General features: G+C 71.8%; 206 protein-coding genes, 3 pseudogenes, 1 CRISPR repeat array and 1 riboswitch. Of the genes and pseudogenes, 112 read left to right on the forward strand and 97 right to left on the reverse strand.

Going from position 1 to position 226,507, the window contains the following annotated elements; all coding sequences use genetic code 11:
* Nucleotides 1-694: 694 nt before the first annotated feature.
* The 4 genes from ABIA38_RS06665 to ABIA38_RS06680 form a co-directional block, all read right to left on the reverse strand.
* On the reverse strand, nt 695-1,597 hold the full coding sequence (locus tag ABIA38_RS06665) for a PhzF family phenazine biosynthesis protein (RefSeq protein WP_424637501.1): 903 nt from the start codon (nt 1,595-1,597) through the stop codon (nt 695-697).
* A gap of 525 nt (nt 1,598-2,122) precedes the next feature.
* Complete coding sequence (locus ABIA38_RS06670; RefSeq protein WP_424637502.1) at nt 2,123-2,290, reverse strand: hypothetical protein; 168 nt, start codon at nt 2,288-2,290, stop codon at nt 2,123-2,125.
* A gap of 242 nt (nt 2,291-2,532) precedes the next feature.
* A complete protein-coding gene (locus ABIA38_RS06675) occupies nt 2,533-3,984 on the reverse strand; it encodes a N,N-dimethylformamidase beta subunit family domain-containing protein (RefSeq protein WP_424637503.1) in 1,452 nt (483 codons plus the stop codon).
* Nucleotides 3,985-4,284: 300 nt separating this feature from the next.
* On the reverse strand, nt 4,285-4,722 hold the full coding sequence (locus ABIA38_RS06680; protein WP_424637504.1) for a hypothetical protein: 438 nt from the start codon (nt 4,720-4,722) through the stop codon (nt 4,285-4,287).
* Between the two features lie 233 nt (nt 4,723-4,955).
* On the opposite strand from ABIA38_RS06680, the gene ABIA38_RS06685 reads away from it, so the two are divergent.
* Nucleotides 4,956-6,788, forward strand: coding sequence for a hypothetical protein (locus ABIA38_RS06685; protein ID WP_424637505.1), 1,833 nt, complete (start codon nt 4,956-4,958; stop codon nt 6,786-6,788).
* A gap of 221 nt (nt 6,789-7,009) precedes the next feature.
* Here the strand turns inward: ABIA38_RS06685 and ABIA38_RS06690 are convergent, their stop codons facing one another.
* Nucleotides 7,010-7,621, reverse strand: coding sequence for a GNAT family N-acetyltransferase (locus ABIA38_RS06690; RefSeq protein ID WP_424637506.1), 612 nt, complete (start codon nt 7,619-7,621; stop codon nt 7,010-7,012).
* Nucleotides 7,622-8,040: 419 nt separating this feature from the next.
* On the opposite strand from ABIA38_RS06690, the gene ABIA38_RS06695 reads away from it, so the two are divergent.
* Both ABIA38_RS06695 and ABIA38_RS06700 read left to right on the forward strand, forming a co-directional pair.
* Nucleotides 8,041-8,754, forward strand: coding sequence for an L-2-amino-thiazoline-4-carboxylic acid hydrolase (locus tag ABIA38_RS06695; protein ID WP_424637507.1), 714 nt, complete (start codon nt 8,041-8,043; stop codon nt 8,752-8,754).
* A gap of 523 nt (nt 8,755-9,277) precedes the next feature.
* A complete protein-coding gene (locus ABIA38_RS06700; protein ID WP_424637508.1) occupies nt 9,278-10,273 on the forward strand; it encodes a hypothetical protein in 996 nt (331 codons plus the stop codon).
* 42 nt (nt 10,274-10,315) lie between these two features.
* On the opposite strand, the gene ABIA38_RS06705 is transcribed toward ABIA38_RS06700, so the two are convergent.
* The 5 genes from ABIA38_RS06705 to ABIA38_RS06725 form a co-directional block, all read right to left on the reverse strand.
* Nucleotides 10,316-11,554: a malic enzyme-like protein gene (locus ABIA38_RS06705; RefSeq protein WP_424637509.1), complete on the reverse strand. Its 1,239-nt coding sequence runs from the start codon at nt 11,552-11,554 to the stop codon at nt 10,316-10,318.
* Entirely contained in the window at nt 11,548-11,898 is a 351-nt protein-coding gene (locus ABIA38_RS06710; protein ID WP_424637510.1) for an ArsR/SmtB family transcription factor, read from the reverse strand. Before ABIA38_RS06710 ends, ABIA38_RS06705 begins: the two co-directional genes overlap by 7 nt.
* Before the next feature lie 70 nt (nt 11,899-11,968).
* On the reverse strand, nt 11,969-12,466 hold the full coding sequence (locus ABIA38_RS06715; RefSeq protein ID WP_424637511.1) for a nucleoside deaminase: 498 nt from the start codon (nt 12,464-12,466) through the stop codon (nt 11,969-11,971).
* Between the two features lie 135 nt (nt 12,467-12,601).
* Nucleotides 12,602-13,072, reverse strand: coding sequence for a cyanase (cynS, locus tag ABIA38_RS06720; protein WP_424637512.1), 471 nt, complete (start codon nt 13,070-13,072; stop codon nt 12,602-12,604).
* 115 nt (nt 13,073-13,187) lie between these two features.
* On the reverse strand, nt 13,188-13,775 hold the full coding sequence (locus tag ABIA38_RS06725; RefSeq protein ID WP_424637513.1) for a carbonic anhydrase: 588 nt from the start codon (nt 13,773-13,775) through the stop codon (nt 13,188-13,190).
* Nucleotides 13,776-13,931: 156 nt separating this feature from the next.
* Here ABIA38_RS06725 and cynR point away from each other — a divergent pair, with 156 nt between their 5' ends.
* Nucleotides 13,932-14,837 carry a transcriptional regulator CynR gene (gene cynR, locus ABIA38_RS06730; protein WP_424637514.1) on the forward strand — a complete coding sequence of 302 codons (906 nt, stop codon included), beginning with the start codon at nt 13,932-13,934 and terminating at the stop codon, nt 14,835-14,837.
* A gap of 130 nt (nt 14,838-14,967) precedes the next feature.
* On the opposite strand, the gene ABIA38_RS06735 is transcribed toward cynR, so the two are convergent.
* Nucleotides 14,968-15,783, reverse strand: coding sequence for an SDR family NAD(P)-dependent oxidoreductase (locus ABIA38_RS06735; RefSeq protein WP_424637515.1), 816 nt, complete (start codon nt 15,781-15,783; stop codon nt 14,968-14,970).
* A 153-nt stretch (nt 15,784-15,936) separates the two neighbouring features.
* Between ABIA38_RS06735 and ABIA38_RS06740 the strand changes: the two genes are divergently transcribed.
* A complete protein-coding gene (locus tag ABIA38_RS06740) occupies nt 15,937-16,551 on the forward strand; it encodes a TetR/AcrR family transcriptional regulator (RefSeq protein ID WP_424637516.1) in 615 nt (204 codons plus the stop codon).
* A gap of 316 nt (nt 16,552-16,867) precedes the next feature.
* Here the strand turns inward: ABIA38_RS06740 and ABIA38_RS06745 are convergent, their stop codons facing one another.
* The gene (locus ABIA38_RS06745; RefSeq protein WP_424637517.1) at nt 16,868-17,380 is read right to left on the reverse strand and encodes a DUF1990 family protein; all 513 of its coding nucleotides are present in this window, start codon (nt 17,378-17,380) and stop codon (nt 16,868-16,870) included.
* 237 nt (nt 17,381-17,617) lie between these two features.
* Between ABIA38_RS06745 and ABIA38_RS06750 the strand changes: the two genes are divergently transcribed.
* Both ABIA38_RS06750 and ABIA38_RS06755 read left to right on the forward strand, forming a co-directional pair.
* Entirely contained in the window at nt 17,618-18,628 is a 1,011-nt protein-coding gene (locus tag ABIA38_RS06750) for a hypothetical protein (RefSeq protein ID WP_424637518.1), read from the forward strand.
* Between the two features lie 142 nt (nt 18,629-18,770).
* Complete coding sequence (locus tag ABIA38_RS06755) at nt 18,771-20,054, forward strand: alpha/beta hydrolase family protein (protein ID WP_424637519.1); 1,284 nt, start codon at nt 18,771-18,773, stop codon at nt 20,052-20,054.
* Nucleotides 20,055-20,157: 103 nt separating this feature from the next.
* Here ABIA38_RS06755 and ABIA38_RS06760 read toward each other — a convergent pair whose 3' ends face one another.
* On the reverse strand, nt 20,158-20,505 hold the full coding sequence (locus tag ABIA38_RS06760; RefSeq protein ID WP_424637520.1) for a VOC family protein: 348 nt from the start codon (nt 20,503-20,505) through the stop codon (nt 20,158-20,160).
* Between the two features lie 172 nt (nt 20,506-20,677).
* Between ABIA38_RS06760 and ABIA38_RS06765 the strand changes: the two genes are divergently transcribed.
* The 3 genes from ABIA38_RS06765 to ABIA38_RS06775 all read left to right on the forward strand — a co-directional run bounded on the left by ABIA38_RS06765 (nt 20,678) and on the right by ABIA38_RS06775 (nt 23,098).
* Complete coding sequence (locus ABIA38_RS06765) at nt 20,678-22,063, forward strand: molybdopterin-dependent oxidoreductase (protein ID WP_424637521.1); 1,386 nt, start codon at nt 20,678-20,680, stop codon at nt 22,061-22,063.
* A complete protein-coding gene (locus tag ABIA38_RS06770; protein ID WP_424637522.1) occupies nt 22,060-22,506 on the forward strand; it encodes a hypothetical protein in 447 nt (148 codons plus the stop codon). Before ABIA38_RS06765 ends, ABIA38_RS06770 begins: the two co-directional genes overlap by 4 nt.
* A 229-nt stretch (nt 22,507-22,735) precedes the next feature.
* Nucleotides 22,736-23,098: a hypothetical protein gene (locus ABIA38_RS06775; RefSeq protein ID WP_424637523.1), complete on the forward strand. Its 363-nt coding sequence runs from the start codon at nt 22,736-22,738 to the stop codon at nt 23,096-23,098.
* 120 nt (nt 23,099-23,218) lie between these two features.
* Here the strand turns inward: ABIA38_RS06775 and ABIA38_RS06780 are convergent, their stop codons facing one another.
* Nucleotides 23,219-24,316, reverse strand: a complete 1,098-nt coding sequence (locus ABIA38_RS06780; RefSeq protein WP_424637524.1) for an NAD(P)/FAD-dependent oxidoreductase — start codon at nt 24,314-24,316, stop codon at nt 23,219-23,221.
* Nucleotides 24,317-24,443: 127 nt separating this feature from the next.
* Between ABIA38_RS06780 and ABIA38_RS06785 the strand changes: the two genes are divergently transcribed.
* The gene (locus tag ABIA38_RS06785; RefSeq protein WP_424637525.1) at nt 24,444-25,346 is read left to right on the forward strand and encodes an RNA polymerase sigma-70 factor; all 903 of its coding nucleotides are present in this window, start codon (nt 24,444-24,446) and stop codon (nt 25,344-25,346) included.
* Between the two features lie 108 nt (nt 25,347-25,454).
* Here ABIA38_RS06785 and ABIA38_RS06790 read toward each other — a convergent pair whose 3' ends face one another.
* Nucleotides 25,455-26,390: a GlxA family transcriptional regulator gene (locus tag ABIA38_RS06790; RefSeq protein ID WP_424637526.1), complete on the reverse strand. Its 936-nt coding sequence runs from the start codon at nt 26,388-26,390 to the stop codon at nt 25,455-25,457.
* Between the two features lie 72 nt (nt 26,391-26,462).
* Here ABIA38_RS06790 and ABIA38_RS06795 point away from each other — a divergent pair, with 72 nt between their 5' ends.
* On the forward strand, nt 26,463-26,798 hold the full coding sequence (locus tag ABIA38_RS06795) for a cupin domain-containing protein (RefSeq protein WP_424637527.1): 336 nt from the start codon (nt 26,463-26,465) through the stop codon (nt 26,796-26,798).
* A 44-nt stretch (nt 26,799-26,842) separates the two neighbouring features.
* Here ABIA38_RS06795 and ABIA38_RS06800 read toward each other — a convergent pair whose 3' ends face one another.
* A complete protein-coding gene (locus ABIA38_RS06800) occupies nt 26,843-27,493 on the reverse strand; it encodes an N-acetyltransferase family protein (protein WP_424637528.1) in 651 nt (216 codons plus the stop codon).
* 109 nt (nt 27,494-27,602) lie between these two features.
* Here ABIA38_RS06800 and ABIA38_RS06805 point away from each other — a divergent pair, with 109 nt between their 5' ends.
* Nucleotides 27,603-29,042, forward strand: coding sequence for an MFS transporter (locus ABIA38_RS06805; RefSeq protein WP_424637529.1), 1,440 nt, complete (start codon nt 27,603-27,605; stop codon nt 29,040-29,042).
* Here the strand turns inward: ABIA38_RS06805 and ABIA38_RS06810 are convergent.
* Both ABIA38_RS06810 and ABIA38_RS06815 read right to left on the reverse strand, forming a co-directional pair.
* Nucleotides 28,983-29,804 carry a hypothetical protein gene (locus tag ABIA38_RS06810; RefSeq protein WP_424637530.1) on the reverse strand — a complete coding sequence of 274 codons (822 nt, stop codon included), beginning with the start codon at nt 29,802-29,804 and terminating at the stop codon, nt 28,983-28,985. The two genes, ABIA38_RS06805 and ABIA38_RS06810, sit on opposite strands and share 60 nt — an antisense overlap.
* A 112-nt stretch (nt 29,805-29,916) precedes the next feature.
* Nucleotides 29,917-30,804: an SDR family oxidoreductase gene (locus ABIA38_RS06815; RefSeq protein ID WP_424637531.1), complete on the reverse strand. Its 888-nt coding sequence runs from the start codon at nt 30,802-30,804 to the stop codon at nt 29,917-29,919.
* Nucleotides 30,805-30,904: 100 nt separating this feature from the next.
* Between ABIA38_RS06815 and ABIA38_RS06820 the strand changes: the two genes are divergently transcribed.
* Complete coding sequence (locus ABIA38_RS06820; protein WP_424637532.1) at nt 30,905-31,744, forward strand: helix-turn-helix transcriptional regulator; 840 nt, start codon at nt 30,905-30,907, stop codon at nt 31,742-31,744.
* Between the two features lie 38 nt (nt 31,745-31,782).
* Here ABIA38_RS06820 and ABIA38_RS06825 read toward each other — a convergent pair whose 3' ends face one another.
* Nucleotides 31,783-31,986 (reverse strand): hypothetical protein, encoded by a 204-nt coding sequence (locus ABIA38_RS06825; protein ID WP_424637533.1) that lies wholly within the window; start codon nt 31,984-31,986, stop codon nt 31,783-31,785.
* A gap of 879 nt (nt 31,987-32,865) precedes the next feature.
* Nucleotides 32,866-33,426 (reverse strand): hypothetical protein, encoded by a 561-nt coding sequence (locus ABIA38_RS06830; RefSeq protein WP_424637534.1) that lies wholly within the window; start codon nt 33,424-33,426, stop codon nt 32,866-32,868.
* Nucleotides 33,427-33,564: 138 nt separating this feature from the next.
* On the opposite strand from ABIA38_RS06830, the gene ABIA38_RS06835 reads away from it, so the two are divergent.
* Complete coding sequence (locus tag ABIA38_RS06835; protein ID WP_424637535.1) at nt 33,565-34,578, forward strand: Gfo/Idh/MocA family protein; 1,014 nt, start codon at nt 33,565-33,567, stop codon at nt 34,576-34,578.
* Nucleotides 34,579-34,644: 66 nt separating this feature from the next.
* On the opposite strand, the gene ABIA38_RS06840 is transcribed toward ABIA38_RS06835, so the two are convergent.
* Nucleotides 34,645-35,361 carry an SDR family NAD(P)-dependent oxidoreductase gene (locus ABIA38_RS06840; RefSeq protein ID WP_424637536.1) on the reverse strand — a complete coding sequence of 239 codons (717 nt, stop codon included), beginning with the start codon at nt 35,359-35,361 and terminating at the stop codon, nt 34,645-34,647.
* A 102-nt stretch (nt 35,362-35,463) separates the two neighbouring features.
* Between ABIA38_RS06840 and ABIA38_RS06845 the strand changes: the two genes are divergently transcribed.
* Nucleotides 35,464-36,297, forward strand: a complete 834-nt coding sequence (locus tag ABIA38_RS06845; protein WP_424637537.1) for a helix-turn-helix transcriptional regulator — start codon at nt 35,464-35,466, stop codon at nt 36,295-36,297.
* Between the two features lie 29 nt (nt 36,298-36,326).
* Here the strand turns inward: ABIA38_RS06845 and ABIA38_RS06850 are convergent, their stop codons facing one another.
* Nucleotides 36,327-36,740 (reverse strand): ArsR/SmtB family transcription factor, encoded by a 414-nt coding sequence (locus tag ABIA38_RS06850; protein WP_424637538.1) that lies wholly within the window; start codon nt 36,738-36,740, stop codon nt 36,327-36,329.
* A gap of 328 nt (nt 36,741-37,068) precedes the next feature.
* Between ABIA38_RS06850 and ABIA38_RS06855 the strand changes: the two genes are divergently transcribed.
* The gene (locus ABIA38_RS06855; RefSeq protein WP_424637539.1) at nt 37,069-37,479 is read left to right on the forward strand and encodes an STAS domain-containing protein; all 411 of its coding nucleotides are present in this window, start codon (nt 37,069-37,071) and stop codon (nt 37,477-37,479) included.
* Nucleotides 37,480-37,497: 18 nt separating this feature from the next.
* On the opposite strand, the gene ABIA38_RS06860 is transcribed toward ABIA38_RS06855, so the two are convergent.
* A complete protein-coding gene (locus tag ABIA38_RS06860) occupies nt 37,498-38,076 on the reverse strand; it encodes a hypothetical protein (RefSeq protein WP_424637540.1) in 579 nt (192 codons plus the stop codon).
* A gap of 262 nt (nt 38,077-38,338) precedes the next feature.
* On the reverse strand, nt 38,339-40,492 hold the full coding sequence (locus ABIA38_RS06865; protein WP_424637541.1) for an MMPL family transporter: 2,154 nt from the start codon (nt 40,490-40,492) through the stop codon (nt 38,339-38,341).
* 155 nt (nt 40,493-40,647) lie between these two features.
* On the opposite strand from ABIA38_RS06865, the gene ABIA38_RS06870 reads away from it, so the two are divergent.
* Together ABIA38_RS06870 and ABIA38_RS06875 are read left to right on the forward strand one after the other, a co-directional pair.
* On the forward strand, nt 40,648-40,974 hold the full coding sequence (locus ABIA38_RS06870) for a PadR family transcriptional regulator (RefSeq protein ID WP_424637542.1): 327 nt from the start codon (nt 40,648-40,650) through the stop codon (nt 40,972-40,974).
* A complete protein-coding gene (locus ABIA38_RS06875) occupies nt 40,971-41,687 on the forward strand; it encodes a hypothetical protein (RefSeq protein ID WP_424637543.1) in 717 nt (238 codons plus the stop codon). The genes ABIA38_RS06870 and ABIA38_RS06875 overlap by 4 nt, the downstream gene beginning before the upstream one ends.
* A 59-nt stretch (nt 41,688-41,746) precedes the next feature.
* On the opposite strand, the gene ABIA38_RS06880 is transcribed toward ABIA38_RS06875, so the two are convergent.
* Together ABIA38_RS06880 and ABIA38_RS06885 are read right to left on the reverse strand one after the other, a co-directional pair.
* Nucleotides 41,747-41,989 carry a hypothetical protein gene (locus ABIA38_RS06880; RefSeq protein ID WP_424637544.1) on the reverse strand — a complete coding sequence of 81 codons (243 nt, stop codon included), beginning with the start codon at nt 41,987-41,989 and terminating at the stop codon, nt 41,747-41,749.
* A 111-nt stretch (nt 41,990-42,100) separates the two neighbouring features.
* Entirely contained in the window at nt 42,101-42,817 is a 717-nt protein-coding gene (locus tag ABIA38_RS06885; RefSeq protein ID WP_424637545.1) for a hypothetical protein, read from the reverse strand.
* 207 nt (nt 42,818-43,024) lie between these two features.
* On the opposite strand from ABIA38_RS06885, the gene ABIA38_RS06890 reads away from it, so the two are divergent.
* From ABIA38_RS06890 to ABIA38_RS06910, 5 genes are all read left to right on the forward strand, one after another.
* Nucleotides 43,025-44,629: a helix-turn-helix domain-containing protein gene (locus ABIA38_RS06890; protein ID WP_424637546.1), complete on the forward strand. Its 1,605-nt coding sequence runs from the start codon at nt 43,025-43,027 to the stop codon at nt 44,627-44,629.
* 148 nt (nt 44,630-44,777) lie between these two features.
* Nucleotides 44,778-47,921, forward strand: a complete 3,144-nt coding sequence (locus tag ABIA38_RS06895; RefSeq protein ID WP_424637547.1) for a hypothetical protein — start codon at nt 44,778-44,780, stop codon at nt 47,919-47,921.
* Between the two features lie 306 nt (nt 47,922-48,227).
* On the forward strand, nt 48,228-48,944 hold the full coding sequence (locus ABIA38_RS06900) for an ABC transporter ATP-binding protein (RefSeq protein WP_424637836.1): 717 nt from the start codon (nt 48,228-48,230) through the stop codon (nt 48,942-48,944).
* Nucleotides 48,938-51,391 (forward strand): FtsX-like permease family protein, encoded by a 2,454-nt coding sequence (locus ABIA38_RS06905; protein WP_424637548.1) that lies wholly within the window; start codon nt 48,938-48,940, stop codon nt 51,389-51,391. Before ABIA38_RS06900 ends, ABIA38_RS06905 begins: the two co-directional genes overlap by 7 nt.
* 95 nt (nt 51,392-51,486) lie before the next feature.
* Nucleotides 51,487-52,371 carry an aminoglycoside phosphotransferase family protein gene (locus ABIA38_RS06910; protein ID WP_424637837.1) on the forward strand — a complete coding sequence of 295 codons (885 nt, stop codon included), beginning with the start codon at nt 51,487-51,489 and terminating at the stop codon, nt 52,369-52,371.
* A 15-nt stretch (nt 52,372-52,386) separates the two neighbouring features.
* Here the strand turns inward: ABIA38_RS06910 and ABIA38_RS06915 are convergent, their stop codons facing one another.
* Both ABIA38_RS06915 and ABIA38_RS06920 read right to left on the reverse strand, forming a co-directional pair.
* Nucleotides 52,387-53,628: an MFS transporter gene (locus tag ABIA38_RS06915; RefSeq protein WP_424637549.1), complete on the reverse strand. Its 1,242-nt coding sequence runs from the start codon at nt 53,626-53,628 to the stop codon at nt 52,387-52,389.
* Nucleotides 53,629-53,713: 85 nt separating this feature from the next.
* The gene (locus ABIA38_RS06920; RefSeq protein ID WP_424637550.1) at nt 53,714-54,307 is read right to left on the reverse strand and encodes a helix-turn-helix domain-containing protein; all 594 of its coding nucleotides are present in this window, start codon (nt 54,305-54,307) and stop codon (nt 53,714-53,716) included.
* A 79-nt stretch (nt 54,308-54,386) separates the two neighbouring features.
* Here ABIA38_RS06920 and ABIA38_RS06925 point away from each other — a divergent pair, with 79 nt between their 5' ends.
* The 11 genes from ABIA38_RS06925 (at nt 54,387) to ABIA38_RS06975 (ending at nt 68,238) form a co-directional block, all read left to right on the forward strand.
* Entirely contained in the window at nt 54,387-55,388 is a 1,002-nt protein-coding gene (locus ABIA38_RS06925; RefSeq protein WP_424637551.1) for an NAD(P)/FAD-dependent oxidoreductase, read from the forward strand.
* Between the two features lie 291 nt (nt 55,389-55,679).
* Entirely contained in the window at nt 55,680-56,606 is a 927-nt protein-coding gene (locus tag ABIA38_RS06930) for a phosphotransferase family protein (RefSeq protein WP_424637552.1), read from the forward strand.
* A 140-nt stretch (nt 56,607-56,746) separates the two neighbouring features.
* Nucleotides 56,747-58,681 carry a LamG-like jellyroll fold domain-containing protein gene (locus tag ABIA38_RS06935; RefSeq protein ID WP_424637553.1) on the forward strand — a complete coding sequence of 645 codons (1,935 nt, stop codon included), beginning with the start codon at nt 56,747-56,749 and terminating at the stop codon, nt 58,679-58,681.
* Between the two features lie 235 nt (nt 58,682-58,916).
* The gene (locus ABIA38_RS06940) at nt 58,917-59,483 is read left to right on the forward strand and encodes an EF-hand domain-containing protein (RefSeq protein WP_424637554.1); all 567 of its coding nucleotides are present in this window, start codon (nt 58,917-58,919) and stop codon (nt 59,481-59,483) included.
* A 388-nt stretch (nt 59,484-59,871) separates the two neighbouring features.
* Nucleotides 59,872-61,038: a cytochrome P450 family protein gene (locus tag ABIA38_RS06945; RefSeq protein WP_424637838.1), complete on the forward strand. Its 1,167-nt coding sequence runs from the start codon at nt 59,872-59,874 to the stop codon at nt 61,036-61,038.
* A 185-nt stretch (nt 61,039-61,223) separates the two neighbouring features.
* Entirely contained in the window at nt 61,224-62,264 is a 1,041-nt protein-coding gene (locus tag ABIA38_RS06950) for a methyltransferase (protein WP_424637555.1), read from the forward strand.
* A 120-nt stretch (nt 62,265-62,384) separates the two neighbouring features.
* Nucleotides 62,385-63,344, forward strand: a complete 960-nt coding sequence (locus ABIA38_RS06955; RefSeq protein WP_424637556.1) for an aromatic prenyltransferase — start codon at nt 62,385-62,387, stop codon at nt 63,342-63,344.
* A gap of 35 nt (nt 63,345-63,379) precedes the next feature.
* Nucleotides 63,380-64,876, forward strand: a complete 1,497-nt coding sequence (locus tag ABIA38_RS06960; protein WP_424637557.1) for a cytochrome P450 — start codon at nt 63,380-63,382, stop codon at nt 64,874-64,876.
* 7 nt (nt 64,877-64,883) lie between these two features.
* Nucleotides 64,884-66,041, forward strand: coding sequence for a 4-hydroxyphenylpyruvate dioxygenase (gene hppD, locus ABIA38_RS06965; RefSeq protein WP_424637558.1), 1,158 nt, complete (start codon nt 64,884-64,886; stop codon nt 66,039-66,041).
* Nucleotides 66,038-67,633: a GMC family oxidoreductase gene (locus tag ABIA38_RS06970; RefSeq protein ID WP_424637559.1), complete on the forward strand. Its 1,596-nt coding sequence runs from the start codon at nt 66,038-66,040 to the stop codon at nt 67,631-67,633. Before hppD ends, ABIA38_RS06970 begins: the two co-directional genes overlap by 4 nt.
* 173 nt (nt 67,634-67,806) lie before the next feature.
* Nucleotides 67,807-68,238: a PPOX class F420-dependent oxidoreductase gene (locus ABIA38_RS06975; RefSeq protein WP_424637560.1), complete on the forward strand. Its 432-nt coding sequence runs from the start codon at nt 67,807-67,809 to the stop codon at nt 68,236-68,238.
* Nucleotides 68,239-68,715: 477 nt separating this feature from the next.
* Here ABIA38_RS06975 and ABIA38_RS06980 read toward each other — a convergent pair whose 3' ends face one another.
* Nucleotides 68,716-69,153: a VOC family protein gene (locus ABIA38_RS06980; protein ID WP_424637561.1), complete on the reverse strand. Its 438-nt coding sequence runs from the start codon at nt 69,151-69,153 to the stop codon at nt 68,716-68,718.
* A 457-nt stretch (nt 69,154-69,610) separates the two neighbouring features.
* Between ABIA38_RS06980 and ABIA38_RS06985 the strand changes: the two genes are divergently transcribed.
* Nucleotides 69,611-70,111, forward strand: a complete 501-nt coding sequence (locus ABIA38_RS06985; protein WP_424637562.1) for a hypothetical protein — start codon at nt 69,611-69,613, stop codon at nt 70,109-70,111.
* 941 nt (nt 70,112-71,052) lie between these two features.
* Complete coding sequence (locus ABIA38_RS06990) at nt 71,053-71,556, forward strand: hypothetical protein (protein ID WP_424637563.1); 504 nt, start codon at nt 71,053-71,055, stop codon at nt 71,554-71,556.
* Nucleotides 71,557-71,658: 102 nt separating this feature from the next.
* Here ABIA38_RS06990 and ABIA38_RS06995 read toward each other — a convergent pair whose 3' ends face one another.
* The gene (locus tag ABIA38_RS06995) at nt 71,659-72,834 is read right to left on the reverse strand and encodes a ricin-type beta-trefoil lectin domain protein (RefSeq protein ID WP_424637564.1); all 1,176 of its coding nucleotides are present in this window, start codon (nt 72,832-72,834) and stop codon (nt 71,659-71,661) included.
* Nucleotides 72,835-73,237: 403 nt separating this feature from the next.
* Between ABIA38_RS06995 and ABIA38_RS07000 the strand changes: the two genes are divergently transcribed.
* From ABIA38_RS07000 to ABIA38_RS07020, 5 genes are all read left to right on the forward strand, one after another.
* The gene (locus ABIA38_RS07000; RefSeq protein ID WP_424637565.1) at nt 73,238-73,420 is read left to right on the forward strand and encodes a hypothetical protein; all 183 of its coding nucleotides are present in this window, start codon (nt 73,238-73,240) and stop codon (nt 73,418-73,420) included.
* Nucleotides 73,417-74,325, forward strand: a complete 909-nt coding sequence (locus ABIA38_RS07005; RefSeq protein ID WP_424637566.1) for a sigma factor — start codon at nt 73,417-73,419, stop codon at nt 74,323-74,325. The genes ABIA38_RS07000 and ABIA38_RS07005 overlap by 4 nt, the downstream gene beginning before the upstream one ends.
* A complete protein-coding gene (locus ABIA38_RS07010) occupies nt 74,322-74,972 on the forward strand; it encodes a hypothetical protein (RefSeq protein ID WP_424637567.1) in 651 nt (216 codons plus the stop codon). Before ABIA38_RS07005 ends, ABIA38_RS07010 begins: the two co-directional genes overlap by 4 nt.
* A 274-nt stretch (nt 74,973-75,246) precedes the next feature.
* On the forward strand, nt 75,247-76,470 hold the full coding sequence (locus ABIA38_RS07015) for a serine hydrolase domain-containing protein (protein ID WP_424637568.1): 1,224 nt from the start codon (nt 75,247-75,249) through the stop codon (nt 76,468-76,470).
* A 72-nt stretch (nt 76,471-76,542) separates the two neighbouring features.
* Nucleotides 76,543-77,425: a CRISPR direct-repeat array (repeat unit 29 nt; unit sequence GGGACCATCCCCGCGTGCGCGGGGAGCAG).
* A 443-nt stretch (nt 77,426-77,868) separates the two neighbouring features.
* The gene (locus tag ABIA38_RS07020) at nt 77,869-79,923 is read left to right on the forward strand and encodes an APC family permease (RefSeq protein ID WP_424637569.1); all 2,055 of its coding nucleotides are present in this window, start codon (nt 77,869-77,871) and stop codon (nt 79,921-79,923) included.
* A 9-nt stretch (nt 79,924-79,932) separates the two neighbouring features.
* Here the strand turns inward: ABIA38_RS07020 and ABIA38_RS07025 are convergent, their stop codons facing one another.
* The 7 genes from ABIA38_RS07025 to ABIA38_RS07055 are packed head-to-tail and all read right to left on the reverse strand — an operon-like array spanning nt 79,933 to nt 87,319.
* Nucleotides 79,933-80,382: a DUF4440 domain-containing protein gene (locus tag ABIA38_RS07025; protein ID WP_424637570.1), complete on the reverse strand. Its 450-nt coding sequence runs from the start codon at nt 80,380-80,382 to the stop codon at nt 79,933-79,935.
* A gap of 51 nt (nt 80,383-80,433) precedes the next feature.
* Complete coding sequence (locus tag ABIA38_RS07030) at nt 80,434-81,615, reverse strand: amidohydrolase family protein (RefSeq protein WP_424637571.1); 1,182 nt, start codon at nt 81,613-81,615, stop codon at nt 80,434-80,436.
* A gap of 6 nt (nt 81,616-81,621) precedes the next feature.
* On the reverse strand, nt 81,622-82,611 hold the full coding sequence (locus tag ABIA38_RS07035; protein ID WP_424637572.1) for an ABC transporter ATP-binding protein: 990 nt from the start codon (nt 82,609-82,611) through the stop codon (nt 81,622-81,624).
* Nucleotides 82,608-83,639 (reverse strand): ABC transporter ATP-binding protein, encoded by a 1,032-nt coding sequence (locus tag ABIA38_RS07040; RefSeq protein WP_424637573.1) that lies wholly within the window; start codon nt 83,637-83,639, stop codon nt 82,608-82,610. Before ABIA38_RS07040 ends, ABIA38_RS07035 begins: the two co-directional genes overlap by 4 nt.
* A gap of 5 nt (nt 83,640-83,644) precedes the next feature.
* Complete coding sequence (locus ABIA38_RS07045) at nt 83,645-84,583, reverse strand: ABC transporter permease (RefSeq protein WP_424637574.1); 939 nt, start codon at nt 84,581-84,583, stop codon at nt 83,645-83,647.
* Entirely contained in the window at nt 84,580-85,704 is a 1,125-nt protein-coding gene (locus ABIA38_RS07050) for an ABC transporter permease (protein ID WP_424637575.1), read from the reverse strand. Before ABIA38_RS07050 ends, ABIA38_RS07045 begins: the two co-directional genes overlap by 4 nt.
* Nucleotides 85,685-87,319: an ABC transporter substrate-binding protein gene (locus tag ABIA38_RS07055; protein WP_424637576.1), complete on the reverse strand. Its 1,635-nt coding sequence runs from the start codon at nt 87,317-87,319 to the stop codon at nt 85,685-85,687. Before ABIA38_RS07055 ends, ABIA38_RS07050 begins: the two co-directional genes overlap by 20 nt.
* Nucleotides 87,320-87,775: 456 nt before the next feature.
* Between ABIA38_RS07055 and ABIA38_RS07060 the strand changes: the two genes are divergently transcribed.
* The 8 genes from ABIA38_RS07060 (at nt 87,776) to ABIA38_RS07095 (ending at nt 95,298) form a co-directional block, all read left to right on the forward strand.
* Nucleotides 87,776-88,312, forward strand: coding sequence for a helix-turn-helix domain-containing protein (locus tag ABIA38_RS07060; protein WP_424637577.1), 537 nt, complete (start codon nt 87,776-87,778; stop codon nt 88,310-88,312).
* 52 nt (nt 88,313-88,364) lie between these two features.
* Entirely contained in the window at nt 88,365-89,285 is a 921-nt protein-coding gene (locus tag ABIA38_RS07065) for a dihydrodipicolinate synthase family protein (RefSeq protein ID WP_424637578.1), read from the forward strand.
* Between the two features lie 53 nt (nt 89,286-89,338).
* Nucleotides 89,339-90,580, forward strand: a complete 1,242-nt coding sequence (locus tag ABIA38_RS07070) for an NAD(P)/FAD-dependent oxidoreductase (protein ID WP_424637839.1) — start codon at nt 89,339-89,341, stop codon at nt 90,578-90,580.
* A complete protein-coding gene (locus tag ABIA38_RS07075) occupies nt 90,573-90,869 on the forward strand; it encodes a (2Fe-2S)-binding protein (protein WP_424637579.1) in 297 nt (98 codons plus the stop codon). The genes ABIA38_RS07070 and ABIA38_RS07075 overlap by 8 nt, the downstream gene beginning before the upstream one ends.
* 73 nt (nt 90,870-90,942) lie before the next feature.
* Nucleotides 90,943-92,499 carry an NAD(P)/FAD-dependent oxidoreductase gene (locus tag ABIA38_RS07080; RefSeq protein WP_424637580.1) on the forward strand — a complete coding sequence of 519 codons (1,557 nt, stop codon included), beginning with the start codon at nt 90,943-90,945 and terminating at the stop codon, nt 92,497-92,499.
* Between the two features lie 75 nt (nt 92,500-92,574).
* A complete protein-coding gene (locus ABIA38_RS07085; protein WP_424637581.1) occupies nt 92,575-92,730 on the forward strand; it encodes a hypothetical protein in 156 nt (51 codons plus the stop codon).
* A 289-nt stretch (nt 92,731-93,019) separates the two neighbouring features.
* Nucleotides 93,020-93,469: a hypothetical protein gene (locus tag ABIA38_RS07090; RefSeq protein ID WP_424637582.1), complete on the forward strand. Its 450-nt coding sequence runs from the start codon at nt 93,020-93,022 to the stop codon at nt 93,467-93,469.
* 419 nt (nt 93,470-93,888) lie between these two features.
* Complete coding sequence (locus ABIA38_RS07095) at nt 93,889-95,298, forward strand: lamin tail domain-containing protein (RefSeq protein ID WP_424637583.1); 1,410 nt, start codon at nt 93,889-93,891, stop codon at nt 95,296-95,298.
* A gap of 101 nt (nt 95,299-95,399) precedes the next feature.
* Here the strand turns inward: ABIA38_RS07095 and lnt are convergent, their stop codons facing one another.
* Nucleotides 95,400-97,067 carry an apolipoprotein N-acyltransferase gene (lnt, locus tag ABIA38_RS07100; protein WP_424637584.1) on the reverse strand — a complete coding sequence of 556 codons (1,668 nt, stop codon included), beginning with the start codon at nt 97,065-97,067 and terminating at the stop codon, nt 95,400-95,402.
* 522 nt (nt 97,068-97,589) lie between these two features.
* A pseudogene (locus ABIA38_RS07105) lies at nt 97,590-97,925 on the reverse strand (metalloregulator ArsR/SmtB family transcription factor); the annotation flags it as partial.
* A gap of 406 nt (nt 97,926-98,331) precedes the next feature.
* Here ABIA38_RS07105 and ABIA38_RS07110 point away from each other — a divergent pair.
* Nucleotides 98,332-99,825: an amidohydrolase family protein gene (locus ABIA38_RS07110; RefSeq protein WP_424637585.1), complete on the forward strand. Its 1,494-nt coding sequence runs from the start codon at nt 98,332-98,334 to the stop codon at nt 99,823-99,825.
* A 62-nt stretch (nt 99,826-99,887) separates the two neighbouring features.
* Here the strand turns inward: ABIA38_RS07110 and ABIA38_RS07115 are convergent, their stop codons facing one another.
* The gene (locus ABIA38_RS07115; RefSeq protein ID WP_424637840.1) at nt 99,888-100,886 is read right to left on the reverse strand and encodes a zinc-dependent alcohol dehydrogenase family protein; all 999 of its coding nucleotides are present in this window, start codon (nt 100,884-100,886) and stop codon (nt 99,888-99,890) included.
* Between the two features lie 207 nt (nt 100,887-101,093).
* On the opposite strand from ABIA38_RS07115, the gene ABIA38_RS07120 reads away from it, so the two are divergent.
* A complete protein-coding gene (locus ABIA38_RS07120) occupies nt 101,094-101,432 on the forward strand; it encodes an ArsR/SmtB family transcription factor (RefSeq protein ID WP_424637586.1) in 339 nt (112 codons plus the stop codon).
* Nucleotides 101,433-101,452: 20 nt separating this feature from the next.
* Here the strand turns inward: ABIA38_RS07120 and ABIA38_RS07125 are convergent, their stop codons facing one another.
* The gene (locus ABIA38_RS07125) at nt 101,453-102,592 is read right to left on the reverse strand and encodes a serine hydrolase domain-containing protein (RefSeq protein ID WP_424637587.1); all 1,140 of its coding nucleotides are present in this window, start codon (nt 102,590-102,592) and stop codon (nt 101,453-101,455) included.
* A 219-nt stretch (nt 102,593-102,811) separates the two neighbouring features.
* Here ABIA38_RS07125 and ABIA38_RS07130 point away from each other — a divergent pair, with 219 nt between their 5' ends.
* Together ABIA38_RS07130 and ABIA38_RS07135 are read left to right on the forward strand one after the other, a co-directional pair.
* Nucleotides 102,812-103,090: a DUF6087 family protein gene (locus ABIA38_RS07130; RefSeq protein ID WP_424637588.1), complete on the forward strand. Its 279-nt coding sequence runs from the start codon at nt 102,812-102,814 to the stop codon at nt 103,088-103,090.
* 248 nt (nt 103,091-103,338) lie between these two features.
* The gene (locus ABIA38_RS07135) at nt 103,339-104,562 is read left to right on the forward strand and encodes a sensor histidine kinase (RefSeq protein ID WP_424637589.1); all 1,224 of its coding nucleotides are present in this window, start codon (nt 103,339-103,341) and stop codon (nt 104,560-104,562) included.
* 381 nt (nt 104,563-104,943) lie between these two features.
* Here the strand turns inward: ABIA38_RS07135 and ABIA38_RS07140 are convergent, their stop codons facing one another.
* Together ABIA38_RS07140 and ABIA38_RS07145 are read right to left on the reverse strand one after the other, a co-directional pair.
* Nucleotides 104,944-105,159, reverse strand: a complete 216-nt coding sequence (locus tag ABIA38_RS07140; RefSeq protein WP_424637590.1) for a DUF4287 domain-containing protein — start codon at nt 105,157-105,159, stop codon at nt 104,944-104,946.
* A gap of 125 nt (nt 105,160-105,284) precedes the next feature.
* Complete coding sequence (locus ABIA38_RS07145; protein WP_424637591.1) at nt 105,285-105,875, reverse strand: YdeI/OmpD-associated family protein; 591 nt, start codon at nt 105,873-105,875, stop codon at nt 105,285-105,287.
* Between the two features lie 166 nt (nt 105,876-106,041).
* Here ABIA38_RS07145 and ABIA38_RS07150 point away from each other — a divergent pair, with 166 nt between their 5' ends.
* Both ABIA38_RS07150 and ABIA38_RS07155 read left to right on the forward strand, forming a co-directional pair.
* Nucleotides 106,042-106,296, forward strand: coding sequence for a helix-turn-helix transcriptional regulator (locus ABIA38_RS07150; protein ID WP_424637592.1), 255 nt, complete (start codon nt 106,042-106,044; stop codon nt 106,294-106,296).
* Nucleotides 106,293-106,940 carry a hypothetical protein gene (locus ABIA38_RS07155; protein ID WP_424637593.1) on the forward strand — a complete coding sequence of 216 codons (648 nt, stop codon included), beginning with the start codon at nt 106,293-106,295 and terminating at the stop codon, nt 106,938-106,940. Before ABIA38_RS07150 ends, ABIA38_RS07155 begins: the two co-directional genes overlap by 4 nt.
* Nucleotides 106,941-107,227: 287 nt before the next feature.
* Here ABIA38_RS07155 and ABIA38_RS07160 read toward each other — a convergent pair whose 3' ends face one another.
* Nucleotides 107,228-107,905, reverse strand: a complete 678-nt coding sequence (locus ABIA38_RS07160; RefSeq protein WP_424637594.1) for a TetR/AcrR family transcriptional regulator — start codon at nt 107,903-107,905, stop codon at nt 107,228-107,230.
* Nucleotides 107,906-107,973: 68 nt separating this feature from the next.
* On the opposite strand from ABIA38_RS07160, the gene ABIA38_RS07165 reads away from it, so the two are divergent.
* Complete coding sequence (locus ABIA38_RS07165) at nt 107,974-108,990, forward strand: ABC transporter ATP-binding protein (protein ID WP_424637595.1); 1,017 nt, start codon at nt 107,974-107,976, stop codon at nt 108,988-108,990.
* Entirely contained in the window at nt 108,990-109,817 is an 828-nt protein-coding gene (locus ABIA38_RS07170; RefSeq protein WP_424637596.1) for an ABC transporter permease, read from the forward strand. The genes ABIA38_RS07165 and ABIA38_RS07170 overlap by 1 nt, the downstream gene beginning before the upstream one ends.
* 233 nt (nt 109,818-110,050) lie before the next feature.
* On the opposite strand, the gene ABIA38_RS07175 is transcribed toward ABIA38_RS07170, so the two are convergent.
* Nucleotides 110,051-110,356: a hypothetical protein gene (locus tag ABIA38_RS07175; protein WP_424637597.1), complete on the reverse strand. Its 306-nt coding sequence runs from the start codon at nt 110,354-110,356 to the stop codon at nt 110,051-110,053.
* A 175-nt stretch (nt 110,357-110,531) separates the two neighbouring features.
* Here ABIA38_RS07175 and ABIA38_RS07180 point away from each other — a divergent pair, with 175 nt between their 5' ends.
* The gene (locus ABIA38_RS07180) at nt 110,532-111,179 is read left to right on the forward strand and encodes an MFS transporter (RefSeq protein WP_424637598.1); all 648 of its coding nucleotides are present in this window, start codon (nt 110,532-110,534) and stop codon (nt 111,177-111,179) included.
* 66 nt (nt 111,180-111,245) lie between these two features.
* Here the strand turns inward: ABIA38_RS07180 and ABIA38_RS07185 are convergent, their stop codons facing one another.
* Nucleotides 111,246-112,718 (reverse strand): aminotransferase class I/II-fold pyridoxal phosphate-dependent enzyme, encoded by a 1,473-nt coding sequence (locus tag ABIA38_RS07185; protein ID WP_424637599.1) that lies wholly within the window; start codon nt 112,716-112,718, stop codon nt 111,246-111,248.
* A 365-nt stretch (nt 112,719-113,083) separates the two neighbouring features.
* On the opposite strand from ABIA38_RS07185, the pseudogene ABIA38_RS07190 reads away from it, so the two are divergent.
* Nucleotides 113,084-113,218: pseudogene (locus tag ABIA38_RS07190) on the forward strand (LysR family transcriptional regulator); the annotation flags it as partial.
* A pseudogene (gene dmpI / locus ABIA38_RS07195) lies at nt 113,210-113,473 on the forward strand (4-oxalocrotonate tautomerase DmpI); the annotation flags it as partial. The pseudogenes ABIA38_RS07190 and dmpI, both read left to right, overlap by 9 nt.
* Nucleotides 113,474-113,620: 147 nt before the next feature.
* Here the strand turns inward: dmpI and ABIA38_RS07200 are convergent.
* Complete coding sequence (locus ABIA38_RS07200; RefSeq protein WP_424637600.1) at nt 113,621-115,588, reverse strand: protein kinase domain-containing protein; 1,968 nt, start codon at nt 115,586-115,588, stop codon at nt 113,621-113,623.
* 157 nt (nt 115,589-115,745) lie between these two features.
* On the opposite strand from ABIA38_RS07200, the gene ABIA38_RS07205 reads away from it, so the two are divergent.
* The gene (locus tag ABIA38_RS07205) at nt 115,746-116,741 is read left to right on the forward strand and encodes a winged helix-turn-helix domain-containing protein (protein ID WP_424637601.1); all 996 of its coding nucleotides are present in this window, start codon (nt 115,746-115,748) and stop codon (nt 116,739-116,741) included.
* 232 nt (nt 116,742-116,973) lie between these two features.
* Here ABIA38_RS07205 and ABIA38_RS07210 read toward each other — a convergent pair whose 3' ends face one another.
* The 3 genes from ABIA38_RS07210 to ABIA38_RS07220 form a co-directional block, all read right to left on the reverse strand.
* Nucleotides 116,974-117,270: a hypothetical protein gene (locus tag ABIA38_RS07210; RefSeq protein WP_424637602.1), complete on the reverse strand. Its 297-nt coding sequence runs from the start codon at nt 117,268-117,270 to the stop codon at nt 116,974-116,976.
* A 704-nt stretch (nt 117,271-117,974) separates the two neighbouring features.
* On the reverse strand, nt 117,975-118,169 hold the full coding sequence (locus tag ABIA38_RS07215; RefSeq protein WP_424637603.1) for a hypothetical protein: 195 nt from the start codon (nt 118,167-118,169) through the stop codon (nt 117,975-117,977).
* 118 nt (nt 118,170-118,287) lie between these two features.
* Nucleotides 118,288-119,514: a helix-turn-helix domain-containing protein gene (locus ABIA38_RS07220; RefSeq protein WP_424637604.1), complete on the reverse strand. Its 1,227-nt coding sequence runs from the start codon at nt 119,512-119,514 to the stop codon at nt 118,288-118,290.
* 203 nt (nt 119,515-119,717) lie between these two features.
* Here ABIA38_RS07220 and ABIA38_RS07225 point away from each other — a divergent pair, with 203 nt between their 5' ends.
* Nucleotides 119,718-119,918: a hypothetical protein gene (locus ABIA38_RS07225; RefSeq protein WP_424637605.1), complete on the forward strand. Its 201-nt coding sequence runs from the start codon at nt 119,718-119,720 to the stop codon at nt 119,916-119,918.
* A gap of 125 nt (nt 119,919-120,043) precedes the next feature.
* Here ABIA38_RS07225 and ABIA38_RS07230 read toward each other — a convergent pair whose 3' ends face one another.
* Nucleotides 120,044-120,682 (reverse strand): HAD family hydrolase, encoded by a 639-nt coding sequence (locus ABIA38_RS07230; protein ID WP_424637606.1) that lies wholly within the window; start codon nt 120,680-120,682, stop codon nt 120,044-120,046.
* 424 nt (nt 120,683-121,106) lie between these two features.
* Nucleotides 121,107-122,303, reverse strand: a complete 1,197-nt coding sequence (locus tag ABIA38_RS07235) for a helix-turn-helix domain-containing protein (RefSeq protein ID WP_424637607.1) — start codon at nt 122,301-122,303, stop codon at nt 121,107-121,109.
* 88 nt (nt 122,304-122,391) lie between these two features.
* On the opposite strand from ABIA38_RS07235, the gene ABIA38_RS07240 reads away from it, so the two are divergent.
* Entirely contained in the window at nt 122,392-122,919 is a 528-nt protein-coding gene (locus tag ABIA38_RS07240; protein WP_424637608.1) for a flavoprotein, read from the forward strand.
* A 798-nt stretch (nt 122,920-123,717) separates the two neighbouring features.
* Complete coding sequence (locus ABIA38_RS07245) at nt 123,718-124,623, forward strand: NADP-dependent oxidoreductase (protein WP_424637609.1); 906 nt, start codon at nt 123,718-123,720, stop codon at nt 124,621-124,623.
* A 162-nt stretch (nt 124,624-124,785) separates the two neighbouring features.
* Here ABIA38_RS07245 and ABIA38_RS07250 read toward each other — a convergent pair whose 3' ends face one another.
* Nucleotides 124,786-125,280 carry a peptidylprolyl isomerase gene (locus ABIA38_RS07250; protein WP_424637610.1) on the reverse strand — a complete coding sequence of 165 codons (495 nt, stop codon included), beginning with the start codon at nt 125,278-125,280 and terminating at the stop codon, nt 124,786-124,788.
* 409 nt (nt 125,281-125,689) lie between these two features.
* Between ABIA38_RS07250 and ABIA38_RS07255 the strand changes: the two genes are divergently transcribed.
* The 3 genes from ABIA38_RS07255 (at nt 125,690) to ABIA38_RS07265 (ending at nt 128,636) form a co-directional block, all read left to right on the forward strand.
* Complete coding sequence (locus tag ABIA38_RS07255; RefSeq protein WP_424637611.1) at nt 125,690-126,319, forward strand: class I SAM-dependent methyltransferase; 630 nt, start codon at nt 125,690-125,692, stop codon at nt 126,317-126,319.
* Between the two features lie 151 nt (nt 126,320-126,470).
* Nucleotides 126,471-127,427, forward strand: a complete 957-nt coding sequence (locus tag ABIA38_RS07260) for an aldo/keto reductase (RefSeq protein WP_424637612.1) — start codon at nt 126,471-126,473, stop codon at nt 127,425-127,427.
* A 207-nt stretch (nt 127,428-127,634) separates the two neighbouring features.
* Entirely contained in the window at nt 127,635-128,636 is a 1,002-nt protein-coding gene (locus ABIA38_RS07265) for a hypothetical protein (protein ID WP_424637613.1), read from the forward strand.
* Nucleotides 128,637-128,976: 340 nt separating this feature from the next.
* Here the strand turns inward: ABIA38_RS07265 and ABIA38_RS07270 are convergent, their stop codons facing one another.
* Entirely contained in the window at nt 128,977-129,498 is a 522-nt protein-coding gene (locus ABIA38_RS07270) for a HEAT repeat domain-containing protein (RefSeq protein WP_424637614.1), read from the reverse strand.
* A gap of 190 nt (nt 129,499-129,688) precedes the next feature.
* The gene (locus ABIA38_RS07275; RefSeq protein ID WP_424637615.1) at nt 129,689-130,057 is read right to left on the reverse strand and encodes a VOC family protein; all 369 of its coding nucleotides are present in this window, start codon (nt 130,055-130,057) and stop codon (nt 129,689-129,691) included.
* A 216-nt stretch (nt 130,058-130,273) separates the two neighbouring features.
* On the opposite strand from ABIA38_RS07275, the gene ABIA38_RS07280 reads away from it, so the two are divergent.
* Entirely contained in the window at nt 130,274-130,933 is a 660-nt protein-coding gene (locus ABIA38_RS07280) for a class I SAM-dependent methyltransferase (protein ID WP_424637616.1), read from the forward strand.
* A gap of 133 nt (nt 130,934-131,066) precedes the next feature.
* Here ABIA38_RS07280 and ABIA38_RS07285 read toward each other — a convergent pair whose 3' ends face one another.
* Nucleotides 131,067-131,552 (reverse strand): MarR family winged helix-turn-helix transcriptional regulator, encoded by a 486-nt coding sequence (locus ABIA38_RS07285; protein WP_424637617.1) that lies wholly within the window; start codon nt 131,550-131,552, stop codon nt 131,067-131,069.
* Nucleotides 131,553-131,612: 60 nt separating this feature from the next.
* On the opposite strand from ABIA38_RS07285, the gene ABIA38_RS07290 reads away from it, so the two are divergent.
* The gene (locus tag ABIA38_RS07290) at nt 131,613-132,728 is read left to right on the forward strand and encodes an FAD-dependent oxidoreductase (protein ID WP_424637618.1); all 1,116 of its coding nucleotides are present in this window, start codon (nt 131,613-131,615) and stop codon (nt 132,726-132,728) included.
* Between the two features lie 61 nt (nt 132,729-132,789).
* The gene (locus tag ABIA38_RS07295; protein WP_424637619.1) at nt 132,790-133,737 is read left to right on the forward strand and encodes a MerR family transcriptional regulator; all 948 of its coding nucleotides are present in this window, start codon (nt 132,790-132,792) and stop codon (nt 133,735-133,737) included.
* 534 nt (nt 133,738-134,271) lie between these two features.
* Here the strand turns inward: ABIA38_RS07295 and ABIA38_RS07300 are convergent.
* Nucleotides 134,272-134,958, reverse strand: coding sequence for a response regulator (locus ABIA38_RS07300; RefSeq protein ID WP_424637620.1), 687 nt, complete (start codon nt 134,956-134,958; stop codon nt 134,272-134,274).
* A gap of 104 nt (nt 134,959-135,062) precedes the next feature.
* Nucleotides 135,063-136,343 (reverse strand): histidine kinase, encoded by a 1,281-nt coding sequence (locus tag ABIA38_RS07305; RefSeq protein WP_424637621.1) that lies wholly within the window; start codon nt 136,341-136,343, stop codon nt 135,063-135,065.
* Nucleotides 136,344-136,689: 346 nt separating this feature from the next.
* On the opposite strand from ABIA38_RS07305, the gene ABIA38_RS07310 reads away from it, so the two are divergent.
* The gene (locus ABIA38_RS07310) at nt 136,690-139,377 is read left to right on the forward strand and encodes an FtsX-like permease family protein (RefSeq protein WP_424637622.1); all 2,688 of its coding nucleotides are present in this window, start codon (nt 136,690-136,692) and stop codon (nt 139,375-139,377) included.
* A gap of 421 nt (nt 139,378-139,798) precedes the next feature.
* Nucleotides 139,799-140,602 carry a peptidoglycan-binding domain-containing protein gene (locus tag ABIA38_RS07315; protein ID WP_424637623.1) on the forward strand — a complete coding sequence of 268 codons (804 nt, stop codon included), beginning with the start codon at nt 139,799-139,801 and terminating at the stop codon, nt 140,600-140,602.
* A 184-nt stretch (nt 140,603-140,786) separates the two neighbouring features.
* Here the strand turns inward: ABIA38_RS07315 and ABIA38_RS07320 are convergent, their stop codons facing one another.
* Nucleotides 140,787-141,644 carry a helix-turn-helix domain-containing protein gene (locus ABIA38_RS07320; protein ID WP_424637624.1) on the reverse strand — a complete coding sequence of 286 codons (858 nt, stop codon included), beginning with the start codon at nt 141,642-141,644 and terminating at the stop codon, nt 140,787-140,789.
* A 179-nt stretch (nt 141,645-141,823) separates the two neighbouring features.
* On the opposite strand from ABIA38_RS07320, the gene ABIA38_RS07325 reads away from it, so the two are divergent.
* Entirely contained in the window at nt 141,824-142,186 is a 363-nt protein-coding gene (locus ABIA38_RS07325) for a VOC family protein (RefSeq protein ID WP_424637625.1), read from the forward strand.
* 187 nt (nt 142,187-142,373) lie between these two features.
* On the opposite strand, the gene ABIA38_RS07330 is transcribed toward ABIA38_RS07325, so the two are convergent.
* Together ABIA38_RS07330 and ABIA38_RS07335 are read right to left on the reverse strand one after the other, a co-directional pair.
* Nucleotides 142,374-143,141 (reverse strand): phosphotransferase family protein, encoded by a 768-nt coding sequence (locus ABIA38_RS07330; protein WP_424637626.1) that lies wholly within the window; start codon nt 143,139-143,141, stop codon nt 142,374-142,376.
* Between the two features lie 242 nt (nt 143,142-143,383).
* Complete coding sequence (locus ABIA38_RS07335) at nt 143,384-143,953, reverse strand: TetR/AcrR family transcriptional regulator (RefSeq protein WP_424637627.1); 570 nt, start codon at nt 143,951-143,953, stop codon at nt 143,384-143,386.
* A gap of 164 nt (nt 143,954-144,117) precedes the next feature.
* Between ABIA38_RS07335 and ABIA38_RS07340 the strand changes: the two genes are divergently transcribed.
* Nucleotides 144,118-145,590, forward strand: coding sequence for an MDR family MFS transporter (locus tag ABIA38_RS07340; RefSeq protein ID WP_424637628.1), 1,473 nt, complete (start codon nt 144,118-144,120; stop codon nt 145,588-145,590).
* Nucleotides 145,591-145,725: 135 nt separating this feature from the next.
* Here ABIA38_RS07340 and ABIA38_RS07345 read toward each other — a convergent pair whose 3' ends face one another.
* The 3 genes from ABIA38_RS07345 to ABIA38_RS07355 form a co-directional block, all read right to left on the reverse strand.
* On the reverse strand, nt 145,726-146,739 hold the full coding sequence (locus ABIA38_RS07345) for a HEAT repeat domain-containing protein (protein ID WP_424637841.1): 1,014 nt from the start codon (nt 146,737-146,739) through the stop codon (nt 145,726-145,728).
* Nucleotides 146,740-146,754: 15 nt separating this feature from the next.
* Nucleotides 146,755-147,384: a HEAT repeat domain-containing protein gene (locus ABIA38_RS07350; protein ID WP_424637842.1), complete on the reverse strand. Its 630-nt coding sequence runs from the start codon at nt 147,382-147,384 to the stop codon at nt 146,755-146,757.
* 342 nt (nt 147,385-147,726) lie between these two features.
* Nucleotides 147,727-148,497, reverse strand: a complete 771-nt coding sequence (locus ABIA38_RS07355; RefSeq protein WP_424637629.1) for an MBL fold metallo-hydrolase — start codon at nt 148,495-148,497, stop codon at nt 147,727-147,729.
* Nucleotides 148,498-148,874: 377 nt separating this feature from the next.
* On the opposite strand from ABIA38_RS07355, the gene ABIA38_RS07360 reads away from it, so the two are divergent.
* Nucleotides 148,875-149,861, forward strand: coding sequence for an aldo/keto reductase (locus ABIA38_RS07360; RefSeq protein WP_424637630.1), 987 nt, complete (start codon nt 148,875-148,877; stop codon nt 149,859-149,861).
* Here ABIA38_RS07360 and ABIA38_RS07365 read toward each other — a convergent pair.
* Nucleotides 149,752-150,762 carry a LysR family transcriptional regulator gene (locus ABIA38_RS07365; RefSeq protein ID WP_424637631.1) on the reverse strand — a complete coding sequence of 337 codons (1,011 nt, stop codon included), beginning with the start codon at nt 150,760-150,762 and terminating at the stop codon, nt 149,752-149,754. The genes ABIA38_RS07360 and ABIA38_RS07365 overlap by 110 nt on opposite strands.
* Nucleotides 150,763-150,958: 196 nt before the next feature.
* On the opposite strand from ABIA38_RS07365, the gene ABIA38_RS07370 reads away from it, so the two are divergent.
* Nucleotides 150,959-151,609, forward strand: a complete 651-nt coding sequence (locus ABIA38_RS07370) for an SDR family NAD(P)-dependent oxidoreductase (protein WP_424637632.1) — start codon at nt 150,959-150,961, stop codon at nt 151,607-151,609.
* A gap of 140 nt (nt 151,610-151,749) precedes the next feature.
* On the opposite strand, the gene ABIA38_RS07375 is transcribed toward ABIA38_RS07370, so the two are convergent.
* The 4 genes from ABIA38_RS07375 to ABIA38_RS07390 all read right to left on the reverse strand — a co-directional run bounded on the left by ABIA38_RS07375 (nt 151,750) and on the right by ABIA38_RS07390 (nt 156,462).
* Nucleotides 151,750-152,730 (reverse strand): GNAT family N-acetyltransferase, encoded by a 981-nt coding sequence (locus ABIA38_RS07375; RefSeq protein ID WP_424637843.1) that lies wholly within the window; start codon nt 152,728-152,730, stop codon nt 151,750-151,752.
* A 350-nt stretch (nt 152,731-153,080) separates the two neighbouring features.
* Complete coding sequence (locus ABIA38_RS07380) at nt 153,081-154,580, reverse strand: NtaA/DmoA family FMN-dependent monooxygenase (RefSeq protein WP_424637633.1); 1,500 nt, start codon at nt 154,578-154,580, stop codon at nt 153,081-153,083.
* 76 nt (nt 154,581-154,656) lie between these two features.
* Nucleotides 154,657-155,883, reverse strand: coding sequence for an LLM class flavin-dependent oxidoreductase (locus tag ABIA38_RS07385; RefSeq protein ID WP_424637634.1), 1,227 nt, complete (start codon nt 155,881-155,883; stop codon nt 154,657-154,659).
* Nucleotides 155,884-156,279: 396 nt separating this feature from the next.
* Complete coding sequence (locus tag ABIA38_RS07390; protein ID WP_424637635.1) at nt 156,280-156,462, reverse strand: hypothetical protein; 183 nt, start codon at nt 156,460-156,462, stop codon at nt 156,280-156,282.
* A gap of 33 nt (nt 156,463-156,495) precedes the next feature.
* A riboswitch (SAM riboswitch) is annotated at nt 156,496-156,604 on the reverse strand.
* Nucleotides 156,605-156,767: 163 nt separating this feature from the next.
* Here ABIA38_RS07390 and ABIA38_RS07395 point away from each other — a divergent pair.
* Nucleotides 156,768-156,884, forward strand: coding sequence for a putative leader peptide (locus ABIA38_RS07395; protein ID WP_424637636.1), 117 nt, complete (start codon nt 156,768-156,770; stop codon nt 156,882-156,884).
* 196 nt (nt 156,885-157,080) lie between these two features.
* Entirely contained in the window at nt 157,081-157,887 is an 807-nt protein-coding gene (locus ABIA38_RS07400; RefSeq protein WP_424637637.1) for a GNAT family N-acetyltransferase, read from the forward strand.
* Nucleotides 157,888-157,936: 49 nt separating this feature from the next.
* On the opposite strand, the gene ABIA38_RS07405 is transcribed toward ABIA38_RS07400, so the two are convergent.
* Nucleotides 157,937-158,230 carry a hypothetical protein gene (locus tag ABIA38_RS07405; RefSeq protein WP_424637638.1) on the reverse strand — a complete coding sequence of 98 codons (294 nt, stop codon included), beginning with the start codon at nt 158,228-158,230 and terminating at the stop codon, nt 157,937-157,939.
* Nucleotides 158,194-158,613, reverse strand: coding sequence for a hypothetical protein (locus tag ABIA38_RS07410; protein WP_424637639.1), 420 nt, complete (start codon nt 158,611-158,613; stop codon nt 158,194-158,196). The genes ABIA38_RS07405 and ABIA38_RS07410 overlap by 37 nt, the downstream gene beginning before the upstream one ends.
* Nucleotides 158,614-158,986: 373 nt before the next feature.
* Here ABIA38_RS07410 and ABIA38_RS07415 point away from each other — a divergent pair, with 373 nt between their 5' ends.
* Together ABIA38_RS07415 and ABIA38_RS07420 are read left to right on the forward strand one after the other, a co-directional pair.
* Nucleotides 158,987-159,313 carry a DUF4158 domain-containing protein gene (locus ABIA38_RS07415; RefSeq protein ID WP_424637844.1) on the forward strand — a complete coding sequence of 109 codons (327 nt, stop codon included), beginning with the start codon at nt 158,987-158,989 and terminating at the stop codon, nt 159,311-159,313.
* Between the two features lie 355 nt (nt 159,314-159,668).
* Nucleotides 159,669-160,247, forward strand: a complete 579-nt coding sequence (locus ABIA38_RS07420; RefSeq protein WP_424637640.1) for a hypothetical protein — start codon at nt 159,669-159,671, stop codon at nt 160,245-160,247.
* On the opposite strand, the gene ABIA38_RS07425 is transcribed toward ABIA38_RS07420, so the two are convergent.
* The 7 genes from ABIA38_RS07425 to ABIA38_RS07455 form a co-directional block, all read right to left on the reverse strand.
* Nucleotides 160,226-161,770, reverse strand: a complete 1,545-nt coding sequence (locus tag ABIA38_RS07425; RefSeq protein WP_424637641.1) for a sensor histidine kinase — start codon at nt 161,768-161,770, stop codon at nt 160,226-160,228. The genes ABIA38_RS07420 and ABIA38_RS07425 overlap by 22 nt on opposite strands.
* On the reverse strand, nt 161,767-162,534 hold the full coding sequence (locus ABIA38_RS07430) for a response regulator transcription factor (RefSeq protein WP_424637642.1): 768 nt from the start codon (nt 162,532-162,534) through the stop codon (nt 161,767-161,769). Before ABIA38_RS07430 ends, ABIA38_RS07425 begins: the two co-directional genes overlap by 4 nt.
* Nucleotides 162,535-162,698: 164 nt before the next feature.
* The gene (locus tag ABIA38_RS07435; RefSeq protein ID WP_424637643.1) at nt 162,699-163,940 is read right to left on the reverse strand and encodes a hypothetical protein; all 1,242 of its coding nucleotides are present in this window, start codon (nt 163,938-163,940) and stop codon (nt 162,699-162,701) included.
* Nucleotides 163,941-163,968: 28 nt separating this feature from the next.
* Nucleotides 163,969-166,113 (reverse strand): protein kinase domain-containing protein, encoded by a 2,145-nt coding sequence (locus ABIA38_RS07440; RefSeq protein ID WP_424637644.1) that lies wholly within the window; start codon nt 166,111-166,113, stop codon nt 163,969-163,971.
* Between the two features lie 242 nt (nt 166,114-166,355).
* Nucleotides 166,356-167,504, reverse strand: coding sequence for a hypothetical protein (locus tag ABIA38_RS07445; protein WP_424637845.1), 1,149 nt, complete (start codon nt 167,502-167,504; stop codon nt 166,356-166,358).
* A 190-nt stretch (nt 167,505-167,694) separates the two neighbouring features.
* Complete coding sequence (locus tag ABIA38_RS07450) at nt 167,695-169,320, reverse strand: serine/threonine-protein kinase (RefSeq protein WP_424637645.1); 1,626 nt, start codon at nt 169,318-169,320, stop codon at nt 167,695-167,697.
* 49 nt (nt 169,321-169,369) lie between these two features.
* On the reverse strand, nt 169,370-170,140 hold the full coding sequence (locus ABIA38_RS07455) for a serine/threonine protein kinase (protein WP_424637846.1): 771 nt from the start codon (nt 170,138-170,140) through the stop codon (nt 169,370-169,372).
* A gap of 351 nt (nt 170,141-170,491) precedes the next feature.
* On the opposite strand from ABIA38_RS07455, the gene ABIA38_RS07460 reads away from it, so the two are divergent.
* The 10 genes from ABIA38_RS07460 to ABIA38_RS07505 all read left to right on the forward strand — a co-directional run bounded on the left by ABIA38_RS07460 (nt 170,492) and on the right by ABIA38_RS07505 (nt 188,570).
* Nucleotides 170,492-171,142, forward strand: coding sequence for a hypothetical protein (locus ABIA38_RS07460; protein ID WP_424637646.1), 651 nt, complete (start codon nt 170,492-170,494; stop codon nt 171,140-171,142).
* A gap of 329 nt (nt 171,143-171,471) precedes the next feature.
* On the forward strand, nt 171,472-173,340 hold the full coding sequence (locus tag ABIA38_RS07465; RefSeq protein ID WP_424637647.1) for a BTAD domain-containing putative transcriptional regulator: 1,869 nt from the start codon (nt 171,472-171,474) through the stop codon (nt 173,338-173,340).
* A 150-nt stretch (nt 173,341-173,490) separates the two neighbouring features.
* Nucleotides 173,491-175,707, forward strand: a complete 2,217-nt coding sequence (locus ABIA38_RS07470; RefSeq protein ID WP_424637648.1) for a TOMM precursor leader peptide-binding protein — start codon at nt 173,491-173,493, stop codon at nt 175,705-175,707.
* A gap of 9 nt (nt 175,708-175,716) precedes the next feature.
* Entirely contained in the window at nt 175,717-177,951 is a 2,235-nt protein-coding gene (locus tag ABIA38_RS07475) for a TOMM precursor leader peptide-binding protein (RefSeq protein WP_424637649.1), read from the forward strand.
* A 60-nt stretch (nt 177,952-178,011) separates the two neighbouring features.
* Nucleotides 178,012-179,616 carry a nitroreductase family protein gene (locus ABIA38_RS07480; RefSeq protein ID WP_424637650.1) on the forward strand — a complete coding sequence of 535 codons (1,605 nt, stop codon included), beginning with the start codon at nt 178,012-178,014 and terminating at the stop codon, nt 179,614-179,616.
* A 28-nt stretch (nt 179,617-179,644) separates the two neighbouring features.
* Nucleotides 179,645-182,425, forward strand: a complete 2,781-nt coding sequence (locus ABIA38_RS07485) for a lantibiotic dehydratase (RefSeq protein ID WP_424637651.1) — start codon at nt 179,645-179,647, stop codon at nt 182,423-182,425.
* Between the two features lie 7 nt (nt 182,426-182,432).
* Complete coding sequence (locus tag ABIA38_RS07490) at nt 182,433-183,497, forward strand: lantibiotic dehydratase C-terminal domain-containing protein (RefSeq protein ID WP_424637652.1); 1,065 nt, start codon at nt 182,433-182,435, stop codon at nt 183,495-183,497.
* Nucleotides 183,498-184,705: 1,208 nt separating this feature from the next.
* Nucleotides 184,706-185,767 (forward strand): ABC transporter ATP-binding protein, encoded by a 1,062-nt coding sequence (locus ABIA38_RS07495; RefSeq protein WP_424637847.1) that lies wholly within the window; start codon nt 184,706-184,708, stop codon nt 185,765-185,767.
* Nucleotides 185,764-186,585 (forward strand): ABC transporter permease, encoded by an 822-nt coding sequence (locus tag ABIA38_RS07500; RefSeq protein WP_424637653.1) that lies wholly within the window; start codon nt 185,764-185,766, stop codon nt 186,583-186,585. The genes ABIA38_RS07495 and ABIA38_RS07500 overlap by 4 nt, the downstream gene beginning before the upstream one ends.
* Nucleotides 186,582-188,570 carry a TOMM precursor leader peptide-binding protein gene (locus ABIA38_RS07505; protein ID WP_424637654.1) on the forward strand — a complete coding sequence of 663 codons (1,989 nt, stop codon included), beginning with the start codon at nt 186,582-186,584 and terminating at the stop codon, nt 188,568-188,570. Before ABIA38_RS07500 ends, ABIA38_RS07505 begins: the two co-directional genes overlap by 4 nt.
* Before the next feature lie 150 nt (nt 188,571-188,720).
* On the opposite strand, the gene ABIA38_RS07510 is transcribed toward ABIA38_RS07505, so the two are convergent.
* Together ABIA38_RS07510 and ABIA38_RS07515 are read right to left on the reverse strand one after the other, a co-directional pair.
* Nucleotides 188,721-188,909, reverse strand: coding sequence for a lantibiotic protein (locus tag ABIA38_RS07510; RefSeq protein ID WP_424637655.1), 189 nt, complete (start codon nt 188,907-188,909; stop codon nt 188,721-188,723).
* Between the two features lie 37 nt (nt 188,910-188,946).
* Nucleotides 188,947-189,135 (reverse strand): thiazolylpeptide-type bacteriocin, encoded by a 189-nt coding sequence (locus tag ABIA38_RS07515; protein WP_424637656.1) that lies wholly within the window; start codon nt 189,133-189,135, stop codon nt 188,947-188,949.
* 284 nt (nt 189,136-189,419) lie between these two features.
* Here ABIA38_RS07515 and ABIA38_RS07520 point away from each other — a divergent pair, with 284 nt between their 5' ends.
* The 6 genes from ABIA38_RS07520 (at nt 189,420) to ABIA38_RS07545 (ending at nt 197,885) form a co-directional block, all read left to right on the forward strand.
* On the forward strand, nt 189,420-190,487 hold the full coding sequence (locus ABIA38_RS07520; protein ID WP_424637657.1) for an LLM class flavin-dependent oxidoreductase: 1,068 nt from the start codon (nt 189,420-189,422) through the stop codon (nt 190,485-190,487).
* Nucleotides 190,488-190,673: 186 nt separating this feature from the next.
* Nucleotides 190,674-193,559, forward strand: coding sequence for a helix-turn-helix transcriptional regulator (locus ABIA38_RS07525; protein WP_424637658.1), 2,886 nt, complete (start codon nt 190,674-190,676; stop codon nt 193,557-193,559).
* Nucleotides 193,560-193,630: 71 nt separating this feature from the next.
* The gene (locus ABIA38_RS07530) at nt 193,631-194,380 is read left to right on the forward strand and encodes a glycosyltransferase (RefSeq protein ID WP_424637659.1); all 750 of its coding nucleotides are present in this window, start codon (nt 193,631-193,633) and stop codon (nt 194,378-194,380) included.
* Nucleotides 194,377-196,164 (forward strand): glycosyl transferase, encoded by a 1,788-nt coding sequence (locus ABIA38_RS07535; RefSeq protein WP_424637660.1) that lies wholly within the window; start codon nt 194,377-194,379, stop codon nt 196,162-196,164. Before ABIA38_RS07530 ends, ABIA38_RS07535 begins: the two co-directional genes overlap by 4 nt.
* Nucleotides 196,165-196,267: 103 nt before the next feature.
* Complete coding sequence (locus ABIA38_RS07540) at nt 196,268-196,786, forward strand: SigE family RNA polymerase sigma factor (protein ID WP_424637661.1); 519 nt, start codon at nt 196,268-196,270, stop codon at nt 196,784-196,786.
* A gap of 7 nt (nt 196,787-196,793) precedes the next feature.
* On the forward strand, nt 196,794-197,885 hold the full coding sequence (locus ABIA38_RS07545) for a hypothetical protein (protein ID WP_424637662.1): 1,092 nt from the start codon (nt 196,794-196,796) through the stop codon (nt 197,883-197,885).
* 186 nt (nt 197,886-198,071) lie between these two features.
* Here the strand turns inward: ABIA38_RS07545 and ABIA38_RS07550 are convergent, their stop codons facing one another.
* Nucleotides 198,072-198,527, reverse strand: coding sequence for a hypothetical protein (locus tag ABIA38_RS07550; protein ID WP_424637663.1), 456 nt, complete (start codon nt 198,525-198,527; stop codon nt 198,072-198,074).
* Between the two features lie 23 nt (nt 198,528-198,550).
* Nucleotides 198,551-199,501, reverse strand: a complete 951-nt coding sequence (locus ABIA38_RS07555; RefSeq protein WP_424637664.1) for a restriction endonuclease fold toxin-2 domain-containing protein — start codon at nt 199,499-199,501, stop codon at nt 198,551-198,553.
* Between the two features lie 398 nt (nt 199,502-199,899).
* On the opposite strand from ABIA38_RS07555, the gene ABIA38_RS07560 reads away from it, so the two are divergent.
* The 3 genes from ABIA38_RS07560 to ABIA38_RS07570 are packed head-to-tail and all read left to right on the forward strand — an operon-like array spanning nt 199,900 to nt 200,871.
* The gene (locus ABIA38_RS07560) at nt 199,900-200,109 is read left to right on the forward strand and encodes a hypothetical protein (RefSeq protein ID WP_424637665.1); all 210 of its coding nucleotides are present in this window, start codon (nt 199,900-199,902) and stop codon (nt 200,107-200,109) included.
* A 4-nt stretch (nt 200,110-200,113) separates the two neighbouring features.
* The gene (locus ABIA38_RS07565; protein ID WP_424637666.1) at nt 200,114-200,500 is read left to right on the forward strand and encodes an RNA polymerase sigma factor; all 387 of its coding nucleotides are present in this window, start codon (nt 200,114-200,116) and stop codon (nt 200,498-200,500) included.
* A 26-nt stretch (nt 200,501-200,526) separates the two neighbouring features.
* Nucleotides 200,527-200,871, forward strand: coding sequence for a hypothetical protein (locus tag ABIA38_RS07570; RefSeq protein WP_424637667.1), 345 nt, complete (start codon nt 200,527-200,529; stop codon nt 200,869-200,871).
* On the opposite strand, the gene ABIA38_RS07575 is transcribed toward ABIA38_RS07570, so the two are convergent.
* Nucleotides 200,861-200,992: a hypothetical protein gene (locus ABIA38_RS07575; RefSeq protein ID WP_424637668.1), complete on the reverse strand. Its 132-nt coding sequence runs from the start codon at nt 200,990-200,992 to the stop codon at nt 200,861-200,863. The genes ABIA38_RS07570 and ABIA38_RS07575 overlap by 11 nt on opposite strands.
* Nucleotides 200,993-201,378: 386 nt before the next feature.
* On the opposite strand from ABIA38_RS07575, the gene ABIA38_RS07580 reads away from it, so the two are divergent.
* Nucleotides 201,379-201,909, forward strand: coding sequence for an RICIN domain-containing protein (locus tag ABIA38_RS07580; RefSeq protein WP_424637669.1), 531 nt, complete (start codon nt 201,379-201,381; stop codon nt 201,907-201,909).
* A gap of 51 nt (nt 201,910-201,960) precedes the next feature.
* On the opposite strand, the gene ABIA38_RS07585 is transcribed toward ABIA38_RS07580, so the two are convergent.
* A complete protein-coding gene (locus ABIA38_RS07585; protein ID WP_424637670.1) occupies nt 201,961-203,514 on the reverse strand; it encodes an MFS transporter in 1,554 nt (517 codons plus the stop codon).
* Nucleotides 203,515-203,694: 180 nt separating this feature from the next.
* On the opposite strand from ABIA38_RS07585, the gene ABIA38_RS07590 reads away from it, so the two are divergent.
* From ABIA38_RS07590 to ABIA38_RS07615, 6 genes are all read left to right on the forward strand, one after another.
* Complete coding sequence (locus ABIA38_RS07590) at nt 203,695-204,687, forward strand: Lrp/AsnC family transcriptional regulator (RefSeq protein WP_424637671.1); 993 nt, start codon at nt 203,695-203,697, stop codon at nt 204,685-204,687.
* A 235-nt stretch (nt 204,688-204,922) separates the two neighbouring features.
* Complete coding sequence (locus ABIA38_RS07595; protein WP_424637848.1) at nt 204,923-205,996, forward strand: alkene reductase; 1,074 nt, start codon at nt 204,923-204,925, stop codon at nt 205,994-205,996.
* A 134-nt stretch (nt 205,997-206,130) separates the two neighbouring features.
* Nucleotides 206,131-207,051 carry a zinc-binding dehydrogenase gene (locus tag ABIA38_RS07600; protein WP_424637672.1) on the forward strand — a complete coding sequence of 307 codons (921 nt, stop codon included), beginning with the start codon at nt 206,131-206,133 and terminating at the stop codon, nt 207,049-207,051.
* Nucleotides 207,052-207,096: 45 nt separating this feature from the next.
* Complete coding sequence (locus ABIA38_RS07605) at nt 207,097-208,119, forward strand: NADP-dependent oxidoreductase (protein ID WP_424637673.1); 1,023 nt, start codon at nt 207,097-207,099, stop codon at nt 208,117-208,119.
* Between the two features lie 322 nt (nt 208,120-208,441).
* A complete protein-coding gene (locus ABIA38_RS07610) occupies nt 208,442-209,791 on the forward strand; it encodes a sensor histidine kinase (protein WP_424637674.1) in 1,350 nt (449 codons plus the stop codon).
* Entirely contained in the window at nt 209,788-210,363 is a 576-nt protein-coding gene (locus ABIA38_RS07615; RefSeq protein WP_424637675.1) for an HAD domain-containing protein, read from the forward strand. Before ABIA38_RS07610 ends, ABIA38_RS07615 begins: the two co-directional genes overlap by 4 nt.
* 231 nt (nt 210,364-210,594) lie before the next feature.
* Here ABIA38_RS07615 and ABIA38_RS07620 read toward each other — a convergent pair whose 3' ends face one another.
* Complete coding sequence (locus ABIA38_RS07620) at nt 210,595-210,780, reverse strand: YegP family protein (RefSeq protein WP_424637676.1); 186 nt, start codon at nt 210,778-210,780, stop codon at nt 210,595-210,597.
* A gap of 164 nt (nt 210,781-210,944) precedes the next feature.
* Between ABIA38_RS07620 and ABIA38_RS07625 the strand changes: the two genes are divergently transcribed.
* On the forward strand, nt 210,945-211,616 hold the full coding sequence (locus ABIA38_RS07625) for a restriction endonuclease (RefSeq protein ID WP_424637677.1): 672 nt from the start codon (nt 210,945-210,947) through the stop codon (nt 211,614-211,616).
* Nucleotides 211,617-211,721: 105 nt separating this feature from the next.
* On the opposite strand, the gene ABIA38_RS07630 is transcribed toward ABIA38_RS07625, so the two are convergent.
* The 3 genes from ABIA38_RS07630 to ABIA38_RS07640 all read right to left on the reverse strand — a co-directional run bounded on the left by ABIA38_RS07630 (nt 211,722) and on the right by ABIA38_RS07640 (nt 213,758).
* Nucleotides 211,722-212,225 (reverse strand): hypothetical protein, encoded by a 504-nt coding sequence (locus ABIA38_RS07630; protein ID WP_424637678.1) that lies wholly within the window; start codon nt 212,223-212,225, stop codon nt 211,722-211,724.
* Nucleotides 212,225-212,551 carry a helix-turn-helix domain-containing protein gene (locus ABIA38_RS07635; protein ID WP_424637679.1) on the reverse strand — a complete coding sequence of 109 codons (327 nt, stop codon included), beginning with the start codon at nt 212,549-212,551 and terminating at the stop codon, nt 212,225-212,227. The genes ABIA38_RS07630 and ABIA38_RS07635 overlap by 1 nt, the downstream gene beginning before the upstream one ends.
* A gap of 142 nt (nt 212,552-212,693) precedes the next feature.
* Nucleotides 212,694-213,758: an Lrp/AsnC family transcriptional regulator gene (locus tag ABIA38_RS07640; RefSeq protein WP_424637680.1), complete on the reverse strand. Its 1,065-nt coding sequence runs from the start codon at nt 213,756-213,758 to the stop codon at nt 212,694-212,696.
* Nucleotides 213,759-213,877: 119 nt separating this feature from the next.
* Between ABIA38_RS07640 and ABIA38_RS07645 the strand changes: the two genes are divergently transcribed.
* Complete coding sequence (locus ABIA38_RS07645; protein ID WP_424637681.1) at nt 213,878-215,707, forward strand: glycoside hydrolase family 3 protein; 1,830 nt, start codon at nt 213,878-213,880, stop codon at nt 215,705-215,707.
* An 81-nt stretch (nt 215,708-215,788) separates the two neighbouring features.
* Here ABIA38_RS07645 and ABIA38_RS07650 read toward each other — a convergent pair whose 3' ends face one another.
* From ABIA38_RS07650 to ABIA38_RS07660, 3 genes are all read right to left on the reverse strand, one after another.
* Complete coding sequence (locus ABIA38_RS07650; protein ID WP_424637682.1) at nt 215,789-216,241, reverse strand: hypothetical protein; 453 nt, start codon at nt 216,239-216,241, stop codon at nt 215,789-215,791.
* On the reverse strand, nt 216,238-216,717 hold the full coding sequence (locus tag ABIA38_RS07655) for a SigE family RNA polymerase sigma factor (protein ID WP_424637683.1): 480 nt from the start codon (nt 216,715-216,717) through the stop codon (nt 216,238-216,240). The genes ABIA38_RS07650 and ABIA38_RS07655 overlap by 4 nt, the downstream gene beginning before the upstream one ends.
* Nucleotides 216,718-217,001: 284 nt before the next feature.
* Nucleotides 217,002-217,352, reverse strand: coding sequence for an LAETG motif-containing sortase-dependent surface protein (locus ABIA38_RS07660; RefSeq protein ID WP_424637684.1), 351 nt, complete (start codon nt 217,350-217,352; stop codon nt 217,002-217,004).
* A 380-nt stretch (nt 217,353-217,732) separates the two neighbouring features.
* Here ABIA38_RS07660 and ABIA38_RS07665 point away from each other — a divergent pair, with 380 nt between their 5' ends.
* Entirely contained in the window at nt 217,733-219,301 is a 1,569-nt protein-coding gene (locus ABIA38_RS07665) for an LCP family protein (protein ID WP_424637685.1), read from the forward strand.
* A gap of 85 nt (nt 219,302-219,386) precedes the next feature.
* On the forward strand, nt 219,387-219,770 hold the full coding sequence (locus ABIA38_RS07670) for a hypothetical protein (protein ID WP_424637686.1): 384 nt from the start codon (nt 219,387-219,389) through the stop codon (nt 219,768-219,770).
* Nucleotides 219,771-219,821: 51 nt separating this feature from the next.
* Here ABIA38_RS07670 and ABIA38_RS07675 read toward each other — a convergent pair whose 3' ends face one another.
* Both ABIA38_RS07675 and ABIA38_RS07680 read right to left on the reverse strand, forming a co-directional pair.
* Entirely contained in the window at nt 219,822-220,526 is a 705-nt protein-coding gene (locus ABIA38_RS07675) for a transglycosylase SLT domain-containing protein (protein ID WP_424637687.1), read from the reverse strand.
* 142 nt (nt 220,527-220,668) lie between these two features.
* The gene (locus tag ABIA38_RS07680) at nt 220,669-221,439 is read right to left on the reverse strand and encodes a LysR family substrate-binding domain-containing protein (RefSeq protein ID WP_424637688.1); all 771 of its coding nucleotides are present in this window, start codon (nt 221,437-221,439) and stop codon (nt 220,669-220,671) included.
* 58 nt (nt 221,440-221,497) lie between these two features.
* On the opposite strand from ABIA38_RS07680, the gene ABIA38_RS07685 reads away from it, so the two are divergent.
* Complete coding sequence (locus tag ABIA38_RS07685) at nt 221,498-221,944, forward strand: DUF5997 family protein (protein ID WP_424637689.1); 447 nt, start codon at nt 221,498-221,500, stop codon at nt 221,942-221,944.
* 86 nt (nt 221,945-222,030) lie between these two features.
* Here ABIA38_RS07685 and ABIA38_RS07690 read toward each other — a convergent pair whose 3' ends face one another.
* From ABIA38_RS07690 to ABIA38_RS07705, 4 genes are all read right to left on the reverse strand, one after another.
* Entirely contained in the window at nt 222,031-223,056 is a 1,026-nt protein-coding gene (locus ABIA38_RS07690; protein WP_424637690.1) for a TolB family protein, read from the reverse strand.
* The gene (locus ABIA38_RS07695) at nt 223,053-224,315 is read right to left on the reverse strand and encodes an MFS transporter (RefSeq protein WP_424637691.1); all 1,263 of its coding nucleotides are present in this window, start codon (nt 224,313-224,315) and stop codon (nt 223,053-223,055) included. The genes ABIA38_RS07690 and ABIA38_RS07695 overlap by 4 nt, the downstream gene beginning before the upstream one ends.
* A gap of 1 nt (nt 224,316) precedes the next feature.
* Nucleotides 224,317-225,201 carry an alkaline phosphatase family protein gene (locus tag ABIA38_RS07700; RefSeq protein WP_424637692.1) on the reverse strand — a complete coding sequence of 295 codons (885 nt, stop codon included), beginning with the start codon at nt 225,199-225,201 and terminating at the stop codon, nt 224,317-224,319.
* Between the two features lie 260 nt (nt 225,202-225,461).
* Nucleotides 225,462-226,283, reverse strand: coding sequence for a phosphatase (locus tag ABIA38_RS07705; protein WP_424637693.1), 822 nt, complete (start codon nt 226,281-226,283; stop codon nt 225,462-225,464).
* Nucleotides 226,284-226,507 lie beyond the last annotated feature (224 nt).

Genomic DNA, 226,507 nt, shown 5'->3' on the forward strand with positions numbered 1-226,507 from the left:
AGCCGGCGGACAAGCGCGCGAACGCGCAGGCCGGTCGGCGCGCGGGCGGGCAGGCAGGCAGGCCAGCGGGTGGGCAGACAGACAGGCCAGCGGGCGGACCGGCGGGCGGGCGCGGGCGGACCGGCGGGCGGGCGCGGACGAACGGACGGGCACGGGCGCGGGCAGACGGGCGGACGGGCAGGCGGGCGGTCGGGCGGACCGGCGGACGGGCAGACGGGCAGACGGCCGGCGAACGCGCGGGGCAGCCGGCGGACAAGCGCGCGAACGCGCAGGCCGGTCGGCGCGCGGGCGGGCAGGCAGGCAGGCCAGCGGGTGGGCAGACAGACAGGCCAGCGGGCAGGCCGGCCGGTCGGCGGGCGGCTGCCGAACGCGCGGGGCAGCCGGCGGACGAGCACGCGGACACGCAAGCGGGCAGGCAGGCGGGCAGGGCAGAGGGCGAGCAGGCAGGCCGGCCGGTCGACGCGCAGGCAGGCCGGTCGGCGGGCAGTTGCCGAACGCGCGGGGCAGCCGGCGGACGAGCACGCGGACGCGCAAGCGGGCAAGCGGGCAAGCGGGCAAGCGGGCAAGCGGGCAAGCGGGCAAGCGGGCAAGCGGGCAAGCGGGCGATGATGCGCGGCTCGTCGCCGGGTGGCCTGCGGTGGGTCGTTCGTGCGGGGGAGCGAATTGCCTACGGCGCGGCGGCGCGGCAGAGCGCCTACAGCAAGCGGATGTTGCCTGCGATCTCCGCTGTGCCACCCAGCTGAATCAGCGGACCGGACGGGCCGGGCCGGGTGGTCGCGGTGATCGTGGCGGGGCTGCCGAGGGAGTCTCCCATGTCGACGGCGAGGTCGACGCGGCCCCGACCGGTGGCCAGGTGCGCGGCGAGGCACGCGGTGCTGTTGGCGTTGGCGATGTCCTCGGCGACCCCGATCGACGGGGCGAACATCCGGGCCGCAACCCGACCGGTGGACGTCGGTACGGAGTAGACGTAACAACCCAGGAAACCGACCCGATCGCACGCGGCCCGAAGCCGCTCGAAGTCCGGGTCGAGCGCGGCCAGTACGGATCGTGTCGCAACGGGCACCAACAGCCGCGCCCGCCCCACCGAGGCAACCCGAATCCCGTCCGCAACCGACGACCCGATCCCGATCCCAATCCCGAGCGCGGACAACACCGGATCACACTCGACCACCGTCGGCTCGCGCAACTCGACCGGCCCGGCATCGAAGCCGGCCCGGACGTACGCCCCCTCCCGCACACCCCACCCGACGAAATCACGCCCACCCGCCCGGAGCACGACCCGATACTCCGCACCCTCGGCCCGCTCAGCCCGCTCGGCCCGCCCGGCCAGGAAGGCCAACGCTGCGACCGTCCCGTGCCCGCACGCCGGCAATTCCCCCTCGGCGGTGAAGAACCGCAGCCCGACCGAGGGCGGGTCAACGGAACCGCCGTACACCGAAACGAAAACGGCATGCGAGGTCCCCGCCACCACCGGCACCCGGCAACGCTCGTCATCACTCAACGCCGCGTCGTACATCACCGCGGTAGGACTGCCGCCCCCGCCGTCCCGCAGACACGCCCGAACCACCGCAACGGACAAGCCGAGACGCCCACTCACCGACTACCGCCCACGACCGAAAAGCAGGTCAACACACATCACACACATCACACACATCACACAAGGCACCGTACTCACCGACCCACGCCGAAGCCACGGACGGCATGATCCGGGAAGTCCGCGAAGTCCGGGAAGCGACCCGGCGCGGTACAGGACGCGCGCCGGGCCGATTCCCGTGCCGGACCGGGTGGGGGGCAAGCTCTCCGGCTGTGGGAACCGTAGTTCCTCCCACCGACAACACCCCCACGCCACGCGGACAATCCCCTAATGCCGAGGTCACCACGCGTGTGGCCGCATGCTGCCGCAAGACCATACGGGCGCTCGGTTCAACCGGGAAAGCCGGCTTCGGCCGCCTGCCCGGCTCGGCGACGGACGGCCCCTCGTCGCGGACGAACCGCCAACCGCCAACTACGAACCACGAACCACCAACCACCAACCACGAACGACACACGACACACGACAAACGACACACGACGAGCGAGGCGCGCCATACACCCCGCCCGCCGCGCGTCGACAGTACGAAGGTCAGCTGCTCGGAACGTCGATCAGCAGGGCCAACTCGGGCAGTTCCTCTTCGGTGACCAGTTCGATGTCGATGTCCATCTCGGACTCCTTCGGGTCGCCGGCTCCATCGATCGCTACCGATGGGGAACACCGGAAGCGCCATGGTGCGCGCAGCGCCCGCGCAAGCACAATAAGTCAGGAGAAGTCGCGCTCCGTGGTGGGTGATGTCCGTACAGCCGGAAACAGGCTTGTATATCCGCCACCGGCGTCCGCACCGCCCGGCAACTCCCCTCACCGGCAGGCACTTTGCCCGCCACGCCCCGCGAACACCACGGCGCCGCACCCGTGTCAACCGGGCAATCGAGCCCACCGTATCGGGGCGAATCACCGGAACATTGGCCGAAAACGCCAAGCCGGGACGACAGCGGACGTCACGACAACATCGTCACCACGTTGTGCGTGATCGTCCGCACCCGCCGATCCAGGCGCAACAACCGTGCCCAGTCCACCGTGGCCGCGTTGAAGACCGTGCCGCCTCGGGTGTACAGCCCCAACGTCGCCGCCCGCCCGCCGCCGCGCTCCTCCCGAGCCGCGAACTGCCAACCCGCGCCCGGGTCGGCGGGCAGTTCGGCCACCCCCAGGATCGCGAAGTCGGCCGGCGTACCGTCCGTCCCCGTCGCAACGGCCAACCCGCGCGAGTCACGACGCAGCGCCGCACCGTCGCATTCGTAGCCCACCAGGGCGTGTTCCGCGCCCAGCACGTCCCCGTCACGCAGTCCGGTGCCCGCGAACACCGGGTGGTCGGCGTGTTGGATCGTGAAGCCCAGTGCCGCCCGCCGGCCGATCCAGTTGCCGCCGCCGTTGCGGTAGCTGACCCCGATCAGGCTGTTCTCCGGCTCGGATTCCCACCAGTGGTCGGGGACTTCGCGCAGTGTGTCGACGTCGACCCCCAGCGCTGCGCCCGGCCGGAACTTGGTGCACCGCAGCGCCAGGTCGTCCTCGGTCAAGGTGACGCGCCACCAGCACGTGTTCGCGCCGAAGACGGCGATATTGCCGCCTCGGTCACGGAAGGCGGTGACCTGCCGGCGGGTGGCCTCGGTCCAGTACTCGTCGTGTCCGGCGGACAGCAACAGCCGGTATCCGTCCAGGAGTTGAGGGGTTCGGTGCAGATCCAGGTCGGTGCAGAAGTCGACCGCGAACCCGCCCGCCGCCAACCACGCGACGAACGGCGCGTCCCAGTGCGCGAAGGTCTGGCGCGGGCTGCGCGGGTCGTGCGCGTCCGGATGCCCCTTCACCGGCCCGCCGATGCCGCCACCCGGGCGGCGCAGGTCGACGATCCGGGTGCCGCCGAGCGGCGGCGCGTCGTGGTCGTGGTCCGAGCGGTACAGACTTCCGCCGCCGCTCTCGTTGTAGGCGTGGTAGGTGAACAGCGGCACCTTGTACAGGATGCGGGCCCCCGTCGGCACAACGCCCGGCGTGACCACGAACAACAGTCGTGACTGCCGCGCGTCGACCGTCTCGGCACGATCGGGCGCGGGGTCCGGCGGACCGGTGGCGTTCGGTCGCAACACCGCGATGTACACCCCCGAGGGCCAGTCCGGCGGGACCACGAACTCGTAGGCGGGCCAGCGCCAATCCCGGTCCGGGAGGTCGGCGGGCGCGTGGCGGCCGGTCGCCTCCATCGCCCCCATGTGCCGCAGCCCGACGCCGGCGCGGTAGAAGTCGGCGCGAAACCGGCGGGCCCGGGTGGACACGTGCAGCCGCAGGATGTCCCCCGCCCGCACGCTCGGTTCGCCCGGATATCCGTCGACGGCCGGTCCGGACGGATCGGCACAGACCCGGTGCGGCGGCAGAGCGAGCGGCGAGGTGTCCGGCTCCGGCATGTGACTCCCTGGGAAGAGTGGTCAGCAGACGAACCCAATCACGGCACGAGCCGAAAGCACCGCAACCGGTCGAGTTCGAAGACCCGAAGGTGCGACCGGTTCGCGGACAGGAATTCGATCCCGGCCGACGCAAGACCACGCACGGCGCTTTCCCCGTCCAGGCATTCGGCCGGTTCGGTGACCGGAGGCCCACAGGTGTTCCCGATACTCGGCGTGTTCGGCGTGTTCGGTGTGTTCGGCGTACTCGGCATACGCGGCGCCGGCCGTCATCTCGCCTCCTCCCCGTGTCCCACCCGGGTTTCACGCCGCCCGGGTCCGCAACCGAGGGATCTGATGCAGCGCCTCGTCCAGGTCGGTGCGGGCCCGCTCCAGCCAGGTCGAGGTGATGTCCACGGCGTCGCGCTGTTCGTCGGGGCGGCGGTGCAGGCGCGGTTCCTCGCCCGGTCCGGCGGCGCGGGCGTGGGTGATCGCGTGATGCAGGCGGGCCGCGGCGGCCAGTTCCGCGCCCGCGCCGAGCAGCCAGTCCCGCGTCGTCGGATCCGCGACCCTGCCGGTATTGGTCGGGTCGGTCATCGCTCGGGCGAGCGCCTCGATGCTCTTGCCCGCGAGCTTGCGCTCCGCCAACGCGGCGGGCAGGCCGGGGAGTTGCCGTAGCTCCGCGCGCACCACGCTCTCCAGCAGGGACAGGGCATAGGTCACTCGACCGAGCTGCAACAGGTACTCGTCATCGGGAAGCATCGGGCCATTGTGCGACACGCGTCCGACCTGGTCGAGGCATCGGCCGCGCGGCCCCCGCCGACCCCGCCGAATCCGGCCAGGCCGCCGGCCGCCCACCGCCTTCCGATCGGCCGCCCCGACGACCGGCCTTCGGCCGGCACCCGAAAGCGGTACGCACAACCACCGGCAAAAATCACCCGATCGGGAAGGTGAGATGGCAAATCACCGCGAGCAAACGCGACATAGTCGACACCATGCTCGGCATCACCACGCTCACCGCCCGCACCAGCCGCACCCTCGACGCCGCCCCCAGGCCACCGGCCACACTCCCTACCCCCGCCCCCACCCGCCGAACCCGGATCCTCGACCGGATCGCCGTCGCCCTGCCCCTGCTCGTCCTCACCACGATGGCCTGGCAGCGCCGCTGGATCACCGACGACGGCCTGATCTACGTACGCGCCGCCCGCGAGATCCTGGCCGGCCACGGTCCGGTGTACAGCCCCGGGGAACGTGTGGAGACCTCGACCGGCACGTTGTGGCAGTGGCTCCTGGTGCTGCTCGGCGCCTTGGTCCCGGGCGACCTCGCGCGCACCGCCGTGTACGCCGGACTGGTCCTGACCGTCATCGGCGCGTGGCTGGCCATCGACGGCACCCGCCGCTTCCTGCGGGTCCGAACCGCCCGCCCACTGGCCCCCGCCGGCGCGCTGATCCTCGTCGCGCTGCCCCCGGTCTGGGACTTCGCCACCTCGGGACTGGAAACCGGACTGCTCGTCGCCTGGCTCGGCCTGTCCTGGCGCCTGCTGGTCGCCGCGTCCCGGCCGAGCGACACCGTCACCACCGCGCAACGCCTCGGCATCGCAACGGTGTTCGGCCTGGGCCCGCTGATCCGTCCCGAACTGGCGGCCTCCTCGCTCGTCTTCCTCGCCGCCCTCGTCCTGGCCACCCGATCACGGTGGCGGGCAACGATCGCAACCCTCGGGTGCGCCGGCGCCCTCCCCGCCGCCTACGAGATCTTCCGCATGGGCTACTACGGGCTCCCCTATCCGCTGCCCGCCGTCACCAAGAGTGCGACCCGCCAACTCTGGGGCCGCGGCCTGGACTACCTCACCGATTTCACCGAGCCGTATCGGCTGTGGATCCCCGCCGCCCTGATCCTGGCCGTCGTCGCGGCCCTGCTGATCCGACACCGCCCGCGCGACCGGCCTACCCGGGTGATCGGCGCCGCGCCCGCCGTCGCCGCACTCGCGCAAACCCTCTATGTGCTCCGGGTCGGCGGCGACTTCATGCACGGCCGCATGTGGCTGCCGGTCCTCCTGTCGATCCTGCTCCCCGTCCTGCTCGTCCCGGTCGATCGACGAATCCCGGTCCCCGCCCTGGTCGTGCTGATCGCGGTCTGGGCCGGCTGGTGCGGCCTGTCGCTGCGCTCGGGTCTGGTGACCACCCCCGGCCCTCGGCCGGGCGTGTACCAGACCTGGAACGAGCGCATGGTGTACGTCAATTGGACCCGCACCGCCAACCCCACCACGGGCGACGCGCACAGCGCCACGCTGCCCGGGCTGCGGACCGAACTGTTTCGGATGGCCGCCGACCGTCGCCACCTCCTTGTCCTGGACGGCAACTACCTGGCCAACGCGGCCGCGTTGCCCCCGCTGCCGCTGCGCGCCGACCTGCCGGCACCGGAGGGGCTGGTGATGGGCCGGCTCGGCGTCGGCGGCGTGATCACCCCACTGGACGCACTCGTGGTCGACGTATGGGGCCTGGCCAACACCGTCGGCGCACACATCGAACCGACCGAACACATCGCCGCAGGCCACGAGAAGCTCCTCCCCCTGGCCTGGAACGTCGCCCTCTACGTCGACCCCGCCGCATGGCCGCGGATCCCGACCGACGTGGTCCGCGGCGAGGACGTCCGCGCCGCCCGCGCCGCGCTGGACTGCGGCGAACTGCGCGATCTGCTGCGCTCGACCACCGATCCGCTGACCCCGGGCCGCTTCCTGCGCAACCTCACCGGCGCCTTCGACCACGCCGCGCTGACCATCCCACCCGACCCGAAGGCCGCCGAACGCAAGTTCTGCGCCGCCCGCTGAGCCCACCGCAAGTGCCACGGCCGGATCCGGGGCAGCCGCTCGCCACCAACACAACCGAAGTCGGCGACACCGAGCCGTCCGCACCGGCCTCGCGCGTCCGGCGAGCCCACGACACCACCAGCCACGTGCCGATCCCGGCCACCCCACGTTCGTTCACCCGAGCCGGCGAAGCCGTACCCCGTCCCCCGTGTCGACGTGCACCGACCCGACGGTGGCCGGCATCACCGCGGCGGCGCGGACAACGGGCGTCCGGCCGCCGCCACCCGCAGCAGCGGCTTCGTCATCGCCCGGTTGACCGAGGGATCCCGACCCGCGACATACGGCGGGCGCGGGGTGTACCCGGCACCGCCGAACAGCGCGAGGGCAAGCGCGTTGTGCACCCCGGTCTCCACCACCAGGTGCCGCGCGCCCGCCTGCGCCGCGGTGTGTTCCAGGGTGGCCAGCAGATGGCTGCCGTGTCCCCTGCCGCGCTGGTCCGGGCCGATGTACAGGCGCTTGACCTCGGCCGCCGCGCCGGCCGCGGTCCGCCAGCCACCGCAACCGATCGGCATGTGTCCCTCGTAGACCACCACGAACAAGCCGTCGGGCGGCTCCAGATCACGCGGCTCGGTGGTGTCGGGGTGGTCGGCGAAGCCGTAGAGCGCGACCTGCTCCGCATACAGCGCGTGCAGGAGGGCGTGTGCGTCGGGGTGGGTGTAGGGACGGGGGACGAGCCGGATCTGCCGGGCCTGCGGGCCCGATTCGGCCCCGGTCCCGACACCGAACGGCCCGTGGCAGCCCGGGGTCGTCCCCAGGAGGACCCCGCCTTTGGCGCGATGCGCGAAACGGATCAACGACCTGCTCCTCTCCCGCCGACTCGAATGCCCGTACTGCCCACCATTCTCCGCGACACGCCCCCGCGAAGGACAGTGCCCGACTCGGGACAACCGACGCCGAACCCGGCGACACCCGGCCTACGGACACATGTTCCTCTCCCGGATCGACCACCGACCTCGGGGGTCGATCCGGCGGGCCGCCGAGGTGCGGGCCCGGGTCGTCCGCACCGGGTGGTCCACCCCCGACGGCTGACACGGAAGCCATCTGCTGCAAGACTGTCTCCCGGCAACAACCACACACTCACAAGAAGTTCGTCAGCGCCTGGTCGGTCGGTGGAGCGCGCTGTCGTGCTCGCTCGGTATGCGAGCGCGACCGGCCCTGCCCCGGTGGTGTCGCGTCCGCGTCTCGGCTCCGAGCACGTCTCGGAAGGACCACGATGACCACCGACCACCCCGACTTCGATTCCGGCCACGACCTCGACGACGAGAACGGGTACACGCCCGACCCCGAGCGCGACACCGCCGCGCTCCTGGACGCCTTCTTCGAGCACCTCGCGAACACCGTGCACACCCGCTCGCTCCCGGCCGAACTGACCGCCGAGATGCGCGTGTTGCACCAGGAGCTGGAAGCCGCCAACGAACACCGGATCGGCGACGAACCCTCCCGGTACAACCTGCGCCTGACCCTGGCCCTGGTCGCGGCCTACCGGCTCCTGCTGCCGCACCTGCACCGCGAGGATGCCCTGGCGCTGATCGAGACGGCGTTCGTCGAACCGCTCGGCGAGACGCTCCGGACCGCCACCGCAGCCATGCTCGACCACGCGCCCGATCCGTTCGCCGCCATGGTCGCGCTGTCGAAATCCCGCGAAGTGCAGTACTTCGGGGAGACGTTCACCTTCGTGCGCAGCGCGGACGACGATCGGCGCTACCTGCTCGACGTCCACCGCTGCTTCTACCACGAGGTGCTGGTCGCCAACTCCGCACCGGAGTTGACCCCGGCGATGTGCGCGTTCGACGGCAACTGGATCCGGGCGATCGACCCCGAGCGCCACGGCCTGCGCTTCGAACGCCCGACCACCATCGGATACGGCGGAGCCACCTGCCCGTTCCACTTCCACCGCACCGAATCGGCGGAGCCGGCCGAAGACTGACGGCCGGCCGGCCACACCTCGCGGGGCGGGAGCCGTACCGGGCGCGCCCGCCCCGCGGGGTTCCGCCGTTCGCTCAGGCCCGCGTACACGATTGACAAGCATCCGTCTATCCGTGCGCGCGGGACGCGGATGCTTGATCCGGGTGGCGGGCACCCGGTCACCAACGCTCGTACCCTCCCGGTGATTTGGTGCGGAAACGATCAGGTTCGGTCGTACTCGATGGCCTCGGCGGCTCGACACCCTCCCGAGCGTCGGCGGGGTCACCCAAAGGAGTGGTGTGCCGGGGCGTTCGGGTGAACGCGTGGCGGCCGGCGTGTACCGATCGGCGGCGTCTCGTTGTCCGCACCAGAACCGATATCCGGTAGTCGGTGTGCGTCCCTCGCACATCGACTCACCGGCAACTCCACCGTCGGGCCGGCCCGCCCGCCGAACCCGCCACCACGACGAACCCGGAGCCCGACACGCACCGAACCCGACACACGTCGATCCCCGAGCCCCGCCGTGCCGCACCCGGCCCGCGCCGATGAGGACGACGACGACCACCCGTCGGCCTCCGCCGTTCGTCGTCGTGGTCGGCCTCCCGGCCGCCCTGCTCACGGTCGCCGTGACCCGCGTCGCGGGGGTGGCGCCGCCGCTCGTCCTCGCCGCGGGCCTGTCCCTCGCCGTCCTGGTCCGCACGACCCGCGGCCGGCCGCGCGCGATGAGGTACGGCTGTCTGGCCATCGCGGCGGGCACCGTCCAGGCCGGTTGGCGGCCACCCGCGACGTCCCTCCCGCATACGGTGTGGTGGCCGCTGTTCGTCCTGCTCGGAGTCGCACTCACCGCCGCGATCGGCGCCGCCATCGGCCAGTCGGTCGCGGTGGTCCGGGCCGAGGGCGGGCGGGCACCTCGGCTGCGGGCGGCCCTGGACACGTGGCTGGTGACCGCCTCCGTACTCGCCGTGGCCCTGGCCCTGGCCCGGCACTGCGCGGCCGGCGAACACCGCCACCAGCCCGCGCCGACCACGTGGGTCGTGGTGGGCTGGTTGTGCGTGGACATCGTGTGGGTGTGCCTGACGCCTACGTGGTACGGCCGGCCGATGCGCGGGCGGCGCGGCCCGGTGGTCCTGGTCGCCGCGGCGGCCGCGGCGGCGGTCGGCGTCGACGTGTGGGGAAACCTCCCGACGACCGGCACGGACCGCCTGTCGCTGGCCACCCGGGTGCTGGGCGTGCTGATGATCGCCAGTGGCCCGTTCACCCGCGCTCGTCCAGGATCCGCAAGCGGGCCGACGACCCGCCGGCGGGCGGCAACCGGCGTACTCACCAGGTGTGTTCCGGTGCTCGCCTGCGCCGTCGTGGTCTCGGTGCACCTGCTCGCCGGACACGGATCCGACGCGTGCACCACCATCCTGGCCGGCTCCGTCGCGGTGGCGTTGTGGACCCGTCAATGCCTGGCCCGCGTACACAACCTGCACCTCGCCGAGCAACTCGCCCGCCGCCCGGCGCACATCCCGCGCCAGGCGACCCGAGGGATCAGCTGATCGAACCGGCGGCGGGCCGATCGAGCGGTACGCGGCGAGCCGTCACGTGTCCAGGGCGCGCGTGGCCGCGGCGGCCACGGCGGCGGTCAGCCCGGGCTGGTCGGTCGACGGCAACAGCGCGTCCCGAGGGGTGTTCTCGATCAGCGCGTGAGCCGCAGCCACCCGGGCGTGCATCGTGATCGGCCGTCGGCTCGTCGTGGCCGCCGTGAGCAGACCGGGAAGCGCGTGCAGCGGACGCGGCCCGGTGGTCGTGGCGGCGAACGCGGGGGGTGTGTCCGAGCGGGCGCGCAACACCGGGACACCCGGCGGCGGGGTGGCGAACGCGGTGAGATCGACGATCAGATCGGTGTCGCCCGCGACGTCCCGCAATGCGTCGGCGCGGTGTCCGAAGGGATCGAACAGGGTCAGATCGGCGATCCCGGAGGCGATCAGCAGTCCGGCCAGATCGCCGCCGGCGTCGGGATCGACCAGCACCACCCGGGCCCGCAGCGGGTCGATGCCCCGGTTGACCAGGGCATTGACCGTCGCGGCGGCGATCGCGATGGCCAGGCCGTCGTTGATCGCGTCGAGGAGCAGGACGGGTGGCGTGTTGCCGAGGGCGGCACGCGTACCGGTCACCCGGTCCAGGCGGGTGTGCACCAGGACGACGGCGGCGAAGCCGGGGACGAGCAGGCGTACCGCCCTGGCTATGTCGTCGACCTGCGGGGTGGCCACGGGCAACGGGAAGACGTCCAGCCCGGTGGCCCGGCGCAGGTGCACGGCCTGTGATTCGAGCGCGGGCAGGACCGCGTCGGCGGGCAGCGCCTCGAAGCCGAGCACGGCGCTGGCATCGCTGATCAGCGCGACGCGGTGGCCGCGTCCGGTGTAGCGGTCGGTGTGTTCCGGGTGCTCGGCCAGGTGGGAGACCACCCGGCGGTCGGCGTCGGCGTCGAGCAGCGCGACGTCGTGGCCGGTACTGGTCGCCGCGCACACCCGCAGGGTGAGCTTGCCGGTGGAGGCGGTGGTGAAGACCGGATCCTGGGTGTGCAGCAGGTCGGCGCCGAGCCGGTGGGCGAGGGTGCGGGTGAGCCAGGCGAGGGTACGGGGGCCGTCGGCGTCCAGGGTGATCCGGCGCGCGCCCATGGCGTCGGGTTCGTCGGCGCGGTGGACCACGGTGCCGGGGGCGTCGGCGAGGATGCCCGCGACGACCTCGGCGGCGGCGGGCGGGATGTGGATGCGCACGCTGTAGGCGGGGTTGGCGGCGGGGCGTTCGGGGCCGCCGCGCTCGCCTCGGCTCAACACGGCTCGGCCGACGGTGTCGCCGCGCGTAGATCGGCGAGCAGGCCGAGCTGATCGGTGAGCAGTCCGGTCAGGATCCGCCGCGCCACCGCGAGCAGTTCGGCCACCTGGGGGCTGGTCAGCGTGTAGTAGACGGTCGACCCCTCCCGCCGGCTGACCGCCACCAGATTCGCCCGCCGCAGCACGGCCAGTTGCTGGGACAACCGCGATGCCTCGATGCCGACCTCGGGGAGCATCTCGGCGACGGCGTACTCCCGTTCGCTGAGCAGCTCCAGTACCCGAATGCGCGCGGGGTGGCCGAGCGTCTTGAAGAAGTCGGCCTTGAGCTCGTACAGCGGCGCACTCACCGCACCACATCCTTGGACACGGCGAAGACGATAGCTTAACAATTGACAACTTTGGCAACTGCGGGGCGGGTCAGGCAGTGGGGGCGCCGGCCACGCGGCGTTCGCCGCCGTTGCGCTCCTGCCAGAGCCGGTACACGCCGACTGCCGCGGCGCGCTCCTCGTGCCGCATCGGCAGGCGCCGCTCGGTCCAGTCCTTCGCGAACTCGCCGTAGAAGGAGTCGAGCTCGAAGTACCGGCGGTCGTCGACGTAGTGCGGCTCGTAGGCGTCGCGGGTGGTGAGGAAGACGACCTCGTCCGGCGAGCAGTAGTACAGCGCGCCCAGGCACATCGGGCAGGGGTGGGCCAGGACGTAGATCGTGGCGCCGGTCAGGTGCTCGGTGCCCAGCCTGGTGCACGCGTCGCGGATGGCGAGGATCTCGGCGTGCGCGGTGGGGTCGCAGGTCTGGGCGACCAGGTTCGGGGACTCGGCGAGGATCTCGCCGTCCTTGACGATCACGGTCGCGAACGGCCGGCCGCCCTCCTCGACGTTGCGGCGGGCGATGTCGATGGTGCGCTGGGCGAAGTCCATGCGGATTCCTTGTGCGGGAAGGGCGGGGCGGGACGGGGCGGGACACGGCGGGGTGGGTCGGCGCGGTCCGAGCCGGGCCGGGGCCGGGCCAGCGTGGTGGCGGCCCGGCCCCCGGGTGTTGTCGGTTCGGCCGGATCAGAAGGGCTTGGTCGGGAGGTACTTGCCGTCCAGCGTGATGACGGCGCGCTCGCCACCGTCGGGGTCGGCGACCTTCCGCACATCGAGCCTGAAGTTGATCGCGGAGACGATGCCGTCGCCGAGTTGCTCGTGGACCAGGGCCTTGAGGGTGGTGCCGTAGACCTGGAGCATCTCGTAGAACCGGTAGATGGTCGGGTCGGTCGGGATACCGCCGGGGATGGAACCGCGGGTCGGGATCGTCTGCAGCACCATCGTGTCGTCGGCGTCCAGGCCGAGCAGCTCGGCGACGCCCTCGGCCGAGGCCTTGGGCAGCGGGTGCTGGCCGAGCACGGCTGCGGTGACGAAGGCGACCGACAGGCCCGCGGCGTCGGCGATCTGTTGCCAGGTCAGGTCCTTGCGCATCTTGGCGTCGACGGCCTTGGCGGCCAGCGCCTGACGAGCGGTGTTGTCGAACTGGGCGTGCATCATGGGCGGGGCTTCCTGATTCGTGAGTACGGATTCGTGAGTACGGATTCGTGAGTACGGATTCGTGGGTGGGGATTCGTGGGTGGGGATTCACGCGTGCGGGATTCCGGTCGGCCGGTCAGGGCCGGTGGGCAGCGTCGAGTTCGGCGACGGTGCCGGTGGGGATGTCGTAGACCCAGCCGCGCAGCGCGACCGAGTTCGTGGTCAGGGCGCGGGCCACCGACGGGTGGGTGGCCAGATTCGCCAACTGGGCGAGCACGTTCTCCCGCACCAGGACATCCACGTTCCGCGCATCCGCCGCGGCGGCACTGCGGGCCACGGCGGCATCCGCGTGCCGCAGCCAGTCGGCGATCGCCGGGGCGCCGCCGAGGTCGTGGTGCTCGGCGAGGGCGGTCATCGCGCCGCAGGCGGAGTGCCCGCACACGACGATGTCGCGCACACCCAGTACGGCGACGGCGTACTCGATACTGGCCACCACACCGTCCGGGCCCGGCGTGTAGGCGGGGACGAGGTTGCCTGCGGTGCGGATGACGAACAGCTCACCCGGCTCGCTGTCGGTGATCAGCTCCGGCACCACGCGGGCGTCGGAACAGCCGATGAACAGTGTCGACGGCCGGTGGGTGGCCGCCAGGTGGGCAAAGAGCTCCGCCTTGGCCGGGTAGACATCCCGCCGGAACCGCGCGACACCCTCGTCGAGGTCTTGCATGGTCACTCCCTTGTGGCTGCCCCACGGCTGCCCCACGGCTGCCCTACGGCTGCCGGCCCGATGTGGGCCGACGTGTTCCACCATGCATGACCTGTACCCATAGCGTCCAAGACGCAATACCCATGGCAACCATCGATGACATCTATAGTCGTGACCATGGCCCTGGAACTCCGCCACCTGCGCTACCTGCTCGCCGTCGCCGAACGTGCCAACTTCACCCGCGCCGCCGAAGACCTGCACATCTCCCAGCCGACCCTGTCCCAGCAGATCAAACAGCTCGAACGCACCATCGGCGCCCAAATGTTCGACCGCACCGGCCGCACCGTACGGCTCACCGACGCCGGCGAGACCTACGTCCACTACGCCCGCCGGGCGCTGCGCGACCTCGCGGCGGCGGAACGCGCGGTGCTGGATGTGGCCGACCTCTCCCGCGGCCATCTCCGGATCGCGGTCACCCCCACCTTCACCACCTACCTGGTCGGCCCGCTCGCCGCCGAACTGCACACCCGCCACCCCGGCATCACCCTGGACATCCGGGAAACGAGCCAGGACCGCATCGAAGCCGACCTCCTGGCCGACCAACTCGACCTCGCCATCGCCTTCCACGGCCCCCACCTGCCGGGCATCACCGCGACCCCCCTGTACGCCGAGACCCTCAGCGTCGTCACCGCCGCACCAAGGGGCGCCGCCGGCCCGCCCCGCCCGCTGCCCGTGGCCGACCTGTCAGGACACCAACTCGCCCTGCTCAGCGGAGACTTCGCCACCCGCCGGCAGGTCGACGGCTACTTCACCGCGCATCGGATCCAACCGCGCATCGTGGTGGAGGCCAACTCCATCCAGGCCCTCACCGAAATCGTCCGACGCACGAACCTCGCCACCGTCCTCCCCGACGCCGTCACCCACGACCACCCACACCTCACCCCCATCCCCCTCGACCCCCCGCTGCCCACCCGCACCGTCACCCTCCTACGCCGGGAAAACGCCTACGAAAGCGCCGCCACGCACGCCTTCACCCAGATCACCCGGCAACACATCGACACCCGCGGCTACATCCCCGCCTGACGGTGGGCCGCGGGGCCGGACCAGGCCGCCCGGGAGCCGCCAATCCCGCAGCCATCGAGGTAAACGCAACGGGTGGAGCGGGCGGGTACACAATCCCGAGCCAAGTGCAACGCAACCGCAGCCCACGGCGTCAATCCGACCCGGGCACCGCACCGGCGGCCGCGCGGCGGAACGGGGGCGTGCCGGCGAGTTGGCCGCCGTCGATCGAGAGCGTGGTGCCGGTGATGAAGGACGCGGCGTCCGAGCACAACCACACCACCGCCGCCGCGACCTCCTCGGGCAGGCCGATCCGCCGCATCGGCATCGCCTGCGCGGCGGCCTGCCGGCCGGCGGGCCCGGCGGCCTCGAGTCGCTCGGTGTGGATGGGCCCGGGAGCAAGTGCGTTGACCCGGATACCCGCGTCGGCGTAGTCCAGCGCGGCGGTCCTGGTCAGACCGATCAGCCCGAACTTGCTCGTCACGTACCCCGCCAGCCCGCCGACCGCCTGGAGGCCGGCGGTGGAGGACATGTTGACGATGGCCCCGCCGCCGCCCGAAAGCATCGCGGGGATCTCGTACTTCATGGCGAGGAAGACGCCGCGCAGGTTGACGGCCAACGCGCTGTCGAACGCCGCCACGTCGACATCGGCGAGCGGGGTGGGCGGATGCCCGCCACCTGCCGCGTTGTTGACGGCCGCGTCCAACCTGCCGAAGCGCTCGACGGTCGTGGCGACCAGTCGCTGAACGGCGACCGGGTCGGTGACGTCGGTGGGTACGGCGAGCGCCCGCCCGCCGGCCCCGCCTGCGTCGAGGTCGGCGGCCAGCGCGGTCAGCGCGTCCGCGTCGCGCGCGGCGAGGACGACCGTCGCCCCCTCGGCGTGGAGTGCGCGGGCCGTCGCGGCGCCGATGCCGCGACTCGCGCCGGTCACGATCGCGACGCGGCCGGCGAGGGATTGTTGAACGGACATGATGCACTCCCGGATCGAGGTCGTTCGAATCGGCGTCGCGGCCGACCCCGGACCACGGTCCGGGCAACCCCGGGGTGGCGCGATGCGGAGGACCGGATACCATTCGATTCAATAGACAGACAGTAAATCCAAAATCTGGAAAGGGGAAGCCACATGAGCCCGCGCGTCTACCGATCCGACAAACGCCAGGCCGCCGCCGAGGAGACCCGACAGCGGGTCCTGGCCGCCGCCCGCTCGCTACTCGCTGGGGACCGGCCCCGAATCTCGGTGGACGCGGTCGCCAAGGCGGCCGATGTCTCGCGGCAGACGATCTACAACGTGTTCGGCACCAAGTCCGGCCTCCTGGAAGCCCTCTTCGACTCACTGGCCGGCCGAGCGGGCCTCGACGTGACCCGGGCGTTCCACGCCCCCGACGCCGACACCGCGCTGCGCCGATTCACCGAGGGCTTCTGTCACTTCTGGGCCTCCGACCCGATCGTCATCCGCAGACTGCGCGGCATGGCGGTCCTCGACCCCGACCTCGACCACCTGCTGCACGACCGCGACGACAGACGCCGATCCGCCCTGACCGCACTCCTCGCGCACCACGCGGACACCGCGGACACTGCGGCTCCCACCACCGAGGAAACCGTCGACCTGATCTGCCAACTCACCGGCTTCGAGACGTACGAGGGGCTTTCTCGCCGAAATCCCGACCGCGATCCGACCGAGGTGGCCGATCTGGTCGCGGGCGCGGTCATAGCCGTGTACAACGCAGGGAACACCTGAGATCCCGGCCCGGAGGACTCGGACGGCCCGGAGGTCTCGGACGGCTCGGAGGTCTCGGCGCGCTGTCCTGCCGCGCGACCGGAAGTACGCCGCCGCACGAATTCGCGAACCGGACGCCCACTACCGGCAGATCGCCGACGAGGCCGGCGCCGCGGCTACCTCGATCCCTGGCCGGCACCGGTGGTCGCCCCGGACGGCTCCCCGCGCGTCGAATTCACCTACGGCCGGCTGCACTTGACCGGCACCGGCCACGCCGCCCGGGCCGATGTCCGCCGACCCGAAGTCACCCGGGTTCGCCGGCCCTACCCAAACCCACTCAGCCGGCCAACGCACGGGCCGCAGCCAGGTATCGCGTCGTCACCCGCCCCTGGACGACCCGCGCGACCGGCGCACCCAGACGCGACCACCACGTACCCGGTCGACTGAACGCGCGGACGGTGAACCACACCACCCCGTCGGCGTCCCGCTCGACCAGGAACGCCTCCTCGCCCGACGCCGGATGCCCACCCAGCGTGCCGTACGCGAAGCCCGCCCGCGCCGGCCCGTCGAGCACGCCGACCACCCGACACGGCGCGCCGATCCGGACCGGCCCGAGTCGGGTCACCGAGATCACCTCGGCCCCCTCGACCACACGCTCCGCATCGGTACGCACCTCCAGGCCCGCACCGCGCGACACCTGCCACGCCAACACACCGTCGGCCACCCGCCGAAACACCTCCGCCCCCACGCCGATCCGCTCCCGGCGCTCGACGTGGTGGTATCCGGCGGGCAGCGGCGCGGCGGCGTCCAACGTCGCGCCGACCTCGGCGTAGGTCAGGGGTCCTGGCATGCGGACCATTGTCCCATCGACCATTCGACGACCGAATCGAACCCCGCACCGAAGCCGAGCCGGCCCCGACCCGAATCCCGTCCAACCCGACCCAACCCGACCCAACCCAACCCGACCCGCCGCCGACCCGCCCCGGCCCCGAAGCCCCAATCCGCCCGATCCGCCCGATCCGCCCAATCCAACGACCCGGTAGGCCGGTTCCGGTCGCCCACGCCCGGTGCCCTAGGATCCGCAGCCATGTCGATCTTCAAGCGGCGCAGCGGCGCTCGCCCCGCGCTGCCCGCCCTGGTGCTGGTCAAGGACGCCGCGGCCGGTGACGCCGAGATCGCGGCGGCGCGCGACACGGTCGTGCGTACCGGCGACCACACCGCGGCCGAGGCGATCCTGGCGCGGGTGGGTCGCGACTGGGATCGGCGGCACCTGTGCGTGGACACCCTCGCCGAGGCGGCGCTCGACTCCCCACAGTGGTTCACGCGTTGGGCGGAGGCCGCCCCCGAGTCCCCCGATCTGCTCGTGCTCGCCGCCCAGGTGGCGCTGGACCGGGCCTGGCAGGCACGCGGCGGCGGGTACGCGAGGCACACGAGTGCCGAGGCGTTCGCCGAGTTCGGCCGGCTGCTCGTGGACGCCGAGACGGCGTGCATGTACGCGTGCGAGGCGGCCGGCGACGACCCGACGCCGTGGGTCACCCGGTTGTGGGTGGGCATCGGACGCCGGTCCCCGCGCGAGGTGTTCGACGCCCGCTGGGACGAGTTGGTCGCCCGCGACCCGCACAACCGCAACGCGCATCTGACCGCGATCCAGTTCCTGGCCGCCAAGTGGTACGGCTCGCACGAGGAGATGTACGCCTTCGCCCGCACCCACGCCGAGGCGGCCCCGGCCGGGTCGCCACTGGCCCTGCTGGTACTGCGGGCGCACATCGAGTACATGATCGCCGAGAGCGACAGCACGGCCTTCTCCCTCGACGACTTCTGGGCCCACCCCGCCGTCACGGCCGACACCGACGACGCCCGCGCCCGCTACACCCTCGACGGCGGCCCGCGCCGCGCGACCTGGCTGCTCGACCACAGCCTGCTGGGCTTCGCCTATGCGCTGTCCGAGCGCTGGCACCACCTCGGCCGCGAACTGCTCGCCACCGACGGCCACGTGACCGACCAGCCCTGGTCGTACCTGTCCGCCGGCTTCCGTGACGTCGCGCACGAGCAGGCCGCGCGGGCGGTCCGGCGGCGGCCGATCCGGGCCGGCCGCTGAGCGCAGCCCACCTGCAACCTCGGTCGTACACCGGCCGGTTGCCCACCCACGGCCCTATGCCCGCGGCCCGATGATCCACCCCCGGCCGGAAACGCACCATGAAGGTGTCCAGACCGGCCCCGGAGGCAAGGATCGTGATGTCGTGACACATCGACGCACCCGCCCCGTCCCCATCCCCATCCCCACTGGCAACAAGACGCGACCCCGTAGACCACGCCTGGCCCGCATCGTCGTGGCATCGGTGATCGCCCTGGCGGCCACCGCCACCGCCACCACCACCGCCACCACGACCACGGCCGGCGCGGCGACCCCGCCCGCACCCTCGGCCCCCATCCCGCTGACCCTGCCCGCCCCCACCGGTCCGCATACGATCGGCACCACCAGCCTGCACCTGATCGACGCCGCCCGCCCCGACCCGTGGGCGCCCACCCCGCGTGCCCGGGAGTTGTCGGCGCAGATCTGGTACCCGGCCGAGGACACCGCCGGCCATCCGGCGGCCCCCTACCAGCAGCCCGGCGAACTAGCCGTCCTGGAACGGGACTTCCTCGGCACCACGCCCGGCAGCCTGAACTGGCCGACCACCGTCGGACACCGGGACGCCCCCGCCGACGACCACGGCCCGCGCCGCCCGGTCGTGCTGTACTCGCACGGATCCTCCGGGAGCCGTACCAACGACACCGCCCTGGTGACCGAACTGGCCTCCCGCGGCTATGTCGTGGTGACCATCGACCACACCTTCGACGCGACCGCCGTCGAATTCCCGGGCGGGCGCGTGGAGGTACGCAACACCGCCGCGGTACATGCGATGACCGACGCACAGGTGGTGGCCGTACGCGTCGCCGACACCCGCTTCGTCCTGGACCGGCTCGCCGAGATCCACGCCGGCGGCAACCCCGACGTCGAGCACCGAGCGCTGCCGCCCGGCCTGCGCACGCTCCTCGACCCGTCCCGGGTGGGCATGTTCGGCCACTCCATGGGCGGCGCCACCACCGCCGGCACGATGCACGACGACCCGCGCGTGATCGCCGGGATCAACCTGGACGGCCCGATCTTCGGCCCGGTCGCCACCGACGGCCTGAACAAGCCGCTGCTGCTGATGAGTTCCGCCTGGAACCGCCCCGAACGCGACGCCATGTGGAACACCCTGTGGCCCCATCTGACCGGCTGGCGCAGGCAGTTCGCCCTCGCCGACTCCGGCCACCTGACCTACAGCGACTTCACCACGCTGCTCCGCCAGGGCCAATCGGCGATCTCGTGGCCGCCGGAGCGGCTCGACCAACAACTCGGCACCATCGACGGCACACGGGCCATCCGGATCCAACGCGCCTACGTGACCGCCTTCTTCGAGCTACAACTCCGCAACCGCGGCACCACACTGTTCAACGGCCCCTCGACCTGCTACCCGGAAATGCGCCCCACACGCTGAGCCCCGGTCGGCGCCGGCCCGGCTCGGCACCCGGGTGCGATACAACGAACCATGGACAACCGATCGACCGCCGTGCGGTGGGAGCCGTCGTCGAGGTCGGATGTCACTCGTCGACGAAGCAGAACTCGTTGCCCTCCGGGTCGAGCATGACCTGAAACGACCCCTGGTCGTCGGCGACCGGCGCACCGATCCGGGTGGCACCCAGGGCCACCGCCTCGCCGACGGCGGCCTCGATGTCGGCCACCGCGATATCGAGGTGGAGCCGGTTCTTCCCGGCCTTCACCTCGGGCACCGGCTGGAAGGCGATCCGATGCCCGAGGCCCGGCGGTTCGACGTGCGACCAGCCGCCGGCCCGGTCGACCGGGTCACCGCCGAGCAGATGCGCCCAGAAGCGCACGAACACCTTCGGGTCACGGCTGTCGACGACGATCTGGTCCAGGCGGGCGCGCATGGGCGGAAGCCTACGTCGTCGACGCCACCGGTAGCCGGCAGGACACGTCCGCCCGTTCGTAGCAAACATCCACCAAAATCCCGTTTTCCTGTGATCTCCTGGGCAGGCACGCCTTCGCACGGGACGGACACGACACGACATGGCAGACGGGGCACCAGCGGATCCCGACCCCGTGGCACCGAACGAGGTCGCAGGCAGTACCGGGGCCTCCCGGGCCGACGTACCGCCGCGCACAGGCGCCCTGCAACAGCTGATCCGCAGCGCGGGCCGAGGCCAGGAGTTGCTCGCCGCCCATCCCCCACCCGGGCCGTTCCGCCCCGAGTTCTGGCGCAGCCCGATCCGCGGCCCGTGGCTCACCGCGGTGTTCGGCCTGGTACTGCTGTTCGGGATCACCACGCTGCTCGTCACCGGCGCGGTGTCCTACGCGGCGTACGACCCCGACCTCGATCCGGTCAACGACCTCACCCCGGATCGGGGCATCCTCGGCTTCTACCTGTTCACCTGGCCGACGCATCCCTACTGGCTCTATCGGCTGACCCAGGGTGTCCACGTCACCCTGGGCATCACCCTGGTCCCGGTCGTCCTGGCCAAGCTGTGGTCGGTCCTGCCGAAGTTGTTCGCCTGGCCGCCGACCCGCAGCCCGGCCCAGGCGCTGGAACGACTGTCCCTGCTGCTCCTGGTCGGCGGGGTGATCTTCGAGTTCGTCACCGGGATCATGAACATCCAGCTGTGGTACGCCTTCCCGGGCTCGTTCTACCGCCTGCACCTGTACGGCGCCTGGGTGTTCGCCGGCGCGTTCGTGGTACATGTCGGCCTCAAGGCCCCTCGGATGATCTCGGCGCTGCGCTCCCGCAACCCACTCACCGAACTGCGCACCGACACGGCACACACCGTCCCCGAACCCCCCGACCCGGACGGCCTGGTGGCCACCGCCCCCGCCGCACCGACCATGTCCCGCCGAGGCGCACTCGCGCTCGTCGGCTCCGGCTCGTTCGTCCTGCTGGCCACCACCGCCGGGCAGAGCATCGGCGGATACTGGCGCGACACCGCACTGCTGGCACCACGCGGCGGCCAGGAGCCCGGCTCGGGACCCAACGGCTTCCAGATCAACAAAACGGCCGCCTCGGTCGGCATCAGGCCGGACCGGATCGGCCCGAACTGGCGCCTGCACCTCTTCGGCGGCACTGCCGAACGGGTGTTCACCCGCCCCGACTTGTTGGCCATGCCGCTGCACACGCACGCCCTACCCATCGCCTGCGTCGAGGGTTGGTCCACCGACGACCAACACTGGACCGGCGTCCCGCTGCTGCGTCTGGCCGAGCACGCAGGCGTCCCGAACCCCGCCTCCGTCCTGGTCGAATCGGTCCAACTCGGCGGCCCGTTCGGGGCTACCGTGCTGGCCCACAACCAGATCCACGACCTACGCTCGCTGCTCGCGCTCCGGGTCAACGGCGCCGACCTGTCCCCCGACCACGGCTATCCGGCCCGGGTGATCGTGCCCGGTGCCCCGGGCGTACACAACACCAAATGGGTCACCCGCCTCACCTTCAGGAGGTGACCACGCCGATGACCCGCCTACGCCGCTGGTACGGCGCCGGCCCCGCGCACCTACTCGCCCTGGCCGCCTGCTTCGCCCTCGCCTGGTACGCCGGCACCCGCCTGCTGACCTACGAACCGGCCCGCGTAGCCGTCTGGTTCGCCGGCGCCGCGGTGGTCCACGACCTGGCCCTGTTCCCCCTGTACTCGACCATCGACCGCACCGCCCAGGCCACCACACACCGCGCCGTCAACTACCTCCGAGTCCCCGCCGCTTTGTCCGCCCTCCTCTTCCTGGTCTGGCTCCCCGAAATCCTCCGGGTAACCACCACGTACCGGGCCACCACGACCCTCGACGACACCCGCTTCCTCCCCCACTGGCTACTCCTGACCGCCGCCCTCTTCGCCACCTCGGCCCTGGTCTTCGCCGCCCGCACCGCAATCCGCCGCCTGGGCCGAAACTGAACCCACCACACGCCCGGCGGCAACGCCCATCGGCCGGGCCGGCTGGTGGTCACGAACCAGGAGACCACCCTGGCGGTGCATGCTGCTCAGCATGCACCGCAAGCCGGCGGTTCGTCCCAGACAACCGCCATCGCCAACCGACCGGAGGCGCCCCCGGCGCGCGGCCGGGGGCGCACTTCGCGTGCGTGCGCCGCTACCGACCGCAACTGCCGCGCTGTCAGGCTGAGGCATGGACACCTCCCCCGACATCCACCTCACCATCACCGGCACCGGCCTCCACGTCCGGATCACCGACGCCGCGCTCGCCGTCGTGGACGACGAACTGCGCGCCGACTACGAATTCACCGTGAGCGACGCACTCAGGGCGGCGGTCAACGCGTGGGACGAGCGGCGGTACGACGACTTCGCGGTCCACCTCGGTGATGCCACGGAGACCCTCAGCGAGATCCAGCGCATGGCCGTGGTCTGCCGGGACCGCGCCGGCTACGAGGCAGTCACCGCCCGAGCCCGCGAAATCGTCGCCGCCGACGAACAGGACAACGGCGCCGCCCCCGAACCCGGGAACGGCGCCGTAGACGATCAACATCGGTGAGGGTGGCCGCCTCACGATCCTCGGCGCCGTCACGCACCACCCACCCGTCGGCATCACCTCCCCATCCTCCTACACGCGCCAAGACGAGACGGGGAAGTGAGGTGAGGTGGGGCCCGACGCTCAGGCCACGTTCGGGCCGAACTGTTCCGTGAAGCGGCCCGTGAACAAGTCCGTGCCCTTGTAGGCCGAGACCGTTTCCGCCGGGACGACCGTCGGGCCCTCCGGGGAAGGGAGTTGGCCCACGCCGCCGTTGGGGCCCAGGGGGAGCAGGATCGTGGGGTGGGGCATCGGCTCGTAGGTGGCCTTGGCCGGCTCGCCGCGCAGCTGGGCCGCGATGTTCTCGGCCACCACCTCGGCGTGCTGCATCGCGTAGCCCGCCATCTTGGCCTCGGCCAGGTCCGTGATGTCGCCGACCGCGTAGACGTGGTCGTACCCGCGCACGTTGAGCGTCTCGGTGACCGGCACCGACCCCTGGCCCGCCCGCGCGGTGAGTCGGCCGTCCGCGAGGTAGTCGCTGTTGAGTCGTACGCCGTACGCCCGGAACCAGATGTCGGCGGTGATCTCGTCCCCGGCCGTGGTTGCGACGGTGAACGTCTCGGCCCGGCCGGCCCCGGTGGTCGGCGGCGTCGCCAATCCCGCACCAAGGAGCAACTCCACGCCCGAGTCGGCGAGTTGCCGGTGCAGGTCGTCGACAAGGGCGGGCCGGAAACCGGGCAGCAGCGCCTCGGCCGGGTCGACTATGGTCACCGCCTTGTCCGGCCAGACCTCCTTGATCTCCCCCGCCAGTTCAAGCCCGACCGGCCCGGCGCCGAGGATCAACACCCTGGCCGCGCCGGCCAGTTCCTGGTGCGTCTCACGCAGGTCCGCGAGCGCCGCGGCCGTGGAGTCGGCGTCCGGCTTGGCCGGGTAGGCGTAGTCGGAACCCGTCGCCAGGACCAGGTAGTCCGCCTCCACCCGCTGCCCCGACGCCAGCGTCACCCCGCCCGGGTCGACCGAGACGGCCCGGTCCCGGATCACCGTCCCGCGCGTCAGGATCGTCTCGAACGGGAAGAACATGTTGCCCGCCCAGTCCGGCCGAGCCAGTGCCCGCAACGACCCCGCCGCGTTGACGAACGCGTCCCGGGGATCGATCAGCACCACGTCCGTCTCCGCGTCCAGTGCCTTGGCCACCGCCGTGCCCCCGTAGCCACCACCGATGATCGCCACCGTACGACTCATGACTTCCTCACTTCCGCACACTCCCACACCGAAGGTGCACCTGTTCGTGCCACGAACGATATTAGTTCGTACTACGAACTGCAACCCACGCGGCGGGGGCCCGCCGACCGGCCGGCATGCTACGGACATGACCACCGGAGCCACCGAAGCCACCGCCGAGTTCGAAGCGCACCGCCCGCGCCTGTTCTCCCTCGCCTACCGGATGCTCGGTTCCGCGAGCGAGGCCGAGGACGTCGTGCAGGACACCTACCTGCGCTGGAGTGCCGCCGACCCGGCCGCCGTTCGCATCCCGGTCGCGTGGCTGACCAAGGTCATGACCAACCTGTGCATCAACCGACTCACCTCCGCCCGGGCACAGCGCGAGCTCTACGTCGGCCCCTGGCTCCCCGAACCGGTCCTCACCCACACGGCCACCAACACCCTCGACCCGCTGGAAACCGTCGAACAGCGCGAATCGGTATCCCTGGCCCTGCTCACCCTGATGGAACGCCTCACCCCCGCCGAACGCGCGGTATTCGTGCTGCGCGAGGCGTTCGGCCACACGCACCGCGAAATCGCCGAGGCGGTCGGCATCGACGAGGCCCACTCGCGCCAGCTGCACCGCCGCGCCCGCGAGCAACTCGGCCACCCACGAAGGCACTTCGACGTCGACGACACACAACACCGCAGGATCGTCGAACGTTTCTTCGCCGCCGCCCTCCAGGGCGACCTGGCCGCGCTCGAACAACTGCTCAGCGCCGACGTGATCGCCTGGGCCGACGGCGGTGGCCGCGCGACCGCCGCCCGCCGACCGATCACCGGACGCGAGAAGGTACTGCGCTACGTGCTCGGCCTGAGCGCCCGCCCCGAGGCGGCGCACATCCGCTTCGACTTCGCCGAGGTGAACGGCACACCGGCCGTGACCATCTTCACCGGGTCGACACTCCTGTCCATCGTCGTACCGGAGGTCCGCGACGGCCTCATCCACGCGGTGCGCACGGTACTCAACCCGGACAAGCTCGCCTACGCCGGGCGGCAGCTGGGCGGATGACCCACGGCCCACCCTGCTCCGTCACGAAACCGCCCGCTCGTCGCGCCGGGCCCACCTGCACGAAGCTGCCCGCTCGTCGCCCTGGGCCCACCTGCGCCCGACGATGCGTCACAACCCCCGGAACGCCCGCCGATAGGCGCCCGGGGTCGTGCCCACCCGGGCCCGGAAGCGCCGACGCAGGTTGACCGCGGAGGTCAGGCCGACGCGGGTCGCGATCGCCTCGACCGGCAGGTCCGTCTCCTCGAGCAGGGTGCGTGCCGCGTTCACCCGGCAAGAGAGCAACCATGCGCCGGGGCTGGTGCCGAGCCGGTCGGCGAAGCGCCGGGCCAACGTGCGCGGCGAGACGCCGGCGTGCGCGGCCAGGTCGCGCACCGACAACGGGGTCCCGAGGCGTGCGCCGGCCCAGTCGAGCAGGCCGTCGAGCGCGTCTTCGGGCCGCGGGGTCGGCCCGTACCGTGCCCGACCACCCTCGCGGTGCGGCGTCATCACCATGTCCCGCGCCAAGAGAGCGGCATACGCGGCGCCGTGGTCGCGGCGGACCAGGTGCAGGCACAGGTCGATGCCCGCACCGGCGCCGGCGCTGGTGGCCACGTCGCCGTGGTCCACGTAGAGCCGGTCCGGCTCCACCCGCACCCGGGGGAACTCCCGGCGCAACTGCTCGGCCCGAGCCGGATGCGCGGTGGCCGAGCGGCCGTCCAACAACCCGGTGCGAGCGAGGGCGAACACCCCGGAACAGATCGTGACCAGCCGCACCCCACGCGCGTGCGCCGCGAGCAACGCGCCGCGCACCCGATCGGACAGCGGCGCCTCCACCGGCAACCAGCCCGGGACGATCACGGTGTCCGCGGACTCGAGCGCCGACAGGTCCTGCGCGACGAACATCGGGTAACCGGCCGAGGTCGGCACCGGGCCCGGCGTCTCGGTACACACCCCGAACTCGTAGTGCTGCGGCACCCCGGACCGCGGCGTGCCGAAGACCTCGACGGCGCAGCCGAGTTCGAACGTCGACTGCACCGGCCGCACCAGGGCCACCACACGATGCATGGCAGGAAAGTACCCCACCGTGTCCACGCGGACTCTGCCGCGCCGCGTCCCGGGCACGGCATCGTGGCGGGCATGCACCCCGAGATCCTCGCCCAAGAGGGCTACACCTCCGTCTCCGTCGCCGATTCCCCGGTCCGCGAACTCTTCCCCGGAATCCGGCAGCGTCCGCTGTGGCGGGGACCGTCCGGCGCGCACGCCAACGTCTTGGAGATGGACCCCGGTACCTGCTGGCCGCGTCGCGACGTGCACGAGCCCGGCCCGGAGGAGGTCTACGTGGTCGCGGGCACCTTCAACGACGGCGCGCGCGACTACCCGGCGGGCACGTTCCTGCACGCCCCGGCCGGGTCGTGGCACGTACCCGCGACCACCACCGGCTGCACGCTGTTCCTCTTCTACCCGGAGGGCTGACCCGGTCCCTCGGGTCGAACCGGGTGACCTCGGATCGGACCGGATCAGGTGACGGCGTCGCCGAGTTCCGGCACCCGGCGCGGTTCGCCGACGGCCGGGCCGACCCGCGCCCGGCGTGGCGACGAACCCGGTCCGTCCGGCGCCGAGCCGCGTAGGACGACCTCCGGGGCGCGGTCCAGTTCGAGGGTCATCCGGACGTCGTCGTAACGTTCGTGGCCGACCTCGATGGCGTTGCGCCTGCGGCCCCACTCGACGAAGCCGAGTCGTTCGTACAGCTCGATCGCGCCGTGGTTGTTGCCGCGCACCCCCAGGGACAAGGTCTCGATCCCGTGCGCCCGGGCGCTGTCGATCAGCGCCGCCGTGACCAGCCGGCCGAGGCCCAGGCCGCGGGTGGTCGGGTGGGCCATCACCTTCTCCACGTCGGCGGAGTGCGCGAATACCGGATGGAGGTTGCGTCGCCACAGCGCGGTCGCCCGGACGTCGCCGTCGACCAGGGCGACCACCAGCGCCATGTGGCCCGCCCGGACACCGTCGAGGACCTCGTCCAACCACACGTCGGTCTGCGCCTCGGTGGGCGGAGTCAGGTAACCGATCGCGCCGCCGAGTGCGGCGACGTCGTGCAGGACGCGGTGTACGCCGGCCCGCAGGTGCGGGTCGGCGGTGGTCGGCCAGAGCAGTTCGATCTTCGGTTGCATGTCGAACATTCTTGCCGGTGGCCGCCGCCGCCCGACCCCCGGCCACCCGCTCTCACCGGCCCGAAAAGGAGTGGCCCTCGGCGTCGCCCGGCGCATACGTTGGCCGATCGTGACCAATGATCAACAGGCCGCCGCATGCTCTGTCGCGGAGCCTGCCGCCGACCGGCCGCCGAGCGCCGCCGACGGGCTGTTCTCCGGGGCCTACGCCGCCGCCACCGCGTCCTTCGCCGCGGTGATGTTCCTGACCGGGCTCACCGCCCTCGCCGTCGTACCCACCTTGCCGACGGCCGCGCGGGCCCTGGACGGGGTATCGCTGTTCCCGCTCGTGGCCGGGTCGTTCGTGGCCGCGAGCCTCCTGGGCGGGGTGCTGGGTGGGCACTGGGCGGACCGGTCCGGCGCGCAGCGTCCGCTGGCGGTCGGGATGTTGCTGGCCGTGGTCACCCTGCTCGGGTCGGGAACGAGCACCTCGATCTGGCAACTGATCGCAAGCCGCCTGCTCGACGGTGTGGCCGGCGGCATGGTCGCGGTCTCGATCAACACGGCCATCGGGCAGGCGTATCCGGACCGGTTGCGCCCGCGCGCGTTGGCGTTGATGAGCGCGTGCTGGGTGGTCCCGTCGCTGGTGGGTCCGCCGCTGGCGGGCCTGGTGACCGAAGTGTGGTCCTGGCGCGTGGTGTACTTCGGCCTGGCCGCGCTCACGATACTGCCCGCGCTGGCCGTGGCGACGGTGCTGCGCGGACGCGCCCGGCCGGTCGAGCCCGCGTCCGCGTCCGCGTCCGCCGAGCCGGCCGCGGAGCAACCGCCCCGCCCCGCCCTGCTCGTCGCGGCGGCGGTCAGCCTCGGTGCGGCGTTGGGGCAGTACGGCGCCTCCGGCTGGGACAGCCGCCACGCCGCGTTCGTGCTCGGCGGACTCGCCCTGCTCGTGTTGTTCGCCCCGCGCCTGCTGCCCCGAGGCATCTGGCGCGCCGCGCGCGGCCTGCCGGTGACCGTACTCCTCAGCGGGTTCGGTTCGGGGACGTTCTTCGCCCTGGAGGCACTCGTCCCGCTGTTCCTGGTCACCGACCGCGGCGTCGCACCGGTGGCCATCGGCCTGGCGTTCACCGGTGGCGCAGTGGCGTGGGCGGCCTCGTCGTGGGTACAGGGTCGGCTGTTGGAGCACTACCCGCGCCATCGCCTGGTGATAACCGGCGCCCTGGTGATGGTGGCGGCGGTCGCCACCGCGATTGCCGGTACGTTCCCCGCCGTACCCGCGTTCGTCGCCTGCTCGGTGATTCCGCTGGCCGCCATCGGCATGGGCCTGATCGCCCCGTCGTTGACCGTACTCTCCCTCTCGCACAGCCCCACCGGCCGCCAGGGCCACGCGAGCAGTGCGATGCAGACCAGCCAAAACCTGGGCCAGATCACGGTGTTGGGCCTGGTCTCGGCGATCCTCAACGCCTGCCTGACCGCCGGCAGCACCGACGCGGCCGGCTACGCCACCGCCTTCGCCCTACTCTTCGCTCCCTGCCTGCTGATCACCCTGCTCGCCACCCGGGCCCGCAACACCTGAGCGCACCAGGTCGGTTGCGGCGTAGCGTTTGGCCACCTTGCGCCCGGAATCGGTGCGCAGGAAGAAGTACCAGCACCGGTCCCGGTAATGCCAGACCTTGGCTCGGATCGTTCCGCAATGCGCGGTCCGATTATGCTCGTTGAGCACCACCCGGACCCGTTCGCCCTCGCACAGGGTCGGTTCGGGTATCTCGGCGCCACCGGGCGCCAGGACGAACGCCCGCGCCTCGTCGGTGAGTTGGTCCCCCTCGAGCGCGGACCGCAACACCGAGCGGGCGGCCGAGCGATCATGCACCGTACCGAACGGCACCAGTTCGTGGAGGTCGAACCGCCGGCCCGGCTCGGCGGCGGCAAGCCGGGTGGACGCGTACAGGTGCATCGGCACCTCGGTCCAGCCACCGCGCGGCAGTTCCCGATACACCTCGCCCGACGCACCCATGGCGGCCAGGATGTCGTGCGCGACCAGCGGATGGCGGACGTACTCCTCGACCACCACCAGCCGCAGCTCTCGGTCGGGGATGCGCCGACACAGCGCGACCAGATCGCCCGGCCTGGTGATCAGGTCGATAAAGGTGAGTTCGACGAATCGCCGCGCGTCGAGGTGCTGTTCGCGACGTACGTACACCAGGCCGACGGCCTCGGCGAAGGCCGCCGCGAAGATGTCCTCGTACGCCCAGAGCCGACGGGCGTGCAATCGGTCGGCGAGCAGCCGGTGGCGCGCGTGGGCCGACAGGGACATCAACCCGTGGATGTCGAGGTCCATACCCGTCCTCCGTCGTTCCGACCTGCAAGCCTCGCAGTGTAGGCCCGGAGGCCCGGACCGCCCTCGACTCGGGTCGGGGCGGGCGGTCCGGGTCCTCACCCCTCCGACGGGGTCACCCCTGGGCGGTGGGGACCAGCAGGAGTTCCGCCAGGTTGACGTGCGCGGGGGCGGCGACGGCGTACGCGATGACCGCGCCGACGTCCTCGGCGGACATCGGGGTCAGCGCGGCCCGCATCGCGCCGAGCGCCTCGCGGCTGGCCGCATCCTGCATGTCGTCGCCCAACTCGGTGAGCGTGACGCCCGGTTCGACGTTCTTGACCCGGACGCCGCGCGGCCCGAATTCGGCCCGCAACCCGCGACTGAGGTGGGCCACGGCGGCCTTCGTGGCGCAGTACACCGACCACCCCGGGAACGGCCGCTGCCCACCGAGCGAGCCGATGTGCACCAGGTCGGCCGGCCGCCCGGCCGCGGCGGCAGCCAGCAGATCGTCGGCGAACACCCGACCGGTGTCCAGGAGTCCGTTGAGGTTGACGTCGACCATCCGGTCCCACTCGGCGGTCTCCGCGCTCTCGAACGCGCCGCCGAGCATCACCCCGGCCGAGGCCACCACCAGGTCGACCGGCCCGAACCGGGCCCGAATACGATCGGCGGCGCGGCGCAGTTCCGCGCGGTCGCAGACGTCGGCGGGCACCGGCAGGACCACTCCACCACCCACGTCGCTGGCGCACTCCTCGGCAAGCGCCGCCAGCCGGTCGGCCCGCCGGCCCAGTACGGCAACGTCGGCCCCGGCGGCGGCCAGAGCCCGCGCCGTCGCGGCGCCGATCCCACTGCCGGCCCCGGTGACGACCGCAACCCGACCGTGCAACGGACGGGCGGTGACCGAAAGGTCACGGTGTGCTTCGTTGTTGCCGCTACTGCTGTTGTTGTCGTCGTTGTCGTCGTTGTTGTTGTCGTTGTTGTTGTTGTCGTTGTTGTTGTTGTCGTTGTTGTTGTGTGTCATGGCCCCAGATTGGTCGCGGCGCTCCGGGCCGACCAGGACGTCGTTCACCTGGGTGCGACCCACCCTCCCTACGTGCCGCCGCGCGTCGTACCGTCGGGCCATGGAAAGGGACAATGCGCTCGGTACGTTCCTGCGGGCCCGCCGCGAGGCGGTCGACGTGGCCACGGCGGGCATCGTGTACGCCGGTCGCCGTCGTACGCCCGGCCTGCGCCGGGAGGAGGTGGCGATGCTGGCTGGGGTCAGCACCGACTACTACGTACGCCTGGAACAGGGTCGCGAGCGCGGCCCGTCCGAACAGGTACTCGACTCGCTCGCCCATGCGCTGCGTCTGGGCGACGACGCGGCGGAGCACCTGCGCCGCCTGGCCCGCCCGCCGGTGCGCAAGCGGTCCCGCGCCCGACGGCCCGAGCAGGTGGGCGCGCAGCTGGTCCGGATGATGCAGACCTGGGATCGGCAGCCGGCCATCGTGCTCGGCCGCTATCTGGACATCCTGGCCGCGAACACCCTGGGCGCCGCGCTGTTCGAGGGCCCCGAGCGCAATCTGCTCAGGCTGATCTTCCTCGACCCGGCCGGGCGCACGTTCTACCCCGACTGGGAGCAGGCGGCCCGCAACACCGTCGCCTCGCTGCGTTCCTGCGCCGGCGACGACCCGGGGGATCCGGCGCTCGCCGCGCTGGTCGGCGAACTGTCGCTGCGCAGCCAGGACTTCGCCCGGCTGTGGGCGCGGCACGAGGTACGCGGGAAGAGTGCGGAGGCCAAACGTCTCCACCACCCGAAGGTGGGCGAACTGGTGCTGGCCTACGAGTCGTTGACCGTGAACAGTGCCCCCGGCCAACAGTTGGTGGTGTACCAGGCGGATCCGGGTTCGGCCACCGAGCAGGCGCTACGCCTGCTCGGCAGTCTGGCAACGACGCCTCGGGAGGATCGGGATCGGCGATAGTGCCGCCGATCACCCGACGCGCGGGGCGGTTTCCGGGCTCACTTCTCCGCAGCCACGTCGGCGGCGGCCACCGGAACCGTGACGGATCGGGTACCGCCGAGCAATCCGGGGAGGGTGAAAGCCACTTCGAGCCGGCCGTCGAACTGTCGGCCGACGACGACGCCCCGGGCGCCTTCCGGAACGGCCTGGTTCAGCCCTCCGCCGAGTTCCCTGACCGCTTTGACTTTCGTACCGATGTCCATACACGCGTTCTTTCGTTCGTCCCGTGCCTCGGCGGGTGGTCGAGGTCGGCGTGCGGCGAAGGGTGGCCGGAGGAACCGGGTCACGGTCGGCCGGCGGGGGTGAATGCCGGTTCCCGGTCGGGGGGTTCGGCGGCGGGAGCGGGTGGTTTCGGGGTGCGTGGGGGTTGTTGCGGGATCGGGGGCGGGGTGGGTTTCTCCCGCGCCGCGTGGGGCGCGACGGGGTCCTTTCCGACGGGTTCGGGGGTCATCGCAATGCCTCCTGGTCATCCGGTCCGGTCATCCGGTCGGGGCCGCTCGCAGGAGCGTTCGCTCATGGTTGTGCGGCGGGCCGGCCCCCGACAGAGCGCACGGACGTATCGCCAAGGCGTGGAGCCGATCCGGGCGCCTCGAACGCGCGCTCGACCAAACGTGTCGCTGCACCCGAGCGGCGGGACGCACCATCGACGCCCCCGGCCACGACCGGGCCCCTCACCATGCCCCGACCGCACGCCGGGCGCACACGGGCGACGGAGCGCACACAGGCGACGGAGCGCGCACGGGCAACAGGGCGCACACGGGCGGCCGGACACAGCCCGGCGGCAGGCGCGCCCGGGCGGCGGGCGCACCCAACCGTGCACACGACCAGGAGTCGGCACGCGCCGGGCCGCCGCAGTCCGGAAGTTCGGCGCGCACCCAAGCGACGGGAGATCGAAGGCCCGCCACGCAGCCGGCCCACCACAGACCGAAGGCTCGGCACGTCTCCGGCCGCCGCGAGCCGCAGGCTCACCGCGCATGCGGGCCACCACAAGCCGCAGGCTCACGCACCCGTGCCGCCGCAGGCCGAAGCCCGTCACGCACCCGGCCGCCCCCGCGACGGCCCGTGTCCAGCTCCGGCTTCGGTCAGTCTCCGGGATCTGCCAGTCCCCGGACCCGGATGCCCATGCCGAACTCGTCGCGGAGGGCCAGTGCCTGTTCGGGGGTGGCCAGGATGTACACGTCGTCGTAGAGGTTGTCCGGTCGGGCCGGGTGGAACACTCGGCGGTCGTCGCCGCCGGGTTCGAGGTCCTCGATGCCCTCCCATACCGCGCCCAGGTCCAGGTAGTCGTCGGATGCCAACTCGATCCGCCAGTGCGCCGGAACCCCGTTGACCCGGAAGCGCAGTTCCCGCTCCTCGTCCTCGTCCTCGGCCGGGACCAGTTCGACGTCGGTGACCGTGACCGCTCCCCCGGACAGCGCAGCCGCCTCCTCCAGGACCCACCGATAGCCGGCCTCCGCGAAGTCGACGTCGTCGCCGTGCACGGGCACCGCCACGCCGCACACCCGGAGCGCGCCCAGCAGGTCGACGTCGCGCGGCGCCCGGTCGGGGGCGCCCCAATCGGCGAGTTCGGTCAGCGCTGCCTCAGCCCGATCCGTGGTGATCAGGCCCAGTTCCACGAGCCGGATCACCAGTCTCTGATACATGTTCCGTTCCACCCGCGGATTCTGACAGTCCATCGGGCGCACCGACCCGCCCGCCCCGCCGAAGCAGGGTCGCCGATTCGCTCTATCCTGGCGGCGATCGCGCAACCGCCCCCGGGAACCACGTTGTGAGGCAAGGCCATGAGCACTGACGCCACGCGCACCATCCGCTGGGGAATCCTGGCGACCGGCGGCATTGCCGCCACCTTCACCGAAGCGCTGCAGACGCTGCCGGACGCCGAGGTCGTCGCGGTCGGCTCGCGCGACCCGGACCGCGCGAAGGCGTTCGCCGAGCGCTACGACATCCCCCGGGCGTACGGCAGTTGGGCCGAGCTGGCGGCGGACGACGAGGTCGATGTGGTCTACGTGGCCACCCCACACTCGGCGCATCGGGCGGCGGCCGGACTGTGTCTGGCGGCGGGCCGGGCGGTGTTGTGCGAGAAGGCGTTCACCCTCGATGCGCGCGAGGCCCTCGAGCTGGTGGAACTGGCCCGGGAGCGTGGGCTGTTCCTGATGGAGGGGATGTGGACGTACTGCCATCCGCTGGTGCGCCGGCTGCGCGCGCTGATCGCGGACGGCGTCATCGGCGAGGTGCGCAGCGTGTCGGCGTCCTTCGGTTTCGCCGGGGAGTTCCCGCCGGAGCACCGGCTGCGCGACCCCGCTCAGGGCGGGGGCGCGCTGCTCGATCTGGGCGTCTACCCGGTCGCGTTCGCCCAGTTGTTGCTCGGCGAGCCGGACGAGATCCGGGCCTGGGCGCATCTGACGCCCGAGGGGGTGGACGACAACACCGGCATCGTGCTGGGTTGGCACCACGGCGCGGTGGCCACGCTCGACTGCACGTTCGTCGCCGACACCGACGCACCCGCGACGATCACCGGGACGGCCGGCCGGATCGAGTTCGCCGACGGCTTCTTCTACCCGGACCGCTTCGTCGTGCACCGGCCGGGCGAGGAGCCGCGGACCGTGTTGCTCGCCGAGGTCACCACCGACCCGGAGCGCGGCACGATGCGGCACGAGGCCCAGGAGGTGATGCGCTGCCTGCGGGCGGGCGAGCGCGAATCCCCGCTGGTGCCGCTGGACGGGACGCTGGCGGTGATGCGCACGCTGGACACGATCCGCGAACGGATCGGGGTCCGTTTCCCGACGGCCGGGTGAACGCCGGCGCCGGTTCGACGCCGACGGCCGGCCCAGGCCCCGGCCCCGGCCCGGCCCCGACCCCGACTACCAGGGCAGCGGGCCCTCGGCGTCGAAATAGCCCCCGGTCGGGCCATCGGGGCCGAGCCGGGCCATCCGGACGATGATCTCGGCGCCCTCCTCGACGGTCTGGACGCCGGTGTTCCCGTTCAGGTCGGTCTTGGTGAAGCCGGGCTCGACGGCGTTGATCCGCATGTTCGGGAACGCCTTGGCGTACTGCACGGTGAGCATGTTGACCGCAGCCTTCGACGCCGGGTAGGCCACCCCCGGATAGGCGTACGTCGGGGTGCCCGGTGCGCTCACCCGGTTCAGCGAGGCCAGCCCGCTGCTGACGTTGACCACGACGGGGGCGGCCGAGCGGGCCAGCAGCGGGAGGAACGCGCGGGTGACCCGCACCACGCCGAAGACGTTCGTCTCGAACGTCGTGCGCACCGAGTCGGCGGTGACCTCCGCGGCCCCGACCTCCGCGTTGCCCGCCGCGCGGTCCGCGATCCCGGCGTTGTTGATCAGTACGTCCAGCCCGCCGGCGGCCGCGACGGCCTGTGCGGCGTCGCGCACCGACGCGTCGTCGGTGACGTCCAGCCGGACCGTCCGCGCGCCCAGTTCCGCGGCGGCCCGGCGGCCCCGTTCCGCGTCGCGGCTGCCGATGAAGACGGTGTGGCCCGCGGCGACCAGGCGGCGGGCGGTCTCGTAGCCGAGACCCTTGTTGGCTCCGGTGATCAGTGTTGTCGTCGTTGTCGTCATGTCTCCACGATGCGCCGCGGCCCACCGGTCGACCATCGCCCCGATCTTCCTGGGACTGTCGGTACCAGGAAGTCCCGGGCCCGGCAGTGGCACAGTGGTGGGATGGCGAGCACGGAGTTCGGGCGGACGGTACGGCAGTGGCGCGACCGGGTCTCCCCGGAGGCGGCCGGGCTGAGCGCCGCCGGGCATCGGCGCGCGGCGGGGCTGCGCCGGGAGGAACTCGCCCTGCTGGCCGGGATCTCGGTCGACTACGTCACCCGCCTCGAACAGGGCCGCGCCGCCAACCCGTCGGAACAGGTCGTCGAGGCCCTCGGCCGCGCCCTGCGGGTCTCCGCCGCCGAACGCGAACACCTGTTCCACATCGCGGGCTTGGTGCCACCTGGACGCGGTACGGTGCCCGCCCACCTCACCCCGAGCGTGCAGCGCCTGCTGGACCGGCTCACCGCGACCCCGGTCGCGGTCTCCGACGCGAGCTACACGCTGCTTGTCGCCAATCCGCTGTACACGGCGCTGATGGGGCACTTCCAGGGCAACGAACGCAACGCGGTGTGGCGCACCTTCCTCGGCACCGGCAACCACCGCGTACGCCACACCCCGCAGTCCCTGAGCGCCCACGAGGCCGCCCAGGTCGCGGGTCTGCGGGAGACGGTACGCCGCTATCCGGCCGACCGTCGACTGCGCCGCCTGATCGCGGAACTGCGCGCGAACAGCGCCCGGTTCGCCGAACTGTGGGACTCCGGAGTGGTCGGCCGGCACGAGGCGTCGCGCAAGACCGTCGACCACCCGCAGGTCGGCCCGCTGACCCTGGACTGCGACATCCTCCGCGTCGCCGGGAACGATCTGCGCATCGTGGTCTACACCGCCGAACCGGACACCGAGGACGCCGAACGCCTGGCCCTGCTGGCCGTGCTCGGCACCCAGACCCTGGTCGAATAGCCGACGGCCTTCCGGTCGCGCGCCGGCGCCTACCGCCGCGCGCTCGCCGTTGCCGTGACCGTTGCCACGGCCGGTGCCTCGACCTCGGGCGCCTCGTCGCGCAGGCCCAGGCGCAGGTGCTCGACGTGATACAGGGCCTGGTCGAGCAGCTCGGCCACGTGGTGGTCGTAGAGCGCGTACACGATCGACCGCCCCCGGCGCTCCCCCGTCACCAGGCCCAGATTGCGCAGCAGCCGCAACTGGTGTGAGCACGCGGACTGCTCCATGCCGACGGCCTCGGCCAGTTCGCCCGCCGGGCACGGGCCTTCGCGCAGCCGGGCCAGGATGTACAGCCGCGAAGGCGTGGCCAGGGCCTGGAGGGTCGCGGCGACGTCGGTGGCCCCCGCCGCGTCCAGGCGCTCGCGGGGGGTGGCGGCGTTCTCGTGCTCGACTCCGTGGCCCATGGGTACATCCTACCGACGACAAATGAAGACATATTCATTCTTTCCTGTGCGGTGGACGTCCCCGCCACCCGCCGCCACCCGTCGTGCGCATCGCCGCCCGGCCCGGCCCGCGACCCGCACCACGGCACGGACCGGACACTTTGCGGCAACTTTTCGGACCATTCCCGTCGTTCCGCGGCCTCCGACCGGCAATTGGCTCCCGATTGTCATTTCCCAAAATGGGAGTCTCTCTCGCGGAGGACCCATGCCCTGTGGTGAACTCATCCCTGCCGTCTCGCCCCTCCCCAGGGACCGGAGCCTTGTTCGTATGGGCCAAAGTGGAAACGACATGAAGCTTCCCCACCATCTCGACCGCGGTCAGGTCGTGGTGAGCCTCCACGTGATCGTGGACATCGCGAACGTCGAGCAGGTCCGCACGGAACTGCTCACGATCATTCGCACCCATCAGGCGACCTCCCACGCCTGCGTCGTGGACCTGGGACCGATCCCGTACGTCCTGCCCACCGGCCTGTCGTTGCTCGCCAATCTGCACGACCAGTGCCGGCGGCTCGACATGCGCCTGCGGATCGTCTCCGACCGCCCGCTGGTGACCCGGGTGTTGCGCCTGGTCGGCATGCATCGCATCCTGCCGCCGTTCCGCACCGTGGCGGACGCCCTGCGCGCCGACGACGTACTCCCGCACCGGGCCCCCGCGTTCCCGGGCCCGCACGTCAACGGCAAGGCGGTGTCCGCCGATTGACCCGGCCGACGGCAACCCTCAGGCCTCGTAGCCGAGTTCGCGGATCGCCTCGCGACCCTTCTCGAGTTGCGCCCGGGCCGCCCGCAGCTGGGTGTCCGCCGCCCGCAGACTCTCCCGGACCAGGCGGACCACCTCGGCCTGGTCCAGCGAGGCGGGATCGGGCGGGCTGGTCGAGGCGAGCAGCGCCAGGACCGCGTCCAGGCCGTGCGCGATGGCGGGCGCGGCGCCCCAGACGCCCTCCTGGGTCGGTACCGCCGTGTCGGCGAGGTCCAACGCGGTCCGCCGCAGCCGTTCCTCGATCGCCCTGGTCCACACGAACGTGACCGCGTGCCGCCCGTCCGCGCCCTCGGTCCGCACCGCCGAGGCCGCCGCCGCGCGCGCCCCGGCCTGATAGCCGCTGCGCAACACCTCCTGGTCGAGCCGGTCCACGTCGCCGATCACCGCGGCCTCCACCATGAACAGGAGCAGGCCGAGCACCATCGGTCGCGGCATCGGGTCCGGATCGTCGGCGGGATCGGGGATGTCCACGCCCAACACGCGCAGGCACGCGACCGCCTGCTCCCGACTGATCATCGGGCCGCCGGAGCGCTCGGTCATCGCGGCGGCCCGTCGAGCACGGCGCCCCGGATCGGATCCGAGGTCTCGGCGGGTGCGTCGGCTGCGCGGAAGTGCGTACTCACGGCGTGGTCTCCCGTCGTGGTCGTCGACGGCGTCGACGGCGGACACACCTCACGCTAACCGGCACTCGCCCGCCCCGACGACCGGGACCGCGAACTCCCCGAAACCGCTTACCCACACGGGCAGTCCGCCGTACCCTCCCGGACTCTCCCGGGCCCGCCCGGACCGATCCCCCGGACCGTCAGGCGAGCGTGTCCACCCGGACCTCCTCGGTCCGCGCCGCGACCGGCGGGCGCACCCGCAGCAGCCGGGCCACCACCGGCGGGAACCACCAGTTCGCCCCGCGCAACAGCGTGACCAGCGCCGGGGCCAGCACCCCGCGTACGATCGTCGCGTCGACCAGGATGCCGACCGCGAGCGCCGTGGCCAGGATCCGCACGTCGGTGACCGGCACCGTGGACAGTGCCACGAAGGCCAGGAACAGGATCAACGCGGCGGAGGTGACCAGCCGCCCGGTGCGGCCGATGCCGACCACCACGGACTCCTCGGTGGTGTCCCGAATACCCCGCCCGGCCAAGTCCAGATGCGCCTCGCGGATCCGGGCCAGGATGAACACCTCGTAGTCCATGGACAATCCGAACAAGAACGCGAACACCGCCATCGGCACCCACACCGTGATCGCACCCGTGGCCGGCGTGTCGAACAACAACTCGCTGCCGTAACCCTCCTGCCAGATCAGCACGATCGCCCCGTAGGCGGCGGCCACCGACACCGTGTTGAGCACGAGTGCCTTGACCGGCAGCCAGATCGAGCGCAACGACCGGGCCAGGACCAGGAAGGTCAACAGCGCGATCACCGCGAGTACGGCGGGCAGCGACCCGTAGACCGCGTCCGCGAAGTCGCGGTCCTGCGCCGGGCCGCCGCCCGCGTGCGCCCCGGGGGTGGCCCGCGCGGCGGCCAGCACGCCGGCGACCGCATCGCGGCCCGCGTCGTCGGCCGGGTCCGCCGTCGTCCACACGTCCACGATCCGCAGCCCGCCGCTCGTCCACGCGTCGGGCGCGAGCACACCCGCCACGCCCGGCTCGGCCGCCAACGTCCGGACCAGCGCGGCCGGATCGCCGGTGGTGGCCACCTCGATCGGCTGGGCCAGACCCGCCCCGAAACCGGCGTCCGTGAGCGCGGCGAGCACCGTGGCCGGCTCGCCGCCCCGGCCGAGCGCGGCGACCTGGGGTTGCCCGACCCGCATGGTCAGCGCGGGCGCGGCCAGCGCAAGCAGCAGCGCGCCGCTGACCAGGGCGGCCACGAGCGGGCGGCGGGTGGTGGCCCGCGCGATCCGGGTCCACAGCCGGCTGTCCGGGCGCGGGCTGCGCCGCGGCACGTCCAGGCGGGCGCCCCACGCGTGCAACAACACCGGCAGCAGGGTCAGCGCAACCGCGACGCTGACCAGCGGCATCAACAATCCGGCATAGCCGACGCTGCGCAGGAACGGCACCGGCAACACCACCAGCGCGGCCAGGGACAACGCCACGGTCGCCCCGCTGAGCAACACCGCCCGCCCGGCCGTGGTCGCGGCGCGCACGATCGCCTCGACCCGTTCCGCCGGATCACGCTCGTCGCCGCCGGCCCGCTCCTCCCGCCAGCGGGTCACCACGAGCAGCGCGTAGTCGATCGCGATCCCCAGACCGATCAGCGCGACCAGGAACTGCACGATGAACGACACGTCGGTGACCCGGGTCAGCCCGCCGACCAGGAGGAAGGTGGTCGGGATCGCGACCCCGGCGATCAGCAGCGGGACCAGCGCCAGGCCGCTGGCGAAGGTCAGGCCGAGGACGACGATCGCGCCCGCCGCGCCGAGCAGCGTCTCGGCGACCGGGCTGCGCGCGCCGCCGCTGTCCCGGCCGGTGAGCAGTGGCTTGCCGGTGACCCGGACGGGCGCGCCGGCCACCTCGGCCCCGGCGACCGCCGCACGGACCCGGGACAGCGCGGGGCCGTACGCGTTGGGCCCGTCGTGGCCGGGCGGGTAGATCAGCGCCACGGTGGTGCGCCCGTCGGCGGAGATCAGCGCCCGGTCGCCGGTGCCGGCGAACGAGGCGTGGCGCCCGCCGGGCGGGGTGGCACGCCGGACGACGGCGTCGAACTGCCCCTGGACGTCCGGCGCGTCGGCCCGCCGGCCGGCCGGCACGGTCAGCTCGACCAGCAGCGGCGCGTTGCGTCCGCCGGTGCCGCCGAAGCGCTCGACGATCAGGTCGTTGGCCTGCTGGCCCGGTCGGCCGGGCAACTCCGAGCCCTGGCTGAGCCGATCGATGGTGCCGCCGACCGTGGCCACGCCCGCCGCGGCGAGGAGCAACCACACCAGGCCGACCAGAAGTCGGTGTCCGAGGACCCAACGCGTCATCGCTTCCACGATGTTCCGTCCCACCTTCCGAATAGGTAGCCACGCTATGCATGGCAGGCGGCCAGTCTATGCATAGCCTCGCTACACATAGGCGAGGCGCGCCGGAACCCCCCTCGGGACGGTCCGGCCGGCTCCTCGATGTAGCCTGGCTACCTATGAAGGCCGAAGTGCTCAAAGGGCATCTCGAAGGCATGCTGCTGGCCGTCCTGGAAACCGGCGAGCAGCACGGCTACGCGATCGTCGAGGAACTCAAGTCCCGCAGCGGCGGCCGCATCGCGCTGCCCACCGGCACCGTCTACCCGGCGCTGCACCGCCTGGAGACGGCCGGCCTGATCGCCGGCCGCTGGTCGGTGCACGGCGGCCGGCGCCGGCGCAGTTACCAGCTGACCCGCACCGGCCGCCGGGCCCTGGCCGAACAGCGCACGTCCTGGCGGGAGTTCACCACGGTCGTGTCCGGCGTCCTGGGGGTGGCACCGGCATGAGCACCCCGCACGCCGTACTCGACGACTACCTCGACACGCTGGCCGCCGCCCTGGTCGGCCCGCGCTCGCGCCGCCGGGCGATCCTCGACGAGGCCCACGACGGCCTCCTCGAAGCCACCGACGCGCACCGGGCCGCCGGCGCCGACCCGACCGAGGCGGCACGCCGGGCCGTCGCCGAATGGGGCTGCGCGAGCGTCGTCGCCCGAGCGCACAACGCGGCCGGCCACGAGCGCGACACCCGGCAGCTGACCGCGACCGCCGCCGCCACCCTGCCGATCCTGGCCGCCGTCTGGTCCCTGGCCATGCTGGCCGGCCCGGCCGGCCCCTGGGGCCACCGCCCACCCCTGGTGAACCTGGGCCTGATCCTGCTCACCCTCGGCACCGTCCACGCCACCGCCGCGGCCGTCTCCGGCCTGCGCGCCGGCACCGGCGTGCGCGCGGTGGCCCCCGGCGCGACACCACCCACCCGAGCGGCCGGCGCCGCGGTATCCGGCACCCTCCTGGTCCTGATCACGCTGCCCGCCATGGTCGTCAACCGGGGCGTCACCGCGCCACACTCCCTGGCCTGGCCGCTGATCATCCCGGCAATCCTCCTGAACGCGGCCCTGGCCTGGCACTTGACCGCCCACCGACGCCGCCTGCGCACCACGACACCACACCCGAACACCCCGCCCGCCGGCCGCACCGACCCACAGCCCCACGCCGCCCGGTGACGCACGGGTGCCCCCGGCGGCCCGATGGCCGCCGGGGGCACCCGGTCACGGTCGCGCGGCTACGAACACGGCAGTCCGGGCGGCCGCGAACCGCGGGTACCGGTACCGGTACCGATCCCCGAGCCGGTGACGATGCCGTCGGACAGGTCGCCGATCGAGTGCCGGCAGCGGTCGCCGGTGCCCAGACAGCGTGGGCAGGACATCTCCGGCCGCAGTCGGCCGTCGCCGGCCGAGCGGCCGGTTCGGCGGCGCGTCGGGGCCCCGTGGGTGATCGGCGGTCGGCCGGCGTTCTTCGTGCGCATGTTCGATTCCATCCGGTGAGGTGGTTCGCCCACACCAGATAAGCCGCCGCCGGCCGGTCGCGCATGCTCGTGGTCGCGGGTGTGCCGCCGGGTGGGTGAACCGGACCGGGGTCAGCAGCGGGCCGGCACCGGGTCTATGTCGAAGACACTGCGGCCGGACACCGCCTGGCCGATACCACCACGTTTGATCAGCCGATAGTGCACCTCCGCGCCGCTGCCCTCACAGGCGCGGACGCGGTCCAGCGGGATGTGCACCGTGCCGTCGACGTGCGCCTGCTCGACGGTGAATCGGGTCTCGAACGGCTCGATGCCGGGCGGACGCGGGGTCCAGGTGACCACGACGGTGTCCCCGCTGTCGACCGGCACGTCCGCGTACGGGACGGTGACCGTGGCACCGCGCTCGTCCAGCCGGTCGAGGCGGATGTGCCCGTTGGACGCCTCGGTGACATCCGCGAAGTCCAGCAGCGGCGGGTATTCGCTCACACAGCGCACCACCGCACCGGTCGGCGCCGCCAGCGTGCGGCCGTCGGGCTTGACCACCCGATACGTCACCCGCGCAGCCGCCCCCGCACTCCAGCACACCTTGGCGTGCGGCAACGCGACATGCACCGTGCCGACGCCGACCACACACACCCCGACCTCGAAGGTGCCGACCAGCGTCGGCGTACACGGGGTCCAGGTCACGATCACCCCGTCCCCCGGATCACACACCGCGGCCGGAGCCAGGATCGCCACGGTCACGTCGCGTCGCCCGTGGCGGTCCAGATCGATTCGATCGTCGACGGCGTCGCAGACATGCGGCGCCGTCAACCGGTCACGTACGGACATGGCGGGCGTTCCTTTCACGGACGGCGTTCACGCCTTGGCCACTTGGCAGCGTAACCATCCGGCCGGCCCGACAACACCTCCTTGCCGAGGGGAAAGCACCCCGCGCAACGATCCGCCCGACCCTCGAACACCCCGCTGCGGCGCCGCACTTCCGTACGGCAGGATGCGATCTCGGGCGGAACATCACCGGAACGTTCGGGGGCCGACATGGCATTGGCGCAGGTTGCGGGCAAGGGTGCGGGTAGGGGTCCGGATCCGGATCCGGCGGCGGACCTGGTCGAGGTGCATCGGCTGGTCGGGAGTGGGCGGGCCGGCACCGCGCAGGTGTTGGGCCTGCTCGAAGAGCGCACGGGCCGCCGGGTGTTGCTCTTCGATCGCACCGGGCGGGTGCTGCGCGCGGCCGGGGGCGGGCCCGTTCCGGCCGCACCCGCATCCGAGGTGTTCGCGGCCGGCCGGTCGGGGGTGTGCGCCGTCGGTTCGGCGTCGTGGCTGCTCGTGCCGCTCGCGCGCGACGATCTGGTGCTGGCCGCCGTCGGCCGCGCGCCGCTGCCCGACCATCTCGCCCGCTTTCTGGCGGACGTGGCCTGGTTGGTGGCGATCTCCTACGGCCGGGAGGAGCACGACGCCGCGCGGGTCAGGCTCGTCGAGTCCGCGTTCGGGCTGCGCGAAGGCGTCGTCACCCTCGTGTTGTCCGGACAGATCGCCGCCGCCCAGCGGGTCGCCGACCGATTGGGCGAACAACTCCCGGAACCCGCCCGGGTGTTCGTCGTGGACGTGGACCCCGCCGAACGCGACCGGATCGCCGTGGCCGGCGCGGACGTACACGATGAGCCGCTGTGGGTGGCCCGCTGTACCGAATCCGCGCGCCATGTCCTGGTCGTGGCGCCGACCGGATGCGCCGAGACCCTGTCCGCGACGCTCGCCGCGCTGGACCCGCGCTGCGTGGTGGGGGCCAGTTCGCCGTTGCCACTGCGGCACATCGCATTCGGGTACGAGCGGGTACTGGCCGCCGCGCTCCCGATGGCCCGGCAATCCGCGTACCGCTGGGCGGTGTCGGCCCCGGACGCGGGCCTGGCCCGAACCGTCGGCGCGGCCGGCCGCCCGTGGGCCCGGGAGTTCCTGCGCCCCCTGACGGCACACCGGCCCGCCCGCGCCCAGGACCCCTCCGGCGACGACCTCGTGGTGACACTGCGCGTCTGGCTCGCCTACGACCGCGAGTCGCCGCAACGGCTGTATCTGCACCGCAATACGCTCACCGCCCGACTGCGCCTGATCGCCGAACTGCTCGACGTGGACCTCAGCACGATCGGCGGACAGGCGGTGGCATCGCTGGCGTTGGGCTTCGACGCACTGGAGCCGTACGGCGGACCGCCGCCGCGCGGTCGAAGCGCCGACTCCTGCGCCCCGACGCCGCCGGACACCCACACCCCCGAGGGGTTCGGGCCCGCCGCGCGAGCCGCCGCCGGAGCACCCGCGGACGCCGACCTGGACTGCCTCTACGCGAGCGCCGCGGCCGGCGCGTGGGCCGCCGAGACACTGCACGGCGTCCTGGACCCGCCGGGCACGACCGAGGCGACGACGCTGCGCGCGTGGCTCGCGCACGACACCCGGACCGGCCCGACCGCCGACGCGCTGGGCATCTCCGTACCCGCACTGCGCAAACGTCTCGCCCGCCTGTCCACCCGGCTGGGCATCGACGTCCTGGGCGGCCGACAGCCGCGCCGCGACCTGTGGTTGGCGCTGCGGATCACCGAGGGGCGAGCAGTATCCCCCGCCGGCCCGACCCCTCGCCAGTTGCGTTCCGCACAGTGATCCACTCCCACCGGTTTCCCTTCGACCGGTGTCCCCCGGGAAACCCCGCCGGCAAACAAAACCGCAGGCCGAGGGCCCTGCGGAGGCGTTTTCCGATGTCAGAATCCGACCGGCCGTGCTCATCGGCCCCCTCGGATCAGGAGCATCAGTGAAACGCTTCGCCACGGCGCTCATCGCGCTGACCCTGCTCACCGCGACCGCACCGACCGCGTCCGCCGCCCGCTCGGCACCGGGAGGCGGACCACCGGGGCACACCCCCGCCGCCGCGACCACACCCACCAAGCCCGTCGCCCCGAAGACCGATCCGGACTTCGGCGCCTCGGACAAGATCGTCGCCGCGTGGCGGGCCCACCGCCTCACCGACGACCAACTCGTGCGCTACGGCGTGCAATGGTTGATCGGCGACCCGAACCTGCCCACCCAGTGGCGCGCCGAGCAGCCGTTGGGCGAACTCTCGGTCGGCTACCAGGCGTTCCTGGACACCAAGGTGGCCAAGGCCGACCCCGCCACGCGCAGCTGGGTCGCCGACGTGTTCCGCGGCGAGCGGAAGTCCGCACCGGCCAAGCCGGCCGCGCAGGCCGCACCGGCCGGAAAAGCCGCGGCCACCCTCCCCACCGACCCGCAGAACGAATGCGGTCTCGACGTCAAGTTCCTCCTCGAGTCGTACAGTTGCCGCTACCGCACCGCCAACGTCCGGATCTACTACAACATCGCAACCGACGGAACCCACCAGAACCGTGCCGTACCGGGCCTGTTCACCCGCACCTCGAACACCCCCGACGGCATCCTGCAACTCGTCCAGGGCGCCGAGGCCGCCTTCACCGCCTACCGGGACAAGCTCGGATACCAGATCACCCTGCCCGACCCGCTGCCGATCTGGGTGGGCGCCAAGCCCGCCGAGGTCAACAACACCGCGCTCACCTGGCCGTTCGACAACATCGGGGAGGGCAAGGGCAGCGCGGTGGTGATGCTGCCCTCCGACCTCTCCACCGGCCGGGCGACGCCGAAGACGCAGTACAACTATCTGCCGCGGCACGAGATCTTCCACGCGTTCCAGTACCACTACATCCCCAACTCGCAGCTCCTGTGGAACGTCGGCGCGACGAACTGGTGGATGGAGGCGACCGCCGAGTGGGCCACCCGCAAGAGCTACCAGCTCGTCCCCACCTACTACGGTGAGCCGGGCGAGGACGCCTTCCACGCCCGCAACAACGACCTGTTCTTCGGCGCCCCGGGACGCGCCGTCAACGCGTGGGACGGCCTGGCCAAGTCGCGGCAATACGCGGCCAACCCGTTCGCGGAGTACCTGACCGAACGGGTCGACTCCGCGTTCGTCCGGCGCACGTGGGAAAACTACGGCGCCGGCGACGGAACGGCGATGTCCGCCATTCTCAAGACCCTCGGCGACGCCAAGGCCGATGTGTCCGGACTGCTCACCGACTTCGCGGTGGCCAACTACCGCCTGGACACCCCGGCCACCGTGTACGCGCCCGGCCCGGGCAACTACGTGCAACTGCCCGGCTACACCGAGCCGCAGGCGTCGAGCCTGTGGCGCGACCTGCTCCAGGCATCCACCGGCTTCCCCACCGCCGGCGACGCCTACGCTCCCGCCCGGCCCGCCCACCAGTCCTGGGAACTGGGCTGGCACGGCGACAAACCCACCTCCACCAACGCCCAGTCCGCGGACCTGCGCCCGGGCGGCGCGTTCTACGCCGACCTCGTCCCGCAGGGCCTGCTCCCCGCGCCGGACGACCGGGGCGTGCTCAAGGTCCACGTCGACCCCAACCCGAACCTGACCTACCGGCTGCTGAGTTGGCGGCGCACCGGGGTCGGCGGCAGCACCACCTACCCGACGATCGGTCAACTCGACTACCTCGACGCCAAGGGCGACGGTACGGTCCGCATCGACGACCCGGCCACCGTGGTCACCCTCGTGGTGACCCGCGTCGACCTGATCGCCGAACCGCGCGATGCCGAACAGAACGTGTTGCCGGTCAAGTGGAACGCCGGCCTCCTCCCGGACCCGAACACCTCGCTCAACATCGACGGCGACCCCGGCACGGCGACCCCGCTGTACAACGCGCAACACAACTGGTTCGCCTTCGACACCACCCCCGGCCAAACCTTCTACCTGGCCGGCTCGGTCCCCGAGTACGCGACGGTGTACCTGCGCGCCCCGAACGGCAACGTACTGCGCAGCGACCTCGCCGAATCCGCCGCCCGCCGGCACATGTTCGGCGGCAGCGAGTTCACCTCGCCCAACGGCGGCCGGTACTACGTCGAGGTGATGCCGCGCTGGAACTCCGCCACCACGGCCGCCACGGTACGCGTGCTCTCCGAAGTCCCCACCGTCCAGGCGAGCATCGACGGCGACCAGGTAGCGCCGACCACCCAGAAGTGGGGGCAACAGGTGAAGACCACCTTCACCGCGACCGCGGGCCAGAACGTCTACTTCGCGGGCAGCGCCCCCGGCGTGACCTACTACGAACTCTTCGACCCGGCGGGCAAGTCGCTGCGCTCGGATACCCAGACCTCGTCGGCGCGGGTGGCGCTGCTCAACCGGATGACCCTGGCGACGGCGGGCACCTACACCGTCCGGACCCGACTCTCCCCGGCCCAGCCGAACACCTCGGAGTTCCGCGTGCTCGGCGACATCCCCACGGTCCCCGCCACGCTCGACGGCGACGCGGTCACCCTGACCGGGCCCAAGTGGGGCCAGATCACCCGGGTCACCTTCGAGGCCGGCGCGAACCAGCTGTTCTACGCGGCGGGCCAAGGCAATCTGTACCGGCACTGGCGGCTGGTGGACCCGAACGGTCAGGAGGTGACCTCCGGGACCGAGTGGTACTCGACCCGGACCACGGTGATCGACCCGCGCCGGTTGCCGGCCGCCGGCACCTACGCACTGGAAATCGACCCGCAGTTCGGCGACGACCAGACCACCACCGTGCAGCTGTACGGCAGCGTCGACATCGTGGACACCTCGGTGGGCGGTCCGGGGGTCTCGCTGACCCTGCCGCCCGGCGGCCGCCAGGGCGTCGTCCGGTTCTCCGGCACGGCGGGCCAGACGATCAATGTGACCGGCCAGGCGCCCTACCTCAGCAATCTCGAACTGGACGACACCTCGGGCCGCTACCTCACCTCGACGGACGTCCTCGTGCAATCGGGCCCGGTGTCCTTCTTCAGCGGCCGGTCACTGCCCGCGACCGGCCAGTACAAGATCTGGATCAAGCCGCCGACGGATCGCTCGACGCCGTCGACGATCGACGTCAGCGTGACCTCCGCGTCCTGAGCCGAGTCGCTTCGGTTTCCTGAGGTCGGGGTCGATGCCGGTACCGGTGTCGACCCCGGCCTCGGGGTCGTCTCGGGGTTCGTCCAGGGGTGAGATGGGGGAATCCCCGGAGGTATCGGGAACATCGCCGGCCTAACGTACGTGCGGCAGTCACTACCGGCCGTTCGACGAAAATAGGCAAAGGTGTTCAAAAAGACGAGTGGACGGCTACTCAACGGCTTCCGGGCCGGCCCCGGATCCGCTGCCGGAGTCGGCACCGACACCGGCCACGGTCGGGACGCGGCCCGCGACCACGCCGTAGTCGCCCTGGTCGACGCCCGCCGGACCTACGGCGCCGGGGACAACCGGGTCACCGCGCTCGACGGGGTCACCGTGTCCTTCCGCGCCGGCACCTTCACCGCGATCATGGGCCCGTCCGGCTCCGGCAAGTCCACCCTGCTCCAATGCGCCGCTGGGCTCGACCGGGTCGACGCCGGGCACGTCGTGCTCACCGGGATCGATCCGGCGCGCAAGTCGCAGACCGAACTGACCCTGCTGCGCCGCGAGAAGATCGGCTTCGTCTTCCAGCAGTTCAACCTGCTGCCGTCGCTGACCGCCCGGCAGAACATCGAACTGCCGCTCCGCCTGGCCGGCCGGACACCGGACCCGGCGTACGTGGACGGCGTCCTGGCCGATGTCGGCCTGCGCGAGCGGGCCGGCCACCTGCCCGGCGGGCTCTCCGGCGGCCAGCAGCAACGGGTGGCCATCGCCCGCGCGTTGGTCACCCGCCCGGAGGTGGTCTTCGCCGACGAGCCGACCGGCGCGCTCGACTCCAAGACCTCGCGCGACGTACTCGACCTGCTCCGCCGGATGGTCGCCGAGCGCGGCCAGACCATCGTCATGGTCACCCACGATCCGCTCGCCGCCGCCCATGCCGGGCACGCGGTGTTCCTGGCCGACGGCCGGATCGTCGACGAACTCGCCGAGCCCACCGCCGAGTCGGTCGCGGCCCGGATGGCGCGCCTGGAGGTCGCGCCGTGCTGAGGCTCGCCCTGGCCACCGTACGGACCAGGTGGGTCGCCTTCGCCGGCGCGTTCGTCGCACTCGCCCTGGGCACCGCGATGATCGCGATGATGGCACTCACCCTGGCCGCCACCCTCGGCAAGCCGCACTCGGGCCCGCAGCGCTTCGCACACGCGCAGACCGTGGTCGTCCCCGCCGACCCCAGGGGCGACGCCGCACATCTGCCGGCCGCCCTCCCCGACTCGGTCGTCTCCCGGCTGACCGCGCTCGGCCCGGCGACGGCGGATCGTACCTTCGGCACCACGCTGCGCGACGCCGGCCCCGCCGAGGTCGGCCACGGCTGGTCGGCCGTCGCCCTGGGCCGCCATCGGCTCGCCGCCGGGCGGGCCCCCGCCGCCGCGGACGAGATCGTGGTCGGCGGCGGCACACCGGCCCTGCTCGGCCGCGCCGTCGAGGCGACCACCCCGGCGGGGGTCGGGACGTACCGCGTCGTCGGCGTCACCGGCCGAGTCTGGTTCGAGGACGCGGTGTTCTTCACCGATGCCGAGGCGGCCCGGCTGTCCCCGTCGGTGAACGCGCTGGCCGTGGCCGCCCCCGGGCCACGGGTCCGCGAGGCCGCCGGCGACGACACCCTCGTGCTGGCCGGCGCCCGCCGGGTACACGCCGACCCCGATCCGTCGGGTGGGAGCAATGCGCTGACCCAGGCCCGGGCGATGGCCGGGACCACGATGGTGATCGCCGCGTCGGTGGCGGTGTTCATCGTGATCGCCACCTTCGCGTTCGTCGTCGACCAACGCCGCCGCGAACTCGCGCTGTTGCGCCTGGTCGGCGGGACACCCGGGCAGGTGCGGCGGATGGTGCTCGCCGAGGCCGGCCTGATCGGCCTCGCCGCGTCCGCCGTCGGCTGCGTCCTGGGCACGATCGCCTCGGGCCTCCTCGAAACCTGGATGATCGACCATGCCGTGGCGCCGCGTTGGTTCGACATCGGCGTCAACCCGATCGCGCTGCTCGTCGCCTTCACGATGGGCGTCGCATCCGCCCTGGTCGGCGCCGCGACGGTGGCGCTGCGGGCCGCCCGGGTGCACCCCGCCGAGGCGCTGCGCGACGCCGCCGCCGACACCCGTTCGATGACCCCGCTGCGTTGGCTGCTGGGGCTCGGCATGCTGGCCGGCGCGATCATCACCGGCGTGGTCGCCCGGCAGACCCCGGAGTTGGCGGTCAACCCGCGCAAGTACGGCGCGGTTCCACTGCTGTTCACCGGCGCCTTCGCGCTGCTGTCCCCGGTGGTGCTGCGCCCGGTGGCCCGCCTGGTGACCTGGCCGCTGTCCCGGCTCGGCGCCGGGCCGCTGCTGGTTCGGCAGAACATGCTCAACTCCCGGCGCCGCACCGCCGCCACGGTCACCCCGGTGGTGATCGCCGTCGGCCTGGTGGCCACCATGTTGTGCGTGCAGACCGCCGGCGACCGGACCAGGCTCGACCAGGCCCGGGAGCAGACGCACGCGGACTGGGTGGTGACCCCGACGGGCGCCGCGCCGCTGGACGCCCGGACGTTGGCGGCCCTGGCGGCGATACCGGACGTGACCGTCACCACCGTCGCCCCGCTGCGGATCTACGTCGGGACGCGGGGGCCGGCCGGCAAGGTGGTCGACAGCCTCACCGGACAGGCCGTGCCCGCCGCGTCGTTGGGCACCGTACTGACCCCCAAGGTGGTCGAGGGTGCCCTGGCCGGCCTCGCCGAGGACGCCCTGGTCGTGGACGAACGCACCGCCCGGGGCGACGATCTGACCCTCGGTCAGCAGGTGTACACCTGGCTCCCGGACGGCTCGCGCCACGAACTGCGGATCGCCGCGATCATCGGGACCGGGCTGCGCGGCGATGCCACGTTCCTGTCCGCGACACACCCGCCGACCGGCTTCGGCCCGGATCGTGCGTGGATCACCCTGCGGCCGGGCGCGGACCGTACCGCCACGGCGGCGCGGCTGGCCGCGGCGATCGACCCGCGCAGTGCGCAAGTCGGGCCGGTCGCCGCCTACTTCGCGAGGATGGACGCCAAGTTCCGGGAGCAGAGCCGGACCGCCGCGACGGTCGTGCTGGGCATCTCGGTCGGCTACGCGCTGCTCTCGGTCGCCAACACGCTGATCATGGCGGCGGCCGGTCGGCGACGCGAACTGGCCGCGCTCGAACTCGCCGGGGCCACCCGCGCGCAGATCCTGCGTGTGGTGGCCGCCGAGTCGTTGATCGCGGCGGTGGTGGGTGTCCTGCTGTCCGCCGGCGCCGGTGCGGCGGTGGTCGCCACCCAGTGGTTGTCGCTGTCCCGGATCGTCGACCACGTGCCGCTGACCGCGCCGTGGCCGGAGATCGGGCGCACCGCGCTGCTGTGCACGCTGGTCGCGACGGCCGCCGCGGCCGGCGCCGCGTGGCGGACCACGCGGGGGCGGGCGATCGACACGATGGGGATGCGCGAGTGACGCGCGGCTCGCCCGACCCGGCGCCCGGCACCCGGTGCCGGAATGTGGTTGACGCGCGTCCACGTGCGGCGATCGAATGGTTGTCCATGAGCACGATGCATCCGACCCAACACCCCATCGACGACCGACTCGTCCGGCGGCTGGTCGCCGGGCAGTTCCCGCAGTGGGCGGGGCTCCCGGTGCGGCGGTTTCCGTCCGGGGGCACCGTCAATGCGATGTATCGGCTGGGCGAGGACCTGGTCGTCCGGTTGCCGCTGGTGTCGGGCGGGGCCGAGGACCTGCGGCGGGAGCGGGACTGGCTGCCGAGGCTCGCGTCCCGCCTGCCCGCGGCCATCCCCGAGGTGCTCGGCGCCGGCGTGCCCGCCGAGGGTTATCCGTGGCCGTGGTCGGTCCACCGGTGGCGGGCGGGCGAGCACCCGCAGGCGGGGGCCCTGGCCGAACCGCTGCCGCTGGCCGAGGACTTGGCCGGGTTCGTCGCGGCGATGCGCTCGATCACCCTGCCGGGCGCCCCGCGCGCGTACCGGGGCGGCCCGCTCGCCACGCTCGACGCGTCGACCCGGGCGGCGATCGAGGCGCTGCGCGGGATCCCGGGGGAGCGGGTCGACTGCGTCGCGGTGAGCGCCGTGTGGGACGACGCGCTGCGGGCGCCGGGTTGGGCCGGGGCGCCGGTGTGGCTGCACGCGGATCTGATGCCGGGCAATCTGCTGGTGGCCGGGGGCAGGTTGACCGCGGTGATCGACTTCGGCTGCCTGGGGGTGGGCGATCCGGCCTGCGACCTGTTCCCGGCCTGGAACCTGCTGCCGGCCGACGCCCGCAAGGTGTTCCGCGAGGCACTGGGCGTCGACGACGCGACCTGGCGGCGCGGCCGGGCGCGGACGTTGTCCCAGGCGGTGATCGCGCTGCCGTACTACCGGACGACGAACCCGGCGATGGCGGACAACGCACGGCATGTGATCCGGGAGGTACTGGCCGAGGGCTGAGCCCCACCACGCTTTTCACGGGCAACGCCCGGCGACCGCCGGGGACTTCGCCGACCGGCACACCGCCACCAGGTGCCGGGCCAGGGCCGTGGCCGCGAGCAGCGCGGCGAGTGCGCAGACGCCGCGCCAGCCGGCCCGGCCGTACACCCGCACCCCCACCCAGGAGCCGGCACTGCCACCCAGGTAGGCGCAGGTCATGTAGGCCGTGTTGAGCCTGCTGCGGGCGTCGGGCCGCAGCGCGAACACCCGGGCCTGGTTGGCGACCATGCCGGACTGCATCGCGATGTCGAGCAGCAGCGTCCCGACCACCAGCGCGGCCACACCCACCGGCCCGCCCCGGGCACCCACGGCGAGGATCGCGGTCGAGCCGAGGACGGCGAGCACACAGACCAGGTTCACCACGTCGGGCCCCCTGCGGTCCACCACGCGGCCGGCCCACGGCGTGGCGAACATGGTCGCCGCACCGACCAGCGCGAGCAGCCCCACCGCCTCGGCGCCCTGGTGGTACGTCGGCCCGGTGAGCAGGAATGCCACGCAGGTCCACACGGCCGAGAACCCGGCGAACACCGTGGCCTGGTACAGGCAGGAACGGCGCAACTCCGGTTCGGCGCGCAGCAGGCGCAGCGGCTCGGCCAGGAGGGCCGGGTACGGCCCGCGCGACGGCGGGACGGTGGTCGGCAGCGTACGGGCGAGCACGGCGGCCAGGAGCAGGACCACGAGCGCGGCCACCAGGTAGGGGGCCCGCCAGCCCAGCCGGTCGCCGAGCGAGCCGCTGAAGGTGCGGGCCGGCAGCATGCCGCCGATCGAGCCGCTCAGCAGCGTGCCGATGACCGCACCGCGCCGGTCCTCGGCCACCAGCCCGGCCGCCAACGGGCCGACGATCTGCGCGGCCACGGTGGTGACGCCGATCAGCGCACTCGCGACGACCAGGACCGGCAGCGTCGGTGCGCAGCCCGCGAGCAGCAGGCCGGCGCCGCTGAGGGTGAGCAGGGTGACCAGGAACGGGCGGTGCGGGAGCCGGTCGCCGAGCGGTACGAGCAGGAAGATCCCGGCCGTGTAGCCGATCTGAGTGGTCGTCACCACCAGCGCGGCGGATCCGGGCGACTCGTGCAGTCCGGCGGCCACCAGTGGGCCGATGGCCTGCGGGAAGTAGATGTTGCCCACGCCGACGGCGCAGGTCAGGGCCAGGAGCAGGATCAGTCGGCGGCTCATGGTCGGCGGCGCGGCGCCGGGCGGGCCGTCGGGTAGGGATGTCATGCCCGGCAGTCCACGGCACCCGGGTTTTGCTGCCAATGGATGTAGTGCATGGCTTGATGGTCGGACCGGGTCGGTGGTGACCGGATCAGTCGGCGGTGCCGGCCCTGGGGCGGGCCCGCAGGTGGGCACGTTCGCCCTGGGCGCCGAACAGGCTGAGGAATTCGACCGGTTCGGCGTCGGCGGCGCCGAACCAGTGCGGTACGCGGGTGTCGAACTCGGCGGCCTCGCCGTGGGCGAGGACGAGGTCCTGGTCGCCGAGGACGAGGCGGAGGCGGCCGTTGAGCACGTAGAGCCATTCGTAGCCCTCGTGGGTCTTCGGCGTGGGCTCTCGGCGTGGGCTGCGGGCCGCGATGATCAGCTTGTACGCCTGGATGCCGCCGGCTCGGCGGGTGAGCGGCACCATCGTCATGCCCCATCGGGTGACCGGGCGCAGGTGGATGCGCGGGTCGCCGGTGGGTGGCGCGTCGACGAGTTCGTCGAGGGTGACGCCGTGGGCTCTGGCCAATGGGAGCAGGAGTTCGAGGTTGGGGCGGCGGGCGCCGGATTCGAGGCGGGAGAGGGTACTCACCGAGATGCCGGTCGCCGTCGCCAGGTCGGCGAGGGTGATCTCGCGTTGCCGGCGCAGGGCGCGCAGTCGGGGGCCGACCGCGGTGAGGGCCCGGTCGAGGTCGTCGTCCATGCCTTCAGTTTGCCAGATCGGCAACACTGCTTGCCGGATTCGCGGGTCTCGCCGCATGGTCGGGGTGGAGGTGGTCACGATGACCTACGACGTGGTGGTGGTCGGCGGCGGCGCGGCGGGACTGAGCGGGGCGCTGATGGCGGCGCGGGCGCGCCGATCGGTGCTGGTGATCGACGCGGGCGCGCCGCGCAACGCGCCGGCGGCTGGGGTGCACGGGTTGTTGGCGCGGGAGGGGATGGCGCCGGCCGAGGTGGTGGCGCGCGGTACGGCCGAGGTGCGCGGTTACGGCGGCGAGGTGGTGTCGGGCGAGGTGGTCGGGGCGGTGCGGGAGGGTGACGACTTCGTGGTGACGCCGGCCGACGGCGGTACGGTCCGCGCCCGCCGACTCCTGGTGACCACCGGCCTGGTCGACGAACTGCCGGAGGTGGCGGGGCTGCGGGAGCGGTGGGGGCGGGACGTGATTCATTGCCCGTACTGCCACGGCTGGGAGGTGCGGGATCGGGCCATCGGCGTGTTGGCCAGTGGGCCGATGTCGATCCACCAGGCCCTGCTGTTCCGCCAGTGGAGCGGCGACATCACCTATTTCGCCCACACCGGCCCGCCGCCGACCGCCGAGGAGGCGGAGCAGTTGGCCGCGCGTGGCATCCGGGTGGTGACCGGCGAGGTGACGGCGCTGGAGGTCGAGACGGACCGGCTGGTGGGCGTGCGTCTGGCGAACGGCTCGGTGGTCGCCCGCGAGGTGGTGGTGGTCGCACCGCGCATGGTGGCCCGCGCCGACTTCCTGGCCGGCCTCGGCTTGCGCGCGGTGCCGCATCCCTCGGGGGTCGGCGAGCACCTCCCGTGCGACGCGACCGGCCGCACCGAGGTGCCCGGGATCTGGGCCGCCGGCAACGTCACCGACCTCTCCGCCCAGGTCGGCGCGGCAGCGGCGGCGGGCGCCGCGGCCGCCGCCCAGATCAACGCGGATCTGCTGGCCGAGGAGACCCGCCGAGCCGTCGCTGCCCACCGCGACCCGTTCTCCGCCGCGAACGAGTCCCGCCTGTGCGAGGCAGTGCTGGGTGATCGACGGCACGGGATGTGAACACGACGGCCTCCGGGGCGCGGCCACCCGCTCGGCCGGGCCGGTGTCGCGTCCGGCGACGTTTGCCCCGGCACGGTGTTCGGTGCGGCGCCTCGGTGCGCCGCCGGAACGTCCTCGTACTGGCGCCGCCGGAACGTTCTCGTACTGGCGCCGCCGGAACGTTCTCGTACTGGAGTACTCGGACGTTTCAGCGGTGCGGCGAGCGCGGCGAGGAGCCCGAAGGGCGGATGCCGTGTCGGGCGCCGTGACGCGGTGAACGTCGCCGGACGCGGCGCCGGATAGGCTCGCGTGATGACCGGTGACGTTCCGGGGATCGCGGCCGTTCGGGCCATCGCCGCGCGGCACGGCGTGCCGCCGGCGCAGGTGCTGGCCGTGCCCGGTGGTGCGGCGAATCACGCCTATACGTTGGGGAGTTCGCTGTTCCTGCGGATTCCTCGGGGCGACGGTTTCGTGGCGGATCTGGAGCGGGAGGCGGTGGTGATCCCGGCGGCCCGGCGGGCAGGCGTACGCACCCCGGCCGTGGTCGACTTCGACGCGAGTCGCGCGCTCGTCGAGGTGCCCTTCCTGGTGACGGAACGGGTGGCCGGCGTCGATCTCGCACTCGCGGACGTGGCCGGCGAACGACGGGTGGACGTATTGCGGGAGGCCGGGCGGCAGCTCGCGCGGCTGCATCGGGTGACCGAGGCGTCGGTCGGGCCGTTGGCGGGGGTGGCACCCGACGACGGCGGCGATCCGCGTCCGCAGGTGACGCACCTGGCGCGGGCGGGATACCTCGATCCGGGCACGGCCGACTGGTTGACGGGCTGGTTCGATCGGCTGGAGCATCGCTTCCCGGCCGGCTCCGCATGCCTGCTGCACGGGGACGTCGCGCCGCAGAACCTGCTGGTCGATCCGGTGTCCGCGGCCTTTCGGGGGCTGGTGGACTGGGGTGATTCCTGCTGGGGCGAGCCGGGGATGGAGTTCGCCAAGCTCGATCTCTTCGACGTCGTGTCCGTGTTGGCGGGCTATCGGGCCGAGGGCGGCGGCACGGCCGATGACGACGGCGCGCTCGAGGCCCGCGCCCTGTGGTACCACCTGGGCTGGGGTGTCCCCCGGGCCGCCGTCGGCAAGCCCCAGCCGAACCGGCGGCACTGGACGGCCCCGCCGCTGAGTCGGCTGCTCGGCCTGGTGCGCTTCCTGGCCTCCGCGCCGCCCGCACCCTGGTCCACGCTCGGGTAGGCGCAGGTCACGGCCGGGGCCGGCCGCATACCGAATTCACATGGTCGACGGCAATTGTTGGCGGCACGGACGATCTGCGTGGGTTATGCACCCAATAGCTTGCGCGTGTCCCCCAACCAGTCCGGCGCCGGAGAACCACCATGTGCGAGCAGCACGACGACGATCAGCCCGCGACCCCCCTGTCCGGACCCGCCCGCCGGGCGTTCCTGCGCTCCGCAGCGCTGGCCGGCGCCGGGGTCACGGTGGCGAGCGCGGTCGGGATCACCCCGGCCGCCGCCGCAGCCGCCGACGACGCGGCCGGCGCCGCGCCGGCCGACGCGCCGATGGACGCGCAGCACCTCCCGGACTGGCGGCCCAATCGGGACAGTCGGCGGTTCACCATGGTGGTGATGCCGGACACGCAGTACATGTTCGACGAGCCGAGCATCACCACCGCCCCGATCGAGGCGTCCTTCCGCTACATCCTCGAGCACTCCCGCGAGGACAACATCGTCTTCATGTCCCACCTGGGCGACCTGACCCAGAACGGCCGCAAGCCCGAATTCGACGGCATCGGCCGGGCGTTCGAGCTCCTCGACCGCAAGGGCGTGGCCTACAGCGTGCTGGCCGGCAACCACGACATCAACTCGAACACCGACGACGGGCGCGGGCGTTCGCCCTACCTGGACACCTTCGGCCCGCAACGCTTCCGCGGCAAACGTTCCTTCGGCGGGGCCACCCCGGACGGCTACAACACGTACCACCTCTTCCAGGCGGGCGGCCGCGAGTGGCTGGTCCTCGCCCTGGACTGGCGGCCCTCGTCCGGCGGCATCGCCTGGGCCAAGAAGGTGATGGCCGAGCACCCGCACACGCCGGTGATCCTGACCACGCACGAGCTGGTCTCGGCCGATCGGCCGGGCCAGGAGGCGGAGTTCTCCGACCACGGCCAGCAGTTGTGGAACGACCTGATCAAGGGCAACGACCAGATCTTCCTCACCCTCAACGGCCACTACTGGCCCGCCGGCCGCACCACCAAGAAGAACGACGCGGGCGACGACGTACACCTGCACATCACCAACTACCAGAACCGCTACTTCGGCGGCGCCGCGATGATCCGCCTCTACCACTTCGACCTCGACCGCAACACCATCGACGTCGAGACGATATCCCCGTGGATCCTCGGCCGCAGCAACCGCGGCCTGAACGAACTCGAACGCCGGGAGCTGGAGTTGACCGGCCCGGACGACTACTTCTCGGTACCGATCGACTTCGACAAGCGCTTCGCCCGATTCGCGCCCATCCCCCAGCGCCCGGCCCGCCCCGCGCCGCGCATGGTGATCCCCGGCACGGTCGCCTACTGGCGCTTCGACGGCGACCACAAGGACGGCGCACCGGTACCGGCCGCCCAGCGCATCCCCGACCTGTCCGGCCGCGGCAACGACCTGACCCTGGTCCCCGCCCCGGGCGCCGCCGCCGGCGCGATCAGCTGGTCCGGCCAGTACCACCCCGACCAGCCCGGCCACGGCAGCATCCGCCTGGCCGGCGGCAAGTCCCCGCTGCGCGGCGGCCATCTGCAGACCGCCGCCAACGCACCGCTGAACACCGCCACGTTCCGCTCCGGGTACACCGTCGAGGCCTTCTTCAAGCTGCCCGCCGACTGGGACGGCGGCCGGGACGGCTGGTCGGCGCTGCTCAGCCGCTGGGGCATGAGCGGCGAGGCCCGCAAACCGGGCGGCGACCCGCAGGAGCCGATCGCCACCCTGAGCCTGTCCGGCGGCCCCGAACTCCAGTGGTGCGTCTACCCGTTGAACACCGACGGCTCGCTGACCAACTGGGGCCACGAACTGACCCTGGACACCTGGTGGCACGTCGCGGTGGTCAACGACGCCCGCCAGACCACGATGTACGTCAACGGTTGCCCGGTGGTCCGCAACCCCACGGCCCGCTCGATCGGCCTGACCACCCTCAACCTCCCGTGGATGCTCGGCGGCTACGCCTACGACGGCAAACTCGACCAGACCGTCAACGCGTGGATAGGCGACGTGCGGATCACCGACCGCCCGCTGCGCCCGGACACCTTCATGACCGGTCGATAACAACGCCGACCGGGCGCGGGTCCCAGCGGACCCGCGCCGGGCCGGATGCCGGGCGCGGACATCGGGCCCGGACACCGAGCCCGAATTCCAGCACACGTATTCGATGAATCGACCTGCACGATCCTTCCGTTGTACGTTCTGCGCACGGCCGGATTCGCCGGAGTTGTAGCTGGGTAGGCACTCGCCGGACGCGTCCATCGAACATTCGCACCGCACCTCGGAAAAGGATCCCGAAGTGACCGAAGCCACCACCACGTCCGTACTCAGCCGCAAACTCCGACTCCTGTTCGAAATGATGAACACCGACCACGACGGACACCTCACCCGGGCTCAACTCCTGGCCCTGACCGGCCGCTTGGCGGACTCGTTCCACCAGTCCACGCAGATCCGCAAAATCCGGCGCCTGGACGACTCGTTGCGGCTGATCTGGGACCGCCATCTCCGCTACATGGACTTCGACGGCGACGGCGAGATCGACCCCCAGGAATACGAACGCGGCATCCGCAAGGCCGGATCCGGGGAGGGCGCCGAGGAATTCCTGGCCGCGCTCGGCGAGATGGTCGCGGCCTGGCTGGACATCTGCGACGTGCACGGCAACGGCGTCATCGACATCGACGAATACGCACAGATGTACGGCTCGACCTTCGGCACCCCGCGCGAGCAGCTCGACGAGGCGTTCCGCCGCCTCGACCGCAACGGCAAAGGTGTCCTGGCTCCGGACGAGATCCAGTCCGCCGTACGGGAGTTCTTCACCAGCGACGACCCCGCCTCGCCCGGGAACAACCTCTTCGGCCCGATCTGAGCCGACCACCGGATGCGCACCGCACCCGGGCCCGGTCCGGCGGATCCCGACGGGTCCGCGCCGCCCGGTACCGCGCCTCGCCGCACCGGGGAGACAGCCGAATGCACCACCACGCGGCTGCTTCCCCGGCGCGCCGATGCACGACATCCGCCCTTCGGGCTCCTCGCTGCGCTCACGACGCGGCCCGATCCACCCGGATCCGCCGAACCGGACCCGGGGCGCCCGGGCACACCCCGACCGCCCGCATCCCGGCCGCCCGCATCCGACGCTTCCCCGCCGCCGTTGCGGCGGACCGCCCCAGGAGGTTGACGTGACCGCCGAGACCGACGGCGCACCCGGGACCGACGGTGCGCCCGAGACCGACGACGCGCCGATCGATCTGGCCGCGCTGGGTGAGGAGTTCGCCCGGGACCCGTTCCCGGTCTACGCGCGTCTGCGCGAGCGTGCCCCCGTACACCGGGTCCGACTCCCCGAGGGCGCCGTGGTCTGGCTGGTCCTCGGATACGACGAAGTACGCGCGACCCTGGCCGATTCGCGCCTGTCCAAGGAGTGGCGGCACGCCTCGCCCGCGCAGCCCACCCAGTCGGTCACCGCCGGCATCTCCATGCTGCGCGCCGACGCGCCGCGGCACACCCGCCTGCGCGCCCTGGTCAGCCGTGCGTTCACCGCCCGGCGGGTGGCCGAGCTGGCCCCGCGCGTGCAGGAGATCACCGACGAGTTGCTGGACACCATGGGCACCGCGCCCGACGGCCGCGCCGACTTGGTCGAGGCATTGTCCTTCCCGCTCCCGATGACCGTCATCTGCGAACTCCTGGGCGTACCCGACCTGGAGCGGGAGTCCTTCCGCGCCTGGACCGACATCCTGGTGGTCGGCGCCGCGACGCCGCAGACCCGGGCCGCCCTGGCCGCGATGTCCGACTACCTCGAAGACCTGGTCGAGACCAAGCGCGCCCGCCCCGGCGACGACCTGCTCAGCGACCTGATCGGCACCGGCGACGCGGCCGGCGACCGCCTGGGCCGGGACGAACTCATGGGCATGGCACAGCTGTTGCTGATCGCCGGCTACGAGACGACGGCCAACCTGATCTCCAACGGCGTACTGGCCCTGCTCACCCACCCGCACGAACTCGCCGCGCTGCGCGCCGACCCGTCCCTGCTGGACCACGCGGTCGAGGAAATGTTGCGCTACGACGGCCCGTTGGCCACCTCCACCTTCCGCTTCACCGTCGACCCGGTGGACATCGCCGGCACCGTGGTACCCGGCGGCGGCGAGGTGGTGCTCCCGGTGATCGCCGACGCCGGCCGCGACCGCGCCCGGTTCGCCGACCCCGACCGCTTCCACATCGGCCGCGACGCGCGCGGCCATCTGGCCTTCGGGCACGGCAGCCACTTCTGCCTCGGCGCCGCGCTCGCCCGCCTGGAGGTCCGGATCGCGCTGGGCACGCTGCTGACCCGCTTCCCGCGACTGGCCCTGGACGCGGATCCGCACGCCCTGCCGCGCCGCGCGGGCACGATGCTTCGCGGCCCGCGAAACCTCCCGATCCGCTGGACCTGACGCCGCGACCTCCGCATTTCCCGGCGGCATAACCCACTCGCAGCCATCATCATATGATCGGCCGATTAATGCGTTCGAGCCGTCCGAACAAAAAATCACGACACATATGGATAGAGTCACCGTCGTATTCGAAACGGCCACGCCCAACGGGGACGAGCAGTATGACGGTTATGCAGGAGAAAACCGTGACGGACGGTGCGAGTTCCGGCGCGCCGGCCGCCGCGTTGATGCACATGGCCACCGGCTTCTGGTCCTTCAAGACCCTCGCCGCCGCACTCGAACTGGGTTTGTTCGAACTGCTTTCCGGCGGACGGGAAATGCCGGCACACGAGATCGGCGCCCGGCTCGATCTCGTGGAGCGCCCCACCGATGTACTCCTCACCGCGTGCACCGCACTACGACTCCTGGACAAGGACGGCCCGTTCTACCGGAATTCCGCCCTGGCCGAGGAATTCCTGGTCGAACGCTCCGACTGCTACTTCGGCGGCGTCGTACGCTTCAACGACCGCGCCTATCCCAACTGGCACCGCCTCGCCGACGCGCTGCGCGAGAACCGACCCCTCAGCTGGGATCCGGCCACCCAGAACTCGCTGTTCACCTCCGGCGATCCGACCTTCACGCGGCTGTTCTGGCAGGGCATGCACTCGCTGTCGATCGGCACCGCGCGCGCCCTCGGCGACGTCTACGACTTCGCCAGGCATGCCCGGATCCTGGATGTGGGCGGCGGCTCCGGCGCGTTCCTGATCGAACTGTGCCGCCGGCATCCGGGCCTGACCGGCACGCTCTACGACCTGCCGCACGTCTGCGCGCTCGCCCGGGCCAGGCTCGGCGCCGCCGGGCTCGGCGGCGCGATCACCGTGACACCAGGCGACTTCCACCGCGACGCGGCCCTGCCCGGCGGCCACGACGTGGTCCTGCTCAGCATGATCCTGCACGACTGGGACGAGCCGACCGGCCGCGCGCTGCTGCGCAAATGCCACGACGCGCTCGCGCCCGGCGGCGTACTGCTGATCTGCGAACTGCTCGTCAACCGCGAGCGGACCGGGCCGGTCGACGCCGCGCTGATGGGCATGAGCATGGTGGTGGAGACCGGCGCGGGCCGGAACTACGCCGAGGACGAATACCTCGCCTGGCTGCACGACGCCGGGTTCACCGGCACCGAGATCCGCCGCTTCGAGGCCGCGGGCGCCAACGGCGTCGTGATCGCGCGGCGCGCCCCGGCCTGAGCAACCCGCTTCGGGCCACTTCGGGCCACCTCAGGCCACCTCAGGCCACCTCGGAACTCTTCGGGCCCCTTCGGGCCGCTTCGGCAACACGAACACCGCGAACGACACACTGGAGCCACGGTGGACGCACCGGCCATCACCTTCTCCCCTGCCCGCTTCCTCGACGACATCCGCAACACCGCCGCGGCCCTGGACGCACCCTTCGACGAAGGGCTCACCCGCCGCGTACTCGCCGCCTACACGGCCGACTTCGCCGCCGGCGCCGTGGTGTGGAAGACCACCTCCCGCCCGGGGGACGACCTCAGCTACCGGTTCTACTCCCGCTCCCGCACCGACACCCTGGCCCCCGCGATCCGCGCCGGCCTGCTGCCCGCCGACACCCCGCTCGGGCCGCTGATCGAGTTCTGGAGCGGCCTGTACGCGGGCGCGACCGAGCAGTCCTGCGACTTCACCGCACGTACCGGCCTGGACAAGACGTGGATGTGGTTCGGCGGCACCCGCCCGGCGGCCGAGGTACTCGACGTCGAACCGGTCCCGGACCCGCTGCGCCGCAACATGGCCGCCTTCCGACGGCGGGGGCTGGGCTGGGTGCGGTTCCTGGCGGTGGACCACCGGCGCCACTCGGTCAACATCTACTTCCGGGTCCGGGGACCGCTGACCGCCGAACAGTGCGCGGACCTCGTCGAACTGGCGGGCGTCACCGCACCCGGTCCCGAAGTCGTGGCCGTGATGCGGGAGTTCGTACCGAGGGACTACGGCATCTCGGTCACCGTCTCGCTCGACGACGGCCGGGTGCGGCGGGTGTGCTTCTACGCGCTGAAGTTGCCCAGGGAGCGGGCACCCGAGGTGCCGGAACGCATCGCGCGCTTCTTCGCCGCGGCGCCGTCCTACGACCGGGACGAATGCCACGTCATCGGCTGGTCGTTCGGCCCCGGCGACGGCACGTACGTCAAGGCCGAACGCAGCTGCCGGGGCGACATGGTCTCCCTCTTCGAACGCTGGGCCTGCCACTTCAGCGGCAGCGACCGCACCGACCCGGCCCTCCACGCCCCCGACCCCGAACCCGTCGGCTCCCGGTAACCGCACCCCCTCCATCGCCCAAGGTTCCGCACACCATGCCCCGTCCCGACCCGATCCCGAACCCGCCCCTCACCGCACCCGAACACACGCAGGACACGCAGGACATGCAGGCCGCGCAGGCCGCGCGGGACGTGCAGAACACGCAGGCCGCGCGGGACGTGCAGAACACGCAGGCCGCGCGGGACGTGCAGAACGCGCAGGCCGCGCGGGACGTGCAGAACGCGCAGGCCGCGCAGATCATCGGCGGCAAGACCGTCTGCACCCAGACGATCTCCCCCCACCCCATCGACGTCCTCGCCCACATGCGGGACCCCGCGACCATGGACGACCCCTACCCCCTCTACGCCTGGCTGCGGGCCAACTCGCCCGTGTATCGCAACCCCACCGGCGGCGTCTACTTCATCAGCCGACACCACGACGCCCGCCACGTGCTGCGCGACCCCGCCTTCCGCAGCCTCACCCGCGACGAACTGCGCGCCAAACAACCCCGCATCGACCGCTCCCGCACCCTCCAGAACTTCCTGGTGGGCATCACCAACACCAACCGCCCCGAACACACCCGGCTCCGCCGGGCCATGGCGCCGTTCTTCACCCCCCAGGCCGTCGAGGCATTACGCCGCCGCGCCCACCACCGCTGCGACGCCCTCCTCACCGCCGCCGAGACCCGCCTGCGCGCCGGCGACACCGTCGACCTGCACCGCGAGGTGACCGCCCCGCTGGCGATGCACACCATCGCCGACCTGATCGGCGTCCCCGAGGCGGATCGCGCGTTCCTGGCCCCGCTCGTCCCCCGCACCCTCCTCGCCGCCCACCCCACCGCCGACGACGCCACCCTCGCGAGCGCCGACGCGGCCACCTCGGCGATCGAGCGGTACTTCACCGACCTCGTCGCCGAACGCCGCCGCCACCCCCGCCCCGACGCCGTCACCACCCTCGCCACCGCCCCCGTCGGCACCGAACCACCCCTCGACGACGCCGCGTTGATCAACATGCTCTGGGGCCTGTGGATGGCCGGCTCGGACAGCACCACGGCCGCCATGGACAACGCCACCCTCGAAGTCTTCCGCCACCCCGAGGCCGCCCGAGCCCTGGCGGACCCGGCCCGCGTACCCGGCTTCGTCGAGGAAACCCTGCGCCACGAACCGCCGATCTGGACCGCCGCCTCACAACTCGTCCCGGTCCGCGACGTCGAGATCGCCGGCGTCACCATCCCCCGCGGCGCGGGCGTCCACGTCCTGATCGGCTCGGTCAACCGCGACCCCGACGCCTTCCCGGAGCCGGACCGCTTCGACCCCGACCGCGGCACACCCGGATACCTCACCTTCGGCGAAGGCATCCACCGCTGCGTCGGCGCCGGCCTCGCCCGCATGCAACTCGCCGGCTACCTCACCGCCCTGCACGCCCGGCTGCCCGAACTCGCCCCGGCCGGCCCACCCGTGCGCCGCCGGATGGCCACCCAACGCTCGTTCGACCACCTGTACGTCACCCTGCCCGCCCCCTCCCCCATCCCCTCCCCCATCCCCGGAAAGTGAGCGAACGATGGCCGACCACCACGACACCGGCGTCTTCGCGAGCATGCGCCTCGACCACCTCCGCCTCCACGTCGCCGACACCCGCCCGGCCGCCGACTGGCTCACCACCCTCGGCCTCACCGCCTACGCCACCGGCAACGCCGGCACCCGCCGCCTGGCCATGGGCCGCAACCGCATCCGCCTCGTCCTCGACCAGCCCACCCGCGCCGACCAACCCGCCGCCGAATACGTACGCACACACGGCGACGGCGTCGCCGACATCGCCCTGCACGTCACCGACGCCGCCCGCGCCTTCCACGAAGCCGTCCGCCGCGGCGCCACCCCACTCGCACCCCCCTACCGCCGCGGCGACCTCGTCACCGCCACGATCGCCGGCCTCGCCGACGTCACACACACCTTCGTCGAACGCCGCCCCGGCAGCGACCCACGCGCCCTCCCCGGCCTGACCCCGACCCCGGCCCCACCGGCCGACCCCACCCCCACCGGCCTCATCGCGATCGACCACCTGGCCGTCTGCGTACCCGCCGGCCAACTCGACCGCTGCGCCGAGCACTACCAGCGCATCCTCGACTTCGAGACCACCTTCACCGAACACATCGCGATCGGCGCCCAGGCCGTCCGCACCCGCGCGGTACAGAGCCGCTCCGGCACGGTCACCCTGACCCTGATCGAGCCCGACCGCACCGGCGAACCCGGCCAGATCGACCGCTTCCTGCGCGACCACGGCGGCGTCGGCGTACAACACATCGCCTTCGCCGCCGACGACATCGTCGAAACCGTCGGGTCACTGGCCCGCGACGGAGTGCGCTTCCTGAGCACCCCACCCGCCTACTACCACGCGCTGCCCACGCGCCTGGCCCCCGTCCGCCACTCCATCGACCGGCTCCGCGAACTCGACATCCTCGCCGACACCGACCACGGCGGACAGCTGTTCCAAATCTTCGCCAAGTCCGTACACCCGCGCGACACCCTCTTCGTGGAGGTCATCGAACGCCAGGGCGCGCGTACCTTCGGCGGCGGCAACATCACCGCGCTGTACGAATCCGTCCGCGCCGAGGAAAGGGCCGAAACCGCCCAACCCGCCCACCACTTCGCCACCCACGCCGCCGCCCGCACCGCCACCCACCCGACCGCCCACACCACCATCCGCGTCGCCGACCAATGAGCACCGGCACCTACGACCACGTCATCGTCGGCGCCGGCTCCGCCGGATGCGTCCTCGCCCACCGGCTCAGCGCCGACCCCGACGTACGCGTCCTGCTCCTGGAAGCCGGCGGCGCCGACACCTCGCCCATGGTGCACATGCCGGCCGGCTTCCCCACCCTCTACCGCACCGCCGTCGACTGGGACCACAGCACCCACTACGAGGCCCACCTGGGCAACCGCCGGCTCTACCTGCCACGCGGCCGCGTCCTCGGCGGCTCCTCCTCGATCAACTACATGGTGTACATCCGCGGCAACCCCGCCGACTACGACGAATGGCGCGACCTCGGCTGCACCGGCTGGGGCTGGACCGACCTGCTGCCGATGTTTCTCCGCGCCGAGGACAACGAACGCGGCGCGAGCGAACTGCACGGCGTCGGCGGCCCCCTCGCGGTCTGCGACCCACGCCACCGCACCCCCCTCGTGGGCGCCGCCCTCGCCGCGGCCCACACCCTCGGCCTGCCCGCCAACGACGACTTCAACGGCCCCGTCCAGGACGGCGTCGGCCGCTACCAACTCACCCAACGCGACGGCCGCCGCGCCGGCACCGCCCAGGCCTACCTGCGCCCCGCCGCGCACCGCGCCAACCTGACCGTGGAAACACACGTACAGGTCACCCGCGTACGCATCGAACACGGCCGCGCCGTCGGCGTCACCGGCACCCGCCTCGGTCGGGACGTATCCTTCGCCGCCGACCGCGAGGTCATCCTGTGCGCCGGCGCGTACGGCTCACCGCAGTTGTTGATGCTCTCCGGCATCGGCGACCCCGACGAACTGGCCGCGCACTGCATCACCCCCGTGGTCGCCTCGCCGCGCGTCGGACGCAACCTCAGCGATCACGTCGTGGTCCCACAGGTGTACCAATGCGCCCACCCGGAAAGCCTGTTCGACGTCTTCGATCGACCCGAACACCACGCCGCGTACGCCACCGGGCGCGGCCCGCTGACCACCAACCTCGTCGAGGCCGGCGGCTTCGTCCGCAGCCGCGCCTCGTTGACCGCGCCCGACCTGCAGCTGTACGCCATCCCGGCGGGCTTCGCCGGCGAGGGCCTGACCCCCGTCACCCAACACGCCCTGTCACTCGGCGCGAGCACGCTCAAACCCGCCGCACGCGGCCGGGTCGCACTCGCCTCCCCCGACCCGACGGCCAAACCGTTCATCACGCACAACCACTTCGCCGTACCCGAGGACCTGGCCACACAGGTCGCGGGCGTCCGGCTGGTCATGCGCTGGGCCGCGGCCCGCCCACTCGCCGACCGCCTCGCCGGCCCGCTGTACGCACCCGCGTCCGCGTCCGACACGGACGTGATCGCCTTCATCCGCGCACACGCACAGACCGCGTACCACCCCGTGGGTACGTGCGCGATGGGCCCCGACGAGTCGTCCGTGGTCGACCTGGAACTGCGGGTACGCGGCGTCGACGGGCTGCGCGTGGTCGACGCGTCGGTGATGCCGACCATCCCGCGCGGCAACACCAACGCACCGACCATCGCAATCGCCGAGAAGGCCGCCGACCTCATCCACGCCCGGATCCCGGCGACATCGCACCGGTAGCCCGGCAGCCATCCACATCCTGGAAGCGGCCTGCACACACACACCACCATCGTGGCCACCGGCCAAACCTCGCCGAAACCGCAGCGCACCGCACCGCAGGGAAAACCAAAGACCAAAAGAAACCACCCGAACGGCGGGAATACCCCACCGGGGACCAAGACTTGCCAAGAAACATGACAACCGCCTCGTTCGACCCGCACGCCCTGCTCGCGGAGAGCCGCCTCGGCGTCCTGGCCACGATCAAGTCCGACGGCCGCCCGCAACTCTCGCCCGTCATGCCGTACTACGACCGGGAAGCAAGCCTCCTCTACGTCTCGATGACCGAAGGCCGCGCCAAAACCGCCAACCTGCGCCGCGACCCCCGGGCCGCCTTGGAGGTCACCAGCCGCGACGGCGCCTCCTGGGCCACCGCCGAAGGCACGGTAACCCTCACCGGCCCGGGCACCGACCCGAACGGCCCGGAAGTCGAAGCCCTCGTCGACTACTACCGCCGCGCCGCCGGCGAACACCCGAACTGGTCCGAATACCGCTCGGTAATGATCTCCGACCGCCGCGTCCTGATGGTCATGTCGGTAGACCACGTATACGGCACCACAATCCGCTGACCCCACACCCCACACCGGCCACCGCAAAGCCCCCAAGGTTCAGCGGTGGCCCCCATCACCCAACGCGACCGGCACCCCGCTCGTCCGCGCCGCCGAGACCCGGCCGCAACGCGCCAGGCTCCTGCTGGAGGAAGCCCGAACTCCGAGCCCGGGCGAGGAGTGCACCATCGACGACTCGCGGTATCGACGCGCCGGCCGCAACAGCAGCCACTGGCGCCTGGCCGCTTCCGCCCCACCGACAAAGTCCTCGCGTTCCTCGACGGCCTGTGACGGACCGTCCGCCTGCCGGGCCGACCCGATAATGCAGGGACACTGATCCGTTGCCCTCCTATTCTTCGTCCATGCCCGTCCTCCGGCCCGCAGACCAGCACGCTCGCCCTCTCACTCGGCATAGTCACGGGTTCGGCATAGGTCGATCCATGCAGATATCCGCATACATCGACGAACTCGGCTACATGTGACCCCGGCCGAAATCTGTCAGACCAGGCAGAACTCGTTTCCTTCCGGATCCGCCATCACCACGTGATCGGGCCTGCCCTGCGAGTCGTCCTCACGGACCACCGTCGCACCTGCGGCAGTCAACCGCTCCACCGCTTCCACCACACGTGGCCATCGCACTTCCCACGGTGTTTCACGGCCGCCGCCGACCTGCACGTCCAAGTGCAGCCGGTTCTTCACCACCTTCGGCTCCGGAACCTGCAGGAACGAGAGGTTGGGACCCACCCCGTCCGGATCACAGAGATACGCACCTTCATCCCACTCGTCCTCCGGGATCCCATGGCGCGTGAACCATTCCTCCCAACTCCCGAACCCCGTGGGCGCCGGCTTCTCCGCATAGCCCAACGCCAGCGCCCAGAACCTCGCGAGCCGCGCCGGCTGCGCGCAGTCGATCGTCAAGCTCCACCTGGTCGCCACACGGCCCTCCTTGGTCGGATGCGGCGACGCTACCGCGCACCTCCGACACCTCCGGACGGCTACGTCGCCGGTAAGCCCTCATTGTTTGGCAACCAGCCGGGTCTCTCCAGCGTCGTCACTTCTCATCGACATTTTCGAACCGTTCGATCGCCAAGTGGTGCCCGAAACCGTCGACAAACATTGCTCGCTCTCGCTTTGAAACCAGCCGCTTCACGGCCGCCGGCGGCACCCGCCCGCTACGCTTCCGGAAGCACCCGCAACTACCCGCCACCGAGCGGCGGTTGGTCGGCCCTCGACGCCATCGCGGCGCTGATCGCGGCGTCCGTGCGGTACGCGAGCCCCACCCGGTTCGACCGCACGTGCCGATGCGCCTACGGCCTGCCGCCGGCCCAGCACACGGCCCGCCTGCGAAGCGGCCGGCATGCACGTCCCGACACACACCGAGGAGACGTCGACGATGCCACTCGACGACGCGCACGCGTGGGCGCTGCTCCGCGAACTCGACGATGCCGACCCCGACTTCATGGAGATCCCGCGCGGCTACGACCACGCCGCCACCCGGGCCCGGTTCGAGCAGCTCGTGGTTCGGCTGAATCGGCGCTTCGGGTGCCACTGCGTGGTGGATCGGGAGGCCCAGGATTGCAGCCATCACGGGACGATCGTCCTCCCCGCCGAGGTGACCACCTGCCGAGGCCAAGTCGTGGTCACCATCAGCAACTTCGGGAACCTCGCCGCCGTGACCGTCCACAACGCGGGAGACCTTCTCAACGAGGAACACGAGGTCTTCCACGCCGACCGCGACCGCATCGAAGCGGAACTCGACGCACTCGGCTACGTCTCCATCCCCGCCCGCCTGCTCAAGACGAAATACGACGGCGTCAGCGAACTCGCGTCCTACCACCCGCCGTCCCGCCGCAACCCGGTGATCTGGTGGACCCGCTTCTTCGACTACCAGTGAGACCGACCGCGCAACGCCGCCTCCGCGGCGGATCCGGGTACGGGGGCAAAGTCGCCGCCGTACCCGGACACCACGGAGTGCTCCGGCCATCGACCGGACGTTCGGAGGCGCCACGCCGTCGCGTGTCGGTGCCTCGAACGCCTCGCACAACAGGCTCGCCACCGCTTGCCCGCGACCTCGGCGTGTCGCACGGCAAGTCCCCTCCCAACGAGCGTGTCCCGCAAGGCTTCCGGTCGGATCGCCAAGCCCCCTCCCCTCCATCCGCCGACCCCCCGGCGGACCCCGGGGATCAGCTTCGATCCCCCGCACGGCGACGAAGACACCACGGTTGCGTGATCATTCCGTCACTGGACGTGAACCGACTGTAGGGCCCGAACTCGGCAGGGAAGAAGCCCTGTTCCAGCCGGCCGACCACGACCGACCACGCCCACCCCAACCCGTACGAATCACCGGACGCAGAAGCCGCGAACACACCTCGTTCGGCCCATACCCGCCACCACGACCCAGGTCACGAGCACCGCCGAGGGCCACACAGCCGGCCGAATCCGAATCCGAACCCGGCCCACACAGACACCGCCCCCAACGATCCACCGGCGGTTCACCGCACTTGGCCGCACTCGACCGCACTTCAGCGCACCGACCCGGCCGCCGAAACGAACTCTGGCCCCGCATCACGTCGTTGATCGCCGACCTGGTCCATCGCACCGAATCGGCCAAGCACTGACCACCCATCAGCCCGACCCCGCCGCCCCCTGACGGCATGCCGTGGCACTCGGAATCCCGCACGTCAACGGCGATGGAGACCGGCAGCAGGCAAACCCCTCCGGCCCTCACGTCGAACCGCAACACCCTCTCGCCGCATACCTCTTGCCATTGCAAGCAACCAACGGGATGATCCAACGCCCATACCGTGTGGGCCATCCCGGAGGGAACCCGCTTCCATGGCACCTGAAGCACCACACACGGCCGCCGAGACCACGCACGAACCGGACGCGACGTTCGCGCCCGTCTTCGTCGCGGACGCCTGCTCCACGACCTTTCTCGCCCACGGCAGCCGCCTGTGGCTCTTCGAGGATCGACTCGTCTACGTCGACGTGCCCTTCGCCTCCCGGCGCGGCTTCCGTACCGTGCTCGCCACTCGCCAACCCCCCTTGGCCATCCTGGCCTGGAAGCGTCAGAGACGAGACCACGACGCCTACAGACTGGGCGCCGCATACCGGTTCACCCCCCAGGAGTGGAGCGACCACCTGGCCGGACAGGGGCCCGCACGGATCCTCGACATCCCGTGGACCTCCATCGCCCACTCTCGGATCAAGGTCGGCTGGTCCGGCGAGACCCGCCTGCGCCTCGAATTCCGGGACGGCAACAAGCTCGTCATCAAGTGGCGTACGGGATGCGGAGCCGACTCGCTGCTTCGCGAAGTACTGCCCGGCCAGGTCGCCTGACCCACCGCGACCGGAACGCAGGGCCGGCGCGGTCGAGCCGGGTCGGGCCTCGCGTAGGGCGCGGGCTTGGCTGCCAGTGGCCGAACTCTCCTACCCGAACCGCTACTTGGGGACCTCCCACAGCTGACCCCGCCCCGAATGGGCCGAATACAGCTGTACCGCCGCGCCGTTCGTGGAGTGGTCGCCGGGGACGTCGAGTACCTTGCCCGTCGCGATGTGTACGACCCGGCCCTTCGCGTCGACCCGCCACTTCTGGGCGGGTGAGCCGTTGCAGTCGAACAATTGGATCCGGGTGCCGTCCGCGCTGCCGTCGCCGGTGTCGTCCAGGCACTTCCCCAGCGCGCGGAACGTACCGTCCCGGTCCAGGATCCAGGACTGGCCGACTCCCGTGTCGCAGGCCCCGATCCGGATCGGCGTACCGTTGGCGGGTCGGCCGCCCTCGACGTCCAGACACGTCCCGCCGACCCCGCGCACCGGGCCCTGCGGCGGCACCGGCGCGCCGGCCGCGGCGGCGAGCGCGCGCAGGCCCTGGACGTCGAACTGCTGGACGTATTGGCCCGCCCGCGCGTCCTGGTAGCCGTTCGCGGCCGTGCACATCACCGGGCGCTCCCCCGAATCCGCACCCTTGAGGCAACCACCGGGCGCGTCGTCGGCGTGCGCCAGGCCCAGGGCGTGCCCGAGTTCGTGGCTGACGTGGTTGCGCATCCCGGCCTCGCCCAGACGCGCGCTCGGTCGACCGTCGGCGGTGAAGAACGACGTGTCGATGTACACCTGCCCGCTGGTCACCGTCTCCGGGAGGGCACGCGCGTGGAACCCACAACTGAAGCCGGGCGTACCGGAACCGTCCGTCACCACGGCCCACGGCCCGCCGTCGGCAGGCTTGACACACGGATTGGCAAGCGCGCCGACCACGATCTCGCCCGTCGAGCGCGGCGCCAGGTAACCCACCGGCGCGGCGTCCACGGTGACCGGCAACCCGGTGATCCGCCGCAACTCGGCGGCCGACGCCCGGACATACGGGCCGAGCCAATCGGCCGCCCTGCGGTCGTGGAACCTGATCGTGTAGCCGCTCGACAACAACTTGCTCGCCCCGGCCGACTTCCACCCCGGCCCCGACAACGCGGCGGCCCCGGGCCCCTGTTGGGCCGCCTGACCACCGAACGTCGAGCCCGACGCCGGCAGTCCACCCATGGTCCCCACGACTACGGCGGCCAGCCCGGCCATCAGCGCCACCCGACGTTTTCCGGAAACGTTCAACGCCTCATAACCCTTCGTCACGAATCAGCAACGCTGTGCTCATGACCAACCGAGAAGCCACGGTACACACCGAAATACCCGGCAGATCCCCTTTTCCGAAAACCCGGTTGGCACCCGCCCGGCACCCGCGCCTGAACACGGGCCGCACGGCCCACACCGCCCGCACGCCCCGTGCGGCTTGCACCGCCCAACCGGCCCACGGTCGCAACGACCGTGCGGATTCCGGCTGGTGGGGCGAGAACGTGTAGTCGATTCGGTGTGGTGTGCCAGATTTTGCGAGTCCGGACTGGACGTCGACAGGTCCGCCGGCGAGGTAGGGGGTGAGAGGCCTTCGGACCTCGCGGGCATCACCCGGCGCCGCGCAGCACCCGACGTCGCGCCCGGCGCGGTGTCCGCGCCCGACATCACGGAAGGAACCCCTGCCTTGAACAAACTCCTCGGCCCCGAGGCCAGACAACTCTGGCTGGTCATAGGCGTGTTGATCATCGTCGTACGCGCCCCACTCGGTGCCCTGCTGCGCGGCCTGGCGCTTCCCGTACCCAACCACCCCTGCGGGCACGGGTATTGCACCACGCGTGCCGCCCGCGGCAAGGGCGGCGGACGATGACCGAACCCCGACAGCCCGAACAGGCCCAAGCCGTGGACGTGGACCTGGTGGACCTCCTACGCAACGATTTCGTCGCGTTCTGCCACAGTCACCAGCTCACCCTGACCCGCTTCGCGTACGACCACCTCGGCTCGCGCCCCGAGGCCGAGGACATCGTCGCCGACGTCCTGCTCGACCTGTTCCGGCACTGGGACGACGTCCTGCGCGAACCGGCCCCGCCGGTCAAGCGCGCCTTCCGGATGCTCACCGACGCCCTCGAAGACCTCCGCCTGCGCCGCGACCCGGCCCACGACCCGCTCGACCTCCGACGCCCCGCACCCGGCGGGCCGGTGATCGACGCGCCGTTGGACTTCGTACAGTTCTGCCGCGAGCACCGGCAGACCCTGACCGACCACGCCTGGAAGAGCCTCGGCTGCGCCCACGACGCCGACGAGGCCGTAGCGGACGTCCTGCTCGCGCTGTCCCGGCGCTGGCCCGAGATCCTCCGCCACCCCAGTCCCCCGCTCGCCCTCGCCTTCGGGATCCTGCGCCGCCGGGTCGTCGACATCCGCCGTCGGCGCGGCCGTACCCCCGAGGTACTCATCGACTTCACCGCCCCCGGCGCACCCGACATCGCCTGCCCCGGCGCCGACGACCCGGCCACGCTCGTCCCGCACCTGGACGCCCTGGACCGCGCGATCGCGTCGATGCCGATAAAACGCGCCACCTGTGCCCGCCTGCACCTGGTGATGCAACTGCCGCTCCAGGACGTCGCCGACTACCTGGGAGTGACCATCTCCACCGTCCGCAGCCATGTACACGCCGCCCGCAAACAACTGGCCACCGCCCTCGACCAGGCACACCACCAAGACCGGCCCGACGCCACCCCAGCGACCCCGACGCACCCCCGGGAAGCGACAGCATGAGCCACCTCAGCCCGCTCGACCACGCCCTGCAACAGCGCCGGCGCGACATGGACGCGGCCTTCGCCGACTACGATCCCGCCGCCGCCACCCGCCGCCTGGCCGACCGCATCGCCCAGGAGGAACTCCTCGCCGCCGTGGTGCGCCCCACCACCGTCGGCTCCCCGCGCCGCGCCTGCTTCACCGACGCGCACGCCTGCCAGAACCGCGCCGCCGCCGAGTTGGAACGTACCTGCAAGGTCGTGGTGGGCCGAGCGACCACCGGCCCCCTGCTCGTCGGCTTCGTACAAAAACGCATCCCGGCCGGGGCCTTGGTCTTCGGCTGCCTGCTCTACCTCACCGGCCGCCCGGCCCCGGCGGCGTTCTGGTGGCGGTACGCCGCCGGCGCCGACAACGTCGAGGCGATGCGCCTGCTGACCCTGCACCACCGGGTCGAGGGCGAACCCGAGGACGCCCACCACTGGGCCTGCCGCCTCCACGCACCCGTCCCGCCGCCCACCCCCACCGAACTCGAAGCCGAGGACGACCTCCAGGCGTACGTGGCCCGCGTCGAACCGGGCATCGAAGAGGTCGACGACCCCGACCTCGGCGAAATCTGCCGCCCCAACGACCGCTTCCCCCGCCTACTGGCCGCCGCCGGGCACGCCTGACCGACCCCACGCACCGCCTCGAAGCGGACGACCCCTGTCCGTCGTCCGCTTCGAAGCGCTCACGCGTACTCGCCAAGTCGAGGACCAGCGTCCCGGCCGTCCGTCAATCTCGGCCAACACCCGTCCAAACACGGTCACTTCGGCTCCCCGAGCTGCAGGAATCCGATCCGGCCCGGCGCGTCCAGGCACGTATTCGAGTCGGCGTTGCCGGACAGTGGTACATGTCCCGCGCAGTCGGTCGTCCCCGCGCCCACCGCACAGGAAGTCACCGCACATGAAGGCTCGTCCGCAACACCGCCCTCGCCCCCGGCGTCGCATGCTGCTCCGGATCGCCGCAGTACAGGCCGCCCTATCACTCAGCCTCGGCCTCACCACGACCTTCGCCGCAAATGCCGCCCCCACCACCGGATCGACCCCCCGGCCCCCGATCGACACCGCCGGCCTACAACGCGACCTCGACGCACTGATCACCAACGGCGACGTGGCCGCCGTGGCCAAGGTCCGCGACGCGAACGAGCCGTCCTGGACCGGCACGGCAGGCGTCGCCGACCTCCGCACGGGTGCCCCGGTAGACGCGACCGGCAAGATCCACATCGCCAGCGTCACGAAAACCTTCGTCGCGACCGTGCTGCTGCAACTGGCCGGAGAGGGTCGAGTCCGCCTGGACGAGACGATCGACCACTACGTCCCCGGCATCCCCGAGGGCAACGTCGTGACACTGCGTCAGATCCTCAACCACACGTCCGGCTACTACGACTTCACGCACGACCACACCATCGTCCCGGACTGGTCGGACCCCGCCATGAACCAGGCGTGGCTGGACCAGGGCCGCTGGAAGACCTGGTCCGCCCGAGACCTCGTGAACCGAGCGATCGGCCCGAACTCCGGCCACTCACCCACCAATCGCCCCGGCGAGGCACAGAACTACTCCAACACCAACTACCTCATCGCCGGCCTGATCATCGAAAACGTCACCGGCAAGTCGTACTCCCACGAGATCGAACGCCGCATCCTGCGCCCACTACACCTGCGCGACACCTCCTTCGCCGGCACCTCCCCGACGATACGATCGCCCTTCGCACACACCTACTTGGTCACCCCGACCGGCCCACAGGACGCCACCACGGGAAGCTGGACGGTCCTCCGCTCCGCCGGCGAGATGATCTCCACGACGAATGACCTCATCCGCTTCGACCAGGCCCTGCTGAGCGGCCGACTCCTGCGCCCGGCCGAACTACGCGAGATGAAAACCGTGTACGGCGACGACTCCACCGGCATCTACGGCCTGGGCCTACACCGCCTGACCCTCACCTGCGGCCCCATCTACGGCCACACCGGCGGCGGCGCCGGCTGGGAAACCTGGATGTTCGGCACGCCCGACGCCAACCGCCAACTGGCCCTGGCAATCAGCACCCTGCCCGGCAACCAGCCCGCCCACGAAGCCACCGTCACCCAGGCCCTGGAACACACCTTCTGCCCGACAACCCCGAGCCCCTGAGCTCACTTGCTTCCGCCAGCCCCACGTGCGCGGGGAGCAGGCGGCCGACCTGGCCGGCTTGGACAAGAGCACGGGACCATCCCCGCGTGCGCGGGGAGCAGCACAGGCCAGCGATGTCATGCAGAATGACAACGGGACCATCCCCGCGTGCGCGGGGAGCAGCCAAATCGCCAAGGCGTCTTTATCTGCGCCAGGGGACCATCCCCGCGTGCGCGGGGAGCAGGGCCGGGCGGTGACCGTCTGCTCGCTGGCCCGGGGACCATCCCCGCGTGCGCGGGGAGCAGTGGGTGTCGGTCGCGTCGGCTGGGGCCTGGGGGGGACCATCCCCGCGTGCGCGAGGAGCAGCGACACGGCCAACGCGGGCCGGCTGCTGAAGCGGAACCATCCCCGCGTGCGCGGGGAGCAGCGGCCGCCGAAGCACGCGGCCGTGCAGACCGTGGGACCATCCCCGCGTGCGCGGGGAGCAGTCACTCCCTCAAGTAGTCCGGGCGCCGGGGCGGGGACCATCCCCGCGTGCGCGGGGAGCAGCGACTGCACATACTGCCAGCGCACGAGGATGCGGGACCATCCCCGCGTGCGCGGGGAGCAGGTGTCGGGTTGCCATCCGGAAGGTTGTGGGTAGGGACCATCCCCGCGTGCGCGGGGAGCAGGGGTCCTCGCATCCGGCGATGGCCGGATCCGCGGGACCATCCCCACGTGCGCGGGGAGCAGCTGCTGACGGATGCGGTCCTCGCGCATCCCGGGGGACCATCCCCGCGTGCGCGGGGAGCAGGGGGCGCTCCCCGGTAGTCGTTGGTGCTCATCGGGACCATCCCCGCGTGCGCGGGGAGCAGGACGAGATCATGCCCATGGACATCAACGACTTGGGACCATCCCCGCGTGCGCGGGGAGCAGAGGGTTTGACCGACGTCATGACAATGGGCGTCGGGACCATCCCCGCGTGCGCGGGGAGCAGGCTCGATGACCTGGGGTTTTAGGTCTCGGGGAGCGTGCTTTTGACTAGTTTCATCGAATCGGGCATTAGCGTTGGTTTCCTTGGTACTTAGTGCAAATCGCACGCCCGCGTGTCTGGCGATCCCCGTCCGAGTTCCGGGGCTCATGGTCCACTTCACTTCCTCGACCATGGTCGCGGTCTGGGGAGGACATCGAGTCTCTCACGGCGCCTGCTGATTCCGAGTCGTGTGCGTGCGGTTGGTCAGTGCTTCGTCTGGGCCCGAGCAGGGGCGCCCAGCAGCCCTCGGAGTGGCCGACGGCCTCATCCTGCGCACCTGCCCCGGGCCGGCGGAGGCGGATTCGGAAACCTGGCTCGGCCGGCTCGGACCATGTGGACGAACGATTTTGCCGGGTCGTCACGATCGATCCGCGTTCTGATCGGCTCTGGTCGAATACGCTCACGCCGTGGCGAGACTCGTGGACGCGTTCAAGCGGTTGGTGATCGGTCGGGCCCTGCCGAGTGAGGGGCTTCAGGAGACGTTGTTGTCGAAACGGCTCGCGTTGCCGATTTTCGCGTCCGACCCGCTGTCCTCGGTCGCCTATGCCACTCAAGAGATCCTGCTCGTCCTGACCGTGGGCGGCGTGGCGTTCCTCTATCTGACCACCTGGGTCGCGGTGGCGGTCGTGACGCTCATGGCGGTCGTGGTGTTGTCGTATCGGCAGGTCGTGTACGCCTACCCGTCCGGAGGCGGGTCCTACGAGGTGGTCGCCACCAATCTGGGGCCTTCCGCCGGGTTGGTCGTCGCCGCGTCGTTGATGGTGGACTACGTGATGACCGTGGCGGTGTCGGTCGCGTCCGGGGTCGACAACATCATCTCGGCCGTGCCGGCCGCCAACGAGTACCGCACCGGCATGGCGGTGGGCTTCGTCGCGATACTGGCCGCGGTGAATCTGCGGGGCGTGCGCGAGTCGGGGCGCGCGTTCGCCGCCCCCACCTATCTGTTCGTGGCCGGCGTGCTGATCATGTGCGCCACGGGCCTGTTCCGCTGGTTGCTCGGCGACGCGCCGGTGGCCGAGTCCGCCGCGTACGGTGTCACGCCCAAACCCGGGGACGAGCATCTCGCGGGACTCGCGCTGCTGATGCTGGGGCTGCGCGCGTTCTCCAGTGGGTGTACCGCGTTGACCGGTGTCGAGGCGATCTCCAACGGCGTACCGGCATTTCGCAAGCCCAAGTCGCGCAATGCCGCCACCACGATGAGCGTGATGGGGCTGATCGCGGTGTTGATGTTCGCCGGGATCACCGCGCTCGCGCTGATCTCCGACGTGCACATCACCGAGGACACCTGCCGGCTGACCGGGATACCCGGCGACTGCCACACCACGCCGCAGCGCACCGTGATCGCCCAGTTGGCGGCGGCGATCTTCGGCGGGCCGCACAGTGTGGGCTTCTTCTATATCCAGACCGCCACCGCGCTGGTCCTGGTCCTGGCCGCGAACACCGCGTTCAACGGCTTTCCGCTGCTCGCCTCGATCCTGGCGCAACACCGGTATCTGCCGCGCCAGTTGCATACGCGCGGCGACCGACTCGCGTTCTCCAACGGGATCATCGCGCTGGCCGTGGTCGCCGCCGGGCTGCTGTGGGCCTATCACGCCTCGGTGACCAGCCTGATCCACCTGTACATCCTCGGCGTCTTCACCTCGTTCACGCTCTCCCAGACCGGCATGGTCCGGCACTGGAATCGCGAACTGCGCGCCGAGACCGACCCGACCGTCCGGCGCCGACATCACACCGCGCGCGCGATCAACGGCGTGGGCGCGGTGGTCACCGGTCTGGTGCTGGTCGTCGTGCTGATCACCAAGTTCACCCAGGGCGCCTACCTGGCGGTGATCGCCGCCGTGTTGCTGTGGGTGACGATGCGCGGGATCCGCCGGCACTACGACAGCGCGGCCGAGGAGATGGCGGTCACCGATCCGGTGGAGGAAAGCATCCTGCCGCCGCGCGTACACGCGATCGTGCTGGTCTCCAAGGTGCACAAGCCGACGCTGCGGGCGCTGGCGTACGCCAAGGCGTCGCACCCGGACAGCCTGGAGGCGCTCACCGTGGTGGTCGATCGCGACGAGGCGGACGAGATCCGGGCCCGGTGGGAGGAGTACGGCATCGAGGTGCCGCTGACCATGCTGGACTCGCCCTATCGCGAGCTGACCAGGCCGGTGGTGGGACACGTGCGCGCGCTGCACAACGCCCGGCCGCGCGACCTGATCAGCGTGGTCATCCCGGAGTATGTGGTGGGCCACTGGTGGGAGAACGTGTTGCACAACCAGTCGGCGCTGTGGCTCAAGAGCCGACTCCTGTTCACCCCGGGCGTGATGGTGATCAGTGTGCCGTGGCAGCTCAAGTCCTCCACGCACGGCCCGAGTGTGATCGCCCGCGCTCCCGGCGCCGCCCGCCGCGGCGAGCCGGCCAACGTCGCGCCCCCGCACCACGACCCGGCCGGCGTCCCGGGCCCGAAGGAGCACTGACGAGGGGCGTCAGGCCAGCAGGTCCTCGTGGTTGTGTACGACCAGCCAGCCCTGCTCGAAGCGGCGGGCCACGGCGGTGTTGCGGATGTGTTCGGCGGGCAGGACCGTGCCGTCCGCCGCCGGCGCGAAGTCGACGCGCAGCGTGTAGCGGGCGAGCGCGGTGTCGTCCCAGACGTCGATCACCTCGTCGCTCGCGTGGATCCCGGTGACCACGGGGGCGTCCGGGCCGACCGGGCGCGCGGCCCGGATCCGGTCCAAGTCGGCGCGGCCGAACAGGAGTTCGGGGGCGGCCGAGTCCCAGATCGTGGCCTCCGGGTGGATCCGGCGGTCGATCCGGTCCCGGTCGCCGGCGGTGAAGCCGGCGTAGATGTCGAGCAGCGCGCTCCACACCGCGGCGCGGTCCTCGGCCGAACCGGCGGACGGGTGGGCGGCGGCGCGCGAGGTGGCGGGGTCGGTCATGGGGTTGTGGTTCCCTTCATACGGAAGATGTGCGGGTACAGCCGTACAGTCTCAGGCCGGATCGTCGTCCCGAACGACCCGCCCACCCTGCATCACGAACGACAGTCGCCCCATCGCCGTGATGTCCTGCATCGGGTCGCCCTCCACCGCGATCAGGTCCGCGGTGTAGCCGGGCGCGACCTGCCCGAGGTGGTGTTCGGCCTGGACCAGGCGCGCCGCCGTGGTGGAGACCGATTGCAGGACGCGGAGGTTGTCCAGGCCGCCCTGGGCCATCAGGTACATCTCGTAGACGGCGGCCGGGACACCCTCGACCAGGTCGGCCGGCGGGATGTCGGTGCCGTTGACCAGCTGGACGCCGGCCGCGACCGCTCGGCGGAAGCTGGCCTGGTGCGGCTCGATCGCGTTGCGCGCGTTGGCCATGGAGGCTTCCTCGAAGCCGTTCTCGCGCATCCAGCCCAGCGAGTTGGTCACGCACAACGTCGGGGTGACGAACGCGCGCCGGTCGGCGAGCAGGCGGGCGGTGTCGTCGTCGAGGGCGTAGGCGTGTTCGAAGCTGCGTACGCCCTGGGCGAGGGCCTGCCGGATGGCGGCGGATTCACCGGAGTGGGCGACCACGTACGCGTCGTGTTCGTGGGCGGCCTTGACGGTGGCGGCGATTTCCTCGTCGGTCATCTCGGCGTGCTCGAAGTCCTCGCCCTCGCGGGCCAGGCCGGAGTTGATGAAGATCTTCAAGTGGTCGGCGCCGGCCGCGAGTTCGCCGAGGGCCGCGCGGTAGAAGCCGTCGGCGCCGGTGGCGTACGAGCAGTCCGCACCCTCGCCGTGCCCGTGCGGCGTGGACAGCGCGCGGCCCGCGCCGTAGATGCGCGGGGCCTGGATCCAGCCGCGGCGGTGCGCGTCGCGCAGGACCAGGTCGATCTGGTTCTGCTCGTGGACGCAGCGCAGCGTGGTGATGCCGGCCCGCAGTGCGTCGGCGGCGCGTTGTGCGGCCCGGAACGCGGTCAGGCCGGGGGATTCGTCCTCGCGGGTGTCGGCGAAGGGGAAGACCACCGACAGGTGCGAGTGGCAGGAGATCAGGCCGGGGAGCAGGTAACGCCCGCCCAGGTCGCGCGCATCGGCGTGCGGCGGCGCGGCGGCCGTCACGTCGATGATCGTGCCTTCCTCGATGTGCACGCTGCGGTTGCGCAGGACGTCGCCGGTGGCGACGTCGACGACGTGACAGTTGGTCAGCCACATGGGCGATCACCCGACTTTCGTGAGGGTCGACGCGAGCACCGTGCAGGCCGCGCGCCGGTCCGGGAGGAATTCGACCAGGGCGGGTTCGTCGATCGCGCACGCGTCGACGGCGATCGGGCAGCGCGGGTGGAACCGGCAGCCGGTGGGCGGGAAGGCCGGGTCGGGGACGTCGCCGGGCAGGTCGACGGGCAGTTCGCCGCTGCCGTCGGCGCGCGGTACGGCGGCGATCAGCGCCTTGCTGTACGGGTGGCGCGGGTCGTCCCAGACCTGGTCGGTGGGGCCGCTTTCGACCACCGTGCCCAGGTACATCACCGCGACGGTGTCGGCGATCTGGCGCACGATGGACAGGTCGTGCGAGATGAACAGCAGGCCGACGTTGCGCTCCCGGGCCAGGGTGAGCAGCAGGTTGGCCACCGATGCCTGGGCGGACGCATCGAGGGCGGCGATCGGTTCGTCGGCCACGATGCAGCTGGGTTCGGCGGCCAACACCCGGGCGATGGCGATGCGTTGCCGCTGTCCGCCGGAGAACTCGTGCGGGAAACGGTCGACGAATTCGGCGGGCAGGCCGACCCGCTCCAGGAGTTCGCGGGCGAGCTCCCGGCCGCTGTCCCGGCTGCCGCCGTTGAGCACGACGGCGTCGGAGATCTGTTCGCCGACCTTGCGGCGCGGGTTGAGCGAGGCGTAGGGGTCCTGGAAGACCATCTGCAGGCCGCGTTGGGTCACCGGCCGCGGGCGCAGCCCGAGCGGGGTGACGGTGTGTCCGTTGAACTCGACGCTGCCGCCGGCGGGCTTGAGCAGTCCGACGGCGGCCTTGCCGAGGGTGGACTTGCCGCAGCCGGATTCGCCGACCAGGCCGACCACCTGCCCGGGCGCCACGTGCAGGTCGACGCCGGCGACGGCGCGCACCGGCGGGCGGCCGGGGGCGCGGTAGGACACGCTCAGCTCGCGCAGCCGAAGCCCGGTGTCCGACGAAGTCGCAGCGGTGGACGCGGTCATGGGGTACCCACCTTCGTGGTGGTGACGGCCAGGGGGTCGATCGGGCAGGCGCCGGCGTGGGTGGGGGTGAGCGCGAGCAGTCGGGGGCGGTCCTCGCGGCAGGAGTCCACGGCGTGCGGGCAGCGCGGGTGGAACGCGCAACCGGTGGGCGCCTGGCCGAGCTTCGGCGGCGCGCCGACGATCGGGACCAGTGCGGCGTTGCCGCCGTCGGGGTGTGGCAGTGCGTCCAACAGGCCCCGGGTGTAGGGGTGTCGGGGTTCGCGCAGGACGTCGGCGCGGGGCCCGCTCTCCACGATGCGTCCGGCGTACATCACGCTGACCCGGTCGGCGAGCGCGGACATCACGCCGAGGTCGTGGGTGATGATCAGTACGGAGAGCCCGTTCTCCCGGCGCAGCCGGTCCAGCAGGCGCAGGATGCCGGCCTGCACGGTGACGTCGAGGGCCGTGGTCGGCTCGTCCGCGAGCAGCAGTGTCGGGTCGCAGGCCAGCGCGATGGCGATCGCGATGCGCTGGCGCATGCCGCCGGAGAACTGGTGCGGATACCGCTTCAACGCCCGTTCGGGGTCGGGGATGCGGACCGTGGTGAGCAGTTCCACCGCGCGTGCGTTGGCGGCGCGCTTGTCCAACTTCTTGTGGTGGCGCAGGTGTTCGGTGAGTTGTTTGCCGATGCTGAGCATCGGGTGCAGCGAGGTCATCGGGTCCTGGAAGACCATCGCGACCCGGTTGCCGCGCAGGTCGCGGACCTGACGGGGGGTCATGGTCAGTACGTCGTCGCCCTCGACGCGCATGCTGCCGCTCGCGGTGCCGCCCTGGGGCAGCAGGCCGAGCAGGGCGAGTGCGGTCATCGTCTTGCCGGAGCCGCTTTCGCCGGCGAGGCCGACGATCTCGCCGCGGCCCACGGTCAGGTCGACGCCGTCGATGGCGCGCAGGCGTTCGCCGTCGGGGCCGGGCAGTTCGACGACCAGATCGCGGATCGCCAGTACCGGTTCCGCGTCGCCGGCGGCGGTCGGGGTCGGGGTCTCGTTCATGTCGGTCACTTTCGGATCGCCCTCGCGGTACGCGGGTCGAGCGCGTCGCGCAGGGTGTCGCCCAGGAAGTTGAAGGCGAGCACCGAGAGCAGGATGGCCGCGCCGGGGAAGACCGCGACCCACCACGCGTCGAAGTTCGCCGAGCCGGCGTTGACCATGGCGCCCCATTCGGCGGCGGGCGGTTGGGCGCCCAGGCCGAGGAAGGACAGGCCGGACAGCAGCAGTACGGCGTTGCCCAGGTCGAGGGCGGCGAGTACGGCGACCGGGCCGGCCAGGTTGGGGCGCAGGTCCACGGCCAGTACGCGCCAGCCGGAGGCGCCGAGGAGGCGGTCGGCCTGCACGAAGTCGCTTTGCCGCAGGGTCAGGACCAGGCCGCGGACCACGCGGGCGTAGGTCGGCCAGCTGACGACCACCACGGCGAGGACGGCGTTCGTCAGGTTGGGTCCGAGCGCCGCGACCACGGCCATGGCCAGGATGATCGCCGGGAAGGCGAGCACCAGGTCGGCGCAGCGCATCACCAGCATGTCGATCCAGCCGCCGAAGTAGCCGGCGACCGCGCCGAGCACGGTGCCGATGACCATCGCGAGCACGACCAGGAGCAGGGCGAGCGGGAGCGAGATCCGGGTGCCGTGGATGACCCGGGAGAGGATGTCGCGGCCGAGTTGGTCGGTGCCGAACCAGTGGTCGCCCGAGGGGGATTGGTACTTGGGCCACTTCTGGGCGAGCGGGTCCTCGGGGGAGATCACCGACGCGAAGACGGCGGCGATCAGGAAGATGCCGATGATGGCGAGGCCGGTGACGGCGAGCGGGCTGCGCCACGGCGACTTGCCGGCGCGGCGGCGCTTGCGCGCGGCGGCAATCTTGCCGCCGGGACTGTCGGGGCTGTCGGGGCTGTTGCGGTCGGCTCCGTGCCGATCGCCGAGGAACAGGCGCGTGGCGTTCACGAGAGGCGAATCCTCGGGTCGATGACCCCGTAGAGCAGGTCCACGAGGAGGTTGATCACGACGTAGACGACCGCGACGAACAGGCAGACGCCCATGATGGACGGCAGGTCGAGGTTGAGCGCGCTCTTGTAGGCGTATTGGCCGAGGCCCGGCCAGGACAGCACGTTCTCGACCAGGACGGTGCCGGCGAGCATGCCGCCGAAGGTGAGGCCGGCGACGGTGAGGATGGAGGTGAGCGCGGAGCGCAGGACGTGTCGGCGGATGACGGTGGCTTCGGGCAGTCCCTTGGCGCGGGCGGCGCGGACGTAGTCGTTGCCGAGGGCTTCCAGGACGGCGGCGCGGGTGAAGCGGGTGAGCACGCCGATGTTGAAGGCGGCGAGTACGCAGGCGGGCAGCAGCAGTCGGGAGAAGGCTTCGCCGAAGGTGCCGGTGTCGCCGGCGAGGAGTGAGTCGAGGGTGTAGAGGCCGGTGATCTCGTCGGGTGGGATGGCGCCCGGGGAGAGTCGTCCGCCTGCCTGGATCCAGCCCAGTTTGAAGGAGAAGAGGTAGAAGGCGACCTGGGCGAGCCAGAAGACCGGCATGGACACGCCCGCGAGGCTGACGATCCGGATCACCCGGTCGGGCCAGCGGTTGCGGGTGACGGCCGCGACGATGCCCAGGCCGACGCCGATGACCAGGGCCAACACGATGGCGAACAGGGCGAGTTCGAGGCTGGCGGGGACCCGGTCGCCGAGGTCGTCCCAGACCGGGCGGTGGGTCTGCTGGGAGGTGCCCATGTCGCCGTGCACGAGGTTGTCGAGGTATTTGCCGTACTGCGCCGGGAGGGACTCGTTGAGTCCGTTCTTCTCCTTGAACGCGGCGACCGCGGCGGGGTCGTTGAGGGCGCGCTGGCCGAGGTTGGCGGCGACCGGGTCGCCGGGGACGGCGTGGGTCAGCGCGAAGGCGAGCATGGTGATGCCCAGGCACAGCAGGATGCCGACGGACAGGCGCACCAGGACGAAGCGGGCGAAGGGGTGGGCGCCGCGGGCGGCCCGGGGCCCGGGGGCCGCACCCCCCTTGGGGGATGCGGCCGGCCGGGGTGCGCCGGGGGCGGCGACGGGGTCAGCCGAGCTGGTCGACATCGATGTACCAGATCGGGTTGTAGTGCAGGTTCTTGACCGAGTTGTTCGCGGCGATCACCTGGGCGGGCTGGAGCAGCGGGATGAACGGGCCGGTCTTGTTCATCGCCTCCTGCATCTGCTTGTACAGCGCCACGCGCTCCGCGTCGGTGGTGGCGACCTTGGCGCGTTGGGCCAGGCCGGTCACCTCGGCGTTGGCGTCGGCCTTCCAGCCGGCGCGCAGGCCGACCAGCTCACCGGGGGTGAAGGCGAGGTAGTCGCTGGCGTCGGGGTAGTCGGCCTGCCACCACCACAGGCCCATCGCCTCGGAGCCGTTGCGGTAGGAGTCGAGCGCGGTCTGGGTGGGGGCCGGCTTGAGGTTGACGGTGATGCCGACCTCCTTGAGGTTGGCCTGCACCCGGGCGCCGAGGTCGCCGAAGTTGATGCCGTTGATGGTGACGTCGGAGGCGTAGTACAGGTCGACGCTGGGGTTGTTCAGCCCGGCGCGGGCCAGTGCCGCCTTGGCGCGCGGGACGTCGCGCACGATCACCTTGCTCGGGTCGAGCGCGCCGGTGAAGAAGCTCGGCACGATGCCCGCGGCCTGCGCGGACCCGGCGCCGGCCACATCGAGCAGGGACTTGTAGTCCAGGCCGTAGCGGACGGCTTCCTGGAAGTCCTTGTTGGAGGTGGTCGGCGAGGTGGCCGGGTTGTCGTTGCTGAACAGGAACGCGGTGGTGGGCGTGGGCTGTTGCAGCACCTGCGCCTGGCCCTTGACCTTGACCGCCTGGTCGGGGGACATGTCCAGGGAGATCTGGCTCTCGCCGCTGAGCACGTTCAGCTGCTGGGTGTTGGCGGGCACGTTGCGCACCACCACCTTGGCGTACTTGGGCTTGCTGCCCCAGTAGTTGTCGTTGCGGGTGAGGATGACCTCGCTGGAGACGTCGTACTTGGTGATCTTGTACGGGCCGCTGCCCTGCGAGTCGGTGTTGAGGAACTGCTCGGCCTTGTCGCCCTGGTCGGCGCCGGCCGCGTCGCTGCCGCCGTGCGCGGCGACGGTCTTGGAGTTGACCACGCCGAGCGCCGGGGTGGCGATGCGGAAGGGCAGCGCGGGGTCGGCGGCGGCGGTGGTGAGCACGACCGTGTGCTCGTCCTTGGCGGTGGCGGTGACGCCGTCGAGCAGGAACGCCGGGTTGCCCTTGAGGTTCTTGACCCGGTTGAAGGAGAAGACGACGTCCTTCGCGGTGACCGGGCTGCCGTCGGAGAACTTGGCCTCCGGGCGCAGCGGGAACGTGAAGGTCTTGGCGTCGGGCGCGGCCTCGTAGGAGGCGGCCAGCTGCGGCACCGGCTTGGTCACGTCGCCGTTCGCGAAGGTGAGCAGCGTGTCGTAGACGGGGCGGGTGACCATGATGCCGGTGGGCTCGAAGGTGCGGCCCGGGTCGGCGGTCTTGAGGCTGAAGGAAGTGTCGACGACGAGCGTGCCGCCGTCTCCGCCGCCGTCGGTGTTCTTCTTGGCGCCGCCACAGGCGGCGAGCATCATCGCGGCGGCCACGGTGACCGCCACTGGTGCGGCGGCCCGGCGTGCTGCCCGGCGAGCGGCTTTGCCGCGGCGGTTGTCCCCGATGGGTTGATTGCCCTGCATGGCGCACCTTTCTCAAGGCACCCGATCGGCCGATGACGGAACCGAGTGTTTGATCTGGCTGAACGGTGGGCTTGAAAGTAGGCGCGGTCCGACCGGATGGTCAATGATTTTTTTCCCGGTCTCGATATTTGGGACCGAAGTTCCATCCATGGTGATCAAGCATCCACATGGAGCGACGATTTTCCGCTTTGATAACGGTTTGATGACTGCTCACAGGCGTCATCGGGCACAAATGCCCTCCGCCTCGGTCGGGTCCGACCCGGTCACCGTTTCCTCGCCGGTACATCCCTCGTAGTACGCGGGCAACCCGCCGGCCATCGAGTCGATCTTGACGGGGAGTCGGCGGGGTGCTTATGTTCGCCCCCAAGCGTTCAACCACACTGAACACGTCGTTACGCACAAGCTAGGATCCGCGAGTCGAGGGTGCTCGGCACCGGTGGCGAACGGGGATCGGACATGTTGGGTGACCGACTGCGCGAACTGCGCCAGGCGCACGATCTGACTTTGCGTCAGTTGGCTGCCGCGTCAGGCATTTCGGCAGGAATGCTCAGCCAGTTGGAGAACGGCGCCGCGGAACCGAGCCTGAGCACACTGCGCAAGCTCGCCCGCGTCTTCGACACCTCCATCGCCACCCTGTTCGACGACCCGGACGTGCCGCGCGTGGCGGTGACCACGCGCGACCAGCGCATGCGGCTCGGCGCCGCCCGACAGCACATCACCTACTCCAGGCTCACCCCCGGAAAAGGCGATCTCGAAGTGCTGGAGGCCGACATCGAACCCGGCCAGGCCTCCTCCGACGAGCCCTACAGCCATCCCTCCACGGAATGCGCCACCGTGCTCGCCGGCGAACTCGACGTCGAGGTGGACGGCCGCGTCCACCACCTGCGCGAGGGCGACGCGATCACCTTCGACTCGCGCCTGCCGCACCGGTTCGTCAACTCCTCCGACGCCCCGGCCCGGCTGCTGGTCGCGGTGACCCCGCCGATGCCGTAGCGCAGGGTCGGCGTCCCGGATCCCGCGTTTGTGCCCCGAAAGGACCGAGGGCATGGACCGCAACACCGTCGACTGGCACGGCTACATACCGGCCGTGACCACCCCCTTCACCTCCCAGGGCGACCTCGACCTGGCCGCCTGGGACGAACAGCTGGAGTGGTTCGCCGCCGAGGGCCTGGACGGCGTGGTCATCGCCGGCACCACCGGCGAGTGGTACACCCTCACCGCCACCGAACGCGCCACCTTGTTCACCCGCGCCGCACAACGCGTCCGCGGCCGATACACCCTGCTCGGCGGCTGCAACGCGTACACCTCCGCCGCCGCCATCGGCCACGCCCGCGCCGCCCGCGCCGCCGGCCTGGACGGCATCCTGCTCACCCCACCCCCCTACGTCGTACCCAACGCGCGCGAGACCGTCGCCTTCTACCGCGACGTGTCCACCGCCGTCGACATCCCGCTGTGCGTCTACAACTGGCCGCGCGGCACCGGCGTGGACCTGGACACCGAAACCCTGCTCGCACTCGCCGAGTTGCCCACCGTGGTGGCGATCAAGAACTCCACCGGCGACTTCGGCGGCTTCGTCCGCGGCCTGGTCGCGCTGCACGAGCAGGTGCGCTACTTCGGCATCACCACCGACGAGGTCGGCGCCGCACTCATGCGCGGCATCGGCGGCGACGGCCTGATGGGCGCCGGCGCCGTCCTCGGCCGCGACCACCCCGCCTTCTTCACCCACCTCGCCGCCGGCGACACCGCCGCCGCACTGGCCGTCGGCGCCCGCGACCGGGTGCTGATGCAGGCCTGGTTCACCCGCGACTACGGCCCGCGCTTCGCCAGCGCCCCGGCCATCCTCAAACACGCCCTCACCCTGCGCGGCGTCCCCGCCGGGCACCCGCGCCGACCGCTGCTCCCGCTGACCGCCGCCGAGGCCGACCGCGTCCGCGCCACGGTCACCGAACTGGGACTGCTCGCGTGATGGAACGCGCGGAGCACATAGCGCGCGGGGCGCACGGGTCGCACGTGGCAGGCATGGAGCGCGGCGGGCAGATGGAAGGCATCGAGCACGGCAGCGACATGGAACGCATGGAGCGCGGGGGGCGCAGTGCGCACACCGAAGTCCTCGTCGTCGGCGGCGGCCTGCTCGGCTGCGCGATCGCCTACCACCTCGCCCGCGCCGGCACCCCCGTCCACCTGCTGGAAAAGGACCAACTCAACCGGCACGCCTCCGGGCAGAACGCCGGCAGCCTGCACTTCCAACTCGAATACCGGATGATCACCCACGGCCCCGCCGTCGCCGCGCGAGCCGCCGAAGCACTCCCCCTCCACCTCGACGCGATGAACTCCTGGGCCGGCCTGGAGGCCGAACTGGGCGAGCCCTGCGGGGTACGCCGAGGCGGCGGCCTGATGCTCGCCGAATCCCCCGAGGACCTGGCCCTGCTCGCGCACAAGACCCACCTCGAGCACACCCACGGCCTCGACGTCGAACTCCTCGACGCCCGCGCCACCCACCATCTCGCCCCCTACCTCTCCGACACCGTCGTCGGCGCCGCGTGGTGCCCCGGCGAGGGCAAGGCCAACCCCCGCCTGGTCACCCACGCCTACGCCCGCGCCGCCCGCCGACACGGCGCCCGGATCGACACCGGCGTACGGCTGAGCGCGCTGCGCCACGACGGCCGGCACTGGCTCGCCGACACCGTCGACGGCCGCCGACTGCGCGCGAACGCCGTGGTGATCGCCGCCGGCGTGTGGACCGGCGAGGTCGCCGCGATGGCCGACATCCGCCTGCCCGTGGTCCCGGTCGCGCTCACCATGACCGTCACCGCCCGCACCGAACCACTGGTCCCACACCTGGTCCAGCACGCCGGCCGGCGGCTGTCCCTGAAGCAGACCGAGGAGGGCAACATCCTCATCGGCGGCGGCCGGGCCGCCAAGTTCGTCCACCACGCCGGCACCCTGGACCTGGACGCCCGCCCCGAACTGCGCCTGGACTCCGTCTTCGCCGGCGCCGACGCCGCCCGCGTGGTACCCGCCGTACAACGCCTCCCCGTCCTGCGTGTGTGGTCCGGCGCCACCTCGCTCGCCCCCGACCAACTCCCCCTGCTCGGCGCCGTCCCGCGCCGCCCGGACCTGTACGTGGCCACCGGCGGATCCGGCTTCACCCTCGGCCCCACCTACAGCCGCCTGCTCGCCGAACGTATCCTCACCGGCGCCACCACACTGCCCCTGGACGACTACTCCCCCGCCCGGTTCGGAGCGCTGAACTTTGTCTGACCACTCTGCCCACTCCGACCACGTTTCGGCCGCCCAGGTGCCCATCACCCTCGACGGCGAAGCCCACCGGGTACCCGCCGGCCGCTCGCTCGCCGCCGCGCTGATCGCCATCGGCCACCCCGTCACCCGGCACGACCACGCCGGCCGCCCCCGCGCCGCCTACTGCGGCATGGGCGTGTGCTTCGACTGCACCGTCACCGTCGACGACACACCGTTGGTGCGAGCGTGCCAGGAACCGGTACGGGCCGGGATGCGGGTGACCACGACCGGCATCGGAGCCACCACATGACCACCGATACGCACCCCGAGCTGCTCGTGATCGGCGCCGGAACGCGCGTACCCACCACCGGCAAGGCCACCACATGACCACCACGCACCCCGACCTGCTCGTGATCGGCGCCGGGCCGGCCGGACTGGCCGCCGCCGTCACCGCCGCGGGCCACGGCGCACACGTCCTGGTCGTCGACGAACAACCGCGCCCCGGCGGCCAGATCTGGCGCCGCCCGGACCCCGCCAACCCCGGCCCCGACCCGCTCGCCTCCCCCGCCTACGCCGCCGGCCGCGCACTCCTCACCCGCGCCGCCGCCCACCCGCGCGTCACCTTCGCCCACGACACCACCGCCTGGGGCGTATTCGCCACCCGCACCGACCCCGACGGCTGGGCCGCACCCCCCGGCACCCCCGTGCCGGCCGGCCCGCGCGTCGCGATACACGGCCCCGACGGCGTGCAGGTCCTCCTCCCCCGCGCCCTGTTGCTCACCGCCGGCGCCTACGACCTGCCGGTACCGCTCCCCGGCTGGACCCTCCCCGGCTTCCTCACCGTCGGCGGCATCCAGGCCCTCCTCAAGGGCCAGCGCACACTCGCCGGCCGCCGCATCGTGCTGGTCGGCGCCCACCCGCTGCTCCTGATCGCCGCCGCCCAACTGGTCCGCGCCGGCGCCGACATCGCCGAAGTGGCCTTCGCCCAACACCTCCCGGCCCCGGCCGACCTGATCCGCGCACTCGCCGCGCTGCCCGGCAACCGGGCCAAGGTCGCCGAGGGTGTCGCCGCGCTGCGCACCCTGCGGGCGGCCGGCGTCCCGATCCACACCCGCACGCTGCTCCTGCGCGCCGAGGGCGAACAGCACGTCACCGGCGCGGTGCTGACCCGGGTCGACCGCAACTGGCGCCCGCTCGGCGGAAGTTCACGCACCGTCCGGTGCGACACGATCGGTACCGGCTACGGCTTCGTCCCCTCCACCGAACTGGCCCGCCAGGCGGGCTGCGCGGCCGACTGGAACGGCCCCGCCGGCGGCTGGGTCCTGGTCCACGACGAGGCGATGCGCACCACGCTCCCGGACATCTGGGCCGCCGGCGAACTCACCGGCGTGGCCGGCGCAGAACACGCGGTCGCCACCGGCCGCCGGGCCGCACTCGACATCGCCCGCCGCCTCGAGCTGCTCTCCGAAACCGGCCACGACCGCGAACTCCCGCCGATCCGCCGCGAGTTGTCCGCGACCGGCCGAATGGCCGCCCTCCTCGAACGCACCTGCGCACCACACCGCGCCGGCCTGCACGCCCTCGCCACGGACGACACGCTCCTGTGCCGCTGCGAGGAGATCACCTACGCCGAGGTCCGCTGCGCCCTCCGGGACAACCCCGGCCTGGACACCGCCGACGCGGTAAAACTCCTCACCCGCACCGGCATGGGCCCCTGCCAAGGCCGCATGTGCGGCCCGGCTTTGACCGAACTCCTGCACCAGGAAAGCCATTTGCCCCGAGAGTCGGCCGGCCCCTTCACCGCCCGCCCCCCGATCAAGCCATTGCCGGTAGCCGCCCTGGCACGGGCCCACGACACGACAAACGGCCTACCGGACGGAGAACCGAGCACCGGCACGGACCGGGAGGAACCGGCGACGTCACCCGACCCCACCCGATGAGCACGAGGATCTCGGCCGACCACCTTGACGGACGGCCGGCGGGCGAGGACGTACGAATCGTGGTGTCGGCCCGGGGTGGGCACGTTCCCCTACCTCGCCTCGGGCACCCGGTTCGCCCTCCCGCAGTCCGGCGAAACCCCGGACTTCGGCGGCACCCGTCCAGCCAACGCGGCAGCCCGGTCGGACGGTTGGCCCCAGGTCCTCGCCCTCCTCGCCGGCCTCACCCGGTAGCCGCCGCGCAACGCCCGCCCCGCGCACGCCGATTCCCGCCCGCACACCCCGCGCGCCGATGTGCGCCCGCAGCGAACCGGGCGCACACCCACACGTACGTGAAACACATCACCGCCCCGCCCGACCCGGCATAGATGAGGCGCCGTTCCGGTTCCCACGGTCAGGGCACGCACGCGCGCGCCCGCCGTCGGTCACGCCAGAGCAAGGAGTTCGCCATGAACACCCTTCGCCCCAATTCCTCCCGCTCCAGCGGGAACCGCTACCCCGCTTCCGCCCGTGGAAACAAGCGATGAACTCCAACGACAAGCGCATCGACCACGTCCTCGGGGCCTTCGGCGCGGGCGCTCTCGTCAACGCCTGGATCGACGCCCTGATCACCGACGACCACCTCGACCCGACCGCCGCCACCCGGGTGGCCTGTGAACGCGTCGCCGACCTCTCGCCCTGGCTGATCGCCGCTCCCGGGCAAACCTGGCGCCTGCGCGCCGAGTTCGAGCCGGCCGCCGACTTCTCCCCCGACCTGGTCCGGATCCTCGCGGTCCGGCACGCGCAGGGCACCCATCCGCGCGACGGCACCGCCGCCGTCCGCATCGCCGACGCCGACGCCGAATCCGGCCAAGCCCTCGGCTGGATGGACCTGGACGACTTCGCCGTCTGCTACGCCATCGAGGAATGGCCCGACCCACACGTCCGCCGCATCGACGACAGCGACGCCACCACGACCCCGACCTCGACCTGACCCCGCCCGGCCCACCCGACCGGAGCCACCCGAGCCTCCGGTCCGGCGGGCAGGTGGGGCCCAAGCACCGACCCCTGTCCGGGGGTTGCGGTCGCCTCCGAGCAGGCACAGCACAATCCTGTACGCCAGGTGCCCCGACCAGCACGATCAACAGGCCGGCTACGCATGGCACCTCGCCGACTACGTCACGGCCACCCAAGTGCAGGGTTGCGCGATGACTGGAGTGGGGTACTTCTTCCTTCGCCCGCCGCGACCGGCACCGCACCTGGACCTGCGCGGTTCCCGTGGTGTTGGTGGGGAGTTCAGGTGTCGGCCGCCGGTGTGCCGGAGGCTTCGAGGAAGGGCGAGTGTGCCTGCTCGCTGTCGGATCGACCGAGCGAAGAGGACGGGACGAATTGCGAACGCATTGGCGTAGAAGAGTGCAACTCACCACCGCCGCCCTGGTGTTCCTCACCTTCGGGCTGTCCGGCGGGCCTGCCTCCGCACAGTCGCAGGCATCGGCGCCGGCACCGACGGGCGTACGGATCAACGAGGTCGAGTCGAGTGGTGGTACGCCCGGGGACTGGATCGAGTTGGTCAACACCGGGTCGAGCACCGCCGACCTGTCCCGGTGGGTGCTCAAGGACAACGACGACGCGCACTCCTACACCATCGCGGCCGGCACGAAACTGGCCCCGGGGGCGTTCCTGGCCTTCGACGTCGAGTCGGCCTTCGGGCTCGGCAGTGCCGACTCGGCGCGGCTGTTCCGGCCCGGCGGCTCGACACTCGTCGACTCGTACACCTGGACCTCGCACGCCGCGACGACATACGGTCGTTGTCCCGACGGCGTCGGCGCGTTCACCACGACCGCCGCATCGACCAAGGGCGCGGCCAACGCATGCGGCGGCGGGCAACCGGGCGCGCGTACCTGGCCCGGGGACGCCGCGGTCACCATCGCCGACGGGTCGAACGTGTTCGGCACCAACCTCAGCGGCCTGTCCTTCCAGGGCCCCGGCGTGTTGTGGGCGGTGGACAACGGTCCGAGCAAGATGTACCGCCTCGTGCCCGACGGCAAAAAATGGCGCCCGGACCCGACCGGCGGCTGGGCCTCGGGCAAGTCGCTGCACTACGCCGACGGCACCGGCGACCCCGACGCGGAGGGCGTGGTCAGCACCCCCGACGGGCTGTTCGTGTCCACCGAACGCGACAACGACGACAAGGACGTCAGCCTGCCCAAGGTGCTCCGCTTCGACCCGGCCGGCGGCGGCGGTTCGATGACCGCGACGGCCGAGTGGAACCTGAAGTCCGACCTGCCCGCCGTACCGCCCAACAGCAGCCTCGAAGGCATCTCCTGGATCCCGGACACCTTCCTGACCGCGCACGGCTTCCGCGACGAGCACACCGGCGCGGGCTACGACCCGGCGACCTACCCGAACCACGGCAGCGGGCTCTACTTCGTCGGCCTCGAAGCCAACGGCACGATCTACGCCTACGCGCTCGACCAGCGCGGCGACGCCTTCACCCGGGTCGCCACCTTCACGAGCGGCTTCCCGGCGGTGATGGACCTCGAATTCGAGCCGGAGACCGGGCACCTGTGGGCGGCCTGCGACAACACCTGCCACGGCCGCACCGCCACACTCGACCTGGACGCAAACGGCCGGTTCGCCGTCACCGCCGTGTACGAGCGCCCGGCCGGGATGCCCGACTACAACAACGAGGGCTTCGCGATCGCCCCGCAGGCGTCCTGCGTGGCCGGCCGCAAACCGGTGCTGTGGTCCGACGACGACAACGACGGCGGTCACGCGCTGCGCGCGGGCACGCTCCCCTGCACGGCGACGCGCACCGGCTGAGGGACCCGCAAAACCCGCAAATCAACGCACCGCCCCTGGAGCGGCCTTGGGCGCTCCAGGGGCGGTGCGTTCGCGAGGTGGATGTCGCCGCGAGGTGGAGGTCAGGCCCGGTCCTCCAGCGCCGGAACATCGGCGGCCGAGGTCGCGGCTTCGCCCTCGGTGGTGGCGACGTCGGCGGCGCCGGCGCGACGGTTGCGGCGCACCCCGAAGCCCAGCGCGACGACCGCGAGGCCCACGACCACGTACTCCGGGATCGGCCCCAGCCGGGTGGCGAGCGTGGTGTCGGTCCGCAGCGGCACCTTCGCCATCAGCACCTCGCGCGCCCACGGGTCGGTGGACTGCTCGATCGTGCCGTCCGGCGCGATCACCGCACTGATCCCGGTGGTGGAGGCGACCAGTACGGACCGGCCGTGCTCGACCGCGCGCAGCCGCGACATGGCCAACTGCTGCTTGGGCTCGGCCAGGCTGCCGTTGCGCATGTAGGTGGCGTTGTTCGTGGGTACGGCCAGCAGGTTCGCACCGGTGCGCACCGAGTCGCGGACCTGGCCGTCGTACGCCACCTCGTAGCAGATCGAGGTGGCCAGCTTGATCGCCCCGACGTCCAGCCGGACCGGACCGGAGCCGGGTACGAAGTCGCGCGGGATGAGCTGGAGTTCGCCCAGGCCGCCGATCAGGCCGCGGAGCGGGATGTACTCGCCGAACGGCACCAGTTGCCGCTTGGCGTAGTACTTGCCGGGACCGGTGTCGGGGAACCACAGCAGGCTGGTGTTGCGAATGTGGTCGTGGTCCGCGTCCAGGATCGCGCCCACCACGATCGGGGCGCCGACCTCGCGGGCCGCGAGCGAGATGCCCTCGCGCAGCCCGAAGTCGCTGCGCGGGTCGCGGTCGGTGGCGTTCTCCGGCCACAACACCAGGTCGGGCCTCGGGTACTTGCCGGGGATGTCGCGGGCCAGCGCCCGGGTGGCCGCGATGTGGTTCTCGGCGACCTCCTGGACCCGGGCCTGCTCCTCCATGTTCCGCCCGCGCGGCACGTTGCCCTGTACGACGGCCACGTTCGCCGTGCGATCGCCGTCCCGGTGGGCGGCCGGCAGGAGCAGTACGCCGGAGGAGGCGAGCGCCGCGGCGACCACGAGGCCCGCAGCGGCCCGTCGGCGGCGCGTACGGGTCGTGGTGAGCAGCGCGGCGAGGCAGGCCGCGGTCAACGCGACGACGGCACTGACCGCCGGTGCGCCGCCGACCGAGGCCCACCCCAGCGTCGGCGCGTCGGCCTGGCTGAAGCCGAGCCGGCCCCACGGGAAACCGCCGAGCGGGACCCGGGAGCGCACCGCCTCGGTGGTCACCCACCAGCACGCTGCCCACAGCGGCCAACCCGGCAGCCGAACGAAGTACGGCACGGCGCAACAGAGCAGTCCCAGGAGCAGTGCCTCTGCGATGCTCAGCGCCAACCAGGGCAGTACACCGAGGTTGGTCAGCCACCACAGCAGCGGTATGAAGAAGGTCAGTCCGAAGAGCGTGCCGAGCCGGAATGCCGCCTTCGGTCCACGATTGCGAATCGCCACCAGGAGCAGCGCGGGCCCGACGGCCGCCGCCGGCCACAGCCCCACCGGCGGGAAGGCGAGCGCCAGCAGCAGCCCGCCGCTACCCGCCAGGATCGGCCCGGACCAGGCCCGCACCTTGCCCACGAAGCCGGCCGCGCGCGTCGAGCCGGCAGTCGCGCCCGGGGTCGGGGTCGGGGTCTGGGTCTGGGTCTGGGTCGGCGTGGGGTCCACGCTCGAAGCCGGGGAGGGAGACGGTGACGGGGGCGGCGTCGCGTCCGGGGTCGGCCCCACCGTCGGTGTCGCGGTCATGACGCGCGGCAGGCGCGGAATGCTCCGCGACCGCCTCCGACGATCGGTCCCGCCGAACCGCGGCCGGGCGGCGGGCTGAGCGTGGATCCTCCGGCAGCCATGGGCAACAGGACCTTTCCGATCGGGACCGGCGTCGGCGTCTCCGGGCCGGAGCCCGGGACGGCGGGGCCGGCGGTACGTGGGGCGGGGAAGCGGGTGGCGCGTCCGACGCGGATGCGGATGGGAACAGGGATGCGGATGGGGATGAGGATGGGGATGCAGGTGGGCATGTCGAGGATGCCGGCCGCGCCGACCGCGCCCCGGCGGTCTCGGCGGCGCCGGCGACGTTCCTCAGCCACGGCCCACGCTCGCGGGTATCGCTGCGTTCGCGGCGCTCGCCGGGTTCACGGCGCTCACGGCGCTCACAGGGTTCGCGGCGTTCACCGAGTTCACCGGAGGCTGGGGGTCGTACGCCGCGCCCGTGCGGTCGTCGACGGGCCGGGACAGCGCCGCCAACTCGGCCAGGGCTCGGGCCAGCCCGGGGTCGGCCGCCTCGTAGCGCACCCGGCGCCCCACCGCGACGGTGCGGACCAGGCCGCAATCGCGCAGGCAGGCCAGGTGGTTCGAGACGTTGCCGCGGGTCAGGTCGAGCCGTTCGGCCAGGTCGGACGGATACGCCGGAGCGGCCAGCAGAGCCAGCAGCAGTCGCCGCCGACTCTCGTCCGCGAGCGCCGTCCCCACCCGGGCCAGCGCGGCGGCGTCCACCGCGACAGCGGAGGCGTCCTCTTCATACGTGTGCACGCGCAGACATTACAGTATCGACTGAATCAAGTGTCCCCTGAATCGAGGCCGAATCGAACCCGTCCCGACATGTAAAGCCGGTATAAGCCCGGCCCGCACCCGAGCCGGGACCGCACACAAAGCCCATGCAACCACGGCCCGACGCCGTACCGGACCGACCCCGACCACGACCCGACGCCGCACAGAACCGCCGCGACCGCAGCGACCGCAGCCCGGCCGACAACGTCGACGCCGGGGCCGGGGCCGACGCAGACGCCCGACGCCCGACGCCGATACCGACGCCCGAGGCCGACACCGAACCCCCCTACCCCCGGCCCCCGTACTGGTCCCCCCGCACCAATCCCCCGCCAAGATTTCGGCCGCGTCGACAGGGCCGTACCTCCGCCCGCTTCCTAACCTGAGGCCCATGACGCGAACCGCCGGGCCACCGTCCCAGACCCACGACCTCGTGCTGCGCGGCGGCCGGGTGCTCGATCCCGAGACCGGACTGGACGCCCCCGCCGACGTCGGCGTGACGGGCCGGGTCATCACCGCCGTGTCCCGCGAGCCGCTCACCGGTCGGCGCACGATCGACGCGCGCGGCCTGGTCGTCGCCCCCGGCTTCATCGACATGCACAGCCACTCGCACGACGTGGCCGGCCACCGTCTCCAGGCCCTGGACGGCGTGACCACCGCGCTCGATCTGGAGGCGGGCCTGTCCCCCGTGGACGAGGGCTACCGGCAGGCCGCCGCCGAGGGCCGCCCGCTCAACTACGGCTTCTCCGCGTCGTGGTGCCAGGCCCGGATGGCGGCCGTCGGTGGCCTGCCGCACGGCGGTGGCATCGCCGCCGCACTCGGCTCGCTGGGCCGCCCCGAGTGGCAGCACGAGGCCACCGGCCCCCAGGTCGACGCGCTGCTCGAACTGCTCCGCCGGGACCTGGCCGCCGGCGCGCTCGGCATCGGCATCGTGGTCGGCTACGCGCCGCGGATCAAGCCCGAGGAATACCTGGCCGTGTCCCGACTCGCCGCCGGCACGGGGGTCGCGACCTACACCCACGCCCGGCAACTGGTCGAGCAGATCGACGACACCCCCATCGACGGCGCGGAGGAGATCACCCGCGCGGCGGCGGAGACCGGGGTGCACGCGCACTTTTGCCACATCACCTCGACCTCCCGCAGGCACAGCGACCGGGTCATCGAACTGGTCGACGCGGCCCGCGCCGAGGGTGGCCGGATCTCCACCGAGGCGTACCCCTACGGTGCGGGGATGACCGCGATCGGCGCGTCCTTCCTGGCCCCCGAGTTCCTCGGTTCGGCGGGCCTGACCCCCAGCGGCATCATGTACGCCCCCACCGGCGAACGCCTCGCCGACGCCGCGCGGTTGCGCGAGTTGCGGGCAACGGATCCGGCCGGCCTGGCGATCGTGCACTTCCTGAACGAGGCGGACCCGTTCGAACAGGGCCTGATCGACCGGGCGTTGCTGCACCCGGCGACCGTGATCGGCTCCGACGCGATGCCGCTGACCTGGACCGGCGGGCCGGTCGACCCGCTGGCCTGGCCACTGCCCCCGTCGGTGGTCACCCATCCGCGGACGGCCGGTACCTTCTCCAAGGTGTTGCGTCGCTACGTCCGCGAACTCGGCGCGCTGACCCTGCTCGACGCCGTCGCGCGCGGCAGCTACGAGCCCGCGCGCATCCTGCAGGACAGCGTGCCGGCGATGCGGCACAAGGGCCGGGTGCAGCAGGGTTGCGATGCCGACCTGATCGTCTTCGACGCCGATACGGTCAGCGACCAGGCCACCTACGAGCACAGCACACGCCCGTCCACGGGCCATGCGCACGTCCTGGTCGGCGGTGTACCGGTGGTCCAGGACGGCGTCCTGTGCCTGGACGCCCGACCGGGCACGCCGGTTCGGGCCTGACGGTCGGGCCCGAGGCCGGCGGCGGACCCACGCCTCCGCCGCCGGCCTCGCGCCGTCCCGCGTCACCCGTGGTCGACCGTCACCACGATCTTGCCGATCTGCGTACCCGCCTCCAGGTAGCGGTGTGCCTCGACGATCTCGTCCAGGTCGAAGACCCGGTCCACGAGCGGCGCGAAGGCCCCGCTGCGCAGCCCGGAGGAGATGAACGCCTCGGCCCGGCGCAGCCGTTCGGGGTTGGTGGTGGTCTCGAACACGGTGAAGCCGCGCATGTTGCGGGCAAGCATGGTGGTCATCGCCGGGTAGGGCGTGTCCTGGCCGCTGAGCAGGCCGTAGATGAACAGGGTGCCCTCGGGCGCGAGCGCCCTGGAGAGTTCGAGCACCCCGGGCCCGGCGATCGCGTCGAAGACGAACTCCGCGCCGCGTCCCCCGGTCAGCGCCAACACCCGTTCGGCCACGTCCTCTTCGTCGGTGACGATGACCTCGGCCGCGCCGGCCTCGCGCAACCGCTCGGCCTTGGCCCGGGTGCGGGTGGTGGCGATCGGTATCGCGCCGACCCGGTTGGCGATTTGGATCGCGGCCAGGCCGACGCTGCTGGCGGCGGCGGTCAGTACGACGGTGTCGCCGGCCCGCATTCCGCCGATCTCGACCAGTGCGCCGTGCGCGGTCAGGTAGGGCATCCACACCGCCGCGCCGCCGACCGCGTCCAGCACCTCGGGTCGGTGCAGCACGGCGTGCGCCGGCACGATCGCGCGCTCGGCGTAGACGCTGTAGTCGTTCATCGAGAACGCCGGTACCACGCTGATCGCCTGGCCGATCTCGAAGCCGGTGACCTGCGGGCCGATCGCCTCGACCACGCCGGCGGCCTCGGCACCGAGTCGGCCGGGGAACTCCTTGACGGTTTCTATGTAGTTGCCGCCGCGGAACAGCACCTCGGCCCGGTTCAGGCCGATCGCGTCCACCCGGATCAGCAGTTCGCCGGGGCCGGGGGCGCCGATCGCGACGTCCTCCAGCCGCAGCACCTCGGGCCCGCCGATCTCGTGGAACCGCACCGTCTTGACCATCACGATCCGCCCTTTCGCAGTTGCCGACGACGCGAACTCCGCGCTGTCGAGGGAGACTCAAGCAGAAAGTACGACCAGAGTCAAACTTTGATGGCTGTCATACTTCGACAGTGGCCATACTTCGACGACGGTCATAGTTTGATGATGGCCATAGTTTGATGGGTACCGTACGATGTAGCCTGCGACGCATCCAGGAGGTAGCCAACGATGACGACCACGACGCGACGGCCCGCGCGCGAGCGTGTACCGCCGCACCCGGACCTGCGCACGATCACCCTCCAGCAGGTGCTCGAAGCCCTGGTCGACCCGGTCCGCCGGAAGATCGTCAGCGAACTGCACCGCGCGCCCGAGGACCTCAGCTGCGGCACGATCGAGCTGCCGGTCAGCAAGTCCACCGCGACCCACCACTTCCACGTACTGCGCGAGGCCGGCCTGATCCGCCAGTACTACGTGGGCACTTCGCGGATGAACGGGCTGCGCCGCGACGAGGTCGAGGAGGCGTTCCCGGGCCTGCTGGCGCTGGTCGCCGCGCGCGACGGGGAATAGCCGGGCACGCGTGTTCGGCACTAGCTCAACGCGTCGTACACGGCCCGGACATAGCCGGCGCTCCGGTCCGAGCCGATGACCCCGTTGCCCATCCGGTTCATCACGTAGGAGATGGTCAGCCGCCGCTCCGGATCCATGATGATCAGCGATCCGCCCCAGCCGCCCCAGAAGCAGATCCGCCCGTCGGGAAGCCACGGGACGGTGTCCCGCTGGGGCAGTCCGTAGCCGATCCCCCAGCGCAGCGGCACGCCCAGGACCAGGTCCACCCCGGCGGCCTGCTCCGCGAAGACCAGATCGATCGTCGCGGGCCCGAGCAGCCGCACGCCGTCCACCTCGCCGCCGCGCGCCAGCGGCGAGAGCACGCGGGCGAGCGACCGCGCGTTGCCGTGCCCGTTCACGCCGCCGAGGTCGGCGCGCCGCCAATCCTCGGTGTTGGCCACCGCGGCGTGCATCCCCGGGCCGGTGAAGGTTTTGAGCGCGACGCTGTCCGCACCCCACGCGCCGAAGTCGAGCGACATCGGCGGCGGCGGGACCACCTCGGCGACCCGCGCCCAGTCCTGCTCGGCGGCCCCGATCTGGAAGTCGGCACCCAACGGCCCGGCGATCTCCTCGGCGACGAACCGCTTCAGCGACGTGCCGCTCACTCGCCGCACCACCTCGCCGACCAGGTGCCCGAAGATCACCGAGTGGTAGCCCGAGGCCGACCCCGGCGGCCACCACGGCGCCTGCGCGGCGATCCGCGCGATGGCGGCGTCCCAGTCGTACAGGTCGGCCATCGTGACCGGTTGCTCCAGGGCGGAGACGCCGGAGGTGTGCGAGAGCAGGTGGCGTACCTCGACGTCCTGCTTGCCGTTGGCGGCGAACTCGGGCCAGTAGCGGGCAACCGGCGCGTGGATGTCCAACTCGCCACGGTCGACCAGGATCAGTGCGGCCAGGCTGGTGACCGCCTTCGTCGACGACCACACGTTGACGATGGTGTGCTCGTCCCACGCCACCGTACGATCGCGGTCGCGAAAGCCGCCCCACAGGTCCACCACGAGTTCCCCGTCGAGATCGACGACCAGGGATGCGCCCAACTCCGCGCCGGAGGCCAGGTTTTCGGCCAACAGGGTACGTACGGCGTCGAATCGGGCGGCACTCGTCCCTTGCACGTCGACCATGGGAGAAAGCCTATGCGGCCACCGCGGAATCGAACAGGATCGACCAGGACGGATGTGCGATCGAACCGTACGCACCACGCGCGTCGCGCGGATTGCGCGGGTTGCGCGGGTGCGGGTGGGCCTGCGAGCCTGCCGTCCGATCGGGGCGCGAGTCCGCCACGAACATCGAAATCGCGAAACGTGCGGTATCCCACGACTTTGGCCTGAAACAATCCGCCCATGGGGAAACACCGCCGACCCGGCCCACCCAATCAACCGCCTCGGGACGTCCCGCACGTCGACGCCGACGACATCCTGGCGGCGTACCACCGACGAAGGCGCCCACCCGTGGACGGCCCGCGCAGGCACCGTCCGGTACACGGCGGCGCAAACCACCTCCGCCCCGACACACCTCGGATCCTGGAGGAATGGGACGGCTTCGTCTACGTCCCGATCGGCATCGCCACCGACCTGACCGCCGCACAGGCCTGGATCGGCGCCCTGCCCCCGGGCGAGTAGCCGCACGTTCGCCGGTCGGCCGCACCGGTGCGGGTGGCGGCATCGGCCGCGAGTGGGACGCTCACCCGGGACCTTGGTCCCGGGCGTGCGCCGACCCGGGACCCGGGTCCGGGGGCGAGATCGTCAACGAGATGGCGTCTGGTGGGTATTCGGCGCGATGGAATGGGTGGGGCTTCCCCGCCCACCACCCATACGCGGTTCACCGCCCCACCCGTCGATCATCGACGACGATCGAAGGAGGCCCGAGGATGGGGTCCGACCACTCCTCTACGGCCCCCCTGTCCCCGCCCGCGCCCGATCTCGGCATGCGGCTCCGCGGGTGGACCCGACGCCCCCTCGCGGCGTTTCGCCGATACCGCGCGGACGTGCTCCCGGCGATCTTCGCGGCGACGGTGGACGTGCTCGCCTACACCACCGCGACCCACGACCCGGTCCGCACCAGGATCTTCGGTCTGGTCCTGATCCTCCTGGGCGCCGCGTTCCTGCTCGCCCGTCGCCGGTATCCGCTGCGGGTCGCCGGAGCGGTGATCGCGACCCATCTGGTCTTCGTACTGCTGACCCGCACACTCGAGCACTCCTACGGCGGCGCATTGGTGATCGCGCTCTACACCGTGGCCCGCTACCTCGGCACCCGCGAGATCTGGGGCATCGCCCTGGTCGCGACGGCGGTCCAAGTGCTCCGCAACGTCGGCGAGGACTCGAATTTCGCCGGGATGCTGGTGGCCGACGCGGCGACCACCGCCCTGGTGGTCGTGACCGGCCTGGGCACCGCCAGATGGCAGCAACAGCTCGGCATCAACCGGCAGTTGCTGGCCGACCGCGCGGTGACCGAGGAGCGCCGGCGGATCGCCCGCGAGTTGCACGACATCGTCGCGCACCACATCACCACGATGTACCTGATGTCCGGCGGCGCCCGCGCCACGCTCGAACGCGAGCCGGAGACGGCCCGGGAGGCACTGATCACGCTGGAGGCGTCCGGGCGCGCCGCGCTGCGCGAGATGCGCCAACTGCTCGGCGTACTGCGCAGCACCGACGGCCCCGAGGAGGCACCCTCCCAACCGCAGCCCGGGGTCGAGGAGATCGACCGGCTGGTGGCCGAGTCGCGCGCGGCCGGACTGCCGGTCGAATACGAGGAGTTCGGCGAGCAACAACCGCTGCCGCCCGCGACGGGGTTGACCCTGTACCGGATCGTGCAGGAGGCACTGACCAACACCCGCAAGCACGCCGGGAATCCGCGAACTCGGGTACAGGTACGGCACCTTCCCGATCGGATCGTGGTCGAGGTGGTCGACGACGGCACCGGCAACGCGGCCACGACCGGCATCGTCGGCAGCGGCTACGGCCTGATGGGCATGCGCGAACGCATCGCCCTGCACGGCGGCACGCTGGAAACCGGCCGCCGCCCCGAGGGCGGATTCCGGGTCCTGGCGAACGTCCCGCTGTCGGGTGACGGCCCGGACTGGACCCGATAGCCGCCGAGCCGCGCTGTCGCTGCGCCGCCGACCTCGCCGCACCGACCCGTCGCCCTACCGCGCTGGTTCACCCCGCCCCGGGACTACCGCCCCGGTACTCCCTCGAATCCCCAACGAGCGTGTGACGACCGGGTGTTCGCCGATTGCCTAACGTCGTACCCGAGCGCGGACACCGGCATCGATCGAGGCGATGCCACCGGGTATCCGGTTCGCCCGAAACTCACACGGGGGAGCTTCGGACGAACCGCGAGAGGACGGCGGGAGTCCTCCCCCGGCCGTACGCGCGGATGGAGGGAGCGGAGCGGGGAGCCACAGGAATCGACTCCCCGCTCCACTACGCCTACACCATGCCTACGAACCACCCTTGGCCTATGCCTATGCCTATGCCTTGGCCTTGTCCTCGGCGAGGGTGTGAGCCACCAGGGCGTTGGCGTGACCGTGCCCCAGCCCGTGCTCGGACTTGAGCCGGCCGACCAGTTCCGAGTGTTTGGTCAGCGGCGAGGCACGGATCAGTTCCAGCCACTCCGCGATCGGGCGACCGTACTTCGCCTCGATCGACGGAAAGTAGCTCGCGGGGCCCTTCACCGGTTCGGTCATGTTGCTGGTGTCCCATCCCTATGTAGTACGTGGAACGAGGATTCTCGCCCACCACCGCCCGACCGACAACCCACTGGTTGGGCGGCCGGGCGTCCCGAAGCCCATCCTCACCACGGCCACCCGGATCAGCCGCCCTCGGGCGCCGGCCGTTCGCCTCGCGCGAGCAGGAGCAGCGCCTTGTCGAGTCGGGCCGACCTGCTCTCCGGCGTCGGCGCCTGGAGCAGCGGCAGGATGATCAGGTATCGCCCGGTCCGGTCCAACGCCTCGAACGCCCGCCCCGCCTCGGGGTTCGCCGCGAGCGCCGCGGCCAGGTCGGCCGGCACCGTCGCCGTCCGCTGCGACTCGTAGGCGCGCGCCCACCGCCCGTCCTCCCGCGCCCGGCGCACCTCGGCCAGCCCCGGTTCGCGCATCCGACCGGCGGCGGTCAGCGTCGCAACCTTGTCCACATTCACCTGTGACCACAGGCTGTTGGACCGACGCGGCACGTACTTCTGCAGGTAGTGGCGCTCGTCGAGGGACCGCCGCTGTCCGGAGATCCAGCCGTAGCACAGCCCGATGTCGACCATTTCGTCATCGGTGACGGACACGATCCCGGACTTCTTCTTGGCCACCTTGATCCACACGCCCTCGTGCCGCGTGTGGTTCGCGGCCAACCAACCCTCGAACTCCGCGGCATCCGCAAAGGCAACGACCGCAACCCCGTCGACCTCATCCATTCCACGAGGCTATCGCCCACCCCCGACAGTTGCGGGTCTGCAAAATGATGTAGTAGAACTGCTATCGATGATCCTGGAAGTAGGAAGGAAAGTCATGCTTCACATACAGGGGGAAACATATGGATGACACGGCCGTGCGACACCCGGCCGCCTCGGGTGACGTCTGATGCCCGCCGGCAAACCGGACCGGGACGAAGGCAACACCTACAACCGGATCCTGATGCTGCGGGCCGAGCGCGGCATCTCACGCCGCGACCTGGCCGCCGCCGTAGGCGTCCACTACCAAACCATCGGCTATCTCGAGCGTGGTGAGTACAGTCCCAGCCTGCACCTGGCGCTGCGCATCGCCGCGCACTTCGAGGTCCCGGTCGAGGTGGTCTTCTCCCTCGAGCCCTTCCCCCGGATCGGAAGCAACTCATGACGCATGAAGAACGGTCGGCGACCGATCGCCACTCCCCCCGTCGCTCCTGGTGGAGCGAGCGGCGGGCGAAGTCGCAACTCGGGCGTGCCGAGCGCCTGCGTGCCCTGAACCCGGAACTGGAACGGATATCCGCCCGCTACGCCAGTCGACGCTCTCGCCGGGCATTGGCGGTCGCGGGCGGTTCCTGCCTCGGGTTGCTCTGGGCGGATGCCGCCGTTTCCTGGATCCTGGCCCCGAGCGACACGGCGATGATCGTCAACTTCGTGATCCTCGGCGTCCTGCTGGTCGCGGGTCTCCCACTGGCCGGCCGGCTCATCGCGACCACTCGCGGCATGATCTCCAGGCGCGAGCAGGAACTCGACGAACGGGAACTGACCGGCCGGCTGCGCGCGTTCACGACGGCGCACCGATGCACGACCACGGTGATGGTCCTCGTCCTGACCGTGACCATGGTCGCGGACCGCGACGGCCGGGACTCCCAGATCCCGGGCGCCGCGCTGTTCCTCATCCTCTTCGCGCTGCTGATGACCCACGTCCTCCTGCCGCTGGTCGTGGCGACCTGGCAGCTGCCCGACCCGCCCGCCGACGACGACGAGTTCGGCGACGGCGAGGACGAGCCCGCCCGCAATGAGAACGTGTTCTAGGTAGATGCGTGAGGTGACGCGTCGCTCGGGTTCCGTCCCGGGCGACGCGTCGGACGACAGTGGGCCGAACCCGGAGGTCGACACCGGGGCGAACGCCGTCCGACCCCCGCCCGTGAACGGCCTCGGCACAGGTGCAGGAAGCTCCGGACATCGTCGAAACCGGCCACGGCCCGACCATCGACGTCCGCCGGGTCCGCCTCGGCATGCGCCGACGGCGACCCCACCACGTGCCCCGCGCGCTCCGCACCCGACCGGCAAGACCAGGACGAACGTTGCCTGATGCGGCGCTACGTCCGTACCCGGTAGCTCCGTAGCCACATCTCGACGCCGTCGTCCACGATCTTCCCGATCTCGGCCGGGGTCACCGTGCGCAGGCCGTGCACGGAGCGATGGATCCCCTCGTGCGCGGTGAGCAGGATCAACTGATGCGCGGCCAGCGGCACGTCCCGCACCTCCAGGACGCCCGCGTGGACGTATTTCTCGACCTCCACGGCCACCGCCGCCTCGAACCCGGGGCCGGGCCGGGCCCATTCCTCGACCAGTTCGGGATGGCGCCACTGTTCCGCGATGATCATCCGGCGCAGCGCCACGATGTCCTGATCGAGGGCCACTTCGGTCCAGATCCGGGCCGCGGCGCGCAGGTCCTGTGCCAGGTCGCCCGACTCGTCGAAGAGCGCGGCGAATCGGGCCTCGGATCGACTCGTCGCCTCCCGTTGGGCCGTCTCGACCACCGCGGTGAACAGGTTCTTCTTGTCGCCGAAGTGGTTGTAGACGGTCTGCTTGGAGGCGCCGGCCTCGGCCGCGATCACGTCGACGCTCGTGTCGGTGAAGCCGTAGCGCAGGAACACCCGCTTCGCCGCGTCGACGATGGCCTGCCGCTTGTCGGGGCGACCCGGGCGCGCGGGCGGGGACGATGCCTGCCCGCCGGCGGCGGGGTCCCGTCGGGCTTGACGACTTGGACTCATGCGTCCAATACTAGCGGAGCAATACTTTGACTGGACGGTCCAGTCAAAAAACTGCGCCGGGAGCAACCATGTCACCTCCCCACCGTCTCGATGCCCGCCTCGATGCCCGTCCCGTGGACCACCTCGTCGACGCCCCGCCCGACGACGTCGTCGTCCGCGCCGAGCGGCTCGCGAAGACGTATCCCGACGGCACCGCCGCCGTGCACGGCTTGGACCTGGCGGTGCGCCGCGGCGAGGTGTTCGCGCTGCTCGGCCCCAACGGCGCGGGCAAGTCCACGACGGTGGGCATGCTCACCACCGGCGTGACACCGACCGCGGGCCGGGCCTGGGTGGCGGGCGTCGACGTGGCGGCCCGGCCCGCCGCCGCGCGCCGCGACATCGGCGTGGTGCCGCAGCGCAACACGCTCGACCGCAGTCTGAGCGCGCGCGAGAACCTGGTCTTCCACGGCCGGTTCTTCGGTCTGCGCAGTGCCGAGGCCCGCCGCGAAGCCGACCACCGGCTCGACCAGGTCGCCCTCACGTCGGTCGCGGACAAACCGGTGGAGATCCTGTCCGGCGGCATGGCGCAGCGGCTGATGATCGCCCGGGCGATCCTGCACCGGCCGGCCGTGCTCTTCCTGGACGAGCCCACCACCGGCCTGGATCCGCAAAGTCGGCTCGCGCTGCACGAGTTGGTCCGCGAGCTGCGCGCCGCCGGGCAGACCATCGTGTTGATCACCCACGACATGGACGAGGCGGACCGGCTCGCCGACCGGGTCGCGATCATCGACCACGGCCGGCTGCTCGCACTCGACTCGCCGACCGAGCTCAAGCGCTCGATCGACGCCGACACGGTCGTCGCGGTGGCCGCCGAGACGACGCCCGCCGAGTTGGCGGCGCTGCTTCGGGCGCGGGTGCCCGGGGTTCGCGACGTGCACCTGCGGGTCGATTCGGTGCTGCTGAGCGTCGGGGCCGAGCGGGCGGTCTTCCCGGCCGTCGTGGCCGCGGCGGCGGAGGCGGGCATCGCGCTGCGCGACGTACGGGTCGAGGAACCGTCCCTGGAAACCGTGTTCATCCACCTCACCGGCAAGGAGTTGCGGGACTGATGGCCGCCACCGACGTCGTTTCCCCGGCGCGACTTTCCGCCGGCGACACCCGGCGCGCCTTCGGCGCGCTGCTCTCCCGCGACCTGACCGTGCTGCGCAAGCGGCCGGCCGACTTCATCGCCCGGACCGTCGTGCAGCCGCTGATGTTGCTGTTCGTGCTGGGCTACGTCACCCCGCGCATCAGCCCGGACGGCGGCGACGGCCCGCTGGCGGCCAAGCAGGCCACCACGCTGCTCGCGGGGATGTTGGCGATGGTCGTGCTGTTCCAGGGAATCTTCGCGGTCGCGATGCCGCTGGTCCAGGAGTTCGGCGTCACCCGGGAGATCGAGGATCGGGTGCTGTCGCCGATCCCGATCGGTCTGGTCGCGTTCGCCAAGGTGATCGCGGGCGCGCTCCAGGGGTTGTTGGGCGCACTGGTGGTCTTCCCACTCGCCGAGGTCGTCCCCGCGTCCCGACCGGAACTGCACATCCACTGGGCGGTGTTGGTGACGCTGGCCCCGCTCGCCGCGCTGATGTGCTCCAGTCTGGGTCTGTATCTGGGCACCGCCTTCGAACCGCGCAGCGTAATGGCGCTGTTCGCGATCGTGATCACGCCGCTGCTGTATCTGGGCTGCACGCTGTATCCGTGGCGCACGCTCGACCCGATCCGGTGGGTCCAGGGGGTGTCGCTGCTCAACCCGCTGACGTACGTGAGCGAGGGATTCCGGGCCTCGGTGACTCCGGCCGACCATCTCAGCCTGTGGTTCGTGTATCCGGCCCTGATGGTCAGTACCGCGTGGTTGTTGTGGCGGGGGATGGCGCACTTTCGGCGGCGGGTGGTGGGCTGAGGGTGGGGTCGGTCGGTGCGGTCGGACGGTGGCGGCGGAGGATGGCGGCGGACGGTGGGCGGCGGACGGTGGGCGGGGGCCGCCGGCGGGGACCAGCCGTGGGGCCGGCCGGCGAGACACCAGGCGGCGCCACCGTCGCGGTCGACGGACCCGAACGCCCCGGGCCGGCAGCGCTCGCCGTCGGGACGGAACCTGTGCGCGGTCCGGGTTCGACCGGACCGCGCACCCGACGATCAGGCGCTCAAGAACTGCCACTTGCCGGCCAGCCGGTCGTTCTTCTCGCACCATGCCGTCGAGCCTCGGCGATCGCCCAGCCAGTGCCACGCCCCCTGGTGCTCACCGCCGTGCCGGCACGTGATGGTCGCACGGTAGCTCGCCGGCCCCCGGCCGTCACACCAGCCGGAGAACCTGGTGGTGTTCTTCTCCCACACGTGGCACTTGGGCGACGCCGATGCCTGGGCGGCGGGCCCCACGACGGCCGCGCCCGTTCCCAGCAACACGGCGGATACTGCCAACGATGCGATCCTGCGCTTGTCCACGATGTACTCCCTGTCTTGTCGCGAATGGTGCGCTCGAGACGAGAAGTTAGGGGCGGAGCCGGGCGAACCGGGTCCAGCCGCCGTTCGATCTTCCGGTCCACCCAGCGCGTCAGCGGGTGGGCCATGCGGGTAAGCCACGGCGGTATGCGGTGGCCGGTCGTCCATCGAGCGCGGCGTGGCCGAGCCCCTGGTCCCGCTCGGCCTGTGGCGCCGCCCCGCGCTGCGGATCGGCAACCTGGTGATGCTCCTGGTCGGCGCGATGATGACCGCGACGCTGTACTTCATGTCCCTCTACCTCCAGGGCATCCTCGGCTACGGCGCCCTGCGGGCCGGCGCCGCCATGTTGCCGATGACCGCGCTGATGCTCGCGGGCGGCTTCTCGGCGCATCTGCTGATCCGCGCCGTGGGCCCGCGTCCGCTCCTGATCGGCGGATCGCTGACGGCGGCCACCGGCGTACTCCTGCTGGTCTGGCTGCCCGCCGACGGCGGCTTCCCGGTCCGCTTCCTGATCGGCTCGATCCTCGCCGGCGCGGGCGCGAGCCTGATGTTGCTGCCCGCCACGGTCACCGCGACCGCCGACATCGACCCGCGCGACGCCGGCGCCGCCTCCGGCCTGCTCAACACCGCCAGCCAACTCGGCGGCGCACTGGGCCTGGCGGTCCTGGCCACCATCGCGGCCCAGGACCCCCCGCACACCCCCGCCGCCATCCTCGACGGCTACCACACCGCGTTCGGCGTGGACGCGGCGCTCATCCTCCTCGCCACACCGCCGGCCCTCCTGCTGCCTCGCACACCCCGCGCGCCCGGCCCACCCCGCACCTGAACTCCCCCTCAGGGCGGTCGTGTTCGACAAGCGGATCAGGTCCGGCGTGGGTGCGGTGCGCCGTCGCTACATCGGCGCACCCACACCGGCCGGCACGGTTCGGCGTGGGGCAGTGCCGGCGTGGGTGGCGATTCGGGCGTGGAACAGGTCCGCGTGGGGATCGGCACCCGGGTCGGTCTCCGGGGCGGCGCCGGGGTCGAGCAGGACGCTGCGCAGGATGCGGGTCCGGTTGCGGTCGGCGACCGCGCGCGGGTGGCGGCGGAGGAAGTCCAGGACGCGGATCGGGACCGTACCCAACTGCGCCGGGGGTGCGGCGTCGGCGGCGCCTGCGGCACCCGCCGCACCCGCGGCACCCGCCGCACTTGCGGCACCTGCGTACAGGATGTGCCGGCTCGCGGCCTCCACCGAGGACATCCTCGGGCGGGGCTCCCCGGCCAGGGCCAGGTAGCTCAGGACGTCCAGTTCGGGGTCCTGGTACAGCATCAACTCCGGTTCGGCAGCGATCAGTTCGCACCAGCGACGGGTACCGCGCAGGCCCGCCGCCAGCACCTCGCCCAGGCCGTCGCGGGTGAGCGGGAGCGCACGGAGGGTCAACCACAGGGCCGCCGCCGCGGCGCCGGCGTGGGTACCGCCGTCCAGGCCCGACTCGCCGGGGCGCAACACCTCACCCGGGAAGTCGGCGCTCCCGAGGTCGCGGCCCACCGCGTCCTCGAGTGCGGCATCCCGGAAGACGGGTGCGGCATCCCGGAAGAGCAGTACGCCGCACCCATACGGATACAGGCCCTGTCGGTGCGGGTCGAGCACCACCGAATCGCAGTCGCCGATCGCCCGCAGGTGTCGCGCGGCGGGGGCCGGGCGCAGCAGGTCGCCGTCCGCCAGCAGGGTGAAGAAACCGCCGTAGCCGGCGTCCACGTGTACCCGTACGCCGTGTTCGCGGCACAGCGGCAGGACGTCGGCGATCGGATCGACTGCGCCCAGCGTGCTCGTACCGACGGTGACCACCACGGTGCCGACCCGCTCCCGGCGCAGTTCGCTCGCGAGCGCGTCCGGGTCCAGCCGCCCGGCGGCGTCGGTGGCGATCGCATACGCCGGCATGCGCAGCAGTGCGCACATGCGTGCATAGCCGGGATGCACGTCGGCGCTGTGCGCGATACCCCGGTCGGGGTGCACCTCCCGGGCCGCCCACAACGCCTCGAGGTCGGCCACCCCGCCACCCGAGGTGAGCCGACCCCGACCGGCGGACAGGCCGACCATCGCCGCCAGTTCCGCGACGACCTCCGCCGCCAACCCGGCCGTGGTCGGCTCGGCGCCGGGCACCGGGTCCTCCGCGCCGGTCAGCAGAGTGGCCAGATGACCCGCGATGGCGGCCCGATGCGGCGGCTTGACCAGGTGCCCGGCGTACGCGGGATGCAGGTACGCCCGGCCGCCGCGCAGCTGGTCGGCCAACACCGCCCGGTCCCCCGGCCGGCCGTCACCGGGCTCCTCGGCCCATGCGCACACGGTGTCGAACGCCTCGATCAACCGGCGACGGGTGTCCATGGGATGTTGCCTCCGGGGGCATGCGGGGACCCGGCGCCGCGCGCGATGGGGTCGGGCGGGACGCGCGCGCGGGACGGCCGGCAGGGGAACCGGAGTCGAAGAGTTCCCGGCCGAGCGCCGATCATGCCCGGCGTGCCGGGCCATCCGTGTGATCCTGCCGCCCCTTCGCGTCGCGTCCCTCCCTTTGCCTTTGCCTTTGCCATTGCCATTGCCAATGCCTTTCCGTCCCGTCCCTGCTGCTCCGCCCTCCCCCGGCCGTCCTGTCCGGGTCTGCCGAGCCGCCGCGATCGCACCGGGCGTCGGCTTCGTACATTCGTTCGTCGACCGTCATCATGATCAATGCGCGCCGTTCGGAGGCCCGGGGCATGGAGCTGCGCCAGATCCGCTCCTTCCTCGCCGTCGCCGAGGAGTTGCACTTCGGCCGCGCCGCCGAACGGTTGCACATCGTCCAACCCACGGTCAGCCAGCAGATCCGGCGGCTGGAACGGGAAATTGCCTCTGGGTCCACGCGCCCACCTGCGGTGAACTGTTCCCACACCGCGACAGCGACCCGAAACCCCGGGGCGCCGCGCCGAGATCAGGAGGCCGTCATGCCCGTCATCACCGTCCAGCAGGGCCCGCGTACCGTCGAACTCAAGCGCGAGCTGGTCCGCAAGCTCACCGACGCGATGGTCGAGGCATACGAGATCCCGGCCGAGGCCGTCCAGGTGTGGATCCACGAGGTCTCCACGGACAGCTGGGGTATCGCGGGCACGCTCACCGCCGACAAGTGGGCCCCGCCCGGGGCCGGACGCTCACCTGCGCCCGGCCCGGGGGGCCGTCGCGGTCGGGGTCACGGCTGGGGATTCGCGACGATGGGCCTTCGCCCGGGACGCCGCCCCGAACTCTGCCCAGGACCCTGCTCAGGACGCCGCCCAGGACGCCGGACCCGTGAACGGCAGGATCTCGGAGGTACGCCCAGCCAGCATGTTGATCAGCCGCAGGACACCGGCGGAACCCGTGGCCAGATCGAGCGAGGCACGCAGATTCCGCTCGCCGGGAAAGATCAGCCCGTGCTCGTCGGTCAGCGCGTACAGATCCAGCGCCCGCAGGCCGGCATCGACCCGCGCGGCCAGATGCGGCCGATGCGAGCGCGCGCCCAACGCGTGCAGCGTCCCGACAAGTCCGGCGCGACCGTTGAACAGCCCGCCGCCGACGCACGCATCGTCCGCGCGGGCTGGCACGAGCGCCGGCACCGAGGCCGCGAGCCGATCGTCGTGGCGGTGCCGGAGGACCAGGTCGCAGACCAGCGCGATACCGGCTCCGCCCGTGGCCAGAGAGGGCAACATCCGGATGGGCAGCGATCGGATGGGCAGCGGCCGGTGCGCGTCGAGGTCGCGATGTATCGCCGCCTGGGCTGCGTGCAACCAGCGTTCGTCGCCGGAGACTTCGTACATCCGGACCAGGAACAGGGCGGGGCCGGACCACCCGTACAGCAGGCCGGGGGTGACGTCCGCCACGGCGTTTCCAGTGCGATCGCGCGGTATGGCCTCGGCCGGTGGATGCGGGGAATGCGGGGAATGCGATGGATGCGGGGGATGGTCACCGGAGGCGATGGCCGCCTCCACCGCCTCGGCCAACTCCCGTGCGTGGTCGAGGTAGTTGCGTTGGCCGGCGGTGCGGCGATGGAAGTCGAGGGCGGTCAAGCCGATCCCGGCCAGGCCGTCGAACAACGTGACGCCGATGGTGGCTGGGATGGCGGCCACGGTGTCGTCGTAGAGCGCCAGGGCGGTATCGATACGGCCCAGGTTGTAGAGCACGTGGCAGCCACCGGCAGCGCCGTCGTACAGTCCGAACCGCAGCCCACGCCCCGCCCGAAGGTCGCGTTCGAGCCAATCCACCGCCTGGTCGAGGTCGTCGGCTCCGGCCGCGTGGAGCGTATCGAGCACCCCCGCCGCGCCGAACGCGATCCCGCCGCCACCGTGCACGAACTGGGCGATGTCACCGGGGAACAGCCGATCCCGGCGATCAGGCGTGGCCGCAGCCCGAATCGACGCGACCAGCGCCTCGGTATGCCGCTCCCACGGACCGACCGCCGAGCCGAACGCCAACTCAGGCCCGGCCGGCCGCAGTCCGGACGCAGCCGAGTCCGACCCGGTGGCCAAGGCGCGGGCAAGCGGCACCACCACGTCGTAGCCCAGGCCGAACCGCTCCCGCGCCTCGGCGATCAGCATCGGCGCCTTGGCCGGACACAGCGCGAGGAGGTTGTTCAACGGCAGGTAGAGGAACAGCCGGACGGCGTTGAGCGAATACCGATCCGCCGCCACGCCGCGAATCCCGCCGGGCGCGGCAAATCCGGCTGTGCCAACGGGACTTGGCCCGGTGTCGTGCATCGGACGGGCGGCCCCGAAGTCGATCAGCGACGGGTTCAGATCGTCGTCGATCAGCACGTTGCCGGGATGCAGATCGTTGAACACGTACCCGCGCGCGTGGATCGCGGCCAGCGTCGCGGCCAATCGGGCGATGATGCGGTCGACGGCTTCCAGGTACTTGGCCACGCCGGGCCGCTCGGGGTCGTCGGCATCCGGGTCCAAATCCAAGTCCGGGTCCGGGTCCGGGTCCGGACCCGGGTCCGGGTCCGGGTAATTGAGAGTCATCCAACTATCCAGCGAGATCCCCAGGGGGTACTCCACGGCAACGAACTCATGGGCGCCGCCCAGGACGTGCTGGTCATGCACAAACGGCACGCCCGGGATGCCCGTCAGCTCGGCCAACACGACGTATTCGCCGCCCAGTCGGGTGGAAGGCGCGTCCGGGCCCGAGCGGCAGCGGTCCGGGGAGTCGTAGAACCTCCTGTCCGCCCGACAGAAGTCCGAGTATCGAACGTGCAATTGGGTGTCTCCCCTCCGGGCGTGACGCAGTCCGCGCACAACGCTGCCCAACGCCCCCACCACCCCTCACCATCCTTCAACCGCAGCCGAAACTCCCCGGTAACCTCACGCCGGAAGGGGAAGGAAGGAATCCGAGGAAGCAACACAGGGGAAACAAATGACGATCCGGATCCACTTCACCGCCGAGGACCTGGCCCGAGTCGTACTCGCCGGGTCCCAACGCCTGACCATGTGCGAAACCGTCCTGAGCCTGCAACTGCTCCAACGCCGCGACCGTACCGTCAGATTCGGCGGCTGGCGCCGAAGACTGGGCCGACTGCCCGCGCACTTGGCCCCACTCGGCGCGCTCATCCCGGCCGACGGCCCGATCCCGACGTTCCTCACGCCTTCGCGCCCTGCGGCATCCTTCCGGGACGAGGTGGAGGCCGTACTGAGTACGCCGCGCCAACGACTCGGCACCCAACTCACCGCGATCGCCACGACCCGCGCACTCCCGACCTGGACCCGATCCCTGGCGGCCGGCGATCCGCACACCCTCACCCAGGTCACCACGGCGCTTTCGGAGTACTACGACTTGGCGATCGCCCCGCACGCCCGACACATCCGCGACCGCCTCCAGGCCGACCGCACCCACCGTGCCCTGACCCTCGCTTCCGGCGGAGTCGGCGCACTACTGGGCACGTTGCACCCGACGGTCCACTGGAACGCCCCGATCCTCGAACTCCCAGCCCACCAGGATCGGGACTTCCACCTCAACGGCCGAGGCCTGGTCCTGTGCCCCCACTTCTTCAGCGGCCCGATCCCACACGCCCTGCTCAACGAGACCGACACCCCCACCCTCGTCTACCCGATCCCGAGCGACCCGGACCACTTCGACCCGCTGTCCGACCCCGAAGGCCACTTCCACAAGGCCACGAACGCCCTGACCAAACTCCTGGGCCGGACCAGAGCCGCAGTCCTCCAATCCATCGCCGACACCCCAGGGCTGACCACATCCCAACTGGCCCACAACCTCGACATCTCCCTGGCCTCCGCCTCCCAACACATAACCACCCTGAGAGAGGCGTCCCTACTGACCACCCACCGCCACCGCAACGCCCTGCACCACTCCCCAACAACGCTGGGCACAACGCTGCTGAACAACAAGGCCTGAGGCCGGCCGGCCCACCCGCGCCCCACATCCGGCGACTCGGAGGCGCCAAAGCACCAAACCCCGCCCTACTACGCGGCCTCACCGCAGCCGGGGACAGATTCCCACCTGCGCCGGGCGGATCGCGGATGCATCCTCGCGTGCGTGGGGCCATGCACGAGAGTTGGTCACGCGGCTTGCCCCGTCATGCCTACCGCCACCGCGCGATTACCTCGCATGCGTGCAATGGCCGCCCCTACCAGAGCGTTTCGCCCTCACGCATGGCCGCGGGCAGCCAGTCGGGGACCGGCATCGCGGCGTTCCGGGCAGCGACGAGCCTGTCGTTCGCGGCGACCTCGGCGCGGAGGATGTCGCTGCGCTCGTTCTGGTCCGCGTGCACCAGGAGCGCGGCGATCAGCACGGGGAGCGTCCGGGACGGAACGGTGAAGGTCTCGAACTTGATTCGGCCGTCGGGGAGTTCGTAGCGCGCCCGCAGGAGGCCGGGGTCGTATTCGTATTCGAGCAGGACCCATCCGGGTTCGGGGTGCGCCATGGTCTCTCCTGGACGGCGGCGGTAAAGGGGCGGGACCGGCCGGTCCCCGGCTGGCCCAGAGCGTGAACTCCTGGCCGGGCGAAGGTCATGGGGGCGGTCCGGCCGCGCGATCGCCCTGGACCCCGTGCGCCCAACCGCGGCTCGGCGCGGCGTGCTCACGGTCCAAAATCATGCGGACGTAGCCCGGCGAGAACCCGCTGGTGACGGCGATCGTGTCGACGGGCACACCGGCACGGTTGGCGTCGGTAACAGCGTCGCGGACCGCAGCCGCACCGGCGCGACAGCACTCCCGGCGGGCGCGCTGCTCGACGGCGGCCGGACGGTCGCTGGTCCAATACATGGCGCTCCCCTCGAACCGGGTCGGCGGGCGGCGGTCAGGGCGTGGTGCCTCACCCGGCCGGGCAAGGATGAGGGGGCCCGGTCCCGCAGCCGCGCCCAGGACTGTGGGACCGGGTGCCGCCCGCCCGATGCGGTCGGGAACGGGCGGCGGCAGGGGACAGTTCGTCAGCCGCCCAAGTTGGACAAGCGCCGCGACGGCGGGCCGGGGATCGGGTACAGCAGGTAGGCCCGGATCTCGTGCTGGAGCGCTACGAGTTCGTCGTGTGTCACGTCCACCAAAGGGCGGCCGAGGAGCGTAATCCGGTTCGGGCGGTGCGGGTCACCGGACGGGCCGATGTACGCTCCGCCGTCCTGACGGTCCGGGATCACTTCGCCACCGCCGGGCAGACCACGTCGAGCAGGCCGTCGACCTCGGGTCCCGACAGGGCGAGATCCAGGTCCCCGATCGGCTCGTCCACGACGTACAGGGTTATCCGCACCCGCAGTTCGTCGGTGGCGGCGTCGAGCGTAGGCCGGACGTTCGGTGTGAGCGCGGCGTGCCTGCATTGGCGCTGGGTCATGGCATCCCTCGCGATCGCGGCGGACAGTCACGCGACCGTAGGCGAGAGCGCACACAAAGACAGGGACAGATTGTCCCTACCTCCGAATGGGCCAATCCGTCCCTGTGTCGTTCCGCCATCAGTTCCCGATGACGCCTACGTCCTCCGCGAGTTGCACGACCTCGCGCCTGAGCGGACCACGCGTCGTCCGCCACAACTCCGCGATCACGCCACGAGCCGCCGGCGTGAACCGCACCGCCTCCGGTCCCACCCCCACCGCGCGCTGCATCAGGTGCAGCGCCGCCGTGTGTTCGCCCCGCTGGACGTGGCTCCGCGCACTCTCGGTCCACAGACGCGATTGCCGCTCCATCGACGGCATGGTCTCCGGGTCGACCTGATCCGCGTACTCCAACGCCGTTCCCGCGCGCAGCAGATCGGCCGCCACCGAGACCGCGTGAATGTCCACGTTCGTCCGCCCGAACACCGTCCACGGGTGCAGGTAGCCGGCGGGCAGGCTCTTCGCCATGGCGTCGCCGCGCTGCCAATGCGCCCAGGCGTCCCCGTCGTGGCCGTACTTCGCGTGCGTGATCGCGGCATGCAGGTGCAGCGCGCCGTACAGGCCCCTTGCGTTCTCGCCCAGGTCGTCGAGGTGGGGCCGCATCGCCTCGGCCGCGTCGATCACCACGGCCAATGCCTCGTCGCCGTCGGCCGTCTCCCGCAGGGCGTTGCCATAGCACCAGGCGGCCCCCGCGAGCGCCTCCGGAGTGTCGGCGTACTGCGCGGACGACATGCCGCGGTCTGCGACCACCCACACCAACTCGGCGGGCGCGATGTAGGCGATGTGCTGTTGCGCGAGGTGGTAGATCGTGGCCAGGACGGCATACGCCTCGCGTCGCTCGGGGCCGTCGAGCACGCGAACCGCAACCTCACCGTCGCCGATCAGATCCGGCAGGAGCGCGCCGACCTCGGTGCGGTTGTACTGCGAGCCGTGCCAGAGTCTCCAGGCGGCATCGACGCGCGAACGAAGAGCCGCTACATCCGGTGGTTCGACCGGATGAACAGCCGAGTAGTTGCGCTTCTTGACGGCGGCCCAGATACCTGGGATCGACTCGTGGTGCAGAGCCGGCGACACGGGCTGCATCACCTCTCCGGTGCCGGTGAGGACTCCTAGATCCGTCAGCCCGAGAGTAGACGCCAACCGCAACATCAGCCTGTAGTCACGCAACTCGCGCTCGCCCGATTCGATCTTCTTCAGCCAGTCCGGGCCGCGACCACACAGGCCTGCGAGCACAGGTCGGCTCATGCCGCGCCGTGTCCGCAGCCACTCGATCCGCTCGCCCATCGTCAGGTCAGCCGGCACATCCATGAATGCCCCCGGGGTGGTAAGTAGGCCTGCTGCCAAGGTACGCCGGGATTTCGAGGTGTGAAGCCACGATCAGATGCACCAGCCGTGGCATCGACACCCGGCAGCTGCCGAACCGGGCCGAAACCGGGCAACCGAATCCCCCACCACAGTGGCGGCGGCCCCCGCAGCCGCAGGGCATCACCATCCAACCAAGAGGAGACGGCATGCGGATCGGAACAGCCACCCGCGAAGGCACCGACGGCCCGACCGCGGACGCCACGGCCGTCTCCCGCTCCACCGCCACCGGCCGCCGCACTGCCGCAGCTCTCGTCGTCGGCATGGGCCACGACGCGGAAATCGTGCGCCGGCAGCGAGTATTGGGAGGCCAGGCGTCGATCCACGACCGCGTCCACGGCCTGCCGTAGCTCGGACAGGGAACGGACCGGGCCGTCGCCGGGGATGTCGTATGCGTCGATCGCGGCGCACATCGCCGGGTGGCCACCCGCGCACGGTACCCGGGGACGCAGCGCCCGAGGGTCGGATCGCTCGTCTATCGCTCGATCAGACGCACCAGATCCGTGAGGTTGTCCACCGTCCAATCCGCCCGGTTCACATCCGGGTCACCCGCCCACAGATAGCCCCACGGCCCACGTCGCACCAGCGCGGTCCGCAATCCGGCGGCCCGGGCCGGGACATGGTCGTTCGCGGGGTGGTCGCCGACGTACAGGATCTCGTGGGCGTCACCGGGAGCCCACTCCACCAGGCGATCGAAGAAGGCCGGGTCGGGCTTGGCGACACCCCACTCCTCCGAGACCGCCAACGCGTCCGCCGGCAGGTCCAGTTCCCGCAGCAACTCACCCGCGCGCCGAGTCTGGTTGCCGGCGATACCCACCCACATGCCCGCGGCGCGCAGTCCGGTCAAAGCCGGCCGCACGTCGGGGTACAGGTCCGACTCATCGAGCCGCTCGCCGACACCGGCCGCCTCGCTCGCGGCCCGCTCCGCCACCAGGTCGAACCCGGGCCGGATGCGCCGCAACGCCTCGGCGTTGTCCATGCCGAGCGCGGTCACCGCACCGACGAGCGCCGACATGGTGTGCGGCGGGACGCCGATCCACTCGGCCCAGCGCCCCCAGAACCGGGCATCGCTGGTCAGAGTCTCACCGACGTCGAAAACGACACTCTTGATCATGCGGGCCAGGGTAGGAGGCGAGCAGGTCGACCGACATCCGGATGCCGCAGGGCGCATCCTCGCCCTGCACGCCGGTCGTGTGCGCCAGCTATCGATCACGGGCGATGCGATACCACCCTGGACGGCATGCCTATCACCCGCGTGCGCGGGGCAGATCTGTTCGTCCAGGGGAATGTCGCGCGCCGAGAGGGCTCATCCCCGCGTGCGTGGGGCCATGCGCGGGAGTGGATCGCGCGGCCTGCCCCGTCATGCCTGCCGCCACCGCGCGATTACCTCGCATGCGTGCAATGGCCGCCCCTGCCAGAGCGTTTCGCCCTCGCGCATGGCTGCGGGCAGCCAGTCGGGGACCGGCATCGCGGCGTTCCGGGCCGCGATGATCCTGTCGTTCGCGGCGACTTCCGCGCGGAGGAGGTGAAAGGTCCTCTCACATGCCAATCCAGGACGCGTAGCCAATCAACGACCCTGCCACCAGGCGCTTGTGGCGAACCAACGCGGCGACCGTCTCACGCGCCGCAGGATGGTAGCGAGTCTGCTGCGGCGACACCGACCGTGCGCTCACCAGGCAATCCATCGCCTTGTCCGGCAGGCCGGCCCAGAGGTATGCACGGCTGAGATCGATCCAGTGGTGCCCGGCCCGCGACTTCGGCCAGTCCGGAGGCAGGACGACACCTTCGGCCGCTGCGATGGCGACGTGCGGGCGCTCCAGGTCGACGTTCACCGACACGGTGTGTACAGCGACGTTCGCAGGGCCCCAGGCCAAACCATAGTGCGGCAACTCGCCCGAACGAGCGGCCAGATCCCTCGCCGAGGCAAGCCGGGCCGTAGCCTGGTCCGCGTTTCCCTCACGCGCCGCCAGAACTGCCGCCTGCAAATCCAGAGCGCCGGTCAGCGCCGCCGACGCGCCACCCGAATCACGCGCGGTTTCCTGGGCGAGGGCCTGCTGAGTCGCGTCAACGAGGCACCGTCCCACGTCGTGACGGCCCGTCGTGAACGTCGACTGCACCCGCAGGAAAGAACGCAGCGCGGGCAGGCACGAGTCGTCGGCCTGCGGAGCGCACCACGCCGGCCGCTCCAAGGCGACCGTGCCCAGGTCCGTCACGCCAAGCTTGTAGGCGAGGGTGTGCACGCATCGGTATACGTCTGCGAGAAGTGAGCACACGCGGCGTCGATCGTCACCGGCGAACACCTGGGAGGCATACACGAGATCATCGATCAGGGCGGGTAGATCCTGAGCCATCGGCCCGTAGTGGGCATCCCGTCGGCGAGTCATTGCCCGCGCGACGTCCACCATCAGTGCCTCGACGCTTCGCGGCGCGCCGTCCCAGTCCAGAGCCAGATCCCAGTTCTGCATCGCGGCTCGGATCGGCTCAACCAGCTCCCCGATCCGATCTCGCCGCAAGTCGGCCAGATAGGGCTGACCCGTCAGATCGAAGGAACTCGCCCGCAACACGCGGGCACAAGCCGCGATCAGCGCCGGCGTCGCCGGCTTGTGACCGGACTCGACCTTCGTGAGCAGGCTGTACGAAACGGCGGCCTGCCTGGCAAGAGCCTGCTGCGTCAGGCCACGCAACTTTCGGTAGGTGGCGATCCGCGCGCCGGTGTGCTCGTCGCTGCGGCTCATGCCGGCTCCACTTCGATACTTCGATCCGCGGGTATCTACGTAGCGTATGCGACCGATTACCTCATGGCCCCCTTCTATTCTCCAACGCATGAGTGATTCCCCGGTGTTGTACATCGTTGCCGGCGCGGCGCCGCCCGTGCTCGGTATTGCCGCGCTCCTCACCGAAGTTCGAGATCGAGGCTGGGATCCGTGCCTGACGCTCACCCCGGCGGCGGCCGGCTGGTTGGAAGACAGCCTCGACGCACTGGCCGCCGCAGCCGGTCGGCATCCGCGCACGCGCGATCGCAGGCCGGGCGAGGACCGGCCCTTTCCTCCGCCCAACGCGCTGCTCGCATGTCCGCTGACCTTCAACACACTCAACAAGTGGGCACTGGGCATCTCCGACAACGTTGCGCTGGGCACCCTCGCAGAGGCACTGGGTGCGCGTATCCCGACGGTCGCGGTGCCCTGGCTCAAGGACACACTCGCCGCGCACCCGGCGTACTCCAGGAGTGTCGAGATCCTGCGGGACGGCGACGTTTCGATCCACGTCGGCCCCGGCGGCCGGCCGCTCAACGGGTACGACCCGGTGGATTGGGCGGCAATCGCAGACCGGCTCCCGCTCGCCCACCCCTAGCGGCGACACACCGTGCGGCTGCGGGCCAAGACCGTGCCGGAACCAGACAACCGGATCCCCACCCCGACGCGGCGGCGGCACCCGGAGCCGCGGGGCACACAGCGGGTCGCGGACTCCGGCCGTGTGGCTCATCCCCGCGTGCGCGGGGCGGATGTCGGCGAGGACCGCGCGGGCCCAGGCGGTCTGGGCTCATCCCCGCGTGCGCGGGGCGGATCCCGGGCCCACCTCGAATCCGGTGGAGGATCCGGGCTCATCCCCGCGTGCGCGGGGCGGATACTGCCTGACCTGGGGATCTACCGGCGGGTAACGTCGTTTTCGTTCAGTTGCATCGTGCCATCGGCCCGTCCCTGTCCGGCACGCTCGGTCCCCCACCCCAGATCGTCCTCCACCCGTCTTGTCAGCGAGGCGAACCCGCCTTGCTATCACCATAGTTGGGCCCGGCGCGTTCAGGGTCGGGATCCCACACTCCCGATCCAGGTGAGACGGCCCAGCGAACACGGACAGCGAAGCGGCGAGGCGGGTGAGTACGACGGGGGACGGCACACGCACGATCCGGCGCAGGACGACCTCAGCCCATCCCGTGCCGAACGGCCCGGGCGCACCGCACCGAAGCGGAACACGTCCCCGGCAGGGGCCGGTCGGCGGGCTCGCCGCGAACTCCTACAGGGGGCACGAAGCCGCCCGCCCGGCTGTCACCGATCACCGATCACCGGTCACCGAGGGCGCCCGGGCCGGGAATCCCATGATCATCAGGCGTGTTGCATCGTGCGTCGGCAGTACCAGCGTGAAGGGCTCTCCGTGCGCGCCATACAGATCGATCGTTTCGGCACACCCGACGTCCTCGGCATCGTCGAGGTCCCCCAACCGGAACCGAACGTCGGGGATGTACTGATTCGGACCATCGCGACCAGCATCAATCCCGTCGACGACAAGACACGGGAAGGGGCCATCGGCGACGGAACGCCGCCGCTGCCGATGATGCTCGGCTGGGAGCTCGCGGGCATCGTCGTGGACGGCGGCGGCAGCGAACTGCGGGCCGGGGAGCGCGTCATCGCGATGTCGCACCAGCTCGACTCCGGTCGAGGTACCTGGGCCGATCTGGTCGCCCTTCCCGCACACGCGGTAGCCGTCGCGCCGCAGGCGATCAGCCTGGTCGAGGCGGCCACCCTGCCACTGCCCGGGCTCACGGCCTTGCAGACCCTGGACTGGCTGGCGGTGTCCGCCGGGGAACGGCTGCTGATCGCCGGCGCCGCGGGCGCGGTCGGCGGCTTGGCGCTGCAGATCGCCCGTGCCCGAGGCGTCGAAGTGGATGCGCTGGTATCCCGAGACGCGCATGTCGACTTCGCCCGTGACCACGGCGCCGGCTTCGTCACCACCGACCACCGCGCTCTTCAAGACCGCAGCTACGACGCGGTCTTCGATACGTTCGGGGCCTTCGCCACCGAGGCCGTGGTCGACCACGGTCGGTACGCGTCGATCGCCACCCAAGCCGGCCCGGTCCCCGACCTGTCCGCACGCGGTGTTCGCACGACCATCAACCAGGTACGCGAGGACGGCGCGGGACTGGCCGAGCTCACCAAGCTCGTCGACGGTGGCTACCTGCGACCGCGCGTGCACTCCACCTTCGGGCTTCACGAGGTCCAGGCCGCACACGAACGCTTCCGCCAGGGTGGCCTGGCCGGAAAAATCACCGTGACCTTCTGAGCCACACACCCGGCGCTCCGGGCCTCGCACCGACCAGGAGGCCCGGGGGCGGCCACTTGCCCCCGAGTCGGTCCGGACGGGGACGTAGCAGACCGATCCCGAACCGCCCGGGGCGCGGCGCGTCGGGATCACCCGAAGCGCCGCGCCCCGAGGCGCGGGGGCTCAGCCCTCGACGACGCCCGAAGCGGCGACCGCGATCTTGCTCTTGGTGGCACCCGAGCTCGAGCCCAGGGCCTCGATCCGGTCGACCAGCTCCTTACCCTCGACGACCTCGCCGAAGACGACGTGCTTGTTGTCGAGCCACGAGGTGATGGCCGTGGTGATGAAGAACTGCGAACCGTTGGTGTTCGCACCGGCATTCGCCATGGACAGCAGGTACTTGCGGTCGTGCTTGAGGGTGAAGTTCTCGTCGGCGAACTTCTCGCCGTAGATGCTCTTGCCGCCCGTGCCGTTGCCGCGGGTGAAGTCGCCACCCTGAAGCATGAACTGCGGGATCACCCGGTGGAAGGGCGAGCCCGCGTAGCCGAAGCCGTGCTCGCCCGTGGCGAGCTCGCGGAAGTTCCGCGCGGTCTTCGGAACGACCTCGTCGAAGAGGGCGAAGACGATGCGGCCCGCAGGCGCGTCGTCGATGGTGATGTCGAAGTAGACGTTGCTCATGAGGCACCATCTTGCCGTACTCACCGCCACCGCCCGGTCGACGGGTCGCCGACGGCGTGCCAAGGCCGTCCGGAACGGTCCACCAAAGGCACGGCATCGTTCCGAAAAGGCCGCCCAAAATCCAACCCGGGATGCCGGTCGCCCACCCCATCTCACCCCGTCTCACCTCACCCGACACGAACCGGCCCGTACCAGGGCCGACCTGAGCAGCCCTTGCCTTCGACATGGGACGCGCTCGCCGGTGGTCGACCAAGTCACCCACTCGACGAAGGCCGGACCGGCCGGCACGCGCCACCATTGCTCGCCCGTGCCCGTGCCCGTGCCGGTACCCGTGCCCGTGATCGACGGGCGCGGCATTCGGCACGGGGTCGGAGAACGGCTGCGGACGGTGAGTGTTAGCTTCCTTCCCATGGCGGAGCACCAGGACGAGACCAGGGCGGCCTACGACGGGGTCGTCGAGCTGTACGCGTCGATGTTCGCCGATCGGCTGGAGACGCAGCCGTTCTCGCGGGCCATGATCGGCACCTTCGCCGAGCTGGTGCGCGGTACGGGGAACCTACGGGCGGCCGACGTCGGGTGCGGGCCCGGGCATCTGACGGCCATGCTGCACGACCTGGGGCTGGACGCCTTCGGGCTCGACCTCTCCCCGGCCATGGTCGACCACGCCCGGCGGGCCCAGCCGGCGCTGCGGTTCGACGAGGCGCGGATGGAGGCCCTGCCGGTCGAGGACGGCACGCTCGGCGGCGTACTGGCCCACTACTCGATGATCCACACCCCACCCCGGGAACTGCCCGCGCTGCTCGCCGAACAGGTGCGTGTCCTGGCACCGGGCGGGCTGCTCCTGGTCTCGTTCTTCGGGACCGACGGCCCCGAGCCGGTCCGGTTCGACCACAAGGTGACACCCGCCTACAGCTGGCCGGCGGACCGCCTCGCAGCGCTGCTGGCCGAGGCCGGGCTCGTCCCGTTCGCCCGCCTGCTCCACGATCCGGCCTCCGAACGAGGCTTCCTCGACGCCCACTTGCTCGCCCGCCTCCGCTAGGGCGTGTCTTCAAGCCCTAGTGCCGCACCCGGCACCAGACGAGTGGTTCCCGATGCGCTCGGTGGGTCGATCAGTGACCGGGCGACGGGCCGGCCATTCTTGTTGGCGTGCCGGCCAGTCTGCCCTGACGTGCCGGAACTAGAGTGGTCCCGTGGAATATCGAACGCTCGGCAACAGCGGACTCCTCGTCTCCGTGGTCGGACTCGGCTGCAACAACTTCGGCGGACGTCTCGACGCGGCACAGACACTGGCGGTGGTGGACGCGGCACTCGACGCCGGGGTGACGCTCTTCGACACCGCCGACATGTACGGCGGCGGGGGCGGCTCCGAGACGCTGCTCGGCCAGGCGTTGAAAGGGCGGCGTGACGAGGTCGTGCTCGCCACCAAGTTCGGCTACCAGCAGGCGGATCTGGGATACGGGCCGGCGGCCGGGGCGAAGGGCGGACGGGCCTACATCCGGCGCGCGGTCGAGGAGTCGCTGCGTCGCCTCCAGACCGACCACATCGACCTCTACCAGTTGCACACCCCCGACCCGCGCACCCCGATCGCCGAGACACTCGCCGCGCTCAGCGAGCTGGTACGCGAAGGCAAGGTTCGCTATATCGGGCACTCCAACTTCTCCGGCTGGCAGATCGCCGAGGCCGCGCACGTGGCCCGGGAGATCGGGGCCGTCCCGTTCGTCTCGGCCCAGAACGAATGGTCGCTGCTCGAACGCGGCGCGGAGCGGGAGGTGGTGCCTGCGGCGCGGCACTACGGACTCGGTGTACTGCCGTTCTACCCGCTTGCCAACGGCCTGCTGACCGGGAAGGTGCGCCGGGCCACGGGCGTGCCCGCGGGCTCGCGCCTGGCGTCGCGGCCCGAGCGGGTGACCGACGCCGGCCTCGACACGGTCGAACGCCTCGCCGCCTGGGGCGAGATGCACGGCCGGAGCGTCCTTGAGATCGGCGTGGGCGCGCTCGCCGCCCGACCCGGCTGCGGCTCGGTCATCGCCGGGGCAAGCAGCGCCGAGCAGGTACGCGCCAACGCCGCCGCCGGGCAGTGGGTGCCGACCTCCGAGGAACTGGCCGAGATCGACGCGGTCCTCGACGCGGGGCCCGCCGTGGTCTGAGCCGTTCGGGAGAATCCGGGCGCTGCGCAAGGCACGTCGGCGAAACGGGTTCCGGCTCCCCCGGTGAGGCGGCCCGTTGCCGCCCGGCGTTCGACGGGTGAAGCAACCCGCCCACCCCGCGAGCCGGTTCTCGACAGGTCGGCCCGCGGGGTGGGCGGGCGGATATTGCGTGGCGGCCGGGTGTGCGGTCGGGCAGGGTTCCGGGTGATGAACGACGAAGACGAGATGTTCTACGCCCACCCCCACTCCCTCGAAGGGCAGTTGCAACGAGGGCAGGGCCTGGGCGCCGTACGGGCCCGACCGGATCCTGCGGCGGGCGCGCCGTTCGTGTACGACGGAATTCGGCGGGATTGGACCTGGGACGGGCTCGTCGACGAACGAGCCCTGTACCTGGCGCGGTTGGTCCGAGACCTGGAACTGTCGCCGACGCGGATCGTGGAGTGGTTGTCGGGGTCCGAGGACGAGTGCTCTCGGGCCGTCGACGTGCTGGTGCTACTCGCCTTGGGCGGCTCGGACGAAGCTCGGGACGGGCTGCGCTCCTACATTCGGGAAGGCGTGCACTGGGTCCCGGTCCTGGAGTCGGTCTCGGATCGCCGGCCGGAGGCCTGGTGGGAAGACCTGGGCGAGGTCGCCCGGGCGCGGATCGGCTCGGAGCCGGAGCCGCCGTGGTGCACCGAGCCGTGGACCCGGTTCGGGATCGCGATCCAACAACCCCACCCGCGGCCGGCCCCGCACGATCTGAGCGAGCACACGGACGGCGAACTGCTCGACCTGCTGACCGGAGCCCCGCCCGACGACCGGGTCCGATTCGACGCCTTCCGCGAGCTGCGCCGCCGGGATCCGGTGGAGGAGCTGATCCCGCTCGTACCCTCACTCGTCACCCCGGACGGCCGCCTCCCCCTGGTCGGACTCCGCCGGGCCGTCGAACACCTCGGCGCCCTGGCCATTCCGGCGGCGCGCCGCTGGGCGGGCGACGAGCGCGCGTGGCTGGCCCGACTCGGTCGGGACGTCCTCGCCGACCAGCTCGTCCCCGAGGCGCTGCCGACCCTCGTGGCCGAACTCGCCGAGCAGTGGCGGACCCGCACCTGGTGTGGTCCCGAAGCCACAGCAAGGCAACTTGCCCGCTTCGGACCGGCAGCCGTCGAGGCGGCGCCGGACCTGCGCCGGCTCTGGCTGCACACCCCGCACTCCTACGAGCGGCCCGCCTAACTGGCAGCGCTGGCCGCCATCGAGGCGACCCAAGGCCTGGACCGCGCCCACACCGAGTCCCTCTGGGACTGCCAGGAGCAGGCCCGACTCCTGGCCATCGCCCACGCACCGGACAACCCCACCACCCGGGCGCGAATCGCGGAGCTGCGCGACGACCCGATGGAGGATGCCGACGTACGGTCCGCCGCCGCGGCGCGGCCGGCCACCCCTCAGTGGTCGGCGCCTTAAGCCCTTCGGGGGTTGACTACGGGATCGACTACCCGGCCGGTGAGGGGCGTGCCGGCGCGTGGACGAGCTGCCGGCGCGTGGACGAACTGCCGGCGAGGCTCGACGCCGGCGTTCAATCGCGACGCCCAGGGGATCCCAGGAACTCGACCAAGAAGGTGTGCTTTTCGCGGACCTGGGGATTCGGGTGATGCTCCGCGGCCCGCAGAAAGGGCTCCGCGTCGTCGGCGTCGACCTGGCCGCGGAACAGAAGCTGGTCGAGGATGCCGATGCCCCAGGTCTGGACGGCCGGATCGGCGTCAGCAAGGAACTCACCGACCAGCGGGAGGTCGTCAGCCGTGGCGACGACACGCAGCAACTCGACCGCGAGATGCCGACGTTCCGGATCCGGGTCGGTGCGGTAGATCTCCAGGCAGCGGGATCGAGCAGCGTCGGGCTGCAGCAGCCGCAGGACCGAACGCGCGTGTTCGGAGGCCGGGAGACCCTCGACGTACCAATCCACCGCCCCACGAATCGCCTCGTCACCCAGCAGAAAGGCGATCGCCCGGCGAGCGGTGCGCTCACCACCGGTGTTCGGATCAGCGCCGATACTGTCGGCCAGTGCCTGCCAGTCGACCGGTTCGTTGCGGCTTGCCACATATCCATGATCGCAGCGCGCCGATCTGCGCAGCAAGCGTCTCTGGTCGGCTCGGCGGTCTGCTCGGCGGTCTGCTCGGCGGTCTGCTCGGGATCTGTTCGAGGTCGCCCGCCCATCCGTAGAGTTCACCCCGCTTCGATGGATGCAGGGCCCGGTCGTTTCCCGGCAACCGAGAGCGGTGCTCTCGCCCTCAAGCTCCGGTCAGGCAAAAGGGATGCCCAGCCGGATCGACCAAGACCCGCCCTCGCTCGCCGTTGGGCTGGTACTCCGGCTTCGTCGCCCCCAACGCCAGCAACAGCGCCTCGGCCTCATCGAAATCATCGACCGCGAAATCAAGATGCACCTGCTGCGGCACGGCCTGATCGGGCCAACTCGGAGCCCGATAGCCATCAACCCGCTGAAAGCCGATAAAGAGTCCATCCTCCCGAGTGAGCCCGGCAAAGTCGCCATCAGACTTCGGATGCGGCTCAAACCCGGTGACCTGCCGATAAAACGCGGCCAACGCCTCGGGATCGGCACAGTCGAGGGTTATCGCTGCCAACTTCATCAACGGGGGCATATCCACTCCCTGACAACCACTCGCATCTCGTATGGCGCCACACCGTATTGACCATCCCCGAACCCGTGCAACCCAGTTCACCTCAACCCACATGCCGGCTGGTTGCCGCTTACGTCGACCGCCTCGACACCGGAGCGAAAATCGGAGCGATCATCGGAGCCACCCTCGATGTCGCCCTCCTCCTCTAGTGCCGGGCGCGGCACTAGAGTCGCCCGGATGACCGAACCCTCCTACCTCGCCGCCATCCGGAAGTCGTACGACACCGTCGCCGCCGACTACGCACAACTCGTCAAGCGGCCAACGGAGTTGGACCCGCTGTCCCGCGCGATGTTGGCCACGTTCGCCGAACTCACGCAGACCACCAACCTCGGCCCGGTCGCCGACCTGGGATGCGGCCCCGGCCTGATCACGGCACATCTGGCCGCCCTGGGCGTACCCGCACGCGGCATCGACCTGTCCCCGAACATGATCGAGCTCGCCCAACGGGCGTATCCGACCCTGGACTTCGCGGTCGGCTCGATGACCGAACTACCGATCCGCGACAACGAACTCGGCGGCATCCTGGCCTACTACTCGACGCACCACACCCCACCGGAGTCGCTGCCCATCCTGTACGCCGAGTTCCACCGCACCCTGGCCCCCGGAGCCCACCTCATGCTGGCCGGCCACGTCGGCAACGACGAACATGTACGCCCCACGCAGGCATACGGCGGCCATCCGGTGACCTACGAGTCCCACCTACTGCCGGCAGCCCGAATCGCCACCCTGCTGACCCGAGCCGGCCTCACCATCACCGCACAACTGATCCAGGAACCCACCCAGACAACCAAGAGAGCAGCCGCCACCTTCCTGGCCCAAAAACCCGAACGGCCGTAGGCACAGGGCTTCCTGTCCGAGTCCGTCCGGTCGAACTCGACGCTCCGTCACGGATGGGCTCGGCAGTCCTCGGGTCGGCGCTTCACTGCGGCCGTCTCTTCACTGCGGCCGTCTCTTCACTCCGGTCGTCTCTTCACTCCGGTCGTCTCTTCACTCCGGTCGTCTCTTTACTGCGGGTCGTCTCCTCGTTCCGATCCTGTGCGACGAAGAGAGCCAGCAGATCGTGCAGTTGCTGCTGTTGCCGGGTGTCGAGCACGTCGAGCAGTTCGAGCATCGCGCCGCGATACAGCTCGCCCGCCTCCTGCAGACGCCGCTCGCCCTCCTCGGTGATCATGATCTCGTACGCCCGGCGGTCGTTCGGCGTCCGTCGCCGCTTCAACAGGTCTCGGCGCTCCAGGTCGTCGACGATCCGCACCAGGGTGGACTTGTCGATGCCGAGTGCCGCGCCCAGTTCGCGCTGGCTGCGGATTTGGCCTCCCTGGACCGCGGTCAGCACGCCGGCGTGCTGTAGCTCGATGCCGGTCGGTCGGGCCGCCTGGTTGGCGCTCGCGCGGGCGAGCTGGTGGGCACGGAACATCAGCAGTCCGAGTGCGGCCGGATCAAACGGTGGAGCTTCCATGGGCGCGATGCTAGCATCCGAGAAAGTCTCATCTGAGATGGTCTCAATAGAGGGTTAATCATGCGTGTTCTGATCATCGGCGCCGGCCTGGCCGGCCCATGCCTCGCTCACGGCCTGCGCCGGCACGGCCATGACGTGCGGCTCTTCGAGCGGGATGCCGCCATCGACGCCCGCGCGCAGGGATACCGGATCCACATCAACGGCGACGGGGACGCCGCGCTGCGCGAGTGGCTGCCCGCCGAGGCGTACGAGCAGGCCGTCGCCACGTCCTGCCGGGAGGGCGGCAGCGTCAGCATGGCCGGCCCCGATCTGCGGGACGTCACCGAGATCGAGCTTCCCCCGGACGCCGCCGGCATCACGGTCGACCGGCTCACGCTGCGCCGGATCATGCTGCGCGACCTGATGGACTCGACCCGGTTCGGGGCCGGATTCTCCCGTTACGAACTACTGGACGACGGCACCGTACGAGTCTTTCTCACGGACGGCTCCACCGCCGAGGGCGACCTCCTGGTCGCCACCGACGGAGCCAATTCCGGCGTCCGGCGTCAGCTGTTGCCCGACTTCTCGGTGACCGTGCAGGACGCCCGACTGATCTACGGCCGTACGCCGCTGACCACTCGGGCGCGGGAGCTGACGCCACCGCCGGCGCTCGAAGGTTTCCTGGGTGTGGCCGGTCCGGACGGTCGCCGCCTCGCGCTGGCCGCACAGCGTTTTCGCCGCGATCCGGCGGATTTCGGGCTGCCGACGGCCGATGACTACGTCATGTGGGCGGTGACCGTCCCGGCCGGTTTCCATGGCTCGGAATTCTTCGAACTCGGCGCTGCGGAACAGTTGGAGTCGGCAGCGAAAACCCTCGCGGACTGGGACCCCTCGCTGAGCACGCTGATCCGGCTGGGGGAACTCGGGTACGTCGTGCCCACGAGCATCCAGACCTCCGAACGCCCCGAGCTGTGGTCGCCGGTACCGGTGACCCTGGTCGGTGACGCGGCACATCCGATGCCCCCGGTCGGAATCAGTGCCGGAGCCGCGATCCACGACGCAAGCCTGCTCGCCTCCCGACTGGTGTCGGGCTCACCCCTGCTCGACGCCGTCCGGTCCTACGAGACGGAAATGCTCGACTACGGCTTCGCCGCGGTCGCCACCGCCACCCGGAACCATGCAGGTGACTACGAGTAGGTCCGGTTCCGAGCCCGCCCGCAGAGCCCGGCCGAGCAGGTCGTTAGGGTGGAAAGTCCCCATGAGGGAGGTTCGAGTCGTGTCCGTCGTCGACCACACGTGGAGCATCGGGGAACTCGCCGAGTACGCGGGTGTCACCGTCAAGACCGTGCGCTTCTACTCGGATCGGGGGCTCCTGCCCGAGGCCGCCCGCAGTGCCGGCGGCCATCGGCGCTACGGCCCCGAGGCGCTCGATCGACTTCGGCTGATCCGCTCGCTGCGTGCCCTCGACCTGCCGGTACCCGACGTCGGCCGGGCCCTCGACCAAGCCGGCGCGCTGGAGGACATCCTCGCCGCGCAGTTGCGCGAAGTCGGCTCGCGGCTGGCCGCGTTGCGTTGGCGGGAGGCCGCGTTGCAGCTGCTCCGAGACTGCGCGCCCGAAGAGCGCGCGGAGCGGCTGCGGCTGCTCGGCGCAGTGTCCGCGCCCGCCCCGCCGACCACCGCCGAGTTGGCGCGTTTCTGGCGGCGTTGGCTGCCTCCGCGGCTCCCGGCCCGGCTGGTGTCGACCATCGTCGAACACTCGGTTCCGCAACCTCCGAGCGACCCGACGCCCGCCCAGGTACTGGCGTTCGCCCGCCTGCACGCGTTCACCACCGGCCCCTGCCCGGGCCCCGCGTACTCCCGACCGGAGGGGCGCCGGCCGGACGCCGACGGTCGCCCGGCCGTGCTGTACGACGGCCTGCTCCAGGCGCACGCGCTCGCCGCGCCGGAGCTTCGGGCGCAGCGCCCACCGCGTGCGGGCGAGGCGCTCGACTGCTTCGTCGCCGCCTTCGCCGACTCGCGCGACACCGCCGATACGCCCGCCTTCCGCCGACAGCTCAGCGCCCAACTGGCCACGGAGGTCCGGATCGACCGCTATTGGCAGCTCGCCGCCGAACTCACCGACCCGGCCCAGCCGACTCCCGGCGCGGCCCACGACTGGCTCGCCACCGCGCTCAGCACCCAGGTGGCCGACGAAGTCGCGGCGTAGGCGGGCCGTTCGCAGCCACACCACGCCGCACCGCACCACACACCACCCGGCGGCGTACCGACGAAGCGGGGATCCTCGTCGGCACGCCGCTCGCGCAGGTCCGGCTGTCGTCACGCCGCGCGATGGTGGTCGCGCCGGCGCGGACTCGACGGTCCCGCGCGGTCGAACGCCCGGCCGCCTCGTCGTTCGACGAAGCGTCCGCGCGAAGTACCGGGACATACCTGACACCCGACATACGTGAGGCGCATGAGACGCGCGAAGCACGCGAAGCATGCGAAGTGCGCGAAGCACCCGAAGTGCGTTCGAAAGAGCGCGCGTACCGTCACCGGGCGGTCCGATCAAATGGCCCCTGCGCATCCGATCCCTCGCCAAGCGCCGTGGTACGCGCGCCACTTCCGCTCCCCACCCCCGTCCGGCAGCTTCGCCCGAGCTACCGTCGGGTGGTCTTCGCCAACCGTTCGCGTGACCGGTTTGCGCTTCGCATATCCTCGCGACAACCGCCGGTACAACGGAATCCCAGATATCTGGGGGGTTTTACGGAACCTCCGGCACGACCCGCGGACGCACCAACCCCGTCTCATAGGCCAGAATCACCAACTGTGCCCGGTCCCGCGCACCGGTCTTCGACAACAACCGGCTCACATGGGTGCGCGCCGTCGCGGGACTGAGGTACAGCCGGGCCGCGATCTCGTCGTTGGACAACCCGCGCGCCACCAGCGTCAACACCTCCCGCTCGCGCGCCGTCACGCCGAGCAGCGTGCGTGCCGGACCGACCGCAGGCTCCGCCCGCCGGGCGAACTCGGCGATCAGCCGCCGGGTCACACTCGGCGCCAGCAGCGCATCACCCGCCGCCACCACCCGAATCGCCGCCAGCAGGTCCTGCGCCGGCGTGTCCTTGAGCAGGAAGCCGCTCGCGCCCGCGCGCAGCGCCGCGTACACGTACTCGTCCAGGTCGAACGTGGTCAGGATGAGCACCCGTACCGACGCGCAGGCCGGGTCGGTGGTGATCCGTCGGGTGGCCTCGATGCCGTCGAGGCCCGGCATCCGAATGTCCATCAGCACCACGTCCGGCAGCTCGGCCGCGCTCAGCCGCACCGCCTCCGCACCGTCGGCGGCCCCGTCGACGCACACCATGCCGGGCGCCACGTCCACGAACGCGCGCAGCGTGGTCCGCAACAGCGTCTGATCCTCGGCGACCAACACCCTTATCTCGTCGCCCACTTCCCCGTCCGCTTCCGCGCTTGCCCGCCCGTCCGCTTCCCCGCTTGCCTCCCCGCCCACTTCCCCGTCCGCTTGCCCATCCACCGGGCGGACCGCGTCCCCACTCACCGCACGACCTGCCCGGCCCGCCCGGCCGCCGGGTCCTGCCCCGCACGGAGTGGCTCGACCGGCAACCGGGCCAATACCCGGAAGCCGCCCTCGGGGCGCGGTCCGGCGGTCAGCGTCCCGCCGCACAGGTCGACGCGCTCACGCATCCCGGTCAGGCCGTGGCCGGCGTACGGGCTGCCGGATTCGCTGCGGCCTCGCCCCTCGTCGCTCGCATCGATGGTCAACTGCCGTTCCCCGTAGGTCAGTACGACCCGTGCTCGATCGGTGTCGGCGTGCTTGACCACGTTGGTCAGCGCCTCCTGGGCGATCCGGTAGGCCGACAGTTCCAGGCCCGGCGGCAGTGGACGCGGGCGGCCGGTCACGACCAGGTCCACATGTACCCCGGCCCGCGCCGTGGTCACGACCAGTTCGTCAAGGTCGGCCAGGCCGGCGGTCGGGCGCAGGTCGGCCGGGGTCGGCGGGCCGTCTCCGGCACCGTCGGGGGCGCGCAACACCCCGAGCAGGTGGCGCAGTTCGACCATCGCCGAGCGGCTCGTACGGGCGATCGAGGCGAGCGTGGGCTGCGCCTCCTCCGGGCGGGCGGCGGCGATGTATCCGCCCAGTTCGGCCTGTACGGCGATCACGCTCATGCTGTTCGCCACGATGTCGTGCATCTCCCGGGCGATCCGCAGGCGTTCCTCGACCACGGTTCGCCGCGCCTGCTCGACGCGGGCCTCGGCGGCGCGCTCGATCTGCTCGCGCAGTCCCGCCTCGTACGCCTGCCGCTTGCGGGCCGCAACCCCGGCAACGCAGGCCGCCGCCAAGGCGATTGCGATCGGTACGAGCCGGGCGAACACGTCCGAGCGCAGTCCGGCCGGGGAGGTCGGCGACGTCGCGCACACCCCGGCGACCGCGAGCGCGCCCAATACCCCGACCAGTGCCCAGGTCGCCGCCCGATCGCGCCCGGTGCGGCCGACCATGAAGACCACCAGGGTCAGGCCGAGCAGCGGCGACTTGGGATACGCGTACGTCACCAGGAGCAACGCACTGGATACGGCCAGTCCCAGGGCGACCCACGGCAGCGGCCGACGCAGCCCGATCGCCAGGGTGGTCGCGACCAGGAACACCACCCCAGCCCATACCGGCATCGCCACATCGCGCATCTGTCCCAGGTCGGGCGTGTCGAACAGGGCGACCGGTAGCGCGATCAGCCAGTCGATCGCGATCCAATGCCGCGCGGACCAGCGCCGCCCCACCGGAAGACGACGTTCGGGCACATCGGCGGTGGTTTCATACACATCGGGAATCTAACCCGTTCACTCGGCGATGGCGTCAGGGCACGGGGGTAGGCCGGTGTGTCGACAGGTGACGTACGCGAGGCCGCCGGGTGGGCTTCGGTACGCCATCACGCCGACCGCGCGGACACGCTCCTGCCCCGATGTGCGGGCGGGCCCGGACCGGCGAGCGTTGGGTCATGATCGGACACACGACCTCGGCGACCTCGGCAGCCTCGTCGCTTCCGCCGGGTTTCGGACCCGGCGGCGCGACCCGCCTCGGCGGACCGGACGGGCCGCCGGGCCCGGCAGTCGGCCCGCCCAGTCCGGGCGCCCCCACTCCCACTCCCACCTCCACTCCCACCCCCGCGTGCATCGGGAAACCGGCGGCGGCGCCGTGCTGAAACACAACCTCCGGACCTTCCTCGCCCACCGGCTGCGCCTGCTGACGTCGGTGCTCGCCGTGGCGCTCCCGATCGCGTTCGTCGCGGCGACCCTGATTCTGACCGACACCCTCGGTGCGGCCGATGCCGCCGGGGCCCGGGCGACGGCCGCCGATGTGACCGTCTCGCCGGTGGCGGGCGGGGATGACGGCGCAGCCGTGCGCGTACCGACCCTGCCGCTCGCCTTGGTCGACCGGGTTCGGCGGGTGGCCGGGGTCGGCGCCGCGTACCCGACAGTGAGTGTGCGTGACGCGGTCGTGGTGGACCGGGCAGGGCATCGGCTCGGCGATCGCTTCACCGTCGCGGGACTGCCCCCGACGGCGGCGGCGGGCTTGGTCGCCGGGCGGGTCCCGGTCGGGGGTGGCGAGGTGGTGTTGGATCGGGCCGCCGCGGCCGCCGCGCGGGTGCGGGTCGGCGATGCGGTCCGGGTGGCGGCCTCGCCCGGGACGTTCTCGGCCATCGTGGTCGGCCTGGTCGCGCCGCCGGCCGACGTCCCGGGCCTGGTGTTCGTGTACCTCGACCCGGCGAGCGCCGCCGCCCGCCTGCTCGGCGCGCCCGATGTGATCACCGCCGTGTCGGTGGACGCCGCGCCGGGTGTCGATGCCGAGGTGCTGCGCGACCGGGTGGCCGGGGCGCTGGCCGACGTACGCTCGATCGAGGTGGGTACTCGGGCCGAGCAGGACTCGGATGCCGACGGCACGGTGGCCACGCTGCGGGCGATGTTGCTCGGCTTCGCCGGGATCGCGTTGCTGGTCGGCGTGTTCCTGATCGTCAATACGTTCGCGATGCTCACCGCTCGGCGAACTCGCGAGCTGGGCCTGCTGCGGGCGCTCGGCGCGGGTCGTGGGCAGGTCAAGCGCGGCGTACTGGTCGAGGCGGCGTTGCTCGGCCTGGTCGGGTCGACGGTGGGGCTCGTGTTCGGCTACGGGGTGGCGTTCGGGCTCGGGCGTTGCTTCGACTTCGGGGCCATCGCCGGTTCCCTGGGCGGGCGTTCGCTCGGTGGGGATGCGCTTGTCGTGGCGCCGACGACGCCGGTCGTGGCGTATCTGGTGGGCGTACCGGTGACCATCGCCGCCGCCTATCCGCCGGCGCGGACGGCGGGCCGGGTTCCGCCGATGGCCGCGTTGCGCGAGGCGCCGCGCGAGCCGGCCCGAACCTCGCGACGCCGTACGCTACTTGGCGTCGCGCTGCTCGTGCCGGTGGCCCTGGGCGCCGTCGCGGGCGGCATGCAGGCGCTGATCCCGGCGCTGGCCTGCTCGTTGGCGGCGTGTGTGGTGCTGGGGCCGATCCTGGTCCGCCGGTTGTTGCCCGTACTCACCAGTGCCCTGCCGGCCGGCGCGGGCGCGATGGGCCGACTCGCCGCGCGCAACGCGGCACGCGATCCGCGCCGGACCGCCTCGACCGCCGCCGCGCTGATGATCGGCGTCGCGGTGGTGTGCGCGATGTCGGTGACCGGCGCGTCGATGGTGGCCTCGCAATCCGCCCTGGCCGACCGGATGCTCGGTGCCGATCTGGTGATCGCCGGCGCCGGCAAGGACCTCGCCGGCAACGCGGGCGACGCGTCCTTCACCGACGAAGTCGCCGCTGCGGTACGGGCCGTGCCGGGGGTGGCCGCGGTCGCGAACGAACGCCAGAGCGGCGTGAGGGTGTTGCTCGGCACGGGAAGCGCGGGGAACGCGGGACACGGGGGAAGCAGGGGAGGCGGGGGTGACACAGGCGGCGCGGGCGGCACGGGCGGCCCAGGCAGCCCGGGCGGCCCGGGCGACGGGTGGGAGCCGGCCGCGACGCTGTACGGCGAGGACCCGGACTTCCCGACCATGCTCAAGGCGCGCTACACATCGGGCAACGCGGCCGACGCGCTCGCGCACGGGAAGGTCGTCGTCGGCGACGACTACGCGGCGCGGCATCATCTGCGGGTGGGCGATACGGTACGGCTCCGCGCCGAGGGTGGGCCCGAACTCCCGTTGACGGTGGGCGCGATCCAGGTCGTGGAGCCGCCGGGGGGCAGTATCGGCCGGGTCCGGGGCGCGCCGATGGTCGGCAACGCCACGTTGGACCGGCTCGATCCGAAGGCCCGCGCGACCACGGTATTCGCGACGGTGGCGCCGGGTGCGGACCGGGCCGGCGTGACCCGCGCGGTCCGCGCCGCGTTGGCCGACCACCCGCAACTGACCTGCCTGGACCGCTCGGGCTACCGCGCGGCGGCCCGGGAGCGGGTCGAGGCGCTGCTGCGGGCGGTGTACGCGATGACCGCCCTGGCCATCCTCCTCGCCGGCCTCGGCGTACTCAACACGCTGGCCCTGTCCCTGCTCGAACGCACCCGCGAAATAGGCCTGTTGCGTGCGGTAGGCGCATCCCGGGTACAAATCGCGCGCCTGATCCGCCTCGAATCCCTGGCCATCGCCGCATACGGCACGCTGCTCGGCCTGGTACTGGGCCTGGGTTGGGGCATAACCAACCAACGCACCACACCGGCAACCACGATCCTGGCCATCCCCTGGCCGACCATCGCGGCGGTATCAATAGGCGCAACGGCAATAGGGGTGGCTGCCGCGATCATGCCCGCCCGCCGAGCAGCCCGAATGCACGTCCTGACCGCCCTGGGCGACACCTGAGGGGCCCGGCAGCGGCATGCCGCCCCCGGTACTCGGGGATCGAGCAACCGAGTTCGACACGGCCCTCGACACCGCCCTCACCGCCGAACTCGGCCGCCATAGGGCCGACGGCCGCCTCGCCAAAACGGTCGGCTTCGCCTATGAGTCGGTGCGAAAGCCGACTTCCGGGCGAGAACACGGAACACACCTAATCATTTGTTGTTTTGCATGATGGTGATATGACTCGACGATTACTCAACGTCGTCGAACATATATTCATGTGGTACATATCGCAGATACCGGGGTATGCCTCGGGCGACGTCAATGCGCGTTTCGTACCGGTCGCGGAGCGCGCCCGGGATGTGCACCGGCCCACCGGAACGGGGCCCGCCATCTCGGTCATCGAGAAGTACGTTCCGCCTGGCGTGAAATGGGGGCGCCCATGGCTACATGGGACGACCTGATCGCACATCTGCAAGCTGTCCCGGAGGGCGTATACGAGGGCTGGAACGCCCAGGACGGCTACGACAATCACACCAAGTGGGGGCGGGAGTTCGGCGAGGACGGCGTCCCGTGGTGCGTCATCTTCGACTGGTGCATGTACAACGAGGTGGGTCTCGCCGACATCGTGCCCAAGGTCGACAACGTGACCGCCTTCGCCCAATGGGCGCGGGCGCACAACCAGTGGTCGGAGTACCCGAGTTGGGGTGCGTGGGTCGACTTCGGCAACGGCGCGCACACCGAGATCGTGGTGCGCTTCGACGACGTACACGTGTACACCAAGGGCGGCAACACGATCCCGACCGGCGGCGACGGCGGTCAGGGGAACGGCGTGTACTCGCACACGTTCCTCCGCACCGACCCGAACGTGATCGGCTACTTCGCACCACGCTTCCCGGACGGCTGCCCACCCACCGCGGACCCCGACGACTACCGAGGCGGTTCGGCCGACGGCGGCACACCGACGGTCAGCCTCGCGAACGTCGTGGACTCGGCCGAACACGACCCACCCGCTCCACAGGGCTCCGCCGCACACCGTACCGACGTCCTCGTGGTCGAACAGGCCCTCAACGCGGAGGGATTGCTCGCGTCGGCGTATGTCGACGGCTCGTACGGGACAGCCACGATCCGCGCCTACGCGGCCTACCAGCGCCGCCTCGGCTTCTCCGGCACCGACGCGAACGGCATCCCGGGCCGAACCTCCCTCACCCGCCTCGGCAACCAACACGGCTTCCGGGTGGTGTGAGACACCACCATCGAGGGGCGACAGGGTCGGGCCGGGCATCCGACGAGTACGGGAACTCGGCCCGACCTTCCCGGACTTCGTGACCGGTCAGGCCGAAGCTCCGGCACCGTCGCCAAAGGTCGTTCGCTCCGGCGGTAACCCCGAGCTCGGCCCTGGCCCCGGCCCCGGCCCCGGCAACGCTTGCTCACGCGCGCCGGTTCCACCCGCCTGAACTCGGATCGGCTTGGCTGGGATCGGCTCGGCTCAGCAGCCGGCGCAGTGTCGTCGGCGTATGGCCCAGGTATTGGCGTACCGTCCGGGTCAGGTGCGACTGGTCGGCGTAGCCGAGGTCGGCGGCCAGGGCGCCGAGGCCGGTTTCGCCTGCCTCCAGGCGGTCGAGGGCTCGGCCGAGGCGGACTCGGTGGCGGTAGTGGGTGACCGATACGCCGAGTTCGCGCGGGAAGGCGCGGCTGAGCCGATATGGGGAGACGCCCAGCAGCTCGGCGAGGCCGAACAGGGTGTGTGACGCGGGGTGTTCCGCGGTGATCGCCTCGCGGGCCGCCGCGACGAGTGGCGCGTCGCGGCGGGAGGCGTCGCCGTTCGGGGTCGGCCGGGTCACGGTCCGGCCGACCGCGGCCGACAGCAGGGCGAGGAGTTCCTCGGCGAGGGCGTAGTCGGCATCCCCCGCGCGGGCAGCCGACAGTGTCCGTCGATGAGCCAGGTCGAGGTGTGCGTCGACGTAGATCGTCCCGGTGGCCGGCCGGGCGTCGTCCCCGGCCATCGTTCGCCACAGGTCCGGCGTCACCGTGATCGACGTACAGACGTCGCCACCGGCCGGGTGGGCGAACTGCTCCTCCTCGCCCGGCGCGGCCAGGTAGGCCATTGTCGCGTCCACGTCGGCGGGCACACCGGCGGCGCGGCGGCGGAACCGGCCGCTGCGGACCAGGATCATGCGGTAGTCGTCGCCTACCTCCGCCGCCGACCAGCCGGTGTGCTCGGCGCGGCACGACACCGCGCTGATGTGGAAGTCGGGACGGGTGACGACGGACAGGGACGTGAGCATGGCTCGCACGCTACGCGCAGGGTCCGACAACCGCGGCCGCGATCTCTCCCTCGCAAGGATCTTCAAGACGAGCACCCACCGCCGCAGGCAGGCTGGTCGAGACACGACGAAGTGCGGTGCGTACTCGGCGCACCGGCGCCGTCGTGGCTCAATCACCGCCGATGGCAAGGATCTTCAGCATGCCCATTCTCGAAAGCCTCGGCACGGTCGTCCTCGACTGTCTCGATCCGGCGGAACTCGCCGCGTTCTACGGAAAGGCCACCGACTGGGAGGTCACGTACAGCGACGACGACGTTGTATACCTGGGCAACGGCGCCTCGACCCAGATCGCCCTCCAACGCATCGAGGGCTACCGGGCGCCGAGTTGGCCCGACGGCACCAAGCACGCGCACCTCGATTTCACCGTCGCGGACCCGGACCGCGCGGTCGACGAACTGCTCGCACTGGGTGCGTCCCGGCCGGAGTTCCAGCCGGGTGACGGCCAGTGGGTGGTACTCGTCGATCCGGCGGGTCACCCGTTCTGCGTCGCTGCCGGGGGCTGAACACCCGGCCGATCGGGGGCTGTTGACGTTCTCGTACGCGCATGAGACGCCGGAGGGCACCGTGCACCACGCGGCGCCCTCCGGCAGATGCGGGCGAGTACGAACCGACACGAACTGGTGCGACTGATGCGAACCGATACCTGACCGGAAACCGACAGAACGAACCGTCGGCTGTGCGTGAATGGCCTCAGGAGAGCAGTCGGGACAGACGGGCGGCCTGTCGCTCTGCGGTGCCCGGTGGGTTGCGGGGGTTCTCGGGGTCGTCGAAGGACAGCAGGAACAACCACACCAGGGCCAGCAGTCGGCGGCACTCGGGAAGTCGGGTGCGCTCGACCGGGTCCAGGTCGAACTCGGCGAGGAACGCGGCGACATCGAGGGGGTGTTCGACCCAGCTCGCGACGTGTTCGGTGATCTCGGCCAGCTCGAAAGCACGATCGCTGCGGCCGGATTCCTCGAAGTCGACGATCCGGACCCGGGAGCCGTCCCACAGGTAGTTGGCAAGATTGCCGTCCCCGGGACCGAATACCGGCACGACGTCCGGCCGGACCGGTCCGTCCATCCCCGAGCGCGCCAACCATTCGAGGCCACGATCCATGGCCTCCCCCACCCGCACGCCCACTCGCGGGCGGGCCTCGGGCGTCCAGGCATGGATCTGGGCGACGAGTTGGTGCTGTTGGCCGGGCCGGATCGGGACCTCGGACAGTACGTCGGGCGGAACGGCCGCGTACAACTCGCCCAATGTCGCGGCCAGGGCGGCGAGTTGCCGATCGGCGAGCAACTGCCCACGCAGCGGCTCACCCGGCAACCGGGACATCACCACGGTCGCCTCGACGGCCTCGAGTTCGGCCCGCTCGGGAACCGGGGCAAGGCCCGGCGCGTAGGTGTCGAGTAGCCCGAGCGCCCGCCACTCCCGCTCGCCCTGCTCCCGACTTCCGGGCCGAAACCTCTTGACCACGCGGTCGGTTCCGAGTGTGAGGTGGTGTGTGCTCCACGAAACAGCGGTCGTCTCCAGGACGGTCTTCCTCTCTCGGCCGCGCCTCCGAGCACAGAGCGAAGTCGCCCGCACCCGCGCACTCCCTGCCACGCTACGTGGCGTGAAGTTGCTCGGCGCAGCGCGCGCGGACCTCGGCTTTCAGTTCCTCCACCGCGCGGCCCCAACCGGCTTCCCATTCTGCGCTCGGTCCGGCGGTTGCGTGGTCAGCGCAGCAGGGGGAGGAAGATCGTGTCGACGATCTCTTCGAGGGCATGGTCGGCGGCGGGGGCGAAGGTCGTGAGGAATTCGTGGCGCAGCAGGTCGAAGGGGAGGGACTTGATGCGCTCGGTGAGGCGTTCCGGGGCGACCTCGCCGCGTTCGACGGCTCGGTCGAAGAGTGTGTCGACGGCTTCCTTGCGCCCGGTGGTGAGCGGGTCGGTCAGGTCGCTGGGGCGAGTTCCGGTCGCCTGATGGTAGGCGGCCAGATGCGCGATCATCACTGTGGCGAGCTCGACCCGGGTGGCGTTGATCTCCCGCATGAGGGTGAGGACGTCCCCGCGCAGGCTTCCCGTGTCGGGAATGTCCAGGCGGGATTCCTTCAGGGTGTGGGAGATGGCGGCCCGGACCAGTTCGTCGCGGTCGGACCAGCGCCGGTACAGCACGGGTGGGCTGGTGCCCGCGCGCTTGACGACGGCGTCGATGGTGAACCTGGCGTAGCCGTGGATGGTGAGTTCTTCCCAGGCCGCATCGAGGAGTGCCTTCTCCAGTGCCGCCCCGCGGCGCCGCTCGGTCATCCGCAACCCTCTCCCTAGATAGACTTGCCTATCTTATTCTAGCGCCCTACGCTGGCGACCGTAAGATAGACACGTTATCTTAAGGAGCCTTCATGGACGCCGCCGGCGCTCGGTCGCCAGCCGTTGCCGCAACCCCCGACCGCATCGACCCGACCCTGCGGCGAATGACCTTCACCCTGATCATCGGCGCGCTCGCGGTCATCTTCGACACCACGATCATGAGCGTCGCCATCGACGACCTCTCCGGGCAGCTGCACGCCCCGCCGGCCACCATCCAGTGGGTGAGCACCGCCTACCTGCTGGCCCTGGCCACCGTGATGCCGGCGGTCGGCTGGCTCCAGGCGGCCCTGGGCGGCAAACGCCTGTGGATCGCGGCGCTGGGCATGTTCCTCGTCGGATCACTGCTGTGCGCCACGGCGTGGGACGCCCCGAGCCTGATCGGTTTCCGGGTGGTCCAGGGCTTCGGCGGCGGCATCATGATGGTGCTGATGACCACGCTGATCATGCAGGCGGCCAAAGGCCGCGACATCGGCAAGGTCATGTCCCTGATCACCGTGCCCACGGCCCTCGGCCCGGTGCTCGGCCCGGTACTCGGCGGCCTCATCCTGCAACTGGGCGACTGGCGCTGGATCTTCCTGTTCAATGTGCCGTTCTGTGTCGTCGGCGCCTACCTCGCCGCCCGCAATCTGGCCGGGGACCGGCCGGATCCCCGCCCCCGCCCCCGGCTCGACGTGGTCGGCATGCTGCTGCTCTCGCCCGGTATCGCCGCCGTCATCTACGGCCTGACCCGGATCGGCGGATCCGAGGGGCCGGCCGACCTCACCGTGACGCTACCCCTCGTCGCCGGGCTCGCCCTCCTGCTCGGCTACCTCGGCTGGGCACTGCGACGCGGACCGGACGCGCTGATCGACGTGCGGCTGTTTCGCCACCGCGCCCTCGCCTCGTCGTCGGTGCTGGTCTTCCTGTCCGGCGCGGCGCTCTACGGCACCATGCTGCTGCTGCCGCTGTACTGGCAGCAGGTACGCGGCCAAGACGCCCTCGGCGCCGCGCTGTTCCTCATCCCGCAGGGCGTGGGCACCCTCATCTCCCGCTCGTTCGCCGGCCGGTACATGGACCGCTTCGGACCGCGCCCGGTCGCCATCGTCGCCTTCGTCCTCACCTGCGCGGCCACCGTGCCGTTCGGCTTCGTCACCGCCGCCACCGACAACACCGCGCTGATGGCCGTGTTGTTCGTGCGCGGCATCGGACTGGGCGCCGCCATGATCGCGATCATGGGCGCCGCCTTCGTCGGACTGGAATCCGCGGAGATCCCCCAAGCCTCCGGCATCAGCCGTGTCGCCCAACAGGTCGGCGGTTCCGCGGGCACCGCGCTGCTCGCGATGATCCTGCAGCGCACCTCCACCGGCGCGCACACACCCGCCGCACTGGCATCGGGATTCGGCAACGCCTTCTGGTGGGCGACCGCGTTCACCGCCGCCGCCGTCCCACTCTGCCTCCTCCTGCCGGGCCGACCCGGCCCACAACCGCAGGACCGGGACCAGGACCAGGACCACGACCAGGACGAAGACCAGGGCGAGGACCGGCGGGATCGCCGAGCCGAGCCCGAACAGGGCCACGGGACCAGCTTGAACGCCTGAGCGTGCCCGGGTTCACCTTCGGGTCCACCTCGGGTTCACCTTCGGTGGCGGGCGGCCGGGACTCGCCCGGCGGCGTGGCAACACCCGCCCGGGCCCGGGCCCCACGCGCACGGCACCCCGGGACGGCCTTCACTCTCACTCTCGTGCGTTGCGCAGCTTGAGAACGTAGGTCGCGGTGAGCGCGACGGCACGGTCTTCATCATGGGACAGCTCGGCAAGGGCACGTGACGTCGTGGCCCCCGGGATGTCCGCGAGCGCCTGGGTCAGCCGTCGACGTACGGGCGCTCCGGTGGTGCCGGAGGCGAGGCGGTCGACAAGCCCGGTGGCGATTCGATCCGCCAACGCGGGATCACTCGCCAGCGCGCTCAGTGCATCGGCCGCGTCGGCGTCGTTCCTCCCCTCGACGATCATCTCGATGAGCGTCGGGATCGCGTCGGCGACACCGCGTGCCCCGAGTGCCAGGGCCGCGTACGCGCGGACCACGATGTCGGGATTCGTGAGGGCGTCTCGCAGGAGTGCGGTCGCCGTACCGTTCGAAATCTCCGCGATGGACCGGACGGCACGTTTCCGCACCTCGGCCGCGGGTGAGCCGAGGCCCTCCGCCAGCAATGGCAGTGCCGGCCCGGCCTCGCCGGATTGTGCCAGAGCCCAACGCAGGGCCCCGGCGACGTTCGGGTCCGACTCGCTCAGCACGGCCTCGACCAGGGCTTCCACCGGCACGGGAACCTCCTCGACCGCGGACAGCGCCGCGCGCTGCCGCGCCCCCGCGCTCTTCGACCCCAACGCCCGGAGGAGCACCACGATTTGCAGGACATCCTCCCAGCCCGCGGGTTCCGCGGCGCCGATCCGACGGAGGCGCGTGAGCAGATCCGTCTCCGCCGCGATGCGGTCCCGCGTCTGGCGGATGAGGTCGTCGACGAGTTCCGCGGGCGCGAAGCCGGGGTCGTCGAGCGCGCGCCCGACGTCGCGCAACGACAGCCCCAACGACCGCAGGCTCTCGATGTGGAAGATCCGCCGGACGTCCTCGCCGGAGTACTCGCGATAGCCGGATTCGGTACGGCCCGTGGGCCGTACCAGGCCGAGCGATTCGTAATGCCTGAGCATGCGGGCGCTGACCCCGGACCGTCGCGCGACATCACCGATCAACAACACCCACCGCTCCTTCTATCCGGCCCCGCCGAGGGCGGCGACGCGCTTCGCCTCCTCGATCGCGGACGCGAATCCGGCATCCGGGTCGCGCCACAGCCGTCCCGTCGCGATCGCGTGCGTGCGCACCCGAGGATCGGGATCCGTGGTCGCAGCGCCCACCGCCGGCAACATCTCCTCCCCGAGCGCGATCAGCGCCCGGCTGAGGCTCAGTTGCGTCTCGTGTTCGCCGCGCCCGAGCTGTGTCGCCAACACTACGGCCAACGCGGGCTCCTCCCCTTCGGGCACGAGCACCACCGCTGCCCGCCAGGCACTCCGGGCCACCTCGTCGTCGGCGTCGGCCAGCAGCGCCGGGGTGATCGCCGGCCACGCCTGCCGATCCCCGGTCTTGGACAGCGTATGCAACGCCTGGCTGCGTGCCTGCGCACACTCCGAGCGGACCTCGTCGAGAAGCAGCGGGAGTGTCCTCGCCGCGGCGTGGCGGGTGAGCGCCCACGTCAGCATCTCGCGCACGTAGAACTCGGGTTCGACCGCGCATCGCTCGACGAGCTTGCCGACGAACCCCGGATCCGGGCTCGTACCGACCGCCAGCGCCGCCTGCAGCCGAACCGACGGGCTATCGCTCTCCAGCGCCTGGAGGGCCCGCATCGTGTTCGCGCCGTTCGCGTCCTTCGCGCCCTTCGCGTCCGCTGCGCCTGTCACATCCACCGCGCCCGTTACATCCTCTTTCGACATGGTCACCGGGATCACCTCCTCGACACAGTGAAGGCCTTGTCACCGTGTCAAGGTCAAGCGGAGCCGGGCCGAGCGATGCTCGGGGACTCGACCACGCAGGGTCGCCGTGACTCCGGACGGATCCCCGCATGCCCGCTGGGGGTGGCCGGACGGTCGGACGGTCGGACCCTTGGACGTGAAACCTCGTCGCCCTCCCCCGAGCAGGGCCCGCTTCGAGCGCGGCCTCCGCATCGAACGGCCCCAGGAGGTTGCCGTCTAACCGATCGAGAAGGTGGCGCCGGGCGCGGCATAGTCGACAGGGCCGTCGAATCGGGCCGAGGCGCGTGCCACCGCCTGCTGCGGAGTGAGGAAACGGCCGACGTGGGTGACGATCAGCCGGCCTGCCCGGGCCGCGCGGGCCGTGTCGCCGGTGTCTTCGGGCGTGTGGTGCACCTGGTCGCCGGCGGCCGGCGCCTGGGCGCTCTCGGCCTCGCACAGCAACACGTCGCAACCGTCGGCCAGTTGCGTGAGGCTCGGGCAGGGTGCCGTGTCTCCGGAGTAGACCAGCGACCGGCCCTCGGCCTCGAAGCGTACGGCGAAGGCCGGGATGCCGTGTTCCACCGCACGGCTGGTCATAGTGAGGGCGCCGACGCGCGCTTGGTGCCCGTCGTGCAACTCATGGACGGCAAAGGCGGACTCGACCGGGCTACGCGTCGAGCTGTTGGTCAGGAAGTGGGCCAGCCGGTCGGCGATGCCAGGCGGCCCGTACAGGGGGATGGGCGCGGCGAGCCGAATGTCCGCGTGGAGCGCCGCGTAATAGGCGGTGAGCAGGTCCGCACTGTGATCGGCATGCAGGTGCGAGATCCAGATCGCGTCCAGCTCATCGAGCCGCACATGCCGCTGCAACTGCGCCAACGTCCCGCTGCCCGCGTCCACCCAGACCCGAGTCTCGCCGCTGGACACCAAATAGCCGGAACAGGGGTTGTCCACGCTCGCATAGGGCGTCGCACATCCCAGAACGGTGAGGCTCAGAAGATCGCTGGTCATCCGGCAGTTTATAGAGCGCGTGCTCCGCAGGTTCCGACAATTTCTGGCGGCTGTCGCCGACCATGGCCAAGCCTGCTGCGGCGACCAGGCAGCGGCCGAGCCCACTGCCCCATCATGCAGAGTGACGCGCCGGCTACGCGACGCTCTCCGCGAGCCGCTCGCGGAACTCGCGCACCACCGGCGCCGACCCGTGCGTGCGAGTCGGCTCGCCGGCAGCCGCGCCGCGTGTGCCGACACGGCGTCGACGGCGAACTCGTCGAGCGTGACCCGCCCTCGAGTACCCATGGTGTCGGGCTTGGGTTGACCTGGAGTGTGGTCCAGGTTGTTGACTCTCGGTCGGGCCCGGGGGATTCCGGGTTTAATCGATAGGGGGCGTTGTGAAGTATCGGGCTATTGGGGTTGAGGTTGCTACTCGGCGTGAAGTCAGTGTGCTTGCGCTTGGGGCCATGTTGTTCGGGTCGGTTACCGACGAGGCTACTTCGTTTGCCTTGCTCGATCGGTATGTGGAGGCCGGGGGGAATTTTATTGATACCTCTGATAATTATGCGTATTGGGTCGACGGGGGGCTTGGGGGGCACAGTGAGGCATTGCTTGGCCGGTGGTTGCGTAGTCGGGGGGTTGGCGATGAGGTGGTGATTGCCACCAAGGTGGGTGCGGCTCCGCTGGCGGCCGGGACGGGGTTTGTCGATAACGCCGAGGGGCTTTCGGCGAAGGTGATTCGGGAGGCGGCGGAGCGGAGTCGGGAGCGGCTCGGGGTGGAGAAGATCGACCTGCTTTACGCGCATATCGAGGATCGTGGGATCGCGCTGGGCGAGACCGTCGAGGGGTTTGCCGAGTTGGTGGCCGAGGGTGTCGTCGGACTGCTTGGAGTCAGCAATCATGCGATTTGGCGCGTGGAGCGGGCTCGGGCGCTCGCTGCAGCCGCGGGGGTTCCCGGGTATGAGGTTTTGCAGTATCAGCACAGTCATCTTCGGCCGCGCTACGACATGCCGAATGCGTTCTCCGAGGATGGCAGCATCGGGCATGCCGGGGCGGAATTGTCGAGTTACCTGCGGGCCGAACCGGAGTTGACCCTGGTGGCGTATTCGCCACTGCTGGGCGGGGCCTATGCGCGCGAGGAGAAGGTACTGCCGCCGGATTATGATCACCCCGGTACTCCCGCTCGCCTTGCGGTGCTTCGGGAGGTCGCCCGGGAAACCGGGGCCACGGTGAATCAGGTGGTGTTGGCCTGGCAGATCGGTGGTGCGCTGCCGATTATTCCGTTGGCCGGGGCGTCCTCCGTCGCGCAGTTGGCGGAGAACCTGGCTGCCGTGGAGCTGGAGTTGACGGCCGAGCAGCGGGCGCGGCTGGACGCCGTCGGGTGACGAGGGGCGACGCCACCGCGCCCAGGGCGTTCAGCATTGCCGTCAGGGCCGGGTGGTGGGGTTCGGCGGAGGTGCGGACGGCGGCGTAGACGCCCCTGACCGCCTCCGGGTTGCGCAGGTCGCGGACGACCACGCCCGGTTGGGGGTGGTCGCCGAGGCCCATGCCGGGGATCAGGCTGATCCCGAGGCCGGCCGCGACGAAGGCCTGCGCCGTGACGTAGTCCTCGGCCTGGACCGCGAAGCGCGGGGTGAACCCCGCCGTGTCGCACACCGCGAAGATGGCGTCCATGCACGGGCCGGGCCACGCGCTGCCGATCCAGGGTTCCTCGGCCAGGTCGGCGAGTTCGAGGTCGGTGTGGGCGGCGAGCGGGTGCCCCTCGGGGAGTACGACACGGTAGCTGTCGGGGCGCAGGTAGATCAGCCGGACGCCGTCGATCGTCGGGGATGCACCGGTACGGATGATCAGCGCCAAGTCGGCGCGCCCCTCCCGGACTTCGGGCAGCGGGTCGTCCGGATCGGTGAGCCGCAGGTCGACCCGGATCCCGGGATGGTCGCGATGCAACGCCGCGACCGCAGGGGCCACCAGCGCCGCCCCCACGCTGGCGAAGTAGCGGACGGCGACCCGGCCCGAGCGCCCCGCGCACAGGTCGGCCATCGCGGTCACCGCGGCGTCGACGCGGGCGCCGATGTCGGCCGCATACGCGGTGAGTACCCGCCCGGCCTCCGTGGGGCGTACGCCGCGCGCGGTGCGTTCGAGCAGTGGGAGGCCCGCCTCACGTTCCAGTGTGGCGATCTGTTGGCTGATCGCCGAGGGGGTGTAGCCGAGCCGCCGGGCCGCAGCGGTGATCGAGCTCTCCGCGACCACCGCGTGGAGCACCTGCATACGCCGTACATCGAGCATGCAGTGCAGCTTAATACCGCGTGAAGATCTTTTCGCTTGTCTTAAGTGATGGGTGGCGGCGACCGTGGTCATTGCGGGGTTCGTTCGCGAGCCCGGAGCAAGGCAGCAAGGCAGCAAGGCAGCAAGAGCAACAGCAGTGACAGCAGCAACAGGTCACGGGACACCGCACACAGGAACACACACGGAGGCACCCCTCATGCCAGGACTGATCGTCGTCGGAGCCGGGCCCCTCATCGGGCAGTCCGTCGCGCGCCGTTTCGCCCGGGAGGGTCTGCCCGTCGCGGTGATCGCGCGGAATCGGGACACCGTGGACAAAATCGTCGCCGCCGTACAGGGCGACGGCGGCCGGGCACTGGGGTTCGTCGCGGACGCCACCGACGAGGACGGCCTGCGTACCGCGATCGACGCCGCGGTGGCTGCGCACGGCGTACCCGACGCCCTCGTCTACAACGCGGCCGTGATCCGCTCGGACCGGCTCGGCGAGTTGTCGGCGGGTGAACTCCTGGACACCCTCGCGGTCAACGTGGTCGGCGCGCTCACCGCCGCCGCGCACATCGGGCCGCGCCTCGCCGAGGCCGGGCGGGGATCGATCATCATCACCGGCGGGATGCGCGAGCCGACGCCGAGCCGGATCAGCCTCTCCCTCGGCAAGATCGGCGTACGCGGGATCACCGCGCTGCTGGCCGGGGAGTTCGGCCCGGCGGGGGTCCATGTCGCCACCGTCACCGTGTGCAACCAGGTGCGGCCGGGAACGGCGTACGACCCGGACGATATCGCCGAGCACTACTGGGATTTGCACGTACAGAAGCCGGAAGACTGGGAGCAGGAGGTCGAGTTCGTCCGCTGACGACCACGGCGGGCGATCGGCGACGTAGGCGAGGCCGAGGACCGAGTGCGAGGACCGAGTGCGAGGACCGAGTGCGAGGGCGAAGACAAGGACGAGGACGAGGGCACCGGGTCGGTTGCGATGCCCTCGTCCCCTGGTCATCAGCTCCAGGTCATGTTGATCTCGCGTTCGAAGTCGACGTAGCCCGCGCGCCGGAAGGCGTTCGCCATCGGGATGTTGCCGAGGTCCGTGGACGCTCGGATGCGTGGGACGTCCTGCTCGGCGAGGATTCGAGTGCCCTCGGCGAGGATCTCGTCGATGTAGCCGTTGCCGCGGTGCGCGGGGAGTACCGCGAGGTAGGCGATGATCGGGTTGTAGGCGTTGCGGGCCGGGATCACGAAGCCCACCGGGTCGCCGTCGGGCAGGGTTGCGATCCGCCACCATTCCCTCGGCGTGGAGTAGCGCGCGAGTTCGTCCTCGTAGTGTCGAATCGCCGCTTCGCGTACCGACATTTGCTCCAGCTCGGCGCGGCTGTGCGCGTCCAGCGTTCCGGTCAGCACGGCGGTCATCAGGTCCAAGAGCTCGTCGGCGTCCCGGAGCGGACGGAACGTCAGGCGCCCGCTCGGTTCCGGAATCGGCGTCCCGGGACGCCATTCCAGCCGCAGTCGTTCGACCAGCAGCCGCGCGCCGAGCCGGGCCAGTACCGCCATCCGGTCCTCGACGACCCGCGCGGTGGCCGGGTGTTCGCGCCAGTCGGGCGGGACGAAGCGGGTGTACTCCGGCGGAGGGGTCCCGGCAGGCAGGATCGCGGCGAGCGCGGTCCGCACCAGGCGCTCCGCGACATCGACACGGTCCGACGCCCAAGCACGTTCGGGCGTCGAGGCGCGCTCGGGCGTCGAAGCACGTTCGGAAGCGTCGTTGCCGCCGTCGTCGACGTCGAGCACGTCCAGCAGCAGTGGTACGTCGTCCCCCGCCCGGCTCCACCACGCGGCCCTGGCCACCAGTCGGTCGCCGCGCAGCGCGACCCACAGCCAGTGCGCTCGGCGACGGCCCTCGGCCAGGTCGTTCGCCAGTTCCTTGTCCAGGGCGTAGGGCAGTCGGGTGAAGAGTTCGAGTTCCTCGGGTCCGGTGATCGGACGCATCGTCAGGTCGGCCGGATCGGCCGGGTCGGTCCGGTAGTTGTTCGGGTTGTGGTCGTTCTGTTCCACGGTCAAGGCACGCTCCGGTGAAGGCGCCCGTCCGCTCCGGGGGTCAGACGCGGTCCGCGCCCCGGGAGGACACAGGCGCAGTGATCATGGCGATCATGGGCTTATCCCCTCCTCTCACCGTCCTGGCCCCGCGGCCTGCCGCCGCCGGGGATCCGGCGATTACGTCTACCCGAGTCGCCACCCGGCCCGCAAATCATTTTCCGCCCCGGACGCCTGCGGTGGCGGGGTTGGGGTCGACGCGGGCCCACCCCAACCCCAACCCCGCCACCGCTACGGCGTAGGCCCTACGCCACCTGCGCCGAAGCCTCCGCGCCGGCTCCCGTTCTCGCCCCCGATCCTGCCCCGGCCCCCGCCGCCACCTCGTTCAGCGGGATGCCCAGGTTGTCGCGCAGCGTCGTACCGCTGTACTCGGTACGCAGCGAACCGCGTTCCTGCAGCAACGGCACCACCTTGTCGACGAACTCGTCCAGGCCCGTCGGGGTCAGGTGCGAGCCGAGGATGAAGCCGTCCGAGCCGTCCTGTTGCACGAACGAGTCGATCCGCTCGGCGACTTGCTCCGGCGTACCGACGAACTCCGTACGGCCGAAGGCATGGATGGCCACCTCGCGCAGCGAGTACGAGTTGGCCTCGGCCAGCGCGCGCCATTCGGCGACCCGCCGGTGGGCGTCCTCGCCGATCCGGGCCCGACCGCGGATCACCGGCGGCCCGTCGAGGTCGGGGTCGATGTCGGGCAGCGGACCGTCCGGGTCGTAGCCGGACAGGTCGCGGTTCCAGACGCCTTCCAGCAGGATCTGCGCGGTACGCCCGGTGATCTGCCGCCGGGTGATGTCGCGGTGCCGCTCGATGGCGTCGGCCTCGGTGTCGCCCAGTACGAAGGACGCGGACGGCAGCAGCTTCACCGAACCGGCGGGTCGACCGAGACGAACCGCCCGGGCCTGGATGTCCCGGTAGAACGGCTGGGCCTCGTCGAGTCGGTGATAGGGCGAGAAGATCGCATCCGCGCCGCCGGCGGCGAAGTCGCGGCCCTGCGGCGAGACGCCCGCCTGCAGGATCACCGGGCGGCCCTGCGGGCTGCGCGGCACGTTGAAGCGGCCGGAGATGTCGAACTGCTCGCCGGTGAAGTCGAATTCGCCGGCCTTCGGGTCCCGCAGGAAGACCCCCGCGTCCCGGTCGGCGGCCACCGCGTCCGCCGCCCAGGAGTCCCACAGTTCACGGGCCGCGGCCAGGAACTCCCCGGCCCGGGCGTAGCGGTCGTTCCGGTCCAGGAACCCGCCGCGCCGGAAGTTGCCGCCGGTGAACGCGTCGAACGAGGTGACCACATTCCACCCGGCGCGACCTCCGGAGAGGTGGTCGAGCGAGCTCAACTGGCGGGCCAGTTCGTAGGGTTCGTTGAAGGTCGCGTTGACCGTACCGATCAGACCCAGGTGTTCGGTGACCGCGGCGAGTGCGCTGAGTACGGGCAGCGTGTCGGGGCGGCCGACGATGTCCTGGTCGAAGATGCGGCCCTGGCGTTCGCGCAGGGCCAGGCCCTCAGCGAGGAAGAAGAAGTCGAACAGGCCGCGTTCGGCGGTCTGCGCCACGTGGCGGAACGAGGCGAAGTCGATCTGACTGCCGGCCTCCGGATCGGACCATACGGTGTGGTGGTTCACGCCGCCGACATAGGCGCCGAGGATGATCTGCTTGCGGGGGCGGGAGGTGCTCGGGGTGCCCAGAGTGTTCGAGGTGTTGAACGTGCTGGAAGTGCTCGAAGTGCCGGAAGTGCCGGAAGTGCTCGAAGTGCTCATCGGGATAGGTCCCTTCGGACGATTGCCGGGACGGCGGCGGGTCGGGGATACGACGACAACGACGACGGGCCGCCGGTCACGACGCGACCGCCGTGGGCTTCGCGTAGCGGCTCGCGGGGCGCGGCAGGCCGAGCCGGGAGCGCAGCGAACCGGCCGCGTACTCGGTACGGAAGGCCCCACGTCGTTGCAGCTCCGGCACCAACTCCCGGGAAATCGCGTGCAGGTCGTGCGGGAGTGCGGCCGGGCGCAGCCGGTATCCGGTCAGCCCGGCCCGCTGCCAATCCTGGAGCAGGTCGGCGAGTTCGGCGGCGGTGCCGGTGAACACCAGGGCGTCGCTCGCGTATTCCGTCCCGTCCAGGTCGTCGAGGCGGGCCTTGCGGTCCCGGGCCGCCGCGGCGCTCTCGTCGAGGAAGACGACCACGTCGCCGAAGACGTGCACGGTCTCGGACTCCCGCCCGGCGTCGCGCTGTTCGGCCCGGATCTCGGTGACGATGGCAAGCGCGTCGTCGTGATCGCGCGGGGTCACATGGACGACGTCGGCCGAGCGGGCGCCGAGCCGGTACGGCACCGTGGCGTGGGCCAGTACGGTGACCAGCGGCTGGCCCTGCGGCGGGCGCGGCACGATCGACGGGCCGCGCACCCGGAACCTGGGCCCGACGAAGTCTACGTAGTGCACCTTTTCACGGTCGATGAACCGCTCGGTCGCCGCGTCCCGGATCTCCGCGTCGTCCTCCCAGCTGTCCCACAAGCGGCGCACCACCTCGACGAAGTCCTCGGCCTCGGCGAACAGTTCCGCGACGGCGGCGACCACCTCGGGCCGGTCGAAGTCCTCGACGGCGAACGGCGCGTGCTCGCGACGCCCGAAGTGCGGGTTCTCCGCCGGCCGCGACACCTGGGCCCGCCAACCCGCCCGGCCGAGGCTGACGTAGTCGAGGGTGGCGATCGCCTTGGAGACGTGGAACGGCTCGGTGTGGGTCACCGTCGCCGTCGGGATCAGCCCGATGTGCGCGGTCAGCGGCGCGACTCGGGAGGCGATCAGTACCGCGTCCAGGCGACCGCGGACCTGGTCGGTACGGGCGTCCGGGCCGTCGAATCGGGTGGACTGCGGGGCCAGGGAGTCCTCGATGGTGACGAAGTCGAGTAGGCCCGCTTCGGCCTCGGCCACCAGGTCGGTCCAATAGCGGGCGGTGAACAACTCGCCCGGCCGCGCGTCGGGTTCGCGCCAGGCGGCCGGATGCCAACCGGCACCGTCCAGGGCGACGGCGAGGTGCAATGGGGCGGCGGAGCGCGCAACGGGGGTCATCGGTGGGTCTCGCTTTCTGATCGACTTTTGCTTCGACGGGTTGCCGCGATGGAATGCGGCGATTCGTCTCGTGCCCGAACAGCGGGCACGAGGACGCTGGGCATGAGGACGCTGGGCATGAGGACGCTGGGCATGAGGGCATCGGGCACGACGGCGCCAGGCGACGGCACCGGACGGCTGTGGGCACGACGTGGCACGACGTGGCGCGACGCGGCGCGACGCGCGACGTGTCGCGACGTGGCGAGGAGCCGGCCTGCGAGCTGTCTGCCGGCCGACGAACGTACGGAATTTCAGGCCGAGTTCACCGGTTGAGGGCGTACGCGTGGCACCCGCGACACACACGACACCCGCGGCGGACCGGCCCGCCGGCCCGAGCGGCCGGAAGTATCGGTCAGGTCAGTGACACAGGGAGCCGGCGGAGCGGCGCAGATCGATGAACAACCGCCGGGTCAACCGCGCCCGGGGCGACGGCGCGCCGAATTCGCGGGCGGCCGAGACGGGCAGCGGCGCCCGGGTGTCGGCGTCCGGGACGGCGGGCGTGGCGGCGCGGCGGTCCGCCGGCTTCACACACCTGCTCATGTCATCGTCCCCTTGCCCGGGCCCGATGGGATGGGCCCTCGTTGCCACGCGAATGACGCGCGACCGTGTCCGCCCCCGGGGGCACCCATCGCGAAGGAGGGTTGCCGACCGACAAGCCGGGGGAACGTCGGCACTCGTGACACGCACTGCGGCGTCGACCGATATCGGCCGATGTCGCGACGCTAGCTCAGCCCGCCGGGTCTTGTCCATCGACCCGATCGGCGGCAACGGCCAACCCGACCAGGCACCTTGGCCACCGCGCAAGCCCTTTGACGGAGGCCGGGCAAACTCGTAACCTGCCGATCATGCAGGCTTGGATCCGGTTCGCGACCCGCAGGCACATCGACCTGCTGCGGGTGACCAGTGCCGCGTGTCCGCCCGCCCCGCGCGGCTGCGGCTGCCGCTGCGGCTGCCGCTCCTGAGTCGTCCCGCCGGCGCCGTCCGGAATCGGGTCACCGACCCGATGACCCGGCGCGCGAACGACCCTCCCGGCACGCGACGCACGCAATGCACGCGACACCACGAGACGCCCTGGATGCCATGGACGCCCGACGCGACAGAGCGGAGTGGATCGACGATGTCCCAAGCCCACGTGCCGATTACCGGTCGGCGGCGCCCATGACCGACGCACACGTCCTGGACAACGCGGCCTACACGTCCCTGACCGGCCCGCATGCCGCGCTGGCCGAGCGTCGTGGGCGGGTGGTGCGCTATCCCACCACCGTGTCCCCGTTCGCGGCGCTCCCCGAGGACGCCGGCCCGGCGGACTGGGCCGACCTCGCCGCACTCGCCGGCCCCGGCGCGGTCGTACCGCTGACCAACGGGGAGCACCTGCGCCTGCCCGAGTCGTGGGAGGTGGTGATGCGGATCCCCAGCGTGCAACTGCTCGGCGACGCCGTCACCGGCAGCCCCGACGACTCCCTGGTCCGGCTCGGCGCGGCCGACGTACCGGAGATGCTCGACCTGATCGCCCGCACCCAACCGGGCCCGTTCCGGCCCCGAACCGTCGAAATGGGTACCTACCTCGGCGTCCGCCACGGCGGGGCGCTGATCGCGATGGCCGGGGAACGGCTGCACCCGCCCGGCTGGACCGAGATCAGCGCGGTCTGCACCGACCCGGCCCGGCGCGGACTCGGCCTGGCCGGCCGCCTGGTCCGGGCCCTGGTCGCCGGAATCAGGGACCGCGGCGAGACACCGTTCCTGCACGCGTCGGCCGAGAACGTCACCGCGATCCGCCTCTACGAATCCCTCGGGTTCCAACTGCGCCGCAACCCGACCTTCCTCGCCGTACGCGTCCCGGCTGCCCGCACGGAAGCGGAAGCACAAGCGCAAGGGCAAGCGCACACACGAGGCCAAGCACGAGTGCAAACACCAGCGGCAACCGAGGTGAAGGTGGACGCGGAACTGCGCGTACCCACCGGGTAGGGGCCCACCGAAACCCAGCCAAGACCCCACCCCGCCGCAGTACCTCACCTCACCCCGACGGCGTCTCCGCCGCAGTGGCGTCCCGATCCGCCCGGTCCGCCGCCTTCTCCGCCTCGGCGACACTGCTCGCCAGGGCCGAGGGCAGGTCGTCCGGAACGGCCCGGGTCGCGGCCGGCGCCGAGCCGTTGCCGGCGCCGCCGCTGTGGTCGGATCCGCCACACGCGCCCAACGACCCGCCGAGCGCCAGGACGGCGACCAGGGCCGCGCCGGCCCGGCGATGCCGCGCACCCATCGCCGCGCCGCCGATCACTTCTTCGCGGCCGACGGCTGTGTGTCGCACCATGTCTTGACGTTCGCCAGGTCCGTCTTGCGCTGCTGCAGCTCCGGCAACAGGCGCTGACGAGTCGTCAACACGTCGTTCAGATAAGCCTTCACCGCCGGTCGGTTCGACTTCTCCGCCTGGGCGATCCGGGCCTGGAGGTGCGCGATCGAGCCGTTGACCTTGGCGTCGCCGCTCAGTCGCGCAATCGACTTGGTCAGACGGGTGTCGATGGTGGGGATTCGCTTGCAGATGGCCGGCTTGTGCTTGGCACCGGCGGGCCGGGCACCCGCCTGGGCGGCGGGGGCCGAGATCAGCGCGCCGAGCGTGGTGACGGCCGCGAGGGCGCCGACCGTGGCCAGGCGTTTGGACGCGCGCGTGCGCAGGGTGGTGGTACGGCGAGACATGGTCGATCTCCCGAGTTCACGGTTCACCACCCCACTTCGGGGTGGCGTGCCGCCGACGGTAGATCCCACTTCTGTGGGGTTCTTGTGGGCCACGTGTGGACTTCTTGTGAAGCAACCAACTAAGCAACCAGCCAACCAACCAACCGAACCCCGAGCCAAATCACCCACCCGCACCCCTTACCCCTCACCCCACCCGGGTCGACCGTGTTCTCGTATAGCTGCCGCCACCCGTCATGTAGCAAAACGTGATGGCCCTGGGGTGCGGTTCAGCGCTTCCCGTCCCGTTGAGACCGGTGATCGCCACGCTGTGGAGATCCAAGTTGGTTGACGCGCGGAGGCATGGGTGCGGCAGGTATGGGAGCCATAGGACCTGATCGAGGTCTGGACGCTTCTTGAGGACGAAGTGGTGCGGCTGCGAAACAAGACTGGGGCGAATCGGCTGGGCTTCGCCCTGATGCTCAAGTTCTTCGAGGTCGAGGCGTGGTTCCCTGAGAATGCGGGAGAAGTTCCGGCGCCTGCCGTGGCGTACGTGGCCCAGCAGGTGAAGGTACCGGCCGAGGAGTGGGCCGCGTACGACTGGCAGGGCAGGGCGATCACCCGGCACCGCACGGAGATTCGTACGGCTTTCGGGTTCCGCGCGGGTACCGAGGAGGACCGGGAGCGGCTCGCGGGTAGCTGGCCGCCGAGCTCTGCCCGGTAGAGCTCTCGCGTGAGCGCCTCATGGCAGCGGTCGCGGCCCGGTGCCGCCGTACGACACATCAAGACTGTCGAAGATCACAGCCGCACATCCCCCCGTGGCACCAGCCACCCTGAGCAGTGACGCTCGACGGGTGACCCCTGCCGCAACGCCCTGCCCTTCCGAAGCTTCGTTGTGCCGCCAGTCTGACACCGGGGTGTGACAGGGAGGGTTGTGGGAGGCCCGCAACCTGGGGTTACCGACGAAATGGGCCGCCCCAGATCTCGCCTCGCCCTGCGCATCCACGACGGTGCGTTCTCCGCGATGGATCTCACCGCTCGCCACCCGCGCACCGGAGAACTTCTGTCACGTCAAGTTCATGGTGCAGACCCTCGCCGCCGCCGGCGAACTCCAGCGTGACCTCCAACGCGAGCTGACGTACGACGGGCTGCGGGCAGCCGAGGCCAAGGGCAACAAGGGCGGGCGCCGCCCGGCTGTTCCGGCCGGGCAGACCGAGGCCGTGCGCACCGCGTACCTGGAAGGTGAGTCCATCGCCGCCCTCGCCCGCAATCACGACGTCAGCCGCGGCGCCATCCGCACCGCCGTCGCGGATCTGCTGCCCGAGTACACGGTCGTCGACGCGGGCACCCCGGCCCCGGAGTTGTCGGTGGTCCTCGATATGCCGGGGAAGGTGGCCGACTTCCTGCGCGCCGCCGCCCTGGCTCCGGTCGAGCGCGTCGTGCTCGAGCAGGGCGTGACCGTACGGGGCGGCCAGGGCTACACCTTGCGCATTACGGCTGTGCCCGCGATCCGCCGCCGACTCCTCGACCTCTGCCAGGCCCTCGACGGCGCTGCGGCGGTCCCGGCTCAGCGCAAGGCCCGCCGCGAGTACGAGAACCGCGTCAACCTGCACACCCCCACCACAGATCTCGGGAGTCAGTCACGCTCCGCTACGTGACGGGTGACGGCAGCTATAAGGGAAGAGCGCCGGGTCAGCCAATCGTGCCGAATCTCCCGGGTCTCCCCCGTCCGCACCGGCAACAACACCTCCACCCGCGTCCCGCTCCCACCCGGCGGCGTCCCCACCACCACCCGCCCCAGATGCAGGGCCACCTGCTGCGCCACCAGCGTCAGCCCCAACCCCGCCCCGGGACTGTCCGGCCCGCGTCGGAAACGCTCGAAGACCGCCTCCCGCCGCTCCTCCGGGATCCCGGGGCCGGCGTCGTCCACCCATACCCGAGCCCCACGAGCCCCGTCCACCCCCGTCTCGACGCCGATCCGGATCGAGGCCGGCTCCCCCGGTCCGTGCCCATGGACGAGCGCGTTGCCGATCAGGTTGTCCAGCACCAGCCGCAACCCGGCCCGCAGCCCGTCCACCTGCACGTCCTCCGGCGCGGCGACCACGATCTCCGCCTCCGGATGCCGCAGCCGCGCATCGTGGGCCGCCGCATGCGCCAACTCCGCCACATCCACCCGCTCGAACGCCTGCTCGTCGGCCAGGTCCCCCTGCGCCAGCGCCCGCAGCGACGCCAACAGCGACAACATCCGCTCGTGACCCGCCGTCAGATCGGCCAGGATCTCGGCCCGTTCGACCGGCGACAGGTCGGGATAGGCCGCCAGGACGTCCAGATCGGTACGCATCCCGGTGAGCGGCCCGCGTAGTTCGTGGTCCACCGTCGCGGCGAACGCGCGGGCCGTGTCCAGTGCCTCCCGGGTCCGCGCGCTCTGCGCGTCGTAGCGGTCCAGGACGTCGGCCAGGGTACGACCCAACTCGTCCACCTCGGCCACGCCCGAGGGCACGTGTACGTCCGGGCGCGCCGCGTCGTCCGGTTCGATCGCCGCCGCCCGCCGGCGCAGTGCCCGCAACGACCGGGTCGCGGTGGTGGCCACGACCAGCCCGGCCAGCGCCGAGATCGGTACGGCGAATGCCGCGACCACGACCACCCGCCGACGCAGCAGCGCGGTCCGGGCCTCGGTCTCGGCGGTCGGCTGGAAGACGCGCAGTGTGGCGGTGCCCGCGCCGCGCATCGAGCCGAGCGGCCGGGTGACCATGCGCCACGCCCTCCCGCCCGCATGCACCGTGACCGGGCCGGTGTGCCGGGCCTCGGGCAACGCCACGTCGAAGGGCGGTTGCGGCCCGGCGGATACCGGTCCGCCGGGCAGCTCCACCCGTACGCCGACGTCGAGCGCGCCGTCGAGCAGCTTGTTCTCCCGGACCCGGACCGCACTCTCCCGATCGTTCGCCACGGCGCGTACCAACGCCCGTGCGTCGGGGGCGAGTCGGTCGGCCCGTTGGCGCAGGGTCAGATCCTGACGGTGGGTCACATCGGCGGTGACCCATCCGACGACCAGTCCTCCGGCGGCGACGACCAGCAGCGGTACGAGGACGGCGACGGCCAGCGCGATCCGGGTGGACAGCCGCATCGCGAACCGCCGGCGCAACTTCGCGACGACCCCGCAGGCCGCCGTCGTCGGTGTCATCGCGGGCCGGCCGCGGGCACCCGCAGTACGAAGCCGACCCCGCGCACCGTATGCACCAGACGCGGCCGACCTCCCGCCTCCAACTTCCGGCGCAGGTAGCTGACGAAGGTGTCGACCACATCGGTCCGTACCTCGAAGTCGTAGCCCCAGACCCGGGCCAACAGCTGATCGCGGGTCAGCACCAACCCCGCATTGCGGACGAAGACGTCGAGCAACGCGAACTCACGTGCCGTCAGGTTCACCACCTCGCCCTGATGGGTGGCCAGATGTGCGGCGGCGTCCAGGATCAGCGGCCCGGCACGCACCACCGGCTCCCCCGTCGCGACCGGCGGCCGGCGGCGCAGCAGTGCCCGCAGCCGCAGTTCCAGCTCGCGCAGGTCGAACGGTTTGACCAGGTAGTCGTCCGCGCCCGATTCCAACCCGGTGATCCGATCGGCCGTCTCGTCCCGGGCGGACAACATCAGGATCGGCGTCTCCACGCCGCGTTCGCGCAACATCGCGCAGACCTCGATGCCGGACAGTCCGGGCATCGCCACGTCCAGGACGATCGCCTGGGGTGGATGCGGCGCGGGTCGTTCGGGGGTGCCGGCGGCGGTGAGCGCGGCCGCCCCGTCGGAGGCCAACTGCACCTGGTAACCGGCCAGTCGCAGACCGCGTTCGAGCGCGCGACGGATGGCGGGGTCGTCGTCGACGACGAGCAGGCGCGGCCGTGGTCCGGCGTCGCCGTCCCGTCGTGCGCCGTCGATTCCTGGGGTCGTGGTCATCGTGTGCCGTCCCGCGTTCGCTGTTCGCTCGGAGGTGGGGAGACGAAGTGGGGAAACTCAGAGGTGGGGAGACTCTATGTCGCCCGGCGCGCTGCGGTACGGCCGGCCGCCTCGCGCCCGCGCCGGCGCCGGCGCGTACCGGGGGGACTGCGGCCGAACCGGGTTCAGGCCGCGACCGCCGCCGCCGTGTCGAGGAGTTCGCGGACCGACCCGGGGAAGTCCGGGAGCAGGGTGAGCGCGACCACCCACGCGTCCGCACGATCGCCCAGGGTGTCGCGGGTCGCCCGCGCGGTCGCGGTGCGAACCCGTTCCAGGGCGGCGGGGGTGGCGTGGGCGAAGAGGGCCAGCGCGCGGTGCGCGGGCTCGCCCTGGCCGAGGATGGTCGCGGTGGACAGTTGGTGCCACTCGTGCGCGTTGCGTACCACGTCGTTCACCGGCCCCGGCGGCAGGAAGCGCAAGCGCCGGAGCACCCGCGCCAGTTCCTCGGGAGTCGCCTTCGCGCGCGGCGGCAGGCGCAGCCGGTCGAGGGATTCCGCCACGCCCTGGGGGAACTCCGGTGGGCAGTCCGGCTCATCGGTCAGGGCGCGGATCATCTCGAAGGTCAGTCGGTCCTCGGCGTGCGCGTGCCGGATCGCCGCCCAGTCCAGCGGTCCGCGTGGCGACGCAAGCAGCAACCCCACGCGGGAGGCGTTGTAGTCACCGGCCCGAGCGGCCCGGAGGCGCTCGATCAGCACCGGCGTACTGCTCAGGTAGTCGAGCGCGGCCAGCAGCGACGCGCGGTCCGTAGGGGCGTCGAGGGCCCGGTTCAGCACCGGATCCGGCTTCCACCGGTGCCACCACAACCGGCGAAGCGCCGCGTCCGTCCGGGCCGCCGCGTCCGCCGCAATCTGCGGCCCGGCCAGATCCAGCAGCCGCAGACATCCTCGCAGCAGCACGGCGTGCGCACCGAGATCGTTCACCTCGGGGTCCAGCAGGGTCAGGGCCGCCACGACCACGCCGGGATCGTCGTGTTCGACCGCCGCGCCGACGCACCGCTGCAGCGGGAAGCCCGGGGCCGTGTGCGCGTTGTACCAACCGGTCTGGTCCAGCAGTTCGGCGGCCGGCACCAGGCGCATCGCGCGCACCCGAACCTCCCGCGAAGCCCGTACGTGCCGGAACAACCGCGCCGCGGTCGCCGGATCGGCGGTGTCGGCGGCAAGGCGGACCAGCAGGTCGGGCCCGGCCTCGGGATGTCCGGCCAGTGCGGCGGTCTCGGCCGGATTGCCGCGCCGCAGCACGCTTTCGAGCAGCACACCCTTGGGCAACGACACGGTGCCGACCAACAGCGCCTGCCGGGCCGATGCACCCAACCGCTCCAGCACCGGCTCCACCAGGTGCGCGGGCGCGATCTCCAACAGGAAGGCCATCGGGTTCATCATCCCAACCACCCGCCCCTCAGCCCCCGTTCACCGTGATCTTCGTCAACGCACCCTCCGGCATCCCGCACTTCGTCAGGATCGCCAGGTACTCACCGCTCGCCGCCACCCCCTCCAACGCCTGCTTGACCGCATCGCGCAACCGCTGATCGGTCTTCCGCACCGCGATGCCGTAGGGCGCGGTCTCGATCTGCCCGTTCACCAACTCCAGTGCGCCCTGCGAGGCCGCCGCCGCACGCGCGCTGATCGGGTAGTCGAACAGGCCCGCGTCCATCGCACCCTTCCGGATCTGAATCGTGGCCTCGGCCAAGGTGGCGAACGAGGTGATCCTCAGCGCACCGGCGGCCCCGCATCGGGTGCTCGCCCTGGCCGCCAACTCCTCCTGGACGGTGCCGCGTTGGGTCGCCACCCGGCACCCGCACAGCTCGGCCAGGGAGCGGATTCCGCGCGGATTGCCCTTGGGCACCAGGATCGCCGTACCCGCGCTGAAGTAGTCGACGAAGTCGACCTGGGCCTGCCGGGCCTTCGTATCCGCCATCGAGGACATGACCAGGTCGACCGAGCCGCTCGACAGCGCGGACAGCAGCCCGCTGAAGGGCATGCTGCGCAGCGTCATTCCGATGCCCAGTTGCTTGCCGATCGCCACGGCCAGGTCGGCGGTCATGCCGACGATCCTGCCGTCGCCGAGGAGGAACTCGTTGGGCGGGTAGCTCGCGTCCAGGCCGACCACGATGGCCCCGGCGCTCCGGTACTTGTCGGGCAGGGCGGCCGAACCGCCTGATGATTGCGGGACGTTCGGGGCCGACCCCGTCCCGGCCGGCGGCTTCGGACTCGAATTCGCGCCCGCCGACGCCGGGTTCGCGGTGCCGCCACCGTCCCGGGTGAGCAGGTACGTCGTCCCGCCCACCGCCGCAGCCGCCACCACTGCCCCGCCGATCAACAACCGCCGCCGCCCGATCCCCGGCTGCGCCGGCGGCAGCGGTGCCCCCTCCGGAACCGGCACCGGGCCGGGCAGCACGGGCGGGCCCGGCGTCACGGGCAGGCCAGGCATCGCGGGCGGCGGCATCGCAGGCAGGGTCGGCTGCACAGGCGGCCCCGACATCGCGCGCGGGCCCGGCATCGCAGGCGAGCCGGGAGCGTACCCGGGCCTCGGCGGCAGCCCCGGCACGACCGTGACCGTCGACGGCTGCTCCGACACCGACGCCCGCTTGGACAGCGTGACCGCGTCCCCGGAGTCCCGAGCCGCCCCGGAGTCCCCCGTCCGCGCACCGTCCGCCCCCACTCCGTCGGCCTCGCCCACCCGCCGCCGAACCAGCGCCGAGTGCGCCGCCGGCAGCCAGTCGTCCACCGCCGCCCGCGCCGGCGTGTCCAACATCGCGAGGATCCGTGCCGGCGTGGGCCGCTCGGCCGGATCCCGGCGCAGACAGGCCGCCGCCACCGGCCGCAACCCCTCCGGGACCTCGTCCAGTCGCGGGTCCTGATACACCACCCGGAACAACAGCTGCGCCGCGTCGCCCGCGCCGAACGGCGAAGTCCCGGTCGTCGCGTACGCGATCACCAGCCCGACCCCGAACACATCGGCGGCCGGCCCGACTTCGTCCCCCTTCGCCTGCTCCGGCGACAGGAATCCCGGCGAGCCGACCAGATGTCCGGTCTGCGTCAAGGCCGTCACGTCCGCCGCCGGCATCCGGGCGATCCCGAAGTCGATCACCCGGGGGCCGTCCGCGGCCAACAGCACATTGGACGGCTTCAGATCACGGTGGACCAGGCCGACCGCGTGGATCGCCGCCAACGACTCGGCCAGTCCGGCCGCGAGCAGTCGTGCGCTCGACTCGGGCAGCGGTCCGTGCGCCGCCACGGCCTGGGTCAGCGACGGGCCCGCGATGTACTCCGTGGCCAACCACGGCGTCTGGGCATCGGCGTCCGCGTCGACGAAGGCCGCCGTCCAGAACCCGCCGATCCGGCGCATCGCCGCGATCTCCGCCGCGAACCGTCGGCGAAACCGCGGATCCGCCGCCAGTTCCGCGTGCACCGTCTTGACCGCGACCAGCCGCCCACCGGGCGAGCGAGCCAGGAACACCTGTCCCATGCCACCCGCACCCAGTCGGCCGAGCACCGCGAACGATCCGATCCATGGCGGATCCTCGGCCCCGATCGGCTCCATCACTACCCCCGCGCTCGGCTCATCGCTCCTTCGAACGCCTCACCGTACGCGATCCGCACCGAGCATCCGCCCGGCGCGCCCCGCCGCCCCTTTCCTGCGCCACCACCGCCACCTCCGCCACCTCCGCCACCATCCGGCGCATGCGAGAGCCGCTTCGGGGGTGGCCGAAGCGGCTCCTGCTCGGGCGGTTGCGGGGTATGTCGAGGCGACGACGACCCGCGGCCCGTTCCTGGGCGCCCTCGTCAGGGCGACGGCGTGGCCGGGCAGACCGGCACGCCGGGCAATCGGTCCTCGGGCGAGACGAGGTAGATGTTGGTGAGATAGCCGCCGTACTGCGGCAGATAGGCCCACCATTTGTTGGTGTACGGCGGCACGGTGACCTGCTCGCCCGCCACCTGGCAGCCCACCGACACCTCCACGCCGGCGGGCAGGGTGGTCAGCACGGCGGACCCGGTCGACGGGCCGGTTCGGACGTGGACCCCCGTGCCCCACGTACCGAACCGGTCGCCGGGTGCCCGCACCGCGCCGGGGACGTTCAGCGCCCGGGTCAGCCGAGTCACGTCGGTGTACGCCTTCCCGTATGTCGTCCCCATCGGGTGCAGGGTCAGCACCGCCACGATCGAGCGGTCGCCCGCGCCGACCGTGCCGGTGGTATGCAGTGCCGGGCGGTCCAGATCCAGGCCGTCCGGTGTCGTTCCCCCGCCGGGCGGGACATCCGTGGACTCGCTGCCCGCGGTGCCGCACCCCCCGGAGGCGAATCCCGACCAGCCCTGCTTGACCGCCCACGGACGGTCGAACGCGGCCGGGATGCCGAAGTGTTGATCGAACGTGTCGCTCGCGCAGCGGGTGGACTGCCGCAGATTGCCCAGTACGAAGTCGCGCACCGGCGCGGGTGCGGCATCGAGCAGGTAGCGGTAGATCCGGACCACGTCGGCGGCGGACAGCGCGGTGTAGCCCCAGAAGTTCGCGTCGTCCGGCGGGCTCGTGTCGACCAGCCGCAGGCGCGCGACCATACGATCGACCACCGCGCTCGACCCGGCCCGGGACCAGAACAGGCCGGCCGCGTCGTCGTCGCTGCTGCGCAACATGCTTTGCAACAACGGGAGATCCGACGCCGGGATCGGGTACGCGGGGCCGCGATCCCACAGGTAGTCGAGCACGATCAGCAGCTTGACCACCGATGCCGAGCGGAACCGCCGGTCGGCGTCGAGCTGTTCGGTGAAGGTGCCGGTCTGCCGGTCGAACACGGCGACCCCGGCGCTGACTCCGGCCGGTACGTCGACGGCCGAGAGCTGCCGGTGCATCCGTGCGGGTGGTCCGGTGGCCGCCGACGCGCTGCCCGTGAGGCCCGCCGCGAACACCGCGAACACCACGAGCACCCCAACCAGCACGGTCGCGAGCAGCGGCCGGCCCGGCGGGCGGGCACCGCGTACGGCGGCGGGTCCGCTGCGAATCCCCACGATCCGTTCCCCTTGCCTGTAACGAAGCGGCTTTCGGTGCTTCGTACGCTAGGCGCAGGCCGGCGGAAACGGTCCCTGACACGTGTCAGGGAGGGTGCGGTGCGGGTGGTGTGATGTGCCGCTACCGGGCGGCGGGCGTCGTGGCGGGGCCTGCCGACTGTGGTGGTCGGCCCGAGTACTCCGCCAGGTAGCGCAGCACGGTGTCCACGTGTGCCTGGACGCGTGGCGGTACACCCTTGGCTTCCAGGATCGCCCGGTCGCTGGTGCGGTAGCCGGCGGCGACCAGGGCCGGGATGTCCTGGCGCAGGCCCTCCTGCTTGAACCGCTGAGCCAGCCAGCACACGTACGCCGCCATGGTCGCGATCGCGTCCGGCGGCGACATGTAGTCCTTGGTGCCGTCGTGATCGCCGTCCACGGCCCAGGCGTTGAACACCGACGGGGTCCACATCGCGATGCCGTACTCGTCGCGCTCGGGCCGCGCGGCCTTGGCGTCGAACCCGCTCTCCGCCTTGATCATCGCGGCCAGCAACACCGGCGTGACCTCCGCCTCGGTGCAACGCTGGGCGCCCTCGGTGATGATCGGCCGCAGTGCCGCCGGCACATCGGAGCCGGCGGGTATCTCGCCGTCGGCAAGCGCCGCGGGCACTGCGGGTGCACCGCCGGTACCCGCACCCCGACCCGGGCCCGGCGAGGTCGGCGGCGTCGGCGTTGCGCCGACCCGCGCGCCGTCGGCGCGTCCGTCGTCGCCCGTCGGCAGCGCCAGTCCGAGGCCGGTGCCGAGGCCGGCGAGCACCAGTCCGGCCGCGACGAGTACGGTCGCCCGGCGCCGCCGCCGGGGCCGCGTGGCGGTGGTCAGCGCGCGCACCCGCTCGGCCAGTTCGGCGGCGGTCACCCGGGCCCGGGATTCGTGGTCGGAGGCCAGGCACTCGCTGATCAGTCGCCGCCAGGCCTCCGGTACCCGGTCGTCCAGGCGCAGCGGGGTGACGCCCCGGGCGTAGGACTGCGCGGCCAGGGCGCGGGCTCGCGCGGTGGAGCCGACGAAGGGGTGCAGTCCGCCGGTCGACACCTGGTGGGCGAGCACCCCGAAGGCCCAGATGTCCGCCGTCGGCCGGATCACCGTGCCGCGTTCCCCGGTGCGCTCGGACCACCACTCGGGCGGTACGTGGTCGAGCGAGCCCAGGGGTGGGATGTACGCGTGTGTCCCGTCCAGTTCGGCGGTGAGGCCGAAGTCGGCGAGCCAGACGTCCCCGTCCTCGGTGAGCAGCGTATTGGCCGGTTTCAGGTCGCCGTGCACCCTGCCGTGCGTGTGCATGTGTGCCAGTCCGGCGGTGACCCCGCGCAGGATCCCCGGCGCGCCGGGCACTGCGGCGCCGGGTTCGGCGGCGTCGAGGAGGTCTTGGAGGCTGCGTGCCGCGCGGTCCATCACCAGGCCGACGATGCCGTGCAGTTCGGGATGCTCGGGGTCGTCGACGGTGGCCGCGGCGTGTGTGCGGACCAGGTTGGGGTGGTCGGCCGTGCGGCTGAAGTGCACCTCGCGGCGCACCAGTTCGTCCATCGTGGTGCGCTGTCCGGGGGTGAGCAGGTCGGTCCGCAGGAACTTGACCGCGGCGGCGGATCCGTCGCTTGTGCGCTCGGCGGCGTACACACTGCCCCAACTGCCGGACCCGATCGGCTCGGTCACCCGCCAATCCGCGATCACCAGGCCCCGGGGGACGTCGAGTGGGGGCGGCGGCGGAAGGTCGGTCATCCTCGGTGTGCCTGCTTCCTTCGAAGGGTCGGGTCCGGGTGGGCCGCGCTCAGCCGGCGCGGTCGCCCGGCGGCGGCAGCAGGTTCAGGTGCTCGACGCGGACCAGGTCGAACCGCAGGGCCAGGGCCACGAGTTGCTCGCGCTTTTGTCCGGTGCGGCCGGCCTCGTCGGCGGATCCGCCGCGCAGTCGCAGCTTGGTCGACGCGAGGTAGTCGACGTGATAGTTGATCGCCGATCGGCTCAGCTCCCGGCAACCGGCCAACGGCCGCAGCCGGTCGAGTACTTCGCCGACCCCCGGGGCGGCGGAGTCGACGGCGCCGCGCAGCCGGGGCTCGCACAGCGCGAGCAGGACCAGGAAGTACTTCGACGTCGGATCGAGGGCGAACGGGCTGGTCGTCCCTTCCCCGCCGGATGGCCCCGGTTCCCGGTCCAGGTAGGCGTGTTGCGGCGCGAACACCTTGAACGACACGTCGCCGTCGGCGACCGGCAGCACCAGCCGGGAGAACTCGAACGGCACCGGCGCGCCGAGCCGACCGGGCGCGACCTTGAGGTATTCCCCCGCACCCTCGAGGTTTTCCACCACGTAGGTGGCGGTGCGGCTGAAGTTCGACAACCGCCAATAGTCCTCGGCCGCCGTGAGCCGCCCGGCCCGCCGGGAGACCCCCGGGTCGGGCAATACGATCGGCACCGGCAGATCGGGCGCGCCCCGCCCGAAGTCGGCGGTCTGCCCGGGGCCCATCGCCAACACGTGGGGTTTCGCGCCCGGAGCCCCGCGTGCTGCCGGCCCCGCGTCCGGTAACTGCACGATCACCGTGTCCACCATGAACCCCCGTACCCCGACGTGCCAGCAGGATAACGCTACGCGACATCGGCGGTCGGATTCCGCGCCGGAGAATCGGGGGCTTGCCGGTCGGGGCCCGTCCGGGGCGCGAGCCTCGTCGGTCGGGGGCCGAGGCTGTCCAAAAGGTGTTGCAGATCGCCGACTTCCGCATCGCGGGCGACCCACGATGGAGGCAAGGACGGCGGCGAGGACGGCGGCGAGGACGGCGGCGTCCTTGCCGATCGTCGCCGCCGCCGGGAAATCGATTGTCCTGCCGTCGCCGGGTCGGGGCAGGATGGGGTGGCCGCCTACGGCGTCCTCGGATCCCCTCCCCCTTACGGAGTCGCACACGTGCATACCGCCGCTGACCTGGGCGCGCTGCTCGACCATCTCGGTGCCGTCGACGCGGTCGCGTTGTCGGCCCGGTTGCCGGCGGGTGTGCGGCGGGACGTGTTGGCCGAGGGGTTGCCCGTCGGGCCGGAGGTTCGGCGGGCGGTCGTCGAGTGGGTGGTCGCGCACGGGGCCGGCGAGGATCGGCGGGCGTTGCTCGGTGGGCCCGAGCCGGAGGCGGAGGCGGACGTGTTGGCGGCACTCGCGGACGTGGCCGATCCCGGGCTGCGGACTGCCGTATACCTGCATCCCGATGCCTCGGCGACGCTGCGACGGCAAATGCTCGCGGGTGGTCCCGGGGCACTGCCGGTGCCGGACGAGTTGCGCACGGTGCTGCTGGGCGCGCGGTCGCGGCAGTTGCTCGGGCCGGCGTGCGGCGCGGCGGATCCGGAGCTCGCGGCACATGCGGCCCGGGTGGTGCGCGGTCCGCGGCGGCAACCACCACCACAGGCGCCGGACGAGGTGTATGCGTGGTTGCGCGGCCTGTTCGCCGCCATGCCGGCGGACTTCCCCGGCACCTTCCCCGAACTCCTCGCCACCGCGGCGGCGGCGACCGACACGTGGCCCTCGACCCCCACGATCCGTGCGGGGGTTCCCGCGTGGATTCCCTGATGCTTCGGCTTCCCGCGCGGTGCCAGACTCCGGGTGCAGGACGACAGGCAAGGTATCCGCGAATTGCCGGAGGGGCGGTCGCTCACCGCAACCTCGGCTCTGAGCAAGGGAGTTCACTGGTGGAGACGAAGCGGACCGGACGGCAGCGGATCGGGCGGGTGTGTAGGGTCGCGGCAATCACGGTGGCCGGGGTGACGGCCGCGTTGGCACTGGCCGCGGGGCCGGCGGCGGCGGGGGAGCACGGGAAGTTCGGTGGGTTCGGGGGCGGTTCCGGGGGTGGTGGCGGCGCCAGTGGTAGCTGGTAGCGGTCCCGGGGCCGGGGCAGCGCCGTGGATACCCACCACACGCCGCACGTTCGGGTGGCACAGGTCGGCGAAGGCGGCGAGGTCGGTTCGGATGCCGCTGCCGTGCGGTTCTCGGTGCTGGGCCTGATCGGCATCGCCGATCGTGCCCAGACCGTCGTGTTCCGTCCGTCCAAGCCGGTTTCCCTGTTGGCCGCACTGCTGCTGTATCCCAATCAGGCGCTCTCCGTCGAGTTCCTCCAGCACGCGGTGTGGGAGGGGGCCGCGTCGGCGACCGCCAAGGCCACGCTGCAGACGTATGTGTTGCGGCTGCGCCGGCTCTTCCGCAAATTCGGGGTCAGCGACAACCTGATCGAGACCGTACCCGGCGGCTATCGTTTCCCGGCGAGCGCCGCCTCCCTGGACCTGTTGGAATTTCGCGAACTGGTCCGGGGCGCGACCGGGCACGCCGACCCCGACGAAGAACTCCGCCGTCTGCACGCCGCGTTGGCGTTGTGGCAGGGGGCTCCCCTGGCGAACGTGCAGTCCGCGACCCTGCATCGGGACGCGGTTCCCCGGCTCGAGGAGGAATGGCTGCGGGCCGCCGAACGATGTTTCGACCTCCATCTGGAACTGGGCCGACACCGGGACCTGGCCGTCGAGTTGCGCGCGGCCACCCAGGCCCACCCGGGCCACGAACGTTTCCGCGAACAACTGATGGAGGCGTTGTACCGGTCCGGCCGACAGGCCGACGCGCTCGCCGAGTATCGCAGCGTCAAGGGCTACCTGCGCGAGGAGTTGGGCGTCTTTCCCGGCTCCGCGCTACAGCGCCTGGAGACGACCATCCTGCGCGGTGAGCAACTCGAACCCCGCACGGGCGCACCGGCGGCATACGCGACCCGCCCCGATCGGGCCGCGCCACCGCCGGGCGTCCGGGCGGCCCGGCCCGAACGCCGGGACGACGACCCCGCGACACCGGTTCCCGTACCGATCCCGCCCGATCTGCCGAACTTCGTCGGGCGGGACGAGGAAGTCCGCCTGCTGGTCGAGCAGTTGACCGGCGAGCGGTCGGGGCCGATGGTGGCCGTCGTCTCGGGGCCGCCGGGCATCGGAAAGACGGCGCTCGCGGTGCACGTGGCGCATCTGGTCCGGGCGCACTTCCCAGGCGGACAGTGGTTTCTGTCGCTGTCGGATGCGGAGGCCGGCCCGAGCCCGGGAGGGGGCGCGAGCGCCGCACCGATGATCGTGGGCACCCGGAATCTGGTGGTCGTGGACGACGTACACGATGCGCGCGGGCTGGCCGCGCTGCTCCCCACCGACCCGCACAGCGCCGCCCTGGTGACCTGCCGGACCGGGCTGAGCGAACTGCTGATCACCCGCGGCGGCTGGGCGGTTCGGCTCGACGCCCTGCCGCCGCCCGATTCCCACCGCCTGCTGACCACTGTCCTGGGCGCCCGCCGGATCGCGGCCGACCCCGAGGCGGCCCACGAACTCGCGGAACTGTGCGGGCACTTCCCGATCGCGCTGCGGATCGTCGCCTCCCGGCTGCTCACCGGACGGCGACAGACCCTGTCCGGTCTGGTCGAGGAGGTCCGGGCCGACCCGGTGCGCGGCCTCACCCTGGGCGCCGACCGGCAGGTGTCGGTGTTCGCGCTGCTCGACGAGTTCCTGACCGGGCTCGACCACACGGTCGCCGACGCCTTCGTTCGGATCGGCGCATCGACCCTGGCGACCTTCTCGCCGAGGGAGTGCGCCGAGCGGCTCGACTGCCCGCTCGAGGAGGCCGAACACCTCCTGGAGGCCCTGCTCGACGCCGGCTTGGTGGAGAGCCACGCGGGCGAGGAGTACCGGGTCAACACCCTGCTGCGCGGGTTCGCCCGCGCGGCTTCCGGGCGCCGGCCCGCGCTCCTGCCCTGAACCGGCACCACCCGTTTCGCCGGCCCCACCGCCCCACTTCCCCGAACACCCCACCGCCCACTGCCCACTGCCCCGCCGGTCCGGAGCCACGCCGGTCCGGTGCCCGGTCCTGTTTCCACATGCCATAGCGAGTTGGATGGGTGACCTCTGATGGCTGATTCCTACCCGTCGGTGGCGGACTGCCGCCCCCGTGTCAAGCACGACGTGCTGTTCGTCCAGACCCCCACCGGGGTGCTGTTCCACGACGCGCGGGGCGGCTTCCAGCTGTCCGCGAAGCCGGCCTACCGGCTCGCGTGTCTGATCGTGCCGTACCTGGACGGCCGGCGTACGGTCGCGCAGATCTGCGCGGGCCTGGACGAGGACCGCCGGGACATGGTCGCCGACCTGGTCTCCGCGCTGCTGGAACGCGGCTACGCCCGCGACGCCGCACCGGCCGAGGCCGCCGCCGGCGAACCCGACTGCACTCCCGCCGAGGCGGAGCGGTTCGCCGCCCAGCTCGGCTACATCGCGCACTACGTCGACGGCGCCGAGCAGCGCTTCGCCAGGTTCCGGCGCACCCGGGTGGCCGTGCTCGGCGGCGATCTGGTGGCCCGCTGGTGCGCCCTGGGCCTGATCCGCAACGGCAGCGCGGTGGTCGGCGTCCAGGACCGCATCCGCCGCCCGGAGAACCGCTTCGCCGAGGTGACCGACGAGATCCGCGACCTGGCCGCCGCCGACTGCCCGGCCGAACTGGTCGAACTCCCGGACACCGACCGCCCGTCGACGTGGGCGCAGCTCGCCGGCTTCGACGTCGTGGTGGCCTGCGTCGACGCGCTCGGCCCGCGCCGCCTGCTCGACCTGGTCGAGGCGGGCGTCCCCGAGGGGGTCGCTCTGCTCCCGGCGGTCACGATCGGCGAGCGGGTGCTGGTCGGGCCGTTCATGTCCGAGGAGCGGACCGGGTGTTGGATCTGCGCCGTACTGCGCCTGGGCGCCAACGACGCGCCCGGGGTCGCCGCGCAGGTGTGGAGCCGGCTGGCGGTACCGGCCGCCGGGCCCGGCACCGGCCCCAGTCGGCATCTGGCCGCGATGCTCGGCAACCTGATGGCGTACGAGGTCTTCCGCCGGCTCACCGGCGCACTGCCCCCGGAGACCGCCGGCCGGGTGATCACCCAGGACCTCGCCTCGATGGACGTGTCCACCGAGGTGTTGGCCGCGCACCCGGCCTGCCCGGTCTGCCGCACCGACGACGCGGCTCGGACCGGGCCGGGCGCGGAGACCGACCCCCTGGCCGGCGTACAACCCCTCCCGGCGCCGGTCGCCGAGGCGGCCGACGCCGAGGACGCGAGCGCCGTGGTCGACGAACTGGCCGCCGTCTCCGCGCTGGTGGCCCCGACGATGGGGGTGTTCACCCGGTTCGACGACGACCCGCTGACCCAGATGCCGCTCAAGGTGGGCCGCGTGGTCCTCGGCCTGGGCGACACCTGCCGGCGCACCGTCACCGCGTTCGACGTGCACCACACCGCCGGCGCCCGGCTGCGCGCGGTGTATCGCGCCGCCGAGGTGTACGCCGAGCATGTCGCCCGCACCCCCGGCCCGGCCCACCGCGAGCTGCCCCGGATCGCCCCGAACCGCATCGACACCGACAGCGGCACCGGCGCGTCCCCGGCCGACGTGGGCACCTGGGTGGCAGCGACCTCGCTGGTGTCCGGCGAGCGCTACGCCGTACCCGCCGGCGCCGTGCGCGGGTTCGGTACGGACAACCTGCACCGCCTCTTCGCCGCGACGTCCGCCGGCACCGGCGCGGGCCGCAACGCCGCCGAGGCACTGGACCGCGGCGCCCTCGGCGCGCTCGCGTACTGCGCACTCACCACGGCCGTCGCCGGCGCGGGTACGGTCGGCGCGGTTCCTCCGGACGAGCTCGACGAGGACCCCGAACTGCGGTTCCTGCTGCGCACCGCGGCCAACCTCGAACTGGACGTGGAACTGCTGCACCTGGCCGCGCCCGACCCGGCCGTGCCGGTGTTCCTGGCCCGCACCGTCGAGGGCGCGGAGGAGACGCCGCTGTGGGCGATCGGCGCGCACCTGAGCCGACGCCGGGCCGCCTCGGACGCGCTGCGCGATCTCCTCGGCCACGCCCAGTTGCGCCGGGACCGGGCGCACGAGGGCGAGGTGGATCCGGGTGATCCGCTGCTGCCCGCGCTGGATCCGTACGCGCTGGCCATCGACACCGAGGCCAAGGCCGACCTGGGCGCGGTGGCCGCGTGGGCGCCGGTCCTGGACGGGCTGCGCGAACGCGGCCGGGACGTCCTCGCGATCCGGACCGCCTCGGCCGATCTGCGGGTCGCCGGCATCACCACCGTGCGGGTCCTGCTCGCCGATCGGGCCTGAGGCACCACGATGAAAACCCTCACCGGCCCCGAACGACCACCCACCAAGGCCACCCCGACGGCCGACCCCGCCGAGCCATGGGCACTCGCGTGCGCCGAACTGCGCGAGCGCATCCATGCCGGCCTGGCGACCGGCCGGTGGGGCACCGGGGCCGGCTCCGCCGCGCCCACCGCCCCCGCCGGGGCGACCGAGGCGTCCGGGCCGACCGGAGCCACCCGCACCGCCGGCTCCGCCGCGTCCACCACCTGCACCGGGCCGACCAGCGCGACCAGGGCAAGCGGGCCGACCACTGCCCCCGAAGTCACCCGCGCCGTCGGCCTCGTCGCGCCGGCCGAGCCGGCCAAGTCCACTCGCCCCGCCGGCTCCGCCGCCCCCGTCCGGTGCGACGTCCGCTTCGACGTCCGGGTCACCGCGCTGGGCGTCCGCAACGAACTGGCCGTCACGGCCGAGGACTTCGGGCTCCCCGAGCACTGGTCCGTGCCCGTCCACCTCGACGGCGCCGCCGCCATCGTCGGCCCGATCCGGCCGCCCGGCCGGATCCGCCAGGCGTGTGCCCGTTGCCTGGCCCGCCGCTGGCAGTTGCTCCGGCACGAGTTGGTCCGCGACGCGCTCGAACTGGGCGACGGCGTACGGGCGGTGGGCGAGCCGGCGGTGACCGCGTTCGGCGCCGACGCCGTGGCCGCGCTGGTCGCCGCCCATGTGGCCGGCCGACTGGCACACGGCTACCCCGAGGACGCGCGCCATCCGTACGTATATCGCGTCGACCTGACCGATCTGACGGTGCATCGGGTGCGCCTGATGGCCGACGCCGAATGCCCCTCCTGTGGGATCCCCCGCACCGACGACCCGGCCGCCGTGCCAGCCGCCCTTGGCCGCTCGCCGCGCCGCGCGCCCGGGGAGTTCCGGCAACGCGCCCTGGCCGACTACGACCTGCCCGAGGACGCCCTGGTCAATCCCGTATGCGGGGTCCTCGGCGCCGGCACCCGGGCGGATCCGAGCCTGCCCACCACCTCGGCCGTCCTGGGCAGTACCACCGACCGGGTCGGCGACGTCCTGCACGAGATCAACTGGGGTGGGCACGCCGACAGTTACGCGGACAGCCGCCGAATCGGCCTCTTCGAGGGGTTGGAACGCCACGCGGGCGCCCGCCCCCGAGACCGCCGCCCGGCCGTGATCGCCGCCCTGGACACGCTCACCGCGCACGGCCGGCCGGCGCTCGACCCGCGCGCCTGCGGCCTGTACTCGGCGAGCTACCACGCGCACGCCCCCGGGGCCCCACGCTTCGACCCCGCCGCACCCATCCCGTGGGTATGGGGGTATTCGTTGCGACACCGACAACCGCTGCTGGTCCCGCAGATCCTCAGCTACTACCACTCGGTCCCCGCCGATCAGCGCTTCGTCCAGGAGTGCTCCAGCGGTTGTGCGTCCGGCGGTTCGCTCACCGAGGCCGCCCTGTTCGGCCTGTTGGAACTCGTCGAACGCGACGCGTTCCTGCTCGCCTGGCACGGCCGGGTCGCCCTCCCCGAGATCGATCCGCAAACCAGCACCCGGCCGCGCACCCGGGCGATGGTGGACCGGCTCGCGCTGTACGGCTACCGCGCCCGGTTCTTCGACACCCGGATCAGCTTCCCGATCCCGGTGATCACCGGTGTCGCGGTCCGCACCACCGGCGGCCTCGGCGCGGTGTGCTTCGGCGCGGGGGCGGGCTTCGATCCCGAGGACGCGCTCGGCGGCGCCCTGGTCGAGATCGCCACCGACGCGCTGCGGTTGCGTGCCCGGACCGCGTGGGACGAGCCCCGACTGCGGGCGCTGAGCCGGGACTTCGGCCTGGTCCGCAAGCTGCACGACCATCCGATGCTCTACGGGCTCCCGGACATGCTCCGCCACACCGGCTTCCTGCTCGACGGCCCGCCTAGCGCGCCTCGTCCGCTCGCCGACCTCGCCCCGGCGGCCGGTCCCGCGCGCACCGCCGATCTGGCGGACGTACTGGCACACGCGGTCGACCTGCTGTCCGGGGCGGACTTCGACCCGATCGTGGTCGACCAGACCGGCCCCGAGCAGCGCCGCCTCGGCCTGCATACGGCGAGCGTGATCGTGCCGGGCCTGTTGCCCATCGACTTCGGGTGGCACCGGCAGCGCGCCCGGCACCTGCCCAGGACCCGAACCGCGCTGCGCGAGGCCGGACTTCGGGACACCGATCTCGACCCGGCGGACCTCAACCCGGCGCCGCACCCGTTCCCCTGACGCCCGATCACCCCGACCGCCAACCCCCTCGCACGACCCAGCCCTGGGAAAGGACTCTCGATGGGTGTCGCACACGAATACCTCGGCGCGGTTCTGCGGCGCGCCCGGGAGCCGATGGAGCCGTTCGGGTTCGAGCCCGACTGGGCCGACCACCCCCGCCGGGGCAAGTTCTACCCCGGCGTGGAGAACCTGGGTCTGCCCGAGGGCCCCGCCCGCCCGGAAGCCACCGTCCAGCAGGGCCTGTTCGGCCCGGAGCCGACCCGACCGGGCACGTTCGACCTGCCGCTGCTCGCCGACATGCTGCTGCACTCGTACGGCCGGCTCGGTCGGCGGCTCGCGCACAACGCCAACCCCAGCCAGGCCTCGCTGCCCCGGTACGCGGACGCGGCCTGGGCCCGCGGCACGGCGTCGGGCGGCGGCTTGTATCCGGCGGCCGTCTACTGGGTGAGCGGCGGCGCGGGTCCGGTGTTGCCCGGGGTCTACCACTACTCCACCACGCACCACACGATGCAACGGCTCCTGACCGGCGACGTCTCCGCGACGGTGGGTGCGGCGCTGGGTGGCGGGGTCGGCGTGGACACCGACCAATACCTGGTCGTGGGCGTGAAGTTCTGGCAGAACGCGTTCAAGTACAACAGCTTCGCCTACCACGCGGTCACCATGGACGTCGGCACCGTCGTGCAGACCTGGCGGATGTGGGCCCGGGCGCACGGCGTCGCGGTGTCCCCGGCGTTGTGGTTCGACGAGGGCCGGCTGAGCGAGCTGGTCGGGGTGGTGCCCGGCGACGAGGGCATCCTGGCCGTGGTACCGCTGCCGTGGGGCCCGCCGAAGCCGCCGATCACCGACCCCGCCGTCCCCGTGCTCTCCGCCGGGCGGGTGCGGGCCGTGGAGCAGGAACGCTCGCGCCGGGTCCGGGCGTTCGACACGGTCACCCGGGTGCACGCGGCGACCCTGGCCGGTGCCGATCGGCGACCGGCCCCCGACGCGCTCAAGAACGTACCGGCCCTGCCCGCGCCGGCCGACGAGCCGCCGACCGTCGCGCTGCCCGAGCCGGCCCCGCTCGACCTGTCCCTGCGCGCCGCGTTGCGCACCCGGCGCAGCAGCTTCGGCCGCTTCTCCGCGCATCTGGAGGTGCGGCCCGATCAGCTCGCCGCGCTGCTGCGCGCGGCCTCGACGGCGGGGCGCTACGGGTGCGATGTCGGCCCGGGGGCGGCGGGTCCGCCGCTGGCCGGGTTGGGGGTGTTCGTCAATCATGTGGCGGGCGTCGCGCCCGGGGTGTATCGCTACGACCCGGACACGAACGGCCTGCGGCTGATCGCCGAGGGCTCACGCGGCCGGTTCCTCCAGCGCACCTACTTCCTGGACAACTACAACCTGGAGCAGGCCGCCGCGGTGATCGTCCCCACCGTGCGGGCGAGCGCCGTGCTGGACGCGGTCGGTGCTCGCGGCTACCGGTTGACCAACGCCGTGGTGGGCGCGGTGGCGCAGTCCGTGTACACGGCCGCGCCCGCGCTCGGCCTGGGTTGTGGGGTGGCGCTCGGCTTCGACAACGTCGCGTACGGCGAGGAGCTGGGGCTCGCCGAGACCGGCGAGGCGCCGCTGTTGATCATGTTGGTCGGGCACGAACGGGCGATGCCCGCCGACTTCCGGTACGACCTCGTCTGAGCCGGTGAGAGCCGCGAAGGGACTCGCGATGAACGCGCCCGCATCCGTATCCGTACCCACCACCACGGCCCGGTCCTGGCTGCTCGGCCGGTTGTTCATGCTTCGGGTGGCGGGCCTGCCGATCGAGGCGGTGCTTGCCCTGCGCGCTCCGGAGGGCATCGCCTGGGCGGATGAAGTATTGGACCTGGAAGGGGAGTTGGCCACCCGGGGCGGCGAGTTGGGGGACCGCCTGGCGGTGCTGGTCGGCGGCAACCCCGACGGCGCCGCCCGCCGCGCCCTGCTCGGGCTGCGCCGCAAGGTGTTCAACAACCGGCCGCCGGGCGACGCGGCGGCGGTGTTGCGCGTGGTGGACGCCGCCGATGCCGCGCTCGGTGCCGAACTGGTCGAGTGGATCGCCGGGCACCGTGTGCTGGCCCGGTTGCGGCGGGTGGGCCCGGACCTGGTCGACCGGGAGCTGACCGCCGCCCGCGGCCGGTTGCGTGAGATCGCCGGCGAACCCCGGTTCCGCTCCGGCCTGTTGCTGGCCTCGCCGACCCTGGACGGCGTACTGGACGGCTATCGGCGCGGCACCGCCGGGCCGGTCGGCAAGTCGCAGCGCAAGGTGGAACGTTCCCTGTTGGAGTACGTCTACCGCACGGCCTGCAAGACCAGTCCGTTCAGCACGCTGACGGGGGTCACGCTGGGCGAGTTCACCGATCCCTACGCCCCCGGACCGGCGCCGGCCCGGGTGGGCGAGGCGTGGCGGACCCATCCTCGCCTGAACGTCGCGGTGTTGTCCCGGCTGGCCGAGGTGATCCGACACGATCCCGAGCTGCGCGAGGACCTCCCGGTGGAGCTGGCGGCCGGTTGGCGCTCGGAGCGCAGCCGGATCCGCTACATCCGACGCACCATCACCCGAGGCGCCGCCGACACCGCGGCCGGCTTCGACTTCGCCCGGGACAGTGTGTTCTTCCTGCGGCACGGCGCGGTCCTGGACCGCGTCCTGGCCCTGTTCGAGGAGCAACCCACCTGGACGTTGCGCGAGTTGACCCGGCGGTTGAGCGGCTCGACGGCCGACCCGGACGCCGAGTACGGACGCTATCCGCGCGCGCTGCTCACGCTCGGCCTGCTCCAGGTGCCCGCGCTGCAACTGGACGTGCACCGGCGCGATCCGGTCCGCGCGTTCGCCGCCGGGCTGCGCGAGTTGGGCCCGCACTGGTCGACCGCACTGGCCGAGGAACTGGTGTTGCTGGCCGGGGAGGTGGATGCCTACGCCGAGGCCGACCCGACCGGGCGGCGCGCCGGGCTGGACCGGCTGCGGACCGGCTTCACCAAGATCACCGAGCGGCTGGGCGCGGCCGACGCAGTGCTGCCCAAAACGCTGATCTACGAGGACGCGAGCATCACCGGGCCGCCGGTGCCGTGGGACGGGCCCGGTTTCGCGCGGACCGTCGGCGATCCGCTGCGGGCGATCGGCGAGGTGTTGCCCGCGTTCGACGTCTCGTTGGGCCACCGGCTCACCCTCAAGGGCTTCTTCGTGGCCCGGTACGGCCTCGGCGGGCGGTGCGACGACGTGCTGAGCATGATCCACGACTTCCACGAGGACATCTACGACCAGTACGCCACGGCCGCCTCCCGACGGCGGACCTTCGACGAGGACGGCACCTACCGGCCGCTGGTGAACTGGCTGCACCGGCCGGAGATCGACGCGGTGGACCGGGCCCGGCTGTGCTTCGTCGACGGCGTGCGCCGGGCCTGGGCGGAGCTGCCGGCCGGGGCCGAGGAACTGGAGCTGGACGGCGCTCTCCTGTCCGCCGTCGCCGACGAACTGACCTCGGCCGCACCGTCGTTGGCGGCATATGCGCACTTCGTCCAGCCGATCGCCGGCCGCGGGCCGCACCGGGCCGTGCTCAACCGCTCGTTCGGGGCGCTCGCGTTCCCGTTCTCCCGGTTCACCCACTGCTTCGAGGACACCGCCGGGGTCGGCCTGGCCCGCGAGGTGGGCGCCGCGCTCGGCGAACTCCAGCCGCCCGGCGCGCTGTTCGCCGAGATCGTCGGCGGCGCCGCGAACCACAACCTCAATCTGCACGCCCGCGTCCTGGACCTGCAACTGGTCTACCCGGGCGAGAAGAGCTCGCTGCCGCCGGAGCACCAGATCACCCTGGACGACCTCGAGGTGCGGCACGACGTGGACCAGGACCGCCTGGTGTTGCGCTCGCACCGGCTCGACTGCGAGATCATCCCGCTCTACCTCGGCTACCTGATCCCGCTCGCCCTGCCCGAGATCCCGCGCACCCTGCTGCACTTCTCCCCGGCCGGCCAGGCCGTACTCGACGTGTGGGGCGGCATCCCCGAGGGCGCCGAGGTCGCCGGCGTCAGCACCCGCCCCCGGGTCACCCACCGCGGCCTGGTGGTGGCCCGCCGCCGCTGGAGCACCACGGTCGAGCACCTGCCCGTCGACCCGCCCGGGGCCGGCGACAGCGACCGGCTCCTGGCCTGGCGCCGATGGCAGCGTGCACACGGCCTCCCCGAACAGGTCTTCGCCCGCTTCCGGGGCGACGGCGAGGGCACCGGCGGCTGGTCCAAGCCGCAACACTTCGACCTCACCTCGGCCCTGTCCCTGTCCCTGCTCGCCGGCCTGGTCAAGACGCCCGGCCGCGAGGTGCTCTTCGAGGAGGTGTTGCCCGACGCCGGGCAACTCCCGGTCACCTCGGCGAGCGGCCGGCATGTCGCCGAGATGTTGATCGAGGTGGTGTCGCGGCCGGCCCCCCGGCCGGGACCGTCCTGCCGCTTCGTCCCGCTGCAACCCATCCGCGAACCTTCGAGGTGATCCGCGCATGAACCCCACCGGCACACCGGCCGCACCCACCGCCCCACCGGGCGCATGGCAGAGCGTGCACGTCTTCTACGCCGCGAGTTCGCGACCCCTGATCGTCGACTGCGTGCAACCCCTCGTCGAGGCCCTGCGCGCGGAGCGGCTGATCGCCGGCTACTTCTTCATCAACTACTGGGTCGAGGGCCCGCACCTGCGACTGCGCCTGAAGCCCGCGTCGGCCGCCGTCGCCGAGACCGTGCACCGGCGCACGGAGGAGGCGCTGCGCACGTTCCTGCGCCGCCGGCCCGCGCTCTACGAGGTGCAGCACGACTTCTCCGCGGTCGCCGCGGACACCCTCTTCGATCTCGAGTTCACCCCCGAGGAACGGCTCCGGTACCAGGACGCCGACGGGCGGATGCGGCTGCGCCCGACCAACACGTTCAGCGACGAGCGCTACGAGCCCGAGTACGGCAAGTACGGCGGCCCGGCCGGCGTCGCGCTCGCCGAGTGGCACTTCGAGCGGTCCAGCGACCTGGTCATCGCGGCGAACCAGACGATGAACCTGCACGTGCGGGCGATGCTCCTGGGGTTGTCCGCGCAGCTGATGATGGTCACCACCACCGCGTTCCTCCCCGACCCGGCCGCCGCGCTCGGCTTCTTCCAGAGCTACCACGACTTCTGGAGCGGCTCGTTGGACGAGACCGACTTCATCCGCGACGCCGACTACGCCCGGGCCTACGAGCGGATGGGCGACCGGGTCGCCCGGCGCTACGTACAGGTGCGCGAGGCACTGACCTCCGACACCCCGCAGGCGCTGCCCGCGGTGCTCGGCGCGTGGTATGAGCACGGCCTCGAACTGCGCAGGCGCGTCGCCGAGTTGGCGGTGCGCGGCGAACTGGTCTTCGAGTCCTGGGAGGGCCGGCGCGAGCAGCGGATCACCGATCCGGACCAGGCCGCCGGGCGACTGCTGTTCCCGTACATCCACATGACCAACAACCGGCTCTACGTGACGTTGGACGACGAGGCCTACCTGTCCCAGGTGTTGGCCAACGCGCTGCGCGACGCCGACGCCTCGGCGGTGTCGTGATGACCGCCCCCACCCTGCTCGAACTGCGCCCGGCCCGCCGGCCCGACGTGGTCATCGGCGAGCCGCTGCTGCGCGGCGCGACCACGATCCACGTGGTCGGCAACGGACCCAGGATGTACGAGATCGGCGCCCGCGAACACTTCGTACTCTCCCGCCTCGACGGCACCCGCACGCTCGCCGAGATCGGCGAGGCGTACGCCGCGCACTTCCACCGCCGGCTCGGCGACGACAGCTGGCGGCAACTGCTCGCACTGCTCGGCAGCCGCGGACTGCTCGCCGGCTCGGCACGACCCGAACCGGCGCCACCCGTCGACGAGGCCGGAAACCCGATACCGCCCAAGGCCGTCCAGGGCAACGTGTTCCAGGGCCGAGTGGTGCTGTCCCGCGATCCGGGGCCGCTGGTCGAGCGGGTGTACGCGCGACTGCGCCGGGTGCTGACCCCTGCGGTGCTCGTCCCGCTGCTCGTCGCGGTGCTCGCGATGGAGGGCTTCCTGCTCACCCGAGTGCCCGAACTCGCCCAGCAGACCGGGCGGTTCTATCACCGGCCGGACCTGGCGATGATCGTGATGGTGCTGCTGTGGTGCAGCGCCGGGTTGCACGAGCTGAGCCACGGCCTGGTCGGGCGGCACTTCGGCGCGCCGCCGTCGGAGATCGGCATCAAGTGGTGGTTCCCGATCTCGGCGATGTACTGCACGGTCGAGGGCGTCCCGCTGCTGCCCGGCCGCCGGCCGAAGCTGGCCACCGCGAGCGCCGGCGTGCTGATGAACCTGGTATTCCTGCTGCCGTTCTTCGGCCTGTGGCTGGCCCTGCCCGCCGACGACCCGACCCGGGTCGCGCTGAGCGCGATGTTGTTCCTGGGCAGCATCGAGGCACTGCTCAACCTGCTGCCGATGCCGCCGTGGGACGGCTACGTGCTGCTCGGCCACACACTGCGAACCAGCAGGCTGGCCACCGAGAGTCTGCGCTTCGTCGGCGCGGTCGGCCGGGCGACCGCGCGGCGCGGCCCGTTCCCGACCCACTATCCGCGCCGGATGCGGGTGGTCTACCCGGCCTACTGCGTACTCCTGATCGTGTTGGTGACCGGGACGCTGCTCGCGACGGACGCGAGCTTCGCGCACTTCGTGCCGGCCCCGTACGGACACCTGATCGTGCCCGCGCTGCTGACCCTGGCCGTGCTGCGCTACGTCGGCCTGCGGTTCCGGGACACCATGGCGGCCGAGCAGGCGGCGGCAGCGCGACCCGAGACCACGCCCGCACCCGTGCCCGAACCCGAGCCCGCCGCCGCCGCGCCGAGCCCCGTCCCGCAGGCCCCGCCCACCCCGTACATCCGCAGTGAGGAGCGCAACGTGAAAGCCCGCGATTCCGCCGGTGGACCGGCGGTGCGGCTCGACGCAGTGGGCAAGCGGTACGGCGACCTGGAAGCCGTCGTGGACGTGTCGCTGACCGTGCACCGCGGCGAGTTGTTCGGCGTGCTCGGCCCCAACGGGGCCGGCAAGACCACCCTGATCGAGATCATGGAGGGTCTGCGGCGCGCCGACACCGGCACGGCCGTCGTGCTCGGTCGCTCGCCGTGGCCCAGGAACATGGAGTTGCTCCCGCTGGTGGGTGTGCAGACCCAGGCCGCCGCGTTCTTCACCCGGCTCACCGCGGCCGAGCACCTGGAGACGGTGGCCGCGCTCTACGGCGCCCGCCCGGGCCGGGCCCGCGAGGTGCTCGATCGAGTTGGCCTGACCGACAAGGCGCAGACCAGGGTCGAGCGGTTGTCCGGTGGCCAGCGGCAACGCCTGGGCATCGCGGCGGCGTTGACCCACGATCCCGAACTGCTGTTCCTGGACGAGCCCACCGCCTCGCTGGACCCGCAGGCCCGGCGCGATCTGTGGGCGCTGCTGCGGGAGATCCGCGACCAGGGCAAGACCATCGTCTACACCACGCACCACCTGGACGAGGCCGAGGCGCTGTGCGACCGGGTCGCCATCATGCGCGCCGGCCGGGTGCTGGCCCTGGACTGCCCGCAGACCCTGGTCGACGACCTGGACGAGCCGCTGCGCCTGGTGGTGCCCGGAGGGCGGTTGTCCGCCGAGGACGCGCGCGACATCGCGGGCGTGGACACCGCCGTCGCCGAGGGCGACTCCGTGGTGATCGCCACCCGCACCCTGGTCCCGGTGCTCTCCGCGGTCTCCGCGCGGGTCGGCGAGAGCGCCGTCCGGACCCGGGCCCCGTCCCTGGAGGACGTCTATTTCCGGCTGACCGGAACGGAGTTCAAGGTATGAAAGGCATCACCGCGACCCCGGGCCCGACCGGCCCGACCGGCCCGAAGGGCACGACCGGCGGCAAAGGCCCGGGGGGCTATCACGCGTTGTCCGCCGCGGCGGCCAAGTCCTTCGTCCGCGATCGCACCACGCTGTTCTTCACGTTCGCCTTCCCGCTGGCGTTCCTGGTGGTCTTCGGGCTGCTGTTCGGCAAGCAGACGTACGACTCGCACCGGATGATCGACTATCTCGCACCGGGCGTGTTGTGTTGGGCGGTGGCCAACGGCGCGCTGTTCGGTGTCGCCTACACGCTGGCCCACTGGCGCAACACCGAGGTGCTGCGGCTGCTGCGGATGACCCCGACACGGGTGCCGACCATCCTGGGTTCGCGCTTCCTGGTCGCCCTCGGGGTGGCGCTGGTCCAGGTGGTGTTCTTCACCGGCGTCGCCGTCCTGCCGATCTTCGGGCTGCACGTGGCCGGCGAGGCGATCCTGGTGTTGCCCGTCGTGCTGTTCGGGGTGACCGCGTTCTTCTCGCTCGGCCTGGTCGTCGGCACCTATACCTCCTCCCTGGAGGCGGTGGCCGCGATGGGCAACTTCATCATGCTGCCGATGATCTTCACGTCGGGCACGTTCTATCCGATCGACGGCAGTCCGCAGTGGTTGCAACTGTTCTCCCGGCTGCTGCCGTTGCGCTATATGACCGACGGTGTGGCCGGCGTGCTCTCGGGCAACAGGGGCCCCGGGTCGATCGTCCTGCCGTGCGCCGCGCTGGCCGTGTTCACGGCCGTGTGCTGCGTGTTCGCCACCAAACTCTTCCGCTGGAGTGACGACGCGTGAATCCCGTGCCGACCACCGACACCGGACCCCTCCTCCCCTACACCGAAACCCGGCGCGCGCTCCAGGAGTTGCTCCGGGCTCGGGCCGCGCGGCAGGGGGCGGGGCCGCCGGGCCCGATCGTCGCGGTCCTGGGCGTATCGGATCTGCTGAGCCGACCCGCCGAGGACACCGTCGCGGTCCATCGCCGGGCCGACGTGCATCTGACCCCGCAGGCCGTGTTGGTCGGGCCGTGGGGGCCGGACCCGGACGCGCGGGCGCCGGGCGGGGCGCCGCCGGCCTGCGGGTTGTGCCTGGCGATTCGCTGGCAGCGGTTGCGCCCGCAGTTGTTGCGCGAGGCACTCGAGGGCCCCGGCGCGCCGCGCGCCGCCGGGGTCTGGCCGGTCCTCACCGACCATCTGGTGGACACGGTGTGGGCGTGCTACCAGGCCGCGTACGGCGAGCCGCGCGCGGCGCCCGCCGGCGGGGTGGCCAGGGTGACCCGGATCGACCTGGAGTCGCCCGCCGTACGCACCTTCGAACTGCTCCCGGAAGCGCTGTGTCCGGCCTGCTCGGCCGCGGACCCCGAGCGGCGCGACCCCGAGCACGCCCGACAGGCCGCGCTCGCGCTGTTGTGCCTGCGCTCGCGCCCGCGACCGGCCGCCGACACGTACCGCCTGTGCCGCCCCCAGGACTACGCGCTGCCCGCCGGCGCGCTGGCCAACGAGGTGTGCGGCGCGCTCGGTCCCGCCACCGCACCGCACCTGGGCTCGCCCACCACCTCGCCGGTCGCCGGCCGCGCACTGGTCCGCTCGTACAGCGGACTGCACGAGCTGACCTGGAGCGGCCAGGCGAACTCCTTCGGCCTGAGCCGGGAGTTGGCGTTCCTCGAGGGGTTGGAACGCTGGGCCGGCAACTCGCCGCGAACCGGCCTGGGTTCGCCCGTGGTCGACTCCTACGCCAACCTCGGCGACGCCGCCCTTGACCCGCGCGACTGCGGCACCTACGCGCCGCGGACCTACGCCGAGGACCCGCACCTGAAACCGTTCGACCCGGACCGGCCGATCCGCTGGGTCTGGGGCTGCTCGCTGCGCGACCGGCGACCGATCCTGGTGCCCGCCCGGATCGCGTATTACGGGGACGGCGACCCGGACGACGACTTCGTCTTCGAGTGCTCCAACGGGTGCGCGGGCGGGAGTTGCCTGGAGGAGGCGATCCTGTTCGCGCTGTTGGAGGTGATCGAGCGGGACGCGTTCCTGCTGGGCTGGTACGGCCGGGCCGCACTGACCGAACTGGACGTGCGGGACAGCACCGACCGCCGGCTGCCGGTGATGATCGACCGGGCCGCGCTGCTCGGCTACGACATCCGGGTCTTCGACAACCGGATCGACCTCGAGGTGCCGGTGGTCACAGGGCTGGCCATCCGCCGGGACGGCGGGCCCGGACTGTTGTCCTTTGCGGCCGGCGCGAGCCTGTCCCCCGAGGGCGCGGTCGACGCGGCGCTGTCCGAGATCCTCACCTACATCCCGCACCTGGCCCGCAGCGTCGCCACCCGAACCCCCGAACTGGCGGCGATGGCGCGGGACTTCTCCCTGGTGCGCAAACTCGACGACCACGCCGCGCTGTTCGGGCTGCCCGAGATGGCGCAGCACGCCGAGCACTACCTGACGCCGCGTCCGACCCGGCCGCTGGGCGAGGTGTACGCGGACTGGGCGCGCCGCCGGCCCAGGTCCCGCGACCTGTTGGACGACGTGCGCTTTTGCCGCGACGTGCTGGTCCGGGCCGGGCACGACGTGATCGTGGTCGACCAGACCTCGGCCGAACAGCGCCGCCTGGGGCTGCGCGGGGTGCGGGCGATCGTACCGGGACTGCTGCCGATCGACTTCGGCTGGGCCCGGCAGCGGGCATTGCGCATGCCCAGGACGCGTACCGCGCTGACCCGGGCGGGCCTGCGGACGGACGACCTGACCGAGCACGACCTGCATCGGGTGCCCCATCCGTTCCCGTGAGCGGGCCCGGGACCTCGTCCGACCCAGGCGCGCGTACTCGTTCCCCACGAGTACGCGCGTTCTCGCATGCGCGCCCGACCCGCACACGGCCGATGGGGTCGGCCGGGAACTCCCGGCCGACCCCATCGTGTGCGTGGTGCCCGGGTGCGATCAGGCGCAGCAGCTGGTGCAGCTCGTGGTGCTGCTGCAGGTGCTGGTGCAGCTGCTGCAGCTGCACGGTTCCATCTTGTGCGCGGTCAGCAGGTCGCCGGTCTCGGTGTAGTCCTGGATCTCGAAGGTCTCGGTCTCCAGCGTCCGCAACTCCTTGGCCAACGTGGTCAGGTCGAGGCTGTCGTCCATGGTCGGTCTCCTTCGGGTGCGATGGTTCGCGGGACGGTCAGGCGCAGCAGCTGGTGGTGCTGGTGGTGCTGCTGCACGTGCTGCAGCTGCTGGTGCTGCACATCGACTCGGCCTTGTGCGCGGTCAACAGGTCGCTGGTCTCGGTGTAGTCCTGGATCTCGAAGGTCTCGGTCTCCAGCGTCTGGAGCTCCTTGGCCAGCGTGGTCAGGTCGAGGTTCTTCTCCACGGCGTTGTCCTCTTCGCTCGATCGGAATGCCGAACGCCGGGCGGGCGTGCGCTCGGGTGCGGCTGGTCGTGCCGGTGGTCGCGCGGCACACGGACGGGTTTTCGCGTCCCGAGTCCATTGCGCCGCACGGCACTGTCGGCGGGGCCGTCGGGTCGCCGGCACTTCGCCGACGGGTCGGCGCGCGGGTGCCGGCGATGTGTGAGCGGTTTCGCCGGCGGCGCGGCGCAGGGTGGGATCGCGGCGCCTTCGCCGCGCACCCGCGATCGAGCAGACTGGGGCCCGAAATGGAGCACGGAATCTCGTTTCTGCCGGACTGTCGGCCCGATCGGCGCTCGGCCGTCGACTACTACGACGACGCGCTGCGACTGGCCCGGCAGGCCGACGAGGGCGGCCTGGACTACGTCAAGATGACCGAGCACTATCTGGGCACCTACGGCGGCTACTGCCCGAGCCCGCTGACCTTCCTGGCCACGGTGGCGGCGCAGACCGAGCGGGTGCGGTTGATGACCGGCTGTGTGTTGCCCGCGTTCCACCACCCCGTCCAACTGGCCGCGCACGCCGCGATGGTCGACGTGCTCAGCCACGGGCGCCTGGAGGTCGGCTTCGCCCGGGCCTGGTTGCCCTACGAGTTCGAGGCGCTCGGCGTGCCGTTGGACACCAGCCGGGCGCGCTACGAGGCGACCATCGCGGCGGTGTTGCGGCTGTGGAGCCAGGACAAGGTCACCGAGGACACCCGGTTCTTCGCCTACCGCGACGCCACCTCGACCCCGCAGGTGGTGCAGCGTCCGCATCCGCCGGTGTGGGGCGCGGCCACCCGATCGCGGCAGAGCTTCGCGTGGCTGGGCCGGCAGGGCTTCGGGCTGCTGGTCTCCCCCGCGCCGCTGCGCCGGGATCTGCCGTACACCCGCACGCTGGTGGGCACGTATCGGGAGGCGTTCGCGGCGGCCCACGACGGGACCGGCCGGGTGCCGCGGGTGGCGATCAGCGTGCCGCTGTATGTGGCCGAGACGGACGAGGCGGCCTACGCCGAGGCGATCCCCCACCTCCAGGAGTATCTGGCGGTCACCGCCGAGGCGGCCGATTCGTGGTCGCGCGTGCAGTCCACGAACTACCCGGGCTACGAGAAGATGGGCGAGCAGTTCGGCGGGATCACCGACGCGGCGCTGCGCGACGCGGGTACCTCGGTGGTGGGTTCGCCGGCGACCGTGATCGCGTCGATCCGGGCGCTGCGCGAGGAATTCGCCCCCGACGTGCTGTTGTGGAACATCGACTTCGGCGGGCAGACCGGCGCGTCGATGCAGCGCAGTCTGCGGTTGTTCGTCGACGAGGTGCTGCCGGCCGTGCGAGACTGATCGGTTCCCGGTGAACTCGCCCATGGATCAAGGGATTCGGCTGGTCGGGGCGGTTCGCCCGGCGGGCCGCGGTCGGCCGATTGAACAGCCGGCCACCGGTAGGAAAAAGCCCGCCCATACCCCTGTGCGCACGTCCGCCCCGCGCGTAGCCTGCCAACGCAGCTGCCCCCGGGGTTGGAGGTATCGGTGCGTGCTCCTGATGGTCCGAACGATCCGACCGATTCGACTGGCGCCGCGCACACCGAGGGATGGGCGGCGGCCCCGTTCGTCGGTCGGGCACCCGAACTGCGCGCCGTCGAGGAGTTGATGGTCCGGGCCGGGGACCGCCCGTGGGCCGCGGTGATCGACGGACCGGCCGGGATCGGCAAGAGCCGACTCCTGGCCGAGTTGGGCGAGCGGGCGAGCGGGCGCGGCGACCGGGTGGTCCAGGGTCGGGCCACCGAGTTCGAACAGGTCGTCCCGTTCGGCCTGTTCCTGGACACGATGGACGCGCTGCCGGGGCTGAGCACGGCCGCCGAGCGCACGGACGACGGCCGGTGGGCACCCTCCGATGTCGAGCAGCACCGGCTCTACCGGCGCTTTCGCGAGGCCCTGCACACCCTCGCCGACCAGGGACCCGCGTTGTGGGTGGTGTTGGACGACGTGCAGTGGGCCGACGAGGCGTCCCTGGGGCTGCTCGAATTCCTGCTGCACCGGCCGCCGACCCACCGGGTGGGCCTGGTCCTCGCCCACCGCTCCGGGATGTGTCCACCCCGGCTGGCCCACGCGCTGGCCCGCCTTGCCCGGCCGCCGAAGCGGCTGCGGATCCCGCCGCTCGCGCCGGCCGACCTGGATCTGCTGCTCCCGCACGTCCGGCCGGGCCGGCGGCGGATCCTGGCCGAGGCCAGCGCGGGCAACCCGCTCTACCTCAAGCTGCTCGCCGACTTCCCGGCGCCGGCGGTGGACGCACTGGTCGGTCGTACCCCGGCGGTGGAGGACGCGGTGGCGGCACTGATGCACGACACCATCCAGGCCGACCTGAGCCGACTCACCCCCGACGAGCGACTGGTCGTGCAGGCCGCGGCGGTCGGCGGCCCGGAGGTGGGCCCGGATCTGGCCGCCGCGATCGCCGAGTTGCCCGAGGAACGGGTGCTGGCGACCCTGGATCGGCTCACCGATCGGGGCATCCTGGTCGCCGGCGACGACCGGTTCGGCTTCGGCCACCCGCTGCAGCGCGCCGCCGCCTACCGGTTGGCCGGGCCGGGCTGGCGGATCGCCGCGCATCGCCGGGCCGCGGTACATCTGACCCGATGTCAGGCTCCGCTGATGTCCCGGGCCCAACACCTCGAACACTCACTGCGACCGGGCGACCAGGCCACCTGCGCGGTGCTCACCGAGGCCGCCGAGTCGGCGCTGTCCTCGGCGCCGGCGACCAGCGCGCACTGGTTCACCAAGGTGCTGGCCGCCCTGCCCCACCACCAGGGCACCGCCGAGTTGCGGGTACGCATCCAACTCCTGCTCGGCCGGGCCCTGTTGGCTTCGGGCCGGCTGGACGCCGCCGGCCGGGTACTCCAGGAACTGCTCGACCGGGTCGGCCCGCACCACCGCGAGACGATCACCCTGCTCGCCCAGTGCAACCGCATCCAGGGCCGCTCGCGCCCGGCCTACGCCCTCCTGGAGGCCACCGCCGCCGACGCCGACGGCCCCGACCACGCCCTGATCCTGATCGAACTGGCCACCCTGGACCTGATGGACGGCCGGGTGGACCTGGGCCTGGAACGGGCCCGCTCGCTGGGCCGGGGCCAACACGCCCAGGACCCGGTGGTGCACGCCGCCGCCGGCACCTTCCGGGCGCTGGCCGCCGCCGGGCACGGCGACATCGACCGCGCCGGCGCCGAACTCGCCGCCGCGGACCGGGCCGTGGACGCGATGCCGGAGGACGGCCTGCGCCGGATCCTGGACGCGGTGGTACCGCCCCTGACCTGGACGGCCTACCTGCTCGAACACCACGACCGGGCGATGTACTGCCTGGACCGGGCGGTGCGGGTGGCGCGCACCTACGGCCACAACTACGCGCTGCCCCACCTGTACACGATCCAGGCCTGCACCCTGACCCGACTCGGCCGGCTCGGCGAGGCGCTGGAGGCGGCCGAGGACGCCGAGGAGAGCGCGCGCACCTTCGGCGCCGGCGACATGCTCGCGATGGCCCGCGCAGTCCGCCTGCGTGCCCTCCTGTGGACCGAGGGCCCGGACGCGGTGCGCGGCCCGTGGGAACAGACCCGGCGGATGCCCGGCCCCGACTCGCAGTGGTTCGCGCTCAGCGTGACCACGATGCTTCTCGACGTGGGCCTGCAACTGGGCATGGATCCACCGCCGGACGTCGGCACACTGCTCGATCTGCACCAGGACCGGCAACGCGACCCGATGTTGCCCACCCGCTGGTCGCAGGCCGCCCGGTTCGCCCTGGCGAGCGGCCGCCAGGACCGGGCCGTGCAGTGCGCCGACCACGCGGTGACCGTGGCCGAGGAGATGGGCCTGTCCGGGCAACTGGGCACCGCGCTGCTGGCCCGCAGTCGACTCGCCGACGCGCTCAAGGACCCGATCGCGGCCGGCCTCGACGCGGCCCGCGCGGCCGGCTGCTTCGAGGCCGCGGGCCAGCCGATCCAGGTCGGCCAGGCCCACCTGTGGGCCGCCGAGGTGGCCGACCACGCCGACCGGGCCGACGACGCGCGCACCGCACTGGGCCTGGCCCGCGCCCTGTTCCGCACCCACGGCGCGACCTGGCTGGAGACCCGCGCGGCCCGCGCCGCCCGCCAACTGGCCGCCCGCCGGCCGGCCCGGGACGGCGCCGGACCGCCGGTGCTGACCGAACGCGAGTCGCAGGTGGCCGAGTTCGTCGCCCAGGGGCTGACCAACCAGGAGATCGGCGCCCGCCTGTTCCTCAGCCCCCGCACCGTGGAGACCCACGTCACCCGGCTGCTCGCCAAACTCGGCGTCTCCTCGCGCGCGGGCATCGCCCGCCGCCTGGCCGCCGGGTCGACCCGCGACGGATCCCGATCCGACGCCCGACGTGACCCACCTCACACAACGTGACCGGCGCCCACAGCGGTCCCGGTGATGTGAAGCGAACACCTTGCGCGAACGATGCGCTCGAACTGTCGGTCGTGATCCCCGTGTTCAACGAGTCGCGGCGACTGCCGGCCACCCTGGCGGCGGTACTCGGGCATCTGCACGACCTCGGGGTCCGGTGGGAACTCGTCCTCTCCGACGACGGATCCACCGACGATACGTACACCATCGCCATCGCGGCGGCCCGGCACGATTCGCGCGTACGCGTCGTGCGGCACCCGGACAATCGGGGCAAGGGGCACGCCGTACGGGTCGGCGTCGCGCTCACGCGCGGTCGCCGAGTGCTGCTGTGTGACGCCGATCTGGCCACCCCGATCGCCGAATCGACCCGCCTGTGCGCCGCGCTCGACGCCGGATTCGACGCCGCGATCGGCTCCCGCGGCCCGGCCCTCGCGGTGGTCCGACCGCCGCTGCGCCGGGCGTTGTCCGAGGTGGGCGGGCGACTGATCCGAGCTCTCGCGCTGCCCGGCACGGTGGACACCCAGTGCGGGTTCAAGCTGTTCGACGGCGACCGGGCCCGGGCCGCGTTCGCCCGGGCGAGCGTGGACGGGTGGGCCTTCGACATCGAAGTGCTCCGAATCTTCCTCGGCTTCGGCTGGCATGTCGTCGAGGTGCCGGTGGCCTGGACCCACCAGGACGGCTCCAAGCTCCGCGCCGGGCACTGCGTCGCGGTGCTCGGCGACCTGGCCCGGATCCGACTGCGCTACGGGCCACCTCCGACGCCGGGTGCGACCGCGCCCGGCGCACCGGCCCCGGCCCGGATCCCGCCGGGCCGAGCCGCATGATCGCGCTCCGCGAGGCCCTCGCACCGCCATGCCCGCCCGCCGCGCCCACCGCACCCACCGCCCGGCCGGCGCGGGTGGTCGACGTGCTCGCGTACGCCGCCTACCTGGCCGCCGCACTGCTCCTGTACCGCGGCCTGTGGGCGGGCGGTCCCGGCGGGCGCTACCTGGTGGACAGCGGCCAGGACCAGTACCAGTGGGAGTGGTTCTTCGCGGTGACCGCGCGTGCCCTGGCACACGGCGACAATCCGCTGTTCACCACGCTCCAGAACCACCCGGCCGGGGTCAACCTGATGGCCAACACCTCGATGCCGGGCCTGGCCATCCCCCTCGCGCCGATCACCTGGCTGTTCGGCCCGGCCGCGACCTGGGCGCTCGTCCTCACCGGCGGACTGACCGCGACGGCCGCCGCCTGGTACCACCTGATCGCCCGACACCTGGTCGACTCGCGGCCCGCCGCCGCACTCGGCGGCGCCTTCTGCGCATTCGCGCCGCCGATGATCTCGCACGCCAACGCACACCCCAACCTCGCGGTGTTGTTCGGCATCCCACTGATCATCGACCGGCTGATCCGCGTCGCCGGCGGCGCCCGACCGATCCGCGACGGCGTGCTGCTCGGCCTGTTGACGGCGTATCAGGTCTATCTCGGCGAAGAGGCACTGCTGTTGGCCGCGACCGGGATCGCGCTGTTCGCGATCACCTACGCGGGCGCCGCACCCGCCGCCGCGCGGGCCGCACTACCCGCGCTCGCGCGCGGACTCGCGGTCGGCGCGGCACTGTGCGCGGTGCTCGTCGCCTATCCGCTGTGGTGGCAGTTCACCGGGCCGCAGAGCTACACCAACCTCCTGCACGGTCCGGCGGGCAACGACCTCTCCGCGCTGACCGCCTACGCCGACCGCTCACTCGCCGGCAACCCGACCGAATCCGCGCGGTTGTCGCTCAATCGCACCGAGGAGAACGCCTTCTTCGGCTGGCCGCTGCTCATCCTGGCGATCGCGATCCTGGCCGGGTTGTGGCGCCGGGCGCTGATCAAGGCCCTCGCCGGCACCCTGTTCGGCGCCGCGCTGTTGTCCCTCGGCCCCGAGGTCGTTCTCGACGGCGAACCCACCGGGATCGCCGGGCCGTGGCGATGGGTCGGGCAACTGCCGCTGTACGAGTCGGTGTTGGAGAGTCGGCTGACCATGGTGTGCGTCCCCGTGCTCGGCATCCTGCTCGCCCTGGCCGCGCAGACCGCCGCCCGCACCGGCGATCGGCGGATCCGCCTGGTGTGGTGCGTCGCCGCGCTCCAGGCGCTACTGCCGCTGCTGCCACAACCGTTGGCCGCCGAGGCACGCGCACCCACACCCGCGTTCTTCGCCGACGGCACCTGGCGCCGCTTCGCCGACCCCGGCCGGGCCATCGTCACCGTGCCGCTGCCCGACACCTCGGACGCCCGCGCGCTGGGCTGGCAGGTGCGCGCGGGGCTCGGCTTCCCGCTCGCCGAGGGCTACTTCGTCGGCCCCTTCGGACCGGACCGACTCGGCGGCTACGGCGCGGTCACCCGCCCCACGTCCGACCTGCTGCGCGCGGTCCGGGACGGCGGCCCGGTACCGGCGGTGACCGACCGGGACCGGGAGCAGGCCCGCGCGGACCTGGCCTACTGGCACGCGGACGCGGTGGTACTGGGACCGCACACCCGCGCCGACGCGCTCCGCGCGACCGTGGACCGGCTGCTCGGACCCGGGCAGGCCACCGGCGGGGTATGGGTGTGGGACGTCCGGGCAGGAGGCGCGGCCGGTGCCGGCTGAGCGGGCCGCGCCGTACCGGACCGGGGAGCGCACCACCAGGATGGACGGGACGAACAGTGAACCGGGTACGGATACGGGTACGGGAAAATCGGGGCGGAGCAGGGTGCGAGCAAGCGAGGAACACGCGTACACCGAGTACGTGGCCGCCCGCCTGCCCGCGCTGCGCCGGGTCGCCCGGTTGTTGTGCGGCGATCCGCACCGCGCCGACGACATCGTGCAGAACACCATCACGCGCCTGTACGTGCACTGGCGGCGGGCAAGTGCCGCGGACGACCTGGATCGTTACGTACACCGCATGCTGGTCCGCGCGTTCCTCAACGAACGCCGACTGGCCTGGGCCCGGGTCCGGCTCACCGGCGCCCCACAGGACACCCCGCTGCCGGCCGCACCGCCGGGCCCCGATGTGGAGACGCGCGACGCGGTCCGGATCGCGTTGTCCCGGGTCCCGCCCCGACAGCGGGTCGTCCTGGTGCTGCGCTTCCTGTGCGATCTGCCGGTCGTCGAGGTGGCCGAGATCCTGAACTGCTCGCCGGGCACGGTGAAGAGCCAGACCTCACTCGGCCTCGCGCGGCTGCGCACACTGTTGGACGGGCCCGTCGTGGCCCGCTGGGAAGGGGAGTAGGCGGGCGATGGACACCGACGAGTACGAGGGCGTCCTACTGCTGGCCGCACTGCGCGAAGCACCGCACATCGGCACCGACGAACCGGGCGTCAACCTCGCCCGCGCGATCCGCGACGGCCGCCGCGCGGTACTGCTCCGCCGGGCGATCGCGGTGACGGCCGGCGCGGTCGCGGTGGCCCTGGTGGCCCTGGTCGCCGCGGTGATCGCCGCCCCCGGACACCACGACCGGCCCGGACCTGCCTCGGGCCATGCATTCGACGTCCGCGAACGGGCCTTTCGGGTCGGCTCGGCCGGCGGCTTCACGCCGCTGTCCTACGAGACCGGCCGCTACCGCCAGCGGGTGGTCCTGGGCCCGGAACGGGTGGACGCGGCCGCGGGGTCGGTCGCCACCCCGGCGTCCGTGACGATGTACGCGCCGAGCCGGCCGCCGACCCCGGACCCGGCGGCGCGTCCCGTCGCCCCACCGGTACACGACCGCCCGGCCGCCTGGCTGATCGGCCCCGACCCGGGCGGCGGCCGGCTCGAACTGGCCTGGCAGTGGGCCCCGGGCGCGTGGGCGATCGCCACCATGGTCGGCCCGGCCGCCGACGCCGAACGTATCCACCAGATCGCCGAGAGCGTCCAGCCGGGCGCCCGCCTCCCGGTCACCGGCCCGTTGTCGCTGCCCGAGGGCGCGTTGCGAACGGGGGAACACCTGATCGCCGTGGTGACCCCGATGGGCGCGGACCGGTCGACCCGGTACGCACTGCGCTTCGGCACCACCGACCCGCCGGCCCCCGACGGCACCGAACCACCCTCGTTCACCATCGGCGTCGGCGCCCCACCCCTCGGCGAACCGGGCCCACTCCCCGACCGAATCACCCGCCCGGACGGCACCTTCGCCGAATCCCAACCGGCCATCGACGCCGGCCGACTACGCGCCCTGCTGAGCGCAACCACGGTCACCGGCAACCACCAGACCACCGGGACCCCGTCCATCCCACCGACACTCCCACCCGTGTCGACCACCGCAAGCTCGACATCCTTGCCCACCACGCGCGCGCCCACGACGGGTTCGCCCACCTCCAGCTGGGGCGGCCCGACCCCACAGGGCCGGTGAACACGCCCGAAGCGGCGTCCGGCAACGCCGGAACATCCTGGCCCCGGAGCGGAGTTCGGCGCCACGCCCGGGCCCCTGCTCACCCGGACCGAAACGCGTCGGCGCCCCCGCGGACGAGTGCCTGCCGTTGCGGGCTCGTCGAAGCAGTACAGCCGCGCCGGCGGGCCCACTCGACGTGCCCGGGGGTCACGACGCGTCGGTCGTACGGTCGGTGCTCCACACCTGCCGCAGGTGATCACCGAGAACGCGGGCGACGGCCATGGTCCCTCCGCCGTGGGGCAGGACGTAGTCGGTGTCGCCGTAGCCGTTCTCGACGCCGTCCTGGGTGTTGAACACGATTTCGGCGCCGGGGGGAAGCACGCCGAGGAACCAGGTGGTGAGGACTTCGGCGGCGGCGAGGGCGGTGCACATCTCGAGGGTGAGGGATTCGCGGTCGGGGGCGTAGGCGCCGCTGAACATCCAGTCTCCGACGGGGAAACCGAACTCGATTCTGTCCCGTCCGGCGATCGTGCGGTGTGTCGTGCACACGGCGTCGGGGCGTCGGGCGAGGTCCCTGGCGAGGTCCTCGGCGGTCAGTCCCCAGGGGTGGCCGTCGGCTGGGGCGAGGAACCAGTGGGTGGCGTAGGTGGCGGGGTCGGTCATCGATCCTCCGGCTGCGTGTGTGGTCAGGGGGTCAGGACGACGCGTCCGGGTGTGTGGTGGGCAGCCATGAGGACCTGCCAGTAGGCCACGCTCGGCGCGTGGTTGGTGTGGAGTTCGACGTTGCGTATCCGGCCCTCGGACTCGGTGACGGCGTCGTTGTATCGGCGTATCTCGGAGTCGTCCTGTTCGAAGATGTTCTGGTCCCGGATCATGGGTTCGTTGACCTTCGAGTCGGCGAGTCTGACTTCGGTGCGGCACGTCGACTTGGTGTTGCGTACGTTCTTGGCCTCGACGATCGCGCCGTCCTCGGGGCGCAGTCCGTCCGCTTGGATCTTCTTCTCCGTGCCGGGCAGGGGAAGGTCGTATTCGGGGTATCCGGCGGTCCGCCGCTGGTAGGCGTTGTCCGGGTCCTTCTCGTCGCGGTTGTTGGCGAACGAGTGGCTGGTCGGTCCGGCCCGCCAGGCGTCGAATCGTGCGCGCTCCTGCGGAGTCAGGAGCGGGGTTCCCGGGGGCGGTGGCAGCGGCGGCGTGATCAGTGTCGGGTCGACCGGGGGCGGTTGGCCGAACGTTCCGGTGAAGAATCCGGCGAGGCTCATGTTCGTGGTGGAGGCCAGGGCCACCGGCACGGGCGCGATCGGGACGGGGACGGGGAGGACGGGCGGCAGGCCGGGCAACCCGGGCGCTCCGCCGCTGCCTTGGGGAAAGACGACCCTGGCGCGTGTGCTGTCGAGGATGGGCGGGAGGTCGCCCAGGGCCCTGATGACGGGGTCGGACAGCACGGCGTTCTTGAGGTCGTCGGGGCCGCCGAACACGCGGGGCGGGAAGTGGAAGTCGTTCTGGTCCTTCTTCACGTGGGCGGCGTAGTTGTCGCATGCCTGGGCGAGCTGCCGGCAGGCCGCGGCCAGGTTGGCGACCGGGGTGGCGCAGTCGGTGGGTACGTTCGGCGCCGGCTGGTAGCCGACGAACAGTTCCACGGCGGACGTCGACGTGCCCGTTCACCGGACGGGGGCGATCGGCGGGAGGATTCGTTCACCGGACCGCGCAGGCAGTCGCCGACCCTGCCCAGGTAGAACGACCCGGTTCCGTGCGCGATGATCGGTCTGCGGCAGCCCGGTGACTGTGTCGACCACTCACCTGGGACCGACGACCTGTCCGAACCCCGGACCGGCCGGCCGATCAGGGGTTGGACGTACAGCAACCCCGGTGTCTCATCGACAGGTTCGGCGACATCGGCGCGCAGTCGGCGCCCCGAGCAGCCGCGTGTACGCCTTCTCCTCACTCGTGGTCGGGAGCTCGGGTTGACGCAAACGCGTGCAGCCGGCTCTTACTTACCAAGAGGGCCCGTACGGACCCGTCGAGGGAGAGGTGGCCGATGGACATTTGGACACAGGCAACCATCGTCGCGAAGGTATGTGCGCTGCTGCCCACACGGTGGTGGGGGCGGCGTGAACCGGCCCGGGGCCGATACGTGCCGTCCGCCGTGCACACGGTCGGCAGCGGCGGACTGCTCCACGTCGAGGAGCACTTCCCGGACGGCCACCGCATCCGCTTGCACGTCGAGATCCCGGCGAGGGGGCGCTGAAGAGGTGGACGACCACGAGGGCGCGGACTCAACCGCCGGACCACCGGCCTCCACCGACATCGCCGCTGCTCTGCGGTCACGCGATCTGCTCCGCCGCCACAAGACCGACGCGGCCTTCAGCGAGTTCTACCGCGACCACATCCGCCCCCTGACCGCGTTCCTCATGCGACAGGGCGCCTCGACCGCACTGGCAGCCGACCTCGCCCAGGAGGCGATGGCCAAGGCGTACCGCAGCTGGAACGAGATCCACGACCCGCGTGCCTGGATCCGCACCGTCGCCTCCCGTGACCTGTTGCGCTCGAGGATGCGAAACTGCATCGCATCGCAGCACACACCGGCCCCGGCCCCCTGCGCGACCCTCAGCCCTGGGCCAAGGGCGTTGCAGCGCTGACCACACGGGCAATGGAGAACCGAGAGGTGCGTATCGCCCATGTACGCGGGGCACGTCAGGATCTGGCGGATCTCCTCGACTGGTGCGTCACCGCGTTCCAGGTCTTGATCCCCCGAACTCTGAACTCCCCGCCCCCTCGTCACAGATTGCGGTCGCCGGGCTGGCTCGATGCGTTCCTGAACGACTTCATCGGGGCCGACCTGCGCTCCGAGGACCTCGCACCTACGGACCTCGACGGAGTGCGCTGGTCCTACGACACCTGCTGGCCCCCGGCCATCGACATCGAAGACCTCCGCAACCGCTCCCAGGAATCACCGGTCGGCAGCGGCATCTACGTCGGGCAACCGGGCCCGGCCACCGTCAGTCGGTAGCGGCTCCGGAACCATGTGAGTCGACGCCGATGTCGTACAGGTCGAGCACCTCGCGGATTGGATTGATCAGCGCATCCAGTCGGTCCTCGCGCAGTTCGTGCAGATACGGCTGCGAGGTCAACGTGGCGACGTCGACGGACAGCGCTCGCGAATTTCAGGTACCGCCAGAGTACGCAGAGCCGTGCTGCGGTGGGCAGTTCCGCCCCGTGCGCGGTGCACACGGGTCCGGCCCGGTTCACGTCCGCATTCGCGGTCGGCCGGGCCGTCGCCTTTTTTGCGATCGATGTTGCCTGACTCGATACCGCCCGGATCGGTGATTTCGGGAAAGTGGACGCGACAATTATTGTCGGCGCAACTCCCTTTGCTGTACCGGGAGTTCGGCATCCGATGGTTCCTTGTTGGTTGCGAAGGCTTCAGGTGATCGTTGTTGATCGATTTTGATGGGCCGCAAAGACTTGTGGCAGGCCCCACCGGGCCGTGAACCATCGAAATCGAACGGGGAATGTAATGAGCCTGGGTAAAAAGATAGCCACCACCATCGGCGTATTCGGCGTCGCCATGGCCGCCGTCGCCACCGGAACGGGCAGTGCCAGTGCGGGTGTTCTGCCCGACGGCCAGTTCCGGCTGCAGCGGGTGCTGCCCGCCGGCCACACCCCGCTGTGCCTGGGCACCGAGGGGGGCCACGAGGACGACGGCACCCGCGTGATCCAGTGGCCGTGCAACGGCAACGCCGACCAGAAGTGGTACACCGAGCTGGACGCGTACGGCGGCAGGCGCATCGTCAACGCCAAGAGCCACACGTGCCTCGACGTGCCCAACGGCGACCCCGGCGCCGGCCTGATCATCTACTTCTGCCACAGCACGTACAACCAGCAGTGGTCGCCGATGTACGCCGACAACGGGGCAGTGCGGATCAACAGCGGGGTCCAGTCCATGGCGCTCGACATGCCGGGCGACAGCGAGGAATGGGGTTACCAGGTGAAGCTCTACGGGCCCAAGAACGTGCCGAACCAGATGTGGTTGACGCCGGCGGCCTGATCCGGGCGGCCGACGCCGGTGCGCCCCGCGAAGGTGCACCGGCGTCGGCGCTCACCCCGACGCGGCGGTGGAAGCGGGCGTGGTCGCCGGTGCCGGTTCGCGGTCGGGCGCCGGCCGGCCCTTGGGCCCGGCGGAGCCGCGTACCGTCAGCAGCGTCAGCCCACCCGCCACGATCCCGAGCACCCCGCACACCACGAACGTACGATCCAACCCGGTCGCGAACGCGTCCTCCAGCGCGCCGCGCAGCGCATCCCGAGTGCCCGCCGGCGCCGTCGCCACCAGGTGCTGCGCCTGCCCGCCGCCCAGTGCCTCGGCGGTGGCGTGCGGGTCACCGCCGAGCGGCGCGGCGTCGCGCAGCGAGTGTTCGGCCCCACCCCGGAAGATCACGCCCGTCACCGCGATGCCCAACGCGAAGCCCAGCTGACGGAACGTGTTCAGCGCGCCGCCGGCCATCCCGGACCGCGCCGGCGGCACCGACGCCAGTGCGGCACCGGCCAGTTGCGGCATGGCCAGCCCGACCCCCACGCCGGCCAGGACCAGGCCCGGGAGCAGCGCCGTCCAGTCCGAGCCGCCGTCGACCAGGGTCAGCGCGAGGGCGCCGCCGCCGACGAACACCGCGCCGATCCCCAGCGGCCACCGCGGTCCCACGCTGTGCAGGTAACGGCCGGCCAACGCGGAGACCACGAACGAGACGCCGGCCAGGGGCAGCAGCGCCAGCCCGGCCCCGACCGGGCTGTAGCCGAGCACCGACTGGAGCCACACCGAGAGCTGCGGGAAATAGGCGAACGCCGAGAACTGGACGAGCAGCCCGACCGCCATGACCCCGCTGAACGACGCCCGTCGAAACAGCGCCAACTCGATCATCGGCTCGGCGACCCGGCTCTCCACCAGGGCGAACAGCACGAACGAACACAGCGCGGCGGCGAACACACCCACCGTCGTGCCCTCGGTCCACCCCTCGCCGCCCGCGCGCACGAAGCCGTAGGTCGACAGCGCCGCGCCGAGCGTGAAGGTGAGCATCCCGGCCGGATCCGGGCGCGCCGCGCGATTCCCGTGCGACTCGGTGAGCACCAGCAGGGACAACACCACGGTCAGCACGCCGATGGGCAGGTTGATCAGGAAGATCGCCTGCCAGCCCAGGTGTTGCGTGAGCAGCCCACCGATGATCGGACCCACCGCGGCGGCGGCGCCGCTGATCGACCCCCACACACCGAACGCGACGCCACGATCGCGGCCCTGATAGGCGTGTCCGAGCAGGGCGATCGTGGTGGCGAAGATCGCCGCGCCGCCGACGCCCTGGACGACGCGCGCCGCGATCAGCGCCGCGCTGTCCGTGGCCAGCGCGCACAGCAGCGATGCCACGGTGAACAACACCGTGCCGCACACGAACACCCGCCTGCGCCCGACCCGGTCGGCGAGCGATCCGGCGCCGAGCAGCAGCGCGGCCAGGGCGAGCGAGTAGGCGTCCAGCACCCATTGCAGACCGGCATAGGAGGAGCCCAGGTCGGCGCCCATGTCGGGCAGTGCGACGATGACGATGGTGAGGTCCACGAGCAGCATGAACGATCCGAGACAGACCGCGAAGAGCGGTCCCCACTTGCGCACGATGACTCCTTGAATTCCTGAATCCCCGACTGCCCGACGACTTCGACGGCATGAAGCGGCACGAGTCGGAGGTGACATGCTCCGCTCGGGCTGCTGACGGAAACAGTCGTGGATGCGCGGGATCGAGTCGAGTCGTTACCGGCCGCGCGGCGGATTTCCTCCATCGCTAGTCTCGGGTCGGTGGAATCAATCGAGTTCGACACGATCGACCGGGCTATCGTGCACGCCCTCGACCTGGACGGCCGGGCGTCCTTCGCGCGGATCGCCGAGGTGCTCGGGGTGTCCGACGCGACCGTGGTGCGCCGCTATCACCGGATGCGGACGAGCGGCGCGATGCGGGTGGTGGCGATCAACGACACCCGGCGGACCGGCCAGACCTCGTGGGTGTTGCGGGTGGCCTGCGTTCCGGACGTGGTGGAGGCGGTGGCCCAGGGCCTCGGCCGGCGGGCGGACGTGTCCTGGCTGCACCTGCTGCCGGCCGGCACCGAGCTGATCTGCGTGACCCGGCCGCAGGGTCCGGAGCAGCACGGCGACGAGTTGTTGCGGCAGTTGGGCCGCGCGGCCGGGGTCACCGGGCTCGAGGTGCACTGTGTGCTGCGCTCGGTCGTCGGCGGGCCGGCCAGTTGGCAGCCGCTCAACCGGGGACTGACGGCCGATCAGGTGGAGGCGATGAACCGGACGGCCCCGCCGGTGTCGTGGGACGCGCCGCCACCCGCGTGGGCGGACGGCGATCAGGTGTTGTTCGCCGAGTTGGCCCGGGACGGGCGGGCGTCGTACGCGGAGTTGGCCCGGGCCTGCGGCAGTTCCGAGTCCGCGGTCCGACGCCGGGTGGAACTGCTGCGCGGCGCGGGGGTGTTGTTCTTCGAGGTGGAGACGGCTGCGGCGAACCTGGGCTACGGGACGCCCGCGTTCCTGTGGATGTCGGTACGTCCGTCCGCATTGGAGACGGTCGCCGAAGTGGTGGCGGCCGATTCCCGGGTGTGCTTCGCCGCGGTGACCACCGGATCGGCGAACTTCCTGGTCAGCGTGCTGTGTCGGGACACCGGCGATCTGTACGACTTCCTCGCCCGCTCGCTCGGCTCGGTCGAGGGGATCACCGGCGTGGAGACCACCCCGATCGTGGAGACGCTCAAGCGCGAAGGCCCGATGCGTTTGCCGCGCAGGCGGCGCTGAAACACGCGGCGGGCGTGGACGGGGACGTGGACGGGGACTTCGACCCGGGCGCTGAGGTGGACGTTCGGGCGGCGCGTGGTGGGCGTGCGGGTGCGGCGTCGATCATTCAGTCACGCGGTGCGTTCGTTGCGTGATCCGGCGTTGTTCCGCACTCGTGCGTGGCCGAGAGTCGAGGGGTGCCTTCGTTGCATCCGCGACGAGGGCTTCTCGATGGAGGAGCACCACCGTGGCCGAAATGTTCGATGCGCTGACCGTCGGCAAACTGGAACTGCCGAACCGCCTGGTGATGGCGCCGATGACGCGCAGCCGGGCGAACGACGCCGGATTGGTCGGGGCCTCGGCCGCCGAGTACTACGCGCAGCGCGCGTCGGCGGGCCTGATCATCACCGAGGCCACCCAGGTCAGCGAACTGGGCCAGGGGTATGTCCTGACCCCCGGCCTGCACACGGACGCCCAGGTCGCGGCCTGGCTTCCGGTCACCGAAGCGGTACACGCCGAGGGCGGGCGGATCGTCGCCCAGCTCGTGCACTGCGGCCGGATCGGCCACCCGAGCCTGTACGCGGACGGCGCACACCCGGTCGGCCCGTCGCCGATCGCGTCCGGCGAGCAGATGTTCTCCGCCGCCGGCCTGCTCGACCACCCGACGCCGCGCGAGATGGGCCACGACGACATCCGCGCCGCGATCGCGGACTTCGTCGGCGCCGCGCGCAACGCGCTGGACGCGGGCTTCGACGGCGTCGAACTGCACGCGGCCAACGGCTTCCTGCTGCACCAGTTCCTCGCCGACGGCGCCAACACGCGCACCGACGAGTACGGCGGTTCGATCGAGAACCGGATCCGGTTCACCCTTGAGGTGGTCGCGGCGGTCGCCGAGGCAATCGGGCCGGAGCGGGTCGGCGTGCGCCTGTCGCCCGGGATCACCTTCAACGGGATCGCCGAGAGCGACACCACCGAGTTGTACACCGCGCTTGTGCACGCGCTCGCCCGCACGCCGTTGGCCTACCTGCACGTGTTCGAGATCCTCACCCGCGATATCACCCGGCTGATCCGGGCGGCCTGGCCGGGGGTGCTGATCGTGTGCGCGCACCCGACGCCGGAGTCCTTCCCCGGCACGCCGGAGATCGCCGCCGCAGCGCTTGCGGACGGCGTGGCCGACGCGGTCGCGCTGGCCGAGGCATGGCTGGCCAACCCCGACCTGCCCGCGCGGATCAAGGCGGGCGGTCCGTACAACACGGCCGACAAGGCCACCTTCTACGGCGGCGACGAGCGCGGCTACACCGACTACCCGACGCTCGACTCGGCCGCCTGACCGCCGCCGACCGCCCGTCGCCGATTGCCGATTGCCGATCGCCGACCCGCGCCGGAGCCGGTGCGGTCGGTGGTCGGCGATCGGTGGTCGCCACCCACCGATGCCCCGGGAGTCGGGGCGGACCAGGACATCCCATGCGAGCACTGACCCACGGCCCCGACGGCCTGCACACCATCGACGCACCCGAGCCGCGCCCCGGACCCGCTCAGGCGCTGATCGCGGTCGCCGCGTTCTCGCTCAACTTCGGCGAGATCGCCTATCGGCCGACCGGCGCCGGGAACGGCCACATCCCCGGCTGGGACGCCACCGGGACCGTCGTCGAGGCCGCCGCCGACGGCTCGGGACCGGCGGTCGGCACCCGCGTGGTCGGCTTCGGCTGGGCCGGCGCGTGGGCCGAACGGCGCGCCGTGGACACCGAGAACCTGGCGGTCGTCCCGGCCGGCGTCGACCCGGGCGTTGCCGCTGCCCTCCCGGTGGCCGGTGTCACCGCGTTGCAGGCCGTCCGCCGGCTGGGCTCGGTGCTCGGCCGCCGGGTCCTGGTCACCGGCGCCTCCGGCGGGGTGGGCCGCTTCGCCGTACAACTCGCCGCCCTCGCCGGGGCGCACGTGATCGCCTCGGTCGGCGCACCCGAGCGTGGCGAGGGCCTGCGGGAGCTCGGCGCCGCCGAGATCGTGCTCGGCCCGAGCGCACTGTCGGCCCCGGTGTACGGCGTCCTGGACAACGTCGGGGGGCGACAACTGGCCGACGCCTTCTACCGCCTGGAACCCGACGGCGTGGTCCAGGCGATCGGCCGAGCCGCCCGCGAACACACCACGATCGACTTCGAGTCGGCCGGCACCAACTCCGCTCGGGGGCGCCTGGAGAACTTCAACGTATCCACGCCCTTCGCCCCGGACCTCGCGGTGCTCCTGGATCTGCTCGCGACCGAGCGGCTGCGTCCGCAGATCGGCTGGCGCGGCCCGTGGGACCGGGCCGAGGAGGCGGCAACGGCCCTGCTGTCCCGCCGGGTTCAGGGCAAGGTCGTACTCGACATCGCCGACCCGCACCAACACTGACCGACGCCCACCCCATGCCATATTCCACTGATTCGGAGCACCACCATGTCATTTTCCAGTCCCCGGCCGGACGGTCTCGAGGTGCGCCTGCGGGCCCGCCCGGTAGGCGAACTGCGCCCGGAACACTTCGAGTTCGTGCACACGAAGGTCCGCGAACCGGGCGCCGGGGAGGTGCTCGTGCGCAATACCTGGATGTCGGTCGACCCGTTCATGCGCGAGTGGATGGACGAGGACGCCTACGCGCCGCCGTTCCTGCTCGGCGAGCCGCCGGCCGGGAGCACGATCGGTGCGGTGGTCGCCTCCGGCGTGCCGGAACTGCCGGTCGGGACGGCCGTTTTGCACTTCGCGGGCTGGCGGGAGTACGCCGTACTGGCTCGCGACGAGGTCACCGCCGTGGATCTGGCCGTGGCACCGGCGGAGACCCGTCTGGGCGCGCTGGGCAGTACCGGGCTGACCGCCTACGCAACACTGACCCGGCTGTTGCCGGTGCGGGCCGGGGACGTGGTCTACGTCTCGGCCGCCGCTGGCGCCACCGGGAGCATCGCCGGGCAACTGGCCCGACACCTCGGCGCCGCGACGGTGATCGGCTCGACCGAGGGTGCGGCCAAGACCCGGGCGCTGACCGAGGAGTTCGGCTTCGACGTCGGCATCGACCACACCCGGGGCCGGCTGCGCGAGGATCTCGCCGAGGCCGCGCCCGACGGCATCGATCTCACCGTGGAACTGGTCGGCGGCGCGCACCTGGCGGCGGCCCTGGACGCCGCCCGGATCGGCGGCCGGATCGCCGTGGTCGGCGCGATCGCCGGCTACGACACGGCGGACCCACTGCCCGGTCCGGCCAACATCTTCGCCGTCGCCACCAAGGAACTCACCGTCCGCGGCCTGGCGGTGACCTCCTACTTCCACCTCGCCCGGGAGTGGACCGAGCTGGCCCTGCCACTCCTGGCCGACGGCACGCTGCGCAGCCGGCACACCGTGGTCGAGGGGTTGCACCGGGCCCCGGAGGCGCTGATCGCACTCCTGCGCGGGGACAACCTGGGCAAGATGCTGGTCCGGCTCGACGGCTGACCGCGGGGCCGGTCGCGGCCTCGGCCTCGGCCCCGACCCCGGCTCCGGTTCCGGCTCCGGCCCCGGCTCCGGCCCCGGCTCCGGTTCCGGCTCCGGCCCCGGCTCCGGTTCCGGTTCCGGTTCCGGTTCCGGCCACCGATTGTGCCGCCCGGGTCGACGCAGGGTGACTGTCTCGCGTCGACCCGGGCGGTTTCCAGGGAAAGGTTGAATAGGGGGTCTAGCTCTACCGACTCGCCGACCCGGCGCACTTCATACTGGCTGACGAGGCGGTCCGGACGGGCCGGGATACCGCAGTCGGTCGAACCGGGAAGGCGCAGGTCGGATGAAGCACACGGGGTGGAGCCGCGGCCGAATCGGGCCGCTGAGCGTGGGTGAGGGCCTCCCGATCGCCGAAGGTCTGGTTGCGCTGCGGCGCTCGTTGACGCTGTCGCGACTGGCGATCCGGGCGACCGTGCTGACCCTGGCGGTGTCGCTGGTGGTGGTGTTCGCCGGTACGGGCCTGGGCCTGGTGTTCCTGGTGCCGGTGGTCCGTGCGGTGCGGGCGCTGGCCAACCGGCAGCGGGAGCTGGCGCAGCGGTGGTCGGGGGTGCGGATCCCGGTCCACTACGAACCGGAGCCGGCGCCGGCCGAGGGCGCGGAGGGCTTCATCGGTCGGCTGCTGTGGGTGATTCGGGATCGGCAGACCTGGCGGGACTGGTGGTGGCTGGCGACCGAGCCGATCGTCGGCGCCACGCTCGCGCTGGCCCCGATCGCGATGATCGTGAGCGGGCTCTGGGGGATCGGGATGGCCTTCTACGGCGTTCCGCTTTCGCACACGTGGGACGGTCTGTGGTACCTGTTCGTGCCGATCGACGGTGAGTTCACCGCGATCCTGGCCGCGCTGCTCGGCCTGGTGCAACTGCCGCTCGCGTTGTGGCTCGCGCCGAAGACGGTACGGCGGCATGCCCGGTTCACCCACGCGCTCCTGGCCCCGAGCGAGCACGCGCTGCAGGCCCAGCGGATCGCGCACCTGACCACCACCCGCGCCGAGGCGGCGGACACCCAGGCCGCCGAGATCCGCCGGATCGAGCGCGACCTGCACGACGGCGCCCAGGCCCGCCTGGTCGCGATGGGGATGACCCTCGGCGCGGCCGAACACCTCCTGGAACGTGATCCGGCCGCGGTTCGGGCCCTGCTGGTCGAGGTCCGCGAGTCGTCGGCCAAGGCGCTGGCCGAACTGCGCGACCTGGTCCGGGGCATTCACCCGCCGGTGCTGGCCGACCGGGGACTGGGCGACGCGGTCCGCTCGCTGGCGATGATCTCGCCGCTCGACGTCGAGGTCACCGTCGACCTGCCGGAACGACCCGAGCCGCCGGTGGAGTCGGCCGCCTACTTCGCGATCTCCGAGGTGCTCACCAACGCGGCCAAGCACTCCGGCGCCGACCGGGTGCGGATCGACCTGCGCTACGAACTCGGGCTGTTGCGGATGGTCGTGCACGACGACGGCCGAGGCGGCGCGGACCTCGACCGGGGCACCGGGCTGCGCGGCATCCAGCGGCGACTCGCGGCATTCGACGGGGTGCTCGCGGTACACAGCCCGCCGAACGGCCCGACGGTGGTGACGATGCAGATCCCGTGCACCCTGTGCCCGCCCGCCTCGCTGTCCGGGGCGGCGACCACCGGACAGCCGTGACCGGCCGCGCGCGGCGGCCGCTGCTGTTCCTCGACGTCGACGGACCGCTGATCCCCTTCGGGGGCGACGAATATCCGACCTACCCGATGGACCCCGAGCTGCCGGAGGCGGTCGCGAACCCGTTGTTGGCCCGGGTCGATCCGGCGCACGGGCCGCGACTGTCGGGCCTGCCCTGCGAGTTGGTCTGGGCCACGGCCTGGACGGCCGACGCCAACAGCCACATCGCGCCGCGCCTCGGGTTGCCCGAACTGGCCGTGGTGTACTGGCCGGAGGCCTCCGACCGCGACGACCGGGACGAGCGGGAGGGGCTGCACTGGAAGACCCGCGCCCTGGTCGCGTGGGCATCCGGGCGGCCGTTCGTCTGGGTCGACGACGAACTCACCGACACCGACCGGCGGTGGGTGGCCCGGCACCACCGGGGGGCTGCCCTGCTGCATGGGGTCGACTCACGATCGGGCCTGACCGAGGCGGACTTCGCGACGGTGGACGCGTGGTTGCGGACGACGGGTCATGGACCTGGTCACGGGTCCGGCCATGGGCTCGATCACGGGTCGACCAGGCGCGCTTCGTAGGCGAGCAGGGCGGCCTGGTGGTGGGGAAGTGACCCGTGCTTGCGGTGGCTGCCACTGACAAAAGGCGACGGCCCGGCCGGCCGCGAATGCGGACGTGAACCGGGCCGGGCCGAGCCGTCGCGCTCGGGAACACTCGGGACCACTCGGGAACGCTCAACAGCGCTCGGAAACCCTCGGGAGAACTCGGAAACCCTCGGGAGAACCGAACCGTGGGAGCGTGGATACGCGGCGTCAGGCGTGTGCGAGTTCGACCACCTTCGCGTCCGCCGCGTTGCGTTTGATCGAGTCGATCCCGTTCACACACGCCGCATGCGTCTCGTACGCCTCACCCACGGCGATGATCTGTCCGTTGCCGGCCTTCAACCGGAACCGGTACTTGCCGGCCTTGTCGGTGTACACCTCGAACTTGGCGGCCATGACATACCTCCGTGCTCATCTCGCCCCTCCCTCCATGGTTGCGCGCACCGTCCCCGACGGCATCCGGGCCGCCGACCGGTTGGCGCGAACGCACCCCACGGCGGCGCCGGTCCGGCCAGACTGGACCCGCACAGGGCACGTGTTCCGACCACGGGGGGATCGACATGGGCAACACCGGGCGGCGCAACTCGACGCCGGAGCCGCCGCGTTCCGGCGCGGTGCCGAGGGCGGGCATCGGCATGGCGGTGGCCGTGACGGCGGTGGTGTTCATCGTCGCGGGCCCGTGGTACACGCTCGCGCTCGTCCTCGCCGCCGGGCTCGCGGGAGCCGGGTGGCGGGTGTGGCGCGCCCATCACCGGGCGCGCGGCGCGGATCGGGAGTGGCGGCACCAGGACGCGGTGGCCGCCGGGCGGCGGACGCTGGCGGAGGTGGACCTGCTCACCGGTACCGAGTTCGAGGAGTTGGTCGCCGACCTGTGCCGCCGGGATCGCTGCACCGAGGTACGCCGGGTCGGCGGGTCCGGGGACAACGGCGCGGACGTGTTGTGCCGGCTGCCCGACGGGCGCAGCGCGGTGATCCAGTGCAAGCGCTACGCGCCGAACCGGAAGATCCCGCCGAAGGAGGTCCGCGATCTGCTCGGCGCCAAGACCCACTTCGCGGCCGACGTCGCGGTGTTCGTGACCACCACCACGTTCAGCGCGCAGTCGACCGCGTTCGCCGTCGACAACGGCATCCTGGCCATCCATCGCGACTTCTTCGGCCTGTGGCACGGCGGCACCGCACTGGCCCGCCTCGAAGCCCTCAACGGCACCGGCCAGGGTCGGCGGCGGCGCTGAGCCCGGAGCGGCCGCCGACCGGGGATCCCCGTCCGCAGCCGCTCCACCTGCTCCCTGCCCCCGCTCCCCGCTCCCGGCTACCGGCTACCGGCTACCGGCTACCGGCTACGGCGTATTGCCCAGCGCCTGACGCAGCGGCAGCCCGCCGGTGGCGATGTGGATCCCGCGCGAGACGATCCGCGCGTTGGTGGTGTCCAGCGAGGCCAGTCGCGACCACGGCGCCGGACCGTCGTCGTGCAGCGCGCAACACAGCAGCAGGATCGTCCGCAACGCCCCGTCGGCGTAGGGACTGTCGGCCGCGTCGACCACCTCGCGCAACGTCTGCCATTGCACCGAGGCATAGCGGCCGTCGTCGGACCAGTCCAGACACACCGCGTACAGATCGGGGCGGCGGACGAACGAACCCTCCTCGGTGAGGATGTACGTGGTCGCCTGGGCCGCGTCGTTGCCCTCGGCGGCGCGATACAGCGCGGCCTCGATCACCTCGGACGACATGGCCGGCACCGCGGCGCCGTCGCCGTGCCGGACCGCGTGAACACTCTTCCGCTCGATCCGATGCCTGCTCTCGGCCCGACTGCGTCGGCTGCCGGGACGTCGTTCGTTGCTCATCAGACCGTCCTCCGGGCCGGGTCGGGTGCCCACGTGTGGGCGGGGGCGAGCAGGTGGGCCGGTTCCACCCGGAACAGTCGGGCCAGGCGTTCGACGTCGTTGAGGTCGAAGGGGAGTTCGCCGGTGAACCGCCGCCAGGCCCACGAGCGGCCGTGTCCGAGGGCCTCGCCGATGGCGCCGTCCGTGTAGCCGTCGCGGCGCGCGAGCATCCGCACGTTGCGGGCCACGATCATCCGAATCGGTTCGTCCGAGTCCGCGTCCGGGTCCGAACCCGGGTCCGCGTCCGGCGGTGAACCCGGATTCGGACTCGATATCCGCTCTGCCATTCTCGTCCCACGCACCCCAGGCGCAACATCCCTCATTCGGGCAGCGTAGAACGCCAGGTGCGGGAAGGGTAGCTCCCGAGCAGTACAATTCTCCCTCCACGCGGGAGAGTTGCCCGACGCGCGAACGCGGAACCGAATCCGGCTATCGCGCGTCCTGGTTGATCAGCGGGTCGGACCAGATGTCCAGCGGGACAAAATCGGTGCCGTGCCCGTCGGGGCCGACCACCCGGCCCATACGTTTGATCACCTGGATGGTCACCGCACTGTCGAGCACCTCCAGGCGGGGGAAACGACGCGACCAGTCCGCCTCCAACGTCGGTACGTCGCTTGCCCGGCGCAGCCACACCACGATGATCAGGTTGGCCGTACCGGTGACCACCGAGCACATCCGCACATCGCCGAGCGCGGTCAACCGGGCGGCGGTCTCGTCCAGTTCGGCGGCCGGCGCGCGCAACCACCAGGTCACGCAGACCGGCCAGCCGGTGAGCGAACGGGCCACCTCGCAGCGAAATCCCGCCTGCCCGGAGGCGGTCAGCCTGGCCAACCGCCGAGCCACGGTGACCCCGCTCGTGCCGAGTCGCCGGGCCAGTTCGGCGGTGGCGAGGCGCCCGTTGGGACCCAGGGCAAGGAGCAGCGCCCGATCCGCCTCGTCCAGGGCCCGGGGCACCGGCGCCGGCTCGCGCGGCACGCCGACCAGTCGCGCCCGCTGCTCCCGGTCCAGGGCGCGCAGCCGCCACGCGCCGGAGTCCTTGTACAGGCGCAGCGGCAACTGCACCCGGATACCGGTGATCCCGGCCACCGACGGCAGCCGGACCTGGAGGTATTGCGCCAGCGCGTCGGCGTCGGCCGCGGCGGCGGTGATCAGCAGGTCGCGGTTCCCGGTGAGGTACTCGACGTTCATCGCATGCCGGTGTCGGGCCAGCTCGGCCGCCACCTCGGGGATCCGGCCCGGCGCCACCTGGATCTCCACCAGCGCGACACTCGTCCCGCCGAGCGCGCCCGCGCCGCTGCCCGGATGGCAGGTGATCCACGCGGCGCCGCTCGCCTCCAGGCGCCGCCAGCGGCGGGCCAGGGTCACCGGGTCGGCGCCCAGTACCGGGCCGAGCTCGGTCCAGGTGGCCCGGGGCGCCAGTTGCAGCGCGTGGATGATCGCCAGGTCGAGTTCGTCCAGCGCGTCCGGACCCGGCGCCGCGTTCGATTCCTGCATGTGCCGGGCCTCTCGGGATGTCTTCCGGCATCCACGATGCCGGCTCGCCTGTGGCGGCAACCCTGGCGGGGGTCCGTGGCGCCGCCATGGACGGATCACGACTGCTGCGAGGACGTCCGGTGAAACTGCTGCGCCACCTTGACGGGACCCGGTTTCGGGACCTCAACCACAACGGCACGATGGAGCCGTACGAGAACCCGGGCCTGCCGATCGAGGAGCGGGTCGCGGATCTGCTGGCGCGGATGACGTTGGCCGAGAAGGCCGCGCTGATGTGCCACGGGCGGATCGCCACCGGCCGGCCGGACACCTTCCCGACCGGGTCGCGCGAGCTCACCGAGCTGGGCATCACCCACTTCCTGCTGATGACCGTGCCGGCGATCGAGGTGATGGCGCGCTGGAACAACCACCTCCAGGACCTGGCCGCCGAGACCCGCCTGGGCATCCCGGTGACGCTGTCCTCCGATCCGCGCCACGGGTTCGCGCACAATCCGGCGGCGGCGCACACCGGTGGCGGGTTCAGTCGCGGCCCGGAACCGATCGGGTTGGCGGCCACGGACGATCCGGAGCTGGTCCGCGAGTTCGCCGCGGCGACGGCGCGCGAGCTGCGCGCGGCCGGGATCCGGGTCGCGGTGCACCCGATGGCCGACCTGGCCACCGAGCCGCGCTGGGCCAGGATCAGCGGCACGTTCGGCGAGGACGCGGAGACGGCCGCGCGGATGTTGGCCGCCTACATCGGCGGCATGCAGGGTGCCGCGCTCGGCTCGGACAGCGTGGCGTGCATGGTCAAGCACTTCCCCGGCGGCGGTCCGGCGGCGGGCGGCGAGGACCCGCACTTCGCCTACGGCCGGTTCCAGGCCTATCCCGGGGACAACCTGGAATACCACCTGCGGCCGTTCGAGGCGGCGTTCGAGGCGGGCGTCGCGCAGGTGATGCCGGGATACGGCATCCCGGTCGGCACCGGGATGGCCGAGGTCGGCGCGTGCTTCAACCGGGACGTGATCGCCGGGCTGTTGCGCGGGCGGTACGGCTTCGACGGCGTGGTGTGTACCGACTTCAACCTCCTCGAGGGGATGCGCATCCCGGGCGTCGGTACGCTCCCGGCGCGCAACTGGGGGGTCGAGGAGCTCCCGCTCGCCGAGCAGGTGCGGCTGCTCCTGGACGCCGACGTGGACCAGTTCGGCGGCGAGACCCGCCCCGAGCTGATCATCGACGCGGTCCGCTCCGGGATGGCGACCGAGGCCCGGATCGACGCGTCGGTACGGCGCATCCTGCGCGACAAGTTCCGGCTCGGCCTGTTCGAGGACCCCTACGTCGACCCGGCCGCCGGCGCGGATCTGGTCGGCCGGCCGGCGACCCGGGCCCTGGGCCGCCGGGTGCAACAGCGCGCCCTGGTCCGCCTGCGCGGTGTCGCTGCGGTCGAGGTCGCCCCCGACCCCGCGCTGTACGTGGAGAACATCGCCCCGGAGGTGGCCGCCCGCTACGGCCGCGTCGTGGACACCCCGGCCGAGGCCGACCTGGCGATCATCCGTCTGGCCGCGCCCTACGAACGGCGCGAGGGCCTGCTCGAGCGTTACTTCCACTCCGGTTCGCTGGAGTTCCCGCCCGAGGAGACGGCCCGCCTCCGGGCCTTGGCGGCGGAAGTCCCCCTGGTTGCCTGCGTACACCTGGACCGCCCTGCGGTGCTGACCGAACTCGCCGAGATGGCAACCCAATTGCTGGCCGACTTCGGCGCCGACGACGACCTGGTCCTGGACGTCGTCCTGGGCCGTGCGCAGGCGACCGGCCGGCTGCCCTTCGACCTGCCGTCCTCGATGCGCGCCGTCGAGGAATCCCGCGAGGACGTCCCCTTCGACACCGAGGCCCCGCTCTTCCACTGCGGCCACCCGGGCCCGTCCCGACACCGCGCCCCGGAGCACGTCGACGTGCCGGGGACCGAACCGACCCATTGACCCACCCCGAACGCCGAACGGCGGTCACCGGCACCCTTCCCGCGTCGGCGGCCGTCGTCGCGCTCCGGCAGGCCCCCGTGCTCAGCGTCCGGGAAGCGGTGGGGCCGTGCGGGGCGGGGCGGTTCGGCCGGGGGGCGCGGTCGGGGGTTCCCGGGGGGTGGTGGCGACCTGTCGCGGGTTCGTGGTCGGCGGGGTCGTCGGTGCCTCGGTCGCCGGGGAGGGCGGGGTGGTGGGGATGGTGGATACGCCGGTGGCGTCCGCCGTGGCGCCGGGCGCGGCCGGTGGGACCACGACCGGGCGCGGCGCGTCGGAACCGGTGCCGAGGCCGAGCACCGCCCACCCCGCCGCCGCCAGCGCGAGGGTCGCCGCCGGTACCGCCCAACGGAGCCGGAGCGGGCCGCGGGCCGCCCGGGTCGGGGGCAGCGGTACCTCTCCCGGACGCAGCGTCTCGGGCGTCACCACGTCGGCGCGGCGGCCCAGCCAGTCGCGGAGTTCGGCCTCCAGGGCCGCGTGCTCACCACCGTGTCGGATCACGCGTCGTCCTCCAGGAGCAGCCGATGCAGCGCGGTCAGTCCGCGACTGGCGGTGGATTTCACGGTGCCGGACGGGATGCCCAGCGTGCCGGCGATCTCGCTCTCGCTGAGGTTCCCCCAGTAGCGCAGCACCAGTACCTCACGTTGCCGCCGGGTCAGCCGCCCCAGCGCGTGCCGCAACCGCCGGTCGCGCTCGGCGCGCAACGCGTCGTCCTCGGGCGAGGCCACCGGCGGGGCCACCGGCGGCACCCACGCCCGCGCGGTTCGCCGCCGGCGCAGCACCGAGCGGGCGCCGTTGACCACACAGCGGCGCAGGTACGCGGGCGGATCGTCGAGTTCGCCCAGCCGCGCGCCGTGCCGGCGAAAGGCCGCGGTGAACGCCTCCTGGACGACGTCCTCGGCGGTCTCCCGGTCGTCCACGAGCAGTGTGGCAAGGCGCACCAGGCGCAGCCGATGCGCGTGGTAGAGCTGCGTCATGGTCGGCGGCGGCTCGCCGACGTCCCGGATCCGGCGCCGGAACAGGCCGAACGCACGCCGCCGCGCCGGCGCGGCCTCACCGAACGGCGCCTCGCGGGCGAGGGCTTCGCGGGCGGGGTCTTCGCGGTCGGGCGCGGCACGGGTCGGGGCGAAGGGGTCGGGGCGACCCCGGACATGGGATTCCTGGATGGCGGTGTACTCCTCCGACTGGTGTACCGGTGCGGCGGCGGCCGATCCACCCGGGATGTCGACGTCCCGGGTGGATCGGCCGGTTGCGGCGTCGGTCAGGCCGTGGTGCCGCGGCGGCGCCGGGCGAACCCGACGGTGCCGCCGCCGACCAGGAGCAGCGCGGCGCCCGCGCCGACGTACAGCGCGGTGTGGTCGTTGCCGCCGGTCTGGGCGAGCCGGGGGGTCTCCGGCGGCGTGGTCGGCACCGAACCCGGCGGCCGGGTCGGCACCGACCCCGAACCGGGCGGCGTGGTCGGCGCCGAACCCGGCGGCCGAGTGGGCGCCGAATCCGGCGCCTGGGTCGGGGCCGAACCCGGCGGCCGGGTGACCGGCGGTGTGCCGTCGGCGAAGGCCGGCTGCGCAAGCAGGACGACCGAGGCGGCCAGCACCAGACCGGCACCGACCACGCGCCCGGTCCGCGGGGAACGCCCGGAAGGCCGGGAACGCGGGTTACCCGAAGGAGGATTGAACACCGTTCTCCTCATGGAGCTTCGAAGTGGGGTTCGCACAGGTCACCGTGTGGTGACGGACATCCAGACGCACGACCCGACCCGGGGTTCCCGATCCCGACCGACTTTTTCGCGGCGACATTTCCGCCGACCTTTCCGCCGACGTTTCACCCGTCGGGCGTACCTGCGCCAACCACCCACACGTGCGGCCCGGTTCGACCGCCACCCGCGTCGCCCTGCTCCACAAGGGCCAACACTTGCTATATTGCGCAACTATACAAGTGAGGGGCGGGGCCTGCCGGTCTGTCTCGACGAGCCCACCCGGATGAGGATGCGCGATGACGGGAAGCCACAGGCCCAAGGCAACAGCGGGCAAGGCCACGCCGACCGAGACCGGCCGACCCGAGGCGCCGCGAGGCAGGAAGGAGGTTCCTCCCGAGGTACGCGCCGCGCGCCGGCGCAGACGCCGATGGATCGGCGGCATAGCCCTCGCGCTCGGCTTCCTCCTGGTGGCCGGCGCCGGTTGGCTCTATGTACGGCTCAACGGCAACATCCGCACCTTCTCCGCCGACGGCGTGTCCACCGACCGGCCCGAGGACAGCGGCGGCCAGAACGTACTGGTGATCGGCTCGGACTCGCGCTCGGGCGACAACAGCAGCTTCGGCGGCGGCGAGGGCGACGTGGGCCGCTCGGACACCGCGTTCCTGTTGCACGTCTACGGCGACCGCAAGCACGCGGTGGCCGTGTCGGTGCCGCGCGATGCCCTCGTCGAGATCCCCCCGTGCCGCCTGCCCAACGGCTCCTGGACCACGACCAAGAGCAACACCATCTTCAACGCGGCCTTCTCCGTGGGGAACACCTCCCAGGGCAATCCGGCCTGTACGCAGAACACCGTCGAGAAGCTGACCGGGCTGCGCGTGGACCACACCGTGGTGATCGACTTCGCGGGCTTCGCCAAGATGACCTCCGCCGTCGGCGGAGTGAACGTCTGCGTGCCCAACGACGTCTACGCCGGCGACCTCAACCCCAACCTCGGCCGGCGCGGCGACCTGCTCTTCCGCAAGGGGCCGCAGTCGGTGTCCGGCAAGAAGGCGCTGGACTACGTGCGGATCCGACACGGCATCGGCGACGGGTCCGACATCGGCCGGATCCGCCGGCAACAGGCGTTCGTCGCCGCGCTGATGAAGCAGGTCAAGAGCCAAGGGCTGAACCCCACCACGCTGTTCCCGCTCGCCGACGCGGCCACCAAGTCGCTGACCGTGGACCCCGGCCTCGGCTCGGTGCAGAAGCTGACCTCGTTCGCCATGGCGATGCGCGACATCGACCTGCACAACACCAAGTTCGTCACCGTCCCGTGGCGCTATCAGGGCGAACGGGTGGCCATCGTGCACCCCGAGGCCGACGCGCTGTGGGCCGCGCTGCGCGCCGACCGCACCGTGGACGGGCAGGACGCCACCGGCGGCAAGGCCCCGGACCAGGCCCCCGCCGGCGCGGGTGCCAGCAGCGCACCGCCCGCCGGCGCCGGGATCAGCGTCGCCGTCTACAACGGCACCAACACCTCGGGCCTCGCCGCCCGCGCGGCCGACGCGCTGCGGGCCAACGGCTTCACCGTCACCACCACCTCGACGGCCCAGTCCCGCACCCACGTGGCCACCGTGGTCGAGTACGGCCGCGACGCCAAGGACCAGGCCACCACCGTCGCCCGGCTCTTCCCCGGCGCCGAGCTGCGCGCCACCGCCACCCCGGGGGTCACGGTGACCGTCGGCCGCAGCTTCGCCACCGAGGCATCGACCGGTTCGCCCTCGACACCCGGTAACATCGCGCCGCCGGCGACCCCGCAGAAGGTGGTCGTCGACCAGGTCCGCTCGGCGGACGACGACGCGTGCTCCAATCTCTCCTTCGGGTGAGCGCGACCCGAACCCCACCCCGCGTCCCCGTGCGGTGGGGAGTATGTATCCCAGCCACGAACCGACCGACACGGACAGGAAAACGATGAACAACCGGATCACCCACGCGATAGTCGGCGCCGTCCTCGCGCTCGCGGCCGGCGTGGGCAGCACGGCCGTCACCGCCGGCAGTGCCGGTGCCGCCGTCGTCGCCGACGCGCCGAGATCGGCCACGATCTCCGCCGCCGCGCCGGGCACCGCCGCCGCCGGGCTCACCCCGGTCTCCCAAGTCGCCCCGCAGGCGCCGGCGCCCGCCGCCCGGGCCGCGGTGAACTCGGCGGCGGAAAAGAAGAAGAAGAAAAAGGGCTTCTTCGCCAAGCTCGGCAAGTTCCTGCTGGTCGTGGTGATCCTGATCGTGCTCTTCTTCGTGCTGCTCATCGTCGGCATCGTGTACGCCGCGAAGCGGATCTTCCGTCGCCGTCGCGACTGACCCCGAACAGGTCCGGCCGCGCGCCCCCCGCGCGGCCGGGCCGCACCCCGATCAATGCCCGCGCAGCGCCTTGTCCGCGGCCGGCTCGTTGCCGTGCAGCCGCTCCAGATACGACTTGGCCTGACTGCCCGGCGCGGTGCCCCGGGCGAATGCCTTCATGTTGCCCGGGCCGGCGTTGTAGCCCAGCGCGAGCAGCTCCTCCCGGGACAACGACGCGGGCCATTGCGCGGGCAACTGCGTGCCCAGGTCGTGCAGATACCAGGCGGCGGCCTCGATCGCCAGGTCCGGATGGTCGGGCAGCTCGTCCCAGTTCCGGTTGGCGAAGTCGCGGCCGACCTTGACCTCGTCGAACGCGGCCCGATGCATGTTGGCGATGCCGAACGCGGAGTCCGGCTTCATCTTCTGCCACGCACGCTCGAGCGCCGGGTCGTGCGGCTTGTACGACTCGTTGTAGAGGATCGCCATCAGCAGGCGCGGCGCGATGCCGGCCTGACCGGCGTACTTGGTCACCGACGCGGCATAGCGGGCCAAGTCCCCGTTGCCCGCCGCGACATCGTCCCCGCCACCGGCGCCCCCACCGCCGGAGGTGGTCGCACCGGCTGATCCCGGCGTGCCGTTCGGCGCCGCGGCGGGCGACGAATCGCCGCCTTGGCAACCGGAGATCGCCACACAACCGACCAGCGCCAGGGCCGCCAGGCCGACCCACCGCCGGGATCGGCGCACCTCGCAACCCGCGTCCGTTCCGGCGTCGTGCACGTATGCCCCCACCCACTCGCGGGCCGGCGCCGCACAAGAGTGGCCCGGCAGTCCGATTTTCACAGTTGCGCAAGTATTGAACCATGGTCGGCCGGTCAAGGTCGGGGGTCGCACCGAGGCCCGACCACCGCCGCGCCGCCGACTACGACCGCCAGCGCGGCTTCCCGCGCTTGCCACCCGAACCGCCCGTACCGCCGCCGCGCGGGCTCTTGCCGGCCGACCCGCCGGCCGGCTTGCGGCGGGCGGCGGCCGGATCGGGGCGCTTGGTCTTCGCCTTCTTCGTCTCGGCCGGCGGCGTCGCCGTGCGCCCGCGCGAGCTGTTGACCGTCCGGCCCCGGACGATCCCGATGAACTCCTCGACCAGATCGGTGGTCTCCTCCTCCGGCCAGGACAGCGCGACGCGCGATTCAGGCGCGTCGGTCAGCGGCCGATAGGTCAGGTCCTTGCGGTGATACAGGCGAGCCAACGACTGCGGCACGACCAGCAGCCCGACCCCCGCCGCGACCAGTTCGATCGCATCCGCCGTGGTCGCCGGGCGCTCCTTGGCGGCCAGACCCGGCCACTGCTCCCACTCGAGCGTGTCGTCGAGCGGATGCAGCACGATCAGCTCGGCCAGGTCCGCCGTCGACACCTCGTCCACCGCCGCCACGTCGTGCTCCTTGGGCAGCACGACCACCGTGGTCTCCGTGTAGAGCGGGATCGCGCTGAGCCCGGTGCGCTCGATCGGGAGCCGGACCAGGCCCGCGTCCGCGTCCCCGGCGCGCAGTGCGTCGGCCGCTTCGGCCGCGGTCACCGCCACCAGCGTCAGCGGCACGTCGGGCAGCCGCTCGGTCCAGGTCCGCACCCACTTGGTGGGGGTCACCCCCGGCACGTAGGCGAGCCGGAACGAAGAGGGTACTTCCGCGCCTGTCACCACGTCAGGCTACCGGCCATGATCGGCGGCACCGCACTCGGTCGCTACTCTTGACCCCATGACGTCGCACAAGACCACCCAGACGATGAAGCCCGCGACCGCGGCGAAGAAGCTGGGCGTGTACCTCCAGGCCACCCCCGCCGAATTCCAAGAGGGTGTCGTCTCCCGCGACGAGCTGAACGCGCTCCAGAGCGACCCGCCCGAGTGGCTCCAGGAGCTGCGCCGCAACGGCCCGCACCCGCGGCCCGTCGTGGCGAGCAAGCTCGGCGTGTCCATCGCCGGCCTCGCGCGCGGCGGCATCACCGACCCGCTGACCACCGAGCAGATCGACGCGCTCAAGGACGAGGGCCCGGAGTGGTTGCGGCAGGAGCGCGCCGTCCAGGCCGACGTCCGCAAGGAGACGATCCGGATCAAGGAGTTGCACAAGGAGAAGGAGGAGAAGGAAACGAAGGAGCAGGAGCGGCCCGCGTCGCGCCCCGGGCAGCCGCGCCGCTCGCGTTCCTGACCCTCCCCTTCCGCTCTCCCGCGCACGGTCGCCCGGCCCCGAGCCGGGCGGCCGTTCGTGCCCACCGGGTGCCCGCCCGGGACGGCTCAGCCCAGATACGCGGGCGCCACCGCCGCCGAGGTCAGCCGGCGCGGGCCGCCGGAGCCGTCGGCGGGCAGTACGTACAGATCCGCGCCGTAGTCGCCCGGCAGTGCGTAGACCACGGTGTGCGCGTCCGACCACACCACCTGGTCGTCCACGCTGCGCTGCTCGGCCAGCGGCGTCTCCCGCTGCGAGGCCAGGTCCAGCGCGTAGAGCCGCCAGGGCGCGTCGGCGGACAACCCCGGGACCCGTTTCTTGTACACGATCGTGCTCCCGTCCGGGGAGAGCGACGGGCACTCGACGTTGGTGTGCAGCACGGTCACCGTACGGTCGGCCAGATCGCCGCGGACCAGATAGGTGTGCCCGCCGGTGGCCATCGTCGCGTAGAACGCCCGGTCGTCGGCGAAGGTGACGCCCCAGAAGTTGGCGTCGGCCGCGCTGTGTCCGGCGTTGCCGTCCCGGATCACCCGGAAGTCCTCGAGGGACGGGGTCAGCTTGCCGGTGCGCAGGTCCACGATCCCGGTCCGGGTGGAGAAGTCGGTGCCCGCGTACGAGTCGCCGCCGACGAACACGGTCCAGGCGACCAGTGCGCCGCTCGGGGACACCCGGGCCCGGGACGGGATGCCGGGCAACGGATAGCGCTCGCGCTCGTGCAGTCCCGCGTCCAACACCACCGCGCGGTAGTTCTCCTGGAGTGCGCCGTGTTCGGCCTGGAGGCACACTCCGGTGCCGGCCGAGGCGTGGAAGCGCAGGCACTTGACCCCGGACGCGGTGCGCGCGCCGTCGGGATCGGCGGCCCGCACGGTGGCCACCTCGTCGCGGTGCGGCCCCCAGGCCAGGTTCCGGAAGACCAGGAGCCGCTCGGCGGTCGAGGCGAGCGAGACCCGGCCCGAGGCCACCGTCGGGCCGCCGGCCTGTGGCCGGTTCTTGCGGTCGGTACGGTCGACGGCGTGCAGGATGGCCACGACCGCGAGCACGGCCAGTACGGTGACCGCCGCGGCGAGGACGAGCAACTTGCGACGTAGCGTCATGGGGACCCTTCCGCGATCGGGCGCAGCAGTATCGCGCCGGTCGCACACGCGGTCAGCGCGACCGCGGCCGAGGTGAGCGCGGCCCGGTCGCCGAAGGCGGTCCAGGCCGCGCCGAACACGATCGAGCAGCCGAAGCGGGCCAGCGCCTGGCCGGTCTGTACCAACGCCAGCCCGCTGCCCCGCAGTTCGGCGGGCACCACCTCGGCCGCGGCGGCCGGCAGCACCCCGTCGGTGGCCGCGTAGAAACAGCCGTGCAGGGCCAGCACCAGGCCCGGCAGCCAGCCGGCGCTCGCCGGGGAGAGCAGTACCAGGTAGGCGCCGAGCAGCGCGAAGTGTCCGCCCAGGAACACCCGTTGCCGCCCGATCCGGTCGGCCAACCGGCCCAGCGGCACGGCAAGGAGCAAAAACGTCGCCGCCGTCCCCAGCGGGAGCAGCGCGAACCACCGGTCGGCGACGCCCAATCGGCGCTGGAGCAGCAGATAGATGAAGGAGTCGCTGACCGTGGCCAGCCCGAGCAACAGCGCGCAGCCGGCCAGCCGACGCACCTCCCGGCGGCCGAGCAGCGCCAGTGCGGCCCGGAACGAGGGCCGAGGACCGTCCGCGGGCAGCTTCGCCGGGCGGGCGGGCACGAACAGCAGCAGAATCAGTACGCCGAGCATCGCGATGCAGAAACTGACCAGGAACACCGCGTCGTAGCCGTCCACGGTGACCCGCAGGATCGCGAACGCGACCAGCGGGCCGAGCAGGGCGCCGGCCGTGTCCATCGCCCGATGCACACCGAACGCCCGCCCGCGCGCCCGGGGTTCGCAGGACAGCGAGATCAACGCGTCGCGCGGCGCGGTGCGCAGCCCCTTGCCGGTCCGGTCCGCAGCGAGCACCAGACCGATCGTGGGCAGCGAACCGACCACCAGGAGCAGCGGTTTGCACACCGCCGACAGGCCGTAGCCCAGGGCCGCGATGCTCTTGTGCCGGCCGCCGCGGTCGGCCAGGTGGCCGCCGAGCAGTCGGACCAGCGCGCCGAATCCGTTGTAGATGCCGTCGAGCAGGCCGAAGCCCAGTGGGGACAGGCCCAATCCGGCCACCAGGTAGAGCGGCAGGACGGCGGCGACCATCTCGGAGGAGACGTCGGTGACCAGGCTGACCGTGCCCAGGGCGAGCACTGTCGGGGCCAGGGCGGTGGGGGCGGGGCGCCGCCCGGAGCGGGTGCTCCGGGCGGCGTCGTCCGGCGCGGCCGGGCCGCGGCTGTCCGCGACATACACGTCAGGGGATCCAGATCCCGGTGATGTCGGCGGCGGATCCGGCCTGTCCGGCGTGCGAGGTGCCGTACATGTCCTCGAGCGTGCGGAGCAGGTTGTAGTGGTTGTAGGTGGTCGAGCTGGAGCTGCCCGCGCGCACCGGCTGTCCGGAGAAGACGGTCGGGATGCGGTTGCCGCTCAGCCGGTTGTCCTCGTCGAAGGTGATCACGAGGAGGCTGTTGTGCGTCTGGGCCCACGTGGCGTAGGCGCCGAGGTTGTCCCGGAGCCAGGTGTCGCCGGTGGCCACCGAGCAGTCGTGCATGTCGCTGCACAGGTTCGGCACCACGAAGGACACGTTGGGCAATGTGGTGAAGTCCGTGGGGAATTGGTCGAAGGTCTGCGCGGTGGAGGTCGGCACGTTGGAGAAGCCGAACCACGGGTTGTGCTTTTGCGCGTAGTCGCCGCTGCTGCACTCGGTCGAGCCCTGGCTGGGCAGCGACTCGTTGTAGCTGGCCCAGCTCGCGCCGACGGCGCTCAGTTCACTGGCGAGGTTGGGGGCGTCGGTGAAGCCGGGGTCGTAACAGCTGTCGTCCGTGATGCCCTGGGTGGAGCCGGAGAACAGCGCGAAGTAGTTGGGCTGGCTGGGGTGTGTCTCGGCGTAGGACTGGGTCAGGTTCGCGCCGCCGGACTTGAGCGAATTGATGTACGGGGCGCTGGAGTTGCCGATGACCTGGCCGTAGGCGTGGTTTTCGAAGATCACCACGACCACGTGATCGGGGGTGGGTACGGCGGCGGTCGCCGCCGGGGCACCGGAGGCACCGCCGACGCAGGCCCACAGACCGGCGAGGGCGGCGGCGACGGCGAGGGAGGTGCGGGTTCGGGTACGACGGAGTAAGGACCAGTCGGACACGGCTTGTTCTCCGTTTACGTCGAGTGACGGGTTGTACCGCGTGCGCGATGGCGCACTCAGACGCTAGGGAGTAGCCGGGTTCGTCCGGAAGACGCCCGGAAGTGAAGTTCGCGCAAAGGAAAGCGGGGAAACCGGTCACCGGAACGTCGACAGGATGTCGTCGAAACGTCGAGTGCCGGGCGCGGCACCGGGGCGTGTCACCGGAGGCGGCCGAGCCGGGGTCCGGGTGACCCCGACTCGGCTCCCGGTGTCGCGCCCGGTCAGCGAGAGCGCGGGGTGAGCCCGGCGGTCGCCAGCAGGTACGCCGTCATCGGGGCATAGTCCCGCGCGTCCTCGATGTGGTCGTCCAGGGGGACGGTCACCGTGATCGTGCCCTCCGCCTCGCCGAGGAACAGGGCCGGGTCGTTGCAGTCGGCGAACGCGGCGGTGGGGATGCCGTGTTGGCCGGCGCGCCCGGCCCAGCCGTGGTCGGCGACGACCAGATCCGGCCACGCCTGTCCGCTCTCCTTGAGCGCGTCCAGGATCGCCGACATCGGCTGCGGGGCGTGGGTGTGCCACAACGTGGCCCCGCTCTCCAGGACCGCCACCCCGCCGAACTGGCGGACCTGGCCCTTCGTGTCGTCGTCCCCCTCGGTGACCCGCAATCCCCGGGGGATGTCCACGATCTCGGCGCCGGCCGCCCGCAGCGCCTCGGCGATCGCGCGGTGCACGTCGAGCAGGCCGCCGGGGTGTCCGGTCGCGACCAGGACCCGCGACCGCCGGGCGGCGGCGTCGCGCAGCAACGCGGCCATCCGGTCCAGGCCGTCCAGGGTGCGCATCGGGTCGATGGTGTCCTGCCCGGCCCGGTGCGCGGGGTCGGCCTCCACGCCCGCCCGCTCGGCCAGCACCGCGAGCACGTCCTCCGCGCTCTTCCAGCGATCCCCGAGGTCCAGGCCCAGCCAGTAGCGCCGGTTCCCCTCGACCAGTTCGGTGTAGTGACGGAGATTGACCTCCCGGGGCGTGGCGACGAGACCGGCGATCCGGGTCGTCACCAGGTGCCGGAGCAACTCGCCGCGGGACGGTGGGGTGTTCGGCGTCGTCATGCGCCCATTGTGCGCACACGGCAACCGCCCGGTGGTCGCCGACCCCCTTCCCGCCGGCCGATTCCGGCCTGCGACGCCAAGAGTTCACGAGCGCGAAATCGCGCCACAAGTCGGCCGATTCGTTACGTTCTCCTTTGGTCGCGCAGCATGGAGACTAATGGTCGCCGGTACGCCGGCCCATCTGCCCCGGCCGTACCAGCGGCCGGGGTGTGGCGCGGTGACCG

The sequence above is a fragment of the Embleya sp. AB8 genome (assembly GCF_049739465.1).
Lineage (GTDB): Bacteria > Actinomycetota > Actinomycetes > Streptomycetales > Streptomycetaceae > Embleya.

What these genes read in the sequence shown, in the direction of transcription:
- ABIA38_RS07205 (WP_424637601.1), top strand. Translation starts at nt 115,746, where the DNA reads ATGACGATCCGGATCCACTTCACCGCCGAGGACCTGGCCCGAGTCGTA.
- ABIA38_RS06825 (WP_424637533.1), bottom strand. Translation starts at nt 31,986, where the DNA reads ATGGACATCGGTACGAAAGTCAAAGCGGTCAGGGAACTCGGCGGAGGG.
- ABIA38_RS07225 (WP_424637605.1), top strand. Translation starts at nt 119,718, where the DNA reads ATGCGGATCGGAACAGCCACCCGCGAAGGCACCGACGGCCCGACCGCG.
- hppD (WP_424637558.1), top strand. Translation starts at nt 64,884, where the DNA reads ATGGCCGACCACCACGACACCGGCGTCTTCGCGAGCATGCGCCTCGAC.
- ABIA38_RS06790 (WP_424637526.1), bottom strand. Translation starts at nt 26,390, where the DNA reads ATGCATCGTGTGGTGGCCCTGGTGCGGCCGGTGCAGTCGACGTTCGAA.
- ABIA38_RS06820 (WP_424637532.1), top strand. Translation starts at nt 30,905, where the DNA reads ATGGAAAGGGACAATGCGCTCGGTACGTTCCTGCGGGCCCGCCGCGAG.
- ABIA38_RS07235 (WP_424637607.1), bottom strand. Translation starts at nt 122,303, where the DNA reads ATGAGCCGCAGCGACGAGCACACCGGCGCGCGGATCGCCACCTACCGA.
- ABIA38_RS07635 (WP_424637679.1), bottom strand. Translation starts at nt 212,551, where the DNA reads ATGGCAGAGCGGATATCGAGTCCGAATCCGGGTTCACCGCCGGACGCG.
- ABIA38_RS07240 (WP_424637608.1), top strand. Translation starts at nt 122,392, where the DNA reads ATGAGTGATTCCCCGGTGTTGTACATCGTTGCCGGCGCGGCGCCGCCC.
- ABIA38_RS06750 (WP_424637518.1), top strand. Translation starts at nt 17,618, where the DNA reads ATGTCGATCTTCAAGCGGCGCAGCGGCGCTCGCCCCGCGCTGCCCGCC.
- ABIA38_RS07060 (WP_424637577.1), top strand. Translation starts at nt 87,776, where the DNA reads ATGTTGGGTGACCGACTGCGCGAACTGCGCCAGGCGCACGATCTGACT.
- ABIA38_RS07400 (WP_424637637.1), top strand. Translation starts at nt 157,081, where the DNA reads ATGACCGACGCACACGTCCTGGACAACGCGGCCTACACGTCCCTGACC.
- ABIA38_RS07315 (WP_424637623.1), top strand. Translation starts at nt 139,799, where the DNA reads ATGGCTACATGGGACGACCTGATCGCACATCTGCAAGCTGTCCCGGAG.
- ABIA38_RS06860 (WP_424637540.1), bottom strand. Translation starts at nt 38,076, where the DNA reads ATGACCGAGCGCTCCGGCGGCCCGATGATCAGTCGGGAGCAGGCGGTC.
- ABIA38_RS07125 (WP_424637587.1), bottom strand. Translation starts at nt 102,592, where the DNA reads ATGGTCGACGTGCAAGGGACGAGTGCCGCCCGATTCGACGCCGTACGT.
- ABIA38_RS07610 (WP_424637674.1), top strand. Translation starts at nt 208,442, where the DNA reads ATGAAGCACACGGGGTGGAGCCGCGGCCGAATCGGGCCGCTGAGCGTG.
- ABIA38_RS07145 (WP_424637591.1), bottom strand. Translation starts at nt 105,875, where the DNA reads ATGGATGAGGTCGACGGGGTTGCGGTCGTTGCCTTTGCGGATGCCGCG.
- ABIA38_RS07450 (WP_424637645.1), bottom strand. Translation starts at nt 169,320, where the DNA reads ATGACCGACCTTCCGCCGCCGCCCCCACTCGACGTCCCCCGGGGCCTG.
- ABIA38_RS07325 (WP_424637625.1), top strand. Translation starts at nt 141,824, where the DNA reads ATGCCCATTCTCGAAAGCCTCGGCACGGTCGTCCTCGACTGTCTCGAT.
- ABIA38_RS07620 (WP_424637676.1), bottom strand. Translation starts at nt 210,780, where the DNA reads ATGGCCGCCAAGTTCGAGGTGTACACCGACAAGGCCGGCAAGTACCGG.
- ABIA38_RS06855 (WP_424637539.1), top strand. Translation starts at nt 37,069, where the DNA reads ATGAAGCTTCCCCACCATCTCGACCGCGGTCAGGTCGTGGTGAGCCTC.
- ABIA38_RS06840 (WP_424637536.1), bottom strand. Translation starts at nt 35,361, where the DNA reads ATGACGACAACGACGACAACACTGATCACCGGAGCCAACAAGGGTCTC.
- ABIA38_RS06890 (WP_424637546.1), top strand. Translation starts at nt 43,025, where the DNA reads ATGGCATTGGCGCAGGTTGCGGGCAAGGGTGCGGGTAGGGGTCCGGAT.
- ABIA38_RS06675 (WP_424637503.1), bottom strand. Translation starts at nt 3,984, where the DNA reads ATGCCGGAGCCGGACACCTCGCCGCTCGCTCTGCCGCCGCACCGGGTC.
- cynR (WP_424637514.1), top strand. Translation starts at nt 13,932, where the DNA reads ATGGCCCTGGAACTCCGCCACCTGCGCTACCTGCTCGCCGTCGCCGAA.
- ABIA38_RS07625 (WP_424637677.1), top strand. Translation starts at nt 210,945, where the DNA reads ATGGGCAACACCGGGCGGCGCAACTCGACGCCGGAGCCGCCGCGTTCC.
- ABIA38_RS06915 (WP_424637549.1), bottom strand. Translation starts at nt 53,628, where the DNA reads ATGACATCCCTACCCGACGGCCCGCCCGGCGCCGCGCCGCCGACCATG.
- ABIA38_RS06930 (WP_424637552.1), top strand. Translation starts at nt 55,680, where the DNA reads ATGACCGGTGACGTTCCGGGGATCGCGGCCGTTCGGGCCATCGCCGCG.
- ABIA38_RS07475 (WP_424637649.1), top strand. Translation starts at nt 175,717, where the DNA reads ATGAAAACCCTCACCGGCCCCGAACGACCACCCACCAAGGCCACCCCG.
- ABIA38_RS07185 (WP_424637599.1), bottom strand. Translation starts at nt 112,718, where the DNA reads ATGGACACCCGTCGCCGGTTGATCGAGGCGTTCGACACCGTGTGCGCA.
- ABIA38_RS07295 (WP_424637619.1), top strand. Translation starts at nt 132,790, where the DNA reads ATGAGGGAGGTTCGAGTCGTGTCCGTCGTCGACCACACGTGGAGCATC.
- ABIA38_RS06875 (WP_424637543.1), top strand. Translation starts at nt 40,971, where the DNA reads ATGAGCACCCCGCACGCCGTACTCGACGACTACCTCGACACGCTGGCC.
- cynS (WP_424637512.1), bottom strand. Translation starts at nt 13,072, where the DNA reads ATGATGCACGCCCAGTTCGACAACACCGCTCGTCAGGCGCTGGCCGCC.
- ABIA38_RS07370 (WP_424637632.1), top strand. Translation starts at nt 150,959, where the DNA reads ATGCCAGGACTGATCGTCGTCGGAGCCGGGCCCCTCATCGGGCAGTCC.
- ABIA38_RS07470 (WP_424637648.1), top strand. Translation starts at nt 173,491, where the DNA reads ATGGCTGATTCCTACCCGTCGGTGGCGGACTGCCGCCCCCGTGTCAAG.
- ABIA38_RS07560 (WP_424637665.1), top strand. Translation starts at nt 199,900, where the DNA reads ATGGACATTTGGACACAGGCAACCATCGTCGCGAAGGTATGTGCGCTG.
- ABIA38_RS06830 (WP_424637534.1), bottom strand. Translation starts at nt 33,426, where the DNA reads ATGTATCAGAGACTGGTGATCCGGCTCGTGGAACTGGGCCTGATCACC.
- ABIA38_RS07380 (WP_424637633.1), bottom strand. Translation starts at nt 154,580, where the DNA reads ATGAGCACTTCGAGCACTTCCGGCACTTCCGGCACTTCGAGCACTTCC.
- ABIA38_RS07005 (WP_424637566.1), top strand. Translation starts at nt 73,417, where the DNA reads ATGACCGAACCCCGACAGCCCGAACAGGCCCAAGCCGTGGACGTGGAC.
- ABIA38_RS07405 (WP_424637638.1), bottom strand. Translation starts at nt 158,230, where the DNA reads ATGGTGCGACACACAGCCGTCGGCCGCGAAGAAGTGATCGGCGGCGCG.
- ABIA38_RS07685 (WP_424637689.1), top strand. Translation starts at nt 221,498, where the DNA reads ATGACGTCGCACAAGACCACCCAGACGATGAAGCCCGCGACCGCGGCG.
- ABIA38_RS07030 (WP_424637571.1), bottom strand. Translation starts at nt 81,615, where the DNA reads ATGTGGCTGACCAACTGTCACGTCGTCGACGTCGCCACCGGCGACGTC.
- ABIA38_RS07385 (WP_424637634.1), bottom strand. Translation starts at nt 155,883, where the DNA reads ATGACCCCCGTTGCGCGCTCCGCCGCCCCATTGCACCTCGCCGTCGCC.
- ABIA38_RS07420 (WP_424637640.1), top strand. Translation starts at nt 159,669, where the DNA reads ATGGTGCAGACCCTCGCCGCCGCCGGCGAACTCCAGCGTGACCTCCAA.
- ABIA38_RS07390 (WP_424637635.1), bottom strand. Translation starts at nt 156,462, where the DNA reads ATGAGCAGGTGTGTGAAGCCGGCGGACCGCCGCGCCGCCACGCCCGCC.
- ABIA38_RS06740 (WP_424637516.1), top strand. Translation starts at nt 15,937, where the DNA reads ATGAGCCCGCGCGTCTACCGATCCGACAAACGCCAGGCCGCCGCCGAG.
- ABIA38_RS07285 (WP_424637617.1), bottom strand. Translation starts at nt 131,552, where the DNA reads ATGGAAGCTCCACCGTTTGATCCGGCCGCACTCGGACTGCTGATGTTC.
- ABIA38_RS06785 (WP_424637525.1), top strand. Translation starts at nt 24,444, where the DNA reads ATGACCACCGGAGCCACCGAAGCCACCGCCGAGTTCGAAGCGCACCGC.
- ABIA38_RS07080 (WP_424637580.1), top strand. Translation starts at nt 90,943, where the DNA reads ATGACCACCACGCACCCCGACCTGCTCGTGATCGGCGCCGGGCCGGCC.
- ABIA38_RS07550 (WP_424637663.1), bottom strand. Translation starts at nt 198,527, where the DNA reads ATGACCGACCCCGCCACCTACGCCACCCACTGGTTCCTCGCCCCAGCC.
- ABIA38_RS07690 (WP_424637690.1), bottom strand. Translation starts at nt 223,056, where the DNA reads ATGACGCTACGTCGCAAGTTGCTCGTCCTCGCCGCGGCGGTCACCGTA.
- ABIA38_RS07630 (WP_424637678.1), bottom strand. Translation starts at nt 212,225, where the DNA reads ATGAGCAACGAACGACGTCCCGGCAGCCGACGCAGTCGGGCCGAGAGC.
- ABIA38_RS07255 (WP_424637611.1), top strand. Translation starts at nt 125,690, where the DNA reads ATGGCGGAGCACCAGGACGAGACCAGGGCGGCCTACGACGGGGTCGTC.
- ABIA38_RS07170 (WP_424637596.1), top strand. Translation starts at nt 108,990, where the DNA reads ATGGCCGCCACCGACGTCGTTTCCCCGGCGCGACTTTCCGCCGGCGAC.
- ABIA38_RS06775 (WP_424637523.1), top strand. Translation starts at nt 22,736, where the DNA reads ATGGACACCTCCCCCGACATCCACCTCACCATCACCGGCACCGGCCTC.
- ABIA38_RS07410 (WP_424637639.1), bottom strand. Translation starts at nt 158,613, where the DNA reads ATGTCTCGCCGTACCACCACCCTGCGCACGCGCGCGTCCAAACGCCTG.
- ABIA38_RS07375 (WP_424637843.1), bottom strand. Translation starts at nt 152,730, where the DNA reads ATGCGTCCGATCACCGGACCCGAGGAACTCGAACTCTTCACCCGACTG.
- ABIA38_RS07520 (WP_424637657.1), top strand. Translation starts at nt 189,420, where the DNA reads ATGGAGCACGGAATCTCGTTTCTGCCGGACTGTCGGCCCGATCGGCGC.
- ABIA38_RS07025 (WP_424637570.1), bottom strand. Translation starts at nt 80,382, where the DNA reads ATGACCGACCCCGCCACCTCGCGCGCCGCCGCCCACCCGTCCGCCGGT.
- ABIA38_RS07670 (WP_424637686.1), top strand. Translation starts at nt 219,387, where the DNA reads ATGAACAACCGGATCACCCACGCGATAGTCGGCGCCGTCCTCGCGCTC.
- ABIA38_RS07120 (WP_424637586.1), top strand. Translation starts at nt 101,094, where the DNA reads ATGACGACCACGACGCGACGGCCCGCGCGCGAGCGTGTACCGCCGCAC.
- ABIA38_RS07510 (WP_424637655.1), bottom strand. Translation starts at nt 188,909, where the DNA reads ATGGACGACAGCCTCGACCTGACCACGTTGGCCAAGGAGTTGCGGACG.
- ABIA38_RS07500 (WP_424637653.1), top strand. Translation starts at nt 185,764, where the DNA reads ATGAAAGGCATCACCGCGACCCCGGGCCCGACCGGCCCGACCGGCCCG.
- ABIA38_RS07495 (WP_424637847.1), top strand. Translation starts at nt 184,706, where the DNA reads ATGGCGGCCGAGCAGGCGGCGGCAGCGCGACCCGAGACCACGCCCGCA.
- ABIA38_RS06835 (WP_424637535.1), top strand. Translation starts at nt 33,565, where the DNA reads ATGAGCACTGACGCCACGCGCACCATCCGCTGGGGAATCCTGGCGACC.
- ABIA38_RS07230 (WP_424637606.1), bottom strand. Translation starts at nt 120,682, where the DNA reads ATGATCAAGAGTGTCGTTTTCGACGTCGGTGAGACTCTGACCAGCGAT.
- ABIA38_RS07050 (WP_424637575.1), bottom strand. Translation starts at nt 85,704, where the DNA reads ATGTCGACCAGCTCGGCTGACCCCGTCGCCGCCCCCGGCGCACCCCGG.
- ABIA38_RS07320 (WP_424637624.1), bottom strand. Translation starts at nt 141,644, where the DNA reads ATGCTCACGTCCCTGTCCGTCGTCACCCGTCCCGACTTCCACATCAGC.
- ABIA38_RS06725 (WP_424637513.1), bottom strand. Translation starts at nt 13,775, where the DNA reads ATGCAAGACCTCGACGAGGGTGTCGCGCGGTTCCGGCGGGATGTCTAC.
- ABIA38_RS07600 (WP_424637672.1), top strand. Translation starts at nt 206,131, where the DNA reads ATGCGAGCACTGACCCACGGCCCCGACGGCCTGCACACCATCGACGCA.
- ABIA38_RS06920 (WP_424637550.1), bottom strand. Translation starts at nt 54,307, where the DNA reads ATGGACGACGACCTCGACCGGGCCCTCACCGCGGTCGGCCCCCGACTG.
- ABIA38_RS06990 (WP_424637563.1), top strand. Translation starts at nt 71,053, where the DNA reads ATGGCACCTGAAGCACCACACACGGCCGCCGAGACCACGCACGAACCG.
- ABIA38_RS06695 (WP_424637507.1), top strand. Translation starts at nt 8,041, where the DNA reads ATGACCACCGACCACCCCGACTTCGATTCCGGCCACGACCTCGACGAC.
- ABIA38_RS07595 (WP_424637848.1), top strand. Translation starts at nt 204,923, where the DNA reads ATGTTCGATGCGCTGACCGTCGGCAAACTGGAACTGCCGAACCGCCTG.
- ABIA38_RS06815 (WP_424637531.1), bottom strand. Translation starts at nt 30,804, where the DNA reads ATGACACACAACAACAACGACAACAACAACAACGACAACAACAACAAC.
- ABIA38_RS06760 (WP_424637520.1), bottom strand. Translation starts at nt 20,505, where the DNA reads ATGCGCGCCCGCCTGGACCAGATCGTCGTCGACAGCCGTGACCCGAAG.
- ABIA38_RS07055 (WP_424637576.1), bottom strand. Translation starts at nt 87,319, where the DNA reads ATGCAGGGCAATCAACCCATCGGGGACAACCGCCGCGGCAAAGCCGCT.
- ABIA38_RS06975 (WP_424637560.1), top strand. Translation starts at nt 67,807, where the DNA reads ATGACAACCGCCTCGTTCGACCCGCACGCCCTGCTCGCGGAGAGCCGC.
- ABIA38_RS06865 (WP_424637541.1), bottom strand. Translation starts at nt 40,492, where the DNA reads ATGACGCGTTGGGTCCTCGGACACCGACTTCTGGTCGGCCTGGTGTGG.
- ABIA38_RS07015 (WP_424637568.1), top strand. Translation starts at nt 75,247, where the DNA reads ATGAAGGCTCGTCCGCAACACCGCCCTCGCCCCCGGCGTCGCATGCTG.
- ABIA38_RS07580 (WP_424637669.1), top strand. Translation starts at nt 201,379, where the DNA reads ATGAGCCTGGGTAAAAAGATAGCCACCACCATCGGCGTATTCGGCGTC.
- ABIA38_RS07605 (WP_424637673.1), top strand. Translation starts at nt 207,097, where the DNA reads ATGTCATTTTCCAGTCCCCGGCCGGACGGTCTCGAGGTGCGCCTGCGG.
- ABIA38_RS07275 (WP_424637615.1), bottom strand. Translation starts at nt 130,057, where the DNA reads ATGCCCCCGTTGATGAAGTTGGCAGCGATAACCCTCGACTGTGCCGAT.
- ABIA38_RS07130 (WP_424637588.1), top strand. Translation starts at nt 102,812, where the DNA reads ATGGGGAAACACCGCCGACCCGGCCCACCCAATCAACCGCCTCGGGAC.
- ABIA38_RS07140 (WP_424637590.1), bottom strand. Translation starts at nt 105,159, where the DNA reads ATGACCGAACCGGTGAAGGGCCCCGCGAGCTACTTTCCGTCGATCGAG.
- ABIA38_RS07335 (WP_424637627.1), bottom strand. Translation starts at nt 143,953, where the DNA reads ATGACCGAGCGGCGCCGCGGGGCGGCACTGGAGAAGGCACTCCTCGAT.
- ABIA38_RS06795 (WP_424637527.1), top strand. Translation starts at nt 26,463, where the DNA reads ATGCACCCCGAGATCCTCGCCCAAGAGGGCTACACCTCCGTCTCCGTC.
- ABIA38_RS07135 (WP_424637589.1), top strand. Translation starts at nt 103,339, where the DNA reads ATGGGGTCCGACCACTCCTCTACGGCCCCCCTGTCCCCGCCCGCGCCC.
- ABIA38_RS07535 (WP_424637660.1), top strand. Translation starts at nt 194,377, where the DNA reads ATGATCGCGCTCCGCGAGGCCCTCGCACCGCCATGCCCGCCCGCCGCG.
- ABIA38_RS07065 (WP_424637578.1), top strand. Translation starts at nt 88,365, where the DNA reads ATGGACCGCAACACCGTCGACTGGCACGGCTACATACCGGCCGTGACC.
- ABIA38_RS07365 (WP_424637631.1), bottom strand. Translation starts at nt 150,762, where the DNA reads ATGCTCGATGTACGGCGTATGCAGGTGCTCCACGCGGTGGTCGCGGAG.
- ABIA38_RS06715 (WP_424637511.1), bottom strand. Translation starts at nt 12,466, where the DNA reads ATGGACTTCGCCCAGCGCACCATCGACATCGCCCGCCGCAACGTCGAG.
- ABIA38_RS07215 (WP_424637603.1), bottom strand. Translation starts at nt 118,169, where the DNA reads ATGACCCAGCGCCAATGCAGGCACGCCGCGCTCACACCGAACGTCCGG.
- ABIA38_RS06885 (WP_424637545.1), bottom strand. Translation starts at nt 42,817, where the DNA reads ATGTCCGTACGTGACCGGTTGACGGCGCCGCATGTCTGCGACGCCGTC.
- ABIA38_RS06960 (WP_424637557.1), top strand. Translation starts at nt 63,380, where the DNA reads ATGCCCCGTCCCGACCCGATCCCGAACCCGCCCCTCACCGCACCCGAA.
- ABIA38_RS07705 (WP_424637693.1), bottom strand. Translation starts at nt 226,283, where the DNA reads ATGACGACGCCGAACACCCCACCGTCCCGCGGCGAGTTGCTCCGGCAC.
- ABIA38_RS07090 (WP_424637582.1), top strand. Translation starts at nt 93,020, where the DNA reads ATGAACTCCAACGACAAGCGCATCGACCACGTCCTCGGGGCCTTCGGC.
- ABIA38_RS06870 (WP_424637542.1), top strand. Translation starts at nt 40,648, where the DNA reads ATGAAGGCCGAAGTGCTCAAAGGGCATCTCGAAGGCATGCTGCTGGCC.
- ABIA38_RS06680 (WP_424637504.1), bottom strand. Translation starts at nt 4,722, where the DNA reads ATGCTTCCCGATGACGAGTACCTGTTGCAGCTCGGTCGAGTGACCTAT.
- ABIA38_RS06800 (WP_424637528.1), bottom strand. Translation starts at nt 27,493, where the DNA reads ATGCAACCGAAGATCGAACTGCTCTGGCCGACCACCGCCGACCCGCAC.
- ABIA38_RS07070 (WP_424637839.1), top strand. Translation starts at nt 89,339, where the DNA reads ATGGAGCGCGGCGGGCAGATGGAAGGCATCGAGCACGGCAGCGACATG.
- ABIA38_RS07350 (WP_424637842.1), bottom strand. Translation starts at nt 147,384, where the DNA reads ATGCGGGCCCTCCAGGCGCTGGAGAGCGATAGCCCGTCGGTTCGGCTG.
- ABIA38_RS06745 (WP_424637517.1), bottom strand. Translation starts at nt 17,380, where the DNA reads ATGCCAGGACCCCTGACCTACGCCGAGGTCGGCGCGACGTTGGACGCC.
- ABIA38_RS07395 (WP_424637636.1), top strand. Translation starts at nt 156,768, where the DNA reads ATGCAGGCTTGGATCCGGTTCGCGACCCGCAGGCACATCGACCTGCTG.
- ABIA38_RS07155 (WP_424637593.1), top strand. Translation starts at nt 106,293, where the DNA reads ATGACGCATGAAGAACGGTCGGCGACCGATCGCCACTCCCCCCGTCGC.
- ABIA38_RS07010 (WP_424637567.1), top strand. Translation starts at nt 74,322, where the DNA reads ATGAGCCACCTCAGCCCGCTCGACCACGCCCTGCAACAGCGCCGGCGC.
- ABIA38_RS06735 (WP_424637515.1), bottom strand. Translation starts at nt 15,783, where the DNA reads ATGTCCGTTCAACAATCCCTCGCCGGCCGCGTCGCGATCGTGACCGGC.
- ABIA38_RS07040 (WP_424637573.1), bottom strand. Translation starts at nt 83,639, where the DNA reads ATGAACGAGACCCCGACCCCGACCGCCGCCGGCGACGCGGAACCGGTA.
- ABIA38_RS07545 (WP_424637662.1), top strand. Translation starts at nt 196,794, where the DNA reads ATGGACACCGACGAGTACGAGGGCGTCCTACTGCTGGCCGCACTGCGC.
- ABIA38_RS07430 (WP_424637642.1), bottom strand. Translation starts at nt 162,534, where the DNA reads ATGACCACGACCCCAGGAATCGACGGCGCACGACGGGACGGCGACGCC.
- ABIA38_RS07150 (WP_424637592.1), top strand. Translation starts at nt 106,042, where the DNA reads ATGCCCGCCGGCAAACCGGACCGGGACGAAGGCAACACCTACAACCGG.
- ABIA38_RS07340 (WP_424637628.1), top strand. Translation starts at nt 144,118, where the DNA reads ATGACCTTCACCCTGATCATCGGCGCGCTCGCGGTCATCTTCGACACC.
- ABIA38_RS07290 (WP_424637618.1), top strand. Translation starts at nt 131,613, where the DNA reads ATGCGTGTTCTGATCATCGGCGCCGGCCTGGCCGGCCCATGCCTCGCT.
- ABIA38_RS06935 (WP_424637553.1), top strand. Translation starts at nt 56,747, where the DNA reads ATGTGCGAGCAGCACGACGACGATCAGCCCGCGACCCCCCTGTCCGGA.
- ABIA38_RS07165 (WP_424637595.1), top strand. Translation starts at nt 107,974, where the DNA reads ATGTCACCTCCCCACCGTCTCGATGCCCGCCTCGATGCCCGTCCCGTG.
- ABIA38_RS07640 (WP_424637680.1), bottom strand. Translation starts at nt 213,758, where the DNA reads ATGCAGGAATCGAACGCGGCGCCGGGTCCGGACGCGCTGGACGAACTC.
- ABIA38_RS07355 (WP_424637629.1), bottom strand. Translation starts at nt 148,497, where the DNA reads ATGACCAGCGATCTTCTGAGCCTCACCGTTCTGGGATGTGCGACGCCC.
- ABIA38_RS07250 (WP_424637610.1), bottom strand. Translation starts at nt 125,280, where the DNA reads ATGAGCAACGTCTACTTCGACATCACCATCGACGACGCGCCTGCGGGC.
- ABIA38_RS07110 (WP_424637585.1), top strand. Translation starts at nt 98,332, where the DNA reads ATGACGCGAACCGCCGGGCCACCGTCCCAGACCCACGACCTCGTGCTG.
- ABIA38_RS07265 (WP_424637613.1), top strand. Translation starts at nt 127,635, where the DNA reads ATGAACGACGAAGACGAGATGTTCTACGCCCACCCCCACTCCCTCGAA.
- ABIA38_RS07490 (WP_424637652.1), top strand. Translation starts at nt 182,433, where the DNA reads ATGAACCCCACCGGCACACCGGCCGCACCCACCGCCCCACCGGGCGCA.
- ABIA38_RS06880 (WP_424637544.1), bottom strand. Translation starts at nt 41,989, where the DNA reads ATGCGCACGAAGAACGCCGGCCGACCGCCGATCACCCACGGGGCCCCG.
- ABIA38_RS06970 (WP_424637559.1), top strand. Translation starts at nt 66,038, where the DNA reads ATGAGCACCGGCACCTACGACCACGTCATCGTCGGCGCCGGCTCCGCC.
- ABIA38_RS07655 (WP_424637683.1), bottom strand. Translation starts at nt 216,717, where the DNA reads ATGACGCAGCTCTACCACGCGCATCGGCTGCGCCTGGTGCGCCTTGCC.
- ABIA38_RS06985 (WP_424637562.1), top strand. Translation starts at nt 69,611, where the DNA reads ATGCCACTCGACGACGCGCACGCGTGGGCGCTGCTCCGCGAACTCGAC.
- ABIA38_RS07210 (WP_424637602.1), bottom strand. Translation starts at nt 117,270, where the DNA reads ATGGCGCACCCCGAACCCGGATGGGTCCTGCTCGAATACGAATACGAC.
- ABIA38_RS06700 (WP_424637508.1), top strand. Translation starts at nt 9,278, where the DNA reads ATGAGGACGACGACGACCACCCGTCGGCCTCCGCCGTTCGTCGTCGTG.
- ABIA38_RS07435 (WP_424637643.1), bottom strand. Translation starts at nt 163,940, where the DNA reads ATGGCCTTCCTGTTGGAGATCGCGCCCGCGCACCTGGTGGAGCCGGTG.
- ABIA38_RS07035 (WP_424637572.1), bottom strand. Translation starts at nt 82,611, where the DNA reads ATGACCGCGTCCACCGCTGCGACTTCGTCGGACACCGGGCTTCGGCTG.
- ABIA38_RS07425 (WP_424637641.1), bottom strand. Translation starts at nt 161,770, where the DNA reads ATGACACCGACGACGGCGGCCTGCGGGGTCGTCGCGAAGTTGCGCCGG.
- ABIA38_RS06925 (WP_424637551.1), top strand. Translation starts at nt 54,387, where the DNA reads ATGACCTACGACGTGGTGGTGGTCGGCGGCGGCGCGGCGGGACTGAGC.
- ABIA38_RS07480 (WP_424637650.1), top strand. Translation starts at nt 178,012, where the DNA reads ATGGGTGTCGCACACGAATACCTCGGCGCGGTTCTGCGGCGCGCCCGG.
- ABIA38_RS07160 (WP_424637594.1), bottom strand. Translation starts at nt 107,905, where the DNA reads ATGAGTCCAAGTCGTCAAGCCCGACGGGACCCCGCCGCCGGCGGGCAG.
- ABIA38_RS06910 (WP_424637837.1), top strand. Translation starts at nt 51,487, where the DNA reads ATGCATCCGACCCAACACCCCATCGACGACCGACTCGTCCGGCGGCTG.
- ABIA38_RS07440 (WP_424637644.1), bottom strand. Translation starts at nt 166,113, where the DNA reads ATGGAGCCGATCGGGGCCGAGGATCCGCCATGGATCGGATCGTTCGCG.
- ABIA38_RS06850 (WP_424637538.1), bottom strand. Translation starts at nt 36,740, where the DNA reads ATGGGCCACGGAGTCGAGCACGAGAACGCCGCCACCCCCCGCGAGCGC.
- ABIA38_RS06685 (WP_424637505.1), top strand. Translation starts at nt 4,956, where the DNA reads ATGCTCGGCATCACCACGCTCACCGCCCGCACCAGCCGCACCCTCGAC.
- ABIA38_RS06845 (WP_424637537.1), top strand. Translation starts at nt 35,464, where the DNA reads ATGGCGAGCACGGAGTTCGGGCGGACGGTACGGCAGTGGCGCGACCGG.
- ABIA38_RS07665 (WP_424637685.1), top strand. Translation starts at nt 217,733, where the DNA reads ATGACGGGAAGCCACAGGCCCAAGGCAACAGCGGGCAAGGCCACGCCG.
- ABIA38_RS07280 (WP_424637616.1), top strand. Translation starts at nt 130,274, where the DNA reads ATGACCGAACCCTCCTACCTCGCCGCCATCCGGAAGTCGTACGACACC.
- ABIA38_RS06810 (WP_424637530.1), bottom strand. Translation starts at nt 29,804, where the DNA reads ATGGACCTCGACATCCACGGGTTGATGTCCCTGTCGGCCCACGCGCGC.
- ABIA38_RS07220 (WP_424637604.1), bottom strand. Translation starts at nt 119,514, where the DNA reads ATGGATGTGCCGGCTGACCTGACGATGGGCGAGCGGATCGAGTGGCTG.
- ABIA38_RS07485 (WP_424637651.1), top strand. Translation starts at nt 179,645, where the DNA reads ATGAACGCGCCCGCATCCGTATCCGTACCCACCACCACGGCCCGGTCC.
- ABIA38_RS07115 (WP_424637840.1), bottom strand. Translation starts at nt 100,886, where the DNA reads ATGGTCAAGACGGTGCGGTTCCACGAGATCGGCGGGCCCGAGGTGCTG.
- ABIA38_RS06780 (WP_424637524.1), bottom strand. Translation starts at nt 24,316, where the DNA reads ATGAGTCGTACGGTGGCGATCATCGGTGGTGGCTACGGGGGCACGGCG.